General features: G+C 44.1%; 178 protein-coding genes, 4 tRNA genes and 1 pseudogene (1 of these 183 only partly in view). 84 read left to right on the top strand and 99 right to left on the bottom strand.

Annotated elements, in window-relative coordinates:
• Nucleotides 1-218 precede the first annotated feature (218 nt).
• The 8 genes from P3L47_RS12465 (at nt 219) to P3L47_RS12430 (ending at nt 10864) form a co-directional block, all read left to right on the top strand.
• Complete coding sequence (locus tag P3L47_RS12465) at nt 219-809, top strand: HU family DNA-binding protein (RefSeq protein WP_277780982.1); 591 nt, start codon at nt 219-221, stop codon at nt 807-809.
• Nucleotides 810-866: 57 nt separating this feature from the next.
• Nucleotides 867-1106: a GlsB/YeaQ/YmgE family stress response membrane protein gene (locus P3L47_RS12460; protein WP_122360644.1), complete on the top strand. Its 240-nt coding sequence runs from the start codon at nt 867-869 to the stop codon at nt 1104-1106.
• A gap of 30 nt (nt 1107-1136) precedes the next feature.
• On the top strand, nt 1137-2318 hold the full coding sequence (locus tag P3L47_RS12455; RefSeq protein WP_277780981.1) for a lipoprotein N-acyltransferase Lnb domain-containing protein: 1182 nt from the start codon (nt 1137-1139) through the stop codon (nt 2316-2318).
• A 16-nt stretch (nt 2319-2334) separates the two neighbouring features.
• Nucleotides 2335-3924: an alkaline phosphatase family protein gene (locus P3L47_RS12450; protein ID WP_122360646.1), complete on the top strand. Its 1590-nt coding sequence runs from the start codon at nt 2335-2337 to the stop codon at nt 3922-3924.
• 169 nt (nt 3925-4093) lie between these two features.
• A complete protein-coding gene (gene secA / locus P3L47_RS12445) occupies nt 4094-7480 on the top strand; it encodes a preprotein translocase subunit SecA (protein WP_122360647.1) in 3387 nt (1128 codons plus the stop codon).
• Nucleotides 7481-7566: 86 nt separating this feature from the next.
• Nucleotides 7567-8727, top strand: coding sequence for a glycerate kinase family protein (locus tag P3L47_RS12440; protein WP_277780980.1), 1161 nt, complete (start codon nt 7567-7569; stop codon nt 8725-8727).
• 76 nt (nt 8728-8803) lie between these two features.
• Nucleotides 8804-9910 carry an alanine dehydrogenase gene (gene ald / locus P3L47_RS12435; protein ID WP_277780979.1) on the top strand — a complete coding sequence of 369 codons (1107 nt, stop codon included), beginning with the start codon at nt 8804-8806 and terminating at the stop codon, nt 9908-9910.
• Nucleotides 9911-10144: 234 nt separating this feature from the next.
• Nucleotides 10145-10864: a tetratricopeptide repeat protein gene (locus P3L47_RS12430; RefSeq protein ID WP_122360653.1), complete on the top strand. Its 720-nt coding sequence runs from the start codon at nt 10145-10147 to the stop codon at nt 10862-10864.
• A 118-nt stretch (nt 10865-10982) separates the two neighbouring features.
• Here P3L47_RS12430 and rseP read toward each other — a convergent pair whose 3' ends face one another.
• The 7 genes from rseP to P3L47_RS12395 form a co-directional block, all read right to left on the bottom strand.
• The gene (gene rseP / locus P3L47_RS12425) at nt 10983-12314 is read right to left on the bottom strand and encodes an RIP metalloprotease RseP (protein WP_277780978.1); all 1332 of its coding nucleotides are present in this window, start codon (nt 12312-12314) and stop codon (nt 10983-10985) included.
• Between the two features lie 56 nt (nt 12315-12370).
• The gene (locus P3L47_RS12420; RefSeq protein WP_277780977.1) at nt 12371-13537 is read right to left on the bottom strand and encodes a 1-deoxy-D-xylulose-5-phosphate reductoisomerase; all 1167 of its coding nucleotides are present in this window, start codon (nt 13535-13537) and stop codon (nt 12371-12373) included.
• A 4-nt stretch (nt 13538-13541) separates the two neighbouring features.
• Entirely contained in the window at nt 13542-14414 is an 873-nt protein-coding gene (locus tag P3L47_RS12415; protein ID WP_277780976.1) for a M23 family metallopeptidase, read from the bottom strand.
• 71 nt (nt 14415-14485) lie between these two features.
• The gene (gene rimM, locus P3L47_RS12410) at nt 14486-15007 is read right to left on the bottom strand and encodes a ribosome maturation factor RimM (protein WP_277780975.1); all 522 of its coding nucleotides are present in this window, start codon (nt 15005-15007) and stop codon (nt 14486-14488) included.
• A gap of 11 nt (nt 15008-15018) precedes the next feature.
• Nucleotides 15019-16323 (bottom strand): UDP-N-acetylglucosamine 1-carboxyvinyltransferase, encoded by a 1305-nt coding sequence (murA, locus tag P3L47_RS12405; protein ID WP_277780974.1) that lies wholly within the window; start codon nt 16321-16323, stop codon nt 15019-15021.
• A complete protein-coding gene (locus P3L47_RS12400; RefSeq protein WP_122360659.1) occupies nt 16320-16919 on the bottom strand; it encodes a DUF4290 domain-containing protein in 600 nt (199 codons plus the stop codon). The genes murA and P3L47_RS12400 overlap by 4 nt, the downstream gene beginning before the upstream one ends.
• A 130-nt stretch (nt 16920-17049) precedes the next feature.
• Nucleotides 17050-18861, bottom strand: a complete 1812-nt coding sequence (locus P3L47_RS12395) for a glycoside hydrolase family 2 protein (protein WP_277780973.1) — start codon at nt 18859-18861, stop codon at nt 17050-17052.
• Nucleotides 18862-19074: 213 nt separating this feature from the next.
• Here P3L47_RS12395 and P3L47_RS12390 point away from each other — a divergent pair, with 213 nt between their 5' ends.
• A complete protein-coding gene (locus tag P3L47_RS12390; protein WP_277780972.1) occupies nt 19075-22983 on the top strand; it encodes a hybrid sensor histidine kinase/response regulator transcription factor in 3909 nt (1302 codons plus the stop codon).
• Between the two features lie 278 nt (nt 22984-23261).
• Entirely contained in the window at nt 23262-24548 is a 1287-nt protein-coding gene (locus P3L47_RS12385) for a M64 family metallopeptidase (RefSeq protein ID WP_277780971.1), read from the top strand.
• Nucleotides 24549-24618: 70 nt separating this feature from the next.
• Here the strand turns inward: P3L47_RS12385 and P3L47_RS12380 are convergent, their stop codons facing one another.
• Nucleotides 24619-25326 (bottom strand): pirin family protein, encoded by a 708-nt coding sequence (locus tag P3L47_RS12380; protein ID WP_277780970.1) that lies wholly within the window; start codon nt 25324-25326, stop codon nt 24619-24621.
• A gap of 178 nt (nt 25327-25504) precedes the next feature.
• On the opposite strand from P3L47_RS12380, the gene P3L47_RS12375 reads away from it, so the two are divergent.
• Together P3L47_RS12375 and P3L47_RS12370 are read left to right on the top strand one after the other, a co-directional pair.
• Entirely contained in the window at nt 25505-26998 is a 1494-nt protein-coding gene (locus P3L47_RS12375) for an IMP dehydrogenase (protein ID WP_122360663.1), read from the top strand.
• A 377-nt stretch (nt 26999-27375) separates the two neighbouring features.
• Nucleotides 27376-28281, top strand: coding sequence for a helicase associated domain-containing protein (locus P3L47_RS12370; RefSeq protein WP_122360665.1), 906 nt, complete (start codon nt 27376-27378; stop codon nt 28279-28281).
• Nucleotides 28282-28324: 43 nt separating this feature from the next.
• On the opposite strand, the gene P3L47_RS12365 is transcribed toward P3L47_RS12370, so the two are convergent.
• A tRNA-Gln gene (locus P3L47_RS12365) sits at nt 28325-28395 on the bottom strand.
• A gap of 224 nt (nt 28396-28619) precedes the next feature.
• Here P3L47_RS12365 and rsfS point away from each other — a divergent pair.
• The 3 genes from rsfS (at nt 28620) to P3L47_RS12350 (ending at nt 32041) form a co-directional block, all read left to right on the top strand.
• Entirely contained in the window at nt 28620-28979 is a 360-nt protein-coding gene (rsfS, locus tag P3L47_RS12360) for a ribosome silencing factor (protein ID WP_122360666.1), read from the top strand.
• A 28-nt stretch (nt 28980-29007) separates the two neighbouring features.
• Complete coding sequence (gene ftsH / locus P3L47_RS12355; RefSeq protein ID WP_277780969.1) at nt 29008-31068, top strand: ATP-dependent zinc metalloprotease FtsH; 2061 nt, start codon at nt 29008-29010, stop codon at nt 31066-31068.
• A gap of 139 nt (nt 31069-31207) precedes the next feature.
• On the top strand, nt 31208-32041 hold the full coding sequence (locus tag P3L47_RS12350; RefSeq protein WP_122360668.1) for a phosphatidate cytidylyltransferase: 834 nt from the start codon (nt 31208-31210) through the stop codon (nt 32039-32041).
• Here the strand turns inward: P3L47_RS12350 and porT are convergent.
• Entirely contained in the window at nt 32028-32729 is a 702-nt protein-coding gene (gene porT, locus P3L47_RS12345) for a type IX secretion/gliding motility protein PorT/SprT (protein ID WP_122360669.1), read from the bottom strand. The two genes, P3L47_RS12350 and porT, sit on opposite strands and share 14 nt — an antisense overlap.
• A 111-nt stretch (nt 32730-32840) precedes the next feature.
• On the opposite strand from porT, the gene P3L47_RS12340 reads away from it, so the two are divergent.
• Nucleotides 32841-33008: a DUF362 domain-containing protein gene (locus P3L47_RS12340; RefSeq protein WP_122360670.1), complete on the top strand. Its 168-nt coding sequence runs from the start codon at nt 32841-32843 to the stop codon at nt 33006-33008.
• Nucleotides 33009-33109: 101 nt separating this feature from the next.
• Here the strand turns inward: P3L47_RS12340 and P3L47_RS12335 are convergent, their stop codons facing one another.
• Entirely contained in the window at nt 33110-33472 is a 363-nt protein-coding gene (locus P3L47_RS12335) for a DUF3276 family protein (protein WP_122361073.1), read from the bottom strand.
• Nucleotides 33473-33697: 225 nt separating this feature from the next.
• On the opposite strand from P3L47_RS12335, the gene nusB reads away from it, so the two are divergent.
• The 5 genes from nusB (at nt 33698) to P3L47_RS12310 (ending at nt 37107) form a co-directional block, all read left to right on the top strand.
• A complete protein-coding gene (nusB, locus tag P3L47_RS12330) occupies nt 33698-34624 on the top strand; it encodes a transcription antitermination factor NusB (RefSeq protein ID WP_122360671.1) in 927 nt (308 codons plus the stop codon).
• Between the two features lie 63 nt (nt 34625-34687).
• Nucleotides 34688-34999: a preprotein translocase subunit YajC gene (yajC, locus tag P3L47_RS12325; RefSeq protein ID WP_122360672.1), complete on the top strand. Its 312-nt coding sequence runs from the start codon at nt 34688-34690 to the stop codon at nt 34997-34999.
• Between the two features lie 12 nt (nt 35000-35011).
• The gene (locus P3L47_RS12320; protein WP_277780968.1) at nt 35012-36022 is read left to right on the top strand and encodes a YbbR-like domain-containing protein; all 1011 of its coding nucleotides are present in this window, start codon (nt 35012-35014) and stop codon (nt 36020-36022) included.
• Nucleotides 36019-36591, top strand: coding sequence for a dephospho-CoA kinase (gene coaE, locus P3L47_RS12315; protein WP_277780967.1), 573 nt, complete (start codon nt 36019-36021; stop codon nt 36589-36591). The genes P3L47_RS12320 and coaE overlap by 4 nt, the downstream gene beginning before the upstream one ends.
• 66 nt (nt 36592-36657) lie before the next feature.
• Nucleotides 36658-37107: a DUF5606 family protein gene (locus tag P3L47_RS12310; RefSeq protein ID WP_277780966.1), complete on the top strand. Its 450-nt coding sequence runs from the start codon at nt 36658-36660 to the stop codon at nt 37105-37107.
• Nucleotides 37108-37199: 92 nt separating this feature from the next.
• Here the strand turns inward: P3L47_RS12310 and lon are convergent, their stop codons facing one another.
• Nucleotides 37200-39662 (bottom strand): endopeptidase La, encoded by a 2463-nt coding sequence (gene lon / locus P3L47_RS12305; RefSeq protein WP_122360676.1) that lies wholly within the window; start codon nt 39660-39662, stop codon nt 37200-37202.
• A gap of 104 nt (nt 39663-39766) precedes the next feature.
• Here lon and P3L47_RS12300 point away from each other — a divergent pair, with 104 nt between their 5' ends.
• Nucleotides 39767-40483 carry a tRNA1(Val) (adenine(37)-N6)-methyltransferase gene (locus P3L47_RS12300; RefSeq protein WP_277780965.1) on the top strand — a complete coding sequence of 239 codons (717 nt, stop codon included), beginning with the start codon at nt 39767-39769 and terminating at the stop codon, nt 40481-40483.
• Here the strand turns inward: P3L47_RS12300 and P3L47_RS12295 are convergent.
• Nucleotides 40468-41439 carry a diacylglycerol/lipid kinase family protein gene (locus tag P3L47_RS12295; RefSeq protein WP_122360678.1) on the bottom strand — a complete coding sequence of 324 codons (972 nt, stop codon included), beginning with the start codon at nt 41437-41439 and terminating at the stop codon, nt 40468-40470. The two genes, P3L47_RS12300 and P3L47_RS12295, sit on opposite strands and share 16 nt — an antisense overlap.
• Before the next feature lie 197 nt (nt 41440-41636).
• On the opposite strand from P3L47_RS12295, the gene spt reads away from it, so the two are divergent.
• The 3 genes from spt to gldH all read left to right on the top strand — a co-directional run bounded on the left by spt (nt 41637) and on the right by gldH (nt 44890).
• Complete coding sequence (gene spt / locus P3L47_RS12290; RefSeq protein ID WP_122360679.1) at nt 41637-42824, top strand: serine palmitoyltransferase; 1188 nt, start codon at nt 41637-41639, stop codon at nt 42822-42824.
• 169 nt (nt 42825-42993) lie between these two features.
• Entirely contained in the window at nt 42994-44439 is a 1446-nt protein-coding gene (locus tag P3L47_RS12285; RefSeq protein ID WP_122360680.1) for a PSP1 domain-containing protein, read from the top strand.
• The gene (gene gldH / locus P3L47_RS12280; RefSeq protein WP_122360681.1) at nt 44375-44890 is read left to right on the top strand and encodes a gliding motility lipoprotein GldH; all 516 of its coding nucleotides are present in this window, start codon (nt 44375-44377) and stop codon (nt 44888-44890) included. Before P3L47_RS12285 ends, gldH begins: the two co-directional genes overlap by 65 nt.
• Nucleotides 44891-44900: 10 nt before the next feature.
• Here gldH and rodA read toward each other — a convergent pair whose 3' ends face one another.
• The 6 genes from rodA to purH form a co-directional block, all read right to left on the bottom strand.
• Nucleotides 44901-46346, bottom strand: coding sequence for a rod shape-determining protein RodA (gene rodA / locus P3L47_RS12275; protein WP_277780964.1), 1446 nt, complete (start codon nt 46344-46346; stop codon nt 44901-44903).
• Nucleotides 46327-48213, bottom strand: a complete 1887-nt coding sequence (gene mrdA / locus P3L47_RS12270) for a penicillin-binding protein 2 (RefSeq protein WP_122360682.1) — start codon at nt 48211-48213, stop codon at nt 46327-46329. Before mrdA ends, rodA begins: the two co-directional genes overlap by 20 nt.
• The gene (mreD, locus tag P3L47_RS12265) at nt 48203-48718 is read right to left on the bottom strand and encodes a rod shape-determining protein MreD (RefSeq protein WP_277780963.1); all 516 of its coding nucleotides are present in this window, start codon (nt 48716-48718) and stop codon (nt 48203-48205) included. The genes mrdA and mreD overlap by 11 nt, the downstream gene beginning before the upstream one ends.
• Nucleotides 48711-49565, bottom strand: coding sequence for a rod shape-determining protein MreC (gene mreC / locus P3L47_RS12260; protein WP_122360684.1), 855 nt, complete (start codon nt 49563-49565; stop codon nt 48711-48713). Before mreC ends, mreD begins: the two co-directional genes overlap by 8 nt.
• Nucleotides 49566-49658: 93 nt before the next feature.
• Nucleotides 49659-50678, bottom strand: coding sequence for a rod shape-determining protein (locus P3L47_RS12255; protein ID WP_122360685.1), 1020 nt, complete (start codon nt 50676-50678; stop codon nt 49659-49661).
• Nucleotides 50679-50697: 19 nt separating this feature from the next.
• Nucleotides 50698-52221, bottom strand: a complete 1524-nt coding sequence (gene purH / locus P3L47_RS12250) for a bifunctional phosphoribosylaminoimidazolecarboxamide formyltransferase/IMP cyclohydrolase (protein WP_277780962.1) — start codon at nt 52219-52221, stop codon at nt 50698-50700.
• A gap of 810 nt (nt 52222-53031) precedes the next feature.
• On the opposite strand from purH, the gene P3L47_RS12245 reads away from it, so the two are divergent.
• Nucleotides 53032-54645: an ABC-F family ATP-binding cassette domain-containing protein gene (locus tag P3L47_RS12245; protein WP_277780961.1), complete on the top strand. Its 1614-nt coding sequence runs from the start codon at nt 53032-53034 to the stop codon at nt 54643-54645.
• A gap of 64 nt (nt 54646-54709) precedes the next feature.
• Nucleotides 54710-56551, top strand: coding sequence for an LTA synthase family protein (locus tag P3L47_RS12240; RefSeq protein ID WP_277780960.1), 1842 nt, complete (start codon nt 54710-54712; stop codon nt 56549-56551).
• An 80-nt stretch (nt 56552-56631) separates the two neighbouring features.
• Here P3L47_RS12240 and rny read toward each other — a convergent pair whose 3' ends face one another.
• The 12 genes from rny to P3L47_RS12180 all read right to left on the bottom strand — a co-directional run bounded on the left by rny (nt 56632) and on the right by P3L47_RS12180 (nt 68907).
• Complete coding sequence (rny, locus tag P3L47_RS12235; RefSeq protein WP_122353866.1) at nt 56632-58170, bottom strand: ribonuclease Y; 1539 nt, start codon at nt 58168-58170, stop codon at nt 56632-56634.
• Between the two features lie 107 nt (nt 58171-58277).
• Nucleotides 58278-58574 carry a cell division protein ZapA gene (locus tag P3L47_RS12230; RefSeq protein WP_122360690.1) on the bottom strand — a complete coding sequence of 99 codons (297 nt, stop codon included), beginning with the start codon at nt 58572-58574 and terminating at the stop codon, nt 58278-58280.
• Nucleotides 58575-58579: 5 nt separating this feature from the next.
• Nucleotides 58580-58873, bottom strand: coding sequence for a hypothetical protein (locus P3L47_RS12225; RefSeq protein ID WP_122360691.1), 294 nt, complete (start codon nt 58871-58873; stop codon nt 58580-58582).
• Between the two features lie 148 nt (nt 58874-59021).
• Nucleotides 59022-59222, bottom strand: coding sequence for a winged helix-turn-helix domain-containing protein (locus tag P3L47_RS12220; protein ID WP_122360692.1), 201 nt, complete (start codon nt 59220-59222; stop codon nt 59022-59024).
• A gap of 129 nt (nt 59223-59351) precedes the next feature.
• Complete coding sequence (locus P3L47_RS12215) at nt 59352-60041, bottom strand: B3/B4 domain-containing protein (RefSeq protein WP_277780959.1); 690 nt, start codon at nt 60039-60041, stop codon at nt 59352-59354.
• A 6-nt stretch (nt 60042-60047) separates the two neighbouring features.
• The gene (pgeF, locus tag P3L47_RS12210) at nt 60048-60899 is read right to left on the bottom strand and encodes a peptidoglycan editing factor PgeF (protein ID WP_277780958.1); all 852 of its coding nucleotides are present in this window, start codon (nt 60897-60899) and stop codon (nt 60048-60050) included.
• A complete protein-coding gene (obgE, locus tag P3L47_RS12205; protein WP_277780957.1) occupies nt 60844-62010 on the bottom strand; it encodes a GTPase ObgE in 1167 nt (388 codons plus the stop codon). Before obgE ends, pgeF begins: the two co-directional genes overlap by 56 nt.
• A gap of 15 nt (nt 62011-62025) precedes the next feature.
• Entirely contained in the window at nt 62026-62598 is a 573-nt protein-coding gene (locus tag P3L47_RS12200; RefSeq protein ID WP_122360696.1) for an adenylate kinase, read from the bottom strand.
• Nucleotides 62599-62633: 35 nt separating this feature from the next.
• Nucleotides 62634-63170, bottom strand: a complete 537-nt coding sequence (gene hpt / locus P3L47_RS12195; RefSeq protein WP_122360697.1) for a hypoxanthine phosphoribosyltransferase — start codon at nt 63168-63170, stop codon at nt 62634-62636.
• A 215-nt stretch (nt 63171-63385) separates the two neighbouring features.
• The gene (locus P3L47_RS12190) at nt 63386-64060 is read right to left on the bottom strand and encodes an ABC transporter ATP-binding protein (RefSeq protein WP_277780956.1); all 675 of its coding nucleotides are present in this window, start codon (nt 64058-64060) and stop codon (nt 63386-63388) included.
• A gap of 27 nt (nt 64061-64087) precedes the next feature.
• A complete protein-coding gene (locus tag P3L47_RS12185; RefSeq protein ID WP_277780955.1) occupies nt 64088-66496 on the bottom strand; it encodes an ABC transporter permease in 2409 nt (802 codons plus the stop codon).
• A gap of 23 nt (nt 66497-66519) precedes the next feature.
• Nucleotides 66520-68907 (bottom strand): FtsX-like permease family protein, encoded by a 2388-nt coding sequence (locus P3L47_RS12180; protein WP_277780954.1) that lies wholly within the window; start codon nt 68905-68907, stop codon nt 66520-66522.
• Between the two features lie 455 nt (nt 68908-69362).
• Here P3L47_RS12180 and P3L47_RS12175 point away from each other — a divergent pair, with 455 nt between their 5' ends.
• The 14 genes from P3L47_RS12175 (at nt 69363) to bioD (ending at nt 85072) form a co-directional block, all read left to right on the top strand.
• Nucleotides 69363-70730: a sigma-54-dependent transcriptional regulator gene (locus P3L47_RS12175; RefSeq protein ID WP_277780953.1), complete on the top strand. Its 1368-nt coding sequence runs from the start codon at nt 69363-69365 to the stop codon at nt 70728-70730.
• Nucleotides 70727-72049, top strand: a complete 1323-nt coding sequence (locus P3L47_RS12170) for a sensor histidine kinase (protein WP_277780952.1) — start codon at nt 70727-70729, stop codon at nt 72047-72049. The genes P3L47_RS12175 and P3L47_RS12170 overlap by 4 nt, the downstream gene beginning before the upstream one ends.
• Before the next feature lie 167 nt (nt 72050-72216).
• Nucleotides 72217-73728, top strand: a complete 1512-nt coding sequence (locus P3L47_RS12165; RefSeq protein ID WP_277780951.1) for an NAD(P)H-hydrate dehydratase — start codon at nt 72217-72219, stop codon at nt 73726-73728.
• A 193-nt stretch (nt 73729-73921) separates the two neighbouring features.
• The gene (locus tag P3L47_RS12160; RefSeq protein WP_277780950.1) at nt 73922-75640 is read left to right on the top strand and encodes a tetratricopeptide repeat protein; all 1719 of its coding nucleotides are present in this window, start codon (nt 73922-73924) and stop codon (nt 75638-75640) included.
• Nucleotides 75641-75755: 115 nt separating this feature from the next.
• Nucleotides 75756-76115: a DUF3244 domain-containing protein gene (locus tag P3L47_RS12155; RefSeq protein WP_277780949.1), complete on the top strand. Its 360-nt coding sequence runs from the start codon at nt 75756-75758 to the stop codon at nt 76113-76115.
• A 266-nt stretch (nt 76116-76381) separates the two neighbouring features.
• Nucleotides 76382-77449, top strand: a complete 1068-nt coding sequence (locus tag P3L47_RS12150; RefSeq protein WP_277780948.1) for a DUF4831 family protein — start codon at nt 76382-76384, stop codon at nt 77447-77449.
• 19 nt (nt 77450-77468) lie between these two features.
• Nucleotides 77469-79130 (top strand): peptide MFS transporter, encoded by a 1662-nt coding sequence (locus P3L47_RS12145; protein WP_277780947.1) that lies wholly within the window; start codon nt 77469-77471, stop codon nt 79128-79130.
• 14 nt (nt 79131-79144) lie between these two features.
• On the top strand, nt 79145-79525 hold the full coding sequence (locus tag P3L47_RS12140) for a hypothetical protein (protein WP_235848675.1): 381 nt from the start codon (nt 79145-79147) through the stop codon (nt 79523-79525).
• Between the two features lie 38 nt (nt 79526-79563).
• Nucleotides 79564-80544, top strand: a complete 981-nt coding sequence (gene bioB, locus P3L47_RS12135; RefSeq protein ID WP_277780946.1) for a biotin synthase BioB — start codon at nt 79564-79566, stop codon at nt 80542-80544.
• A 13-nt stretch (nt 80545-80557) separates the two neighbouring features.
• The gene (bioA, locus tag P3L47_RS12130; protein ID WP_277780945.1) at nt 80558-81835 is read left to right on the top strand and encodes an adenosylmethionine--8-amino-7-oxononanoate transaminase; all 1278 of its coding nucleotides are present in this window, start codon (nt 80558-80560) and stop codon (nt 81833-81835) included.
• A complete protein-coding gene (locus P3L47_RS12125) occupies nt 81832-82971 on the top strand; it encodes an 8-amino-7-oxononanoate synthase (protein WP_277780944.1) in 1140 nt (379 codons plus the stop codon). Before bioA ends, P3L47_RS12125 begins: the two co-directional genes overlap by 4 nt.
• Nucleotides 82972-83001: 30 nt before the next feature.
• On the top strand, nt 83002-83652 hold the full coding sequence (locus P3L47_RS12120) for a DUF452 family protein (protein ID WP_277780943.1): 651 nt from the start codon (nt 83002-83004) through the stop codon (nt 83650-83652).
• On the top strand, nt 83628-84383 hold the full coding sequence (gene bioC / locus P3L47_RS12115) for a malonyl-ACP O-methyltransferase BioC (protein ID WP_277780942.1): 756 nt from the start codon (nt 83628-83630) through the stop codon (nt 84381-84383). Before P3L47_RS12120 ends, bioC begins: the two co-directional genes overlap by 25 nt.
• Before the next feature lie 8 nt (nt 84384-84391).
• Nucleotides 84392-85072, top strand: a complete 681-nt coding sequence (gene bioD, locus P3L47_RS12110; protein WP_277780941.1) for a dethiobiotin synthase — start codon at nt 84392-84394, stop codon at nt 85070-85072.
• A 416-nt stretch (nt 85073-85488) separates the two neighbouring features.
• Here the strand turns inward: bioD and P3L47_RS12105 are convergent, their stop codons facing one another.
• From P3L47_RS12105 to P3L47_RS12085, 5 genes are all read right to left on the bottom strand, one after another.
• Entirely contained in the window at nt 85489-85884 is a 396-nt protein-coding gene (locus tag P3L47_RS12105; protein WP_129735227.1) for a YkvA family protein, read from the bottom strand.
• Between the two features lie 891 nt (nt 85885-86775).
• Entirely contained in the window at nt 86776-87663 is an 888-nt protein-coding gene (locus tag P3L47_RS12100) for an outer membrane beta-barrel protein (protein ID WP_129735225.1), read from the bottom strand.
• 20 nt (nt 87664-87683) lie between these two features.
• Nucleotides 87684-88157: a DUF6108 family protein gene (locus tag P3L47_RS12095; RefSeq protein WP_129735223.1), complete on the bottom strand. Its 474-nt coding sequence runs from the start codon at nt 88155-88157 to the stop codon at nt 87684-87686.
• Nucleotides 88158-88169: 12 nt separating this feature from the next.
• Nucleotides 88170-88697, bottom strand: coding sequence for a hypothetical protein (locus tag P3L47_RS12090; RefSeq protein WP_277780940.1), 528 nt, complete (start codon nt 88695-88697; stop codon nt 88170-88172).
• Complete coding sequence (locus P3L47_RS12085) at nt 88694-89203, bottom strand: RNA polymerase sigma factor (protein WP_277780939.1); 510 nt, start codon at nt 89201-89203, stop codon at nt 88694-88696. Before P3L47_RS12085 ends, P3L47_RS12090 begins: the two co-directional genes overlap by 4 nt.
• Nucleotides 89204-89300: 97 nt before the next feature.
• Here P3L47_RS12085 and P3L47_RS12080 point away from each other — a divergent pair, with 97 nt between their 5' ends.
• The 5 genes from P3L47_RS12080 to P3L47_RS12060 all read left to right on the top strand — a co-directional run bounded on the left by P3L47_RS12080 (nt 89301) and on the right by P3L47_RS12060 (nt 93204).
• The gene (locus P3L47_RS12080) at nt 89301-89981 is read left to right on the top strand and encodes a response regulator transcription factor (RefSeq protein ID WP_075556455.1); all 681 of its coding nucleotides are present in this window, start codon (nt 89301-89303) and stop codon (nt 89979-89981) included.
• Nucleotides 89982-89984: 3 nt separating this feature from the next.
• A complete protein-coding gene (locus tag P3L47_RS12075; RefSeq protein ID WP_277780938.1) occupies nt 89985-91253 on the top strand; it encodes a sensor histidine kinase in 1269 nt (422 codons plus the stop codon).
• A gap of 66 nt (nt 91254-91319) precedes the next feature.
• Nucleotides 91320-91760: a PepSY-like domain-containing protein gene (locus P3L47_RS12070; RefSeq protein WP_277780937.1), complete on the top strand. Its 441-nt coding sequence runs from the start codon at nt 91320-91322 to the stop codon at nt 91758-91760.
• Between the two features lie 23 nt (nt 91761-91783).
• Nucleotides 91784-92632, top strand: coding sequence for a PepSY-like domain-containing protein (locus tag P3L47_RS12065; RefSeq protein ID WP_277780936.1), 849 nt, complete (start codon nt 91784-91786; stop codon nt 92630-92632).
• A 122-nt stretch (nt 92633-92754) separates the two neighbouring features.
• The gene (locus P3L47_RS12060) at nt 92755-93204 is read left to right on the top strand and encodes a PepSY-like domain-containing protein (protein ID WP_277780935.1); all 450 of its coding nucleotides are present in this window, start codon (nt 92755-92757) and stop codon (nt 93202-93204) included.
• Nucleotides 93205-93360: 156 nt separating this feature from the next.
• On the opposite strand, the gene P3L47_RS12055 is transcribed toward P3L47_RS12060, so the two are convergent.
• From P3L47_RS12055 to truA, 3 genes are read right to left on the bottom strand one after another with little or no spacing between them, the layout of a single operon-like run.
• Nucleotides 93361-93993, bottom strand: coding sequence for a DUF3256 family protein (locus tag P3L47_RS12055; RefSeq protein ID WP_277780934.1), 633 nt, complete (start codon nt 93991-93993; stop codon nt 93361-93363).
• Nucleotides 93994-94003: 10 nt separating this feature from the next.
• Complete coding sequence (locus tag P3L47_RS12050) at nt 94004-94900, bottom strand: DMT family transporter (RefSeq protein ID WP_277780933.1); 897 nt, start codon at nt 94898-94900, stop codon at nt 94004-94006.
• Between the two features lie 51 nt (nt 94901-94951).
• On the bottom strand, nt 94952-95704 hold the full coding sequence (gene truA / locus P3L47_RS12045; RefSeq protein WP_277780932.1) for a tRNA pseudouridine(38-40) synthase TruA: 753 nt from the start codon (nt 95702-95704) through the stop codon (nt 94952-94954).
• Nucleotides 95705-95828: 124 nt separating this feature from the next.
• Between truA and P3L47_RS12040 the strand changes: the two genes are divergently transcribed.
• The 3 genes from P3L47_RS12040 (at nt 95829) to P3L47_RS12030 (ending at nt 100600) form a co-directional block, all read left to right on the top strand.
• The gene (locus P3L47_RS12040; RefSeq protein WP_277780931.1) at nt 95829-97427 is read left to right on the top strand and encodes an aspartate:alanine exchanger family transporter; all 1599 of its coding nucleotides are present in this window, start codon (nt 95829-95831) and stop codon (nt 97425-97427) included.
• A gap of 113 nt (nt 97428-97540) precedes the next feature.
• On the top strand, nt 97541-99661 hold the full coding sequence (locus P3L47_RS12035; protein WP_199715429.1) for an HRDC domain-containing protein: 2121 nt from the start codon (nt 97541-97543) through the stop codon (nt 99659-99661).
• Nucleotides 99662-99928: 267 nt separating this feature from the next.
• Nucleotides 99929-100600 (top strand): YczE/YyaS/YitT family protein, encoded by a 672-nt coding sequence (locus tag P3L47_RS12030; RefSeq protein WP_075556446.1) that lies wholly within the window; start codon nt 99929-99931, stop codon nt 100598-100600.
• Nucleotides 100601-100688: 88 nt separating this feature from the next.
• Here the strand turns inward: P3L47_RS12030 and P3L47_RS12025 are convergent, their stop codons facing one another.
• Nucleotides 100689-101309 (bottom strand): DUF4923 family protein, encoded by a 621-nt coding sequence (locus tag P3L47_RS12025; RefSeq protein ID WP_122360743.1) that lies wholly within the window; start codon nt 101307-101309, stop codon nt 100689-100691.
• A gap of 115 nt (nt 101310-101424) precedes the next feature.
• On the opposite strand from P3L47_RS12025, the gene P3L47_RS12020 reads away from it, so the two are divergent.
• Nucleotides 101425-103428, top strand: coding sequence for a hypothetical protein (locus P3L47_RS12020; protein WP_277780930.1), 2004 nt, complete (start codon nt 101425-101427; stop codon nt 103426-103428).
• Nucleotides 103429-103438: 10 nt separating this feature from the next.
• A complete protein-coding gene (locus P3L47_RS12015; protein ID WP_277780929.1) occupies nt 103439-104842 on the top strand; it encodes an MFS transporter in 1404 nt (467 codons plus the stop codon).
• Nucleotides 104843-104897: 55 nt separating this feature from the next.
• Here P3L47_RS12015 and P3L47_RS12010 read toward each other — a convergent pair whose 3' ends face one another.
• Nucleotides 104898-105896 carry a class II fructose-bisphosphate aldolase gene (locus P3L47_RS12010; protein ID WP_122360745.1) on the bottom strand — a complete coding sequence of 333 codons (999 nt, stop codon included), beginning with the start codon at nt 105894-105896 and terminating at the stop codon, nt 104898-104900.
• A gap of 219 nt (nt 105897-106115) precedes the next feature.
• Between P3L47_RS12010 and P3L47_RS12005 the strand changes: the two genes are divergently transcribed.
• Both P3L47_RS12005 and P3L47_RS12000 read left to right on the top strand, forming a co-directional pair.
• Nucleotides 106116-106370 (top strand): type B 50S ribosomal protein L31, encoded by a 255-nt coding sequence (locus tag P3L47_RS12005; RefSeq protein ID WP_122360746.1) that lies wholly within the window; start codon nt 106116-106118, stop codon nt 106368-106370.
• A gap of 149 nt (nt 106371-106519) precedes the next feature.
• Nucleotides 106520-107617, top strand: a complete 1098-nt coding sequence (locus P3L47_RS12000; RefSeq protein WP_122360747.1) for a phosphotransferase enzyme family protein — start codon at nt 106520-106522, stop codon at nt 107615-107617.
• Between the two features lie 87 nt (nt 107618-107704).
• On the opposite strand, the gene P3L47_RS11995 is transcribed toward P3L47_RS12000, so the two are convergent.
• The gene (locus P3L47_RS11995) at nt 107705-108292 is read right to left on the bottom strand and encodes an RNA polymerase sigma-70 factor (RefSeq protein WP_277780928.1); all 588 of its coding nucleotides are present in this window, start codon (nt 108290-108292) and stop codon (nt 107705-107707) included.
• Nucleotides 108293-108417: 125 nt separating this feature from the next.
• On the opposite strand from P3L47_RS11995, the gene P3L47_RS11990 reads away from it, so the two are divergent.
• The 6 genes from P3L47_RS11990 (at nt 108418) to P3L47_RS11965 (ending at nt 124888) form a co-directional block, all read left to right on the top strand.
• Nucleotides 108418-109470 (top strand): FecR family protein, encoded by a 1053-nt coding sequence (locus P3L47_RS11990; RefSeq protein WP_277780927.1) that lies wholly within the window; start codon nt 108418-108420, stop codon nt 109468-109470.
• 229 nt (nt 109471-109699) lie between these two features.
• Nucleotides 109700-113152, top strand: coding sequence for a TonB-dependent receptor (locus tag P3L47_RS11985; protein ID WP_277780926.1), 3453 nt, complete (start codon nt 109700-109702; stop codon nt 113150-113152).
• A 12-nt stretch (nt 113153-113164) separates the two neighbouring features.
• On the top strand, nt 113165-115195 hold the full coding sequence (locus P3L47_RS11980; RefSeq protein ID WP_277780925.1) for a RagB/SusD family nutrient uptake outer membrane protein: 2031 nt from the start codon (nt 113165-113167) through the stop codon (nt 115193-115195).
• Between the two features lie 260 nt (nt 115196-115455).
• Entirely contained in the window at nt 115456-118260 is a 2805-nt protein-coding gene (locus tag P3L47_RS11975) for a sugar-binding domain-containing protein (RefSeq protein ID WP_277780924.1), read from the top strand.
• Nucleotides 118261-118482: 222 nt separating this feature from the next.
• Nucleotides 118483-122460 (top strand): alpha-L-rhamnosidase-related protein, encoded by a 3978-nt coding sequence (locus tag P3L47_RS11970; RefSeq protein WP_277780923.1) that lies wholly within the window; start codon nt 118483-118485, stop codon nt 122458-122460.
• A gap of 10 nt (nt 122461-122470) precedes the next feature.
• Nucleotides 122471-124888, top strand: a complete 2418-nt coding sequence (locus P3L47_RS11965; protein ID WP_277780922.1) for a hypothetical protein — start codon at nt 122471-122473, stop codon at nt 124886-124888.
• A gap of 145 nt (nt 124889-125033) precedes the next feature.
• Here the strand turns inward: P3L47_RS11965 and P3L47_RS11960 are convergent, their stop codons facing one another.
• Nucleotides 125034-125939: an AraC family transcriptional regulator gene (locus tag P3L47_RS11960; RefSeq protein WP_277780921.1), complete on the bottom strand. Its 906-nt coding sequence runs from the start codon at nt 125937-125939 to the stop codon at nt 125034-125036.
• A 162-nt stretch (nt 125940-126101) separates the two neighbouring features.
• Here P3L47_RS11960 and P3L47_RS11955 point away from each other — a divergent pair, with 162 nt between their 5' ends.
• Nucleotides 126102-129431 carry an SUMF1/EgtB/PvdO family nonheme iron enzyme gene (locus P3L47_RS11955; RefSeq protein ID WP_277780920.1) on the top strand — a complete coding sequence of 1110 codons (3330 nt, stop codon included), beginning with the start codon at nt 126102-126104 and terminating at the stop codon, nt 129429-129431.
• 35 nt (nt 129432-129466) lie between these two features.
• Entirely contained in the window at nt 129467-130312 is an 846-nt protein-coding gene (locus tag P3L47_RS11950) for a beta-propeller domain-containing protein (RefSeq protein ID WP_277780919.1), read from the top strand.
• A gap of 27 nt (nt 130313-130339) precedes the next feature.
• Here P3L47_RS11950 and P3L47_RS11945 read toward each other — a convergent pair whose 3' ends face one another.
• The 3 genes from P3L47_RS11945 to P3L47_RS11935 are packed head-to-tail and all read right to left on the bottom strand — an operon-like array spanning nt 130340 to nt 134546.
• Entirely contained in the window at nt 130340-131641 is a 1302-nt protein-coding gene (locus P3L47_RS11945; RefSeq protein ID WP_277780918.1) for a sensor histidine kinase, read from the bottom strand.
• A gap of 11 nt (nt 131642-131652) precedes the next feature.
• A complete protein-coding gene (locus tag P3L47_RS11940; protein WP_277780917.1) occupies nt 131653-133032 on the bottom strand; it encodes a sigma-54-dependent transcriptional regulator in 1380 nt (459 codons plus the stop codon).
• Between the two features lie 29 nt (nt 133033-133061).
• On the bottom strand, nt 133062-134546 hold the full coding sequence (locus P3L47_RS11935; RefSeq protein WP_122360757.1) for a TolC family protein: 1485 nt from the start codon (nt 134544-134546) through the stop codon (nt 133062-133064).
• Between the two features lie 752 nt (nt 134547-135298).
• On the opposite strand from P3L47_RS11935, the gene P3L47_RS11930 reads away from it, so the two are divergent.
• Together P3L47_RS11930 and P3L47_RS11925 are read left to right on the top strand one after the other, a co-directional pair.
• Nucleotides 135299-135574 carry an HU family DNA-binding protein gene (locus tag P3L47_RS11930; RefSeq protein ID WP_122360758.1) on the top strand — a complete coding sequence of 92 codons (276 nt, stop codon included), beginning with the start codon at nt 135299-135301 and terminating at the stop codon, nt 135572-135574.
• A gap of 102 nt (nt 135575-135676) precedes the next feature.
• The gene (locus tag P3L47_RS11925) at nt 135677-137176 is read left to right on the top strand and encodes a M20/M25/M40 family metallo-hydrolase (protein WP_277780916.1); all 1500 of its coding nucleotides are present in this window, start codon (nt 135677-135679) and stop codon (nt 137174-137176) included.
• Nucleotides 137177-137316: 140 nt separating this feature from the next.
• Here the strand turns inward: P3L47_RS11925 and P3L47_RS11920 are convergent.
• Nucleotides 137317-137390, bottom strand: a tRNA-Arg gene (locus P3L47_RS11920).
• Nucleotides 137391-137457: 67 nt separating this feature from the next.
• On the bottom strand, nt 137458-139806 hold the full coding sequence (gene tamL, locus P3L47_RS11915) for a translocation and assembly module lipoprotein TamL (RefSeq protein WP_277780915.1): 2349 nt from the start codon (nt 139804-139806) through the stop codon (nt 137458-137460).
• A 74-nt stretch (nt 139807-139880) separates the two neighbouring features.
• Between tamL and P3L47_RS11910 the strand changes: the two genes are divergently transcribed.
• Nucleotides 139881-140648 (top strand): TrmH family RNA methyltransferase, encoded by a 768-nt coding sequence (locus tag P3L47_RS11910; RefSeq protein WP_277780914.1) that lies wholly within the window; start codon nt 139881-139883, stop codon nt 140646-140648.
• On the opposite strand, the gene P3L47_RS11905 is transcribed toward P3L47_RS11910, so the two are convergent.
• The 5 genes from P3L47_RS11905 to ileS form a co-directional block, all read right to left on the bottom strand.
• Nucleotides 140571-140912 (bottom strand): hypothetical protein, encoded by a 342-nt coding sequence (locus P3L47_RS11905; protein WP_277780913.1) that lies wholly within the window; start codon nt 140910-140912, stop codon nt 140571-140573. The two genes, P3L47_RS11910 and P3L47_RS11905, sit on opposite strands and share 78 nt — an antisense overlap.
• Before the next feature lies 1 nt (nt 140913).
• Entirely contained in the window at nt 140914-141711 is a 798-nt protein-coding gene (locus P3L47_RS11900) for a DUF4296 domain-containing protein (protein WP_277780912.1), read from the bottom strand.
• Nucleotides 141712-142338 carry a lipoprotein signal peptidase gene (locus P3L47_RS11895; protein ID WP_277780911.1) on the bottom strand — a complete coding sequence of 209 codons (627 nt, stop codon included), beginning with the start codon at nt 142336-142338 and terminating at the stop codon, nt 141712-141714.
• Nucleotides 142339-142719 carry a TraR/DksA family transcriptional regulator gene (locus P3L47_RS11890; RefSeq protein ID WP_122360765.1) on the bottom strand — a complete coding sequence of 127 codons (381 nt, stop codon included), beginning with the start codon at nt 142717-142719 and terminating at the stop codon, nt 142339-142341.
• Between the two features lie 120 nt (nt 142720-142839).
• The gene (gene ileS, locus P3L47_RS11885) at nt 142840-146268 is read right to left on the bottom strand and encodes an isoleucine--tRNA ligase (RefSeq protein WP_277780910.1); all 3429 of its coding nucleotides are present in this window, start codon (nt 146266-146268) and stop codon (nt 142840-142842) included.
• A 262-nt stretch (nt 146269-146530) separates the two neighbouring features.
• Here ileS and P3L47_RS11880 point away from each other — a divergent pair, with 262 nt between their 5' ends.
• Together P3L47_RS11880 and P3L47_RS11875 are read left to right on the top strand one after the other, a co-directional pair.
• Nucleotides 146531-146782 (top strand): hypothetical protein, encoded by a 252-nt coding sequence (locus tag P3L47_RS11880; protein ID WP_277780909.1) that lies wholly within the window; start codon nt 146531-146533, stop codon nt 146780-146782.
• Nucleotides 146783-147296: 514 nt separating this feature from the next.
• Nucleotides 147297-147419, top strand: a pseudogene (locus P3L47_RS11875) (ATP-binding protein); the annotation flags it as partial.
• Nucleotides 147420-147543: 124 nt separating this feature from the next.
• On the opposite strand, the gene P3L47_RS11870 reads toward P3L47_RS11875, so the two are convergent.
• Nucleotides 147544-149622 carry a BT4734/BF3469 family protein gene (locus P3L47_RS11870; protein WP_277780908.1) on the bottom strand — a complete coding sequence of 693 codons (2079 nt, stop codon included), beginning with the start codon at nt 149620-149622 and terminating at the stop codon, nt 147544-147546.
• A 254-nt stretch (nt 149623-149876) separates the two neighbouring features.
• Between P3L47_RS11870 and P3L47_RS11865 the strand changes: the two genes are divergently transcribed.
• The gene (locus tag P3L47_RS11865; protein ID WP_122360769.1) at nt 149877-150482 is read left to right on the top strand and encodes an HU family DNA-binding protein; all 606 of its coding nucleotides are present in this window, start codon (nt 149877-149879) and stop codon (nt 150480-150482) included.
• A 335-nt stretch (nt 150483-150817) separates the two neighbouring features.
• On the opposite strand, the gene P3L47_RS11860 is transcribed toward P3L47_RS11865, so the two are convergent.
• From P3L47_RS11860 to P3L47_RS11845, 4 genes are all read right to left on the bottom strand, one after another.
• Nucleotides 150818-151810, bottom strand: coding sequence for a metallophosphoesterase family protein (locus P3L47_RS11860; protein ID WP_147382979.1), 993 nt, complete (start codon nt 151808-151810; stop codon nt 150818-150820).
• Entirely contained in the window at nt 151792-153324 is a 1533-nt protein-coding gene (locus P3L47_RS11855; RefSeq protein WP_122360771.1) for a SusD/RagB family nutrient-binding outer membrane lipoprotein, read from the bottom strand. The genes P3L47_RS11860 and P3L47_RS11855 overlap by 19 nt, the downstream gene beginning before the upstream one ends.
• 15 nt (nt 153325-153339) lie before the next feature.
• Nucleotides 153340-156639, bottom strand: coding sequence for a SusC/RagA family TonB-linked outer membrane protein (locus P3L47_RS11850; RefSeq protein ID WP_122360772.1), 3300 nt, complete (start codon nt 156637-156639; stop codon nt 153340-153342).
• A 233-nt stretch (nt 156640-156872) separates the two neighbouring features.
• Nucleotides 156873-157889: a FecR family protein gene (locus P3L47_RS11845; RefSeq protein WP_277783696.1), complete on the bottom strand. Its 1017-nt coding sequence runs from the start codon at nt 157887-157889 to the stop codon at nt 156873-156875.
• 129 nt (nt 157890-158018) lie between these two features.
• Between P3L47_RS11845 and P3L47_RS11840 the strand changes: the two genes are divergently transcribed.
• Nucleotides 158019-158603, top strand: coding sequence for an RNA polymerase sigma-70 factor (locus P3L47_RS11840; RefSeq protein ID WP_277780907.1), 585 nt, complete (start codon nt 158019-158021; stop codon nt 158601-158603).
• 141 nt (nt 158604-158744) lie between these two features.
• Here the strand turns inward: P3L47_RS11840 and P3L47_RS11835 are convergent, their stop codons facing one another.
• The 13 genes from P3L47_RS11835 to hisH all read right to left on the bottom strand — a co-directional run bounded on the left by P3L47_RS11835 (nt 158745) and on the right by hisH (nt 173174).
• On the bottom strand, nt 158745-160190 hold the full coding sequence (locus P3L47_RS11835) for a TlpA family protein disulfide reductase (RefSeq protein ID WP_277780906.1): 1446 nt from the start codon (nt 160188-160190) through the stop codon (nt 158745-158747).
• A gap of 66 nt (nt 160191-160256) precedes the next feature.
• Nucleotides 160257-161285, bottom strand: a complete 1029-nt coding sequence (locus tag P3L47_RS11830; RefSeq protein WP_277780905.1) for a DUF3810 domain-containing protein — start codon at nt 161283-161285, stop codon at nt 160257-160259.
• Nucleotides 161286-161304: 19 nt separating this feature from the next.
• Complete coding sequence (metH, locus tag P3L47_RS11825; protein ID WP_277780904.1) at nt 161305-164997, bottom strand: methionine synthase; 3693 nt, start codon at nt 164995-164997, stop codon at nt 161305-161307.
• Nucleotides 164998-165042: 45 nt separating this feature from the next.
• Nucleotides 165043-165504 (bottom strand): SsrA-binding protein SmpB, encoded by a 462-nt coding sequence (smpB, locus tag P3L47_RS11820; protein ID WP_277780903.1) that lies wholly within the window; start codon nt 165502-165504, stop codon nt 165043-165045.
• Nucleotides 165505-165517: 13 nt separating this feature from the next.
• Nucleotides 165518-166084, bottom strand: coding sequence for a Yip1 family protein (locus tag P3L47_RS11815; RefSeq protein WP_277780902.1), 567 nt, complete (start codon nt 166082-166084; stop codon nt 165518-165520).
• A 37-nt stretch (nt 166085-166121) separates the two neighbouring features.
• Complete coding sequence (locus P3L47_RS11810) at nt 166122-166925, bottom strand: hypothetical protein (protein WP_122360778.1); 804 nt, start codon at nt 166923-166925, stop codon at nt 166122-166124.
• A 241-nt stretch (nt 166926-167166) separates the two neighbouring features.
• Nucleotides 167167-168324 carry a diaminopimelate decarboxylase gene (gene lysA / locus P3L47_RS11805; RefSeq protein WP_122360779.1) on the bottom strand — a complete coding sequence of 386 codons (1158 nt, stop codon included), beginning with the start codon at nt 168322-168324 and terminating at the stop codon, nt 167167-167169.
• 80 nt (nt 168325-168404) lie between these two features.
• Nucleotides 168405-169721: an aspartate kinase gene (locus P3L47_RS11800; RefSeq protein WP_122360780.1), complete on the bottom strand. Its 1317-nt coding sequence runs from the start codon at nt 169719-169721 to the stop codon at nt 168405-168407.
• A 65-nt stretch (nt 169722-169786) separates the two neighbouring features.
• On the bottom strand, nt 169787-170464 hold the full coding sequence (locus P3L47_RS11795; protein WP_122360781.1) for a cell division ATP-binding protein FtsE: 678 nt from the start codon (nt 170462-170464) through the stop codon (nt 169787-169789).
• Nucleotides 170465-170470: 6 nt separating this feature from the next.
• Complete coding sequence (gene hisIE / locus P3L47_RS11790) at nt 170471-171067, bottom strand: bifunctional phosphoribosyl-AMP cyclohydrolase/phosphoribosyl-ATP diphosphatase HisIE (protein ID WP_122360782.1); 597 nt, start codon at nt 171065-171067, stop codon at nt 170471-170473.
• 13 nt (nt 171068-171080) lie between these two features.
• On the bottom strand, nt 171081-171836 hold the full coding sequence (gene hisF, locus P3L47_RS11785; RefSeq protein WP_122360783.1) for an imidazole glycerol phosphate synthase subunit HisF: 756 nt from the start codon (nt 171834-171836) through the stop codon (nt 171081-171083).
• Nucleotides 171837-171858: 22 nt separating this feature from the next.
• A complete protein-coding gene (hisA, locus tag P3L47_RS11780) occupies nt 171859-172578 on the bottom strand; it encodes a 1-(5-phosphoribosyl)-5-[(5-phosphoribosylamino)methylideneamino]imidazole-4-carboxamide isomerase (protein WP_277780901.1) in 720 nt (239 codons plus the stop codon).
• Nucleotides 172579-172583: 5 nt separating this feature from the next.
• Nucleotides 172584-173174, bottom strand: coding sequence for an imidazole glycerol phosphate synthase subunit HisH (gene hisH / locus P3L47_RS11775; protein WP_122360785.1), 591 nt, complete (start codon nt 173172-173174; stop codon nt 172584-172586).
• 297 nt (nt 173175-173471) lie between these two features.
• Between hisH and P3L47_RS11770 the strand changes: the two genes are divergently transcribed.
• Nucleotides 173472-173545, top strand: a tRNA-Asp gene (locus P3L47_RS11770).
• A gap of 32 nt (nt 173546-173577) precedes the next feature.
• A tRNA-Asp gene (locus P3L47_RS11765) sits at nt 173578-173654 on the top strand.
• Nucleotides 173655-173719: 65 nt separating this feature from the next.
• Here P3L47_RS11765 and P3L47_RS11760 read toward each other — a convergent pair.
• Nucleotides 173720-174472 carry a GNAT family N-acetyltransferase gene (locus P3L47_RS11760; protein ID WP_277780900.1) on the bottom strand — a complete coding sequence of 251 codons (753 nt, stop codon included), beginning with the start codon at nt 174470-174472 and terminating at the stop codon, nt 173720-173722.
• 664 nt (nt 174473-175136) lie between these two features.
• Between P3L47_RS11760 and P3L47_RS11755 the strand changes: the two genes are divergently transcribed.
• Complete coding sequence (locus tag P3L47_RS11755; RefSeq protein ID WP_277780899.1) at nt 175137-175748, top strand: hypothetical protein; 612 nt, start codon at nt 175137-175139, stop codon at nt 175746-175748.
• A 61-nt stretch (nt 175749-175809) separates the two neighbouring features.
• The gene (gene trxA, locus P3L47_RS11750) at nt 175810-176109 is read left to right on the top strand and encodes a thioredoxin (protein ID WP_122360786.1); all 300 of its coding nucleotides are present in this window, start codon (nt 175810-175812) and stop codon (nt 176107-176109) included.
• 84 nt (nt 176110-176193) lie between these two features.
• Here the strand turns inward: trxA and P3L47_RS11745 are convergent, their stop codons facing one another.
• The 20 genes from P3L47_RS11745 to P3L47_RS11655 all read right to left on the bottom strand — a co-directional run bounded on the left by P3L47_RS11745 (nt 176194) and on the right by P3L47_RS11655 (nt 204603).
• Nucleotides 176194-176973: a BFO_2992 family lipoprotein gene (locus P3L47_RS11745; RefSeq protein ID WP_277780898.1), complete on the bottom strand. Its 780-nt coding sequence runs from the start codon at nt 176971-176973 to the stop codon at nt 176194-176196.
• 46 nt (nt 176974-177019) lie between these two features.
• Nucleotides 177020-178276 carry a porin family protein gene (locus P3L47_RS11740; protein ID WP_277780897.1) on the bottom strand — a complete coding sequence of 419 codons (1257 nt, stop codon included), beginning with the start codon at nt 178274-178276 and terminating at the stop codon, nt 177020-177022.
• Nucleotides 178277-178285: 9 nt separating this feature from the next.
• The gene (locus P3L47_RS11735) at nt 178286-178813 is read right to left on the bottom strand and encodes an RNA polymerase sigma factor (RefSeq protein WP_122360789.1); all 528 of its coding nucleotides are present in this window, start codon (nt 178811-178813) and stop codon (nt 178286-178288) included.
• 155 nt (nt 178814-178968) lie between these two features.
• A complete protein-coding gene (locus tag P3L47_RS11730; RefSeq protein ID WP_277780896.1) occupies nt 178969-179301 on the bottom strand; it encodes a heavy-metal-associated domain-containing protein in 333 nt (110 codons plus the stop codon).
• A 39-nt stretch (nt 179302-179340) separates the two neighbouring features.
• The gene (locus P3L47_RS11725; RefSeq protein ID WP_277780895.1) at nt 179341-181551 is read right to left on the bottom strand and encodes a TonB-dependent receptor plug domain-containing protein; all 2211 of its coding nucleotides are present in this window, start codon (nt 181549-181551) and stop codon (nt 179341-179343) included.
• Nucleotides 181552-181776: 225 nt separating this feature from the next.
• On the bottom strand, nt 181777-182214 hold the full coding sequence (locus P3L47_RS11720; protein WP_277780894.1) for a hypothetical protein: 438 nt from the start codon (nt 182212-182214) through the stop codon (nt 181777-181779).
• A gap of 47 nt (nt 182215-182261) precedes the next feature.
• Nucleotides 182262-183743 carry a glycoside hydrolase family 10-like protein gene (locus tag P3L47_RS11715; RefSeq protein WP_277780893.1) on the bottom strand — a complete coding sequence of 494 codons (1482 nt, stop codon included), beginning with the start codon at nt 183741-183743 and terminating at the stop codon, nt 182262-182264.
• A 107-nt stretch (nt 183744-183850) separates the two neighbouring features.
• Nucleotides 183851-184804: a thioredoxin-disulfide reductase gene (gene trxB / locus P3L47_RS11710; RefSeq protein ID WP_122360794.1), complete on the bottom strand. Its 954-nt coding sequence runs from the start codon at nt 184802-184804 to the stop codon at nt 183851-183853.
• A 52-nt stretch (nt 184805-184856) separates the two neighbouring features.
• Nucleotides 184857-185531, bottom strand: coding sequence for an outer membrane lipoprotein periplasmic chaperone LolA1 (gene lolA1 / locus P3L47_RS11705; RefSeq protein ID WP_277780892.1), 675 nt, complete (start codon nt 185529-185531; stop codon nt 184857-184859).
• A gap of 33 nt (nt 185532-185564) precedes the next feature.
• Entirely contained in the window at nt 185565-188096 is a 2532-nt protein-coding gene (locus P3L47_RS11700; protein WP_277780891.1) for an FtsK/SpoIIIE family DNA translocase, read from the bottom strand.
• A 207-nt stretch (nt 188097-188303) separates the two neighbouring features.
• Nucleotides 188304-189755: a sulfatase family protein gene (locus tag P3L47_RS11695; RefSeq protein WP_277780890.1), complete on the bottom strand. Its 1452-nt coding sequence runs from the start codon at nt 189753-189755 to the stop codon at nt 188304-188306.
• Between the two features lie 6 nt (nt 189756-189761).
• Complete coding sequence (locus P3L47_RS23760; RefSeq protein WP_427910507.1) at nt 189762-189854, bottom strand: RagB/SusD family nutrient uptake outer membrane protein; 93 nt, start codon at nt 189852-189854, stop codon at nt 189762-189764.
• 118 nt (nt 189855-189972) lie between these two features.
• Nucleotides 189973-191448, bottom strand: a complete 1476-nt coding sequence (locus P3L47_RS11690; protein ID WP_277780889.1) for a RagB/SusD family nutrient uptake outer membrane protein — start codon at nt 191446-191448, stop codon at nt 189973-189975.
• An 11-nt stretch (nt 191449-191459) separates the two neighbouring features.
• Nucleotides 191460-194822 (bottom strand): TonB-dependent receptor, encoded by a 3363-nt coding sequence (locus P3L47_RS11685; RefSeq protein ID WP_277780888.1) that lies wholly within the window; start codon nt 194820-194822, stop codon nt 191460-191462.
• Nucleotides 194823-195032: 210 nt separating this feature from the next.
• On the bottom strand, nt 195033-196016 hold the full coding sequence (locus P3L47_RS11680; protein WP_277780887.1) for a FecR family protein: 984 nt from the start codon (nt 196014-196016) through the stop codon (nt 195033-195035).
• Nucleotides 196017-196091: 75 nt separating this feature from the next.
• Nucleotides 196092-196643, bottom strand: coding sequence for an RNA polymerase sigma-70 factor (locus tag P3L47_RS11675; RefSeq protein ID WP_122360801.1), 552 nt, complete (start codon nt 196641-196643; stop codon nt 196092-196094).
• 95 nt (nt 196644-196738) lie between these two features.
• Nucleotides 196739-197554: an immunoglobulin-like domain-containing protein gene (locus tag P3L47_RS11670; RefSeq protein WP_277780886.1), complete on the bottom strand. Its 816-nt coding sequence runs from the start codon at nt 197552-197554 to the stop codon at nt 196739-196741.
• A gap of 24 nt (nt 197555-197578) precedes the next feature.
• Nucleotides 197579-203035, bottom strand: coding sequence for an alpha-2-macroglobulin family protein (locus P3L47_RS11665; RefSeq protein WP_277780885.1), 5457 nt, complete (start codon nt 203033-203035; stop codon nt 197579-197581).
• A 58-nt stretch (nt 203036-203093) separates the two neighbouring features.
• Nucleotides 203094-204200, bottom strand: coding sequence for a 6-bladed beta-propeller (locus P3L47_RS11660; protein WP_277780884.1), 1107 nt, complete (start codon nt 204198-204200; stop codon nt 203094-203096).
• 142 nt (nt 204201-204342) lie between these two features.
• Nucleotides 204343-204603 (bottom strand): hypothetical protein, encoded by a 261-nt coding sequence (locus P3L47_RS11655; RefSeq protein WP_277780883.1) that lies wholly within the window; start codon nt 204601-204603, stop codon nt 204343-204345.
• 255 nt (nt 204604-204858) lie between these two features.
• On the opposite strand from P3L47_RS11655, the gene P3L47_RS11650 reads away from it, so the two are divergent.
• The 12 genes from P3L47_RS11650 to P3L47_RS11595 all read left to right on the top strand — a co-directional run bounded on the left by P3L47_RS11650 (nt 204859) and on the right by P3L47_RS11595 (nt 223581).
• Nucleotides 204859-205401, top strand: coding sequence for a DUF5063 domain-containing protein (locus P3L47_RS11650; protein ID WP_075556350.1), 543 nt, complete (start codon nt 204859-204861; stop codon nt 205399-205401).
• On the top strand, nt 205398-205982 hold the full coding sequence (locus tag P3L47_RS11645; RefSeq protein ID WP_075556349.1) for a 3'-5' exonuclease: 585 nt from the start codon (nt 205398-205400) through the stop codon (nt 205980-205982). The genes P3L47_RS11650 and P3L47_RS11645 overlap by 4 nt, the downstream gene beginning before the upstream one ends.
• Nucleotides 205983-207167, top strand: coding sequence for a class I SAM-dependent rRNA methyltransferase (locus P3L47_RS11640; protein WP_122360808.1), 1185 nt, complete (start codon nt 205983-205985; stop codon nt 207165-207167).
• A 544-nt stretch (nt 207168-207711) separates the two neighbouring features.
• Nucleotides 207712-208275, top strand: coding sequence for an RNA polymerase sigma factor (locus tag P3L47_RS11635; RefSeq protein ID WP_277780882.1), 564 nt, complete (start codon nt 207712-207714; stop codon nt 208273-208275).
• Between the two features lie 125 nt (nt 208276-208400).
• Complete coding sequence (locus P3L47_RS11630) at nt 208401-209480, top strand: FecR family protein (RefSeq protein ID WP_277780881.1); 1080 nt, start codon at nt 208401-208403, stop codon at nt 209478-209480.
• 162 nt (nt 209481-209642) lie between these two features.
• A complete protein-coding gene (locus P3L47_RS11625) occupies nt 209643-213158 on the top strand; it encodes a SusC/RagA family TonB-linked outer membrane protein (protein WP_277780880.1) in 3516 nt (1171 codons plus the stop codon).
• 16 nt (nt 213159-213174) lie between these two features.
• Nucleotides 213175-214926, top strand: coding sequence for a RagB/SusD family nutrient uptake outer membrane protein (locus P3L47_RS11620; protein ID WP_277780879.1), 1752 nt, complete (start codon nt 213175-213177; stop codon nt 214924-214926).
• 51 nt (nt 214927-214977) lie between these two features.
• Entirely contained in the window at nt 214978-216579 is a 1602-nt protein-coding gene (locus P3L47_RS11615) for an endonuclease/exonuclease/phosphatase family protein (protein ID WP_277780878.1), read from the top strand.
• A gap of 96 nt (nt 216580-216675) precedes the next feature.
• Nucleotides 216676-217935: a cellulase-like family protein gene (locus P3L47_RS11610; protein WP_277780877.1), complete on the top strand. Its 1260-nt coding sequence runs from the start codon at nt 216676-216678 to the stop codon at nt 217933-217935.
• 43 nt (nt 217936-217978) lie between these two features.
• Nucleotides 217979-220171 carry a glycoside hydrolase family 84 protein gene (locus tag P3L47_RS11605; RefSeq protein ID WP_277780876.1) on the top strand — a complete coding sequence of 731 codons (2193 nt, stop codon included), beginning with the start codon at nt 217979-217981 and terminating at the stop codon, nt 220169-220171.
• Nucleotides 220172-220197: 26 nt separating this feature from the next.
• On the top strand, nt 220198-221238 hold the full coding sequence (locus P3L47_RS11600; RefSeq protein WP_277780875.1) for an MBL fold metallo-hydrolase: 1041 nt from the start codon (nt 220198-220200) through the stop codon (nt 221236-221238).
• 57 nt (nt 221239-221295) lie between these two features.
• On the top strand, nt 221296-223581 hold the full coding sequence (locus P3L47_RS11595; protein WP_427910569.1) for a beta-glucosidase: 2286 nt from the start codon (nt 221296-221298) through the stop codon (nt 223579-223581).
• Nucleotides 223582-223712: 131 nt separating this feature from the next.
• Here P3L47_RS11595 and P3L47_RS11590 read toward each other — a convergent pair whose 3' ends face one another.
• The 7 genes from P3L47_RS11590 to P3L47_RS11565 all read right to left on the bottom strand — a co-directional run.
• Nucleotides 223713-225047, bottom strand: coding sequence for an NADP-specific glutamate dehydrogenase (locus P3L47_RS11590; RefSeq protein WP_122360815.1), 1335 nt, complete (start codon nt 225045-225047; stop codon nt 223713-223715).
• A gap of 162 nt (nt 225048-225209) precedes the next feature.
• Nucleotides 225210-225392 (bottom strand): hypothetical protein, encoded by a 183-nt coding sequence (locus tag P3L47_RS23675; protein ID WP_122355590.1) that lies wholly within the window; start codon nt 225390-225392, stop codon nt 225210-225212.
• Nucleotides 225393-225405: 13 nt separating this feature from the next.
• Complete coding sequence (locus P3L47_RS11585; RefSeq protein WP_345799074.1) at nt 225406-225795, bottom strand: putative signal transducing protein; 390 nt, start codon at nt 225793-225795, stop codon at nt 225406-225408.
• A 43-nt stretch (nt 225796-225838) separates the two neighbouring features.
• Nucleotides 225839-227212 carry a protoporphyrinogen oxidase gene (gene hemG / locus P3L47_RS11580; RefSeq protein WP_277780873.1) on the bottom strand — a complete coding sequence of 458 codons (1374 nt, stop codon included), beginning with the start codon at nt 227210-227212 and terminating at the stop codon, nt 225839-225841.
• Between the two features lies 1 nt (nt 227213).
• Nucleotides 227214-228581 (bottom strand): oxygen-independent coproporphyrinogen III oxidase, encoded by a 1368-nt coding sequence (gene hemN / locus P3L47_RS11575; RefSeq protein WP_129735014.1) that lies wholly within the window; start codon nt 228579-228581, stop codon nt 227214-227216.
• A 2-nt stretch (nt 228582-228583) separates the two neighbouring features.
• On the bottom strand, nt 228584-229789 hold the full coding sequence (locus tag P3L47_RS11570; protein ID WP_122360818.1) for an MFS transporter: 1206 nt from the start codon (nt 229787-229789) through the stop codon (nt 228584-228586).
• 1 nt (nt 229790) lies between these two features.
• Nucleotides 229791-230686: the end of a TonB-dependent receptor gene (locus tag P3L47_RS11565; RefSeq protein ID WP_277780872.1), read on the bottom strand. Its footprint extends 1180 nt past the window's final position; the window shows 896 of its 2076 coding nt (coding positions 1181-2076); its start codon lies beyond the right edge, outside the window — the gene reads right to left on this strand; the stop codon is at nt 229791-229793.

The raw sequence follows: 230686 nt of genomic DNA, 5'->3' as shown, positions 1-230686 counted from the left end.
CCTTATCAGAGAACAATTCCTTCTCATCCATTGTATATTTGTATCTGAAACTGTTTGCCTTTCGATAGCTATGGTAAAGCCTTTCGATAGCTGTGGAAAGATCTTACGATAGCTATCAAAAAGCCTTACCATAGCTATCGAAAGGCAAATGGTTTGAAAGATCACCGGAATAACATGCTGATGCCCCGACAAAGTCATCAGCAACTAATATTAAAAACATGGCTATAAGATTCACAGAACACAAAACACCGCGTCCGAAAGGCAACGAAGAAAAGCTGATACATGCCCGCACGACAGCCAGCCAGACCCGGCAGATGGATGATATTTGTAAAGTTATCTGTCAACGTTCCTCCATTTCGTCGGCCGATGTAAAAGCCGTTTTGGATTCATTTGTATGGTATATCGAATTCTCCCTGAGATACGGGGATCACGTGGAGCTGGAAGAGTTAGGTTATTTCTCACCGGCGCTTCGCACCCGTAAACAATCGGATGGAAAGTTTATGGTAACAGTAGACGGCGTAAACTTCCGGTGTTCTGAAAAACTGAAACAAAAGTTACGCACTGCAAAACTTGAAAAAGAGTCACAACCACAAACCTATCCACTGCAAAAACGGGAAGAACGGATGCGGGAATATTTCAAAGAACATGAAACCATCACAACACCCACCTATGCAAAACTGAACGCTTGCTCCCACTACCGGGCGAAAGCCGACTTGGAATCGTATCTGGAAAAAAAGATACTGATCCGTATCGGTGGCAGTACACATGTTTCTTACTTGTTAAATGAAAACACATTTCGTCAGAAATAATTTAAACATAAGTTCCCGATCCCTTGTTTATTAATAACAACACTAAATTAGGTTATTATGGGAATTATAGGTTCGATTATTATTGGTATCCTTGCCGGCTTTCTGGCTGGGAAAATATTAAAGGGAAGTGGATTCGGGTTGATTGTAAACCTGATAGTAGGTATCATCGGCGGTGTATTGGGCGGATGGCTATTCGGACTGCTGGGATTGAGCGTGAACGGAGTCATCGGAAGCCTGGTCATGTCGACCGTCGGTGCCATCGTTTTATTATGGATCGTTTCTCTATTTAAAAAATAGCTTTACCTTTGTGCGATAAAAATTTATCGTATGAAAAAGAACTTGCTTCTGCTTTTTCTGCTCCTTTGCCTGATCCCGGCAAAGGCGCAATACAGATTAAGCGACGAAGCGCAGATCAGCATATTGACGGCAGCTCCATCCGATGATGAAGTGTACACCTTGTACGGACATACGGCCATACGGGTGAAAGATTCTTTATATAAGCTCGATACTGTATTCAACTATGGCATTTTCGACTTTTCGAAACCGAACTTCATCTATCGTTTTACGAAAGGGGAAACGGATTATAAACTGGCTGCGTACAATTTCTCACATTATATAATAGAATATCAGATGCGGGGAAGCGAAGTGACCGAGCAGGTACTAAACCTCACCCCGGAAGAGATCAATAAGATATGGAATGCACTGATCGTCAATGCACAGCCGGAGAACGCCGTTTACCGGTACAATTTCTTTTTCGACAATTGTGCCACCCGACCGGTCGCTATCGTTGAAGAACAGGTAAACGGGAAAGTTAAATATAACAATCCGCCCGAACCGCAGACATTCCGCGATCTTATCAATTATTGTACGCGAAATAACTCATGGCTGACATTCGGATGCGACCTGGCATTGGGAAGTCCGACCGACCGGATCGCCACCCCACATGAAATGATGTTCCTGCCGGTTTACTTGAAAGATGAATTCGAAAAAGCAACCATTGTCAATCCGGACGGAAGCGAACGGAAGCTGATAAAACAGACAAACAGACTTTCGGAAGAGCTGATCAACGATACTAACACGACGAAAGAGTGGTTCACCCCTATGTTATGCAGCATGATTATTTTCCTGCTGGTACTGTCGATCACATTTGTCGAATGGCAGAGAAAAACCTATTTCCGCTTGGTGGACTGCATCCTCTTTTTCCTTGCAGGAGTGGCCGGTACGGTATTATTTTTCCTCTGTTTCATATCGACTCATCCCTGCGTCCGGCCGAACTGGTCGATCGTGTGGTTACAACCTTTCGACCTGATAGCTGTTATTTTGTTTGCAGTAAAAAAGTTCAGAAAGGCTGCATATTATTATCATTTTATTAACTTTGCGGCGCTTACGCTGCTGTTGGCGGGTTGGTATTTCATCCCACAACACTTAAATATAGCCTTTATCCCGCTTGTAGCCACGCTTTGGCTACGTTCCGGATACGGTATATACAGATGGCGGGCACATATTTGAACAGATGGAGAATCGAATGAGAAAAATAATAACGTCGCTTATCGCGATCCTGGTAGTCACAAACCTGGAGGCACAACAACGTACCCCCAAACTTGTAGTTTGTATTACCGTCGATCAGTTAAGGGGCGATTATATCGAATATTTCTACAATACATTCGGTGAACGTGGTTTCAAACGGTTGATGAACGAGGGTTTGGTATATAACAATATCAAATTTGAATTCACAGATGTCAACCAAGCAAGTGCTTTTGCGACCTTGTTTACCGGAAGTAATCCTTGTTTCCACGGAGTGACCGGAGATAAGTTTTACGATTTCGACAACGAAAAAGAAGTTTCCGTCCTATACGATAAAGACTATCTGGGAAATTATACGCGTGAAAACTATTCTCCCAAAAAGATGTTCAGCTCCACGATCGGAGATGAACTGAAAATCGCATCCAAAGGAAGAAGTGATGTCTATGCGATCGCTCCCGATGCTGAAAGTGCGATCCTTTCCGCAGGACATGCAGCCAACGGTGCATTCTGGATGGACGACATGAATGGGAAATGGGCAACAACCACCTATTATAAAGGTATCCCCTGGTATGTAGACCGCTATAACAATGGGGTCGAATCATTGTCCGCCCGCCTGGATCAGATGGTATGGACACCGTCCCTCCCACTGGATAAGTATAATGCATTTCCTTATGTGCTGGATGAAATTCCGTTCAAATATACCTTTAACGAAAAGACAACGGATTGTTTTCCGAAGCTGAAAACAACACCTTTCATTAATAAGGAGATCAACCGACTGGCATTGCAGTTCCTGGAATACGGGGCATTCGGTACACGAAGTTGTCCGGACATGCTGGCGATTACTTATTATGCGGGTAATTACAAGGGTATCATGAGCAAGGATTATACCCGTGAAATTCAGGATACCTATTACCAGCTGGATAAGGATATCGAGCAGTTGCTGGATGCCATCGACAAGAAAGTCGGTCTCGCCAACACATTGGTCGTATTTACCGGTTCCGGCTATTATACCAGTGAAGAGGAATATGCGGACGGATTACTGATTAATGGCGGTGAATTTCACCCGAAACGTTGCGTAGCATTGCTCAACATGTACCTGATGGCCATCTACGGTCAACAGAGCAGTTGGGTTAAAGGATTTTATAACAACCAGATATATCTGAACCGCAAGGCCATTGAAGATGCCAAACTCAGTTTGTCGGAGATTCAGAACAGATCCGCCGAGTTCCTGATGGAATTTAGCGGAGTTCAGCATGTAACAACCGATGATGCCCTGAGAACCGGTGCATGGAATGAAGGAACCGTCAAATTCCGTCAGGGAACCCATCACTTGAAACGTGGTGACCTGATCATCGAATTACAACCGGGCTGGATCATCAACAACGACAATCCAAAAGAAAAAGTTAAAATAATTCGTAACAACGCAGTCATTACTCCGCTTGTATTTATTGGTAACGGTATCAAGCCGGAACATATTTACCGCGAAGTAAAAGCCACAGAGGTAGCCCCTACGGTAACCCATGTGCTGAGGATACGGCCACCTAATGCATCCCAAAGTTTGCCTCTTTGGGAGTTGACGACCAAAAAATAAGACCCGGCCGGTCACAGGTATTGTTGTTAACCTCCCTCATAAAATAAACAAAGATTGACAGGTTTTTATTTTGGCACGAAGTTTGATAGAAGTATATCATTCCGGTGATCAATTAAATCCGATCGTCAACAAATAATCACTTTACGAAATAAATAAATTAATATATATCATGGGATTTAATGAAATTATGACGAAGCTGTTCGGCAACAAGTCGCAGCGAGACCTGAAAGAGATTACTCCATACGTGGATAAGATCAAGGCCGTATATCCGTCAATCCAAAAGCTCTCGAATGATGAACTGAGAGCAAAAACAGATGAAATCAAACAACGTATTCAGGATTATGTAGCTGCTGAACGGGCGCAGGTAGAAGAGCTTCGTAAAGGCATCGACGATAAAGAGCTGGAAGAACGTGAAGCCATCTGGGCAGAAGTAGATAAAATTGAAAAGGCGATCACCGACAAAATGGAGGTGGTCCTGGAAGAGTCTCTTCCGGAAGCATTCTCTATTATGAAAGAGACAGCCCGCCGCTTCACTGAAAACGAAGAAGTTGTAGTGACAGCTAATGACTTCGACCGTAATCTGGCAACCAAATATGATTTCGTTCGTATCGAAGACGATAAAGCCATCTTCCTGAATCACTGGAAAGCCGGTGGTAATGAAATTACCTGGGATATGGTACATTACGACGTTCAGTTGTTCGGTGGTGTCGTTCTGCATAAAGGTAAGATCGCCGAAATGGCAACCGGTGAAGGTAAAACTTTGGTCGCTACCCTGCCGGTATTCCTGAACGCCCTGACACGTAACGGTGTACATGTTGTTACCGTGAACGACTACCTGTCAAAACGTGACTCGGAATGGATGGGACCGCTTTATATGTTCCACGGACTTTCCGTAGACTGTATCGACAAACACCAGCCGAACTCGGATGCCCGCCGCGCTGCTTATAACGCCGACATCACATTCGGTACAAACAACGAATTTGGTTTCGACTACCTGCGTGACAATATGGCGATCAGCCCGAGCGACCTGGTACAGCGCAAACACAATTATGCCATCGTCGATGAGGTCGACTCCGTATTGATCGATGATGCCCGTACGCCGTTGATCATCTCCGGTCCGATCCCCCGTGGTGAAGAACAGTTGTTCGAACAGTTCCGTCCGAACGTGGAAGTGGTGGTTAACGCACAGAAAGACCTGTGCTCTAAATTGCTGATCGAAGCCAAGAAAAAGATGGCCAGCAGCGATCCGAAAGAAGTAGAAGAAGGTTCAATCCAATTATATCGTTCATTCAAAGGATATCCGCGTAACAAAGCGCTGATCAAATTCCTGAGTGAGCAGGGAGTAAAAGCTCAGATGTTGAAGACAGAAGAGTACTTCATGTCTGAAAACATGCGTCACATGCACGAAGCAACCGATGAACTGTACTTCGTGATCGACGAAAAGAACAACAGCGTAGAGCTGTCGGATAAAGGTATCGACCTGTTGACCGGCCGTTCTGACGACCCTACATTCTTCGTTCTGCCGGATATCACTTCCGAGCTGTCACAGCTGGAAAACTTCAAGGGCTCAGAAGAAGAAAAGCAGGCAAAGAAAGACGAGATCCTTGCCAACTACTCTGTAAAAAGCGAACGCGTACATACTATCAACCAGTTGCTGAAAGCCTACACATTGTTTGAAAAAGACGATGAATACGTAGTGATGGACAACAAGGTGATGATCGTAGACGAACAGACCGGACGTATCATGGACGGTCGCCGTTACTCAGACGGTCTGCACCAAGCTATCGAAGCCAAGGAAGGTGTAAAGGTGGAAGCTGCCACACAGACATTCGCAACTATCACTCTCCAAAACTATTTCCGTATGTATCACAAGCTGTCGGGTATGACCGGTACAGCCGAAACGGAAGCAGGCGAGTTTTGGGACATCTATAAACTGGATGTAGTGGTGATCCCGACAAACCGTCCGATCGCCCGTAACGATATGAACGACCGTATCTACAAGACCAAGCGTGAAAAATACGCTGCTGTTATCGAAGAAATCAGCGCTTTGGTCGAAGCCGGACGTCCGGTACTGGTCGGTACGACTTCAGTCGAAATCTCCGAATTATTGAGCCGTATGCTTACCCTGCGTAAGATCAAACATAACGTATTGAATGCGAAGTTACACCAAAAAGAAGCTGAGATCGTAGCATTGGCAGGTCAAAGCGGAACAGTGACTATCGCCACCAACATGGCCGGTCGTGGTACCGACATCAAGCTATCGGCTGAAGTTAAAGCTGCAGGCGGTTTGGCTATCATCGGTACGGAACGCCACGAGAGCCGTCGTGTAGACCGCCAGTTACGTGGTCGTGCAGGACGTCAGGGTGACCCGGGTTCTTCTGTATTCTATGTATCACTGGAAGATAACCTGATGCGTCTGTTCGCCTCCGACAAGATTGCCGGACTGATGGACAAACTGGGCTTCAAGGAAGGTGAAGTATTGGAACACAATATGCTGAGCAAATCAGTAGAACGTGCACAGAAGAAAGTGGAAGAAAACAACTTCGGTATCCGTAAACGTTTGCTGGAATATGACGACGTGATGAACTCACAACGTAACGTGATCTACACCCGTCGCCGTCACGCCTTGATGGGAGAACGTATCGGTTTGGATGTATTGAACACAATCTACGATACATCTATCGCTATTGCCGATCAACACTCTGACGGATTCGATTATGAAGGCTTCAAACTGGAACTGTTCAAGACGTTCGCTATGGAAAGTCCGTTCACAGAAGAGGAATTCAAGAACATGAAAGCAGCTCAACTGGGCGACAGACTGTTTGAGGAAGCATTGCAGTTGTTCAAACGCCGTATGGAACGCATGACTCAGGTAGCCAACCCGGTTATCAAACAGGTTTACGAACACCAGGGGGCTATGTACGAAAATATCATGATCCCTATCACGGACGGTAAACGTATGTATAACGTTTCATGTAATCTGAAAGAAGCATACGAAACAGAATGTAAAGCGATCACGAAAGCATTCCAAAAATCCATCGTACTGCATACGATCGACGAAGCATGGAAAGAACACCTGCGCGAAATGGACGAACTGCGTCATTCCGTTCAGAATGCAAGTTACGAAAACAAAGATCCATTGTTGATCTACAAGCTGGAATCATACAATCTGTTCAAATCGATGGTCGACACCATGAACCGTAAGACTGCTGCCGTATTGATGCGCGGACAGATTCCGGTACGCGAAGAACCGACCGAAGAAGAAAAGCAGGCTATGGCAGAACGCCAGGCAGCAGCACAGCAGGCTGCTCAACAAGCTGCCGCTGCAGAACGCCGTCGTATCGAAGTAAGACAGGCTGGTCCGGAAGAACGCCAGGACATGAGCCGTTACCGTACGGAGAAAACCGATATCAGCGGAAACAATGATCCGGAAGAACGTGCTCCGCAGCAACCGCGCCAGGAACCGATTCGCGCCGAAAAACGCGTAGGCCGTAACGATCTTTGTCCTTGCGGAAGCGGCAAGAAATACAAGAACTGTCACGGACAAGGTTTATAAAACCTGACAAGGTAACAGATAGAAAGGGTAGCTTACTGGTTAAGCTGCCCTTTTTTGTATCTTTACCCCATCCAAACAGATAGAAAATGAAAATAGTTATCGCCGTCGATTCTTTTAAAGGATGCCTCTCCTCCTCTTCCATCGCAAAGGCAGTGGAAGAAGGGATATTCAATACGTTGCCCGAATGTGAAGTGATCAAAGTTCCTATAGCCGATGGCGGTGAAGGGACCGTGGAAGCACTGGTAGATGCGACACAGGGGAAAAAAATAACCCTGCCGGTGCACAACCCTTTAATGCAACCCATTCATGCCGGTTACGGTATGACGGGAGACGGACGAACGGCCATCATTGAAATGTCGGCTGCCAGCGGACTGAATCTGATTCCCTTGAAACCGGGAAATATCATGAATACGACGACTTATGGAACGGGAGAAATGATAGCCGATGCCATAAAGAGGGGCTGTCGCAACTTCATTATCGGTGTAGGCGGCAGTGCCACAAATGACGCAGGAACAGGGATGATGCAAGCTTTAGGTGTTCGCTTTACAGACGATACGGGAAAAGAAGTGGAAAAAGGAGGAAAAAGTCTTTCTGCCATCCGCCATATCGACACACAAAATCAACTGCCGGAATTACAGGATTGTACATTTCATATAGCAACCGACGTAACCAATCCTTTTTATGGTCCGCAGGGAGCAGCCTGCATATTCGGTCCGCAAAAAGGCGGAGATGAAGAACAAATCAAGATACTTGACAGAGGGATGAAGCATCTTGCCGGACTTATCTTCGAAACAACAGGGAAAGATATTAGTTATCTCCCCGGATCAGGAGCCGGCGGCGGCATGGGAGGCGGATGCGTTGCTTTTCTGCAAGCCACTATATCTTCCGGTATCGAGCTTATCATGGACTATCTTCGTTTCGACGAACTTATACAGGGAGCCGATCTCCTGATTACCGGCGAAGGGAGAATGGACCGGCAGACCTTATTCGGGAAAGTGCCGGTCGGTATTGCCCGTGCTGCAGCTTCACGGCATATTCCTGTCATTGCTATCACCGGACAAGTGGATACTACAGCAGACAAGGCATTGCGGGAAGCAGGTCTGTCTGCTATATTCCCTATACACCCCGCTCCTATTTCCCTGGAAAAGGCAATGCAGCCCGACTACGCCTACCGTAATATCCGCCGAACGGTAGAACAAATCTGTTATATGCTACATCTTTGCCACTATCCTTTTGTCAATAAGTAATAAAAAGCATTCATTTACAGCATAATGTCAGATTTATATGTATATTGCAGCATAATAACTATTAAAGACTAACATTATGATCATCGGAATTCCCAAAGAAATCAAAAACAATGAGAACCGTGTAGCGCTTACGCCTGCCGGAGCTAAAGAATTGGTGAAGAGAGGACACACCGTGTATGTACAACATACAGCCGGTGAAAACAGCGGTTTTCCTGATTCAGCCTATGTAGAAGCCGGAGCACAGATTCTCCCGTCGATAAGCGACGTTTACCAGATTGCTGAAATGATCGTTAAAGTAAAAGAGCCGATTGCCGCTGAATACTCATTGGTACGAAAGGGGCAACTGGTCTTTACCTACTTCCATTTTGCCTCAGATGAAAAACTGACACTTGCCATGATGGACAGCGGTTCCATCTGCCTGGCTTATGAGACAGTGGAAAATCCGGACGGCACACTTCCGCTCCTGATCCCCATGAGTGAAGTAGCCGGACGCATGTCTATACAGGAAGGTGCCCGTTTCCTGGAGAAGCCTCAAGGTGGAAAAGGTATCCTCCTGGGGGGCGTACCGGGTGTAAAACCGGCCCGTGTACTGGTTTTAGGAGGAGGTATAGTCGGACACAGTGCAGCATTGATGGCAGCCGGTCTCGGTGCTGACGTGACAATAGCCGATATTTCACTTCCTCGCCTGCGTTACCTGGAGCAGATCATGCCTGCCAACGTAAAAACACTTTATTCTTCAACCCATAACATCGAGGCAGAGCTTCCATACACCGACCTTGTGATCGGTGCCGTTCTGATCCCCGGTGCCAAAGCACCTCATCTGATAACAAAGGATATGTTGCAACGAATGAAGCCGGGCAGTGTCCTGGTAGACGTTGCTATCGACCAGGGAGGTTGTTTCGAGACTTCGCATCCGACAACACATGCCGATCCGGTCTATACCGTCGACGACATCGTTCACTATTGCGTAGCCAATATTCCGGGTGCCGTTCCTCAAACCTCCACATTGGCTCTAACCAACGCTACGCTGCCTTATGTACTGGAACTGGCAGATAAAGGATGGAAAGAAGCCTGCAAAGAAGACAAGAGTCTTTATCCCGGACTGAATATCATAGAAGGAAAAATAGTCTATCCGGCAGTAGCCGAAGCATTCGGACTCCCCTGCTATCCTGCCGTATTATAACTCAAAAAACAAATGTAGGTCATGCATTTACCCCATATATTATGTATGACCTACATTTACAAGCCTTTATATTCAAACACTCTTCTTATTTCATATCCTTTTCACTCTCTTTCTAATCTAAATTAAGGTCTCATTCTTTTATAATATCCAAAAAAATGTAAAATCGTTTTGATACTTATACAGAGCTTACTACCTTAGCGCAACTAATAATAAAAATTAAATCGTTTAACAACCATGAAGAAAATTGTTTTGTTACTGGCTTTCTGCCTGAGTATTGGAAATGTATTTGCACAAGACGCTGATAAACTGCGTGATGAAGGTGATGCAGCATTAAAAGCTAAAAACTATGCGGAAGCATTTACTAAGTATGACGGGTTCCTGAAACAAACTAACAACGAAGATGCTGACCGTGTTTTTAATTGTGCATTCGCTGCTTTTCAAGCCAAGAAATATGAAGATGCAGTAAAATACTATGATTTAGCTATTCAAAAGAACAAAAACATCGACGATGCCTATACAGGAAAAGCAATGTCATTGCGTAACCTGAATAAAGCTGCCGAATTTACTGCAACAGTTGAAGCTGGTCTGAAAGCCAAACCGGGTGATGCAGACCTGGAAAAATTGCTTTATGTATATTGTATAAAACAAGGACAAGCTGCCCAAAAAGGAGGAAAAGTGGCTGAAGCAGAAGAACTGTATAAAGATGTCCTGATTGTAAGCAACCCGAAATATAAAGGAAATGCCCTTTACAGTTTAGGAGCTATGTTCTATAATGAAGGTGCAAAAATTCTGGCTGCTGCTACTGATCCTGCAAAATATGAAGCTGAAAAAGATAAGGCAGACGTTCAGATGAAGAAAGCAAAAGAATACCTGGAACAGGCGCTGGCTATCAATGCAGCAGACGCTAACTCAAAGAAAATCCTGGATTCTATCAACGAAACGTTGGCTAAATAAACGCACTAATAGCATTAAAATAGTTATTTACTTTTCAAAGGAGTATGTCGTTTTGGCATACTCCTTTTGAGTTTTACACCCCTAACAGCACTATAGTCTCAGCCCCCTAACACTAATGTCAGGACTTGAAGAAGAAACGGAATATGTCATTCCCGTTTGCATAGATCAGTAAAGCGAACAACAGGAACATACCGGTTATCTGTGCATATTCCAGGAATTTATCGCTCGGCTTGCGACGGGCAACCACTTCATAGAGCAGGAACATCACATGTCCGCCATCCAAAGCCGGAATAGGCAATATATTCATAAAGGCCAGGATGATCGACAAAAACGCCGTCTGCATCCAGAAGACCTGCCAGTTCCAGACTGTCGGGAAGATACTTCCGATCGTACCGAAACCTCCCAGGCTCGATGCTCCTTCTTTCGTAAAGACGTACTTCATATCATTGATATACCCTTTTAAGGTATTTACCCCCAGCATAGCACCGGCAGGGAATGATTCGAAAAATCCATATGTGCGGGTCACTGTCGGATATATATCGGATGATCTCATCAGATAAGCTCCCATCTTTCCGGCTGTATCCAACTGAAGAACGACAGATTGTTCCTTATTATCACGATAAAAGTTCAGCGTTATATTCTGTCCTTTATTCTGATCGAATAATTCAGCGACATCCTCCAGCAAGGGAGTTGACTGCCCATTCACAGCAACAATACTATCACCTGCCTGCAAACCGGCAACCGCAGCCGGTGATGTTTTTGACAACAGACTCCTTACGACCATCGGTATACGTTCCGGACTGGCAAAGCCTTTGCCTTCACGCATAAAACGCTGCATCATATCTTCCGGAATAGGAATGACCGTTTCTACACCGTCACGCAATACCGTCACATTATTTGCTTCCACTACTTTACGGAAACTTGCCTGATCCAAACGATCCAGCTCTTCGTTATTCGCTTTCAATAGAATATCGCCGTCCTGAAAACCTATTTCCTGGAAAGCTTCACTATAGTACATGCCATGCTGCATATTCTTCAGAGGCAGATAAGTTTCGCCCCAGGTGTAAAGTACCATCGAATAGATAAACAAAGCCAGCAGGAAGTTGAATAAAACCCCTGCAATCATGATCATCAAACGCTGTCCGGCAGGTTTGGAACGAAATTCATACGGTTTGGCAGGCTGCGACATCGCTTCCTTGTCCATACTTTCATCGATCATACCCGATATCTTGCAATAACCGCCCAAAGGCAACCAGCCGATACCATATTCTGTTTCACTGTTCTTCGGCTTGAATTTAAACAACGAGAACCAAGGATCAAAGAAAAGATAAAATTTCTCCACCCGGACCTTGAAAATACGGGCAAAGATAAAATGTCCGAACTCATGTACGAGGACCAATATCGATAAGCTCAGGATGAGCTGTAGCGCCCTAATTAAAAATGTCTCCATCTATTTATTTGTCTGTATTAATTTATTTCATTTTTACTCATATAATCTTTCCCGGTTTACGATCCGGCTATCGTTTTCATAACCTCTGCCGCCACCCGGCGTGCTTCGGTATCTGTTGCCACATAATCCTCATAAGCTGGTGTAGCTATGAAAGATGCCTTTTCCATTGTCTTTTCAATCACATCGCTCATTTGCAGGAACCCGATCTCATCCCGTAGGAATGCTGCGACCACGATCTCGTTGGCTGCATTCAAAATACACGGCATATTCCCTCCCGTACGAATTGCCTCAAAAGCAAATGCCAGGTTACGGAAACGCTTCATGTCGGGTTCTTCGAATGTCAGCGTGGAATACTGGTTAAAATCCAACCGGGGTGCTTTACTAGTCAAGCGCTTCGGATAGGAGAACGCGTAACTGATCGGCAACTTCATATCCGGAATACCCAACTGGGCCATCACAGCACCATCTTCAAACTGTACCATGGAATGGATGACCGACTGCGGATGTACTACGATCTGGATCTGTTCGGGTGTCACGCCAAACAACCATTTAGCTTCAATCATTTCAAAGCCTTTATTCATCATGGAAGCCGAATCGATCGTGATCTTTGCTCCCATACTCCAGTTCGGATGTTTCAATGCCTGGTCTTTGGTTACTAAAGCCAGTTCTTCCATCGTTTTCGTACGGAACGGACCGCCGGATGCAGTAAGCAAAATCTTCTCCACCTGATTCTCCCACTCTCCCGCTAAACACTGGAAAATGGCAGAATGTTCAGAATCGACCGGCAAGACCGGAACTTTATGCTCTGTAGCCAGCGAAGTGATCAACTCACCCGCCACGACCAACGTTTCTTTATTTGCCAATGCAATTGCTTTTCCTGCCTTAATGGCGGCAATTGTCGGTTTCAGTCCGGAATATCCGACCATAGCAGTCAAGACCATATCGATCGGCTCCGATTGTACCACCTGCGCAATTGCATCCGAACCCGCCCATACCTTGATCGGCAGATCTTCCAAAGCCTCTTTCAGCTCGGGATATTTCTGTTCGTTGGCAATTACAACCACTTCGGGCATATATTTACGTGCCTGATTAATCAGTAAATCTACCTGGTTGTTGGCGGTCAAAGCATACACTTCGAACAAGTCGGCATGCTCGCTGACCACTTCCAGGGCCTGTGTCCCTATCGAACCGGTAGAACCTAATATGGCTAAAGTCCTTTTCATCGATTTAAAAAGCTATATATTCTTCAGGATTGACCGGAATACCTTTATACCACAACTCGAAATGGAGATGCGGGCCGGTAGACAGTTTCCCCGTGTTTCCCACCAAAGCGATCGCTTCGCCGGCCACCACGTGGTCGCCAATCTCTTTCAGCAATAATTCATTATGTTTATAAACGGAAAGGAATCCGTTTTTGTGTTGCAACTGGATCACATTCCCGAAATTGGGATCAAATCCGGTAAATACCACCGTACCGTCCAAGGTCGCCAATACGCTTTCTTTCGGAGCAGCCACGAGGTCTACGCCGAAATGACGGGCATCCGCTTCATAATGTGAAGACACCACACCGTTGACAGGCTTGTAGAAAAAGATGCCGTCGGTAGAAACCGGATTCGGATTCAGCACCGTCAGGTTATATTTTTCTTCTTCCTCAAAACTCTTGACAAACTTTTCTTCCGATTTGCTGCGGGGGATTTCGTAGTTTGCATCCACATGCGCCAGGGAATCGATCTGACGGATAGAATCCAGCTCGATCGTACCGGACAGGATACCGGCTACATTCTCCAGATAAAGCGACTGGATAGACATCATCCGCTCCAGCGAATCGGCACGCAGTGCATTCTGCATAATTTCTTTACGTATTTCTACATCCAGGTAGCCCGGCAAATAGTTTCGTATCGGCGTTTTAATGATGATCAGCGAGGTGATGCCCACCAACATAAAAGCGAACAGGGCAAGCGTAAGAAATGCGGAAAGTTGTGACAAACGGAAAGACCATACTTCTTCCAGCGTCGTTTCATTGAAAAAAGACAGCTTGTATTTGAACCTGATCCGGTGCCAGAATGATTTCTTATTGTTCTTTCGTTGTTTTCGTGCCATGTTTTTATGTTAAAACGCAAAAGTAACAAAAACCGTATCGACACGGGCATTGTTTACTCTAATTAACGTTATTATAAATCAAGCAGACCTTCGGGAACGGAAACCCGGAGTGTTTTGTTTTCATGATCTGCAGAAGTTATCAACTCTTCGGCAGCGGGAAGGAGTATTTCGTTGCCTTTATGGTCGATCTGCAAAAGAACGTTGATTGTCGTTTCATCCACATCGGTGATCTTACCCAGTTCCCCGTGTAGCTCATCGATGACGGTATATCCGATAAAACTGTCCCACGACATATCGCCTACCAGGTCGTCTTCTCCCACATCCTCTAACGGGAAAAAGACTTCACGGTTCGTAAAATCGCGGGCGGCCTTCTCGTCGTTTACATTCTCCAGCTTCACCAACATCACCGTGTCGGTCTTATACCGGTATTCCTCAATAAAGAACGGAACCAGTATACCATCTATCTCGCAAATGACACAAGGGTCTTCTACATCATCAAACAAGTCGCAGTTCGTCACCAGCGAAATCTCTCCCTTGATCCCGTGAGGTTTGGCAAACTGCCCGATCTTAAAAACTTCTTCTTTTCTTATCATAACAGAGGTTGTCAGAGCCGGGTAATACGGGCTCCTATGCTATTCAAACGTTTATCGATATTCTGATATCCGCGGTCGATCTGGTCGATATTATGGATATGGCTGGTTCCTTCCGCACTCATGGCTGCTATCAACAGGGCTATACCGGCACGGATATCCGGTGAAACCATATTGGAACCACGCAGTTTGAAACGGTTACCCAAACCGATCACCGTCGCACGGTGCGGGTCACAAAGGATAATCTGTGCTCCCATGTCGATCAGCTTATCCACAAAGAACAGACGGCTTTCGAACATCTTCTGATGAATCAACACGCTACCTACGGATTGCGTCGCAACGACCAGGAGGACACTCAGCAAGTCAGGTGTCAATCCCGGCCAGGGAGCATCGGCAATGGTCATGATAGAGCCGTCGATGAAAGTATCTATTTCGTATGAATCGTGCGTTGGGATATGAATATCGTCACCAACCTGTTCAACAGAGATACCCAGGCGACGGAATGACTCGGGAATGATTCCCAGCATATCATATCCGGTATTTTTTATGATGATGTCTGATCCGGTCATGGCTGCCATACCGATAAAACTACCGACTTCAATCATGTCCGGCAAAATAGTATGGGTAGTTCCTCCCAGGGCATCGACACCTTCGATGGTCAGCAGGTTTGAACCTACTCCCGATATCTTTGCTCCCATCCGGTTGAGCATGGATGAAAGTTGCTGCAAATAGGGTTCGCAAGCTGCGTTATAAATGGTGGTAGTACCTTCTGCCAGCACGGCTGCCATGAGGATATTGGCCGTACCGGTTACCGAAGCTTCGTCCAGCAGCATGTAAGCACCCTTGAGACGCTCCGCTTCGATCTCGTACAACTGGCGTTCGGCATCGTAGCTAAAGCAGGCGCCGAGCTTCTGTATACCGACAAAATGCGTATCCAAACGACGGCGTCCGATCTTGTCGCCCCCCGGCTTCGGGATCAATGCCTTGCCGAAACGTGCCACCAACGGACCGACGATCATAACCGAACCACGCAACGATCCGCTTTTACGCAGGAAGTCGTCCGTATTCAGATAATCCAGATCGATGTTATCGGCCTGGAACGTATAGGTATCGGCTGCCGGATGTTCCACTTTCACCTGCATGTCGCGCAAAAGCTGAATAAGGTTGTTTACATCCAGGATATCGGGTACATTGTGGATCGTTACTTTCTCTGAAGTCAGCAAAACAGCACAGATCACCTCCAAGGCCTCATTTTTGGCACCTTGCGGAGTAATCTCGCCGGATAACTTATAGCCACCTTCTATAACAAATGAACTCATCGGCTTTTACGGGGATAATTCTTTTTGTTTGTATTATTTCGTGCCAGGATATCACGGCTTTCCACTAGTTTATGAACTTCTTCATCCAGCACGATCTGTCCCTCCGATAATTCATCGAGGTCCTTAAAAATCTTACGGTCGTCCACTGATTCTTTATTCCAGGTAAGGAAAGATTTCTTCATCTGGGTAGCCAACAACTTGATAAGTTGATCTTTCTCAATGCCCGGCTCCAGCTCCGTAGCCTTACGGATCATCAGCTCCAACGTTTTACCGTAATGACGATAACGGATACGGTTGTTATTATACGGGATACGCGGAGGGCGGGCATACAGATTTTCCTTCTTTACAATTTCGTAGGGATAATCGATATCCAGCTTAAAATCTGACATGATAGCCAGATGATCCCATAGAATGTGTTTAAAGTCGTTTACATCACGCAGATGGGGAAACATATTTCCCATGATGTTAATTATAGTATTGGCACAACGTTTACGTTCTTCTCTGTCCTCTATTGCCACACAATAGTCTACCATGTTCTGAATATTGCGTCCGTATTCGGGCATAGCCAATTTCTTCTCTTCTGTATTATATTTCATTATCATATTCGTTTATCCGGCAAATGTACTTATTTTAATTGATTTACACAAGATGTCCCTATACCTGCATTAAGAGGTATAGGGACAAAACCTATCAGCTAAACAAATATTATTTATTCAGATTGACTATTTACTTTGACAACTGGTTGATCACGGACTGGTTTGCTTTCTTCACGGCAGCTTCGTTGATCTTGATTTCTTTGCGGTCGTAGGTCATTAAGCCATTTACTTCACCTTCCACATCGGTGGTCTGTGTATAAACGGCAGCAGAGAAACCACGGTCAACCATACCTTTCAGTTCATTAGCATACTTTACATATTCAGCTGTCACCTCATCTCTGTTCTTAAACTGCACATATCCCCAGTTACGTTTATTCCACCACAAATGGTTTTCTAAAGGTAAACCAATGCCTCCGTATTCACCTAATACGGTCACCCGCTGCGGATCATACAGGAACATGCTCGGCCCCGGATAGTTATGCAAGTCGAGGATATCCCCACAAGCACGATGGTTACCACCACTGGCTGGATTTACCAGGCGGGAAGGATCGTACCCCTTTGTCCATTCGGTCACTTTTTCCGTATCGAACTGTCCCCATGCTTCATTGAAAGGAACCCATACGACTACGGAAGGATGAGACACACACAGATCCATAATCTCTTTCCATTCCTGATAATAGTTTGCCACAGAAGCTGCAGAACGATTCTTATCCGTACCACCGTTATATGTATGAGGAGCCCAGTGGTTTCCCATATCACCGCTCGGCATATCCTGCCAAACCAGGATACCTTCTTTATCGCAATGATAATACCAGCGTGACGGTTCCACCTTCACATGTTTACGGATCATATTGAATCCCCACTCTTTTGTTTTAATGATATCATAAAGCAATGCCTCGTCGGTCGGAGCTGTATACAATCCGTCAGGCCACCATCCCTGGTCTAGCGGACCATAGTGGAACAAATTCTTATTATTCAACTGCATACGCATAACACCGTTAGCATCTCTCTTTGCTGAGATTTTACGGAAAGCAGTATATGATTTCACGTTATCCAGGACTTTACCATCCTTTACCAGAGAAACCTTCATATCATACAGATACGGATTGGAGGTATCCCAAAGCGTAGGATTCTGTACAGCCAGACGCAGTTCTTTCCCTTGAATACCTTTTGCTGAAGCAACGACCTGTCCCTTATCGAGAAGATTAACCTCTACAATAGATGTATTACAAGGAACAGATGTACCGACTGTTACATTCATCGTTCCATTATCGATATTCGGGATTGACTTCACAGAAGTAATATGATTGGTCGCCACCGGTTCCAACCATACGGTCTGCCAGATTCCGGTCACAGGCGTGTACCAGATACCTTCCGGATTGGAAGTTTGTTTTCCTCGTGGTTGATATCCCTTATCACTCGGGTCCCAAACACGTACAACCAGTTTCTGGTTATTCTTGCCATTCAAGTAAGGGGTGATGTTGAAAGAGAACGGAGTAAATCCACCCTGGTGGGAACCGATCAGAATATCATTGATAAACACATCCGCTTTCCAGTCTACCGCCCCGAAATTAAGTACAATATCCTTGGTTTTCCAGTTAGCCGGAACAGAGAATGTCCGTTTATACCACAATTCATTCATATCCCCCACTTCTTTCTGAACCCCCGACAAGGAAGATTCCACAGCAAAAGGAACCAGTATATTTCCATCGAACGACTTTGGTTCAACCTCTCCTTTCGGCTTGATGGCATATTCCCATTCTCCGTTCAGGTTTACCCAATCCGTACGTTCCAGTTGCGGACGAGGATATTCGGGCAATACATTCTTGGGGTTGATTTGTTCCGCCCATTTTGTCTTGATCTTGTCACCCGCCGGCTTCCATTGAGCCTGTGCACACACAGTCAGTGCCAAAGCACAACATACCAATAATGTTTTTTTCATGTTCTTAAATATTAAAGTACGCCTTTTCATGGCATGTAGTTTTTATTGACACAAAGGAACGCTTTTTCAAGCAGAAGGACTTTCAATTTTCCTGCATAAGCTTTCAATAATCATTCAAAATGATCATTGTTTTTTTTTATTTATTAGCTTTGCCTTCGAGAAACACTATCATGATTTGATATGAAGAGAATACCGTTGCTAATCGTCTATATAATGCTATTGTTTATATGTCTGCCGGGAGTTTCTGAAAACTCACATTTCAGGCATTACAACAATAAGCACGGATTATCGCATAATACGGTATATTGCTCACTACAAGACCAGCGGGGATTCATGTGGTTTGGTACGGAAGACGGGCTGAACCGTTTCGACGGACATACATTTAAAATATACAGACATAATTCTTCTCATCCGAACAGCCTGCCGAATGATCATATCGGGAATCTTTTTGAAAGTTCGGACGGAAAAATCTGGGTATTTACTGCCGGAGGTACCTGTTATTACGATTACAAGACAGACACCTTTCAACCGTTTCGGCTGTCTCCCAGACAGAACGTACCGGAATCGTTTTCCGCTGTAACGGAAGACAAAGATCATCATCTCTGGTTCATCGGTTATAACCGGATTGTCCGGTACAACCCATCGGACACTACTTTCCACACCTATCCGGCAGAAAACAATTTCTACCCGGCTCTCATATCTTTGACAGAAGACGGAAATCCTCTGTTCTCTGACCGTCAATCCTTGTATACATACAAATCCGAAACTGACAATTTTCAGAAACACCCTCTTCTGAATGAAGAACAGATCGACAATCAGACCATCATACAGGCTATCTGCCAGATTCCAGACTTAGGTATTCTGGCAGGAACCAACCAGGCCGGACTACTGCTGTATAAATACCAGGACCGGAGTGTGATAAACATCATTCCGGAAATACAGGTACGTGCCATCACCCCATTCAGTACAATGACTTATTGGATCGCATCCGAATCAGGCATCTACATTTATAATATACTGGATCAGACGGTAACTAACCTGCGAAAATCCTTAACAAACGAATATGCCATCGCTGACAATGCCGTTTATTCACTGACCCGTGACCGTGAAGGAGGCATGTGGGCTGGTTCTTTCTTTGGAGGCATCAGTTACCTGCCGAAAGAATATAATCGGTTCAACTATTTCATCGGAGGAAAGACACATCCCCAGTTACCCGGAAACGCAATCCGTGAAATCGTACCGGACCAATATGGCAATCTATGGCTGGGGACAGAAGATAACGGCATCAACTGTTACAATCCTCAAAACGGACAAATAACAAATTATTCATACAACAATCCGAATCATCTCCTGTCAGCCACCAATATCCATGGACTGCTGGCCGACGGTAATCAATTATGGGTAGGTACATTCAATAAAGGGATCGACGTACTAGATATCCCGACCGGCAGGATCATCAAACATTATTCACGCGAAAACACAAATAATACCCTGAATAACAATTTCGTTCTTTGCTTCTGCAAAACAAAGAATGACGAATTTCTGATAGGAACCGGCAGCGGGATATTGTCTTACGACAGGCAGAAAGAAAGTTTTACACAATGGAATACTATCTACACCCTGACCAGACAGATATTTGAAGACAGTCGCGGAGATATATGGGCTGCTACCTCCAACGGTATTTATCATTACCTGCGTGAAAAGAATAAAACAGAGCAGTACAACACCGATATCAACAAACCACAGAGCATCGGCAGCAATAACACGACATCCGTTTTTGAAGATTCAAAAGGCAGGATATGGATCACTACCGTTAATGGATTATCCCTGTTCAACCGGGAGACCAAATCGTTCAACCGGATCACAGCCGAAGACGGATTACCCAGTAACATCATTTACCGGATCGTTGAAGACGATTCTCATAATTTTTGGTTATCCACAGCGAACGGACTGGTAAAGTTCAATCCGGAAACTTACGGGATGCAAATCTTCACCTATAAGGACGGGCTGCATGAGACACAGTTCAACTACAGTTCTTCCTACCAGGCCCCCGACAGAACAATTTATATGGGGACCATTAACGGGATGCTGTCATTCAATCCGTCCCGGTTCAAAGAAGATATATTCACCCCTCCTATGTATATCACCGGAATCGACCTTCCTGATAATGAAGCAAACAAGCATAACCTCACCTCCTCTTCTATCGAAGACAGGAAAGTTTTAAAATTACCTTACGATGCTTCTACTTTTACTCTGTCGTATATAGCCCTCAGCTATACTTCACCGGATGCAATCCGCTATGCCTACAAACTGGAAGGTGTCGATAAAGACTGGATCTATATGAATCAGAATAAAAACGTCACATTTGCCAATCTCTCTCCCGGAAAATACACTTTCAAAGTGAAATCGACCAACAGCAGTGGCATATGGCAGGATAACGAACAATCGTTACGGATCATCATCACCCCGCCTTTCTGGGCTACCGGTTGGGCTTTTCTAGTCTACGCCCTGATTATTGTTATCTGCATCGTCCTCTTTTATAATTACAAGAAAACAAAACTGGAAGAGAAACACCGTATAAACCAGGATTTGTTCGAAAGTAAAAAAGAAAAAGAACTATACGATGCAAAAATTCAGTTCTTTACTTTTATCACGCATGAAATACGGACACCGCTAACCCTCATCAAAGCCCCATTGGAAAAGATCATCAAATCGAACGATGGCAACCCGTCGACCAGGGAGAATCTGCAAATCATAGAAAAAAATACGCAACAGTTATTGAATCTGAGCAACCAGTTACTCGATTTCCGGAAAACGGAAAGCCGTGGATTCAAACTGAATTACGTAAATACGGACATCCCCCTTTGGCTTCATACAATCCTACAACCTTTCCTCCCTGTTATGGAGCATGAGGATAAAACATTTGCCTGCGACATTTCCGATGAAACATTTTCCGCCTTTATCGATCGGGAGGCTTTCTCCAAGATAATGAATAACCTGCTGACCAATGCCATAAAATATTCAGACAAGTATCTCGCTCTGCAATTACAGATACAGGAGGACAAGAACGAATTTATCATTTCCGTAACCAATGACGGCATGCTTATACCTGCCACTGAAAAAGAAAATATCTTCACTCCTTTCTACCGCTTGAAAGAAACAGAACACCAACAGGGAAGCGGTATCGGTCTTTCTCTCGCCCGTTCGTTGGCCGAATTCCACAATGGTTCACTTACCTATACTCAGACTCCGGAAAGAATGAACCGGTTCACACTTACCTTACCCAAAAAGCAGGAAGACTGTTATTTATTATCATCCGAAAAGAATACGGAAAATACTGTCGTTGATAATGACGACGATAGAGATACAGCAAAACCGGCAGTCCTGATCGTAGAAGACCAGGAAGATATGCGCCGGTTCATTGCGAAAGAGCTGGCAGAAACATACCGGGTCTGGGAAGCAGCCAACGGAAAAGAGGCTGTTACTCTTTTAAAAGATCATACGGTCAACCTGATCATCAGTGATGTCATGATGCCTGTTATGGATGGTTTTGAACTATGCAACAGAGTCAAGAACGATATCGACTACAGCCATATTCCCTTCATTCTGCTGACTGCCCAGCATAATCTGCAATCCCGGTTAAAAGGGTTGAATAACGGGGCTGATGCCTATATGGAAAAGCCTTTCTCGATAGAATTGCTGGTTGCCCAGGTCGCCAACTTGCTGAAAAGCCGGGAAATGCTGACCAAAACATATAAAGAAACTCCGGCAACTCCGGCAACCACATTGGCTGTCTCCACAGTTGATGATCTTTTCCTCCGTAAACTCAGCAATTATCTGGAAGAACATATCACCAACGAAGCGATGGGTGTAGAAATGCTGGCCACGGAAATGGGAATGAGTACATCCAGCCTGTACCGGAAAGTAAAAGGGCTATCGGGCCTGTCCCCGGTCGACTTTATCAAAGTAACCCGATTAAAAAAAGCGGTCCAGCTTATGGAAAAAGGAGAAAGCCGCATCAACGAAATAGCATTCCAGACCGGTTTTTCTTCGCCGGCTTATTTCTCAACCTGTTTCCAAAAGCAGTATGGGAAAACCCCGTCAGAATTTATGAAAGAATAATTCTTCCTATAAATACAGTCTATCGCCTCATAGATATTATCCATCAGATAAGTTTGGCAAGGGTAAACGAATAAGCGAACTTTGCTACAGAATCATGTAGTGTTATAAATAATAGGTAATAATTTAGTCAAAAGGAGGGCGATAAGGGATACGCCGTGAGATGGTGCAAAGTTCCATCATAACTAAGAGAAGAGGGTTAATCCCGGGAGTCCTTCCCGGGATTAATTTTTTATACTATATTTGTGCGTACAAATCACACCTGATAAAACACTAAAAATATGAGAACACAAATTTCCCTGCTTCTAATCGCCTGTTTTTGTAGCCTTACATGCCTGGCACAAAATGAGTTCGACAAATACTTCACCATCAAAAGCCTGCGGATAGATTTCGCATTAAGCGGAAATACACAGTTCCAGGCAGCAGCCATACAGCAACTGCGGGAAGAACCTGTATGGGGAGGTCCCGTGAAAAATTTGATCGACAAATTCAATTACGGAGGGTATTATGTCAATATATATGACAAATCAAATAACGAATTGATCTATTCGCGCGGCTTCAACACACTTTTTGAAGAATGGCGTAGCACAGAACAAGCTAAAACGGAAACTCAATCATGGACAAACAGTATCTCAGTGCCCTATCCGAAAACAACAGTCGTTGTCGAAATCACAGCACGCGACAAAGCGGATATGCAATTTCATTCCCTGTTAAAAATGGATATCGACCCGACCAGTATTTTTATCGACCGAGGTAAACTGAAAGACAATAAAGTGACTCAAATCCAATATAAAGGAGATTCTAAAGAAAAGGTCGACTTGGTCTTCATTGCTGAAGGTTACACCGCAGACGATCAGGAAAAATTTGTAGCCGATGCAAAGAAGTTCACTGAAACATTATTTCAGACACCACCCTATACTACACGCCGGGAAGACTTTAATGTATGGGCTGTAAATCTCATTTCAGAAGATAAAGGAACCGATATTTCCGGCAAAGGTATTTACAAGAACACGGCTTTGAATTCCGGATATTACACATTCGGAGTCGACCGCTATCTAACGACACCGGATATGAAATCCATCCGCGATGCCGTATGGAATGTTCCCTGCGATGCTATATTCCTGCTAGTCAATACGGACACATACGGCGGAGGCGGCATGTATAATTTCTATGCAATGGGAACAGCTGATAACGAAAAAACGCAGCATGTTTTCGTCCATGAGTTCGGACATAGTTTCGCCGGACTGGCAGACGAGTATTTCTCTTCCGAAGTAGCCTATCAGGATTTCTACAATCTGGAATACGAGCCCTGGGAACCCAATATCACCACACTGGTCGATTTTGACAGCAAGTGGAAAGATTTGTTACCCACCAATACCCCTGTTCCAACACCCCTGAACGCTACGTATAAAGACAAGCCCGGTGTATTTGAAGGAGGCGGCTACATATCCAAAGGAATTTACCGACCGATGGATCATTGCATGATGCGCGATTACGCCCCGTTCTGTCCGGCCTGTAGCCGTGCTATTCTTCGAATGATCGATTTTCTATCCGACAGAGACTACTAAAAAAATAGAAGGAGGTATGCCGTTACAACATACCTCCTTCATATCCATATTAACCAAAAGATCCAAAAAATCAATTCATCGGGACTTCCATCAATAAGACTTTCGCATCTTTCAGAACTTCTATCGTAATACTGTCAGTATCATAGAAGCCGGCACCATCCCGCTTGGATAAGGTGGTGTTATTCACCTCCACTTCTCCTTCGATAACGAAAAGATACACGCCTGTCTCTTTTTTATGAAGTTTATACTCCTTGATCTGTCCGGCATCCAATGTCCCTAACGAGAACCAGGCATCCTGATTGATCGCCGCCGGTGTTTCACCGTCTGGTGAAAGGATCAGAGATAACTCATTCTTTTTCAACAAAGGACGTACATCGTAATTGTTGTACTTCGGCTTGGTATTCTCTTCACGTGGGAAAATCCATATCTGCAGAAACTCCAGTTGCTGTTCAGCACTGTCATTAAACTCGCTGTGGAAAATACCCGTACCGGCACTCATCACCTGTATATCTCCCGAAGTGATCGTTTCACTATTTTGTATACTGTCTCCGTGCCGCAAATAACCATTCAGCGGTATAGAGATAACTTCCATATTCTTATGCGGGTGTGTATCGAAACCTTCACGCGGTGCAACCGTATCATCATTCAAGACACGCAACTTTCCGAAATGTACTCTTTTAGGGTTGTAATAATTGGCAAAACTAAATGTATGATATGTTTTCAGCCAGCCGTGGTTTGCATATCCGCGAGAGTTCGCCTTATCTACTACCATTTTCATAAAATATTCCTCCTCTTTAATTCACATATATAACATTTGAGCCATTGAAAAAGTTCCGGCATCCCCCCTCACTCTATAATACCCTTTTTTATTCGTATGAAAAATGGTTAGATATAAAACATATCTGAACAGAATTCAGTACTTTTGCACAAAAATTCATCCAGTAAATATTAATCATATGGCAGTTTACTTAAACGATGTATCTAGAACCTTCGGTGAATACCTTCTTATTCCCGGTCTGACTACAAAACAATGTGTGCCAACAAACGTATCTTTAAAAACTTCGCTTGTCAAACACAACGTTGGCGATAAGTCATCTATCGAATTAAATATCCCGTTTGTATCAGCAATCATGCAATCGGTATCCGGTCCGGAACTGGCAATTGAACTTGCCCGCAACGGTGGTCTTTCCTTCATTTTCGGTTCACAGCCTATTGAAAGCCAGGCTGAAATGGTTAGAAGAGTAAAGAAATTCAAAGCAGGTTTTGTTACCAGCGATTCCAATCTGACACCCGAAAACACACTGGCCGACGTGATCGACCTGGTGAACAAGACAGAACATTCCACAATCGGTATCACCGACGACGGAACCCCTAACGGTAAACTGCTGGGGTTGGTTACCAGCCGCGACTATCGTGCAGAAAAAGACGATCCTTCCACAAAAGTAAAAGAATTTATGACTCCTTTCTCCAAGCTGATCGTCGGCGAAGTCGGTATCACGCTGAAAGAAGCCAACCAAATCATCTGGGATCATAAACTGAATACACTTCCGATCATAGACAAAGACCAGAACCTGGCATATTTCGTATTCCGCAAGGATTATGACAGCCACCGCGAGAACCCGAACGAGATATCCGGTGCTGACAAGAAATTGCTGGTTGGTGCAGGTATCAATACCCGCGACTATACGGAACGCGTCCCTGCCCTGGTTGAAGCCGGTGTGGATGTATTGTGTATCGACTCTTCAGACGGTTATTCCGAATGGCAATATGAAACACTGAAATGGATCAAGAAGGAATATGGCGACAAAGTAAAGGTCGGAGCCGGAAACGTGGTAGACAGAGAAGGATTTTTATATCTGGTAGAAGCTGGAGCTGATTTTATCAAAGTCGGTATCGGCGGCGGCTCCATCTGTATTACACGTGAACAGAAAGGTATCGGGCGCGGACAGGCTACAGCCCTGATCGATGTTGCGCAAGCTCGCGACGAATACAAGGAAAAGACAGGCATTTATATTCCTATCTGTAGTGACGGTGGTCTGGTACACGATTATCACATGGTACTGGCATTGGCAATGGGTGCTGACTTCTTGATGATGGGACGTTATTTTGCCCGTTTCGACGAATCACCTACAAAGAAACTGCGTATCGGGAATAATTTCGTAAAAGAATACTGGGGGGAAGGTTCAAACCGTGCCCAAAACTGGCAACGTTACGATATGGGAGGAACTGCTTCACTGAAATTTGAAGAAGGTGTAGACAGCTACGTTCCTTATGCCGGTAAGATGAAAGACAATCTGAATCTGACGTTAGGCAAGATCAAATCAACTATGTGCAGTTGTGGTGCTATCACAATCCCCGCTTTGCAGAGAAGTGCTAAGATCACATTGGTTTCCTCAACAAGTATCGTAGAAGGCGGTGCACATGATGTAATCCTGAAAGAACAGAATTAATCAATCATATCTGATAAATTCAATCCCCCAACCGTAAACTTCCGGATAAAAAGTTTACAGTTGGGGAATTTTGTACCATAAAGCTTACCTATATAATACCTGATACCTTTGCTTGCCATTCACTTTGTAAAATAAATGGAGAATTTCCATTAACCACTCTCAATATGTTAGCCCAAACAATCAAACAAAAACCATTTGTATTCATTTTCCCCCGTGAGAAACGGATATTTTGAAAACAGACGTGAATATCTCCTATAAAACCTAGAGAAAACAGGGGTAAAATAACATTCTGTCAAAATGATATTAAATGATATCACTAGAAATCAAATATTTGAATATCTTTGAGGAGGATAAAGTCGTTCAAGAGTCGCTAGTATATGAAAAGGAGAAAGAAGAAAAGAAATACCAAACAGAATGCCGTTGTTGCTTTTTACGAAAAGAACAACAGATGGCCTATGCTTACATCAAAAAATGAAAAAGAGAGACATCTGGCTGAATGGATTATCAGATATAGATTTATCAGAAATCATACTCCGGAAAAGCTTACAGAAAAACAGATCCAATTAATCGACAGGATCGACGTAGAGAAGACTCAGAAAAAGGAAGAACAGTGGTTGACTAATTACGAGAATGTAAAGGAATTTATAGAAAGAGAAAAGCGATGGCCTTCCAACAAAACAACAGACCCGGAAGAACTCAGGCTTTTCCACTGGTGTCTGGCACAACGGATCACCAGAAAAAACACGCCTAAATACAAACTAAATAAAAAACGTATCAAATTGTTGGATGCTATCGGCTTTCGCTGGGATTCATATACATCGAGAAGGACATGGAAGGAATCTTTCGATCTGGTGAAGGAGTTCTATAACAATACGGGGCACTGGCCTGTCCACACTAAAGATCCGGAAGAAACGAAACTGGCCAAATGGTGCAGCAAAATGAGGGCTTACAAAAATCAGACGGACACAAGCGTCACGCTGACTTCCAGACAGATCAAAAAATTGAATGATCTGGGCTTCGACTGGACCGGCAGTTATGGCAACAACGGACGTTCTCCGGAGCGGGTCAACAGAATATGGATCGAAAGATATCACGAATTTTGTGAATTCACAGCAAGCAAAAAAAGATACCCCCGTGTCAAATCCGAAGATCCGATAGAAGAATCTCTATACTCGTGGTGGATGAGAATGGCTTATCTGAAAAGAAGAAACAAACTCAGCAGCGAACGTATCCATTTGCTTGATTGCATCGGTTTCAGATGGGGAAAAGGAAGTGAAGAATAAAAACAAAAAAAAGGTTTGAAAAATGAATTTCAAACCTTTCTTGTTGTTCTACCAGGGCTCGAACCTGGAATTTCAGGACCAGAATCTGACGTGTTACCATTACACCATAGAACAGTTTTTGTAGCTTCGAGTAGTATGTTTCTCGATTACGGGTGCAAAGATACGGACATTTTTTATTCTTGCAAATATTTTGCGAAAAAATTTCATCAAAATAAACATTTTTCTTTTTCTCCTGTTTTGAAATTACAGGGTTTATACATATATTAAAGAGAGAAAGGATGCAGATAATAAATTAAGGAGTATATTTGCAACTTCGAAAATTATTCAATAAAAAATAAATGGATCAAACAAACGAATTAGTAAAAACAATTGTAGAAGGCCTGCAAGATAAAAAAGGCAAAAATATTGTAACCGTAGATTTAACCCAGATACCCGGAGCGATTTGCCAATACATGGTGATCTGTGAAGGTAGCACCCCCACCCAAGTGTCGGCCCTATCTGATTCAGTATGGGATTTTGCACGTAGAGAGGCTGGAGAAAAGCCATTGTCTGTTGACGGCAACCAAAGTGCCGAGTGGATAGGAATGGATTATGGCACGGTTCTTGTACACATATTCTTACCGGAACAACGCGAGTTCTATAATCTGGAAACACTGTGGTCGGACGTTAAAGTCACGCAGATACCGGATCTCGATTAAGCCGGGTTAATATTATCGAATTCAAAGTATGGAAAATAAAAACGACATGTTTAATAAAGCGCCGAAGAACAATAAGCCTAAAATGTTCCGGTTTAACCTGTATTGGATGTACGGGCTAATATTCATAATGCTTTTTACGTTATACCTGACAAACGACTCCTCGGCATCGAAAGAGCTGGGATGGACTGAATTCCAGAAGCTGGCTCAGGAGAATGTGTTTGACAAAATGGTTGTCTACAACAAGAAAAATCTGGTTGAAGCCACCGTTAAAAGCGGAAAGAAAGGATTGGTATTTAAAAGTGACAGCACAGCACTGGGGACTAACCCGAAAGTATACGTAAAGATACCATCTGCAGACAAATTTTCCGATTTTTACGATAAAGCGGTGACAGATAATCATGTCGACACACAAGTGCGCTTCGAAGAAGGAGATGATGCCATATGGAACTTTTTGGTTTCTTTCGGACCGATCATCCTGATCATTGCCGTATGGATTTTCCTGATGAGAAGAATGTCCGGCGGTGCAGGCGGTGGTCCAGGTGGAGTATTCAGTGTCGGCAAAGCGAAAGCACAACTCTTTGACAAAGATAATGACCGGAAAGTGACATTTAAAGATGTAGCAGGTTTGTCAGAGGCCAAACAGGAAGTGGAAGAAATCGTTTCGTTCCTCAAAAATCCTGAAAAATATACGGAACTGGGTGGTAAAATTCCGAAGGGAGCTCTCTTGGTAGGTCCTCCGGGAACAGGTAAAACGTTGCTGGCAAAGGCTGTAGCAGGTGAAGCGGATGTTCCGTTTTTCTCACTGTCGGGTTCAGACTTCGTTGAAATGTTTGTCGGCGTGGGTGCATCACGTGTTCGTGACTTGTTCCGCCAGGCTAAAGAGAAGTCGCCTTGCATCGTGTTCATCGATGAAATTGATGCCGTAGGTCGTGCCCGTGGCAAAAACGTAAACATGAACAGCAACGACGAGCGTGAGAATACCTTGAACCAGTTGCTGACAGAAATGGACGGTTTCGGTTCAAACAGCGGTGTGATTATCCTGGCAGCAACCAACCGCGCCGATATTCTGGATAAGGCTTTACTGCGTGCAGGACGTTTCGACCGTCAGATCCATGTGGAATTGCCCGACCTGAATGAACGTAAAGAAATATTCGGCGTACATTTACGCCCGATCAAGATAGACGAAAGTGTCGATGCTGAATTTCTGGCTCGCCAGACTCCGGGATTCTCAGGTGCCGATATTGCCAATGTTTGTAATGAAGCAGCCTTGATCGCAGCCCGTAGCGGAAAGAAATTTGTACAAAAAGAAGATTTCATGAATGCTGTAGACCGTATTGTCGGCGGTCTGGAAAAACGGACTAAAATAACTACAGCTGACGAACGCAACAGCATCGCCAACCACGAAGCCGGACATGCCACATTGAGCTGGCTGCTTGAACATGCCAACCCGTTGGTAAAGGTAACGATTGTACCGCGAGGTAAAGCTCTTGGAGCTGCCTGGTATCTGCCGGAAGAACGTCAGATCACTACGCGCGAACAATTGCTCGACGAAATGTGTGCAACACTGGGCGGACGTGCTGCCGAAGAATTGTTCCTCGGTAAGATCTCGACCGGTGCATCCAACGACCTGGAGCGTGTAACCAAACAGGCATATGCCATGGTGGTTTATTTCGGTATGAGTGATAAACTTCCGAACCTGAATTATTACGATTCAACCGGTCAGGACTGGGGATTCACTAAACCATACAGTGAAGAGACATCCCGCATGATCGACCAGGAAGTACAAAAGATCATCAACGAACAATATGAACGCGCAAAGAAAATCCTGTCAGAAAATGCAGAAGGACACAACCAACTGGCACAGGTTCTACTCGAACGGGAAGTGATCTATACAGAAGATGTGGAGCATATCTTTGGTAAACGGGCCTGGATCTCACGCTCACAGGAAATCCTGGAGCTACAGGAAAAGGCGAATAATGAGAAACAGGCTTCCGACGATAAAAAGCCGGAAGATACAGACTGCCAATCAACCGATAATAAGGTCCAGGCTGTTACAGCGAATGTCAGTGAGACTGACAATATTGCCTGACAAACATTTATCCGATAAATAAAAAGAGACCGGACAGTATTCTTCAAGAAAGAACTGCCCGGTCTCTCTGTATATATTTAGATTTATTCTTTATCTTTGCACGAAAAATAAATCAACAAACGAACAAAACGATACAGTATTGAAAAATCTGATAAAACGGGCGCTTACCGGTATAATTTTCGTTGCGATCCTAGTGGGAGCTATTTGCTACCATCCAATCTCTTTCCTTGTTGTATTCGGCTTAATTACCGGATTGACTTTATGGGAATTTTACGGTTTAGTGAAACATTATGAAGAGGCCTCCATCAAACGAACTATATCTTCATTGGGAGGGGCTTATTTATTCGCTGCCACTTTTGCCTACACCAACCAACTGGCCGACGGTGTAGTCTTCCTGCCTTATCTCCTATTCCTTATATATACACTAGTTGCCGAATTATACTACAAAGCCCCGAACCCGATCAATAACTGGGCATTTACCATTTTTGCACAGGTCTATTGTGCCGGGACATTTTCGATGCTGAACTTTATAGCAGCCCTGCCGGATACTCCGGGGCAGATCGTTTATTCTCCATTATTTATTATGGCTATTTTCATTTTCATTTGGTTGAACGATACCGGAGCCTATCTGGTCGGTTCGATGATCGGGAAGAGGAAATTGTTTGAACGAATTTCCCCTAAAAAGTCATGGGAAGGATTCTTCGGAGGCCTGGCTGTCGTATTGAGTGCTTCACAAGCACTGGCATGGTATGCACCGGAAGTAAGCTGGTACAATTGGCTGGGATTATCAGCTACCGTTGTCCTGTTCGGCACCTGGGGAGATTTGATCGAATCGCTGTTGAAACGCACACTGGGTGTAAAAGACTCGGGGAACGTACTCCCCGGCCACGGCGGAATGCTCGACCGGTTCGACAGCCTGATGCTGGCTGCCCCTGCCGCCTACATTTATATAGAACTATTTATTCGAAATTAAACGTCAGCGAAACCATACGGGAAGTCGCTTTCGATAATGCATTCGGATATTTGATAAGATCTTTATCCGTCAGGTCACTACGGTCTTTCTGTAGCAGGTCGACCAGTCCGAAACTAAACTTCAATTCAGGACAGAGCTTGAAGAACGGCAGGTAAATATCACATCCTATACCGAATTCCAAACCAAAATCGGCTCCTTTCAATAAGACCGGCATTCCTTTCTTACGTCCGAGGTCCATTGCTCCGAATATACCGCCAATCAGATAAGGACGATAATTATTCAAACGGAGGGCTGAATATTTCACACTCAGAGGAAAGCTCAGGATCGTGGAACGAACAGAAGTAGTGAACTCTTCGCCGGTAGCTTGTTCGCGGAACAGAAACTTTTTATCTCCGAAATGCACCGTAGGTATAAAACGCAGATTAAAATAAGGATTCAGATACATATCCCCTATCACACCGACACTGAATCCGGGTGAATAACTGGGAATTTCAGCAAACCATGTCTCACCGTCGGTTGCCACACCGGTATTGGTCAATAACAAATCCTGCGCATGCAATCCGACATGGAATCCCAAATGAACCCACTTCAAGTCGGCATACGGCTGATTCTTAACCTTCTCTTTCTGTGCCATCACACCAGGAATGGCAAGACTACATATCAATAATAAAAATAATAGACGTCTCAACTCTCAATCAATTTTGAATAATAACGAAAAAGATCAGAACTTATTGCAGAAATACAAATAAAACTCTATTTTTGCACCAACTAATAGTTATCAATTTAAACGTTTAAGAAAATGGCTTATTTAATTAGTGAAGATTGTATTGCTTGTGGTACTTGCATCGACGAGTGTCCGGTAGGAGCAATTTCGGAAGGTGATATCTATCATATCGATCCTGAAATGTGTACAGATTGTGGCACTTGTGCTGACGCTTGTCCTACAGAAGCAATTCATCCGGCTTAAACCGCAGGAAATAGGCAAACCTGGCAACAGGCTACCTATAAAAGATAACGGACTGTTTTTTCTTTATCAGAAAAACAGTCCGTTATTATTTTTCCCCCTCTTTAGAAATCGATATCCAGCTTTATCTCATCCGAACCATCGTCTGTATTTGTCTCAGCATCCGGGGCCTGTGCTTTTTGATCTTCGGAGTTTCGTTGTTTGATGTAATTGATCACATCATTCATACCCTCCATAAACTTTTCAAAATCCTCCTTATAAAGGAAAATCTTATGTTTCTCGAAAGATACCTGTGTTCCGTTCTTAGGCTGTACCTTTTTACTTTCGGTCACCGCCAGGAACAAATCGTCTTTCAAGTTTTTCTTCACATCCAGATAATAGATCCGCTTACCTGCTTTTATGGCTTTAGAGTACAAAATCTCTTTATCGCCACCTTCAACCTGTATTTTCTTCACCGACTCATCCATATTAGCCAACATTTGTTAAAAACCCACCCAATATTCATAACTTGCTTCAAATATGTGCATTTTTTTTTAAACAACAACTATTTTAACGCATCAAAATATCTCATTTTACGTTTGAAAGTGTAAAATAACGCCTAACACATGTAAAATTAAATAAAGCGAGGCACTTTTATCAAAAGATTGACTACCTTTGCATCCTAATTTATAATAAAGTAGTTCCTTCAAACGATGATCAACAGAATTTTAATCCGCATTAAAGTTTTACAGATAGTTTACTCATTCTATCAAAACGGAAACAATGACCTCAAAGTAGCGGAAAATGAATTGCTTTTCAGCTTACGGAAGTCGTATGACTTATATCACTATTTCCTTCTTCTTATTATCGAAGTCACTAACCTGCAAAGACGGACACTCGACGCTAAAAAAAGCAAGTACATGCCGACTTATGCCGAATTGAACCCCAATACCCGTTTGGTGGATAACCGTTTCACCGCCCAGGTGGCAGAAAACGAAGCTCTCCAAAAATATGTAGCAGAACAAGGGTTGTCATGGGTTAACGACGAAGACTTCATCAAGAATGTATTGGATATAATCCTGGCTTCGGATTTGTACAACGAATATCTGGACAACGAGAACGATTCGTACGAAACAGACAAGGAATTCTGGCGTGCCGTATTCAAAAAGTTAATCTGTGGTAATGAAGTTATCGAAGATTACCTGGAAGACAAAAGCATCTACTGGAACGACGATATCGGAATCGTCGAAACGTTTACATTAAAAACGATCAAGCAATTTGAGGAAAAAAGCGGAAGCAAGCAGAAACTGTTGCCGATGTTCAAAGATCTGGAAGACCAGTCGTTTGCAATTAAACTGTTCCGCCAGTCTTTGTTGAAAGGCGCTGAATATCGCGAACGCATCAACAAGCATATGAAGAACTGGGAAGCTGAACGTATTGCCAATATGGACTTGATCATCATGCAGGTTGCACTGGCAGAGATCATGACATTCCCGTCAATACCTATCAACGTCACACTGAACGAATATATCGACATTGCAAAATATTACAGTACGCCAAAGAGCGGAGTATTTATCAACGGTATATTAGATTCTATCGTATCCGAGTTAAAAAAAGAAAAGGTATTGCTTAAAGACTAATTATTATACTTACATTTGTAGCTAGTCAACTTGGTACAAATTTATAAATGAATATAATTAATTATGAGCTTAGTTAGTATTTTACTTCAGGCTGCCGGAGGCCAGTCACAGTGGTCAGGCATCCTAATGATGGTGGTTATCGTTGCGATCTTCTATTTCTTTATGATCCGTCCGCAACAGAAAAAGCAGAAAGAGATCCAAAAATCGCGTGAAGCGTTGAAAGCTGGTGATAAAGTGATTACAGCCGGAGGTATCTACGGAAAGATTAAAGAAATCGGTGACACTTATATGCTGATAGAAATTTCAGACGGAGTACGTATCCGTGTCGATAAAACTTCTATCTTTGCTTCATCAGAAGACGCACAGCAAAAATAAGGAACAACAAATATGCCGCAGCTTGATAATATAAATCAATCATTCAAGTCTGCCCGGATGAAGATTAATGCTTTTCTGCGTCGTCAGAGATGGAAAGAAGCATTAATCTTTTTCTTTTTTGTACTACTGTCATTAGGCTTTTGGCTATTGCAGAGCCTTCAGCAGGAATACGAAATAGAGATCAACATACCGGTCAGATATAAGAATATCCCACCCGATATTTCTTTTACGGAAACGCCTCCGCAGGAGGTGATTGCTAAAGTAAAAGATAAAGGAAGTGTTCTGCTGAACTATTCCTTCGGGAGATCGTTTGCCCCGATCGAAATGAACATGAAAAATCAGGCAGAGAAAAGCGGCTCTTTATCCATTGCGAAAAAAGCGATTGAGAACGATATCCAAAAACAATTGCTGGCAACCACTTCGCTGGTAGGTTTCGAACCTCAGTACATTGAAGCGCCTTACAGTAAACGCATCAAGAAAGATATCCCGGTGGTTTTCAACGGGACAATCCAGACAAATCCAGGTTTCCACGTATCCGGAAGCATAACGATCTCACCGATGAATATCAGTGTATATGCCAGTGATGTAGTACTGGATACCCTGAACCAGGCTAAAACGGTATTTACTGAAATAAAAAAAGGCAACAAAACAATCACCAAGACGGTACAACTGCAAAAGGTCAGCGAAGCGACTTATGACCCGACGAGCGTTACCATCACGATTCCTATAGAGGAATTTACGGAAAAAACACTGGAAATACCGGTTCTTTGTACGGATTTACCTTCGCACTATACGTTGCGTACTTTCCCGTCTGTAGCAAAAGTTACATGCAGTATTCCATTGTCCCGGTTCAAGGACTTATCGGAAGACGCATTTGAGATCAAATTTTCATTTAAAGATCTGGAACAAAACGTGTCGGGTACCCTACCAATCCAACTGACGAAAAAGCCGGATTGGGTAACCACCACAACGCTTGTCCCGGACAAAATAGAATTCATCCTGGAACAAAACAACCTTCAATGATCAAAATCGGAATAACCGGTGGTATAGGAAGTGGCAAATCGGTCATTGCTTCCTTGCTGAACCTGTATGGAATACCGGTCTACGTAGCTGACACGGAGAGTAAGATTCTGACCGAAACATCACCGGCAATCAAAGAAAAGCTCACTGCTTTGTTCGGAGACGACCTTTATACCGACAAAGGACTGAACAAGAAGCTACTGGCTTCCCATATATTCACTAATCCGGAATATCTTCAACAGGTAAACGCCATTATCCATCCGGAAGTGAACAATCATTTTTCCGCCTGGACAAAAGCTCAGACCAGCCCCATATGTGCTATCGAATCGGCAATTCTCTTCGAATCGGGCTTCAACAAAGTCGTTGACAAAAGCCTGATGGTATATGCCCCCCAGGAGATCCGTATCGAACGGGCGGTTTCACGGGATAATACTGCCCGGGAAGAAATCATTCGCCGTATTGAGAACCAACTGCCGGATGAAACAAAAAGAGACTGGTCCGATTATGTTATCTACAATGACGATAAGCAGGCTTTACTGCCCCAGGTTGAAAAATTTCTGGCATCTTTATAGGAATAAATCGTATAGTTATGCTACATTTGCAGCTTTAAAGTTTAACACTATTAGAAAACAAAGATTATGTTGAAGACTATTTTGTCTATTTCGGGAAAACCGGGATTATTTAGATTGGTTTCCCACGGAAAGAACATGCTGATTGTCGAATCGCTGACAGATAAAAAAAGAGTACCAGCTTATGCAAAAGATAAAGTGATCTCGCTTGGTGATATCGCTATTTACACGAACGAGACTGAAGTTCCTTTGCACGAAGTGCTTACCAGCGTAAAAAATAAAGAAAACGGAGCCAAAGTAACAGTACCTTCCGACACAAAGGAATTGCGTACTTATTTTGCTGAAGTTTTACCTGATTTTGACCGCGAAAGAGTATATCCGAGCGATATCAAAAAATTGCTGACATGGTATAACATCCTGATCGGAGCTGAAATCACAGACTTCACACCGGAGGAAGAACCTGTCGCTGAAGAAGCAACAGCTGAAACAGAAACCAGCGCTGAAGAAAAAGCTGAATAAAAATCAATCAGTAATAAAAAAGCCGATGTATAAATTGATTTACATCGGATTTTTTATTTAGTCATGACGGATTTGATCCGTCATGATAACTATCAGAATAACGGATTATCTACTTTTTCCTTTAACAAGGCAAGATCGATCACTTGATGGATATCTTCCACATAATGGAAAGTCAATCCTTTTACATAATCCGCTTTGATCTCTTCGATATCCTTTTGGTTTTCCTTGCAAAGAATCAGTTCCTTGATACCTGCCCGTTTGGCAGCCAGGATCTTTTCCTTGATACCTCCAACCGGAAGCACCTTACCACGCAATGTAATCTCTCCGGTCATTGCCAGATTCTTCCGTACCTTACGCTGTGTAAATGCCGATACCAAAGACGTAACCATGGTCACACCGGCACTGGGCCCGTCTTTCGGGATCGCTCCTTCAGGAACATGGATATGTACATTCCAGTTTTCGAACAAATCCTCATTTATATTGAAGACAGAGGCATGGGCATGGATATACTCAAGTGCCAACATGGCAGATTCTTTCATTACATCCCCTAAGTTACCTGTCAAAGTTAACTTCGACCCTTTTCCCCGGCTCAGGCTGGATTCCACGAAAAGGATCTCTCCTCCTACAGCGGTCCACGCCAATCCGGTTACAACACCGGCATATTCATTCCCCTGATATTTATCACGACTGTATTCTACCGGCCCCAGATATTCATGCAGATCTTCCGGTTTGATCTGCGATGGGATAGCTTCGTCGGAAGCAACTTTACGAGCCAGTTTACGCATGATCTTGGCAATCTTTTTATCCAGTTCACGGACACCGCTTTCACGGGTATATGATTCGACAATAACCTGCAAAGTCTTTTTAGGAAACTTCACCTTGCCTTTACTAAGGCCATGAGCTTCCAGTTGCTTCGGTACCAAATGACGGGCAGCGATCTCTACTTTTTCTTCCAGGATATATCCGCTCACTTCAATCAACTCCATACGATCCAGCAAAGGCTGTGAAATCGTATTCAAATTGTTTGCCGTAGCGATAAACATGACTTTACTCAAATCATAATCGATATCCAAATAGTTATCGTGGAAAGCGGAGTTCTGTTCCGGATCCAGGACTTCCAGTAAGGCAGAAGCAGGATCACCTTTGAAATCATTCGTTACTTTATCTATTTCATCCAGGATAAACACAGGATTCGAGCTTCCCGACTTTTGGATATTTTGAATAATACGGCCACTCATAGCCCCTATATACGTACGACGATGACCGCGTATCTCTGCTTCATCATGCAGACCGCCTAACGATATACGCACATATTTACGGTGCAACGCTTCAGCGACAGATTTACCCAGCGAAGTTTTACCCACTCCCGGAGGTCCGTACAAACAGATAATCGGCGACTTCATGTCTCCTTTCAGCTTCAATACCGCCAAATGCTCGATGATACGTTCCTTTACCTTTTCCAGTCCGTAATGATCACGGTCAAGAACCTTTTGGGCATGTACCAGGTTGAAGTTATCTTTACTGTATTCATTCCACGGCAAATTAACGATCGTCTGTACATATTGTGTCTGTATGGAGAAGTCAGGCGATTGCGGATGCAAACGTTCCAGCTTACGTACCTCTTTCTCAAATATCTCAGCAACAGAAGCCGGCCATTTTTTCTTTCTAGCCTTTTCCCGTAACTCTTTTATTTCCAGTTCATTTATATTTCCACCCAGTTCTTCCTGAATAGTCTTGATCTGCTGCTGCAGGAAATATTCCCGTTGCTGCTGGTTTATATCTTCATGTGTTTTCATTTGGATAGAAGCCTTCAGTTCTACCAGCTGATATTCACGATTCAGAATAAACAACAAACGATAAGCACGATCCTTCAGGTCGCCGATCAACAGAAGTTCCTGCTTTTCTGAAGCTCCGCTGGGGATGTTGCTACAGGAGAAGTTGACCAGATAAAGGACATTCTTATTATTCTTTATGGAGAAGATCAAATCACGCGGCGGCTCGCTCATCGAACCCAACATTTTAATTGTCAGATCTTTGATCGTTGAGATAAGCGCCTCAAACTCACGGTCGGTCTTATCCGGCATCCTATCTTCCAGCAAAGTTATTTTTCCTTTCAGATAGGGTTCTGTTTCTTCCAGAGCATCCAGGGAGAAACGTTTCTTTCCTTGCAGAATCACCGTTGTCGTACCATCCGGCATTTCAAGTACACGGACAATATCTGCGATTACACCGGTCGTATACAAATCATTATACTCCGGATCCTCCGTGTTCACTTCTTTCTGACAGACAACACCGATCAAAGATTTATTGTGAACAGCCTCTTTTATCAGACGCATAGATTTAGGCCTGCCGACAATGACCGGCATGGCTACTCCCGGAAAAAGTACCATATTCCTCAACGGAAGAATAGGAACCACATTCCCTACTTTATCTATACCATCTGTAAAATCCTCATCCACATCACATTCTGTAAGGATAGGCATTACAATCCCAATATTATCGTCCAAATCGTCATACGACTCATCGGTAAACCTCTTCATTCTTTCTTTCATCATATTACTTCCCTATCAATTGTACTTATTGATACAATAAACGTGCCAAAGTTACAGCTTTTCAGGTAATTCTAGCTACTTTTGCCCCTCACAATATAAAAATATGTATGGCAAATCCTTATTTTCAATTCAAAAAGTTCACGATATGGCATGATAAGTGTGCAATGAAAGTCGGAACAGACGCCGTTTTGCTCGGAGCATGGGGCAATCTCGCCGACTGTAAAAACATTTTGGATATAGGAACCGGTACAGGAATCATCGCTCTAATGCTCGCCCAGCGAAGTACGGGAGATATCGATGCGATCGACATAGACAACGATGCCTGTATCCAGGCGAAAGAGAATGTGAAGGCATCTCCATTCGCTGAAAGAATCAGGGTTATACATGCTGCCTGTTCGGAATTTGCCGGTTCGGTTACCCGTAAAAAATACGATCTGATCGTTTCCAATCCTCCCTATTTTATAAATTCCTTGAAATGTCCGGACAATAAACGTTCGGTTGCACGCCATACGGACAGCCTGCCTTTATCCGAACTGGTTGAAAATGCCTGTTCCCTGTTATCTTCTTCCGGACGTATAGCCCTGGTCCTGCCTTACGAACAATTGGAGGAAGTAGAATCGATTGCCTGGAAAAATTCTTTATTTGTTTCCAGACAGACAGACGTAATACCTGTCCCCGGAGCTCACCCCAAACGATTACTGATTGAGTTATCGGCAGTAGAAGCAGATACAACAAACCGGGATACACTGGTCATAGAAGAATCCAGACACCAGTACACCCCGGAATACATAGCATTAACCAAAGATTTTTATCTGAAAATGTAAGGTAGTTTCTTGTCGAAGAAACGCGTTACTTCACCAAACAAATTATGAACCTCCTCGGTAAAGGATATCACTTCAGGCGTTATCACATGTAAAGACTGCGGTATGACCGAAATATCGATCCGGCTATCTGCCATAACAGGCTCTCCATCTAGATGCATAACACCCGGACTCTGACGGATAATGGTTACCTGACGCGCTTTCATCGTCTTGATCTTACTGTTCCGATCGATCTGCTTTGTAAATAACTGGATTGCCAAAGGCGCTATATCCAACGGTGTAAAAGGCGACAATATAGTCAAATCCATCTGCCCGTCCTGTATATTGGCATGAGGGGCAATGAACGCATTGTTTCCATACTGGGAGGCGTTGGCACATGCTACCAAAAAAGCTTTCTCCTTAATGGTCTGGTTATCCACCAGCAACTCATATGGTTCCGGCTTGTAACTCAAATATTCCGCCACCGTATTTTTTATATAGGTAAGAGATCCGCGCCGTTTTTCCTCAGCGAACTTCTGGCTTACCGCCGCATCAAAACCTACCCCACAGGTACAAAAGAATACACGGTCGTTCGCCTTGCAGCAATCGATAGTGGAAACATGTCCTTTGATTATCAGCTCCAATGCCCGTTTAGCATCCATCGGTATATGGAGCTCACGGGCCAACCCGTTGCCGGACCCTTTCGGGACAATCCCCAAAACGGCATCCGAATGAACCATCGCACGGGCTATTTCATTCACCGTGCCGTCGCCACCTACAGCTATAATACAATTGGCTCCTTCGTCAATTGCCTTTCTCGTCAACTCACTGGCATGCCCCGCATATTCGGTGAAAGAAATCTCCAACGGACAATCGCCTTTCTCGCACATTTGCTCGATCATCTTAGGTATCTTTCTTTTCGAACCGACACCGGAAATAGGATTTATTATAGCCTGCACCTTTATTTTTTTTCCGCCCATCCTAACTGTTTATAAAGATTGAAGCGACAAAAATAATGCTTTTGTAAAACTTTTAAAGCATTAAGGCTACTATAAGTTATTTTTTTACTACTTTTGCGGCTGGATTTGCCGAAACATAGGTGAATATGTATACGACAAACCCTTAATTCTATAATGGAATTTTAATAAGCGAGAAAATCATTCTCTTCAATAATAATATGAAACTTTTACAAGAGAAACTAGCAAAGTACGATGCTCCTCAAAAAGCGATGGCTGCAGGAATTTACCCTTATTTCAGAATGATCGAAAGCGATCAGGATACTGAAGTAATGATCAGTGGTAAAAAAGTCTTGATGTTTGGCTCAAACGCTTATTTAGGATTGACTAATCATCCTAAAGTAAAAGAGGCTGCAATTGAAGCGATCAAAAAGTACGGTACGGGTTGTGCCGGTTCACGTTTCCTGAATGGTACGCTTGACATCCATATTGAATTGGAAAAACGTCTGGCTGAATTCGTAGGAAAAGAAGATGCGATCGTGTATTCAACAGGTTTCCAGGTGAACCTGGGAGTAGTTTCCTGTCTGACAGGACGTGAAGATTATATCTTGTGGGATGAACTGGACCACGCCTCCATCATTGAAGGCCATCGTCTGTCTTTCTCAACTAAACTGAAATACAAGCATAACGACATGGAATCGCTGGAAAAACAACTCCAGAAATGCGAACCTGACAAGGTGAAGCTGATCGTTATCGACGGGGTATTCAGTATGGAAGGAGATATAGCCAAACTTCCCGAAATCGTAGCACTGGCAAAGAAATACAATGCCAGCGTCATGGTTGACGAAGCACACGGCCTGGGAGTTCTAGGTGATCACGGACGCGGAACATGTAACCACTTCGGTGTTACCGACGACGTAGACCTCATTATGGGTACATTCAGTAAATCACTGGCTTCTATCGGTGGATTTATCGCTTCTGATAAAGACACGATCAACTACCTCCGTCACAATTCACGTTCTTACATCTTCAGTGCCAGCAACACGCCGGCAGCTACAGCAGCAGCAGGTGCCGCACTCGATATCATGTTGAGCGAACCGGAACGTATCGAACATCTGTGGGATCTGACTCACTATGCCCTGGACGGTTTCCGTAACATGGGTTGTGAAATCGGACATACCGCCACTCCGATCATTCCGTTATTCATCCGTGATAACGATCTGACATTCCTGATCGTTAAAGAATTGTTCGAAGCCGGAATCTTTGTAAATCCGGTAGTTTCTCCGGCCGTTGCTCCGGAAGACACGCTGATCCGTTTCTCACTGATGGCTACTCACACGAAAGAGCAGTTGGATTATGCACTTGAAGCAATTCACAAGGTATTTAAAAGTCACGGCTTAGTAGACTAAACTGTTACTATTTTTATAATAAAAGGCTCCCAAACGGTAGAAATATCAGCTTGGGGGCCTTTCACGTTTTCCCTATTCTTGTTTTTTCACTTTCCCTTGCTCATTCTCTGAGAATATTTGACTATTTTTGCGTAATTGTACAGACTATAAATACATATACAACTAGAAAATGGATTTCAAACTAAATAAAGGAAGTTGCTGCATGGGGAAAAAAGGATGCAGCAAAATACAAAATAATAAACTGAATACCTACGATTGGCTCTGCGATGTGCCCGATGCGGAAAATGCAACCGATTACGTAGAAGTGCAATTCAAAAACACCCGTAAAGGGTATTATCTGAATAGTTCAAAAATACCTCTTGAAAAAGGGGATATGGTTGCTGTCGAAGCCAGTCCCGGACATGATATAGGGACTGTCACCCTTACCGGAAAACTTGTTCTTCTTCAAATGAAAAAGAACAATGTACGTACAGGGGAAGGATATGAACCTAAGAAGGTATATCGCAAAGCGAAACCGACTGATATAGAGAAGTACGAAGAAGCAAAGGCGAAAGAACATGCCACTATGATCCGTTCACGACAGATCGCAGCAGACCTGGGACTGAACATGAAGATCGGCGACGTAGAATACCAGGGAGATGGCAACAAGGCTATTTTCTATTATATCGCCGACGAGCGTGTCGATTTCCGCCAACTGATCAAAGTCCTGGCAGAAGCATTCCGTGTACGTATCGAAATGAAACAGATCGGTGCCCGTCAGGAAGCCGGACGCATCGGTGGTATAGGTCCTTGCGGACGTGAATTGTGCTGTTCCAGTTGGATGACGAGCTTTGTTTCAGTGGCTACCGGTGCTGCCCGCTATCAGGATATATCCATGAACCCTCAGAAACTGGCCGGACAATGTGCCAAACTGAAATGTTGCATCAACTATGAAGTGGATGCTTACGTGGAAGCCCAAAAGCGTTTACCGTCCAGGGAAATCGTACTTGAAACAAAGGATAACAATTACTATCACTTCAAGACAGACATCTTCAAACGTGAGATAACTTATTCAACCGACAAATCTTTTGCCGCCAACCTGGTTACGATATCAGCAGATCGTGCTTTCGATGTGATCAATATGAATAAGAAAGGAAGCAAACCGGTTACTCTGGAAGCCGACACCAAACCGCAACCGCCTAAACGCGATGCACAGGATATTCTCGGTCAGGATAGCGTCACTCGTTTTGACTCTGTCAAGAAAAAGAAGAAAAAACGTCCATCAGGCAATGGAGGAAACGGAGGCAACGGCAATAATAGCGGAGGGAATCATCCGAACGCTTCTGCCAACGGAGAAAATAGAGAAAACGGTAACAACAAACCGGCAAATAACCGGCCTTCGGGTAACGACAAACAGCCCAGAAACGAAAAGGCTCCCAACAATAATAACAATAACAACTCCGGAGGTAATAAAGGAGGCGGTAATAATAACAACCGCAACAACAATAATAACAACCGGAATAACAGAAACAGACAAAAGCCTAAAGAGAATAATGACAAACAAGCGAATAATGACAAACCTCAGCATCAAGCTAAACCGGGAGGAAACAAACCGGAGAATAAGCCCGAAGCTTAAAGGAATCGTTGTCGTTCTCTTTGTATTCTTATGCTTCTCCTGCGATCAACAGGCCTTGTACGACCAGTACCAGGCCATTGATAACACAACGTGGGGGAAGGATAAGGAATATTATTTTTCTTTTCACGTAGACGACATCACCACTCCTTACAACCTGACTTTTGAGGTTCGCAACAACAATATGTATCCTTATCAGAATCTTTGGCTATTCTGCAACGAAGAACAGCCGATCGGTCCTTTGAAGAGGGATACGATAGAATGTGTTTTAGCGGATGAATTCGGAAAATGGTATGGACACGGTATCTCCTTATTTCAGTCCAGTTTTCCCATACGGACAAATTATAAATTCGAACATCCGGGGATGTATACGTTCAGCTTCCGCCAGGGTATGCGTGACAGTACATTAAGAGGTATACAGGAAATCGGCTTCCGGGTAGAAAAAGTGAACTGATCAACGAAGATCAACGCTCTCTCCGGGAAGCATCCAGCCGAAGGAAAATAAATAATAAGATTGTAAAACCTAATAAAGAAGAGCCTCCATAACTGAAGAAAGGCAACGGAATACCGATCACAGGAGTCAGCCCGGTAACCATTCCGACGTTGATAGCCAGGTGAAAGAAGAATATGGAGGCAACACTATATCCGTACACCCTGCCAAATGTTGTATTCTGCCGTTCTGCAAGCACGACTAATCGGATAATAAATGCCCCAAACAGGAGAAGGACAAGCGTAGAACCGACAAAACCATGTTCCTCGCCTACCGTACAAAAAATAAAATCGGTTTCCTGCTCCGGCACATATTTCAATTTGGTCTGTGTCCCGTTTAAAAAACCTTTCCCGGTCAACCCACCCGACCCGATAGCGATCTTCGACTGATTCACATTATAACCTGCTCCGCTGGGATCATCTTCCAATCCCAACGACACTTTGATACGAATTTGCTGGTGAGGCTCCAGTATTTCATCGAATACATAATCCACCGAATACATAAAAGCCATCGACCCTAAAGCAAAAGCCGCTATCATTCCATAATGCCACACCCAGTTACGAAGAGAAAGATATATCAGATAAACGATAGCCAGTCCGACTAATCCCACTGAAACCCAGGCAAAATTTACGGGGATAAAAAGAGAAGTTATATAAGCTACCAGATACACGAGAGCCGTCCCTCCCAGCATAATCTGTAAAGCCATCCTGTTCTTGCGAATTCTAGCCACAAGAAAAAAAGAAATAACCAATATCATTGAAGAGACAATCAATGTTCCCATATCCGTTGCACCTACTACAACATCCGAGAACTTCATGGTCGTCACAAAAAAAGCTACCGCACAAACACCTGCCAGCAGAATATATCCGGACATGCCCTCCCGATATAGCATCAGGAAAAAAGCAAAATAAACCAATGCCGAACCGGTTTCTTTTTGCAGAATGATACAAATCATCGGCAGGAAAATAAGCAGGAGTGTTATAGAAAAGTTCTTGACTGTGGTCAGTTGAAATCCATAAGAATTCATGAACTTCGCCACAGCCAGTGCCGTTGCAAACTTTGCAAACTCCGCCGGCTGTATACGGAAAGACCCCAGTTGCAACCATGAATGAGATCCTTTGATATTCGGAGCAAAAAAGATAGTAGCTATCAGCAAAAGGATAATAGCTGCATATATCAGATAACCGAAGACATCGAAGAAATCGCTTTCCAGCATCAGTATGACAAAAATAACCACCATAGAAATACCCACCCACATCAGCTGCGATCCGGGACGTCCGTTTATATCAAACAGGCTCATGCTGTCAAACTCAAAACTGGCACCACAAATAGTGAACCAACCGGCTACTATCATCAACATATAAAGTATAATGGTAAACCAGTCAATCGTCTTCCACATTTCAGTCTTTCTGTACCCCATAATCAGATAATAAATAAACACGGTCTTCAGTTACCACCGAATTTGTCATTTTTTCTTCCAAGGCTTTATCTTCCGGTGATATTTCACCCTTCAGATAATATTCCATCATTAACTTACCGATAGGAACTCCAAACGCCGCACCGAAACCTCCATTTTGAACATAGACGCAAATAGCCACTTTCGGGTTCTTATAAGGAGCAAAGCCGATAAAGGCAGAATGGTCCTTTCCATGAGGGTTTTCAGCTGTACCGGTTTTACCGCATACTTCAATACCGGGAATCGCTGCAGCCCAGCAAGTACCGCCCAGTACCGCATTGCGCATACCTTCCGCAACAACTTCATAATGTTTTGCATCCACAGTCGGATATCGTTTGTTTGTATAAAGAGTATCCAAAGGTGTATCCTGTATTTCTTTCACGACATGAGGGGTAATAAAATATCCCCGATTGGCAATTGTTGCCGCCAAATTACAAATTTGTAACGGCGTTGCTGCTATTTCTCCCTGACCGATTGCAATAGAGATGACTGTCGTAGAAGTCCAACGGTGATAATAATTATCATAAAACTTACTGTTCGGGACAAATCCTCTTCTTTCTCCAGGCAAATCGATTCCCAACTGATAGCCGTATCCCATAGATACCAGGTGATTCTTCCAAACCTCAAAACCTTTTTGTATGGTCGGATAACGACGGCGGCTATCCAGCATATCATGTAACCCCCAACAGAAATAAGAGTTACAGGAAGTTGCCAAAGCCGGGACCAGACTCAAAGGAGAAGGATGTCCGTGACAGGCCGGTTTCCGCTTTGGAGAATAAGTATATCCATGCGCACAGGTATACATCGTTTCAGGCGTTATCACCCCTTCCTGTAAAAAGATCAGCCCCTGTGTGGGTTTAAACGTCGAACCGGGAGGATAAAAACCGGTTATAGAACGATCGATAAGCGGAGTCTGGGGAGTCTCCTCCAGCATCTTATGATTCTTACCCCGCTGGCGTCCGACCAGCAAGCTCGGATCGTAATTAGGTGAAGAAACCATACAAAGCACTTCACCTGTTTCCGGTTCTATCATCACGATACTTCCAACCTTATTCCGCATCAGCTTCTCTCCGTAAGCCTGCAAATCAATATCTATTGCCAGTTTCAAACTCTTACCCGAAACCGGATGAATATCGCTGTTCCCGTCATCGTATTTTCCCTTTATACGACCATGCACATCCCGTAAAAGAATCTCCACTCCTTTTACACCACGCAACTCTTTCTCATATGAACGTTCAACTCCTGCACGACCGGCGTAATCTCCCTGTACATAATAATCGTCTTTTTCTATATCTTTCCGGTTTACTTCCCCTATATTACCCAACACATGTGCCGCATAGGGATATTCATATTGACGAATCGTACGGTTCTGAATATAAAAGCCGGGGAATTTATACAGTTTTTCCTGCAATACGCCACACTCCTGTGCTGAAAGATGATTCATAAACAATTGCGGGACATATGACGAATATCCCGGATTCAACCGGCGGTTCTTGATATTGGCGATCTGCTTTTCGAACTGCTCCTTGGTTATATTGAGGATATTACAGAAATCCAGCGTATCGAAAGGCTGAACCTCACGCATAATAAGCATCACATCATAAGCCGGTTGATTGTAGACTAACAGTTTATCATTACGGTCATAGATCATCCCACGGGAGGGGTTCAGGGTCTTTTTCAAAAACGCATTGCTGTCAGCCCATGCTTTATAATCGTTTTCCACCACCTGAAGGTAGAACAAACGAACAATAAAGATGAGAACCAACAGAACTACGGCACCTATTATTACATAACGCCTGTTCTCAAGTGTATACTTCGTATTAGTCTCCACTCTTCTGTGTCTCTATATTGAAAGCTTCTATCGTACAAATTAATAATGTAGTCGTTACCACACTCGCACCGATACGGATCGCAAGGAATAACGGATCGAATAAAGTCAGCGATTCGATCAGGAATAAAGTGACATGATGGATCACCACGAATGAGAAAACATATCGGAAGAAACCACCATAGCCAAAGGTCTTATAGGAAGGGTAGATCCCTTCGGGCAGGTCCTTTCCCATGAAAAAGCGAATCAAGGGTTCACGTATAACCCCAGCCAGTGTACATGCCGCAGCATGCATTCCCGGCGTATTTGAGAACATATCGATCACCAGCCCGATCAGAAAAGAAGACAAAACAACCACATCGCGCGACGTTCCTACCGGCATCTTTATGATGAAATAAAGATATAAAAACGGCGTTGCGACCCGCAGGAAATGTATATTGTTCAGGATCAACACCTGAATCAATACCAATACAACGAAATAAATCAACCCCCGTAATAAATTAATCATTTCTCCTCGCCTCTTGTTCTACTCTTCTCTGTTCTGCCTGATTATAATTCTTAATGATCCTGACGTTGTTTAACGACTGAAAATCTGTCGCCAGTTCCACCTCCAGTGAAAAGAAGTTATCGTCGTGCTGTTTCTCAAAGTCGGAAACCGTACCGACAACCAGTCCTGCCGGGAACACACTCGAATAACCGCTCGTCACGATCGTATCTCCTTTCTGAAACTCCACATGCCGTGGCAGTTCTTCCAGGTTGGCATAGCGGGTATTTCGTCCATTCCAACTCAACGAACCGAAATAACTACTTCCCAACACCTTGCAACTCAACCGTGATTTAGGATTAAGTAAAGGGATGATCACTGAGAACTGATCTGTCACAGTGGAAACAATGCCAACAACTCCCCTTTCGGAAACAACGCCCATATCCGGTGCGATACCGTCTTTACGTCCTTTATTCACAGTGATGTAATTCGAAAGATGGCTTACACTATTATTCACAACCTCCGCCAAGACAAAACTATACGGAAACTGTTCGGTCGAATCAGGAGCAAACCCGCTAAAAGTAAGTGTATCGGCGACCATCATATCTAGACGGTCCTGCAACTCCAGCAAATCCATTTCCAACTGCCCGTTCCTCTCCAGCAACTCCTTGTTTATTTCACGCAGGTCCAGATAGGATGTCACATAACCGGAAACAGATGAAATATGACCGGTCAATACGTTTGCCGAACTAAAGATGATATTCCGCTGGTATGCATTATTACGATAGATCAGCATCAACGAAACAATCTCAAGCAAAACAAACAGAAACCAATGCCTCTTTCTTACCAGGAAGTCCAGCAGTTTACGCATAAGCCATATAACAAGTTAACAGTTGACAAGTGACAGTTGACAGTTAGAATAAAAATTAAACTGTCACTTGTCAACTGTCAACTGTCAACTATTTTATCGGATAAGGAAATTAAATTTATCTATATTCTTCAATGCTACGCCCGTACCTTTTGCAACCGCATGCAACGGATCTTCTGCAATATGGAACGGGATATTGATCTTGTCCGTCAGACGCTTGTCAAGCCCGCGCATCAGAGCACCACCACCTGCCAAATAGATACCGTTGCGTACGATATCGGCATACAGTTCGGGAGGAGTCTGTTCGAGTGCGCTCAGGATAGCTGCTTCCATCTTGGAAATAGATTTTTCCAGACAGTGTGCTATTTCCTGATAAGAAACAGGAACTTCCATCGGAAGAGCCGTCATCTGATTCGGACCATGTACAATATAATCTTCAGGAGGATTATCCAGGAACGTCAATGCAGAACCGACATTGATCTTGATCAACTCGGCTGTACGTTCACCGACTTTCACATTATGCTGGCGACGCATATATTCCATTATATCAGCCGTCAGGTCATCCCCGGCGATACGGATCGATTTATTGGAAACGATACCACCCAACGAGATAACAGCGATCTCAGTCGTACCACCGCCTATATCCACGATCATGTTTCCTTCGGGCGCTTCCACATCGATACCGATACCGATCGCAGCTGCCATAGGTTCATAGATCATATAAACATCGCGTCCTCCGGCATGCTCGGCAGAGTCACGTACGGCACGTATCTCCACTTCAGTGCTTCCGGACGGGATACAAACCACGATCCGCAATGAAGGAGAAAACCAGCGATGTTTCGGATTTATCATTTTGATCATACCGCGTATCATTTGCTCGGCAGCAAAGAAGTCGGCAATCACACCATCGCGCAACGGACGGATCGTACGAATATTCTCGTGCGTCTTTCCGTGCATCTGGCGTGCCTTCTCTCCGACTGCCAGCACCTTGTCGGTACGCCGGTCGAGGGCAACTACCGATGGCTGATCTACCACGACCTTACCACCACTGATGATGATGGTATTCGCAGTACCCAGGTCCATCGCTATTTCTTGTGTAAAAGAAAATAATCCCATTTTTTAATAAGGTGTTTTTTTAGTGTTTGAAATGACGGACTCCCGTCTTAACCATAGCCAAGCCATGTTCATTACAATAATCAACAGACAGCTTGTCATTTACAGAACCACCCGGTTGGATAACGGCAGTAATACCTGCCTTATCAGCAATCTCAACACAGTCAGGAAACGGGAAAAATGCATCAGAAGCCATAACGGCACCTTTCAGATCAAATTTGAAAGAGTTTGCCTTTTCAATAGCTTGTTTCAAAGAATCTACGCGCGATGTCTGACCGATACCACTGGCACAAAGCTGTTTGTTCTTTACCAATGTGATAGCGTTCGATTTGCTGTGTTTCACCAGTTTATTAGCGAACAACAGGTCTGCCGTTTCCTGTGCGGAAGGCTTTTTGTCAGTCATCGGTTCCAGATCTGCAGCAGTCTGGATGCTCAGGTCTTTTTCCTGCATCAATGCACCATTCAATAGTGAGCGGAATTGCATCGGACATGTCTTTGCTTCCTTACGGATCAGAATGATGCGGTTTTTCTTCTGCATCAGCACTTCCAAAGCGTCTTTTGTATATTCCGGGGCGATGATCACTTCGAAGAAGATCTTGTTGATCTCTTCTGCTACTTCTTTATCGATCACGCTGTTGGTAATCAGGATACCGCCGAAAGCAGAAACCGGGTCACCGGCCAATGCATCTTTCCATGCTTCGAGCACAGTCGGACGGGATGCGATACCACATGCGTTATTATGTTTCAGGATAGCGAATGTCAGTTCGTCGAACTCGTCGATCAGGCTGACAGCAGCATCGATATCCAGCAAGTTGTTGTAAGAAATTTCCTTACCATGGATCTGATCGAACATATCGTTGAACTTACCATAGTATTTGGCAGCCTGGTGCGGGTTTTCACCGTAACGCAGGTGCATTGGCTGATCTACAGCAACACGCAGGTGAGAGCCTTCGCGTCCGTCAAAATAATTGAAAATAGCAGAATCATAGCCAGAAGAAACAGCAAAAGCTTCTTTGGCAAACCATTTACGGTCTTCCAGGGAAGTTTCTGCCCCTTTTTCATTCAGCACTTGCATCAAAGGCTGATACTGTGCTTTAGATGCTACGATCACTACATCTTTGAAGTTCTTTGCAGCGGCACGGATCAATGAGATACCGCCTATATCTATCTTTTCGATGATTGCCTGTTCTTCAGCTCCGGAAGCAACTGTTTCCTCAAACGGATACAGGTCTACAATCACGAGGTCAATTTCTGGAATTTCGTATTGAGCGATCTGTTCTCTGTCGCCTTCATTTTCTCTACGATTAAGAATGCCGCCAAAAACTTTCGGGTGAAGTGTTTTAACACGTCCTCCCAAGATAGAAGGATAACCAGTCAGGTCTTCTACCGCATCGCAAGGGATGCCTAATGATTCGATAAACGTCTGAGTTCCACCAGTTGACACAAAAGTCACACCTTCATTGTGGAGTTTTTTTAAGATTTCATCCAGTCCCTCTTTATGAAACACGGAGACCAATGCACGCTTAATACGTTTTGTTGCAGCCATCTTTGTTAGGTTTATTTTAATGTTTTAGAGCACAAAAGTAGATAATTATTTTCAATATGTATATGAATGTTGAGAATTAATTTCCCGAGGCAATTCATTAATAAAACTTAGAATCTGTTGAAAACTGTAGGGGCAAATCCCGAAAAAACAGAAAAAACAACGAAAAAGACAAAAAGGAAAGACTCAACAATGCCATTATCCAGAAAGATGTGAAGCAATAATAGAGATAATTGACATACAATATTAACGGAACGCAGATAAGCCTTCACCCGTCACCGCTTACATCTATCTATGTATCTGCATTTTCCGGTGACACGTCTTTATAAAGGCTAAAAATCACAAATCAAAAGTAGGGTCTTTTGAAATGTTAAGACAAGACTTTTAAAATCAAAAGAAGGGACTTTTATCTTCAAAAGAGCTATCTTTTTTTCGGAAATACTTACGTATTCTCTTCAATGGGCGGGCACTTATTCAAAATGAGTAGGCACCCGTTCGTATTGGCTGCGGCACCCACTGAAAATAGCTCCGGCATCCATTGGAAGTAGCTCCGGCAGTCACAGATATTGGCTCCGGCGGCTATTTTGTCAGTGAAACGTCACCATTCACCGTATCTAACTGCTTAACAGGCTAATACAACACGAGTGACAGGTGAAGGGTATGGGCGAAATAAATTCCGCCAACGGGTTATCTTTTATAAAAATACACGATATTTTGATGCGGTTACTCCGATTAAAACGATTCGGGCTGGCACAGAACGTCTGTTTTTAGTATCTTTGCACACTCATTCGAAATTTAATAGATACTCAAAATATGATAACAGTAAACAATCTGGACGTACAGTTCGGCAAACGTATCCTTTTTCAGGATGTAAACATGAAGTTTACGCCGGGTAACTGCTACGGTATTATCGGTGCCAACGGTGCCGGAAAATCAACATTTCTTCGCGTGATCAGCAAACAGCTCGACCCGACGCGCGGTTCGGTGAGCCTGGGTCCGGGAGAACGTCTTTCGGTATTGAGCCAGGACCACTTTGCTTTCGACGAATATACGGTGATGGATACCGTTTTGATGGGACATACCACCCTGTGGGAGGTGATGAGCGAAAAGAATGCGCTTTACGAAAAACCGGATTTCAGCGATGCCGACGGTATCCGCGTATCGGAACTGGAAGAGAAGTTCGCCGAAATGGAAGGATGGAACGCCGAAAGCGATGCAGCCAGCCTACTCAGCGGTCTGGGTATCAGCGAAGAATATCATTACAGCATGATGAAAGACCTGAGTGGTAAGCAGAAGGTGCGTATCTTGCTTGCACGCGCTCTGTTTGGTCAGCCGGACAACCTGTTGCTGGATGAGCCGACCAACGACCTCGACCTTGAAACGGTTGGCTGGTTGGAGAACTATCTGTCTAACTCGGAACATACCATCTTGGTTGTGAGCCACGACCGCCACTTCCTCGACTCTGTTTGTACACATACGGTAGATATCGACTTCGGTAAGCTACAGATGTTTGCCGGCAACTATAGCTTCTGGTACGAATCAAGCCAGTTGGCACTTCGCCAGCAGCAGAACCAAAACAAGAAGGCGGAAGAAAAGAAGAAGGAGCTGGAAGAATTTATTCGCCGTTTCAGTGCCAACGTGGCTAAGTCTAAGCAGACTACCAGCCGTAAGAAGATGTTGGAGAAACTGAATATAGAAGAGATCAAGCCGTCTTCACGCCGCTATCCAGGCATCATCTTCACGCCGAATCGTGAGCCGGGCAATCAGATTCTGGAAGTAAAAGGACTGACGAAGAGCATTGAAGGCAAAGTATTGTTTAAGGATTTGAACTTCAACGTTGAGAAGGAAGACAAAGTGGTATTCATCAGCCGCGACCCGCGTGCCATGACTGCCCTGTTCCAAATTATCAACGGCGAGGAGAAGGCCGACGAAGGTACTTATCAGTGGGGGCAGACCATTACGACAAGCTATCTGCCGTTGGATAACGCCAAATATTTCGCTTCCGATTATAATCTGATCGACTGGTTGAGCCAGTTCTCACCGGACACGAACGATGTGTTCTTGAAAGGATTCCTCGGCCGCATGTTGTTCTCCGGCGAAGAGTTGTTGAAGAAGGTGAGCGTATTGTCCGGAGGTGAGAAGATGCGTTGTATGATTTCACGCATGATGCTTACGGATGCGAACTGTCTGATTCTAGATACACCGACCAACCATTTGGATTTGGAGTCTATTCAGGCATTCAATAATACATTGCAGCAGTTTAAGGGTAATATCCTGTTCTCCAGCCATGACCATGAGTTTATTCAGACGGTTTCGAACCGTATTATCGAACTGACTCCGAATGGTATTATCGACAAGATGATGGATTACGATGATTACATCACCGATCCGACAGTAGCCGAACTACGTGAAAAGTTATACAAATAATTATAAAGGGCGGCTGTAACAGTCGCCCTTCTTTATTTTATACTACACCCAAATAGACAGAGTGATGAAAAAACGGTTATTATTTATTCTGACAGTATTTTTTTGCTGGCTTCCGATCCTTGCAATTCAAAAGCCGGTCTTCATTTTATATCACCACGCCTTAGCGAACGGGTGTTCGCTAACCGATTACCTTAAGGTAATCACACATGGTTTATTGCTTGACTGTACGGTTTCGGGATATCTGACTGCTATTCCTCTACTTTGTATATTGATCTCCATCTGGTTGCCGGGAGCATTCTATCAGAAATTTCTGAAAGGATATTTTGGGGTTGCAGCACTTCTGATCGCAGCGATCTTTGCTGTCGACGTGGCACTTTACGGATATTGGGGCTTCCGGCTGGATGCCACATTATTCTTCTACCTGCAATCTCCGGCTGATGCGATGGCAAGCGTTCCTGTCGGAACCTTCTTTCTGCAGTTTCTGCTATTCCTTATATATGCATATGGAATATTTTGGGTATTCAAACGCTTTATTATTCCGCTATTCCCTGCAACCCCTGTCCGCAGCAGATTAGGAGGGACAATGATCGTTCTCCTGTTGGGAGGCATACTATTCATCCCGATCCGGGGAGGTGTAACGACTTCTACCGCCAATGTCGGCATGGTTTATTTCAGTAAGAATCAATTCCTGAACCATTCAGCAATCAATCCGGCTTTCAGCTTGCTTGCGTCATTGAGCAAACAGCAGGATTTTGCAGCCCAGTTCAATTTCTTTCCCGAAGAAGAGAGACAGGAACGATATACAGCCTTAACGCAAACCAACGACACATTGCCCGGAAATGCAGAAAAGCGATCTTTACTGACAACCGATCGCCCCAATATCCTGATTATTCTGATGGAAAGTTTTACAGCAAATGCTATCGAAGCAGTAGGCGGTGAACCCGGAATCACTCCCAACCTCAACAAACTAAGCCAGGAAGGAATCACTTTCACGAATATGTATGCCAATTCTTTCCGTACCGACCGGGGAATAGTATCCGTACTGAATGGCTATTTGGCACAACCGACCACTTCTATCATGAAGTATCCCGCCAAAAGCCAGACACTCCCGTCCATTGCCAAAAGCCTGGGTGAACAGGGATATACAGCCGATATGCTTTATGGCGGAGATATCAACTTCACCAATATGCAAAGTTATTTCTTCAGCTCCGGGTACAGCCAAATAACTGCCGACCGTGATTTCCCGCTTTCCAGCAGGTTAAGCAAATGGGGAGCCAATGACAATATAACCTTTACCCACCTGTACGAATCGATCCGGGAAAGAGACGAAAAGACACCGTGGCTCAGTACCTTCCTGACATTGAGCAGCCACGAACCATTCGAAGTGCCCTACCATCACCTGGAAGACCCGTATCTCAACTCGATGGCTTTCACCGATAGCTGTATCGGCAGTTTCATCGGCCAGCTAAAGGAATTACCCGTCTGGAAAAACACCTTGGTCGTATTGGTTTCCGACCACGGCTACCGTTATCCTGCATCGTTAACGGACTATGAACCCCGACGCTTCCATATCCCGATGATCTGGCTGGGCGGTACAATCAAAGAACCTGCAATCATCGACACATATGCCAATCAGACAGACCTGGCAGCGACATTGCTAAGCCAACTGAACTTACCTCACGATTCCTTCACATTCAGCCGCGACATACTGGCTCCCGGATACCCGGAATATGCATTCTATACATTCCCGAACGGGTTCGGATTCATCAACAGCACAGGTATCTCCGTATATGACAACGAGAGTAACAAACCACTGATCGAAAGCCCGGCAGAGAACAGCAACGAACGCCTGAATAAAGGAAAAGTTCTGCTACAAACACTATACGACGACCTGGGTAACCGGTAACCTAAACAGGCAGAAATAAAAAGGCAGATCTTCCGATCTGCCTTTTTTTATTGAATTATAATTTACTTAATTATATACGCTTATTTCGCATAACTTACAGCACGTGTTTCACGGATAACCGTTATCTTCACCTGACCCGGATAAGTCATTTCGTCCTGGATCTTCTTTGCTATTTCGTTTGACAGATTTTCCGTATCCTTATCGTCGATCTTATCCGCTCCTACGATTACGCGAAGCTCACGACCAGCCTGAATAGCATAGGTCTTCACAACACCCGGATAAGACAGCGCCAATTGTTCCAGATCATTCAAACGTTTGATATAAGCTTCTACGATCTCACGACGGGCACCCGGACGAGCACCGGAGATAGCATCACATACCTGAACGATCGGAGCCAACAGCGTCTGCATCTCGATCTCATCGTGGTGAGCACCTACCGCATTGCAAATATCCGGTTTTTCCTTATATTTCTCGCAAAGCTTCATACCCAGGATTGCGTGCGGCAATTCCGGTTCGTCATCAGGCACTTTACCTATATCATGTAACAGGCCTGCACGTTTTGCTTTCTTCGGGTTCAGTCCCAGCTCAGAAGCCATCACAGCACAAAGGTTGGCTGTTTCACGAGCATGCTGCAACAGGTTCTGACCATAAGAAGAACGATATTTCATCTTACCGATCATACGGATCAGTTCAGGATGCAATCCATGAACCCCCAGGTCGATCACGGTACGTTTACCTGTTTCAACCACTTCGTCTTCCACCTGCTTTTTCACTTTAGTCACCACTTCTTCGATACGTGCCGGGTGAATACGTCCGTCCTGTACCAACTGGTGCAATGCCAAACGGGCTATTTCACGACGGACAGGATCGAATCCGGAAAGCACGATTGCTTCAGGAGTATCGTCCACCACGATCTCAATACCGGTAGCAGCTTCCAGTGCGCGGATGTTACGACCTTCACGACCGATGATACGGCCTTTGATCTCGTCCGATTCGATATGGAATACAGTGATTGAGTTTTCAATCGCCGTTTCAGTCGCGACACGCTGGATAGACTGGATAACGATCTTCTTCGCTTCTTTATTAGCCGTCATCTTTGCTTCTTCCATGATCTCATTGATATAAGAAGTAGCTTCCGATTTGGCTTCGTCTTTCAACGATTCGATCAAACGTTCTTTTGCTTCGTCGGCAGAAAGACCAGAAAGAGCTTCCAACTGTTCGATCTCTCTCTGATGAAGTTTTTCCAGATCCTGCTTTTTACGATCTACCAGTTCCAGCTGGTTAGCCAGATTCTCCTTTACCGCATCTATTTCGCAGTTTTTACGCTGCAAATCTTCCTGACGCTGGTTTAATGTCAGTTCACGTTGTTTCAACTTACCTTCGGCAGACTGAATCTTTGCATTCCTTGCCGATACTTGTTTCTCCAAATCTGCTTTCAGGTGAAGAAATTTCTCCTTTACTTCCAGCAATTTGTTTTTCTTGATCACTTCTGCTTCCTTCTCAGCTTCCCTCAGCACGGAATCGTACCTCGACTTCAGAAGAAAACGCATGCTCAACCATGTCAACAACCCTCCTATCAGGAGAGCCACAATTGATGATATGATTATATACACAGCCATTTTACTTATAGTTTAAATTCATTTATATATAAAAACAAAAAAAACACTACAATACACGATTCACCGTGCAGAGCAGTGCGGAAACTCTTCTTACAATTATTATATAATTACTTATCCTTCAGATACCGTTCCAACTCACCCGTGAGCTCCTGTATCTTATCTGTAATAGGACTTGTATCGTTTTTATCTTCCAATTGCAAATTACTCATAGACAATTGAAAAGCAACCATGGCTAACAAATCTTTTACATCCAAATCGGATTTAGCAAAATATTGCCGATACTGGTTAATCTTATTCCGGATCTGCTTGGCGGCATCCCGCGCAAGTTGTTCTTCTCCCCGATTAATCCAGAGGCCGTAGCTCTTTTCGGCTATTTCTAAATGTATAAGAAATTTATCGTCCATCGCTTCTATTCGTTTAATAGTGCAATGCACTTGTCTACTTCCCGCACTAACTTCGATAAACGCATCCTGGCACTTTTCATTTCCCCTTCATTTACAGAAACTACTCTTGCCGTCAACAGCTTATCGCATTTGGTATTCAACTCTTCGATCGTTTTCATTGCCTGCTTCAATTCTGTCTCTTTATGGTTCAAAACAGTTGTGAGCTCGTCGATCTTATGGTTTTGCTTATTACATAATTCCATTAAATCACGAACTCTAACCTCAAATACAGCCAACAATCTCTTTTGATCTTCGGTCATTTCACACCAAATTCTATACAAAAGTAAAATTTTGAATTGAATTAAACAACACTCCGTCCGTTTTTTTAAACTGAAAACGTACAGATACACAAAAGGCCGTCCAAATACTATCCGAACAGCCCTCCTTTACCTAGTATCGGTTACGTGATTAAATCAGCGCAACAAATAATTCACCTTCAACTTCTTCAAAAGACAACTTGCCTTCTTTTGCTAACCAACCAAACGCAGCATACATGTCTTTTTCTGCTTTGATCTTTGTTGCTTTCTTTACTGCCTTTACACTCATTTTTCCGCCTTCATTCAGTACTTTCCAAACGAGGCCGGCGTTTGTTCCAATCAATTCGATCATTTTCTTTTTCGTTTTGTTAATTCGTTAACGGGGGCAAATTTAGAGATTAATCGATTAAAACAAAAGGAAATAGATGTTTTTTAGCATAAAAAGCAGCGTTTTTGATGTTTCTAAACATAATTAACGCGTTTATAACAATATTTTCACTCTACTTCCAGGCGTTATTTCCTCCATTTCGAAGTTTGTTGCTGAAACATATCGGCTTAAAAGACCGGCACCATAAGCAACCGCATCCCGCAAACCACTCTCTCCCAAGTACCCGTTTATAATCATTAACAGCTTTTTCGTATGCAGGTCGATTTTGGTCCGTTCCTCATCGCTGGTCGGAGTTCCAACGCCTCCCTGGTTATCGCGATATACCGGAAGACCGGCTATATTCAGTTCGCCACGCCCGATACCATGATAAAGCTCACCCTCCTTACCGACTCCCAAGACCAGGTTTCCGTCGATCTTATCGGCATCGAACCCACCGATAGAGTAGCCGCTTTGGATAGACAAAAGATTGATGATATCGACCAGCGTATCTATTTTATATAAAGGTAACTCACGAAGAATACGTCTGCGAAGGGCTTCCGCCGAAGGACGGTACCGGTTCGGATCTTTCCCCAGTCGCTTATAAGCCTGTCGGGTTGCCTGTATAGGCAGGAATTTGTTTATCTCTTCCAGCTTGCAGGAGGTACGGACAAGGGTTTCCATTTCCGTGATCTCTTTCCACAATTGTTCGTCTGATGCTGTATTTACTACGTCGCATTGTACAATTGCGACATGCAATTCCGGACAAGCCTTTGCCATTTCTTCCGAGATAGAAACATGTATCATATCGTATTACTCTTTAATTAGTATGCCGGACAGGATACGTCCGCTTTTAATACCCAGCCGACGGGCTGAGAAAAAATCTTTATCGTGCTGATAAGTACAGATACCCGAAACCTCGATGCGATCTGCCTGTAATCCGGCTTGAAGCAATTGAATACGGTTGGCCTCCCAAAGATCGATATGCGCTTTACCCGTCTGAGGATGCCGTTTCATGATACGGTCCATATCCACTCCGGTTGTCCGGAAAGCATCAGCCACCTCCTCGCCTACTTCAAAAGCAGCCTGCCCGATCGACGGGGCAATACCAGCCATCATTCGGGAAGGATCGCAGGAATAACGGTCAGCCATACAAGCGATGGTTTTAGCTACGATCTGTTTTACCGTTCCGCGCCATCCGGCATGGATAGCCGCCACTACCTTTTTGTCCGGTGCATACACCAGGACAGGGACGCAATCAGCCGTAGAGACAGCCACGCAAACGCCGGGCATATCGGTCACCAAAGCATCTTTCCCATTCATTGCTTCTTTCTGCAACGTCTCCGTAAGAGAAAGGAAACCGGCATCGATACAACCAATTTCCGCCTCATGTATCTGGAAAGGGGCAAAGATCCGTTCGGGAGAAATTCCGATTACATCCGAAAGGAGTTGCCGGTTCATCCGGACGGAAGCCAAATCGTCTCCGCTATACGCTCCCGGATTCATCGTGGCATAGTTGCCTGTACTCACACCACCGTGACGGGTCGTTATAAAATGAGAAATGTTGCATTCTCCGCTTAATCCGGAGAATTGCAACATTTCAACTGTCTTATTTTTCAGTTTCTTCATCTTCGTCGTCCCACTCGTATTCTTCATACTCTTCATCCGGATCATCCTCATCCTCATCCTCATCCACAGGAAAGACGAAATCGTCGTCGTCATCCAGCGGAATAGAACTCACATCGATATTCTGATGGACGATATTCTCGACCTGATGGAAAGTTTCCTTATTCAGTTCCTTCCACAGCAAGTCTTTCAGTTCCGTAATGCCTTGCTGGGTGATCGAGGAGATAAACACATGCGGGACACCTTCCGGCAAGTCCGCCGACAGCGCCTCGATCAGCTCGTCGTCCAGCATATCGCTTTTGGTGATAGCCAGCACACGGCTCTTGCTCAGCAACTCCGGATTGTATTTGACCAGTTCGTTATGAAGGATCTCATATTCCTTTTTAATATCGTCGGAATCTGCCGGAATCATGAACAGAAGCAGCGAGTTTCGTTCGATATGACGGAGGAAACGAAGTCCGAGACCTTTCCCTTCGCTGGCACCTTCTATGATACCGGGGATATCCGCCATCACAAACGAGCGGTGGTCACGATAACTAACGATACCCAGGTTCGGTTCCAGTGTCGTGAACGGATAGTTCGCAATCTTCGGTTTGGCAGCCGATACGACAGAAAGCAACGTAGACTTTCCAGCATTCGGGAAACCTACCAGGCCAACGTCGGCAAGAAGCTTCAACTGCAGGATCACTTTACGTTCCTGAGCCGGTTCACCCGGTTGGGAATAACGGGGCGCCTGGTTGGTAGAGGTTTTGAAATGCCAGTTACCCAATCCGCCTCGTCCGCCTTTCAGCAGCATGACTTCCTGTCCGTCTTCGGTAACGTCGCAGATATATTCACCAGTTTCGGCATCATATACTACGGTTCCGCAAGGCACTTCGATCACCCGGTCTTCACCGTCTTTACCGAAGCTGCGTTTGGCACTTCCGCCTTCTCCGTTCGTCGCCATGATATGACGTTCGAACTTCAGATGCAGGAGAGTCCAGTAGTTCCGGTTACCGCGAAGATATACATGGCCTCCTCTCCCCCCGTCGCCTCCGTCGGGACCTCCTTTCGGAATATATTTCTCACGACGAAAGTGAGAAGACCCTCTTCCGCCCTTTCCCGAGCGGCAATAGATCTTTACGTAATCTACAAAGTTTGATTCAGCCATTTTCTTATTTCTTTCTTATTTTACTTTATTTACTGCTTCCTTGATACGACCGAAGATTTCTTCGATTGTACCCATGCCATGAATACCCACGTGCTTGCCTTCGCCTACATAGTAGTCAGCCAAAGGAGCTGTCTGGTTATGGTAAACTTCCAGACGGGATTTGATTGTTTCCAAATTGTCGTCAGAACGTCCTGATACTTTACCGCGTTCCAGCAGACGGTTGATCAGCTCTTCTTCTTCCACCTGCAGGTTCAGCATAACAGATACATCCGTACCACGTTTGTTCAACATCTCTTTCAGCGCTTTAGCCTGCGGAATAGTACGAGGGAAACCGTCGAAGATAACACCTTTAGAACCAGCCTTGCTGTCCAATACCTTTGCCAGCATATCGACAATCAGTTCATCCGGTACAAGCTGACCTTTTTCAATATAATCTTTTGCGATCTTGCCAAGTTCTGTTTCACCTTTCATCTCAGCACGCAACACATCACCTGTTGAAATGTGATCCAAACCATACTCTTTAATGATCAACTCGCTCTGTGTTCCCTTTCCTGATCCGGGAGCACCAAAAATAACAACGTTCAACATAATATTGTTTCTTAATTATATAAATGTATAACCTTTTAACCTATTACCTTATATATATCCCGATAGGCACGTCCCATCTCGTCGTAATCCAGTCCGTAGCCTACAATAAAATCGCTGGGAATCTGTATGCCCACATAGTCGGGCTTCAAATCACATTTCAGGGAATCCGGTTTGAACAACATCGTAGCCAGCTTGACATCGGCAGCCCCGTCGTTTCTCAACTTATCCATCACGAACTGCATCGTGTAGCCGGTATCGATGATATCTTCGAGCAAGATCAGGGTACGTCCTTTCACATCGGCCTGCACCGGCATGATCTCGCGAACAACTCCGGTGGTATTGAGACCCCGGTAAGAAGAATAACGGGCAAATGTAATTTCATAATGTGCATCCATCTGCCTCATCAGTTCGGCAGTAAACATAAACGCTCCGTTCAACACCCCTACGAAGAGAGGATTGCTGTCGCCTACATCTGCCTTGATCCGTTCAGCCATCTTCGCAATGGCCTCCCTGATCTCTTTTTCCGGGATAAACAGTTCAAATTCTTTGTCTTTTAATCGGATCTTATCCATATACCGTTTATTTTTCGAGGGAGCAAAGGTACAACATTTTCAGCGAAGCACAAACAGGATGGCAGAGCATATATGTCCGTTCAGAAAAAGTTTATGGTATTTTCGGGTTCATCCATCCGTCAGAGGGTCGAACGTTATGATTATAGGAAGCCACCCAGGGTGAAGCCAACTAAGAAAATGGCTTCACCCTGGGCAAGATTAAGTATCATTTTACATTATTTATAGCTTTCCGTCAGGATATTTCCGTCCATCATACGGATCAGCCGTCCTGCCATCCGTGCGTTTTCTTCCGAGTGGGTAACCATGACAACGGTCGACCCTTCCTTGTTCAATTCGAGAAGCAGGTTCATCACCTCGCTGCCGTTTACAGAGTCCAGGTTTCCGGTCGGTTCGTCGGCAAGGATGATATGCGGATTCGTTACTATGGCACGGGCTATTGCTACACGCTGTTGCTGACCGCCGGAGAGTTGCTGCGGATAATGTTCCGTCCGGTGAGCGATCTGCATCCGGTCGAGTGCAGCATTGACCCGCGTTATCCGTTCTTTTGCCGGAACCCCGGCATACAACAGAGGAAGTTCTACATTTTCAAATACGGTCAGTTCGTCTATCAGGTTGAAACTCTGGAAGACAAACCCCAGGTTGCCGTTCCGCAGGTCGGTACGGTTGTTCTCCGTATAACGGGAAACCTCCTCTCCCATAAACCACAGTTCGCCGGAAGTCGGGTTATCCAGCAACCCCAGTAAATTGAGCAAGGTGGATTTGCCGCAACCGGAAGGGCCCATAATAGCCAGGAACTCTCCTTTGTTTATTTCTAGATTAATGCCGTTAAGGGCTGTCGTCTCCACACTTTCCGTACGAAACACTTTCGTTAAATTGACTGCTTTTATCATGATCTTTCTATTATTATTCTTATTGTTTTATTCATACCGCAACGATTCCACCGGATTCCGGGAAGCGGCATGCCAGGTTTGCAATACCACTGTCAGGATGGTGATCAGCAAAATGACCAGTCCCGATACGGGGAAGAGCCACCAGCTGATCGTCGTCTGATAAGCAAAGTTACTCAGCCAGCGGACCATCAGGAGATAACCGAGCGGACACGCCGCCACAAAGGCAATCCCCACCCAAAGCATATACTCCCGGCAAAACATCCGCACGATCCTGTCGGAATGTGCTCCGTTCACTTTGCGGACACCGATCTCTTTCGTCCGTTGCGCAGTGGCGAGGGCAACCAGTCCCAGTACGCCTATCATCGCCACGATGATCGCCAATACCGTAAACACCAGGAACATTTCCCCCAGCTGTTGTTCGTGGGCATAGTTCCGGTTCAGCGCATCCGAGAAGAAACGGTAAGAGAACACATTATTCGGACGCATTTCCTCATATTTATCTTTCAGGAACTTCAGGGTTTCCGCCTTGTTCTCCGGTGCGATCTTGATATACAGCGTATTCAACAGCTGGCGGGAATAATACAGATAGGCAGGTTTCACCTTCTCACGCAACGGCTGGAAATGGAAATCCTTTACCACTCCGACGATCCGGGAAGTCTCTCCGAACCATCCGTTATTCTGAACGATCATGCCGACCGGATCTTTCACATTCATCATCTTCCACGCCGTTTCGTTGATCACGACAGGCGATTCTTTACTATATGTCCCATCCATATAAGCATTCTTGTCGGCACCGAACATATCTCCTTTGAGCAGTGTCAGTCCCAGGGTTTTCATGAAATGACCGTCGCCCACAACGCCTACGAGCTTCAGCGAGTCGACCTGTCCGTTTTCGCGCTGCCAGTTGAAGACGGTTTCTTCCGTCTTATGCCCGCGAAGGTAATTCGACAGTTCCACGCCGCCTGCCACATCCCTGACATTCGGGTTCTTCATCACTTCCTGCCGGTAATCGTCGATCCCCTGACCACCGAAGTAAGCCATCAGCTCGAACTCTCCGCAATTGACGACTATCATATCTTCCCTATCCAACCCCAGGTCCGCATTCTGCAGGTAATGCAGTTGCCTGAATACCACCGAAGTGGAGAAAAGCATCGTGATCGCCAGAACAAACTGGACGCAAACCAATCCTTTGATCAGCATCCCTTTCTTTCCGGTAGCCTTTCCGCCTTTGAAAGCGAGCAACGGATTGAATGACGACATATAAAAAGCCGGAAAAGCCCCCGCCAGGCTGCCGACCCCGACAATACCGAACAGGATAAACAGCAGGGTCTGCCAGTTGAACTGCAAAGTAATGTCCTTGTCGACAAACACATTGAAGAAAGGCAACAACAGCTCTGTCAGTGCCAACGCCAGGACCAGCGAAAGAAAAGCCTGCACCATACTTTCCGACAGGAACTGCACGATCAGCATCCGGCGTTTCGCCCCTGTCACTTTCCGGACACCGATTTCTTTATAACGCAGGGAAGCACGTGCGGTCGACAAAGTAGTAAAGTTGAATGCGCCCATAAAAATGATCAGCAATGCCAGGGCGGTAAACAGCCATATCTGCGAAATACTTCCGTAGTTGCTGACTTCCGGATCTTTAAACCAGGTATGCAAATGAATATCCTTCAATGGCTGGAACTCCAAAGCCAGTCCGTCTTCCTGCCTGTCCTGCCAGGCATGGCTCATCGCCTGCCGGTCGGCATCGGAGAGAACAGTTCCTTTTTTAAGCTGGATATAGACATTGGTTCCCTCCACATACTCCCAGCTCATCGGCTCAAAATAAGCCTGCTCACTGAGCAAGACTTCAAACCGGATATGACTTTTACGGGGCACATCCAGCACGGCTGCTACTTTATAGCGGTTGACCTGCCCCAGGAATTGACAGGTTACCTCTCTCCCGACAGCCGCTGTTTGTCCGAACAGCTTTTCTGCTGCAGACCGGGCAAGCACGATTTGCTGCGGGTCTTTCTTTATCAGATTCGGATCGCCCGCCAGGACCGGAAAACTGAATACATCAAAGAAAGTGGTATCTACATAGGTATATTTTGCTTCGATCAGATTGGCTCCCGAATGGAGGTTCAGCGTGCCGAAGTTAAGCATAAAGGTTGCGTTCTCCACTTGCGGGAAATCTTCGCGGAATGTTTTGCTCAACGGTGCCACCGTATAGGCGGATTCTTTCGTCTGTCCGCCCTCGTCCCGGTTCACGGCAATTACACGGTAGACAGTGTCTCCGTTCCGATGAAAATCCTCGAACGTCAGTTCATCCACGATCCAAAGGTAAATAAGGAAAGCGGCTGTCATTCCTAATACAAATCCCAGCATATTGATTGAAGAGAACAGAAAACTCCGCTTTATCAACCGAAGGGCGACTTTTACATAATGTTTCAACATATCGTTATCGTTTGTTTGATGTTTTATTCATATCGTAAAGATTCTACCGGATTCCGGGATGCGGCACGCCAGGTCTGCGCCATGACGGTCAACAGGGTTATCAGTAAGATAATGCCGCCCGCCAACGGGAAGAGCCACCAGCTGATCGTCGTCTGATAGGCAAAGTTACTCAGCCATTTCAGCATAAACAGGTAACCGACCGGACAGGCAATCACGAAAGCAATGCCTACCCAGATCATATATTCGCGGCAGAACATCTTCACGATCCGGTCGGAATGTGCCCCATTCACCTTGCGGACACCTATTTCCTTCGTCCGCTGCACCGTAGAGAGCGCCACCAGCCCGAAGACACCCATCATGGCAACGATGATCGCCAGTACGGTAAAGATCAGGAACATCCGGCTTTGCTGCTGCTCGCGGGCATAATTCTCATTCAACACGTCCGTCAGGAAGCGGTAGTTGAAAAGCATATCCGGACGTTCTTCTTCATATTGCTTTTTCAGGAACTTCAAAGTAGCCGCCTGGTTCTCCGCCGAGATACGGATATACATATAATTGAACAGCTGAACCGTATAATAGAAGAATGCCGGTTTTATCTTTTCCCGCAACGGCTGGAAGTTAAAGTCCTTCACAACGCCAACGACCCTCGAATTACGGATACCGATACCGCCGCCCGTCAACAGCATGCCGACCGGATTCCCGACTTTCAGCATCTTCCAGGCAGTTTCATTGATAACGATCGGCGATTCCTTCCCATAGGAGCCGTCCCAGTAATGGTCGGGATTCGTGCCGAATGTTTCCCCTTTCAGCAAGGTCAGTCCCAAAGTCGGGATAAAGTCGCTGTCGCCCACCATTCCGACCATCATCATCGAATCTGCCTTTCCGGTTTCATCTTCCCAATGGAACATACTTTGTTCATAACCGTATCCCTGCAGGTAGTCCGTGATCTCCACGCCCAGCGCCACGCTCTTTACATATGGGTTCTTGAGTATCTTCTGTTTAAAACCTTCGGTTCCCCGCCGCCAGTCCATAACATCCACTTCAATCAGATGTTCCTTGTCCAGTCCCAGGTCGGCATTCTGCAGATAATGGAGTTGCTTGAATATGACGGTCGTACAAATAATCATGGTGATTGCGATCACGAACTGCACACAAACCAGCCCTTTGATCAATGTCCCTTTCTTACCGGTCGCCTGCCCTCCCTTGAAAGCCAGCAGCGGACTGAACGACGACATATAGAAAGCAGGGAACGCCCCTGCCAGGCAACCGACCCCGACAATACCGAACAGGACAAACAACAACGTCTGCCAATTGAACTGCAACGTGATATCCTTCCCGACAAACAGATTGAAAAACGGCAGCAACAGTTCCGTCAGTGCCAACGCCAGCAGCAACGAGATAAAAGCCTGCACCAGACTTTCCGACAGGAACTGCATGACCAGCTTGTTCTTTTTCGCCCCGGTCACTTTCCGGACTCCGATCTCTTTCGACCGCAGGGAGGCACGCGCCGTCGACAAAGTCATAAAGTTGAATGCCCCCATAAAGATGATCAGGACAGCCAGCACCGCAAAGAGGTAAATCTGTTGTATATTGCCATGATTGAACACATCGTTCGGTTCTTTGAAAGATGTACGCAGATGAATGTCTTTCAACGGCTGGAAAGCGAGCGGCTTTCCCCATTGCGAATGTTTCACCCAGACATCGCGCATGGCTGACCGGTCGGCATCCGTCAGTGTATTTCCTTTCTTCAGTTGGATAAAGACGTGCATCCTTTCCGAAAAGCTCCAAATCTCATCTTCTATGCCCGCCCACTTATAAGAGTCCCAACTCGCCAGTACATCAAACTGTATATGGCTTTTGCGCGGTACTTTCAGGACAGCGGCTACCTTATAATATTTATTATTCAATCTGCAGGAAACTTCTTTCCCGACAGCCGACGTCTTACCGAACAGTTTCCCGGCTGTCGCTTCCGACAATACGATCATCTGCGGGTCTTTCTTCAGCAGGGACGGATCGCCTGCCACAACCGGAAAGCTGAATACATCGAAGAAAGTCGAATCGACAAATGCGTAGCTAGCTTCCAAAGCCACAGCGTCCGTACGAATGTCATATGTACCGCCGTACTTTATAAAAGTAGCATTCTCCACCTTCGGAAATTCTTTCCGGAAGGTTTCGCTGAGCGGAGTGACCGTAGAGGGGACTTGCCCGTTGGCGGTTTGTTCTTCCCGGATCACCCGATAGATGGAGTCGCCGTTCTTATTAAAATCCTCAAACGTCAGTTCATCCACAATCCATAAATAAATAAGGAAGGCGGCAGTCATGCCCAATACAAAACCGAATATATTGATGGAGGAAAACAGAAAACTCCGTTTCACCTGGCGGATAGCTACTTTAATGTAATGTTTAAACATGATTCTGAACAATATTAGGTTACTTTCTGAATAGTTACATTCAATATCCATGCCATTTTCATAAGGCGTTAAAAATTAAAGATATATACATCCTCCAAAACATAACAACCGTACGATATCGTACACTTCCCATACGATACCGTACGGTTCATAACTAATAACTAGCTCCCGACACAGGAGCAACTAGTCTTTTTCTAAGGAAGAACTAATTGTTAAGTCTTCTATTTTTATACTTTTTTCCTTGCTTCAAATCAATTTTTAGCTAGCTAAAAATTAAATTCAAGCATGCTAAAAATCAATTTCGGGCATGCTAAAAAGAATAAAAAGTGAGGAGATTTCAGATAAATAGTAGGCAGGTAAACATTAATTATTCGGATAGTACGTATTAGTTTGTCATCTATCCGGAAATTTTACCTAAGTTTGGGGCACTCTATAACACACGAAGAACAAATAGCATGGCAGTACGACAAGGAAAAATATTAGTGATCGACGACAACGAAGACATACTCTTTACTTTGAAGATGTTGCTTCGCCCGCTGGCGGAAAGCGTTACGACCAGCACCAACCCGAAAGAGATCAACCGCCTGGTGTCGACTACCAAATACAACGTGATCCTGCTCGATATGAACTTTACCGCCGATGCCGTCAGCGGCAAAGAAGGTTTTTACTGGCTGGAACGCATCCGCGAAATATCGCCCGAGACGGTCGTGATCCTGATCACCGCCTATTCGGATACGGAAAAAGCCGTCCGTGCCATCAAAGCAGGCGCCACCGACTTTATCCCGAAACCCTGGCAGAACGAAAAGATGCTGGCAACCATCTCGTCCGCCCTCGAACTCAGCCTGCGCCGCGGTGAAGTACAGACGCTGAAAGAACAGAAATCGGTGCTCACCACCACAGAGCCGGAGATAGAGGTGATCGGCGAATCTCCTGTGATGGAACAGATATTCAGGACGCTGGAGAAGCTGAAACATGCGGATGCCAATATCCTGCTGCAGGGCGAGAACGGGACGGGAAAAGACCTGATCGCCTATACGCTTCACAAACAATCGCCGCGCAACCAGGAGGCATTTGTCCCTATCGACCTGGGAAGTATCCCGCACAACCTGTTCGAAAGCGAACTGTTCGGATACGAAAAAGGGGCGTTTACCGATGCGGGGAAAAGCAAGTCGGGACGTTTCGAGATCGCCTCCGGCGGCACGCTCTTTCTGAATGAGATCGGAAACCTGCCGCTTATGCTCCAGTCGAAGCTGCTCACGGTGATCGAACAGCAAAAGATAAACCGCCTGGGATCGACCAAGGAGACACAGATAGATGTCCGGCTGATCTGTGCGACCAACACCGACCTGCATGCGGCAGTACGCGACGGCAGTTTCCGCCAGGACCTGCTTTACCGGATCAACACGATCGAGCTGTTCGTCCCTCCCCTGCGCGAAAGGGGAAACGACATCTCCCTCCTTGCCGATCATTTCCTGAAACGTTACAGCCTGAAATACAAGAAAGAGGTCGACGGCTTCTCACGGGAAGCACGCCAGCTGCTGAAACAATATCACTGGCCGGGCAATGTCCGCGAACTGCAACACGTCATCGAACGGGCGGTCATCCTTTCCGACCAGAAGAAACTGCAATACGACGACTTCATGCTCCGTACCCCCGTTTCCAGCTATCGGGAGAAAGAAGAGAAATTCAATCTGGAGGAACTGGAGAAGCATACGATACAGGAAGCCTTGCAACATTGTTCCGGTAATCTGACACAGGCTGCCGACCTGTTGGGTATAACGCGTACATCTTTATATAGGCGACTGGAAAAATACGGATTATGAAACAGTATTCGAAAAAGGCTATCGCCTCGATCCTCTTAATACTGGTCACCAGCCTGGCGGGGGCTTTCCTGGTGGCTGGGAAGTTTTATATCTCCGCGCTGATTGCCGGTATCGCTCTCCTGATCGAATCCTGGTACTTGCTGCGGCAGATGGAACGGAGCGACCGGTTGTTCCGCCAGTTTGTCTGGTCGGTGCGCTACTCCGATTTCCTGTCTTCGGGAAAAGCACCCAGGGAAAATCCGGATACGCTTCCCCGTGAGCTGACCGAAGCGATGGAGGAGGCTTTGCTGCATTACAAAACCCATCTGCAACAGAAGGAAAGTCAACTGCAGTATTTCCAGGCGCTTGCCAATCATATCGACCTTTCCGTCTTCGTCTATTCGTCCGAGACGGCACAGATCGAGTGGATGAACCAGGCTGCCAAGATACAAACCGGACTGAATTTCGCCGAAACGATCGACGATCTGGCTGCTTATCATCCGGAACTTCCCGCGCGGCTGCGTATTCTGCATCCCGGCGAACTCTCCATCCTGCAGGTCCGCCGCCAAGAAGATTATTCGCAACTGATACTCTCTTCCATGTCGTTCGTGGTTTTGAACAAGCCGCTTACGGTCGTCAGCATGAAGAACATCCGTTCCGTACTGGAAAACAAGGAGACCGAAGCGTGGCAGAAGCTGATCCGCGTACTGACGCATGAGATCATGAACTCGATGACTCCGATCGTCTCCCTCTCCGAACTGTTGAAAAACAAACAGGCTTCGGAAGAGATCAACGAAGAGGACCGGGAGGAGATGAACCAGGCGATCGATACTATTTTCCGGAGAAGCAGCGGGCTGGTCCGTTTCGTGGAGAATTACCGGAAAGTAACGGGTATTCCTACGCCTGTCCCCGAGATCATTCCGGTAGACAGCCTGTTCGGTAACGTCGTTCCTCTGTTCAAGGAAGAAACGGATGCGATCCGGATACTTCCTGCCTCCTCGCATCTGCAGGTCATTGCAGATAAAACGCTGATCGAACAAATCCTTATCAATCTGATAAAGAATGCACTGGACGCGACAAAGGAGTGTACAGACCCGCAAATAGAGTTGTCGGCCGGCATCAATGCGGAAGGGAAAACCTTCATCCAGGTCAAAGACAACGGGACAGGCATTCCGGCAGATGTTCAGGAACGCATCTTTATCCCGTTCTTCACCACCAAGCCGGTCGGTTCCGGTATCGGATTAAGTATTTCCCGGCAAATCATGTACATGCATAAAGGGAGCCTGACCGTCATTTCGGAAGCCGGAAAGGGCAGCCGCTTCCTGCTTACTTTCGTTTAGCTATCAGATGGCACACTGATGACACAGATTAAGCAGATGACCACAGATTTATTTTATTCTGAGAAATAATAATCTGCGTAAATCTGCTTAATCTGTGTTATCTGTGTGCCATTTACAAAGTTTGTTATACTTTTGTATGCAGAATAAACATCTGATGTCTTACAATTATGATAAAGATATTTCCAACCGAGAAGGTTAAAGAACTCGATCAATACACGATTCAAAACGAGCCAATCAGCTCTATCGATCTGGTAGAACGCGCCTCGACAGTCTTTGTGCAAGAATTTTGCCGCCGTTATTCGAAGCAAACCCGCATCATCGTCTTTGCCGGACAAGGCAACAACGGTGCCGACGCGCTTGCCATCGCACGTCTGCTGAAAGATGAATGCTACAAAGTAGAAACGTATCTGTTCAACCCGACCGAGCATCTTTCGTTTGATTGCGAAATGAACAAGCAACGGATACTCGGATTAGAGAAAGTGGAGTTCACTGAAGTGGTTGCCGATTTCGTTCCTCCGGTACTGACTGACCGCGATGTCGTGATCGACGGCTTGTTCGGTTCCGGTCTGAACCGTCCGCTGACCGGCGGATTCGCTGCCATGGTAAAATATATCAACCAGTCGGAAGCTACGATCGTATCTATAGACATTCCCTCCGGACTGTTTGGCGAGAATAATCAGACCAACGACCCGGATGCTATCATACGGGCAAGCCTGACACTGACGTTCGGTTTCCCGAAACTGGCCTTCTTCTTCCCCGAAAATGCCGAATATGTAGGCGAATGGAAAGTGCTGGATATCGGTATTCATCAAGATATCGTCGACCAAACTCCTACCCCGTATATGATGGTGACGGAAGAAGATATGGCGGAAGTATTCCAGCCCCGCGACAAGTTTTCTCATAAAGGGACTTTCGGTCACGCTCTGCTTATCGCCGGAAGCAAAGGTAAAATGGGTGCCGCCCTGCTGGCTGCCCGCTCCTGCCTGAGAAGCGGAAGCGGATTGCTGACCGTTCATATTCCCCAACGCGGTGAAGTAATCATGCAGACAGCCTTCCCCGAAGCGATGGTCAGCTTCGATCCGCATACCGATTATTTCACGACTGTCCCCGAAATGTCAGCCTATTCCGCTATCGGCGTAGGACCGGGATTAGGTCAGCACCTCGAATCGGCCGCTGCCTTGGAACGTCTGCTTCAGACAACGGAAAAGCCTGTCGTACTGGATGCCGACGCGCTCAATCTGATCGCTTCCAATAACGATCTGCTGAACCGCATCCCTCCGCGTAGCATCCTGACCCCGCATCCGAAGGAGTTCGACCGCATCGCCGGAGAAAGCAGCAGCATGTTCGAACGTCTGCGGAAAGCGCAGTCTTTTGCTGTCGACCATAAACTTTGCATCGTACTGAAAGGTACTTACACGGCAATCTGTACTCCCGGAGGTAACATCTATTTCAACAGTTGCGGAAATCCGGGCATGGCAACGGCAGGTAGCGGAGATGTCCTGACCGGTATCATCCTGGGCTTGCTGGCTCAAGGGGCAGAAACCGAAACAGCGGCTGTATCAGGAGTTTTCCTGCATGGTACGGCCGGCGACCTGGCTGCCGTTTACCGTTCGGAAGAGAGTATGATCGCCGGAGATATTACCGATATGCTGGGAAAAGCGTTCAAGCAGATCAAATAACAGACAGAATACTTTCTGATTTATATCATCAGCCAGGTCTCATCAGGGATCTGGCTATTTTTTTTAAATATGTATACTCTTTCATATTCATTGCCTTTTACCACATATACTAAATAATCTCTGCTTTTACAATATTTGTTATCGCAGTAAGTTTCAAAAAAAAGCAATATATTCGACGACAAATAAGAAACTAATGAATAGGAGATTTAAACATATTACTTTATTTTTCGTACTGGTCAGTGTTCTTTGTATCCTTTCCTGTTCAAACAAAAACTCTGCTGCAATCGAATTGCAACAGGCAAAGTTATTGATGGAAACAGCCCCCGATAGTGCACTGACTATTCTCAACAGCATACAATCACCCGAAAACTTATCAGACCAGGAATATGCCTCTTATTGCCTGCAACTCACACAGGCACTCGACAAGAACTATATCCTATTGACAACTGATACCCTGATAAAAAAAGCTGAGATTTATTATGAAGAGCAGGAAGATATCCCTTCCCTGGCTCTGACATATTACTATATGGGTAGGGTATATTCTGATATGCAAGATGCTATGCAGGCACAGCAGTACTATCTGAAAGCACTCGAACTGGGTAAAAGTGTAAACGAAACCGATCTGCTTATTAAAGCAAACAACAGCTTAGGTACGCTTTATTCTTACCAAAGTATTTATGAGACGGCATTGCCTCTGTATAAAAACACATTACAGTTACTTGAAGGTAGCAAAGACTCAACAAGAACCTCTTTCGCTTTACGTAATACAGCTCGTGTTTTTACAGAAACACAACAATTAGACAGTGCTATATATTATTATCAACAAGCTATAAGAATGGCGACTCCACAAAGTTCTTCTTCTTTATATAACGATTTGGGGACTTTATATCTAAAAACAGGTCAATATACAAAAGCATATGATTGCATACAGAACTCTATACAAACAGTTTCAAAATCCAGACCCCGGTTCCATCTATATCTAACTTATGGAGAATATCTATTAAAAACAGCACAATACGATTCAGCTCAATATTACCTGCAGCAAAGTTTACAAAGTCCCAGTATTTACACTCAAGCCGGCAGTTTATATTTTTTAGCCCAAATAGAAAGACACAAATCCGACTTTACAAACTATTTCAAATATTGGGATCGTTATGAACAGTTAAGAGATTCCATCAACAAAGATTCTCATTATGAAAATATACGCATGGTACAAAGTATGTTCAACTACCAGCATATAGCCGATGAAAAGATAAAATATGAAAAAGAAGCAGCCCAAAGAATGATTATCATATATCGAATATTAATAATCTCAGCAATTTTACTCATTATAGGCTTTTTTATCTTGAAAAAAGAACAAAAGAAAAAGAAAAAATTGCTTGACCTGAAAGAGCAATTATATAAACAAAGCCAACGGCACTTAGAAGATAATAAAAAACAGATACAATTACTTGAAAACGAATTATCTAACGGGCAAGAAACTTTAAGTGATGTAAAGAAACAGCTATTCGAAGCCCAAAAACTAATGCTGGAAATGGAGAATAGACAAATTTGTTTAAAGCAAAATACTTTAGAGTTACTGGAACAGGATTTAAAGAAATCTTCCTTATATATCAAAATACATAAGGCAGAATCCGGATTAATCGAAAGCGAATGGTCTGAACTAGCTTTGTTGATTGATGCCACCTATTCTGACTTTACAAAACGTATTGTCGCTCTATCTCCGCGGATCTCAACAGAAGAACTGCGTATATGCTATTTAGTCAAAATAGGTATCCCGGTTAAAAAGATCGCAATATTAACGAATTTAACTAGTTCCGGAGTCTCACAATGTCGCAGAAGACTGTATAAAAAATTGACACAAGAGCCTGAAAACGCAGAAAACTTCGACATATTTATATCTGATTTCTAACCAGTTAAACATTGTCACCATTTTGTCAACAAAAATATAATCCATATTAGAATATGAGTTCTATTTTTGTAAGGCATTTTTAATTTTATCAACCGACAATTAAAAGTTTAAGATCATGAAACAATTAATTACAGCTTTATTTTTAGTTATTTGTGGAGTCTTTTGTACTCAAAATATGTATGCAGACGATATTCCTACTAAAGGTAAATGGGGACCTGAAGATATTAAATCCATCTTTCCAGCACCTCCTGCAGCATCAGTAGACGGGAACAATCTGACAATTACATTTACTAGTCCGCTAACAAACCTGACTGTTCAGGTAAAAGATATTACAGGTACGGTAGTCTATGAAGAATGTATTTCTGCTACAAGTCCGCAGGCTTATACTATCCCATTAAACGTTGAAAATGGAGAATATACGCTGAACTTAATACACAGATACGGATACCTGACCGGCTCATTCGTTATCGAATAGCATTCAATGCACTAAATTTATGTTTATACGCAACTCGTGAGTATGATTTAGCCAAGCCCCTCTATATCTCGATCTCCTTTTCCACTCGCGAGTTGCTTCCCTTTGCCAAAACATTAACTATGATTTTATCTCTTTCCGCCCAATATGCCATAATCTTACTGATCAACTGCATTACTGAAAATCTAAAAGACGGTTCTACGGTTGGTTACTAACAAAATATTTCCTAGTTTTGTGGAATCATTATTGAGATAATAAATTGTTTGGATATGAAGAATCTGATCACAATAGCATGTCTTTTGTTTAGTATACCGCTCATGGCTCAAACCAAAGTGGTAAAGAAAAATGCCGTCAAAGCTAATAATTTCGGTATTACCTATTCATTACCGAAAACACAACTAATCGTTGATTCGGAAGTAACAAAGGTCACTTGCAAAGCCGGGCCTTATTACAAATATGCAGAAAAATACCTCGGAGTAAAAGATGCAATAACAGAAGATAAAGTATATTATGAGTTAGGAAAAGTATCGCTTGTCAACAAGGGAATACCTGATCCTGACAATACTTATATCGTTGAATTTAAAAGCGGGACAGTAGCTCCATACGCTTATCTGACAGAAGAAGGATTATTATGTTCCATCAATGCCGAATACACTCCTGAAGAGTCAGAACTCGAAACGATCAAGAAAAATGGACAAGCACCGGTTAAAGTGACCGACGCATCCGTATTCTCTGAAGAATTACTTATGGCCGGATCGACTGCCAGACAAGCTGAAGTTGCAGCCAAACAGATCTATCGTATCCGCGAAAGCCGCTTGAATATATTGACCGGAGACGCAGATAATCTGCCACCCGACGGTGAAGCTATGAAATTGGTTATCCAGCAGTTGGAAGAACAGGAAAAAGCATTAACCAATCTGTTCACAGGTATTGTAACCAAAGAAACTACCCACTATGAGGTAAACATCACCCCTTATGATAACCTGGATAAGGAAGTCCTGTTCCGTTTCTCCAACCTGATGGGGATTGTCGATGCAGACGACCTGGGCGGCGTTCCGGTCTATATGAACTTGAAAGCGACCGACCGTGCTCCGGTTCTCGACCCGAAAGAAGCCGAGAAGAAGGAAAAATCACTGAAAGGTATCGTTTATAACGTACCGGGAAAAGCCAGTATCGAGATCAGCATGAACAAGAAAACACTATATAAAGGAGAAGCCCAAATCACCCAGTTCGGTTCACGCGAAGGCCTTGCTCCTGTTATGTTCGAAGACAAAAAAGCTCCGGTGAAAGTCTATTTCTATCCGGAGACCGGCGCCATAAAACAAATAATTCAATAATAATCTAATTTAAATTTCTATGTTTGAAGGACAACCTAAAGGTTTATACGCGTTAGCCTTAGCGAATACCGGCGAGCGTTTCGGGTATTACACGATGCTCGCGATTTTTACTCTATTCTTACAAGCTAAGTTCGGCTTTACAGCCGCCGAGACATCAACCATCTTCGGTTCTTTCTTAGCAGCAGTGTATTTCATGCCACTCGTCGGAGGTATCCTCGCCGATAAGTTCGGATATGGAAAAATGGTAACAACAGGTATCATTGTGATGTTTATCGGATATGTATTGTTATCTATTCCGACACCCTCTTCTACCGGAAAAGTACTGATGTTCGGAGCTTTAGCCCTGATTGCCTGTGGTACAGGTCTTTTCAAAGGAAACCTGCAGGTAATGGTAGGTAACCTATACGATGCTCCCGAATACAGAGCGAAACGTGATACTGCATTCAGTATATTCTATATGGCGATCAACATCGGTGCGATGTATGCTCCGACAGCAGCTACTATGATCACTAACAAGATGTTGGGAAAAGCCGGATTCACTTATGTGCCGCAGATCCCTTCACTCGCCCATCAATTCCTGAACGGAACGATTACAGAAGAAGGAGCAACAACGCTGAGCGGCTTACAGGCTGCCCAGAATTTCGTTGGCGATACAGCTGCTTTCTGTACGACTTATATCGACAAATTATCCGAGGCTTACAACTACGGCTTCGCTATTGCTTGTATCTCCCTGGTCGTATCCATGTTGATCTACGTGGTGTTCCGCCCGACATTCAAACATGCCGATTACAACTCTAAACAGGCTAAACCTGCCAACGTACAGGAAGAAGAACTGACACCGGAACAGACAAAAGCACGTATCCAGGCTCTGTTGCTGGTATTTGCCGTTGTTATTTTCTTCTGGATGGCATTCCATCAGAACGGTTTAACACTGACATTCTTTGCACGTGACTATACCGCACAGGCTGTAACAGGTCTGGATCGTTTAGGATTCAATATCGTAAACCTCACTTTCCTGCTGGTGGTTGTTTATTCAGCATTCTCCTTGTTCCAGTCAAAGACAGGTAAGGCTAAAGGTATCTCAGCCGGTGTATTGATAATCATGCTGGGGTTATTGGGATGGAGTTATAGTTCTATGGACTCGACAGTGACTATCCTGCCACAGATCTTCCAGCAGTTCAACCCGTTCTTTGTAATTGTGCTGACTCCGGTATCACTGGCAGTATTCGGTTACCTGGCAAAGAAAAAGAAAGAACCTTCTGCTCCGCGTAAGATCGGTATCGGTATGGTTATCGCTGCTTGCGGTTTCCTTATCATGGCCGTTGGTTCACTAGGGCTGCCGACACCGGCTGCTGTTGAAGCGAATGGTATTTCTGCTGATGTACTGGTTTCTCCTAACTGGTTGATCTCTACTTACCTGGTATTGACCTTCGCCGAGTTATTATTATCGCCGATGGGTATTTCATTCGTATCCAAGGTGGCACCTCCTAAATATAAAGGTATGATGATGGGAGGATGGTTCGTAGCTACGGCTATCGGTAACTATCTGGTGGCTATCATCGGTTACTTGTGGGGAGGAATGCAGTTGTGGATGGTATGGAGCGTACTGATCGTGTGCTGTCTGTTATCGGCACTGTTCATATTCTCTATCATGAAACGATTGGAAAAAGTAGCCAAATAAGACAAAACTGAAATATGAAGTTGCAGCAAAGATATTTCACGCAAAATTCTTTCCGGTTCAAAAGATGGAGCCGGAAAGGGTATGCTGCATTCTTCAGTCTTAGCCGAAGCGTTACGATCGGGCAACTTTCTTCCAATGTATCGGAAAGATTCCAGGTCAAGAACGGTTCCAACCACTCGTCTGTATTAGTTGCCGGACAGATAAACACAGAAGAGACCGAGGTCGTAACAGACAGCTCACAAGAGCGATCGGGCACGGAAACCTTTACGTGGATTTCGCAACTGTTGCTTCTTTTATTCTCTTTGCCGGCTGTTAAACAGACATCGGTAGCGGCTTCGCACGTACATATTAATCTATTTATACATCCTAAAGCGGGAAGTTTCAGTATATGCTGAGACTTTCCGCTTTTTTATTTCTTAAAAGACAAAGCGATATGATTGAGACACTTAAACAGTTTGTTATCGAAGGGGGAAAAATAAATGAGGAACAAGCAACTGCTCTCTCCCGATGTACGGATAAAGAGGCGTTGTATAAAGCTGCGCACCAAATCACCCGGCATTTTATGGGAGATAAGTTCGACACCTGTTCCATCATCAATGCCAAAAGCGGAAATTGCAGCGAGAACTGTAAATGGTGTGCACAATCCGGACATTACAATACGGTTGTAGCCCTGTATCCCCTCCTCCCGGCAGAAGAATGCGTTCATCAGGCATTACACAACCGCCAGCAGGGAATCGAACGTTTCGGACTGGTGACCAGCGGGAAGCGTCTATCCGACGGAGAGATAAAGAAACTGACGGAGACAGTCCGCTACATCAAGCAGGCAAGCGATATCAAATGTTGTGCTTCCCTGGGACTTTTGAATAAAGAACAGCTGAAGGAGTTGCGTGAAAGCGGCGTAGAGAATTACCATTGTAATATAGAAACAGCTCCCTCCTATTTCCGTACATTATGCACGACACATACGATCGAGCAAAAGCTGGAAACGATCCATGCAGCCCGGGAAGAGGGTTTCCGTATCTGTTCCGGAGGTATAGTCGGCATGGGGGAAACGATGGAACAACGAATAGAGATGGCTCTGTTATTACAACAAGAACAGGTACACTCCATTCCCCTGAATTTATTACAACCGATACCAGGTACTCCGCTTGCAGGTACTCCGCAATTGTCTGAAGAAGAGTTTCTGACGACAATCGCCTTATTCCGTTTCATCAATCCGGAGGCTTATCTCCGTTTCTCCGGCGGACGTTCCCTGTTGAGCAAAGAAACACAACGGAAAGCATTATATATAGGCATAAACGCAGCCATCATCGGCGACCTGCTGACAACTATCGGAAGCTGTGTGGCTGATGATAAAGAGCTTTTCACCGAAGCAGGCTATTCACTAACAAGAGAAACCGACTGGGTCGGATAAAACAGACAGACAAATGACTACAAACGAATTATTACAATACGACAGGGAGCACGTGTGGCATCCCTATACTTCCACCATCGACCCACTTCCCGTTTATCCGGTAGCCGGAGCAGAAGGTGTGGAAATTATCCTGGCAGACGGCAGACGACTGATCGACGGTATGTCTTCCTGGTGGGCGGCAGTCCACGGATATAACCATCCGGTATTGAATGCGGCAGCCAACGAGCAGTTGAAAAAGACGAGCCATATCATGTTCGGCGGTATCACCCATGAACCGGCTGTCGAACTGGCACAAAAGTTATTGGATATACTCCCTCCTGAGATGGATAAGATATTCTTTGCCGATAGTGGCTCGGTTGCCGTTGAAGTGGCAATGAAGATGGCTATCCAATACTGGCAGTCGCAGGGGAAAACGGCAAAGCATGCTTTTGCGACTATCCGCAGTGGTTATCATGGAGATACCTGGCATGCGATGTCTGTCTGCGATCCGGTCACAGGTATGCACGGGATATTCGCCGGTAGCCTTCCGGTGCAATACTTTATACCACAACCTTCCGTGAAGTTCGGGGAAGAATGGAATGAAGAGGCGATGAAACCGTTGGCTGATTTACTGGAACAACATGCAAACGACATTGCCGCCCTGATACTGGAACCGATCGTTCAGGGAGCCGGAGGAATGTATTTCTACTCACCGACATTCCTGGTGCGTGCCAGGGAATTATGTGAACAATACGATGTATTGCTGATCTTCGATGAGATTGCTACCGGCTTCGGACGTACCGGCAAGCTCTTTGCCTGGGAACATGCGGGAGTCGTACCGGATATCATGTGCATAGGCAAGGCATTGACCGGAGGTTATCTGACGTTATCAGCTACACTGACTACGGAAAGAGTGGCGACGACGATCTGCTCCGGCGAAGCAGGCTGTTTCATGCATGGCCCCACTTTTATGGGAAATCCGCTTGCCTGCGCCATTGCCTCCGCTTCCGTTTCGTTGCTCCTGGAAAGCGGATGGAAAGAGAAGGTGAGCGCTATCGAAAAACAACTTCGTCGAGAACTGGCACCTGCCCGATTATTCGACCATGTGCAGGAGGTACGCGTACTGGGAGCTATCGGAGTCATCGAGATGAAAGAGCCGGTCAACATGGCCATCCTGCAACGCCGTTTTGTAGAAGCCGGTATTTGGGTTCGTCCCTTCGGCAAGCTGGTTTACCTGATGCCCCCGTTTATTATCCAGCCGGAGCAACTTACACGGCTGACTTCCGGAGTATTAAAATGTATCGAAGAATGAAAGATTATAATTCTATATTAAACCAACTCAAGGTAACCGGCAGCTACCGCCAGTTACCGACGGTAACGCATCACGGCAACCGGATAGAGAAAGACGGGCAGATAATGCTTAACCTGTCGTCCAACGACTACCTGGGTTTGGCTTCCTGCGCCGACCTTCAAAAGGCTTTCCTGGAAGAATGGCAGGAACAGAAATACCCCTTCTCCTCCTCTTCTTCCCGACTGCTGACCGGCAACTTTACCGCTTATACGGAACTGGAACAACTGATGGCGGAACGTTTCAACCGCGAAGCCGCCCTGATCTTCAACAGCGGTTACCATGCCAATACAGGAATACTCCCTGCACTAGCCGATAAGCAAAGCCTTATCCTTGCCGACAAACTGGTGCATGCCAGCATTATCGATGGCATTTTACTGAGCGGTGCGTCTTTCCAACGCTACCGGCACAATGACTATGAACAGTTGGAAACACTCCTGAAGAAGTCTGCCGGAGAATACGAGCAAGTCTTTGTTGTCACGGAAAGCATCTTCAGCATGGACGGCGATGTTGCCGACCTTCACCGCCTGGTCGAACTAAAGAAAAGCTATCCGAATGTTGTCTTATATGTCGATGAAGCACACGCCATCGGTGTCCGCGGTCGAAACGGGCTGGGAATTGCGGAAGAGCAAGGCTGCATCGGAGAGATAGACCTACTGGTAGGTACATTCGGCAAAGCTCTTGCTTCCATGGGAGCCTATATCGTATGCGACCGCACTATTCGGGAATATCTGATCAATCGGATGCGCCCGCTAATATTCAGTACAGCTTTACCTCCTTTTCAGATTGCCTGGACACGGTTTATAGTGGAACTGTTGCCGGAGATCACCCCGCTTCGCGAAAGACTGGCACAAACCAGCCATATACTAGCCGAAGCACTGAAGGGCAAAGGCGGAGAAGTCAGCGGAAGCCATATCATCCCTTATATAATAGGTGATAACAAAGACTGTATCCTCAAAGCGGAAGAGCTGCAACGTAAAGGCTTCTACTGTCTCCCCGTTCGTCCCCCGACGGTACCGAAAGGAACGGCACGCATCCGTTTCTCATTGACAGCAGATGTGACAATCGAAGACCTGCAACCGTTAATACAGGCCTTGTAGGGGATACCGTTATACATTTAATTATGCAATATGAAAATAATAAAACAAACAGATAATCACGCCGCACGTCTCCTTCTCTTCTTCTCCGGCTGGTCCGCATCTCCGAAGCTATTCACCCGGTTGGAGACCAGGGAAGAAACAGACATTATGCTCTGCTACGATTACAGGGAGACGGCATTCGAGGAAGACCTCAGCCGGTACGATGAGATACACCTCGTCGCCTGGTCGATGGGAGTCCGGATGGCAGAATGTGCATTGACAGACAAATACACACTCACCTCTGCAACCGCCATCAACGGAACCTCCCGTCCGATACATGACGCATACGGCATTCCCGAAAAGATTTTCAAGGGTACACTCGACAATCTGACAGCCGAAGGTCTCCGACGTTTCAACCGCCGCATGTGCGGTACCCGCGAGATACTCGCCCGATACGATGCTTGTCCGCCCCGCCCGTTGGAAGAGGTAAAGGAAGAATTAGAAGCCATCTACAACCGCTTCGCTCCGTCGACCGATACTGCCGACAAGCAGTTCCCCTGGACACGTGCCGTCATCGGTTCAGACGACCATATATTCCCGGTAGCCAACCAGCACGCCTGGTGGGACAGCCGCTGTCCGGTAACCGAAATAACAGCCCCTCATTACCCCTTTTACCTATGGAAACAGTGGAACGAATTATAACCCGCTTCAGCCGTGCGCTGGACAGCTACGACCGGTATGCGGAAGCCCAGCAACAAATCTGCCGGAAACTAACCGCCCTATTATCACGTTACACCGGCATGCACTTTCAGCGCGCCCTCGAAATCGGCTGCGGCACAGGCGGTTTCACCCACCTGCTGAAAGAAAGCTGCGTCATCGACGAATGGTATCTAAATGACCTTTGTGAAGGTTGCTACGAGAAGATCGCCCGACTCTTTCATGGGCAGTCGATCGCTTTTATCGCCGGGAATGCCGAAGAAATCCCTTTCCCCGGCAGTCTGGACCTGATCGCTTCCGCTTCCGCTTTCCAATGGATGAAGGAGCCGGTCACCTTCCTGCATAAGTTGGCGGAGATGTTAACTCCCAACGGCACATTGGTATTCAACACCTTTGCACCCGGCAACCTGGCAGAGATCAAGAAACTGACAGGCAAAGGTCTCGACTACCCAACTCCCGAACAGCTGACAGAATGGCTGACGGCAGACTTCAATCTGCTTCACCTCCGGCAAGAAGAGATCGTCCTCACCTTCGACACACCGCTCGACGTACTCCGCCATCTGAAATATACGGGGGTGACTGCCACGAGCGACGGCTGCTGGACACGCCGTCTCCAGGAAAATTTCTGCCGCAATTACACCGCCCTGTATGGCACAAAAGATCACAAAGTAACACTCACTTACTGCCCGGTTTATGTCCTCGCAGTAAAAAAATAACAAATAAAATGAAAGGAAAAGTATTATTTATCTCAGGTATCGACACCAATGTCGGTAAAACCTATGCCACCGGAATCCTCGCCCGCCAGCTAGCAGCCGAAGGTCACACAGTCATTACCCAAAAGATGATTCAGACAGGCTGTACAGACATTTCAGAAGATATTGAAATGCATCGCCAATTGATGGGAATCCCCTTTACGGAAGAAGATAAAGCCGGCCTCACCTGCCCCTATATCTTCACCTATCCCTGCTCCCCTCACATGGCAGCCGAACGGGATGGCCGCCGGATCGACTTGTCTGTCATCACCCGAGCAACGCAAGAGTTACAGAAACACTACGAATACGTCCTCCTTGAAGGTGCCGGCGGATTAATGGTCCCCAACGACTTCCATTCATTAGCTATCGACTACATCCGCGAGCAAAACTATCCGCTCATCCTTGTCACCTCCGGCAAGTTGGGAAGCATCAACCACACCCTGCTAAGCCTCTATGCCTGCCGTCAGCAAGGTATTCAGGTAGACAGTGTTATTTACAACCTATATCCGCATACCGACCAGCTGATTGAAGACAATACATTAGAATATCTCCGGCAATATCTCCGCCGTGAATGGCCGGATACGCATTTGCGGCTTCTACCGGAAAAGAGCTCTTATCCTCCACATTCTGAAATGGCTATCCCAACCGAATAGCATACAACCCAACATCGTGATACAGGCATACCAAGCCTGTATCTACTAATTAAAAGACGAAATAAATCTCATTGTCTTTTTTAACGCCAAACCAACTTTATATCGTTTTCAAATCTGTATCTTTATATTGTTTGTACCAGTTCGCCAACAATCAATGCAGCTCGTATTGCCGGAAGAATTCTGGCAGGAGGACATGATGTGCCAATTTCCAAGATTATATCACGGTATCAGAAATCAATCGCTAATTGCAGCTTGGTATCTAAATTGACAGACCGCACTTATATCTACGATAATTCCATTGATTTTGATGAGGCTCATTTATTGTTTCGGCTAACAGAAGGCAAATTGAAAAAGCAATATGTAGATGTTATCCCTGATTGGGCAACAGCGATCTTGCCTTAACAAACATTCAATTCTTACACCTTCCCCGTTCCCATAATCTCCGCCACCCGCTCATTGGCACGGGCCTTGATTTCCGGGGTGATGCTATCCTTGATCATGCTGATGACGAGGGTCATAACGGCAATATCGTCGGTAAAGCCGATCACCGGAAGAATCCCGTCGGGTATCAAGTCTATCGGCAGGATAAAATAACCGAGTGCACCGATGATATACGCTTTATGCTTCACCGGCACCTTCTCATCCTGCAATGTATAATAGAGTGTGAAAACAGGCAGCAGTACCGTAGCGCCGACCTTCTTCGCCACCCGTTCTATCTTTTTCCAAAAGCGGTTATCCGAATAATACGTACCGTACTTTTGTACTTCATGCACCTCTTCGAAAGGCACATCTTCAATCCTATTTCTACTCATACTCATTCTTTTTATCGTACAGGCAGTTCATGAACCGCCCCTCCGCTAGCAAAGATAAATAATTTCGTCCGGAATAGAAACAGCCTCAAACATCCCAAAGGTTTTAATTATTATAAAAAGAGTTTCAGATATTGTCAGATATGAATGTAGCGTCGTTGGTAGGGGCGGTTCGCGAACCGCCCTTACAGGCGTCGTCACAATGGAACAGGCAGGTTTTGTAGGGGCGGGGTCTGCCCGCCCCTACAAAACCTGTCATTTAGGTTCATATCTTGCTAAATTTGCACATCGACTCATTATTCCTATGTACAATTGCGAAGTCTAACTATTAATTGAGACTTGAAGGCTGGTATTAAGTGTTTTTAAAATTAACTATCATACCATCATTATTTCAGTATACCGCTTGAATATCAAAAGATAAATCAATGATAGTTACCCATTTTAACTATCATTCAACTATCATAAAACGATCTGTTTGAGGTAATGTATCGTAAAAAAGGGGATTAAAAACGTTCAGATGCCTACCATTTTCCGATAGTACCCTACATATTTAGCTCAAATATGACAGTTATTTTCGGGAAAACTACTTATTCTTCTCCCTGAGATCCCCTTTTCAGGCCCTTTTACACCCGGATTTGAACGATGCTAAGATCCGGGTGTGAAGGGTACTGAGACCCGGGTTTCAGAAAAGAAAAGCACTTAATTTACTGAAAATAAGTCATATACTTCGTTAATTTTGCTAGGCTATTTTATGATAGTATGATGGTTAAAAATGGAACTATCACACGTACTATCATAACATGTAAGCATTGTATTTCAATACACAAGAGCCTATAAATGATAGCATGACAGTTCTGTTGGACAATATCCGTTTATGTATAGGTTCAATTCCTCCTAAAGATGTATCTGCAACCCGAAAGAAACCGGATGGAGTGCCGGGCCTTTGTTGTTCTCGAACATTTCGATAGGAGAATATTTGCAGTAAACGCCCATACAGCCGACACCCGCCTGGAAAAGGAGATCCATTGTCACGGGACGCAGGTTCATGCCGCCGTCCATCTTCTGCTTGCGCGTCTTTCCCCGTTCGTCCTCATAAACCACTTTGGATGAAGAAGTTGTCTTGATCACAGCGACAACACCACCGGAGATAAAGAAACGCGGGCGATGCCGCACCTTCTTGGTCTGCCACTCCAGCAAGACGGGGATGGTGACACTGGTCATATTCAACTTGCTTTTCTTATAGGTGATACCATCGGCGGCAGGAACTAACTGAGTGATACCGTCCACCTCCTGAAAATGAACATTCCCGTCGATGCGGTAACGGTTCCAGCGCAGACCGGCACCGGTCACTACCGCCCAGTTATAGCGGGAGAAAGGAAGGCTGAATTCCATAAAGTTAAGATTGTATTCCAGTGAGTTACCTTTGCGCAGGGACACATCGTCTCCTGTGAAGCTGTTGAAGCCCATACCGAAGCCCGCCCAGTGTGCGGAGAAATCACGATCCCAGGTAGGAAGAGGAATGTTAAGCGTCTTGATATGTTTGCGTCGCTCGTAGCTCTGGCCGTCACGGTATTGTCCTTCGAAGACCATTTCGTCGTCTATCTCAGTGCCGTCCTCCTGTTCTTCATAGACGCGGACTTTCATCCGGTCGCCGTTATCTTTCACTTCTATGCGTTTCTTTTCCAACCGGAAGATTGTATCGGCCGGCATTGGTCCGGCTTCGGCAGCCAGCAAGCCCATCACAGGGAGAAAGGCTGCCACGATCAGTAATAATCTTTTCATCTTTGTATTGTTTTATTCGTTTATAAATCTTTTTTGGTGAAGAGGATCGTGATCAGGTCGTCGCTGTCCAGATCACCTTCGATATAAACCAGGGTGATCACCCCTTTGGAGCTGACCTTGAAAAGGACGAAGCGGTTGATGTCTGCCTCCTTACCGGGTAGCTGGTAGTAGGCGGAGATAACGCCGCCATCGTCGGTCACTTCCTTGATCTTCCGGGCTCCCTTCTGGTCGGCTTCCAGGCATTGGCGGGTGAAGCGCAGGGCGTCGGGATCGTTCTTGATCGTGATGCTCTTATACCGGGTCATGCCGTAGGTTTCGAGCATCTCGTTGGATAGTTCGACCATCGTTACATTTTTCTTCCGGCCGTAACGCTGGAAAACATCCTGTATTTTCAGGTCTTTTTGCAGCACCTCTGCATCTGTTGCCCCTGCTCCTGAAGGCAGCAGGAAAAGGGCTGCCAGCAATACGAGTAATGTGTATCTTATCTGTTTCATCGCTACATGTTTTTATTCGTCTTCACTAAATATGGAACCGAGTTCCTTTAACTGGTTATCGATAATCCGGCGGTCGGCTTCATCGCTGTCTTCCTCGGGAAAATATTCGTCGGCAGGAGTGGCCACCTCATGCAACGCCTCGAAAGCAGAAGACCGTACCTTATGGATATCGGTATAACACCGACCGTTTATCACTACATAATTATCCGAACAGAAACAGGGGTCGGTCGGATACAACAATTGGCTGATCCCCAGCAGTGCCACCACACAAGCTGCCACCGTAGAGAGAAGATATACGATCGACCGCCGGCTCATCGCAAAACGCTTCACAGCCGGTGTCGTGGCTGTCACCTCCGCCCATATCTCTTCTGCCGGATCGTGCTGCGCTGCAATCTCTTCATCAAAGTATGCGAACAGCGGACGGTAGGCGGACAGATGATCCGGAACGTTCGCCCCAGCAAAGAAACGGCGGAGTTCGCGTTCCTCGGCTACCGAAGTTTCTCCTTCAAAATACCGGTTTAATACCTCTTCTATATTCATAACTGCTCCTGTTTGTTTAACTGTAAAAATTGTTCCCGTATCTTTTTCCTTGCCCTCGAAAGGTTGCTGCGGACGGCTTCGATGGCTGATCCTGTTATTTCCGCGATCTCGGACAGTTCGTAGCCTTCCACGTCTTTCATCCGGATGATAGTCTGCTGCACGGTGGGCAACCCGGCAATCAGTTCGCGGATACGGGCGGCGGCATCCTTTTGTTCCAACAGTTCTGCCGGCGAACGACTTCCCGAGTCGATCGACAAAGTGTAGATGTCGGGGCCTTCCGGACGACGTGCTCTCAGTTTATCCAGCGTCAGATTCTTGGTGACTTGCATCGCCAGGGCTTCCACACTATGATAACCGTCCAGCTTCTCGCGGATATACCAGAGCTTCAGGAAAGCCTCCTGCACGATATCCTCGGCGTCGGCTCTCTCCTGCGTCAGTTTCAGGGAAAAGTTGATCAGCTTTTCCCGGAGTGGCAGTACGGTTATTTTAAACGTTTCAAGTTCCATTCTGTTTATATGACGGCAAAGGAAAGAAAACATAACATCAATATTCCTGTTTTTTGCCAGAATTATTGCATAACTTTGTAAACAAACAAGATAGCTCATGAAAATTCTGATTGTAGAAGACGAAGATTCTTTGCGTGAAATAATGATCCGTTCGTTGGAGAAGGAGCGTTACGTCGTGGAAAGTGCCGCCAACTATAACGAAGCATTATTGAAGATCAATGATTATGATTACGACTGTATCGTGTTGGATATCATGCTGCCGGGTGGCAGCGGGCTCGATCTGCTTGAAGAGCTTAAAAAGATGCGGAAGAAGGATAGTGTCATCATCGTCTCTGCCAAAGACTCGATCGAAGACAAAGTGACGGGCCTCGACCTGGGTGCGGACGATTACCTGACGAAGCCGTTCCACCTGGCAGAACTGAATGCGCGTATCAAATGTATCATCCGCCGCAAGCAACAGGACGGCGAACTGCATATCAACCTGTCCAATATCACTGTCTATCCGGATCGTCGTGCCGTATATATTAATGAAGAGGAACTGGCTTTGAACCGGAAGGAGTTCGACCTATTGTATTATTTTGTCACCAATCCCGATCGCCTGATCAGTAAAGGAGCGCTTGCCGAGTCCATCTGGGGAGATTATATCGACCAGGCGGATAGCTTCGACTTCATCTACAGCCAGGTGAAGAATCTGCGCAAGAAGTTGAAGTCAGCCGGGGCTGTCCCGGAAATAAAGGCCGTATACGGTTATGGCTATAAAATGGTAAATGAAGAATAGCCGATGAAACTGATCCATTATACATTCCGCAACCTGTCCATCCCGCTGTTGATCATTCTAACGGCCTGGGCATGTTGTTTCTATTTCGTCATCATGCATGAAATAGATGACGAGACCAACGATAGCCTGGAAAATTACAAGGAGATCATCATCAAGACGGTACTTGCCGACAGCACGCTCCTGCATGACCATGTGGATATAATGACTAAATATTATATCCGCGAAGTCCCCGAATCGGAAGCCGATCTGGATAAAGACGAGTTCTTCGATTCGACAACTTACATCGAAATAGAGATGGAAGATGAACCGGTACGTGTGTTACGCACCTGGTTCATGACAGCCGACCGGAAATATTACGAACTGACGATCGAAACCTCCACCCTTGAAAAAGAGGATATGGCGGAAGCGATTTTTGTGAGTATCATTATTCTATATGTAAGCCTTTTGTGCTGTATCCTGCTGGTATCGCATTTCGTATTCAAATCCAGCTTCCGACCGCTTTATACGTTGATAAAGTGGTTGAAAGAATACCGGCCCGGAAAACAACAGGCTCCATTGATAAACCAAACCAAGGTGGAAGAGTTCAAAATACTGAACCAGGCTATCCAAACGGCAACCAACCGGAGTACGGAAATGTATAACCAGCAAAAACAATTTGTAGAGAATGCTTCCCACGAGTTGCAAACCCCGCTTGCCATCTGCATGAATAAACTGGAACTGCTCAGCGAAAACCCCGACTGCACGGAAGAGCAACTCTCCGAAATAGCCGGGATCAACCATACGCTTCGGGGCATCATCAAAATGAACAAGTCTTTGCTGCTTCTTTCGCGTATCGACAACAAACAGTTCCCCGATACTTCCGAGATAGACTTCAATAAACTAATCAATAAATATTTGCCGGACTTCGAGGATATGTATGAATACAAGAATATACATGTCACCTATACCGAAACCGGTACATTAATATATACAATGAATGAATCGCTGGCCTCTACCCTGCTCAGCAATCTTTTAAAGAATGCTTTTATACATAATATAGAAAGCGGATCGATCGCCATTTCGGTAACCGGCCGGACACTGACAATATCAAACAGCAGTGAAAGCACCGGACTGAATGAAGCGACCTTATTCAATCGTTTCGAAAAGCAAACGCATAAGAAAGAATCGACAGGATTGGGATTAGCTATCGTTAAGTCGATCATCTCCATTTATGGAATAGATATAAAATATGAATATAACGGACTGCATAAATTCATTTTAACATTCAGATGACCTCTTTTCCCAAATCTTTCCCAAATGTACCCTTTTCTTTGCAGTATAAATTAAAAGAAGAATGTTATGAAGAAGTTTGGATTAATTCTGGCCAGCCTGTTATTATCTGTCATGGCCATTTTCGCTGATAACGAAAAGGTAACAAGAGACAAATCGGTTTTGCCTTCTGTATGTCGAAATTTCATCACTGCCAATTTCGGACAAACGGATATTTCGCATATTAAGATCGAGAGTAATCTATTGGGTGTTAAAGGATACGATGTCATCCTGACGAACGGAACAAATGTCGAGTTCGACAAGTCCGGTGAATGGAAAGAGATTGAAGCGCGTCACGCATCTATCCCATTAAGTGTTTTACCGGAAAGAATAGCGGATTATATCCGGAAAAACTTTCCCGACAATACTGTTGTTTCAGTAGATAAAGATACACGTGAATATGAGGTCAAGCTAAACACAGACCTCGAACTCAAGTTCGACCGTAACGGCAATTTTAAAAAGTTTGATTAATAACAGAACAAAAAGAAAGAAATATGAGAACAAAATTATCTGTATTAGCATTAGCAATGTGTGGTTTACTGGCTTTTACAAGCTGTGATGATGATGACAACAACTACCTGCCTGACCAGACAGTCACAAAGGCATTCGATACCAAATATCCGGATGCAGGAAAAGTGGAATGGGAAACCAAGAGCGGCTACGAAGTGGCAGATTTTCATATAAGCGGCAACGATGCAGAAGCTTGGTTCGACAATAAAGGCAACTGGTTGATGACAAAGACCGAAATCAATTTCGGCCTGCTTCCGGAAGCCGTACGCAAAGACCTGCGGGCCAATGAATATGCCGATTGGAAATATACTGACTTCGATAAGCTCGAACGTTCCAATGCAGCCACAATATATGTGATCGAAGCCGAACAGGGAGAAAAGGAAGTCGATCTGTATTATGCCGAAGACGGCACGCTCATAAAAGTAGTCAACGATACCGACGATGACAACAGCCACTTCCAACCGACTACCATTCCACAGGCTATCACAGACGCAATCAACGAAATGTATGCAGGTGCCACTATCGTCGATTTCGACCAGGAAAAGAATGGCTTCGAGGTGGATATTCTTCACAACAGCATTTACAAAGACGTATATTTCAATGCTGCCAATGAATGGATTTCTACCGAATGGGACATCACGGAAGATAAAGTACCGGCTATTGTCATGAATGCCCTCAAAGCTTCCGACTATAAAAATTACCGGATCGAAGATATAGATCAGATCGAAAAGCCGGCAGGAACATTTTACCTGTTTGAACTGGAACAGGGCGACAATGATGTTGAAGTAACGATCAGTGCCGAAGGGAACATAGAGAATGTCCGCAAAGATTAACTATGTAAAAAGAACTTTGTAGATAGTCTATTTGTTTCTTACGAGAATAAACTGCACGAATACAATGGCTGAACCTCCATTGTGTTCGTGTTTTCTTTTATAAACAATTAAAATTAAACGTCATGAAAGAAAAACTATCCGTTTTAGCTATTCTCGTATGTTGCATTTCCCTGTTTACCGGCTGCAATGATCATCAGAAGAAAGTAAATAAGACCGTCGAAATCCCACAGGCTCTCCAAAACTTTATCTCTACCAAGTATCCGCAGGCTACAGTCCTGAAGTTCGATCAGGAAAAGAAGGGCACAGAAGTGGATATAAAAGACAAAGACATTAACAAAGAGGTTGTATTCAATGATAAGAACGAATGGATAAGCACCAAATGGGACACTCGTCCGGAAGATGTGCCTGTTGCCGTGATAGATGAACTGGCCAGCTCCGCCTACAATCAATACAAAGTGCTGGAAGTGGATGCGATAGAAAAACCGGCAGGTATGTTCTATACATTCGAACTGAAAATGGATAATAACGAAGTAAAGCTGACTTTTGACGCGGAGGGACAACTCGTGGAGTAACGGGCAGTTTATATTATCTGTTGAAAGCCTTACCAATAAAGAGACAGTGTCCTGCCAGCGGTAATAGTAAAAGGTTAAATACACAGTAAAAAAGTAGCCTCCCCAGTAAAGTAAAGCACTTTATAGAGGAGGCTATAATTTATAAAGTATAATCGCTTATTTGAAATGGAACTTCTCCCAGGTATATACTTTCGGAGACTCTTTTATAAAAGGCGTTACATTCTTTCGGTCCTCCCGGCTAAGATACAAGGGAGTTGTATACGTGGCCGTCAGTGTCAGGTTGTCGGGACTTAAACTGTACTGTATCAGATCCATATCCAAACGGGATGTAGCATCCAGAAAAGCTGTACTGTTCTTATCCGCATCCTCTTTCATAAACCAATCGGCAGAAACCGGAGTGAACAAATCAGAAGCGGCCAACGGTTCCCATTCAGTAGTAAAAAAGTCTACCTGGCTGTCAGCTACCGGACCATTCACCGTTTTCACCATACAAATCACATTCGTATTATTCACTAACGGCAATAACTTCATTTCGATAGTACTCCGTTCGGTTGCCTGCAGCAATAAATAATCAGAGGTCAGCTTCTTCAAGGTAGAAAAGCCATTCATCGTATTTTTCAAACGGGCTTCCTTACCCGATTTATACAAATCGATTAAATCTTTACGCCAGGCATTTTCCAGTAGAGGAATATTACTGTCCGGCATGGATACAAATAAAGCATCCATCTCCTGTGCTTTCACCCCAAAAGCAAAAACACAAATCAATATAGAAAAAATAAGTCGTTTCATGTTCTATTATCTATTTCGTCCCCAAATATAGGAATATCATTCCTAACAACACAAGGAATAAGTCCACAGCCTTGCTCTTTAAGTTTTTTTCATGGAAGAAGAGCGCTCCGGCGACAAAAGTGACCAGCACATTGCTACGGCGTATCATGGATACGATCGAGATCATTGAATCGGGGAAGCTCAGGGCATAAAAGTAAATCCAATCGGCAATGATCAGGAAGACGGAAATAAAGACGATATTCCAGTGCCAAACGAACGGCGTACTCTTTTTCCGCTGCGGATACCATAACAATAACAGGATCGGCAGCATGATCAGACATTGATATACATTAAACCAAACCTGTACCGTCATCACATCCATACTCCCCATCAGATGCTTGTCGTATAAACCGCTCATAGCACCGGTCAGGATAGAAATCACCGTGAAAAAGATCCATTTATTATGAGTGAAATGGATCCCCTCTTTCTTTCCGGAAGAAGAAAGCATATAAAAAGAAGCGATCGAAAGCAACACACCGATCCATTGGTACAGATTCAGCCGTTCACCGAAAATAACCATCGCACCGACCAGCGTAAGTACCGGCTGGGTCGCCTTGATCGGTCCGGTGATGGTTAGCGGTAAATGTTTCAATGCAAAATAACCGGAGATCCAGGATGATAATACGATTACCGCCTTAATCAACACCGCTACATGTGTTTCAAAGGAAACGCGCGGAACATAAAACATCGTACCGTCCAGCACATTTGTGTAGAACGATAAAAGTATGAAAGGAACGAAGATAAGACTGCTTATCAACGTATTCAGAAACAACACCGGAATTACGGCATTCCCATTCAGGGAAATCTTCTTATTCACCTCATAACATCCCAGCAGGAATGCTGAGGCAAATGCTAATGCTACCCACATAACAGTTGACAGTTGATAGTTGATAGTTGACAATTGACAGTTAATAGTTTATTATACTTCAAAAAGGGATTCGGGATACGTGACGTTTACCAGGAAAAGTGCATGACCGGGAACAGATCCCCCAGCTTTACATCTGTCTTTTGCCTCTATAACTTTACGAAAGCCATCGATTGTCAGTTTTCCCCTGCCTACATCCAGCAGCGTACCCACTATCGCCCGCACCATATTGCGCAAGAAACGATCCGCCTGCACCGTAAACACCCAAACATCCCCCTCCTGTTTCCATCCCGCCTGATAGATCCGGCAGTTATTTGTTTTGACATCCGTATGCAACTTGCTGAAGCTGGTGAAATCGATGTAATCGAACAACACCTTACAGGCCTCGTTCATCGCCTCGAAATCCAGTTTCCCATTCATCCGGTAGACCAGATCGTAATTAAACGGATCCTTCCGGGTAGTGACATAATATTTATACGTACGCGAAGTAGCATCAAAGCGGGCATGTGCCTCCGGTTTGACAGGCACCACACGATAAACGGCAATATCTTTCGGAAGCAAACGATTCAGCTTCTCTGCCAGGAAAGCCGGATCAGCAAGCGGTTCGTCCCAATCAAAATGAGCCACCATCAGCCGGGCATGCACTCCCGCATCCGTACGCCCTGCCCCGACTACCGGGACCGGTCGACGCAACAACGTACCCAAAGCCTCCTCCAGGCATTGTTGCACGGTTAAACCATTGGGCTGTATCTGCCATCCGCTGAAATTCTTACCATTATAACCTAAATAAATAAAATAACGATTCACGCGCAGGATATTTACTTCTTAATAATTCGCTGCAAAGGTAACAGAATTATCGCCGGGAGATTGCCTATACGTCTAAAAAAGTGTACTTTTGCACTCTCAAATCTACACAATAAAACTATTTGACATGTTTGAAACATTGCTTCAATCGTCTTATTTTTCTTTGTTTCTGATCGTTGCATTAGGATTTATTCTGGGCAGGATACAGATCAAAGGGCTTTCACTAGACGTTTCTGCCGTTATTTTTATTGCACTTCTGTTCGGGCACTTCGGAGTAACTATCCCCAAGGAATTAGGTAACATCGGTTTGGTACTATTCATTTTCACCATTGGTATCCAGGCTGGTCCCGGATTCTTCGATTCTTTCCGTTCAAAAGGTAAAACACTGATTATCATTACCCTACTTATTATCGGATCAGCCAGTCTGACAGGAATCATTTTTAAATATGCCCTTGGCATCGATACCCCGAGTATCGTCGGACTGATTGCCGGAGCACTGACCAGTACGCCCGGTTTGGCGGTAGCCATCGATACCACCCAATCTTCTTCAGCTTCTATCGCCTATGGTATCGCCTATCCTTTCGGCGTGATCGGTGTGATTTTATTTATCAAATTATTACCCAAAATACTCCGTATCGATTTGAATGCCGAAGCACAGGCACTGGAAGCCAAACGGAAAAGCAAATATCCCCCGCTCCATACTGCCGCATTCCGTATTATCAACAGCAATATCTGCGATAAGACACTGGCTCAATTGCAACTGCGTAGCATGACAGGAGCTGTTGTTTCCCGCATCAAACACAATGAAAAAACATCTATCCCTACAGCTAATACGGTTTTAAAAGAGGGAGATTTGATTAAAGCCGTCGGAAACGATAAGTCATTGGAGCAACTGGAAATATTAGTAGGTGAACGCATCAAGGAAGATCTACCTTTTAATAGTACCCAGGAACTTCAGTCTATGCTGGTTACTAACAAAAACATACTAAATAAGACATTGGGATATTTAAACCTGCAAAGTACTTTTAACTGCACGGTAACACGTGTTCGCCGAAGTGGTATCGACCTTCCTCCCGAACCGGATCTGACTCTGAAATTTGGTGACAAACTGATGATTGCCGGAGAAAAGGAAGACTTGAAAGAAGTGGGACAGGTACTCGGTAATGACGAAAAGAAACTTTCCGACACCGATTTCTTCCCTATCGCAGCAGGTATCGTATTAGGAGTATTATTCGGAAAACTGAATCTCTCCTTTTCCGACTCATTCTCTTTCTCACCGGGACTGACCGGAGGTATCCTGATGGTGGCGCTTATTTTAAGTGCAATCGGAAAAACCGGACCGATCGTCTGGTCTATGTCAGGTTCCGCCAACCAGTTGTTACGTCAGCTGGGATTGTTATTATTCCTGGCTGAAGTAGGAACATCAGCCGGTGTCAATCTGGTATCCACCTTTCAGGAAAGCGGTTGGACGCTATTCGGGGTCGGAATGGCGATAACCATGGTTCCGATGCTCATCGCCCTCATTTTCGGATACTGGGTATTTAAAATCAATATCCTCGACCTGATCGGTACAGTTGCCGGAGGTATGACCAGTACCCCTGGACTGGCTGCTGCAGACTCTATGACAGACAGTTCGGCTCCAAGTATTGCCTATGCAACCGTTTACCCTATTGCAATGGTTTTCCTGATTTTATCTATTCAGTTGATCGCAAATCTGATTGTCTGAGAAAAAGTATAAATAAAAAAGGGTCTTGTCTGCTTGATTTTTGGTAGACAAGACCCTTTTTCACGTTTTTTTATTTTATATTTGCAGATACCATAAACAATAGATCTATGAACATGCAAATGAACCAACAATTTGACCTGGCCTTCAACTTCCTACAGAACACAGGAACACACCTCTTTCTGACAGGAAAAGCCGGAACCGGAAAAACTACGTTTCTGAAAAAGCTGAAAGAGGTTTCTCCTAAACGTATGATTATTGTCGCCCCTACCGGTGTTGCTGCTATAAACGCAGGAGGTGTAACCATCCATTCTTTTTTTCAGTTACCTTTCGGTCCTTACATTCCTTCCGCTAACAGAGAAGGTAATCAAAGTAACAACTATATGAATAAATTCAGCCGGGATAAGATCAACATCATCCGGAGTATGGATTTACTCGTGATAGACGAAGTCAGTATGGTACGGGCCGACCTGCTGGATGCTATCAGTGATGTCCTTTGCCGTTATAAAGACCGAACAAAGCCATTCGGCGGAGTACAGCTATTATTGATCGGCGACCTGCAACAGCTGGCGCCGGTTGCCAAAGAGGAAGAATGGAATCTATTGAAAGAACATTATCCCTCCACCTTTTTCTTTGACAGCAAAGCGCTTCGGGAAAGTAATTACTACTGCATCGAACTGACACAGGTATATCGCCAAAGCGACAGTTCGTTTATCAATCTATTGAATAACATCAGGGAAAACAGGTTCGATGACGACACATTACATTGTCTGAACCAACGCTATATACCGGACTTCACACCGGATGACGGACAGGGATATATCACCCTGACCACCCATAATTATCAGGCCCAGCAACTCAACAACCGTAAACTGGCGGAATTACCGGGTAAGTCGTACACATTCAATGCGGAAATAAACAATGACTTTCCTGAATACTCCTATCCAACCGATCAGCACCTGGAATTGAAATGCGGTGCCCAGGTTATGTTTGTCAAGAACGATTCTTCCGGCGAACATCGGTATTATAATGGAAAAATCGGTAAGATCGTTTTCATCAACCCGAACAAAATCACCGTTGTCGGAGAAGACGGGAACGAGATACAAGTTGAAAAAGAGACCTGGAGCAACGTCAAATATACGATCAATCCCGAGACCAAAGAGATCACAGAGACGATTGCCGGAACTTTCAGTCAATATCCGCTGAAAACAGCCTGGGCAATCACGATCCATAAAAGCCAGGGATTGACTTTCGATCATGCTATCATCGATGCTTCCGCCGCCTTCTCACATGGCCAGGTGTATGTTGCCCTTAGCCGGTGTAAAACACTGGAAGGATTGGTTTTAAGCAGTCCCATTACCCGTAATGCCATGATCAAGGATTTACGGATACAGGAATTTTCCTCTACCGTCGCCGAAAAACAACCGCAAAAAGAACAACTGGAACTGGCGCAACAAGAATATTTCCTGGAACTGGCTCTCGAACTTTTCAACTTCGAGAGTATCCAGCAACGGCTGCAATATGCGGCTTATATGGTTTATACGCATTTACAAAAGCTATATCCGGAACTCAACACGCAATATGCGAATACCCGGGATGCTTTCCGTTCCGTGATAACAGAGGTCGGCGGACGTTTCCAGCAGCAACTGACCCGCATGATCACAGGCAATCCGAATTACCGGGAAGACGAAGCGATACAGGAACGTGTCCGAAAAGGTGTTACTTATTTTATAGAGCATATCGATAGCCTTTGTACGTCTCTGGAAGAAAACTCGGCTGTCGAAATAGACAACAAGGAAAGCCGGAAGGCCGTCAATAATGCGGTCGGCAAATTTACGGAAGAATTACATCTGAAGCAGGAGACATTGAAAGCGTGCCAGAACGGTTTTTCTGTCGTTGGCTATCTCTCCGCCAAGGCCAAAGCATCAATTGAACCGCCTGCATCGACCAAAAAACGTTCCGAGCGCTCTTCATCACAGACGGCAAAAGTGGAGATTTCCAGCGACATCTTACATCCGGACCTTTACAACAGCATCAGAAACTGGCGTTACGAGCTGGCCGTAGAAAAAGAGTTGCCTCCCTACACGATCCTGCAACAGAAAGCCTTATTGGGTATCGTAAATACATTACCGACCAACTCCAAAGAGTTGCTGGCTATTCCCGGAATAGGAAAGAAAGTCATAGAAAACTACGGCAGTATATTACTGAAACTGGTTGATGAGTTCCGTAAAGGATAACAGTATGTATAAATAAATTTTGAAAGTCAATTTACTCGCTTTAAACGAGCATGGAACTCGTTTTAAATGAATTTTTATTCGTTTTAAACGGACTATAAGCTCGTTTTAAACGAGTTTTTGCCCGTTTTAAACGAGATTTACCTCCCATCTGACTATTTTATACTAATTTATCCATCGGAGTCATCCCTTTCTAGTAAAAAAATCGGATATTTGCATATCTTTTCAGTAAGTTTAAAAAGATAAATATCAAGCAAATAGATATTTGATATGGAGATAAAAGAATTATTAAAAAAGTATTCGGTTTTTATTTTAGGATTATATTTTTTAGCAGTAGGTATTGTATTGATCGTACGCTCTACTTTAGGCACCACCCCTATTTCCAGTGTTAATTACGTATTAAGTCTTAATACACCTTTCTCGTTAGGGACCTGGACGTTTATCGTGAATATTTTATTGATCATGGGGCAATTCTGGCTGATCAGGAAAGACAGAAGCCGGCAGGATACAATAGAAATTCTTCTTCAGATACCTTTTTCATTCATCTTCTCGGCTTTTATAGATTTCAATATGATACTGACCAGCAATTTACAGCCTTCCAGTTATGGGATGGCGATGGGATTGTTACTCGTAGGATGCCTCGTACAGTCTATCGGTGTCGTACTCGAAATCAAACCCAAAGTGGCAATGATGAGTGCCGAAGCGTTTGTAAAATATGCTTCCCGTTGCTATAACAAGGAATTCGGAAAGTTTAAAGTTTATTTTGATGTTACATTGGTTACTTTAGCGGTACTAATTTCGCTCATGTTTACACAAGGGATCGAAGGCATACGCGAAGGATCACTTATTGCAGCTTGCATTACAGGGTATATCGTCAGTTTCCTGAATCAGAAGATTATGACGAAAAAGACGCTTTACAGGTTATTATCCGGTTTAAAATAAAAAAATAAGGCTGAACGAGCTTTACCGGAGTAGCGAAGCGATTCAGCCTTGATCTGTTGTCTGCTTTTGGATCAAGTCCAAAGCTGAATTATTTCTTCAATTCAAATCCCAGCATCATCCCATCATATTCACTGGCCAGTTTATTAACCAACTTCAACGTGGAATTATCAGAGATAGAAGATATCTTCGACAGAAAATCCAGTAACTTATCGGCATTGAAAAGCAAGGACAACTCATCACCGGAGATAACGACATGAGCTGTCAGCGTAGTTACTTTCAGTTTTCCACCCAAAGCATATTTCAACTCAACCGTCTTCTCATCCGGATTAACAGAGAAAGTACCTTTCAAGGTTTTCTTCTTCAACGCATTCGTAAATGTACTGTCACTATTGAATACATAATTGAACATCCCCTCAACAATACCCACTTTGGCGCAATATGTTTTCAACTTCTTTTCCAGTTCACCGGCTGCCACACTTCCGGCTACATTCTTCAAGGCATTATCTCCTTCCAGCTGGACAGCCGGATTCGTATACGTCCAGGTTCCCGTCAGATTTTCTACCGTCAGTTTTTTACCACCCGTTACAGAAGTCACCGCATCTTTTACAGTAGATGAATTCAAGATGTCTTTCAACGATTGTCCGTATGCCTGACCGGATACAGACAGCAGGATGCTGATAGCAACCACTAATCCCCACACTTTTTTCATTTTTCTCTAGTTTTACTCTTTTTAAAAACGTACAAAGATACAAATATTATAGCTACATTTGTTTTTCACATTTATTTGTGCAGCAAAAGATCTTGAACTTAACAACATAAATCTTATGAGAAATCTAACTAAACGCATCTGCATCATGCTTATTTGCTCATTAGCGTATCTGTACGGACAAGCGGCTATTGCCCCGTCCGTCGTACAATCGACAATCAACGCGTTAACCACCAAAGACAACAGTAACAAAAACGGTATTGAAAAAGGGGTCAACCAGGTTGCCCGTCTCTGGCTGGAAACCGATGGCGACAATGCAGCTTTCCAGGCTTTCTGTGAAGCGAATTATATCGCTGATCCGGAAGAAAAGTATCAGACATTTCTCAAAATCAGTGATTACCTGGAAAGCATTTACGGTCATTTCAACGAAATGTCCCTGCGCCTGCAGAAAAACCTGCATCTGGATAACGGACCGCTGCTCTCTATCGATGAGAAGTTCGGTTCATACAGTCCGTCCACTCACCTGAGCGATGACTTGTACAACAACAAAATCGCCTTTATCATTGTCCTGAATTTTCCGCATCTCACCCTTGAAGAAAAGGAAGCACTCGGAACCGACCGTAAAGCATGGGCTTACGCACGTATGGGGGACCTGTTCACGGAACGCATCCCGGCCTCCCTGTTGCAAGCTGCATCAAACGCTGAAAGCGATGCCGATATCTATATTTCCCAGTACAATATTTATATGGGGCATGTGACAAACAAGAAAGGGCAGTTGCTGTTTCCGCAAGACATGATCCTGTTATCACACTGGAATTTGCGTGACGAGATCAAAGCGAACTATAACAAAGGAAAAGAAGGGCTGGATAAGCAACGTACGGTTTACGAAGTGATGAAACGTATCATATCGCAGGATATACCTCTTGAAGTAATCAATTCAGGAGCCTATGAATGGGATCCGTATACAAACACAATCAAACAAAACGGTAAAGAGGTAAAATCGACACCCGAATCGACAACCCGTTATCAGAAGATGCTGAACAATTTCAAAGCTATGCAAGGCATCGACCAATACACTGGAAATACTTATATCGACCGCAAATTCAATGATGATATGGAAGTAGCCCTGCAAGATGTAGAAAAACTGTTTGACGAATTTCTTTCTGCCCCCGAACTGAAAGAGGTCGGTAAAATGATCTCCAAGCGTCTGGGACGTAAGTTGGAAGCTTACGACATCTGGTACGATGGTTTCAAAGCCCGCAGCAACCTGGATGAAACGAAGCTGGATGCACAAACGCAGACTCTTTACCCGGATGCTGCTGCACTGGATAAAAAACTGCCGGATATCCTGATGAAACTGGGATTCAGTGCCGAACGCGCAAACTACCTGGCAGACAAGATCACAGTAGATGCGGCCCGTGGTTCAGGACACGCCTGGGGAGCTTCGATGAAAGGACAACAGTCGCGCCTTCGCACCCGTATCCCTTCTTCCGGAATGAATTACAAAGGGTATAACATTGCCATTCATGAATTTGGTCATAATGTGGAACAGACGCTGTCACTTTATGATGTGGATTATTATATGTTACATGGCGTTCCGAACACCGCTTTCACCGAGGCGCTGGCATTTGTTTTCCAAAAACGTGATCTTGAAATTTTAGGCATCACCGATCCGAATCCGGAAAAGAAAGCTATGGATGTGCTGGACAAGATTTGGAGTATGTATGAGATCTGCGGTGTTTCCATGTTGGATATTTCTGTTTGGAAATGGATGTATGCCCATCCGGACGCAACAGCGGAACAGCTGAAAGAAGCAACCATCTTATTGTCTAAAGAAATATGGAACAAATATTATGCTCCTGTTTTCGGGGTAAAAGATGAAACCGTACTGGCTGTTTACTCCCATATGATCAGTTATCCGCTGTATTTATCGGCCTATGCATTCGGACAGATCATCGAATTTCAACTCGACCAATATCTGGAAGGGAAGGATTTCGCCAATGAAGTCGAACGTATCTTCCGACAGGGATGTCTGACACCTAACCAGTGGATGATATTGGCAACCGGCAGTCCGTTGACAGTCGAACCGATGTTGGAAGCGGTAAGAGAAGTCATTAAGTAATTATGATAAAATGATATTGCAAAATCGCGCCATATCTGTAAATGAGAACGACGGATTACCATTACCCAAGCGTTACTGGGCTATTTTAGCCACTGCCCTGGGAGTAGGAATGTCTGTGATAGACGGCACCATCGCCAATGTGGCTTTACCGACAATCGCCCGTGACCTGGGAACTTCACCGTCCGTAACGATCTGGGTAGTCAATGCTTATCAGCTGGCTATTACCATTTCGCTGCTCTCTTTCTCTTCGTTGGGAGACATTTACGGTTACCGGAAGATTTACTTATCAGGGATTTTGCTATTCAGCATCACGTCTGCCATCTGCGCCTTTGCCGATTCATTCTGGATGCTGACAGCCGCCCGTATCTTACAAGGATTCGGAGCAGCCGCAATCACAAGCGTGAATACGGCGCTGCTCCGGATCATCTATCCCAAACGTTTTCTAGGTCGTGGGATGGGTATCAACGCCCTTGTCGTTGCCGTATCGATTGCTGCCGGACCTACAATCGCTTCAATCATTCTCTCATTGGGTTCGTGGCATTGGCTTTTTGCCATCAATATCCCGATAGGAATTGCTGCACTCGCAATCGGACTGATGCACCTGCCTGACAATCCGGTAAAAGTAACCGGACGCCGTTTCGACAAGCTCAGTTGTCTGATGAACGCAGTCACCTTTGGTCTGCTTATATTCTCGTTAGAGGGTATTGCCCACAAAGAAAACACAACATTGATCATAGCCGGGATATTTGCATTGTTCGTGATCGGTTATTTCTTTGTACGCCGCCAACTGCATGAGAAGTTTCCGTTGCTGCCGGTCGACCTGATGCGTATCCCGATCTTCTCCATGTCGATCGGCACATCTATCTGTTCTTTCACCGGGCAAATGCTGGCAATGATCTCCCTCCCTTTTTTCCTTCAAGGTTCGTTGGGACGTAGCGATGTAACAACCGGATTACTTCTGACACCCTGGCCACTTGCCACTATGATCATGGCTCCACTTGCGGGTCGGTTGGTGGAACGTATCCATGCAGGTATATTAGGAGGTATCGGCATGACCGTATTTGCAGCCGGTCTTTTCCTTCTCGCCATACTGCCTGAAAATCCGACAAATATGGATATAGTATGGCGCCTGTTTATTTGTGGAGCCGGCTTCGGCTTATTCCAGACACCCAACAACAGCACTATTATCTCTTCCGCCCCATCCAACCGAAGTGGCGGAGCAAGCGGGATGCTGGGCACCGCCCGTCTACTGGGACAAACACTGGGAGCGACACTGGTTGCCATGATATTCAATTTAGTTCCCAACAACAGTACACAGGCTTGTCTATATTTAGCTACCGGATTTGCTATTGTCGCTGCAATAGTCAGCAGCCTGAGAATTTCACAACCACGCCCACTGAAAGGATTCAAATAAAAAAAGCCACCCTGCAAATGCAGAGTGGCTTCCTATATTTAATCTGTAACTTGGATTAAAGTTTGTTGTCAGAACCCAAAACGTTAAGAATTTTGTGTTTGTACAGTTTTTCCATGTTATCACGAGCCGGGCCTAGATATTTACGAGGGTCAAATTCTGCCGGTTTTTCAGCGAAAGTCTTACGGATTGCAGCAGTCATAGCCAGACGAGAGTCTGAGTCAATGTTGATCTTGCATACTGCAGACTTAGCAGCCTTACGCAATTCTTCTTCAGGAATACCGATAGCAGCCTTCAAAGCACCACCGTATTTGTTGATAGTTTCAACTTCTTCTTCAGGAACAGAAGAAGAACCGTGAAGAACGATAGGGAATCCCGGAAGTTTTTCCATTACAGCGTCCAATACTTCGAATGCCAATGGAGGAGGAACCATCTTGCCAGTCTTCGGATCGATATGGCATTGTTCCGGAGTAAATTTGTAAGCACCGTGAGAAGTACCGATTGAGATAGCCAAAGAATCGCAACCTGTGCGAGTAGCGAAATCAATTACTTCTTCAGGGTCAGTATATGTGTGATGATCAGAAGAAACTTCGTCTTCAACGCCAGCCAATACACCCAGTTCACCTTCAACTGTTACATCGAACTGATGAGCATATTCAACCACTTTCTTAGTCAAAGCAACATTTTCTTCGTAAGGCAGGTGAGAACCGTCAATCATTACAGAAGAGAAACCTGAATCGATACAGCTCTTGCAAGTTTCAAATGTATCACCATGATCCAGGTGAAGAACGATCTGCGGATTTTCGCAACCTAATTCCTTTGCATATTCAACTGCACCCTGAGCCATGTAACGCAACAGAGTTGCATTAGCATACTGACGAGCACCCTTAGATACCTGCAGGATAACCGGAGATTTTGTTTCAACAGCAGCCTTGATGATAGCCTGCATCTGTTCCATGTTATTGAAGTTGAAAGCCGGAATTGCATATCCGCCTTTGATGGCTTTAGCAAACATTTCTCTAGTGTTTACCAAACCTAAGTCTTTGTAATTTACCATTGTTGTATATGTTATTACGTTAATGATTGAAAATCTTGTACAAAGATAAAAACTATCCAAATATATTATGCTATTAAGCATATAAAATAACACAAAAGTCAAGGTTTCGGAAAAAATAGTCGGAATTTCTTTGTTTGTTTAGAGCAAATCCATACCTTTGCAAGCCAATTTACCGGTTACCAAACTAATAAGAGTTTAAATTAAATAGATAATAAAGCAATGAAAAAAGGAATTCATCCTGAAAACTATCGTCCTGTAGTATTCAAGGACATGTCAAATAACGACGTATTTATTACTCGTTCTACTATCAATGCAAAAGAAACTATCGAAATTGATGGTGTAACTTATCCATTGGTTAAGGTCGAAATTTCAAATACTTCTCACCCGTTCTATACAGGTAAGTCTACTTTGATCGATACTGCCGGACGTGTTGATAAGTTCATGAGCCGCTACGGTAACCGTAACAAGAAATAATCATTTCCCACAAGGATTTGAAAAAAGGCTGCGATTCAGTTCGTAGCCTTTTTTTGTGTTGTCCCATTTTAGGGATAAGATGGATGGGAAATCAAAAATATTCCTATATTTGTAGCTTGTTAAAAGCTATATTAATCGAATAAAATACCATGGCAAAAACAAAAGAAGAATTACTGAACATTCTCGACCAGTTCACACTGGCAGAAAAAGTTGTTTCCGCTGAACCTTTCGGAAACGGACACATTAACGATACGCTGAAAGTAACGAACGAAAAAGGTGAAATCAAATACGTATTACAACGTATCAACCATCTGATCTTTACAAATGTAGATATGTTACAGAATAATATCAACACTGTAACGACACATATCCGTAAGAAACTGGAAGCCAAGGGTGAAAGTGATATCGACCGTAAAGTATTGACTTTCCTTCCGACAAAAGACGGCAAACCTTATTACTTCGACGGCGACAGCTACTGGCGTGTATGCCTGTTCATCCCGAACAGCAAAAGCTACGAAGAAGTAACTCCCGAACTGTCTTATGAAGCAGGAAAAGCTTTCGGCGATTTCCAATCCATGTTGTCAGACCTGCCGGAAGGATCGCTGGGTGAAACAATTCCTAACTTCCATAATATGGAATTCCGCCTGCAACAATTCCATGACGCTGTAAAAGCAAATGCTGCAGGACGTCTGGAAGAAGTAAAAGACCTGATCGAAGAAGTAGAAAAACGTGCGGAAGCTATGTGCATCCAGGAACGTTTGTACCGTGAAGGCAAACTTCAGAAACGTACAAACCATTGCGATACAAAGGTGAACAACATGATGTTCGATGCCGATACTGACAAAGTGCTTTGTGTGATCGACCTTGACACCGTTATGCCTGGATTCGTTTTGTCGGATATCGGTGACTTTATCCGTACAGGAGCAAACACCGGTGCAGAAGACGATGAAAACCTGGACAACGTAAATGTAAACATGGATATCTTCAAAGCATATACCCGTGGTTACATGGAAACAGCCAAGGCATTCCTTTCTCCGCTTGAAATCAGCCTGCTTCCTTATGGCGGTCGTTTATTGACTTATATGCAGACTGTACGCTTCCTGACAGACTACATCAACGGCGATACTTATTATAAGATCCATAGCCCGAAACATAACCTGATCCGTACAAAAGCTCAGTTCAAACTGCTACAAAGCCTGGAAGAACATGCTGAAGAGATGGACGACTTTATGAAAGAATGGCTGTAAACAGGTGATAGTGGACAGATGACAGTGGACAGTTAATAGATATTTCAATCATACTATTCAACTATTAACTGTCATCTGTGTTACTTGTCAACTCAATAAGTGGAAATAGAGAAGCAACGGCAAATAATCTTTCAAATCCTTTTTCAGTATTTCAATTGCCTTTGCTTTATAACGTTCCACCGTACGTAAAGGTATATTCAGTTTTTCGGCAATCTCCGTATTGCTATTGTTCTCCAACCGACTCATTTCAAAAATAAGACGATACGTCTCCGGTAGTTTTGCCAGTGCTTCATCCAAAAGCTTCTGAAGTTCGGTCAGCAGATAAAATTCATCATAATCGGACTGATCTGCATTCTTTGCCAGATAAGCATCGATATAATTTTGCTTGTACCCTTCCCGCTTCAGGTAATTGAGGCATTGATTCCTGACACTGACAACCAGATAATTTCTGGCAGACGATTCCACTCTTATTTTCTTCCTGCTTTCCCACAAAGTTACAAATACATCCTGAACCAGATCTTCGGCAACAGCCCGCTCTTCGACATAGCGTTTGGCAAAGAGACATAATGCCGGATAAAAAAGATCGAAAAGTATTCGATAAGCCTCTTTATCATCGTTTATGGCAATCTTCCATAACAATTCATCAGGATTCTGTATTTGAGTAGTCATTTCCATACAGATACAAATGTATTGAAAATTTTCTGAAAAAAATCATGAAATAACTGGCGGTCTTTTTACGGTCAGTTATCCTATATATAAAGAAGCATATTTTTCATCTATCAAAGATAACATTATCGACAATGAAAAAAAAAGATTTTTTTGATTTGGAAAAGGAGACATTATTAATAAAATATACGCAGAAGCAAACCACCCCGGAAGAAACCCGGCAAGTAGAATCCTGGCTGAAAGAATCGAATGACTATCAAAAGGAATCAGACATTCTCCGTCAGGCTTTGGAATTGAAAACGAAGATAAATGAGCATAATTCATTCAATTCGCAGGAGGCATTTGCCGAAGTGAACAGAGAGCTGGAAAAGAGAAACAGAAGAAAGACCCTGGTAAATTATTTATCGCGTGTCGCTGCGATTATTAGTATACCTCTCCTACTCTCTACACTGACTTTCGGATATCTGTACTTTGAACAGCAAGTACCGGCGATCGAAAGCTCCGTACAATTCATGGAGGTTCTTTCCGCCCCGGGTATGGTCACACGGCTGGAACTGCCGGATCACTCGAAAGTCTGCCTGAACGCAGGAAGTACATTACGTTACCCGACCGTTTTCACCGGAAACACCAGGGAAGTAGAATTGACAGGAGAAGGTTATTTCGAAGTGCAATCGGATAAGGAACACCCTTTCTTCGTCACTACCAAATCCGGTCTGAAAGTGATGGCACACGGTACGCAATTCAATGTAAACACATACGATGAACGTGAAGAAGTCGAAGCAATCCTGGTAGAAGGACTGGTGGATATTCACTCTTACGATAAGTTCATTGCCGGACTGAAACCGGGAGAGAGATTGTCTTACAACAAACGAACGAATAAATATGAGATCCGGAAAGTCAACATCTATGAGAACACGGCCTGGAAAGACGGCAAAATTGTTTTCAGGAATGCCTCACTCGACGACGTATTCCGGGTACTCGGCCATCGTTTCAATGTAGAGATAGTGCTCCACAATCAGAAAAAGGATAAGGAATATAATTGTTGGGCCACATTTACCGACGAAACGATCTATCAGATATTCAGTTATTTGGAACAAGCCACACCGATCAGGTGGAAAGTAAATGCGATGAAACAAAACAGCGATGCCACATTTGCTAAACAGCGAATCGACGTTTGGTTAAAATAAAACAGTATGAATTGTTAAACTTAAATGATTGAAGCCTATGGAGAGAGATTGAAAATACAGACATAAGAAAAACAAGAGCGAGTTGCACCTCACTCTTGTTCGCGAAAATCACATCTTTGGCACAAGATCCAAAGACATAATTAATCACTAAATCAACAACAAAGTTATGAAAATCCAGAAATTATTCGGGGATATAGGATCCCTATATTTCTTTAAAACTTGTCGAAAAATGAGAATAGGTATATTTTTATTGTTAATCGCGATCCTGCAGATAAGAGCAGAAGAATCCTATTCACAATCTGTATCGTTATCGCTCGCTTTTTCACATGCGACGATCGAACAGGTATTGGAACAAATCGAAAAAGAGACTGAATTTACCTTCCTGTTTACCGACAATACGCTCGACATCAGTAAATCGGTGAACATACAGGTTAAAAATCAGGAGATAGGCAAAGTTCTGAACCAATTATTCAAAAACACGGATGTACAATACAGCATTGTAGACCGTCAGATCATTTTGTCTAAAAAAGGAACTCCGTTTACCACCCAGCAAAGTAAACGGGTACAGGGAACGGTCAGAGATGAAGCCGGCATTCCCGTTATCGGTGCCAACGTTTCCGTCAAAGGAACTACGATCGGTACTATTACGGATATGGACGGGCACTTCAGCCTGGACGTTCCTGAGAACTCCCTCCTGTTGATATCATATATCGGATATCTATCCAAGGAAATCAGAGCCGAAGCCGGTAAAGCACTTACCATCACACTTTCAGAAGATACACAAAGCCTGGATGAAGTCGTGGTAGTAGGTTTCGGTACACAGAAGAAAGTAAACCTGACAGGTTCCGTCGGGATCGCCAATGCAAAAGACCTGGAAGCACGTCCGGTAACCACCGCCACACAAGCCTTACAGGGTTTGGTCCCGGGTTTGCAGATCACACAACGTTCCGGTGACCTGAGCCAGACAGCCGATATAAACATCCGTGGTATCGCCACGATCGGACAAGGTTCAAGCGGCAGTCCGCTGATCCTGATCGACGGGATGGAAGGAGATATCAATGCACTGAACCCGCAGGACATAGAAAATATCTCCGTATTGAAAGATGCGGCAGCTTCCTCCATCTATGGTTCGCGTGCACCTTTCGGCGTGATACTGATCACCACGAAAACCGGTGTCAGCGGCAAACCCGTCATCAACTATAACAACAGTTTCCGCTGGAACGACCCCGTTCTGTTGCAAGACCAGGTGGACTCCTATAAATTCGCTTTATACTTCAACGAAGCGAGAGCGAATGCCGGACAAACACCTTTTTTCGATGCTACATGGTTACAACGAATCAAAGATAACCGAGATGGACATCCATCTACACCTACCATGATTGAGAACCCTGACAATCCTGGTTATTGGATGGATCCTTATGGCTCCGGTAGTGCCAACCATGATTGGTATAACACCATCTTTGGGCATTGGGCTTTCTCGCAGGAACACAATTTCAGTTTGAACGGAGGGAATGACAAGGTTACTTATTACTTGTCTATAAACTATTTAGACCAAAACGGTCTATTAAAAATATCCGATGATAAATTCGGTCGTTATACTGCTACCGGAAAGATCAATGTCAAGATGACAGACTGGGCACAAATGAACTACAGCAGCCGTTTCATTCGTGAAGATATTTCCAAACCGACAACTCTGGACGGTGTATACGAAGGGTTAACCCGCCAGGCATGGCCTTATATGCCGGCTTACGATCCGAACGGTTACCTTTATAGTGCTCCCACTCCAGCACTAGACTTAGTGGAGGGTGGCAGGATCAAGAAACAGGCCGACTATCTGTATCAGCAGGCACAGTTAGTACTGGAACCGATCAAAGACTGGAAAACATTCGTCGACGTAAACTATCGTATCTACAACTCGACACAGCATACAGACCGCCAGATCACCTATAACCACAATGTTGCCGGCGACCCGTATGTTTATAATTCAACCAGCTATGTATCCGAAGACATGTCGAAAGAAAATTATTTAAACTTCAATGCCTATACGGAATACAGCAAGCAACTGGAATCTGGTCATAACTTCAAAGGCATGTTCGGTTTCCAGTCTGAGTTATCGAAGAAAAAATATACCTACCTGCAACGTAACGGTATCATTGTGCCGGGACTGCCGGAAACAGATATTACTTCCGGTGTCGATATCAATGGCAACCCGATCACACCGACTGTAAAAGGCTCTTCCGATCATTGGGCTACTACCGGTTTCTTCGGGCGTATCAACTATGATTATGAGGGTAAATACCTGGCAGAAGTCAACCTGCGTTATGACGGAACATCACGCTTCCGTTCATCGGAACGCTGGAACCTGTTCCCCTCCTTCTCACTGGGGTGGAACCTGGCACGTGAAAATTTCTGGGAACCGATCGCCGATCACGTAGGCACATTCAAACTCAGAGGTTCTTACGGAGAATTAGGGAACCAAAATACGACAAGCCTGTACCCGACATATGCACAGATGCAATTCCAGGCCTCGAACGGAACGTGGCTGATCAATGGAATGAGACCCAATATCGCCATCACACCGGAACTGATCGCCTCCTCCCTGACGTGGGAAAGGGTAAAAACATGGAATATAGGTCTCGACTTCGGTGCATTGAACAACCGGCTGACCGGATCGTTCGACTACTTCGTCAGAAACACACTCGATATGATCGGCCCGGCTCCGGAACTTCCGATCACGTTAGGAACAAACGTACCGCGCACCAATAACACCGACTTGAAAACCTATGGCTGGGAACTTTCTGTCGGCTGGAACGACCGCCTGCAAAATGGACTGGGTTACGGTGTACGGCTTATGCTGTCCGACTCACAGACTGAGATCACCCGCTATCCGAACAAAACCGGTGTCATTGCAAGCGATACATACCGGAAAGGAATGAAAGTCGGAGAAATATGGGGTTATACCACAGTCGGTATCGCCAAGACACAGGCCGAAATGGACCAGCATCTAGCCAGCCTGCCTAACGGCGGACAAAGTGCGCTGGGTTCGCTCTGGGCCGCCGGTGATATCATGTACGCCGATACGAACGGCGACGGTAAAGTAGATGCCGGTGCCAATACGATCAGCGACCACGGAGACCTTTCCATCATTGGAAACTCGACACCGCGCTACCATTTCGGTATCGACCTGACAGCTGATTGGAAAGGTATCGATTTCCGTGCCTTCTTCCAAGGTGTGATGAAACGCGATTACTACCAGAACAGCGCAACGTTCTGGGGAAGCCACGGCGGCATATGGTGGTCGACCTGTTACGAACCTCACCTGGACTATTTCCGTGACGAGAATTCAGTTATGGTACAAGCTGGTGAAGCCGGCGTCAACCTGGATGCTTATTTCCCGCGTCCCAGTTTCCGTACGAACATGAACCATAACATACAGACCCGTTACCTGCAAAACGCAGCTTATATCCGTCTGAAGAACGTACAGTTAGGCTATACATTGCCTTCGTCTCTCACCAACAAATTCTATGTATCCAAACTGAGAGTATTCGTCTCCGGCGAAAACCTTTGGACAGGAACCGGTTTATTCAAAACCCTCGACCCGGAAACGATCGATGCCGGTTACGGTGGTAGCGGATATCCTTTGTCCAAGACTTTATCGTTTGGTTTAAGTGTAACCTTATAAAACAGAATCATTATGAACCGTATAAATAATATATGCAAACAGACAGCAGGCATTATCCTGGCCGGACTCTTATTCTCGTGTAACGATTATCTGGACAGAGAGCCGCTCTCACAAATCACACCCGAATATTACCTGACGGAAGAAAGCCAGTTGGCTTCCTATATAAATAATGTGTATCCGGATATCCTGCCTTCACACAACACAGACATCAATTGGTACGGCACATTCGGATGGGATGTCGGGACAGATAATATGATCGCCAAAGGTGATTATAAAGACTATGTTCCCGGCGAGTTAAAAACGGCACAGACCGGCGGCGACTGGGAGTTCACCAAGATATACAAATGTAATTATTTCCTCGGCAGGGTTGTGGATAAATGGAAAGCCGGAGAGATCAGCGGAAACGAAGAGAATGTGAAACATTATATCGGTGAAGTCTATTTCCTCCGTGCCTATGAATATTTCAATAAGCTACAAGCTTTCGGTGATTTCCCGATCCTTCACCGTCCGGTCATCGACGAACAGGAAGCGTTGACCGAAGCCAGTAAACGGGCACCACGGAACGAGGTGGCACGTTTCATCTTGGCTGACCTCGATTCGGCGATCGTTATGCTGAAAGACGCTTCGCCCGACGGCAAAAAGAACCGCCTCTCCCGTAACTGCGCCTATCTGTTCAAATCGAGAGTTGCATTGTTCGAGGGTACCTGGCTGAAGTATTTCCGCAATACCCCATTCGTGCCCGACGGTAGCGGATGGCCCGGAAAAAGTAAAGATTATAATGCCAACTTCCAGTATCCTTCAGGAAGTATCGACAATGAGATCGACTATTTCCTCGGCCAGGCGATGGATGCGGCGAAAGTCGTAGCCGATGCTGTTTCATTGACAGAGAACAATGGTATTTTACAACAAAGCACGGAAGATACCCCGAACCCATATTATAATATGTATGCTGATGAAAATATGGCAAGTTATGACGAGGTTCTCATGTGGCGCCAGTATGATAAAGGATTAGGGTTGACACACGGTGTCGTCCAATTTGCACAAAAAGGGAATGCAGGCCAGGGTATCACACGCGGCATGGTCAATACCTTCCTGATGGCTAACGGATTGCCGATCTATGCTACCGGTTCGGGTTACGCCGGTGACGATTATGTCTCCGATGTACGTAAAGAACGCGACGGTCGCCTATGGCTCTTCCTTAAAGAACCGGGACAGACCAACGTGCTCTATCCTTCTTCCGACGGAACACATGCCACCCCGGTTGAACCGGTTCCCGACATCACTATCGGTAATGCCGACGTGTATTATTCCACAGGGTATGCCATCCGTAAAGGCGGCAACTTCGATGCCAAGCATTGTGCGAACTTCGGTTCGTATACCGGAAGCATCACCTTCCGCGCAGCCGAGGCTTACCTGAACTATATCGAAGCCTCTTACGAAAGAACCGGGGCGATCGACGGAACTGCCGCTTCCTACTGGCGTGCCATCCGTACTCGTGCCCATCTCGATACGGATTACAACAAAAGTATCGCAACTACCAATATGAGTGAAGAGGGTAAATATAACTGGGGAGCCTATTCTGCCGGTCAGCTGATCAGTCCGACGCTTTACAACATCCGCCGCGAGCGCAACTGCGAACTGATGGCCGAAGGTTTCCGCCACATGGACCTGAAACGCTGGCGTGCTATGGATCAACTGATCTCCAATCCTTATCATATCGAAGGTTTCAAGCTTTGGGGACCGATGAAAGACTGGTATAAAGACAGCGAGGGAAACAGTATCCTGATCTATGGTGCAAACGATTCCAGATCGAACGTCTCCGCACCGGAACTGAGCCAGTATCTGCGTCCGCAGGAAGTGGCAGGTAACTCACTGATCATGCAACAGGGAGGTTTCAAATGGGCAATGGCTCATTACCTTTCACCGATCGCCATACAGAATTTCCTGAATACCTCTGCAGACGGTAGTGATGTGGCTACCTCCCCGATCTATCAGAACCCGGGATGGCCAACCACACCAAACCTCGGAGCCGAAAATCTGTAATAGGGATCATTTTAAAGAGCAGACATCGTATTTAGGGTGATACGATGTCTGCCCCCTATCATCGACGGACATCGTCGACGACCACTGACGAGTATCGTCGATGGTAACCGATGACCACCGTCGACGAGAGAAGACGGTCAGTTCTTGTCCCAATCATAACATTGTCCATCTTTTAGATGGTTTTATCTATTTAATCTTCATACAGAATCCTGTTAATTTGCAGAATATGCACATTATATCTCATTTATAATTCAATACTCATGAAAAAGTACTTGTTGATCTTACTTTCCTTTTTAGCTCTGACAGCCTGCCGTCAGGCAGATAATAAACAATCACTGCAAGGTGAATGGCGCTTTGCCCTCGACCGGAACGACCGGGGACTGGCAGAACAATGGTATACCCGGTCATTAACCGACACGATCCATCTGCCCGGCTCGCTTCAGGAACAAGGATACGGTGATGAGGTCGGGATTGAAACGCCTTGGACCGGACAGATCGTCGACAAGTCATGGTACGACTCCCCTTTATATGAGAAATTCCGCCAGCCGGGAAATATCAAAGTGCCTTTCTGGCTGAATCCGGACAGACATTATGTAGGAGTTGCCTGGTATCAGAAAGAGATCGATATACCTGCTTCATGGAACGGTAGTCCGGTACAACTTGAACTGGAACGTACGCATTGGGAAACGACACTCTTCCTCGACGGTGTCGAAATGGGAAAACACGAATCATTATCTACTCCCTATCGTCATACGTTCAAAGAGTTGACACCCGGAAAACATACGCTCACCCTTCGCGTAGACAACCGGGTCAATATTGAAGTCGGCGTAAATGCACACAGCGTTTCCGACCATACACAATCGAACTGGAACGGTGTGATCGGAATGATCAGCCTGACAGCCAAACCGTCCCTTTATATAGACGACATACAGATATATCCGAACATCGCCGATAAGACAATTAAAGTAGCCGTATCGTTGGACGGCACGACTACAACGAACGATGCCACCCTCCTTCTTCAAGTAGAGAAAAAAGACGGCGGTGTGGTTGGCAAACCTCATAAAGTCACCATCAACCCCGAAGCCGGGATGACACAGGAAATCACTCTATCTATGGGAGAAGATGCCCTGCTCTGGTCGGAACACAGTCCGAATCTTTACACACTATGTGCTGTCGTAGAGAGTGACGGAAAGAAAGAGGAGCAATACCGTACTTTCGGCCTCCGCGAGTTCAAGGCAAACGGTACACGTTTCGAAGTAAACGGTCACCCGGTATTCCTCCGGGGAACCCTGGAATGCTGTATATTCCCACTGACCGGATATCCCGCTACAGATCGCGCCTACTGGACAAAAATATATAACCAGTGTAAATCGTACGGTCTGAACCATGTCCGTTTCCACTCCTGGTGTCCTCCCGAAGCAGCCTTCGCCGTTGCCGACAGTATGGGATTCTATCTGCAGGTCGAATGTGCAGGTTGGGCAACCGTAGGCGACGGCGGTTACTCCGACCAGTGGTTCCGCGAAGAAAGCGACCGCATCCTGAAAGAATACGGCAACCATCCTTCTTTCTGCTTGATGGCCTACGGGAACGAACCGGGTGGAGCAAACCAGGTAAAATATCTTTCCGAACTGATCGACCACTGGAAATCGAAAGATCTACGCCGTGCCTACACAAGTGCTGGAGGATGGCCTTACGTAGAAAATGCAGACTACTGGAATGCCCCCGATCCGCGTATACAAGGATGGGGAGAAGGATTGCGCAGCATTATCAATGCCCAACCACCCCGTACCGACTACAACTTCGCTCATATCATCCGGGAAAATATGCCGACAGTCAGCCATGAGATCGGACAGTGGTGTGTATATCCGAACTTAAAAGAAATAGATAAATACACCGGAATCCTGAAAGCTAAAAACTTCGAGATATTCCGCGAAACACTGAAAGATCATCACATGGCCGACCTCGCCGATGCATTCCTGTATGCTTCCGGCCGGTTACAAACGCTTTGTTACAAAGCCGATATAGAAGCTGCGTTACGTACTCCGGGCTTTGCCGGTTTCCAGCTGCTCGACCTGCATGATTTCCCGGGGCAGGGAACAGCGCTTGTTGGCGTACTCGATCCTTTCTGGGATGAAAAAGGATATGTAACAGGCAAAGAATACAGCACATTCTGTAATAATACAGTTCCGCTTATCCGCTTTCCGAAAATGGTCTGGTTGAACAATGAGACATTGAACGTCCCGATCGAAATAGCCCATTTCGGAGAAAAGCCTTTACAGGCCGCCCATATCAACTGGCAGATCAGCGACCGTGTCGGCAATGAACTGGCACAAGGCAGTTTCACGAAAGACCTTCCGTTAACCAACTGTATCCCGGCTGGTGAAATCAAATATGCCCTCTCCGGTATCGGTGAACCGTCACAACTGATCGTCAGCGTCGAAGTGAAAGAGACAAACAGCAAGAACCAATGGAATATCTGGGTATATCCTGCCAAACAGGAAGCCGTAGAGCAACTGCCCTATATAACCTCTACACTCGATAACCAGACAATGGTACGCCTCGACAAAGGCGAAAATGTGCTGCTCCTGTTAACTCCTGGAAGTATCCTGCCGGAAAAAGGCGGAGATATCCGTGTCGGTTTCTCTTCCATCTTCTGGAATACCGCCTGGACAAACAAACAACCTCCCCACACATTGGGAATCCTCTGCGACCCGGCACATCCGGCACTGGCAGCCTTCCCTACCGAAGGATACAGCGATTATCAATGGTGGGACCTGGTAAGCAACTGCAATGCAATGGTACTGGATGACTTCCCGGCAGACTATCGTCCGGTAGTGCAGCTGATAGACGACTGGTTCACAAACCGGAAACTGGGAATCTTGCTGGAAGGCAAAGTAGGCAACGGCAAACTGATGGTATGCAGTGCAGACCTTCAAAAAGACCTGGATAAACGTCCGGCAGCACGCCAGCTCCGACAGAGTATCCTGCAATATATGGCATCCAACCGTTTCAATCCGCCTGCTTCGCTCGATCCGGCATTGGTGAAGGCTTTATATCAAAAATAAGTCATATCTTACAAGCAATATGATTTACTTAACAAAAAAATCGATAAAAATACTTCTAGCCTAAGCATCATGAATAAAAAAAGACTTTATGTTATATTGGTATCTATATTGGTATTACAGTTAACCGTATCCTCTACTTTCAGTCAAAGACTGAAAAATAAATCCGAAAGCACTCTCATACAAAAAGCTTTACCGGTATGGGTAGCGGGTCGAGAAAAAGAAATGAATCTAAACTTGGGGTTTCGTGGTTCTTTTCATGCAGAAAAAGGACAAAAAGCCACTCTCAAAATTACAGCTTCTACTCTTTATCGGCTTTTCATCAATGGAGAGTTCGTTGGTTCCGGACCAGCACGTACTGCACATGGATATTTCCGGGTAGATGAGTATGACTTAGGAGATCACATTAAAACAGGAAACAACATTGTGGCAATCGAAGTCGCAGGATATAACATTAATACATATTATACGCTCGATCAGCCCTCATTCCTATTATCGGAAGTTAACATTGATGGCAAGGTGGTTTTGGCGACAGGAAATGCCTCCTCTTTTGAGGCTTTTCAACTTGAAGAAAGACTACAAAAAGTAGAACGTTATAGTTTCCAACGCCCTTTTACTGAATATTATCGAATGAAAGAGGGATATGATAAATGGCGTTATTCTACATACATACCTCTCAAGAAGTTAGAACTTTCAAGTTCTTTATCAATCAATCTATTGCCTCGAAATGTATTATTACCTGATTTTCTAAAACAAAATCCCGTATCAGTTTATCTGTCCGGTACTGTTAAAAAGGTACAACCCGAAAAATATTATAAAGACAGGTCTCTTGTAAATATAGGAAAAAAGCTGAAAGGTTATAAAGAATCAGAATTAGAAACACCACCTCCTTCACAAGAAATACAAGAAATTATTACAGATGTTAGACATATAATCAACAAACCTTTCTCCTCCCAAAAAAGTTATCCATTAAAAACCGGAGAGTTTTACATATTTGATTTTGGGATAAATCGTTCTGGTTTTTTGGGTGCTAAGCTGGTTTGTCCGATGAAAGCCAAGGTATATTTTTATTTCGACGAATTATTGACAGAGGGAGATGTTAACACTAAACAAAGGATGGCTGATATCAATAATCAAATCGTATTTGAGTTGGAACCTGGAACATATAATTTGGAGTCATTCGAATCGTATACTTGCAGATATTTGAAGATAATCGCAGTGGAGGGTGATTGCCGTATAGATAACGTTTATTTGAGAGAGTTTGCCTATCCAGAAAATAAACAGGCCACTTTTACCTGTAACAATTATAAACTGAATGCCATTTATAACGCAGCAAAAGAAACATTCAGACAGAATGCAGTCGATGTGTTTACGGATTGTCCTTCACGGGAACGTGCCGGTTGGTTATGTGACAGCTATTTTGCAGGAATTATGGAAAGGGAGTTTACCGGACATGCGGATGTTGCCCATAATTTTTATGAGAATTATGCATTACCGGAGCACTTTGAATTTCTTCCGGAAGGCATGGTTCCTATGTGTTATCCGGCTGATCATAATGATGGAATTTTCATTCCCAACTGGTCCTTGTGGTTTATTTTACAGGTGGATGATTATGCACAGAATGGCGGTGATCCGAGATTAATCGCCCAGCTAAAACCTCGAATAGAAAAGTTATTGCAATACTTTGCCCGATTTGAAAACAGTGACGGATTATTGGAAAATCTGGAAAGTTGGGTATTTATTGAATGGTCGAAATCAAGCGAATTTGTTCAGGATGTCAATTATCCATCCAATATGTTATATGTCGCAGCCTTGAAAAGTGCCGCCCGGTTATACAACAACGGGAAATGGAAGCAGAAAGCAGAAAAGATACGTCAGACTATCCTACGACAATCCTTCAATGGGGAGTTTTTTGTAGATAATGCAGTGAGAGAAAATGAGCAATTGAAAGTCACAGAAAATACGACGGAAGTCTGTCAGTATTATGCATTCTTTTTTGATATTGCAACACCCGAATCACATCCGGAGCTTTGGAAAAAACTGACAACTCAGTTCGGTCCAAACAGGAACGATTCAGTAACTTATCCAAAGGTGTTTCGGGCAAATGCTTTTATGGGAAATTATATGCGGATGGATTTACTTTCCCGTTATGGGCTACAGAGTCAGATATTATTTGAAATTCAAGATTATTTCTTTACAATGGCTGATCTTACCGGAACCTTATGGGAACACATGGGGAGTTATGCTAGTTGTAATCACGGTTTTGCTTCTTATATCGGCCATGTACTTTATAGAGATATTTTGGGGATCAGTAAAATTGATTATCGAAAAAAGGTGGTTAACATTCGTTTTTCAGATATTGTTTTAAATCATTGTTCCGGTACGATTCCAGTAGGAGGTGAGAAGATCGGATTGAAATGGACACGTTCGGGAAATAATATAGAGTATTCTTTACAGCTACCGGAAGGCTACAAAGTAAAGATAGAAAACGAGAGTTCAGCTCAACTTTGTGAACGAAATTTCCAGTCCTTGTCATCCCCGATTGCACAAAGACAGGAGAATAAGATTCCTTTGCCGACGGAAGCACAGCTGCGTTGGCATAATTACGAACGTGTAATGTTCGTCCATTACGGTCCGGCAGCCTGGCAAGGACGGGAATATGATAATTTCACGACTCCACTCGATCGTCTGAAAATACCCGACTTGAATACCGACCAGTGGTGTGAAGTGGCCCGGTCGTGGGGAGCCGGAATGGTTCTTTTCGTAGCCAAACATTGCGGCGGCTTTTGCTGGTGGCAAACAGAGACGTCCGATTACGGAGTCAAGGAAATACCCTGGCGGAACGGTAAAGGCGATGTGCTGAAAAACCTCTCCGAATCCTGTAAAAAGTATGGTCTCGACCTGGGTATCTACATCTATCCGGGCGACGACCGCTGGGGAGCCGGTATCGGTAGCGGAGGAATCACGCAAGACCCGTCCAAACAGGAAGCCTACAACAAAGTCTTCCGTACCCAGCTGATCGAAGTCCTCACCCAATACGGTCCGATCAGCGAGGTCTGGTTCGATGGCAACTGCTGCATCCCTGTGAAAGATATCCTCGATAAATATGCCTCCAACTCCGTCATCTTCCAGGGTGAACAGGCAAATCTCCGATGGGTGGGGAATGAGGATGGTTATGCCCCTTATCCCAACTGGTATACTATAAAGAAAGAGGACCTCACTTCCGGCGTTTCCACCGCCCTCCATTCAGATGTGGACGGTGATTGTTATGCACCTGTGGAAGTCGATGTTCCGTTACTCAAGAACAAAGGACACAAATGGTTCTGGGCACCCGGATGCGATACGCTATTGATGACACAGGAGCAACTGATGAACCTGTATTATAAATCTGTCGGACGGGGTTCCGTCCTTCTCCTTAATTCCACACCCGATACGACCGGAGTCATCCCCCATACACATGCCGCCGTCTATCAGGCTTTCGGCAAAGAAATAGAGAACCGGTTCGCCCACCCGCTGAAACAAACGGCAGGCAACGGCGACATGCTTGAACTTGAATTTTCCGGACCGACAACCGTCAACCATTGTATTCTACAGGAAGATCTGAGCGGAGGACAGCGCGTCCTCGCCTATCAGCTGGAAGGATATACGGAGGACAATCAATGGATACCTGTTTACAAAGGTAGTTCCATCGGAAATAAAAAGATAGATCATTTCCCTTCACTCCGCCTGAAAAAGCTACGCGTTCATTTCACGCAATCGAAAGCAACACCGCGCATAAAGAATTTCTCCGCATTCCATGTGGTCAGCGAACTCAATGATCTGCAAGACGATCGTCTACAGGATAACCCCCAGGTCATAGAAACCTGGTCTGCCAAGACATTCAACCCTGACCGATGGACAGAGATCAGTCTCGACCTCACTCCTTACGTCAATCAGATCGGCGAATATGAGATTGTTTTCTCCCGGCTGGCGACCGATTATCTGAGTAACAAATCCTCTGATCTGGAATTTAAAGACCCCGTACTTTTCATGTATGGAGAAAAACAATTATCTTCGCTCGCCCTTTTACCAAAGAAACATACTTTCAGGATTACCCGTTCACAACAAACACTGGATGAATTTCCTACTACCCTGAATGTAAAAGTAAAAAATAAAGGGGCATCATCAATCGGCGAGATAACGATCAAAAGGTTAACATATTAAACAAACAAACATGAAACAACTCTCTCTAATCGGCAGAATTGTTCTGCTTTTCGTATTCGTGCAGGTCTTTCAGGCCGGGGCACAGAATATAAATCTAAAAACTCGTTCTACTCAAATCGGAATCAATAACGAAGGTTATTTCTCTTCCATCCAGGTTGAAGGCAAAGATATCCTTCACACAGGGAAGTACCCGCTTGTAACGGCCTGCACAGGTAACCAACTGGTTACCCCGAGCAAATTGACTTCCAGCGGTAATCAACTGAAACTGACCATGTCCGACGGAGGTACCATCTCCCTGAAACACAAAGAAAGTGATGTTTGCATCACACTGGAGGTCGCCAGCATCCCGGAGAAATACGAGGTATTACTATTCGGTCCGTTAGCCGTCAACATCAATGAGATAGTCGGCGATGTAGTCGGTGTCGCCCAGGGCAACGGCGTTGCTTTCGGTATACAAGCGCTGAACATCAAGACTAATGCAGGTATCCCGGAAGAATACGGACAGCTGGTTACACAAACTTACGGTTACAGTGGAAAAGCAGCCGAGTTATCCGTTGCCAGCATTCCGGATTACAAACTGGCGGCAGCCGATATCTCGGACGGTACGGTCTTCCATTTCTCCGCCCGCAGAAGAAATAAACAGGAATACCGTCAGGTACAGGGACTGAATAACTCGCTGGTTCTCCCGGTAGAAGGAGCAGACGGTCTGATCAAAGGGGCTAAAATAGCTTTCTTCGGAAGTAAGAATACAGAAGCCCTTGCCCGTATCGGAGAAATCGAACTGGAGCAAGGCTTGCCGCATCCCTTGTTCGACGGCGAATGGGGCAAAACCGCCCGTGCTGCCATGAAGTCTTATCTGATCTCCGACTTCTCGGAAGATAATTTCGATATGATCCTCGATAAAGCTAAGATTGCCGGATTCAAATATGTGTACCATAGCGGTCCGTTCCTGGATTGGGGACATTTCAACTGGGATCCTAAATTTACAAAAAGCGGCGACGAAGGTGTCAGGAAAATGGTAGACAAGGCAAAGGCTGAAGGCATTGCCGTCGGCGTACATACGCTCAGTAACTTTATGACAACCAACGATGCGTATGTCACTCCCGTCCCAACCGAACACCTGCTGAAGCAAGGTGTTTTATCACTCACAGCCGACCTGGACAAAGACCAGACAGAAATCACAATCAAAAAATCAAGCCTGTTCGATAGACCCATGACGCTAAACGCCATGCAGATTGACCAGGAACTGATCACTTACGGAAGCACGGAGGACAAAGGAGAAACTCTTCTGCTGAAAAACTGTAAAAGAGGCGCATACGGTACAACTGCCGCAGCTCATTCGCAAAAGACACCTCTTTACAAGCTATGGGATTATCCATACAAAACCTTGTTCCCCGACCTGGTCCTACAGGACAAATTCTCCGACCGACTGGCGGAGATCATAAATAAAACAGGACTTTGCCAGATATCTTTCGATGGTCTGGAAGGATGCTCTTACACCGGACAGGACGAATATGCAAACAACCGCTTTGTCTATCGCTGGTACAATCAACTGAACCATAACGTACTGAACGATGCCAGCCGCCTCAGCCATAACTTATGGCATATCCATACCCGCATGAACTGGGGTGAACCCTGGGGAGAAGCCATGCGTACAGGACAGGTAGAAAACCGTATCAAGAACCAGGCATTCTTCAAACGCAACCTTTTCCCACGCATGCTGGGATGGTTCCTGATCCGTCTGGCAGACCGTAACTTCGAATGTTCTTCTTTGGAGGATTTGGAATGGGCATTATCCGAATCAGCCGGTTTCGACGCCGGTTATGCTATGACAATCAACAGTAACACATTACGCCGCCACGGACAGATCGACAAATTACTGGAAGCTATCAAAAACTGGGATAAGCTACGTGAAGCCGAAGCTTTCACGGAAGAACAGAAAGCCCGTCTGAGAGATCCGCAAACTGAATGGCACCTGGAAAAAGTCAATGAAGAAAACTATAACCTGTATCCGCTCCATATCTCCAAACATTACCGTTGCAACCTGGCAGAAATGCAACCGGGACAACCGGGCGGAGCAGACTGGTCCTGGGAAAGCCCCTATGAAAGTGCATACGCAATCCGTCTGAAAGTAGATGGAGACGGCACAATCAAAGACCCGTCTTTCACAACCCCAAAAGGAGTGATCAAGTTCCCTTGCGAGATTTCCGATCGCCAGTATCTGCTTTATACGTTTGACGGCAAAGCGGTGGTGACCGATAAGAATTACAATGTGATCAGCGAAGTACAGCCTCAGGGAAGTGCCTTGCTTCCTGCCGGTTCATCGGCTGTCGCTTTCTCTTGCGAACAGACCAGCGAAGATGCACCTGAAGTGATCATCCGCTACATCACCAAAGGAACACCGGAAGTTGTCAATTTAAAGAAGTAATAACGGCTCATCCTCCTGCTTTGAAGCGGCTTACTGACCGTGACAATAAAAGTGTTTCACCCTAATGGAACAGTTGTTTCTACGTAATGAAACAGTTGTTCCATTAGGGTGAAACACTTTTAGGCATATAAACAAAAACTACTTTTTACTGCATACTATAATTCTCCGATTTCAATGCATTGAATTGTTTCAGCCGATACTCCCTGGGAGAACAGCGGACCATCTTCGAGAACAGACGGGAGAACTGGGACAGATTACTAATACCGACCTTTTCTGCAATCTCGATGATCGACATATGGGAAGTCAGCAGCAAAGTCTGTGCCCGCTCAATCCGCTTCATCTGGATATATTCACAGGGTGGCATCCCAACGATCCGTTTAAATACTTTAGAGAAATGATCGGGCGTAATGCACATCAGATCGGCGAGGGTTGAAACAGAGATACGACGGTCTAGATGCTTATTGATATGCTGTATCGCCACATCCAGCTTCTCATACAAACTATTCGCTTCCGGCAAAAGCAGGCATTCTTCCGTTATAAAACGGGAAAAGAGCTGCAGCAGAATACCACTGCTCTCCACGAGGTCCGAGAATGTAGAAACGGAAACCTCATCTTCTTTGTTATAAATATTCCGGTCATTGTCATAATGCTTCGGGTCTGATGTCGGTAGCGATTTATACGGATTAAGAGCCAGGAAACGCTCCATCAGCGAATAATCCATCGGAGTAGCCTGTACCTGCAAATTCATTTTCATCGGATTACTGATACCCTTCCCCCCTTTCGTTTCGTCAAAGAAACAGATATAATAATGCTCCATGAAATCATCGCATTCATAACTATGGAAAGCAAACTTGGGTATCAGGAACAGTTGACCGGGCAGCAGTTCATATCCTTTCTTATTGATATAAACCTTGCCCCTGCCTTTCGTGATCAGGTAAAGCCGGTAGAACGGACTGATCACATCCTGATAATTCCACCAGGTTTCCACCCGGGAATGATCGGCATAAAGCAAAGGCAACGACAGATCGTACGGAGAATAAGAGACAAGCATATCAGACATTTATTAGTTAACTGCCGTAAATATAGGAATTAAAATTAAATCACTATATCGGATTATGCAAAGTATTCATCTTATTTTGTCAAAGTTAAGAAAAAGAGATACTTTATTTTTGTAATTACTAAACTTCATCTTATATAACATAATTCTAACACTATGAAACGGTTCATTACAGCACTGTTCATTTTTTCCGGACTATGTGGTAGTCCGTCCTTACTTTCCGCACAGGACTCCTGGCAAAGCCTGATCAACCGGATCAACTATTACTCGCCGGAAAAATACAAATCGGCGATCGATCATCTGAAGAAAAAATATCCGGATAGCTACCGTCCGGATAAGGACTGGGAAAAAGCGCTCGATGAGTTGAAAACAGACAAGGAAAAACTGATCGACGGTCTGAAGTCCAAAGACCCGAAAGCCGGGAAGCAGGCCCAGAAGTTATTGAAGCAACTGGATGCTGCCCTACTGGCAAATCCGTTGCTGGCAGACAAGCAGGTGGTGGCTATCCGCAGATCGCTCGGCGACAAGGCACGCAAAGCCATGAGCGGCGAACTGGGCATCGCTCCTTCCAATTTCCAAAACAACTCCGAGATATGGAATCCTAAAACCGGCTGGACGAACGAGTTTGTCTCGCTCACCATCCAACCCGGTAAAATCAAACAAGCGACCTTATACAAACCGGAAGCAGGAATGATCATCACCGATCCGGAACCTCATTTCGACGGAAAGCGACTGATGTATTCCTCCATCGGTTCGTCCGACCGCTGGCATCTGTTCGAACTCGACATCACAACCGGTAAAACCCATCAACTAACCCCCGATACATATAAAGACTTCGACAGTTTCGACGGTTGCTATACGCCGGACGGACGGTATATTTTCTGCTCGACAGGGACCTTCCTGGGATTGCCCTGTACAGACGGCGGAAACAAGATGTGCGGACTGTTCCTGTATGATCCGAAAACAAAACAAACCCGTCAGCTGACCTACGACCAGGACAGCAACTGGGGTCCGGTCATCATGGACAACGGTACCGTACTCTATCAGCGTTGGGAGTATGCAGACCTGCCCCACTCCAATTCGCGCCTGCTGTTTACGATGAATCCGGACGGTACCACGCAGTCGGCTTTCTACGGTTCGAACTCCTACTTTCCGACTTCGTTCTTCAACGCCCGCCCCATACCGGGACGACCGTCGGCGGTAGTCGGTATCGCTTCCGGTCACCACAGCGTTTCACGAAGCGGACGCATGTTGATCATCGATACCAATAAAGGCCGTCACGAAGCAGACGGAGTCGTTGCCGAAATCCCGTATGCCGGCAAAAAAGTGGAAGCTGTCGTTCGCGACCGCCTGCCCGACGGTATCTGGCCGCAGTTCCTGCAACCGTATCCGTTGAATGATACCTATTATCTGGTTTCCATGAAGGAAAGTCCGGAAAGCCTGTGGGGACTTTACCTGGTCGACACATTCGACAACCGTACCCTGATTGCCGAAGAGGAGAACGTTGCCTACCTCGAACCGGTGTTGATGGACAGCCGTAAAACACCGAATGTCATCCCCGACCGTGTTGACCTGACATCTTCTACGTCTACTGTTTTCCTGCAGGATATCTATGAAGGCGATGGATTGAAAGGCATTCCGCGTGGCACAGTAAAGAAACTGCGCATCGGTTCTTTCAACTTCAGTCCGTGGGGTCAAGGCGGCCTGCTGGGCACCATTGGTATGGACGGACCATGGGACATCAAACGAATCCTGGGTGAAGTAGATGTTGAAGAAGACGGCTCGGCTATGTTTACCATCCCTGCCAATACGGCTGTATTCGTACAACCGCTGGATGCAGAGGGAAAAGCATTACAAGTCATGAGAAGCTGGTTCACCGGCATGCCGGGCGAAACAGTCTCTTGTATCGGCTGCCACGAAGAAAAATCGACCATAGCCATTCCGAAGCGGACGAAAGCATCCCTGCAAAAACCGCAGGCTATCAAAGAATGGTACGGTAAAGAGAGAGGATTCAGCTACCGCCACGAAGTACAGCCCGTTTTGGATAAATATTGCATCTCCTGCCACAATCAGGACAAACCCGGAAAACCATACCTGAAAGGGGACAAATGGATCGAAGACTGGACTTCGAACATATCGGGAAAGGCCTGGAAGAACGGCGGGCATTTTACGCTTTCATATGCTAACCTGCACCGTTACGTGCGTCGTCCGGGTATCGAGAGCGATATGCACATGCTCGTTCCGATGGACGTACATGCCGATCAGACCGAATTGATGCAGATTCTACAAAAAGGCCACTATGGTGTCAAACTGGACAAAGAATCCATGGAGAAGCTGGCGTGCTGGATAGACTTCAATGCTCCTTTCCACGGACGTCGTTCCGACATTCCTAAGTTTGAAGATGCAGAACAGAGCAATGAGCTGCGGGAGCTATACCGCGAAATGTTCGGTGCTCCGAAGTCGACAGCCGAATGGTTGCCGGAAATCCCGCAGAACATCGAACCGGTCCGGTTTGAGAAGGAACAGAAAGCAATTGGCGATACTCTACTGGAGAAATGGCCGATCTACAACCCGACAGAAAAACCTTACGACCAATGGAGTGATGCCCAATGGAAACAACTGGCTTTGGGGAATTTCCAGAAGAGTATCTCACTGGGCAACGGCATCACATTGGAACTGGTCAAGATACCGGCAGGCTCATTTATTATGGGTAGCGACCGGCATCCGGACGAACTGCCGCAAACGATCGTACAGATAGACAAACCTTTCTGGATGGGACGTTTCGAGATCACAAATGCACAGTTCAGAGCCTATAACCCGGCACACGACAGTCGCGACGAACACCGTCACGGTTACCAGTTCGGACGGAAAGGCTATTCGATGAATCATCCGGACCAGCCCGCCGTACGCCTCTCCTGGCAGGAAGCGATGGACTATTGTAAATGGTTATCCGAAAAGACCGGCATGAAGTTCTCCCTCCCTACGGAAGCACAGTGGGAATGGGCCTGCCGGGCTGGAAGCGATACGCCTTTCTGGTATGGTGGCATGTCTGCCGACTTCTCCCGCTATGCCAACCTGGGAGACATCAAACTGAAAGAATTTGCCGCCTGTACCGCTTACAAATTCTATGAAAGTGCTATGGTCATCGAGAATCCGAACAAGTATGACGACTGGATTCCACGCGACACGACTTATAATGACGGAGGGTTTATTTCCGAACCGGTAGGCCGTTATGTCCGCAATCCATGGGATCTGTTCGACATGCACGGGAATGTATGGGAATGGACGTTATCATCCTATCAACCTTATCCTTATAAGGAAAATGACGGACGAAACGATGCTGTTTCTGAAAACGGCAAACGCGTTGTGCGCGGTGGTTCCTGGTATGACCGCCCTTACCGCTCGACCTCGTCTTTCCGTCTGCCGTACCGTGAATATCAGAAAGTTTACAATGTAGGATTCCGTGTAGTAATGACAGAAGAATGATTGGACGCTATTTTAAATACTTGTTTTTCATAGCAATGATTAGCACTTATTGCTCATGTAATAATAGTAGAGAAAAGTTACTCGTTTCCGGCTGCGGCTGGAAACAGGTAGCGATTCTCGACAAGAAAACAGGAGAGATCGAATGGAGCCATCCGCTGGCGGCTCATGAAGATTGCAACGATGTTGAAATAACCAAAGAAGGAAATATCTTGTATGCCTATACTTCCGGTGCCCGGCTGATTGACCGCGAACAGCAGACGCTATGGGACTTCAAAGCACGAAAAGGGGAAGAATTATTTACTGCTACCCAATTGCCTTCGGGCCGTTATATGCTGGCTATCTGCGGCACGCCTTCCCGGATCATCGAACTCGATCCGCAAGGGCAACCCGTAGAAGAAATAGAGTTCGACACCAGTATCACCGGTGTGCACGACCAATTCCGCCAAATCGTAAAAACGCCGCAGAACACTTATCTGATCCCCTTGATGGGTAAAGGAGAGGTCGTTGAAATGAATAAAGAGAAAGAGATCGTCAACAGGGCCGAATGCGGGGGAAATCCTTTCGCCATTCAAATACTCAAAAATGGGAATTGGCTGGTATCCTGCGGCGATGCCCATAACTTTGTAGAGATCGATCCGGACAGCAAACTGATTGTCCGGAAAGTCGGAAGCGATGACCTGCAGAACATCTCTTTATTATTCGTCGCCGAACTGGTACGATACAAAAACGGGAATACGCTGATAAGCAACTGGAACGGGCATAGTCAGGATAAATCGCAACCCTTGCTGATAGAGGTCGATCCGGATAACCGGGTCGTGTGGACGCTTCCCCTCCATCCGGATATTGTGAATATATCGGCTGTATATTCATTCAAAGAGTAAAAAGGACCTCCCCCTAACGCTTCGATTTTATTCGAAGAGGATACGGAACCGGGTCAGGCCATCCGTATAGGTACGAAGGGAGAAAGAACAATTCTGCTTCTGTAGTACCTCGCGGATAAAAATCAGTCCGATGCCCTGTCCGTTAGGTTTGGTAGAGAAGAAGGGGCTGAACAGTTTCTTTTCAGTCTCTTTGTCTATACCTTTGCCGGTATCTGCTATTTCGAGACAGACCGGATTACGTGAAGTACGTATATAGATCTGTCCGTCCTGCCCGATCGATTCCGCCGCATTCTTGATAATATTGACCAGGACCTGTTCAAAAAGCGAACTATCCAATTTCACTACAGGGGATACTTCATCCAGTTCCATATGGATCCGAATATTGCGGTTCAGGCAGATCGTTTCCATAAAACGTTTACAGGAGACCACAACCGCATTCAGTTCGTGATTACGCAGCTGAGGTTCCGGAATACGTACGACATCGGCGAAGTTCGTGATGAAATGGCTCATGCTGTAACAACGTTCGATAGAGACACGCAACACGTCACATATGTCTTCCGTGTTCTCCATCTCGCTGAAGGTAGACTCCAATGTATCCAGCGTCGAAGTGATACCGGCTGTCGTATTATTCACTTCATGGGCGATCATACGGATCACCTTCTCGTAAGCTTTCTTCTCCGCCTTGAAAACTTCCTGTGTCAATATCTCCACCAGATAGAACGAATGATGGAATCCCCTGTCCACAAAAGATGAATGCGTACATTTATATACATTGGCATCATTCAGGCGGACGGTCTGTGACCCATACAAAGGGATACGCGCCAACTCCATTGCCAGCGGAGAGTCTATCTCCAGAAAGGACTTTCCGGTAACATCGACAGACGACGGCTGGCCGAACATCTTACGTGCCGACGGATTAAGCGAAATGATCTCGCCATCCAGGTTCAGCATGATCACTCCCATAGGAGACGCATTGATCAGCAAGTCCAGGAAATGATTCTGTTCCCGCAGATGCAGACGCTCGTTCTTCAGCTGTTCCATCATCTTATTGAAAATATCCACGATACGGTCGGCTTCCTTCTGTCCGACACGACTCAGGCGGGAACTGAAATCCTGCTCTTTCAGCAGTTCCATACCATTGCCGATTATATCCAGCGGCTTGATGATACGGCGGTAAAAAAGGAAAAGATAAATGACGGTTATCAGGACAACCCCTTCCACGATAAAAAATAGAGTGGAAGAGAAATTATAGAAGACATAGTAGGTGATCACTCCTAAAATAGTCAGCAGCAACCCTGTCAGTATCCAAAACAATCCTTTGACCCTCATCTGAATCATATTTATTTATCGGTTGGTATTCCGTATTTCTCCAACCGGCGGTATAAAGCAGCCCGACTGATTCCCAGTGCGGAAGCTACATGAGATAGATTTCCTTCGTGTGTTTCCAATGCCTGCAAAATGGTCTGCCGCTCTATCTCATCCAATGTCATTCCCTCCAAACTGACGGATCCGCCTTTCCGTACCGATTGATTATTCCCCAGGTTCAGGCATTGTCCTTCAAAGTCGGAAACCTCCAGCAACGACTTGCCGGAGACCAGCATCGTCCTTTCTACCAGGTTCTTCAACTCACGAATATTACCCGGATAAGGAAGACGCCGCAGAAAGTTCATAGCATCGGATGAGAACGATACTTTCGGCAAACCATTTACCTCCGATTGCTTGTCGGCAAAATAACGGGCAAGCAAAGGAATATCGTCTTTCCTCTCGCGGAGAGCGGGCAGATGAATGGTGATCAGGTTGATCCGATAGAACAGGTCTTCCCGGAAAGTACGGGCAGCCACCATTTCCGGCAACTTGCAGTTAGTGGCACTGACCACACGGATATCGACTTTGCGGGGACGGCTGTCACCCAACACTTCAAATGTCTGGTCCTGCAGAACCCTTAACAGTTTCACCTGGCAGGATAATTCCAGATCGCCTATCTCGTCCAGGAAGATAGTACCTTTATTGGCCATTTCAAAACGTCCGGTACGATCGATATAGGCATCTGTAAACGCCCCTTTCTTATGTCCGAACATCTCGCTTTCGAAAAGGCTTTGCGACAGTCCGCCCAGGTTTACCTTTACAAAAGCTTCTTTCATCCGCGGACTATTGGCATGGATTGCTTCAGCAATCAACTCCTTTCCCGTTCCACTCTCGCCGGTAATCAAAACGGAGGCATTCGTAGGGGCTATGCGTGAAACAGTACCCAATACCTCCATCAATGCATCACTTTGGCCGATTATCTTTTCAAAATGAAATTTATTATCTGCATCATTCCGATTCAACGGAGAGTTCTTTTCTTTCTTCTGTTCGTTCAACTCCAGGGCTGTACGGATCGACTTCAACAGCACGAGGTTGTTCCAGGGCTTGGTGACAAAATCGAATGCACCGGCCTGCATACCTTGCACTGCCAGGGAAATGGATCCCCAGGCAGTCATTAGAATGACCGGTACATCCGGCTGAAATATCTTTACTTGTTTTAATAACTGTATTCCTTCTTCTCCCGTCGTAGTCAAGGTAAAGTTCATATCCATCAGAATCAGTTGCGGCGCTTCGCGGCGCACTATAGCCAACGCTTCATCAGGTCCCGGAACAGCTTCCGGTTCAAAGCCCGCCCGCTTCAGCAAAAAAGTAAGCGAAGAACGGACAACAGCGTCATCATCGACAATCAATATCATATAGGTTTCTTTTAAGATTGGTAAAGATACTACTTTCTGACGATATCTTCAAAGTCCGCATCCAGATTACGGTCGTTCAAGAAATCGTACAGGGTCACACTGCGGACATTATAAAAGTAGCTCCAAAATCCATACAGCTCCTGAATATGTTTCTGTTTAGCATCGTCTTTCGATTGCTGGGCATCATTCAGGTCAAGAATGTTAATCTTTCCGATCATGAACGTTTCGATAGAGGTCCGGTAACGCTTCTGGGCAATCTCATCCGCCTCTTCCGCTATTTCCAGCTGGGCTGCCTGGTTATTAAAATTCTCCACCAGGAGGAAGATGTTCTGATTAAAAGTCATCTGATCCTGGCGGTTTTTGGAGAGTACGACTTCACGGTTCGACTCGGCAACCTTCACTTTTCCTTTCCGTTTTCCCCAATCCAGCAGGGGAATACTGAAACCGACCTCGATCACCTGGTTATCCCGCAAGGGATTATAAGCACCTCTAAATTCACTGTCTTTACCCGTATATCCTACGGAAGCAAACAGATTGATATCACGGCGCTTTCCTTTTGCTGTCGCCACGGCATAATCGGCTTCCAGTTGTTCTCGCAGAATACGTTTTGCGAACGAGTTATTCTCCTGGGCTTTCTCCAACACCTCCTGATAAACCAGGCGCATATCCGGCACTGACTCCGGGATGACAGGTTCTATCACATCCTCCTCACTCAATCCGAGGAAAGAACGTAACTGAAACATCTTGGCATTCAGGTTGGACTGGGCTTCCGTCAACTTGCCTTTCGCCTGCAATGCCGATAATTTCAACTGCATCAGTTCGCTTTCGGATATATGCCCGATCTTCCGCTTGGCTATCGCAATATCGTAGAGTTTGTTCGCATTCTCCAGGTTCTGCATAGAGGTCGCCAGATTTTCTTTCGCCAGCAGCAGGTTAAAGAAATAAGCGATCGTAGAGATCGTTACCCCTTCCACACTTTCTATATAGGCTGCCTTTGCTTCCTGGTAACGGACAGGCTCGATCCGGCGATTCCATTTCTGATCGTTTACTCCGAAGACCGGTTGTGTCAGAGTCAGACCGATCGGCACACTCATATATTCATTGAAAGCACCATGTCCCAACTGACGGGAGAAGTTAAGAGAAGAATTCAATGATATTTTACCACCGGTCAGTGCTATATTCTGATCGACAGAGATCGCACCGTTCATCGACAGATTATTATCCTGCACAAAGGCATAAGTCCCGTCCGACTGCTGGTAGCGGCTGTATTGTTTGCTATAACTGGGGATCGTACCTTTGAAATTGACTTCCGGTAACTGGTCGGCAACATGCGTACGGTATTCCCAGTAAGACGTTTTCAGCTCGTTCAAAGCGACCGCGGCATCTACAGACTGGTGTTGTGCCAATGCGATCGCTTCTTTCAACGTCAGATGGACAATATTATCTTGTTCTTCGGCTCGTAAACCAAAGCTTGTCAGCAATAAATAAGTAATGGCTATATAGATCTTTTTCATCGTAATATATGTTTTACCCACTATAGGCAAAAGCTATGCCAAAAACATATATCATTGATTTTCTGAAGAGTAGCATCACTAAGAGGTGTCCGATAATGAACAGTATGTCCGATAATGAAACCTGAGGGAAAAGATGACGTAGTTCGTTAAGAACTAAGGAAAAATTGTAATCAGAAACTCACTGAATATCTCGTCATGCCTTAATTTATATGGCGAGTAGAAAGCATAGGAGAAAGCATCTATATTACTATGTCCCAAATAGTACCATTGTGAAGACAAAATTGTGCCACAGTGATGACATTACGGTGTCAATAGGAGGTTACAACTCTGTCATTTCTATGGCACAGGAGGTTACTTACGTAAGTAACCTCCTGTGCCATAGAAATGACAGAGTAATAAGATTCGAATTGTATCTTTCCTTTCCTATTCGTGTGGTACTTTTATAGGATTTGAATTTTTCTAAATGATTATCAGTATGAAAGACTTTATAGGAGATATGATGAATTTAGGCGGATGTTTGATGATGTATCCTTTGTATTTGTTATCTACAATTAGTTCTTAACGAACTCCATTAAATTCAATAAACTCGTTTTAGGCAACAAGAACAAGTTTATTATGTCCTGATTAAAGATGCTTGCATTGATTTGAGGGATATTATTCGGAAATAATGATACTCTGCTTCTACCGTAGATTATCATTTCCGATCAAGTATCCGATAGATTTGGATCAAAAACGATTTAAACCAGTAATATATGAATAAAAGTAAATTGATCGAACAAATAGCAGCAGATACCGGCATGAAGAAAACAGTGGTAAAAGCGGTGATCAACTCCTTTATAGAAAACGCGACCGAAGCTTTCCTGGAAGGCGATCAGGTTGTATTTCAGGGATTCGGAACACTTCTCCCCTGGCAACAAACCGAACGCCCTGCCCGGAATCCTCAGACAGGAGAGCCGGTTATGATCAAACCGCGCATGTCTGTCAAGTTCCGTGCCGGATCAGACCTATTAAAGGCCCTGAACAAATAATTTCAATATTCTCGGGCAATAAGCTTCTCAAAAATACAGATTTACTACCTTTGAAGGACTTATCGGCAGATAATACTTATGTGAAACTTTAAAGAGATAGAAATGAGAAGCTTATTGATTGTACTGATGATCGGAGCATCATCCGTTATGGCTCAGAATGAAAAGATCGACCTGTCCGTTGCCCAAAAGATCAAGCAGGAAGAACAACAGAACTCGGATATAGAGCGATTGTCCTATCGTTTACTTGATTATGCAGGTCCCCGTCTAACCGGTTCCGACGGCATGGAAAGAGGCTACCGGGTCGCGAAAGAAATGATGGAAGAATACAAATTATCCAATCCCCGTATCGAGTTTGCCCGTGACTGGCCCCGGGGCGGATGGGATATCCAAAAGGCGTACGCAGCCATGACTGTACCTTACTATATTCCGATCTTTCCGGCTCCCGTAGCCTGGACCAACGGAACCAACGGACCAGCCAAAAGCGAAGTGGTTCTGATCACAGCCAAAGATCAACAAGAATTACAGGCGTTAAAAGGAACTCTAAAAGACAAAATCGTTCTGATGCCTTCCGTCATGGAATACCAGATCAGTTTCGAACCGATGGCACGCCGCCATACCGAAGAATCCCTGAAACAAACGGCGGAATACCCGATCACCAAAGTGCGTCCCCGACAGCGACGTGCTGCCCCTCCGGTGGAAGGAAGTGAACTAACATATGCAGAAATACTCCACTTTGTTTATAAAGAAGAACCGGCTGTTATCATCCACGAATCGGGAAGCTACAGTGTGCCGGGATTGAATTTCCACAAACTGGAAGAGGTCGGTCCTGTCCCCTGCGAGCTGAATATCTCCTGCGAAAATCACGGTCTGATGGAACGTTTGATCCGGAATGGCGAAAAGGTAGAGATGGAAGTCGATATTGCAGTGAAGTTTGAATCCGATCGTAAGATATATAATGTTATTGCCGAAATACCCGGTACCGACCCAAAGCTGAAAGATCAGCTGGTCATTATCGGAGGACATCTTGACTGCTATCACATGAGTCCGGGAGCCGGCGATGATGGTGCCGGTTTTATTGCCATGCTTGAAGCTATGCGTATCCTCAAAGCGATTGGCGTACAACCGCGCCGAACCATTCGCGTTGCTTTCTGGGGTGGCGAAGAAGTAGGATTACACGGCTCCAGCGGATATGTGGAACAATTCGTACAAGATCCAAAGACACTGGAGAAAAAGAAAGAATATGATAAGATATCCGTCTATTTTAATTCGGATTACGGTCCCGGGAAGTTCCGTGGTATCTTTACACAGGATAACCTGATGGCTCACCCGATCTTCACCGACTGGATGCAACCTTTCCTCGATACCGGTTTTACCACCGTCTCCAACCGGAGTGTAGGAAGTACGGATCACATACCGTTCGACAATGCGGGAATCCCCGCTTTCCAGTTCATCCAGGACCCGATGGAATGGGGGCGACATTCACATCGTACACAGGATTTCTCCGATCGCCTGGTGCTGGACGATATACGCCATAATGCTGTTATCGTAGCTTGGTTTGCCTATAATGCAGCCATGCGGGATGAGATGATGCCTCGAAAATAAGAGTTTCCTAAATCCAGATAATAGAATCTTGTCACATCATTTACCGTCTTTTCAACAATGCTTAAATACATATTGAAAAGATTGGCATAGTACAAAAATAAAAAGGAGTTGTCTGTTAAAGACAACTCCTTTTTATTTAGTGATCGAGCTGGGATTCGAACCCAGGACCCACAGCTTAGAAGGCTGTTGCTCTATCCAGCTGAGCTACCCGACCGTCCTTATTTGCGGTGCAAAGGTAATATTATTATTTATATCTGCAAACAGGAAAGCCTTTTTTTTCATTAGAAGGGATAGCCCACGGCAAAATGCCAGGCAAAATTATTACGTAGATTCGGTTTCAGAATAGCCCACCGGTCCTTTCCACGCTCCATCGGATTATATGCTTTCATACCTGTATCGAAACGGATCAGGAAGAAATCGAAATCAAGACGTAATCCCAAACCATAGGAAACGGCAATCTCTTTATAGAAACGTGAGAAATCGAAGTTCCCGTCTTCACGTTCCTTATCCGCCCGCATGGTCCATATATTTCCGGCATCGACATAAGCAGCCAGTTCAAATTTCCAAAACATCTTGGTCCGGTATTCCAGATTCAGATCCAGACGGATGTCCCCGACCTGATCAGCAAACGACTTCACGGAATCAGCCAACATTCCTCCCGGTCCCAATGTCCGCACCGACCATCCACGGACGCTATTGGCACCGCCGGAGAAATAAGTCCGTTCAAAAGGCAATATCTTCGAGTTCCCGTAAGGATAACCGATACCGACTCCCACATGAAAGGCTATTTTATTACGATCGTCCAGAACGATACTCTTACTAAAATCGACATCCCCTTTTATAAACTGCGAATAATTGATCCCGAACAGATTGTATAAACCGTCCTTGTCCTTTTTAGCCTGCGTCATTTTAGAAAACGCATACAACAGGTTACCCGCCATCTCGAACGAGACACGCAGAGAATGTGTATTCCGGAGACGATTCTGGGGATTATAGTTCGTAAATGAATACGTATAACCGGACCCTACAACAAACTGGTCCGTAAAATTATAAATCCGTGTAGAATTGGGCAGATTGGCATCGAAAGTCGAATCGATCTTCGGCAAATGCACATAATCGATATCCAGTAATTTAAACACATGCCGGGCCTGTGTGTTCGACCGCTCCTGCCAGATATAACTCCATCCTCCGGAAAGGATCGCCCGCCTGTATTCCGGACGTGTCTGAATACTGTAACTGACCCTCAGTTCCGTAGAGGCACGTACCCTGCGTTTGAAATTCTCATTGACAAAAGGAAACAGGAAACGGGGAAACAACACAGAAGTCTCCGCTCCCAACTCCCAGTAATTACCGCCTGTCGAACTTTTAGTCAGCGCTTCGTAAGCACCGCGCACCTTTGCAGAGAAAACCTCCGAGCCCTTGAACAGATTCCGGTGCTGATAATTCAAACTGGAAGCAAACCCGAAATCGCCGGCCGAATTTGTCCCTTCCAGGTCAACACCAAAGCCCTGCAACTTGGCCGGAGAAGTCAGGATCGTACAATTGAGCTTCATCGTATCCTGTTCCTCCACCTCCGTAAAACGGATATTCACATTCCTCAAGGCACGGAGAGCTGCAAAAGAAGAATACGTCTGCTCGACCGCCCGTTCATTAAACAACCTGCCGGGTGTAATATAAGTACTTCTGCGCAACACATTCGGACGGATACTCCTGCCGTTATTCCCGTACAGGATCTGCAGGTTGCCTACATTCACCGTATCGGCTGCAATATTCGACAAATCCCCCTGGTTCAGCGGATCATAATCCGTTACGATTGTCACATCCTTTATATAATAGGGACGATGGAGGGTATCGACCACCGAACCATCCGGTTTCAGTTTGCGGTAAGGCTTCAGGATCATATCCAGATCGACAATATTCCTATTATAGGAACTGTCTGCCAGATATGCCAGGTAATCACGGTTGAACGCATAATATCCCCGGCGGCGGAGCAAAGAGGTAATCCGCTGCCGTTCCTTATCCAAAACATCCCTGTCAAACAAAGCACTGTCTTTCACCAAAGAGGTATAATCCTCCGGATAAATACGGAAAGCCGACGAAACAGCCGAACGTTTAGGTGCATCCAAATGCGCTATGCTGTCGATCTTCGGATCGTTCAGCTCCATCGTATAGTTATGTATGCGGTAAGGCGTATTCGAATTGATCTTGTAAGTAACGACCGCTTTCTTCTGCCGCGAAGTATCCACTTCCGCCTCCACCTCCGCATTGACATACCCTTTATTGATGAAAAAGCGCCTCAGCTCATCCGTCGACTGCGCGACCAGCATGGTATCCAAAATAACAGGCGGCTCACCGATACGGCGGAGCTGCTTACTGAGCCAGCGTTTTTCATTCCGTCCCGACCAGTCATAGACAAAAAGCTGCCACTTCATCAGCCCGAACACCTTAAAGTTAGGCTGCTGCCGGAGATAAGGCTTCAGATCATTCGTTTTATAGGCTTTATTATCAGAGACGATCTCCACTTTATCAAGCAGATATTCACCGTCACCGACATATTTTGTCGTACTGCAGGCGGCCAGTATCCAAACAAGGCATATGAAATATAATATATGGAGGGTTCCCTTCATCATTCGACCTTTTACGCACGCAAATGTAACTGAAATTAAATAAAATCCCTTACTTTTGCTTTGTAAAAAGAGTAAAGATGCTGAGTAAGTCAAAAGTAAAACAGATACGTTCATTAGAATTAAAGAAGTTTCGCAACGAGACAAACACGTTTGTAGCCGAAGGGAATAAACTGGTGGCAGATATGCTGCATGCATTCGAATGCGACCTGCTGATCGCCAAACCGTCATGGATGGCAACGCAAGGCGATATTCCCGCCAAAGAACTGCTGGAAGCCGATGACGACGATATACGCAAAGCCAGCTTCCTGAAGAACCCGCAAGACGTACTGGCCGTTTTCCAACGTCCCGCCTGGTCATTGGAAGACGCCGATCCCCAAAATCAGCTCATCCTGGCTCTCGACGGCATACAGGATCCCGGCAACCTGGGAACGATCATACGGCTTGCCGACTGGTTCGGCATCGAACATATCGTCTGCAGCCAGGATACAGCCGATGCATTCAGTCCCAAGACAGTACAGGCGACCATGGGAGCACTCGTCCACGTAAAGGTCCATTACACAGACCTGCACGTTTATCTGCAAAAACAAGCGGAACAGCAGGTACCGCTATACGGAACATTCCTCGACGGAGAGAACATATACGCCAAAGAACTGTCAGAAACAGGCATTATCATTATGGGAAATGAAGGGAACGGCATCCGCCCCGAAACGGAAACGCTCGTGAATGAAAAGCTCTATATACCCAATTATCCCCAAGAAAGAGAAACGTCAGAGTCTCTGAACGTGGCAATCGCCACAGCCGTGGTCTGCGCCGAGTTCAGACGTCGCAGGGGAAACACCGGCTAACCAGTAGACATTCACCGGAGAGGAAACAACCACGGAGTCTGAGACAGTCAGCCACTCCGTAGAGAAAGCTCCGGAAGGCGGATAATCCGTCTCCGAAGGTACAAGGATCAATGTACCGTCATAAAATTCAGTATTCGCTATCTCCTGTTCCAGGGGAAAAACACCGACCAGACAGCCTTCCGCATCCAGTTCCAGATAATGCATGCGATACCATTTCTGCCAGTATATATAATGGGAAGCGATCCTGCGCATCGGTGCAGTCAAATTATTGTTTGGCGTTTTTTAGAGAGTCCGTCCCGACGGTATAGCGTCCGTAGTTATACCGCATCAGGTTCAGGCTATCCACATATATCTTGAAATAAGAGGCGGAATCACCTTTTCCTTCCAGGCGGATAGAACCGAATACGCTTCTGACCTGCTTGGTCGGTATCGTACGGAGAACCGTCTCATGATAACCGTCATGCAGAATCTTTTCGTTTACAACGATGGTCGTATCTCCCTGGTTGGCACTCAGCCTGATTACCGGACGACCCTTCATCGCGTCGTTCAATCCCCAGACACGCATACCCAAGACAAACGTACTGCCGGACGGATAATTCGTCTCCGGCTTGATATCGACCGTTATCCCGTTGAATACAGCCCTCGGCTCGAAGGTAAGATACGTAAGGCGCGGCCAGATATCCACCGAATCCTGCTTGGATACGGGAGCGGCACTAGCCTGCACATCCCCCAATGCCTTCTGCCGTTCGTTCAGTTCTGCCAGCACCAGGTCGTATACCTGCATATACACATCCAGGTTACGCCCGTACCAAACCAGCGAACTGTCGTAAACAGCCTGTTCGATATTATGCTTGCGAAATACGGACTGATAAAGCACTTCCTTCTCAGCATCGTCGCTATACTTCTTATAGTCGGTACTGATCATGGCTTCCGCCAGCTGCATATCGATCAGGACAGCCTTCATCTCCTTTTCCGACAAAATACCATCAGGCACCTTACTACAGGAAACCACCAAAGCCGCCGTCAACAATACGACACCGTATCTGCGCAATTTATTCCGCATTTATTTACTACTTTCTTTTTCTTTTGAGAGACTCGCCGACAAAGTATGCCGGTAAAATATCAATAACAGGAACACACCCACACAGATAGCCGAATCTGCCAGGTTGAAGATCGGACGGAAGAAGACGAACTCCTCTCCCCCCCAGATTGGAACCCAGTCCGGCAACACCGTCTGGATCAACGGGAAATAAAACATATCCACCACTTTTCCGTGCAGCCAGGTAGCATAACCACCACCGGCAGGCATGAAAGAGGCGATCTGGCCAAAGCTATGGTCAAATATGACCCCATAAAATATAGAGTCGATTATATTACCGATGGCTCCCGCAAAGATCAGCGAGACACACGCAATAAAGCCGAAATTGTACTTCTCCTTCACCAGCTTATACAGGTAATAACCGATAAAGCCGACCGCCACGATGCGGAATACGGATAAGAACAATTTGCCTATCACCTCGATACCGAAAGCCATTCCGGGATTTTCGGTAAAGTACAAATAAAACCACGGAGTGATCTCTATACTTTCGTGCAACTGCATATGTGTCTTGATCCAGATTTTAAGAGCCTGGTCAAGAATAAGGAGCAGCATTACAATTAACACTGCTCCCCAACCTTTGGAAAATTTCATTTATCTTTTACCTCCTTGTTTTGCTTCGATACTCAAAGTAGCATGAGGTACGGCACGTAGTCTCTCCTTCGGGATCAGCTTACCCGTTTCGCGACAAATGCCATAAGTCTTATTTTCAATACGGATCAAAGCGGCCTGCAAGTTCTGTATGAACTTCATCTGGCGCTGTGCCAGACGTCCGGCCTCTTCCTTCGACAAAGTTGCGGCACCTTCTTCCAACACTTTGAATGTTGGTGACGTATCAGCCACATCGTTCCCATCAGAATTGGTTACACCCGATCTCAACAACTCGTAATCCTTTCTGGCTACCTCCAACTTCTCTAAAATAATGGCGCGGAACTCCTCGAGTTCAGCATCCGAATATCTTGTCTTTTCTGCCATGGTTCATTTAATTTTAGGTTCCACAATTCATAATATATATCAGGCGATCCAAAGTCGCAGTCCAAATATACGACAATATTTATATGCGGCAAGGGACGCCTTTCTTTTTTAAGAAAAAAATCACTCTTTCTCGATACGCACCGACAGGTTGAAATCTTCGAAATCAAGGACGGTCGCATCGCTTATCGCATGCTCTGTAATCTCAACAGATACAGCCAGCACCTGGTTCGCAATGTATTCGTTAAATTCCTTAATTGCGTCGTCCATTTCATCGGAAGAAAGAACGGTCACGTTGATCTTATCGGTTATATCGTATCCGTTGCTCTTACGCAGGTTCTGGATACGGTTCACCAATTCACGTGCCAGCCCTTCTTTGCGCAGGCTTTCCGTCACGGTGATGTCGAGGGCAACCGTCAGGCGGCCTTCGTTGGCAACCAGCCATCCCGGTATATCTTCAGAGATGATTTCCACATCAGCCAGTTCGACCGTTGCATCCTGTCCTTCCACATTCAGCGTGAATGTACCGGCAGCTTCGAAAGCAAGGATATTTTCCTGGCTCATGCCCTGGATAGCGGCAGCCAGGCTCTTCATGATCTTACCGTAACGCGGGCCTAACTTCTTAAAGTCCGGCTTGATACGTTTCACCAGGATACCGGCAGCGTTATCGACAAACTTCAGTTCCTTCACATTCACTTCGTTCAGGATCAGGTTCTTTACCGCCTCGATGCTTTCCTGCTGGTGAGCATCGGCAACAGGCACCATGATGGTCTGCAGCGGCTGGCGAACTTTGATATTTACTTTACGACGCAGAGCTAGTACCATAGAAGACACATCCTGTGCCATCCTCATACGTTCTTCCAAATCCTTGTCGATCAATGCTTCATCATATTTCGGGAAGTCCGACAGGTGTACGGATTCCACTGTTTCACGTCCGGTAACGGCAATCAGGTCACTGAACAGCTGGTCGCCATAGAACGGAGCGATCGGAGACATCAGCTTGGCTACTGTTTCCAGGCAAGTATATAAAGTCTGGTAAGCAGACAATTTATCCGTTGTCATGCCTCCCCCCCAGAAACGGCGGCGGTTCAGGCGTACGTACCAGTTACTCAGGTTGTCGTTTACAAATTCAGAGATAGCACGTCCCGCACGGGTCGGTTCGTAGGTATCATAGTATCCGTCTACATCTTTCACCAGTGTATTCAGCAAAGAAAGGATCCAGCGGTCGATTTCCGGGCGTTCGTTCAGAGGAACATCCGGCTGTGAGTAATCGAAGCCGTCCACATTTGCATACAGGGCAAAGAATGAATATGTATTATATAATGTACCGAAGAATTTACGGCGCACTTCATCCATTCCGTCGATATCGAACTTGATATTATCCCACGGAGACGCATTGGTGATCATATACCAGCGCAACGGATCAGAACCATACTGTTCGATCGTAGAGAACGGATCGACGGCATTGCCCAGACGTTTGGACATCTTGTTACCGTTCTTATCCAATACAAGACCATTAGACACAACCGCTTTATAAGCCACACTGTCGAACACCATCGTTGCCAGTGCATGCAGGGTAAAGAACCAGCCACGCGTCTGGTCTACACCTTCGGCGATAAAGTCAGCCGGATATACCTCGCGACTATCCAGTAACTCCTTATTCTCGAACGGATAATGGATCTGTGCATAAGGCATCGCACCCGAGTCGAACCAAACGTCGATCAGGTCGGTTTCACGTTTCATCGGCTTGCCGCTTTCAGAAACAAGGATCACCTCATCCACATACGGACGGTGCAGGTCGATCTTTTCGTAATTGTCCTTATTGTATTCGCCCGGATTGAAACCTCTGTCCTTATACGGATTCGATTCCATATATCCTTTCTCAACGGCTTTCTCTATTTCATTGTACAGTTCTTCTACCGAACCGATACACTTTTCTTCCGTACCGTCTTCCGTACGCCAGATAGGCAGCGGAGTTCCCCAGTAACGGCTGCGGCTCAGGTTCCAGTCCTGCAGGTTTTCCAACCATTTACCGAAGCGGCCTGTACCGGTACTCTGCGGTTTCCAGTTGATCGTATTGTTCAGTTCGATCATACGGTCGCGGCAGGCAGTGGTACGGATAAACCAGCTATCCAGCGGATAGTATAATACCGGTTTGTCGGTACGCCAGCAGTGCGGATAGTTGTGTATCTGCTTTTCGATACGGAACACACGGTTCTGTACCTTCAACATCATACATATCTCCACATCTAATGTTTCATCTTTATCCGTTTTTTCCGGATCGTAGGCATTCTTTACGAACTTACCTTCGAACGGGTCATAATCGGCTGCATTCATACGAGTCTGTACGAACTTAGGATCAAGGTCTTCCATCAGATAAAACTTACCGGTCATATCCACCATAGGACGATTATTACCATCCTTATCAACCATCATCAAAGGAGGCACGCCACTGGCTTTCGCCACACGGTCGTCGTCTGCACCGAATGTCGGAGCAATATGAACGATACCGGTACCATCTTCAACGGTTACATAATCGCCTGTAATTACACGGAAAGCACCTTCACCCGGATTAACCCATGGGATCAACTGTTCGTAGTGCATGCCGGCCAGTTCCGGCCCTTTCCATTCGCCTACGACTTTGAAAGGAACCAGTTTATCGCCGATCTTATAGTCTGCCAATTCAAGATCAGCCGCTTTCGGATTGAAATAAACATTCAACAGATCTTTTGCCAATACAGCCGTCATCGGCATTCCCGTGTAGGGATTGTAAGTCTGAACAGCCACATAGGTAAAATTCGGGCCTACGCAAAGAGCCGTATTGGAAGGCAATGTCCACGGAGTAGTTGTCCAAGCCAGGAAAAACGGTTCGCCGAACTGCGCCATTTCCGGCTTCGGATCAAGTATACGGAATTGTGCCGTACAAGTGGTATCCTTCACGTCACGGTAGCAACCCGGCTGGTTCAACTCGTGTGAGCTAAGACCTGTCCCGGCAGCCGGTGAATACGGCTGGATAGTATATCCCTTGTACAGTAAACCTTTCTTATATAATTCTTTCAGCAAATACCACAATGTTTCGATGTAACGGTTATCGTAAGTGATATACGGGTTTTCCATATCCACCCAGTAGCCCATCTTGTCGGTGAGGTCTTCCCATTCTTTGGTAAACTTCATCACATCGCGGCGGCAAGCTGCGTTATAGTCAGCGACAGAAATCTTCTTACCGATATCTTCCTTGGTTATACCCATAGATTTCTCTACGCCCAGCTCAACCGGCAGGCCGTGAGTATCCCATCCTGCCTTACGGTTCACCAGATATCCTTTCATGGTCTTGTAACGGCAGAAAATATCTTTAATCGAACGAGCAATAACATGGTGAATACCCGGCATTCCGTTTGCAGAAGGCGGACCTTCATAAAATACAAACGAGGGGTATCCTTCACGGATTTCAAGACTCTTATGGAAGATGTCGCCATCCTGCCATTTCTTCAACACCTCTTTATTGACGTTCGACAAGTCGAACTTAGAGTATTCGGTAAATTTCTTACTCATATCGCGTTATTTTTATCAATCTTCTAAAAATGCCGCAAAGTTAGTGATTTAATTCTAATTAGAAAAAAACCTTTTTCTCTTTTCCGTTTTTATTAATATCTTTGTGATACAGACATGTAATAGCAAAGAAATATGCAACAAGCAACAACAATCCTAAAAGTCCTAATTTGCTTGATATAATTAATCTTTCCTAAATTAAATATGAGAAAGATCAGCAATAATATTTATCTTTGTATAGGATTTATAAAATAAGACCTGCATTATGACAACAATAGAACTTGAAACCAGCAAAGCAGAATTGGTTCGTGAAATATTAAATATCGACAATAGCGAAACCATCGGGAAACTCCGTAAATATCTAAGTAAAATCCGAAGTGACAAACAGAAGGTAAGCCCCTGTGAATATACGCTTGAAGAGGTACGCCAACGATTATCCGTCACAGGAAAAGATGCTATTGCCGGAATAGGAATCAGCGGAGATGAAATGGAACAGCACATGAAAAATATTATATGATGGAGATAATATGGCATCCATTCGCTTCAAACGATTTTGACCAAATTATATTTTATTATCGGAATACTTTTGGAATTAAAACAGCTCGAAAAGTTCGTGATACACTTCACCATGACATATATCATTTACTCATCTCACACCCTTCTCTGGGATTTTGTGAAACCAGCCTCGACAATATCGACCAACTCACCTATCGCTCACTAGTTTCCGGTCATATTAAAATAATTTATACCGTCCACAATAAATATCTATATATTCATATGCTTTGGGATTGTAGACGTAATCCGGAACTACTTCAAAGCGAAATGAAAGAGCGCAAGCAAAACAGAACAGATGATTTTTAAGCCTAACATATTACAGAAAATGCAGAAACTATGGCGTTAGGTTCTGTTCTGTAGGCATACCTAAAATTGCTGATCCTATCCAGCAGTTTTCTTATAAAAGTGCTGATTTTGTTAGGCATATTTTACATCTTTACATGCAAGAAACCTATTAATCAAACAATGGAACAGCTGGCGGACAAAACAAACAACAGAAGCAGATACAGGGAATAAGCGATGCCTACATCGTGAAAGACGATATTGAATATGGACACCGGAATGTAATTCCTCTTTGGCATTTCGGTTTCAATTATTGAATCCGATTTGCACAAAAGTTTTCTAAAAATATTCCCTCATTCCTTCAGCCATAATTTATTTATCTAATTATAAACCAATTACAGCTGAAGGATTTTTACAGACACACACCCAAATGAAGAAAAATCACTTTATTTCCTTCACGTGATACAAGTTTCCTCGTTCTGTATGCCGGTTTGGGACATTGTTACGACGCAATAGGCGGCCGAAAGCATTTATGGTTGTGTTGCTAAAAGTCAGGTGGCTACGCTTGCGGATACGTTGCATAATCTCGGCAGCAGGAAGCCATTCGCCGATTTCACCATCTTCTTCGGACAACGGCTTGAAATATTGCAGGAAAAGCTGCTCTTCCACCGGTACCTGTTCGAACACTTCATTCTGGCGAGTAATCGTTTTTTCTTCCTCCCGCGTCAGCCAATACCGTTCGCCCGCACGGAGTGCATGGATCGCCTGAGCATACAGCTGGTCATAATCGATAAAATGCCTGCGGTCTATCTCACCATTTATTTCTACACACAGGAAACGCCGGCTGCCGGTCGGATCGGATAACAAGTCCATATTATTACAAGTTCCGACAAATCCGGCATACCGTTTCAAAGCCTGCACACTCGATTTGTAGGCACGACGGGCATTCACCTCGGGCTTTTGAAGCAGGTGTTTCAGAAAAGACTGACGGGAATTTCCTATCGAGTCGAACTCGTCGATATTTATAAGGGCAAAACGGTGCAGCATCAGTTCAGCATCACGACGATTTCCAAAATCGATACTGTCGGTATAAAACTCACGCAAGACCGGTGGCATTAAATTACGGCACCAGGTAGACTTTCCACACCCCTGATCCCCCACCAATAAAGGCAATAGGCTGTTAGCATGCACCCCACCCATCTGTTTCCATTGGGCGACAAGCCCCAGGAACCAGATATAAAAATGCTCGCGCCACAACTTCGATGATGTCGGTACCGTATCCGCCAAGGCACGTATATGATCTTTCCTGTCCCATTCCGGCAGATTATCCAGATAATCATCCAGCGGATTGAACAGCGGAATCTTATTGGAATAGATATAACGTTTCACATCACGATCCCACAAATCGAGTCCTTCCGCCTGTGCATGCAGGGAGATCGTATTGAGAACCTCGTCGGTAACAGGAAAGAAACTATAATAATAGGAACGTCGTTCGCGATATTCCACTTCACCTTTCAGCTCGTTCCTCCGCAACTCATAGCGACGTTTCATAAACTCTTCCATCCGAAATACGAGGTTCTGGCAAGCCGGCATGACCGGACCGGCACCAAAATATTTATCCAGCAGATAAGTATTGTGTACCGCCGCCCGCAGTTCCGTCTCGTTCCGTTGGAAATGTACGTTCACATACGCCCATTTCACCACATCTTCCTCCGGTATGCCTGCACGAAGGCAATTCTCCGCCAATCGCACCAGCAAAGCATCCGCCGTTGTATCGTCCGATTCCTTCCCCACCTCTTCAATCGCCTTTTTCAAGGCTACCTGAAAAAGCAGGTAAACGGAACAACTGCGTTCATGCCCCGCCTCCATCCGTTGAAGCGGCAACGGTTCCTGTTGTTTCAGCTCACGGAAAGTCGGTTCGCCCGGCATTTGCAAGGGCTGTTCAAGTGTAGCCGGTACAGCCGCCGGATTAAAATAAAGATCCGGATCGTAGGATATGCGACAGGCTTGCACCACAGCTGGTTGCCCATAGGGTATTTCCCGTTGCAGTTGCATCCGGTAATAATTCAGTGCCCGCTGATAGGCATGCGCATGAAACCACTCCGCCAACTCACGGCTGGAAGGCAAAGATCCATCCGGCAACGTAAAAGGGACAACAATCTTCACGCTTTTGCGGCTCGAACCGATAAATGCAAGCATTGTTTGCAGTGAACCGGCCGCCTTCCGCCGTATCTCCACCGCCTCCGTATAACCTGATAAATTATTGATCTCCAACAGAATAAGCCCGTTGTAAGCCTTCATTTCCACAACCTCTTTTTTCTTATTCAATTCGGCACCGAAAACGATTTTGGGCAGCTTGGCTGACGCCGGACAAGGATAACCCGGAGGATATTCCTCCAGTTTTTCCCGAAATTCTTTTACCGTTCGTCCGGCCACCGGGTCTTTCATCGTTTCTATTAAATCATTAAAGGAAAGCGTCTTAACGGATTTATTTCCGTCTTTGTACAGTGTGATATTCATTCGCTTGTAATTTAAGGTGTACTTTCTGCCTAAAAGTAAGAAAAAAAGCCATATAAAACAAGGCTTCTCTCAATTATTATTTATATCTTTAGTCCGTTATTCCTTCTTGTTTGACAACTGGCAAACGCTTGTAAGACAGTTATCGAATAAGCGTTTGTCAGCTGTCAAACAAGCGTACGGCAATTGATAAACAAAAAAAAGTAAGGCACTTCGGAATTACCGGATAGTAGGTTAAACCATAAATCATAGTAGTTATGTGTGCAAGATATCGAATGGTTCGCAATCCGAACCCTACAGGAGACAAGAAAAAACAGGCGTTGCATCCGCGGGTGGTACCTTATGGAACTATCAGTACAGAGGAATTGATGCGGGATATAGAAGGACGATCCGGATTTTCGGGAGCCGACATCAAGGGGGCTTTGCGGGTAATTGCCGATGCGATGGCTTTCCGGCTGGATGAAGGATATAACGTAGAATTAGACGGCCTCGGCTTTTTCAGCGTCTCGCTTGTTTCGCGTCCGGTCATGGATAGAAAGGAGATCCGCAGCGAGTCAGTACATTTCCGCAATGTGAATTTCCGCTGTGGCAAATACCTGAAAAGCAAACTAAAATCGATCTCCCTGGAGCGTATGCCGGAAGGAAAAGGCGTTCTGCCCTCTTTCGATGAACGGGTACGCCGACTGACGGAATATCTGAACACACATCATTATATCACTTGCGGTGACTACCGGGAGCTGACAGGCTGCTCCAAATATCGTGCGCTGGAAGATCTGAAGAAGCTGATAGATGAAGGAAAATTGGAGAAAAACGGGTATAGGAGCACAAGGGTTTATTCATTTCCTTCAGCTGTAAATCACTGATAATAAAACAAGAAAGATTACAGCTGAAGGAATGAAGGATTATTTTTGAAAAACTATTATTATAAAGGTTGGGAAGTATTATGCTACGATATGTTCAGATTTTTGGTAACAAATACGACAAAACCGGTTTTGACACATGAAAAGCCCCATTTCATCGCATAGCATACTAGTCACAGGCTCCGTCACACAGAGTAGTGCTAATACAGGCAGGACTATAGTGCTGATAATGCTAACACTATAGTCCTGTCTTCAAATAAGTGGCATTTCATCGAAAAAAACAAATATTTCACTTTGTATTTTCCGACTTTTATCATTTAGTAGTATAAAAAACCTCCCTAATCTACCGGTACAAAATGTATCAAAATATCTTTATTGTTATAATTAGCTGCAGCTACATATTGGAGTTTTCCATTCACAAAATCAACAGCTTCTTCATGCGTATGTCCTGCATAAACACCTATCACCTCCGGACTATTCAGAACCAAATCACAGAATTGATAAGTTGTTTCCATAAATCCATTTTCCGGCCAAGATTCCCTACGTTCGATTTCATAATATATATCGTTCTTTTTGTTCCAGTCCGGATGTCCACAACCATAATCAATATTATGCCCAGGCAAATAAACCGGAATATGCATTGATAAAACAATTGGCAAGCCTTTACCGACCTGCTTCTGAAAGAAATCCAACTGCTCCTTAGTTATTTCAAATGCAGAATTATCAATCGTTACAAAGTTTACACCATGTACCGTTTGAGCATTAAACATCGGATTCTGCCCTTGGTACAAATCATTCAGATTAGAAGCAGTCCACTTATCTCTTTGCAAGAAAGAACTTCCAGATTCACCCTCATAATGCCAATCATGGTTACCCGCAACATATATCCAGTTTAAACCTGATTCATCAAGTATGGATTTGATATATTCAACCGAAGCCAGAGAAGGGAAGTTAATAATATCACCACCCAGAATCACCAGTTCCGAACCTGCCTTTTTAGCTTTATCAAGAGAAGCACGAAAAGCCAGATCACGTCCATTTCCTTTTCCATAATTTTCAGGCTCCACTGCACCTCCTCCCATTCGATGAGTATAGGCATAATACTCTTTTCCACGTTCATCTTCTACTGTAAAATGAGTATCAGAAAGAAATAATACATTAAACGGCTTTTCTAATCCCTTTATATAATAATAAACATTTCCATTTTGTACCGTAATATTCTCTACCATCCGTGAGGTCTGCACTTCCCCGCAGCCTGTCAAAAGACAGGCAAGGAAAGTGACATAAAAGAAAAACTTTATTTTTATCATCATCATTTTTTCAATATCCACATTAAATCGTTGTTGGTATCTTTGCCATTATACTGACGATCCAAAGCGACTTTCAAGTTTTCTCCATTTTCATCATATTCTCGTTGTGGATACATCCAACGCTTGGGTAACTGATCAGGGATATCATTCATATTGGTCGACGGATCAATCGGCAAAACAGGATATAAAACCCGACGATATTCATAATATCCATCCCATGGATTTTGTAAAAAATAGATAAAATACTTTTGCTGGAAAATTTGTTTTAACTGAGTATCCGTATCCGAGGCAAACGCAGCTCGCCCATTCGACAAATAATCAGTAATGTATTCGTCAGTAATGGCTGGTCTTCCTTCTACATACATATCAGGAGTATGATCTTTTACAAACAACATTGCCGCACGAACTCCCCGTTCATAAAACTCCTTGGCATTTCCAGGCATCCATCCTCTTACAATTCCTTCTGCAATATTAAAACATTGTTCAGCATAACCAATTCTCATGATAGGCTCGCCGGCTGGATTATTAATATCTCGGTAACGTAGATTTAATTTACAACATTTACCATCACCATACAATTTTGTAATATCGCTAAAAGGTAAACTAGGATCAATAGATACATAAGCATCAAAATCTCCCTCCGACAGACCTTGTGACACAGCATCTGCTGAAGGTTCTGCAAAATAGAACAGACGGTTATCTTTTAACACTTTTAATGAATCAACCAGATTGGAAGACAAGACACAATATCCATTACTTCGGGCCCACAAATCATTGAAAGGATACACCTGTCCTCCTTTATTGGAATAAACTAACTGAAAATTATCATCATTGCTTTCCATTAATGACTTGCTGTTTACCAATTCAGCAAACTGAGACTGAATATTCAAGTCAGCTTCCGTATCATGCATATACAAATTAATAAGCACTTTCAACTTAAAGCCATTCACAACTTTCACCCATTTCACAGGATCTCCATTCAAAATTGGATCTCCTTCGAAACTTTGACTATTCCCGAATAGTTCAGCAGCTTTATCCAAATCGGTCAAAATAGCCTGCATCACTTCTTTCTGTGTATCGTATTTGGGTGTATAATTTATTGTTTCTGGATTCACCGCTTCCGAATAAGGTATATCTCCGAACGTCAGTGATAAATAAAAGCCTTTATAAGCCTTAATAAAACTAGCCAAAGCCTCGTAAGGCATCCTGTTTTCGGGAGTTGCAGACGCAACCATCTGATTTGCATTTGTTATATCCAAAAAAGAATCGAAGCCTGAACGTGAAATCTTATTATACAATTCATTTCGAATCAATTCTGCTGTAATGGCATGCTTGCTCATGAAATTATGATCGATAAATGATCCGTACTCATAATCTTGCTTGGTCATTCCTATTAATAACCCGGTAGCTAGCAATCCCGGTGCAACTTGATTTGTCGCATTTGGATCGTTATTTATTTCATCGAAATTGGAACAAGAGGATAAAATCCCTAAACAAATTCCTAAAACAATAAATGATCTTATATATTTATTCATAATATCTTTTACTTTTTAAAATGAAGTTTTCAAATTGAATCCAATGTATCTCATAGATGGTGAATTTAAGTTATCCTCCCCTTTATCCGGATCCGAATATTTAAATTCATTTGTCCATAACAACAAATTATTACCAGTAATACCTACCGTTAAATCAGTCATTTTTATTTTTTTCGTCAATGCATTCGGCACTGTATAGTTTAATGCAATTTCACGAAGTTTAAAATATGTACGATTGTAATAAGATTGTGGTTTACCTGCATAATAGTCATTAGAATAATGACGAATATAATTTTCATACGATACTCTTGCATCGTTCGGAGCATATACACGATTATCACTGATAACCTGTCCATATTCATCCCGCTCAATCGTTCCAGAAATAACTTTCACACCAGGACCAATATAACTAATATTCTTGTTTACAACCTCATCATACCGCCATTGATTATCTGATTCAATATGAGATCCGGAATTCCACATCACCTGGTCTGTCCAGTTATAAGCGACTCCACCGACACACCCGTCAAAAGCAAAATGGAAGGTAAAATCTTTGTAGCGCAAGGTATTTGAGAATCCCCAAATCCAATCGGGTGATGAATATCCCATCAAGCCCTTATAAGGTATACTCTCCGGCAATCCGCTTGCTCCATGCACTATATTCCCATACGGATCAGTATCCCAAAGAGGAGCAGTAAGATAGTCACAACGCATTCCCTCTTTTACCCATGGTGCTTTAGTCGAATATTTAGAATCCAGTTTCACAAAAACATCACGTTCGGATGACCAGTTAAACAACGTATTCCATTCAAAATCTTTCGTTTTTACCGGAGTAGCGCCAATGGAGAGTTCAAAACCTCTTCTCTCCCGTTCTTCTTTCGAATTAATGTAGGTCTGATCATATCCTGAACTCATACTTAGCGGGGCTTTCACGGCAAAATCTTTCCTCCGTTTATTATAATAGGTCAAATCTACCCAAACTCTGTTATTCAAAAAGTTTGCATTCGCACCCAATTCATAAGAACGTGAACTTTCCGGGAGCAAGTCAATCCCTCTTATCACTTTAGGATAATAAGCTGCCGTTTTTCCATCCCATATATTAGTAGTGATTGAATAAGTATTGTTTATTGCATAAATATCCAAGTCATTTTTATTTTGTGTCCATGACCCTCTCATTTTTAATAAGCTAATCCAATCCGGCATTTTAAGCAACTCTGAAACGACCAAACTAGCAGCTACTGACGGATAAAAATAAGAACGAGTAGAGCTAGGCAATGTACTTGACCAGTCATTACGAGCCGTAACATCGACAAATAACAGACTTCCCCAGGATAGAGTAGCTTTTCCAAAAATACTGTTCACTTGTTTCTTAAATCCCTTCTGTCCGGTTTTTGCTGGATCAACAGAAGCATTTAAAGAATAGAATCCAGGGATAGTCAGTCCGTTATTAGTTTCTCCCCATACATTGCTTCCTTGTTTATAATTGATAGTTCCACCTATCAATCCGTCAATACCAAACTTTCCAAATTGATGATTTGCCGTCACCAGGAAATCGTTATTCATACTAAAGGCATTCTCCTGATCTACATAGTAGTAGCCTTTTTTATTCATAGTATAAGTTTTAGCATATTTCCACTCTTCTTTATCCTGATAATAATCAAAACCGGAACGAAGTGTCATACTCAACCAAGGTAGCACATCATACTTCATCGACAAAGATCCATTTGTCACATCATAATCATCGTTGTGCCGTACCTCATTAGCCAAAAAATAAGGATTGTCATACCAAGTGTTTTCCATCCAGTTCTGCGCTTCTCCTTCTTTACCCCTCTGCCAATAATCTTTATAATCCCGAATATCATATTCTGTACCAGACCAAACCACAAGATTATAGATAAAACCGCCGGAACCATATTTAGTACCTTTATCATTCGGGTAAAAACGTTTATTGTAAGTCAGATTTCCTTCGAAACTAAATTTATCTACTTTAAAATCACCACCAACTGAGTAAGTAAATTTATTCAATTTCGTATTAGGGTATTGTCCTTTATTATAAACATGTGTCAGAGAAGTTCGGAAACTTCCTTTTTCACTCTGATAAGAGAGATTGATATTATTATTGGTAATGAAACCTGTTTCCAGAAAATTCTTAAAATTGTCTTTTCCTTTTGAAACAAGTTCTTTCTCTTCCCAGTCGTAGGTGTACGGATTGTACTGGGTTGCCATATATCCAGCATCTAGAGGAGCTCCCCAAACAAAATCACCTGTACGATATTGTCCGGCACCTCCTGAACTGTAAGAAGTCTGAACTTCCGGAAATGCCACATAACCAGCCTCAAACATAGTATTACTACTAACATTCACCTGCAAACCACCTTTCTCATTTCCTTTTTTCGTGGTAATGATAATTGCTCCTGAACCACCCCGAGATCCATAAAGGGCAGAAGCTGTAGCCCCCTTCAATACACTCATTGATTCGACGTCATCTGCTGCTATATCTCGTAAAGATATGTTTGTATAAGGAACACCGTCTATTACCAACAAAGGAGATTCTCCACGCAATGTCAATGTTGGAGCTTCATTAAACTCTGTACTACTTTTTACATTCATGCCCGCAACTTTTCCGATCAGGTTGGATGTGACATCAATATTTTTTACGCTTGTCAGTTTATCTCCATCCACTTTTTGGACAGAATATCCTAATCCTTTTTCTGAGCGCTTGATACCCAAAGCTGTAACCACTACCTCCTCTAAATTTTGTGAATCTTCTACTAAAGTTAATTGTAATATATTTCTTCCTTTTACAGAGACTTCCTGATCCACAAAACCAATAAAGCTCACCAATACAGAAGCATTATCATCGACTTCCAAAACAAACTTACCTTCTAAATCAGTTATTGTCCCATTCGTTGTTCCTTTTTCCACTATATTAGCACCAATAACAGGTACTCCATTTGGTTCACAGACAAATCCTTCTATTTTTTTCTTCTTACTTATCTGTTGAATTTCTTGTTTTTCTGTTGAAAGAATAATCTTACTGTCTACTACTGTATAACGTACATTCGTTCCAGCAAATACTGTATCTAACACTTTAAATATATCGCTTTTATCAACTACAACAGAAACCTTCCGTTGCAAATCGACATGTTTGATATTGAAGAAGAAAGAGAAGTCAGACTGTTCCTCGATCTCATCCAACACTTCTTTTACCGTTTGGTTTCGCATCTCCAGACTTACAGTAGCATTCTGGGCATAGCTACCTGTTGCTTGTGCCAAACCAATAGTACATATTAGTAAGAAGACTGATAACTTCATAACTCTTGGTATTTTATTTAAGATAAACCGCAGAAACTCTGCTACCCAATACTGTTGGGTATTAAAATGTTTTTGCATAACTTTGTACTGATCTAATTAATAAAAAATGATTTACTATGCTTGTCGCCAAACAAGCGTTTTAAATGAATTCTTTCCATCCGATGAAATACGCCAATATTTCATCGGATGTTTTTCTCTAGGGTGGTTTACTTTTCATGATTTTTTCAATTAGGTTAATAAATTTCTATTCGAGTTCTCTCATTCGTCGTATCCTGGATATCCAGGTAACGCCATTTTATATTCGATGATATTTTAAATATTTCCAATATACGTTCTAACCGTTGATTGGTAAATGAGCCGTTGAATGCCTCTGTACGAAGACGGTTATTGGATAACACGAAGTCAACATTAAACCGCTTCTCCAACATCCGCAACGCTTCCGGCAGCGGCGTTGCCAGGAAAACGATCTTTCCGTCTTTCCAGGCCGTTTCGGTTTCACCGCTTGTCTGGATCAGTTTGACCTGCGAAGAAGTTGTATTGTACATCAGTTTCTGTCCGGGCTTCATGACTACCGTTGTGGACTGCTGGTTCTTCTGATAGGCAAAGCGGACTTTACCCTCAACCAGCGTAGTGGATATAAATGAATCTCTCTCAAATGCTTCCACATTAAAGGAAGTACCCAATACCTCGATCTGCGTATGGTTGGGGGCTGAAACAATAAAACGATGTTCGGGGTCCTTCTGCACTTCAAAGAAAGCCTCCCCTTTCAACTGCACGCTTCTCTTGTCTTCACTGAAAAAAGAAGGATAGGTCAAAGAAGATTCCGAATTGAGGTATACTTTGGAGCCGTCCGGCAGATCGACGGTGGTCGTCATTCCTGGATTGGTCTTTATCTCGATCATATGGGCTATATCCCTCCGGGGAGTAAAATGCTCGATCCCCCAGGTGATAAGGAGAGGGATAAAAAGAATCGCAGCCACCCGCTGCACCCAGGTGAACCAGCTCACCTGCGGACGTTCCTTAGTCATTCTACGGCTTACGGATGCCAAAGCCTTTTCGGTATCCACCTTCGATTCCATCTGTGCTGTACCCATTACCTGATCAATGGCATAGATTTGTTTGACAATCCGGTAGTTATCTTCCGACTGCCCGATCCATTCCTCCACCATCCGGCATTCCTCTACCGTCGCCTCGCCGGAACAATACCGGGGAAGAAGTTCTTCTATCTGATCTATATTGAATGTTTCCATTTGCATTTTTATGCCTGTTTATATATTAGACAAGGGAACTCCGACGGATTACTAAACGGAAGTCCACTTTTTTTTGATATTTTTTTTATTCAACAAAAAAGCTAACTTTGCCGACAGGGAGACAGTTGTATGAAAAAGACCTCACAAGCAATAGACGATTCATTTCTGTTATCGGCCATGCAACATGGAGATAAAAAAGCCTATGGTACCTTATTCAGAAGATACTACCCGATGTTGTGCACGTATGCGAACCGGTTCGTCAGTCAGGAAGATGCCGAAGAGATCGTGCAGGATGTCATGTTATGGTTATGGGAAAACAGGGAAGCACAAATATTCAATACCTCTTTCAGCCAGTATCTGTACAAAACAGTCTATCACAGAAGTATCAACCAGCTTACCCGCCAGCAGTCGCAATTGCGGGCAGAGACACGTTACTATGAATATATGTTGGAGATGTTGCAGGACAGCGATTTCTACCAGGCGGAAGAACTGAAAAAACAGATCAGCCAGGCGATTCATGCCTTACCCGCCAGCTACCGGGAAGCATTTATCATGCACCGTTTCGAAAATAAAAGCTACAAAGAGATAGCCGAGATCCTGCAGGTTTCCACCCAAACGGTAAATTACCGGATTACTCAAGCCTTGAAACAACTGCGAGTTACCTTGAAAGATTACCTGCCGCTGATATTGTTGTTATCGAAATATATGAACTAGGTATATGCAATCGAATTATACATGCCTGTTCATCCGAGCCCGACAATAATATCCTAAGAATGCCTATCGTTAACCTCTAACAATGGGCATTCTTAGAGGTTAACGATAGGCATTCTTAAGTGCTAACGACTGGGGCGTTAATCACTCCGCACCAGCTTCCTGGAACTGTTCTATCAGTTTGTCCATATTTTCAGGACTCGATGCGACTTTAAATTGCAGTTCCCCTTTTTTGTTGATGATGGCGCAATGAGGGATATACAAGGCTCCATTGTTACCGAAAGTATTGTAGATATCCATTTTAAAAGATTCGTTGATGAGTACGTGCTCCCCTTTCAGATTATAGTATCCTGCCATTTTCTTCCATAAATCGGCTTCAGTCGGACGGTCGATGGAAACATAAAGCAGCACGATATCATTCTCCTTTGCATACTTCTGCAAGGGTTCAACATGGGCAAAAGACTGACGGCAAGGACCACACCAGGTTGCCCAGATATCGATAAAGATCACTTTTCCCGGATAGCGGTCGGTTATCTCTTTAAAAGAACGCACACTGTCGGTGTTCAGGATATGAATATCTGCGGGAAGCTCCTGCTTGTTAAACGAGATGTTCTTCCGTATCGCCTCCTCCAGCGATGATTGAAGGATACTGGCCGGATACAGCACTTTAAACTGTTCGTATAGCTCCGGTATGCCTGTCGAATAACTTTCGTTCGCAGCATCATCCAGGATAATATTAGCCATGGCGATTTCCTGTACACGTCCTTTCAGGTTCTCCTTATACCAGTCGAAAAGCATTACCTTGCCTTCATTCCGGTCTTTCGGCTGTTGCTTGGTTTTCATATAAAGCTCTATCCCGGCAATGTTCGACACCACATCGGAGAATGCGTCGGAAAAGACATTCTCCGGCTGGGTAATATCGGCATATTCCAGCATTTCCGGATAAACGGCCTCCCACTCTTTCTTTGTCTCTTCCGTTCCCCGGTAATTAATCCCGAAATACTGATTCATAAAGGCCAGCAACATCTGCATACGGACATCCTGCACGGCTCTTTTCTTAAAGAGGTCGTCGACTCCGGTTATCTTCTGTTCTATACCGGCTCCATAGTCCGTCAGTTTCTTGTAAACAGAAGAAGCTACCGTATCTTTTGCTACCTGGAACACATCTTTTTCGCGGGCTCTCAAACCAAAGACATCCTTCTGCAAACGGGCAAGTTCTTCCACGATTTCATTCTCCTTCACCAGCTTATTCTCCACATTCAGATTGCTTTCAAGGGAGGCATCGATATCGAGCCCGTTCTTACCGGGTTCGACGTAAACCGTACCCAGATACTTTTGCCCGTACACGTAAAACGAGACTTTCTCATTCTCTTTTCCAGGAAGTGTTATCCGATAGGTACTGTCCGCCTGCACAAAGAGGGTATCTCTCTGAGTAAACTGATATACACCGTCGATTGTAGAATTATAGACGATCGTATTACCGGAAAGATTGGATACTTTTCCTTCAATGGTTATCGGTTGAGAGGAACAACCTGCCAGTCCGAATGCGACGATACCGGCCAGCATATAAGCGAGTCTTTGATTTTCCATCTTATTAGTTTTAAAGCATGATAAATGAGTACGTCACGAGACGCAGACGGTTACAAATGTAGCAGTTTATTTTGTATTAACAGCCATCAGAAGTGCCACTACCTCAGAATAATTTTTACGTCCGGAGGGGATATTGTTACTTTTCAGGAACCAGTTATAAAGCGTATCCTGCATATCCCCGATCATCGGACTATACAAACCCTGCCAATAAGCGACCTTATCGTTGTATGCCTTTTTTACTTCAGGCGATATCGTTTCCTTCCATTGCTCGAAGTCTTCTTCCGGCAATAACTGCCAGGCATTACCCAACACATAAGGCAACAAGGCAAACCAGGCAGAGAAACGGATCTCCGGCACTTCGGAACGTGAGCAGACCAGAAAGCCATACAGGTTGGCCTCCGCCTCACTGGAGATGCCCAGTACATGCGCCATTTCATGGGCATACGTGAAAGGATACTGGACAGGAAGCAGGTCCGGATTCAGATTGTATTCGATAAAAAAGGGACCAATATATCCCAAAACTCCCACACCGCTCATCAACGACGGGAGCAGCATCGGTTTCGGATGAAGGTAACCGACGGGAGACACCAGCCCGAAACGTCCGGCTATCTCCTGGTAACCGTTCTTCACCTCCGAGGCAATGACGGCCTGATCCACCTTTTCAACCGGAGTGAAAGAGGCATTCAGCGAATCGGTATAAGCCGAAAGGAAAGAGCGGAAATCCTCTTCCGAATAATCGGCATAAGGGAGTTGTGTCCGTGTAAAGAAGTCCTCCCGGAAATAATTCAGTCCCCAGGCCAGATAGAACCAGGCATACACCCATAACAGGTATTCGACCGTACGCCCGACTGTCTTTTTCCATGAACGCTTCTTCACAAAAGCATAGATCAGATAGACCAGGATACCGACAATGCTTCCGTAGATGAAACAATCACCTACGGAAAAAGGGAAAGGGGATGAGATGCGGGACAGCACACCGGAAACAGCCGGATAGATCCGACGGGCATAAAATTCGGCTGCCACCGGCAACCGCATGACAATCCACACCCCGATCAACAATCCTGCCAGTAACGACCAGCGTATATATCTCCACATGCTCTTTACATTTATCTGTTTACGATATATTCTTATTCAGCAGCTTCTTCGCATCCGCTTCCGACAGATTGCGACGGGCAGCGTAATCTTTCATCTGCTCTTCATCGATCGAACCGATCATGAAATACTGCGAATCCGGATGAGCGATGTAAATACCGCTTACCGTTGCTGTCGGATACATGGCGCCGTTCTCTGTCAGCTTCACCCCGATCTGCGACATATCCAGCAGATTATCCAGCGTGTAATTCAACAACTGATCCGGCAACGAAGGATAACCTACCGCCGGACGGATTCCCTGATATTTCACCTTATACAGATCCGGGATGGATAAAGACTCGTCCGGAGCATATCCCCAGTATTCCTTACGCACCTTCTCATGCAGATATTCGGCAAGTGCTTCTGCCAGACGGTCCGTTAATGTCTGGAGCAACATCGAACTGTAGGTATCGCCCTCCTCCTCGAACTGGTTCTTCAGAGCCTCGGCACCGACACCGGCTGTTACGACAAAAGCACCGACATAATCCGTACGGCCTTCCGAAGCAGGCATGACATAATCGGCAAGCGATTTATAAACACCCTCGTCCTTCTTTGCCTGCTGACGCAATACAGGGATCACGATATCGCCCATCCGGATACTATCCCCGTCACTATTAGCCGGGAAGAATCCGTAAATGGCTTTACAATATTCCGCCTTCCTGTCCACCAGCCGATTCAGCAGACGGACGGCATCTTTATGCAACTGCATGGCTTCGGCTGCCTTCGCACGGTCTCCTTCCGGAAAACTAGCCAACCACTGGGCACGACAGGAGTCGCATCCGTGCAATTGGGCGATTCCGGCAAAACGTCCGCTCAGTTTCCAGGCAGAGAAGAAGAAGGTCCAGTGTATATAAGGTATGATTTCCTCCAATGGAATATACGGCAGAACATGGACACCCAACTGATTCGGGGTCGTAGGATTCCAGCCGGTCCAGTCTATTTTCTGCGGATGGAGGCGAGCTTCACTTAGCGGAACTAATATCTCCTTTTTCTGATCCATCGAAACGCGCAATGCTTCGTATTCCTTATTCAGGCTTTCAATATAAGCATCACGGGTATCCGGATTCAGCAGTTTGGCGGCAATCAGCGGGTTCTGCGACGCATCGAGTACGTGGATCACCGGATAATCATAATGAGGGGCTATCTTTATAGCCGTATGTAGCTTGGAGGTGGTTGCGCCACCGACCATGATCGGAATAGTCAATCCGGCTTTCTGCATCTCGTCCGTCACGTGTACCATCTCTTCCAGGGAGGGCGTGATCAGTCCTGACAGGCAGACCAGGTCGGGTTGCTCGTCGATGGCAGTCTTCACGATCACCTCGGCAGGAACCATCACACCCAGGTCGATCACTTCGTAATTGTTGCAGGCAAGAACGATCGAAACGATGTTTTTGCCGATGTCATGTACGTCGCCTTTCACCGTTGCGAAAAGAACCTTTCCGGCTTTCGCCGAGCCGGATGCCGTTTTATCGGCTTCAATGGCTGGCTGAAGGATGGCTACCGCCTTTTTCATGGTACGAGCTGTCTTTACCACCTGCGGCAAGAACATCTTCCCGGCACCGAACAGTTCACCGACCTTATTCATACCGCTCATCAGCGGACCGTCGATAATATTCACAGGACGCGGATATTCTTTCAATGCTTCCTGCAAGTCTTCTTCCAGATGGTCGCCGATCCCTTTGATCAGGGCATACTCCAGACGTTCCTTCAGCGGTTGTTCGCGCCAGGCTTCCTGTTTTGCTTCTCCTCCCCCCTGCTTATCCACATGCAGGTTCTGGGCATACGTAATCAGCTCTTCGGCGGCTTCCGGACGACGGTACAGAATCACATCTTCCAGCAAATTACGGAACTCCGGTTCGATATCTTCATAGATTACGGCAGAAGAAGGATTTACAATACCCATATCCAGCCCTTTACTAATAGCATGGTACAGGAATACGGAGTGCATCGCTTCACGCACATAATTATTTCCACGGAACGAGAAAGATAGGTTACTGATACCGCCGCTCACCTTGGCTCCCGGCAGATTCTGCTTGATCCACTCGACGGCACGGATAAAGTCCAGACCGTATCCGTTATGTTCTTCCATACCGGTAGCGATTGCCAGTACATTCGGATCGAAAATAATTCCGTTCGGATCAAAATCTATTTTCTCCCGAAGCAAACGATATGCGCGTCCGCAGACTTCCACTTTCCGTTCGAATGTATCCGCCTGCCCTTTCTCATCGAAAGCCATGACGACGACAGCCGCTCCCAACTGTTTGATGCGGGCGGCATGAGCCAGGAATACTTCTTCTCCTTCTTTCAGGGAAATCGAGTTGACGATACTTTTTCCCTGTACGCACATCAGCCCTTCTTCGATCACCTGCCATTTGGAAGAGTCGATCATGACAGGCACCCGGGCGATATCCGGTTCGGAAGCGACCAGATTCAGGAAAGTCGTCATTTCCTTGACGGCATCCAGCATCCCGTCGTCCATATTGATATCGATCACCTGCGCACCGTCTTCCACCTGCTTGCGGGCAATCGTCAAGGCTTCTTCGTAGTTCCCTTCCTTGATCAGACGAAGGAACTTACGGGAACCGGCGACGTTACAACGTTCGCCTATATTGATAAAGTTATTTTCTTTCTTTACTTCCAGCAGCTCAAGACCGGACAGCCACAGACAATCCGGCTTCGCGGCAGGCACATGCGGCTTTGCTCCTTTTATCAACGCCGGATACTGGGCGATATGGGCGGGTGTGGTACCACAACAACCTCCCAGTATATTCACCAGCCCCTCTTCGATGAACGGCTTCACATGCCCCGCCATCTTTTCCGGAGTCTCGTCATAAGTACCGAACGTATTGGGTAATCCGGCATTCGGATAAGCGCTTATATAATAGGGAGCATGTTTGGCCAGGTCGGCAAGGAAAGGCTTCATATCCGCTGCTCCGAAGGAACAGTTTAAACCGATACTGACCAGGTTGACATGCTGGACCGAAGCCAGGCAGGCACCCAGTGTCTGACCGGAAAGAGTACGTCCCCCCTGGGCAGAAAGCGTCAGTGACAACATGATCGGCAACTCTTTCCCTTTTTCTTTCAAAACAGTTTCAGCAGCTTCCAGTCCCGCTTTCACATTCAGCGTATCGAAAGTCGTTTCAAAAAGAATGATGTCCACGCCTCCGTCGACCAGCGCCTCCACCTGTTCTTTGTAGGCTTTATATATATCTTTATAGGTTACCGCACGATAAGCTGGATTACTCACATCGGGGCTCATGGATGCCGTCTTGTTGGTCGGGCCGATAGAACCGGCGACAAAGATCGTCCGGTCCGGATGCTCCGCCATAAACCCGTCGGCTACTTCCCGTCCGAGCTTTCCGGCAGCCAAGTTAATCTCACGCACATACTCCTGCATGGCGTAATCTTCCATCGAAATGGCGTTCGCATTGAATGTATTGGTAGCGAAGATATCTGCCCCGGCATCCAGATACTGCCGGTGGATCGACTTGATCACATCCGGACGGGTGATGCACAACAGGTCGTTGTTCCCTTTCAGCTGTCCGGGAAAATCGACGAAACGGTCGCCTCTGTAATCCTGTTCAGTCAGTTTGAATCCCTGGATCATAGTACCCATACCACCGTCCAGTATCAGGATACGTTCCTGCAGGGAGCGTATAAATGTTTCCTTATTCATAGATATGTCTTTTCCGTTTGAAAAAAGAAACGGCAAGAGTTTCTCTTACCGTCTAAATGCTCTGTCCATCTCCCGCTTGTCGTCACGGGCTTTGATGGAATCTCGTTTATCGTATTCCTTCTTACCTTTGGCTATGGCTACGACCACTTTCGCCAACCCTTTCTCGTTGATGAACATACGGGTCGGGATAATGGTAAAACCACTGTTACGGGCTGCATTGTCTATCTTGCGCAGCTCCTTTTTGGTAAGCAGCAATTTACGGTCGCGGCGTGCGACATGATTATTATAGGTACCGTAAAAATACTCGGCGATGTACATGTTCTTCACCCACAACTCGCCTTTCTCCATGATACAGAACGTATCGACCAGGCTGGCTTTTCCCAGGCGGATGGATTTGATCTCCGTCCCGGTCAGCACGATCCCGGCAGTAAACGTATCGAGCAATTCATAATCGAAGGTTGCCCGCTTGTTCTTTATCTGTATATTATTACTAATCTTCTCTTTCATCTTTTTCTAACTGTCAAAAACGTAATCCCGGCATCAGCATGAACAGCACAAACTCGATCACCGCCGGTGTCAGCAAAATGATAACGGTCGTTATACCGGCAAACTTCAGCCGTTCCTTTTCTTCCATCTGCATATAAGGACCGGCTCCTTCCCATACAATATAAAATGTATATAAAATGAAGATGCGCAGGAAGAAAAACTCCGGCAGCAGCATCAGCACGATATTCAAGGCAAACATCAGCGATGACGAATAACCGACAAAACGCTGGCAGAGTTTCATGTCCTTTTCTCTTCCAAACCATCCCTGCCAGGCTTCATTCAGAAAATAGGCTCCCAAATAGAAACCTCCGAAAGAAGCGACCAGGGTTTTGATCGACGATTTCAAAGCAAGCTCTACATCAAACTCCTTCCGCGTAAACAACACGCCCAGAAAAGCAGCCACTGTAACCAGTCCGATTAACGGATATATGAATCGCGACAAGAACTCATCGCCCTTCTCTTCTTTTCTTGACAACATATCCCAGGCCTTCCCCGGTTGAGATATGATGGCTATTACCCATTTGATTATCTCCTTATACATCTCTCCGTTTTTCTATTTAATACCCCTTTATCTTCCCTTATTCAACTCTTTCACTAAACGAAATCAACATCGGCTCCGTCGTACTCCACAAACAGGCTGTCGTATCCTTATTATATGCCGAAGCGTAATTTATTGCTATAGAAAGTCCTTTTTCTCCCTTTTCCTCTTCCTGTACTTTCGCTTTATCAAAGAACTCCTCGATATTGAATGCATTTGTAATCAAGACCTTTACAGTCTTTTCAGTTTCGGTTGTTCCTTCACCTTCTTCTTTATTATCATCACCGCTGCCTTCTTCCGGCTTCGTCACTTTCTTTATAGCCCGAAGGTAGAGATTGTAAATCCGCTTCCCCTCCTCTATGGTATACATCTTTTCCGGATTATAGCTGAGCATGAAACTATCCTGCTGAGATTCCGTCTCCGTATGATTGGACCATAAGAACAGACGTCCTTTGATATAGGCCTTGCGGCCCAGTAATGATTCCGTCAGGACTTCGTTATTCAATATCTTTGTCGTATCCGTCATCTGGCTGTCCAAAGGCCATAAAGGTACACTGACCGGTTGTTCAATCAGCTCGATGGACAGACTGTCCGTGCCTTGCAACTCCGGAGCTGCAGAATCGAATGAGTATTCTATCAGAAAACAATCGCCGGTATCCCCCGTTACACTCAGGTTTGAGCCATAAAGGAAACGACCGCCATCCACATAAAACCCTTTGGTCGGACGTGACTGATAGACAGCTTCCTGCTCTCCCACCGTTATCCGGGTATTCGTATCTCCGAGACAAGAGGAGAACATCAGCAAACAAATCATGAGTATGCTATATAACTCTTTCTTTTTCATCACATTCTATCTTTTATAAACATTCAAGATTTATCACACCCCACATCACGGGATCGTACAAAGGTAGTAAAAAAGGAAACACTACAAATAAAAAAACAGGAAAAGAGAAAGAGCCTCAATGGTAAAGCAGACTGATAGCTCTATTGTGTTACAAGGGATAGCACTATTGTGTTAATAGGAGCAGCACTATAGTGTTAAGATACCTGACACTATAGTGCTGTTTAAACTTCTTATAAGATAATTAAATCGTATCGGAATAGTACGCCTTCGGAAGCTGGCGACAGTTATATTGGGAGGCCATCACCTCGCCGTAAGCACCGGCTGAACGCAAGGCGATCAGGTCACCGCGGTGTGCCTTATTCAGCTCGACATCTTTACCGAATACATCGGATGATTCGCAGATAGGCCCTACTACATCATACAGTTCGACCGCTTCGTCACTGGATATATTCTCGATCCGGTGATAGGCATCGTACATGGCAGGACGGATCAGTTCGGTAAATCCGGCATCCAGAATGGCAAACTGTTTTGTCTCACCGACTTTAACATACAGAACCTTCGAGATCAGTGTCCCGCATTGGGCAACGACCGAACGGCCCGGTTCGAAATGTACCTGCTGACCGGGACGTACTTTCAGCAATTTATTGAATACGGCAAAGTAGTTATCGAATGCCGGGATAGGCAGATGGTTCGGGTGATAATAATCGATACCCAATCCGCCGCCGAAGTTCAGATTCTCTATTTGAATACCACGGGCTTCCAACTCTTCCTGTATCTCGTTTACACGGATAACCAGGTTACGGAATGCGGACATATCCGTGATCTGCGAACCGATATGGCAATGGATACCGATCAGTTTCACATGTTTCAGTTTCGCCAGGTTATCCAGCACCTGTCCCAGCTGGCTCAGATTGATACCGAACTTATTTTCTTTCATTCCAGTGGTGATCTTCGCATGGGTATGGGCATCCACTTCCGGATTGATACGCAGGGCAACCGAAGCCACTTTGTTTTTAGCGGCAGCCAGTTCGTCGATGATATCCAGCTCGACAGCCGATTCCACATTGAAACAGAAGATATCGTTGTCCAGTCCCAGGTTGATTTCCCAATCGGCTTTACCGACACCGGCAAAGACCACTTTACCGGCAGGGAATCCGGCATTCAGGGCAGCCTGCACCTCACCACCGCTCACGCAGTCGGCCCCCAGACCGTTCTCCGCTATAACGGACAGGATACGCGGATTGGCATTTGCCTTGACTGCATAGTGTACATGATAGCCGTATTTACCGGCTTCATTCTTCACCATATCCAGTGTATCCTGCAACAATTTTACATCATAATAATAAAAAGGCGTAGGAAGTGCCTTCAGTTTATCTATCGGGAATGTTCCTTTGAGCATAATAAGAGAATTGAGAATTGAAAATTGAGAATTGAAAATTAGTTACCATCTATTAATTTTCAATTCTCAATTCTCAATTTTTAATTATTAAATAGGTGATCGCTTAACGCCTGGAGCGCTTTCTTCTTGTCTGCCGACTTGATCAGCAGCGACACATTGTAGTTGCTGCCTCCGTAGGAGATCATACGCACCGGCACATCCTTCATCGCCTGGACGATACGGGCTTCGAAGCCGACGTTATCCCATTCCAGGTCGCCTACCACACAAACAATCACCATATCTTCATCCACCGTAACCGTACCGTATTTCTTCAGGTCGTCTACGATTTCTTCCAGATGCTTGCGGTTGTCAATCGTTACCGATACACCTACTTCCGAAGTGGTAACCATATCGATCGGTGTCTGGTAGTTTTCGAAGATTTCGAATACCTTACGCAGGAAACCGGTAGCCAGCAACATACGGCCGCTCTTTACCTTGATGGAGATGATATTATCTTTTGCCGCAACAGCCTTGATCTTTCCTTTTTCCGTTTCGTTGGAGATCAACGTTCCGGGAGCTTCCGGCTGCATGGTGTTCAGCAGACGAACCGGGATATTGTTCAGCTTGGCAGGCAAAATACAAGTAGGATGCAGGATCTTCGCACCGAAGTAAGCCAGTTCTGCTGCTTCTTCGAAATGCAGGTTGCGAACCGGTGATGTTTTGTCAACGATACGCGGATCGTTATTATGCATACCGTCGATATCCGTCCATATCTGGATTTCTTCCGCATTCACAGCCGCACCGATCAGGGAAGCGCTATAGTCGCTGCCGCCACGCTGCAGGTTATCGACCTCGCCGTAGGCATTCCGGCAGATATATCCCTGAGTGATATATAAGTCGGCATCTTTATGTTCGTTCAGCTGTTTTACCAGACGTTCCTTAATATAAACGGGATCCGGTTCAGCATTCTTGTCCGTACGCATATATTCCAAAGCAGGAAGCAGGACGGAGTTCACGCCGGTTTCATTCAGATACAGGTTCATCATACCGGTAGAGATCAGTTCTCCCTGAGCCAGCACGACCTTTTCTTCAAACAAGGTGAACAGGTCTTTCGTGAAAGTACGGATATAATCGAAATGAGATTTTACAAGTTCTTTGGCTTTCTGCTTATATTCGTCGGTGCTGTACAGTTCTTCGATATGTCCGTAATATTTCTGCGCAAGCTTATTGATGATTTCATTTGCACCATCCGGATTCTTCTTGTACAGGTAGTCGGATATCTCAACCAACGAGTTGGTTGTACCTGACATGGCAGACAATACGACAATATTACGGTCGCCTGAGCAAATCAATTTTGCTACCTCTTTCATTCTCTGTGCAGATCCCACAGAAGTACCGCCAAACTTTAAAACTTTCATTTTCTTTTCCTATAATTAAATTGTTTGTTCCTTGCTATTTTGCGTGTGCAAAGTTACATAAAAAATCATTCTCCGACATCACCGAGGCATGCATTCTCACATTTTACTATACGGGCGGGATAATTATGTACCAGTGTATAGTTATGCGTGGTCATAATCACCGCCGTACCTTTCTGGCAAATATCATGCAGAAGCTGTACGATCTGCCCGCTTGTTTCCGGGTCCAGATTACCTGTAGGCTCGTCGGCCAATATAAGTTCAGGGTCATTCAGGAGTGCTCTTGCTATCACGATACGCTGTTGTTCGCCGCCCGACAGTTCGTGCGGCATCTTATATCCTTTGGTCTGCATGCCTACCTGATGAAGCACCTCTTCGATGCGTTCTTTGATCTCGCTCTTTTTCTTCCATCCGGTCGCCCGCAGGACGAACTCCAGATTTTTGATCACCGAGCGGTCGGTAAGCAACTGAAAATCCTGAAAAACAATACCCAGCTTACGGCGAAGATAGGGTATGTCCTTCCGTTTCATCTTACAGAGATTGTAATCCAACAGCCAGGCATCGCCCTGACTGATCGGGATTTCGCAATACAAGGATTTCAACAGACTGCTCTTTCCGGAGCCTACTTTCCCGATTACATACACAAACTCCCCGTTACGCAAGGTAAAAGAGGCATTATGCAGTATGACATTTTCGTCGCGACAGATTTCTACGCCTTCCAGTCTGAGCAGTGTTGTATCTTCCATAGCAATTTATCCTTTATGTCTTTTCTTTAATTCGCGTGCCAGATCTTCCAGACGAAGACCTTTGCTGGTCAATAATACGATCAGATGATAAACCAGGTCGGATGCTTCATAAATAAAGCCTTCTTCTGTTCCGTTGGTTGCTTCGATCACGGTCTCGACAGCTTCTTCCCCTACCTTCTGCGCCATACGGTTCACTCCTTTCAAGAACAAGGAAGTGGTATAAGAACCTTCCGGCATCTCCTGACGGCGCTGTTCGATAAAGTCCTGCAGATATTTCAGGAACATGATGTCTTCCTTATTCTTTTCGCCGAAACAAGTATCAGCTCCTGTATGGCAAACCGGACCGGCCGGAATAGCCTTGATAAGGATGGTATCGTTATCGCAATCCACCATCATACTCACCACCTGCAAGGTGTTACCGCTGGTTTCACCTTTCATCCACAAACGGTTCTTCGTACGACTGAAGAAGGTTACCTTGCCTGTTTCCTTTGTTTCTTCATAGGCTTCTTCATTCATAAAACCCAGCATCAATACTTTGTTGGTATTGTTATCCTGAACGATTGCCGGGATAAGTCCGCCCATTTTTTCAAAATCTAATTTCATCTTATTCTTGTAATTATATTCTTACATTGATTCCTTCTTTATTCAGATACTGCTTCAGGTCGGCTATGCCGATCTCCCCGAAATGGAATACGCTGGCAGCCAGCGCGGCATCCGCTTTTCCTTCTGCAAAGGTATCACGGAAATGTTCCATCTTGCCGGCTCCTCCCGAAGCGATGACCGGAATATGCAGGTTGTCAGCCAAAGCCGAGAGTGCCTCATTGGCATATCCGTCTTTTACACCGTCGTGCGTCATACTGGTGAACAGGATCTCGCCTGCTCCGCGGCTTTCGGCTTCAGAAGCCCACTGATAAAGATGCTTCTCCGTCGGGATACGGCCTCCGTTCAGATAGCAGAGCCAGTCTCCGTTCTCGTAGTTCGCATCGATGGCGACCACACAGACCTGGCTTCCGAAATTCTTCGCGATCTCTTCGATCAGCGAAGGGTTGCGCAGTGCCGCCGAGTTGATCGATACCTTGTCGGCACCGGCACTCAACAGACGGTCTACGTCTTTCAGTTCGTTAATGCCGCCTCCCACCGTAAAAGGGATACTGATATTAGCGGCTACTTTTTTGACCAGTTCAGTGAAGGTTTTACGGCCTTCATGCGAAGCGGTTATATCCAGGTAGACAAGCTCGTCGGCTCCCTCCCGGCTGTATTGTGACCCCAGTTCGACCGGATCGCCTGCGTCGCGGAAGTTCACAAAATTAATTCCTTTTACTGTTTTTCCATCTTTGATATCCAGACAGGGTACTATTCTCTTGGCTAGCATACGTTGATTTCTCCTCCTCTTTTCAGGTAAAACGAAGCAGATCCTTTAATTCGATCTTTCCTTCGTAGATGGCCTTGCCGAAAATTACCGCCGGTATTCCTGCTTCAGCCAGTTTTTCTATATCTTCAATCGAACTGACTCCTCCGCTGGCTATGATATATAGAAAAGGGATTGCCTCCCGTATCTCCTCATACAATCCGATAGCCGGTCCCTGTAACATGCCATCGCGGCTGATATCCGTACAGATCACTTTCGTGATTCCCTTGTCGTAATACTCCCGGATGAAAGGGATCAGTTCTTTATCAGTAGTCTCTTCCCACCCGCTGATGGCAATCTTTTTCTCTTTCGCATCAGCTCCCAATATAATCTTTTCGCTTCCGAACTTCCGGATCCAGGAAGTAAAAACCTCTGGATTTTTTACCGCTATACTTCCACCGGTCACCATCTGGGCACCGCTTTCGAATGCGATCTCCAAATCATCTTCCTGCTTCAGACCTCCGCCGAAATCGATCACCAGAGAGGTGCGTGTAGCCAGTCTTTCCAATACGCGGTAGTTGATGATCCGTCCCTGACGGGCACCATCCAGATCAACCACATGCAAGCGACAGATACCATGCGCTTCGAACATCTTCGCTACTTCCAGCGGATCTTCGTTATACACTTTTTTCGTATCATAGTCGCCTTGCGTAAGGCGTACACATTTGCCATCAATCAAATCTATAGCTGGGATAAGCTCGATCATATATCTTACAATTTTAGAAAGTTCCTCAGAATCACTTCACCGACTGAACCGCTCTTCTCCGGATGGAACTGCGTTGCATAAAAATTGTCTTTATGCAGCGAAGCACTGAACGGTTGAATATAATTCGTGGTTGCAGCCGTATATTCATTTACCGGTACATAATAACTATGTACGAAGTAAACAAATTTGTTCTCCAATTGTGCGGTAAATAAACCGTCTTTAACTTGTGTGATCGTATTCCATCCCATATGGGGCACCTTGTCCTCATGGCGATGGGGCACGAACTTCTTTACTTCCGCATCAAAAATCCCCAGGCATTCTGCATCTCCTTCTTCAGAATGACGACACATTAATTGCATACCCAGACAAATACCCAGTACGGGTTGTTTCAGATCCTTAATAACAGCATCCAGTTTATGTTCTTTCAGATAATCCATGGTAGTCTGTGCTTCCCCTACACCGGGGAAAATTACCTTATCTGCTTTACTTAATACTTCCGGGTCGGCTGTAATCACTGGACTTACACCTAATCTTTTCAAGGCATAACTCACTGAGTAGATATTTCCGGCATTATACTTAATAATGGCGACGTCCATTTTCTTTCTCCGTTTTCTTTTTTATATTGAGTTGCAAAAGTAACAAATTATCATAACATATTCCCCTTTGGTTTATGAAAAGTTGCCAAACAGTGTAGAAATGTGACAAACCTGTTTTAAATTGCCGGATAGAGAACTCCGTTACTTTTGAAAACAGTGAAAAAAATTTCATTTCTTAACCTGCTGCATATCAGCCATGATTAAAAAAAAGACATATTTTCTTTACCGAAGGTATTGCAGAATTGAAAATAATACTTACCTTTGCACCGCAATCGAGAGAGATTGATAATGAAAAGAGGTTCGGTAGTTCAGTTGGTTAGAATACATGCCTGTCACGCATGGGGTCGCGGGTTCGAGTCCCGTCCGGACCGCCTCTTTTAATTATTATTTCCTTATTTGTTTTGGTTCGGTAGTTCAGCTGGTTAGAATACATGCCTGTCACGCATGGGGTCGCGGGTTCGAGTCCCGTCCGGACCGCCAATAAAGCCTGTTAATCATATGATTAACAGGCTTTATTATTTCTACAAAATATATAAATCCTAATTTTACTTTTTGAGTATTCTCATTAAGCTGGCAGCATCCTGTAATAAATTCACCGTCTCAAAATGTCCTTTATAAAACACTGCCCAGTTGTTGAAAACACAAGGTAGCTCCTTAGCTTTTTGTAGGGTATCCACTTGGATGAAAGATACAGGAACATCATTCGTTTCACAATACTGTCTGACAATCCCGATTTTTTGATCGATATAAGGACACTGCACATCATAATAAATTGTCAGTTCTTTGTTTTCGATTCCCTGTTTCTTTACATTATGTGCAAACGTCGGCTTTATTCCGTCAAAAGAGAGTGCCAGCAATTCATATCCATTATCGGTAACATCAACAGTCTCAAAGCCAAACTTCTTCGCAAACGACTGGTCGGAAAGCCAGGATTTTTGTTTTTTTGCTCCTAGCATACAAATACCGGATTTACCCTTTTCTTTAGCATCGGCTATACAATATTCCATCAGCGACTTCCCATACCCTTTCCCTTTGTAACTACCCAAAGTCCATAAGCAATAGATATAATAATAATTATCACCCGTTATGGGAACCCAGGCTGTTTCCAAAGGGGCATACTCTATAAAAACCGTGGCCTTTGCATTCAACTTTCTAAAGACATGACCTTCATTCAGCCGTTCAGAAAGCCATTGCCGCTTTGCCTCAACACCAGGATGGCGCTTTTTAGTACGGATAATGCAACACAAATGCTCATCTGCAAGATTGTCTGTTGTTAAGTTTATAAATTCTGTATCCATATATATCTTCATTTCAAATTAGATATTATCAATTAACAGGAGCTGGTCGTAGTTATGTCACTTTATTATTGTTGACAAATTATGACGTGTAAATGTAGTGAATTTATACGGATCACTTCAACTTTACCCGACATTTGGCTATAACACGGTTTATTCATACAAAGTAAACAAAACATCAGCGGAAAGATTATATAAGGCTATCGCCATTTTTCAGTTTTAAAAGGATTCAAAGAAGACATTTCATTTTGCCTGGCAAATCAGGCAATCTTCCCTATCCCCGTATTACTGAAAACTGCCTATCTTTTTTCAGTGTTTACACAGACAATAGTTTTCAGTTACAAATACAATTGTATTTGTAACTGAAAAACAATTGCTTTTGAACACAAATACAATTGTTTTTATAGACGGAAATCAATTAAAAAAACTTCCGGAAAATCGATTATTATTCCTATTGGGTCCCATTCAGTCCATTCGTTCCATATCCTCCTCCTATCTTTGTAAAGTATTTCAAGAGAATAGCACCGGTAAGTTCGATTAATCTTCCACCTGTATCACATTGGCATCATTTATAAATAACCTTAAAACCACATACAAATTTACATTTAATTCATTGATATGCAATTATCTTATATACATTTGCAAACAATCAATATTCATAGAGGCCATGAAGAATATAATCGGATCGCTATTTTTACTATTATCTGTTTTTTTGTTTATTGCATGTAGTAAAGACAATGACGAAGAACTAATCGAAGAAAAACAATATGAATTTAGTTCTATCATGTGGGCTTTGCAGGAAGGTGACGGAGAAGAGCTTTTTGAAATAAAAACACCTGAACAGGTTTTCCGTAATACAGGGAATACAACAAAAGACATTGTTATTAATTCATCTGAAAAAGTAGAAGAATCCTCTCAGTTTTTCATTGACGAAAATATATTGCCTTATTTGCCGGAAGAAGAGATATCGATTGCTTTTCCTGATGTATTCGAATTGCTATCTTCTGAATACAAATATTTCATTGGAGATAGAAAAGCACCTTTCAAAAATGAAAAAACACCTCTTCCTCCAAACAGAACAACTACAGAAACAATATCATTAGCTCCCTCATGTGAGTTACGAAACAGCTCAACTTTTACAATGAAAAAGATAAAAGCGACATATCGAATCCGTTTTGTTGAGAAAGAAGGTATTGATAGCTATGAGAAAGAAGGCAAATGGGAAGGTGTATTTATCGTTTTTGAAAGCAGCGAAACTGTTATTAATGAAATAAAATAACCGGCTTCATCTGTTCGATGAACAAGCATTACATTCCAATTGTTATAAATAGAAAAACAATATGGAAACTTTCAAAGATATTATAAACGGAGATAAACCTGTATTAGTAGACTTTTTCGCCACTTGGTGTGGTCCATGTAAAGTAATGAGCCCGACAGTTGAAGCATTGGGTAAGGAAGTGGCAGGGCAAGCACGTGTCCTGAAAATCGATGTAGACAAAAATGAGGCTGTAGCCAATCTGTATCGGATTCAATCCGTTCCGACATTGATCATTTTCAAGAAAGGTGAAATAGTCTGGCGTACTTCCGGTGTTGTGGAGAAAAGAGTTCTCCTAGAACAAATACAGAAGTTTAAAAATTAGTATATAGCAGAAATATATTACAAAATCGGCATGTGTAGACGATACTTTGGTGTTCGTTTCACACATGCCGATTTGTTTATTTTATCAATTCGTTGTTTCCTTTAAAATAGGAAAACCCATCAACTTTGATGTTCCCCAAGTAGCAGCAGTTGTATCCTTATTAAACTCTTTAATATAATTCAGACGAATATACAAAGCGTCTTGATTATCTGCTTTTTCTTTCGACTTCAACATTTCAATAGCACTTCCTGCTCTAAATACATAGTTCAAAGTATTAGTACCTACAGTACCCTTTCCGTCAGCCTGCTTAACAACACGCAAAAAGAAATCGTACACTCTCTTTCCTTCCACTTCTTTTGGTGTTTGAGATGGATCATATTGTAACTCATACATATTCTTTTGATCCGACGATATATTGGGATGGCTAGAACTTAAGAAAAGATAATTTTTTACTGTACCACAACCATAACCTGTACCATCAGAACTGATCACAGAGGCATCCATAGTTGTAATTTCATTTTTTCTAATATCTGCCGTATCAACAGTTGTCACCAACAAACCTTCGTCCAGCTTATTATAACCAGCCACTGTTGCTGTCAAATATTTATTTGTTCCACTGTTCATTGGATCATCATAGTTTATAGTATAAGGAAAAACTATACAATCCCCTGTAGTCAATGATTCAAATTGAGGAGAATAAAGTGCCGTATAATCATTCACATAAGCTAAATTCTTCATGGCTTCCATTGAAAAATCAACCACTCCGATTGCCGCTCCCGATTGTTCATTATTTCCCCCGTCCAAACAAGAGGTGAATAAAAGTGCAGCCATAGCCATCACCCCTAAAAACTTTAGTTTCTTCATTTCTGTTTTTTTATTTTTATGTTATTAGTATTTGTTTCTTATTCGATTAAAAACCTAACCGGAAACCGGCCTGCAGATTTACATTAAATGGTTTCTCAGAACGAACGGTTTCGATGGAACTTCCGTTATCGAAGTAATAATCCGCTCCCACTTCAGCATAAAGGCTTACGAAACGGAGCAGCGGATAACTGACACCGGCACGGGCATTAACAGACCACATCCATTCTTTCATCCGGATATGTTCAGACTCTTTTTCGTATAATTCTTTATGCATATATTTTTTCGTAACCAATTTACCAGACACATTCACTTCTGTCATGACTCCTGCAGCAGCATACACCTGGAAACGTTTCCACTCTGCTATTTTATAAGACAAAGACAACGGTACACCTATAAAATGGAGCTTTTGACTCGTTTTATTATGATAGGTATCGGTTGTTTCCCAAGAAGAAGACAATAAAGAATAATTCAGACCGGTAACTAAAGCAAACCGATTATTCAAAGAATAACTTACCGACATACCCACAGAAACCGGTGTCTTATGCTTCACGTTCGTTCTTCGAGTTGAATTCTCAAAATTAGCAGAATTCAGGAATAACAACTCCTGATCTGTCAACGATGTATTCTTCAAGACATATGTATTCAACGAATTACTTGTCCCTGTAGTAACACTACCGCCTCCCATTCCGAATCCCCAACGACGCGGAGAAACAGTCTTCTCTTTCTTACCTGCCGGAGCAGCGTCTGCTACCAACGAACGGGGATCATTAGCAGAACCTACTTCCGGATGATCCTGTACAACATCTTCTGTTTCAACCACATCAGTTTCATCCGAATGTATTATTACTTCTGCTTTCTCCTCCATATCATCATCTGAAGAAATAACAGCAGGTTCAGTATCGGCAACCTTTACAGCCGCCTTATATGTTTCACGCACCACCGGTTGTTGCACTTTAGCTATCGGTGTTGCAGGTATTTGCTCTTCTACAGGCTGTATGGCAGTAACCGGTACTTCCGACTCTTTTGCCAGCTCTGTTTCCATTTTCTTTGTTTCCTGTTCGATCCTGTCAGCAACCGGAGGTGGCTCCTTCTCTGATCTGAACAAATAAACGCCACTTGTTATCATCAACAGCGAAACAACCGCTGCCGCAGCCCAGTAGCGCAAAGTCCGGCGGAAAGGTACCGGTGCTTTACCCGGCAAACGATCGGCTATAGCCTCCCAGTCGCCCGGCATTGTCTCCTCCTCAAAATCATACAATTTCGAGCGGAACAAATCATCTATTGTATCTCTTTCCTTTTCCATTCTTTCCTCTTAATACAAAGCGTTAATCCTCTTTTGCAACATCTGTTTGGCGCGCGTGAACTGTGAACGTGACGTACTCTCCGTTATATTCAGCATATCACTGATCTCCTTATGCGAATATCCTTCGATCGCGAACAAGTTGAATACGGTACGAAAACCTGCCGGCAACTCCTGCACCAGCTTCATCAACTCCGCCGCCGACATATCCGAGATAACGGAACCAGCCGGCTGTATCAATTCAGCCGTGTTATCCAAGTCTGTCGATTCGCGCAACACATCTGATTTACGCAAATACTCCAATGCACAATTTACAAAGATCTTACGCATCCATCCCTCAAATGAACCAGTTCCCGAAAAAGAGTCCATACTGGTAAAAACTTTCACGAATCCATCCTGCAACAAATCGCGGGCAGTCTCCCTGTCGTTCACATAACGCAGACAAACTCCCATCATCCTGCGGGAATACCTCTCGTAAAGCTCTTTCTGAGCCAGCCTGTCCCCCTTCCTACAACCATTTATCAGTTGTGACTCGTCCATTACAAATATAATGATGTTATTCTCGTGCAAAACGCTGCATGTTTCATGAACTTTTTTTCATAAAAGAGGCGGACACATAGATCCGCCCCATACAGGTATGCTTTGCAAAGATAAGATGTTCTGCTGAATTTTCGTGTTAACGAAATACAGACTGCTTAATTTTTTTTCGCAGGACTGACCGGACAACCGGCACCGTCGTCTACCGGCACTGCTTCCATGCCTATCTTTTTAAAGGCTGAAGCTAATTTCGTTTTCGATGTCTTATCCGTCTTGTAAGTGACCTCTACCGTACGGGTTGTCAGGTCGCACTTCATATCGGTCACTCCCTTTTCGAACGAGATATTCTTTTCTACCTTTTTCTGGCAATTGGCACATTCCATTCCTTCCACGAAGAAAGTAACTTTGTCCTTTTTCTTTTTTGCATCTTGTGCATAGGCCGAAGAAAAAGTAAATACGGCGCAGATTAATGCTACTACAAACTGTTTCATAATGTATCTGTATTAATTGGTAAATAATTCATCTGTAATTTAATCACGACTGATGTTGAAGCGCAAGCCGGCATATATTTTCCGTCCGTGAACCGGTCCCCAGACCATCGAACCGTCGAAGTTCTCCCCTCTCGGATTTCCGGCGTCTATAATAGGATGGGATTGTTTATAATCAAACAGGTTCTCCGCACCTAGATAAACAGACCATCTGCGAAAATACTTTGTAATTTGCGCATTCACAACTGTATATGCGTTAAAGTCGGGTTCCCACAGCGGATTTGTCGCATCCGGTGTCGGCATCCGGCCTCCTCCGTTGAACTGGCCGGTCAGGTCGAACTGCCATTTCTTCAACGGTGTTTGATAGGAAGCGGTCAGCAGCCCCTTGTAATCGCTGACCAGCGGCTTCTTCAATCGCTGCGTTACGCCTGCAGCATTCCGGTAATCGGTTTTTGCATCCGTATAACGGTATGCGGCTGTCAGGGTAAATCCGCGGAAAAAAGGATAGGTAGCCTCTACCTGAAAACTGTTCGAATAAGATTTGCCGTCCAGGTTATAAAAGCTCACGGCATGAGGATCGCTGTCCATATCGACTACGACCTGTTTCCGGAAATCAGTGTAATACCATTCTCCGTTAAGCGTCAGTTCTTTACCGAACAACGGGATGTAGAAAGCCAGATTGACTCCCGCATTCCAGGCTTCTTCCTGATCCAGATTGTCGGCAATATTCATTTTACGGCTACTCGACAGCAGGAAGTTATTCTCTGCAAGTATATTCGCCGTACGGAATCCTTTACCGGCAGAAGCACGGACATGGAACCAGTCGAACGGGTTATACTTAATATGTACGCGAGGCGTGACAAAGAAGTCATACAAAGAGCTGTAATCAGCCCGGATACCACCCAACACAATCAACTTGTCATTCAGATTATACGTATATTGCACATAAGCTCCCGGCACCACTTCCGTCCGGTCAAAAACATTGCGCACTCCATTCTGCAACAGGTTTTCATCGAAACCGTCATAATTCATACTCAGACCGGTACTCAGGCTATGCGCCGGAGAAAACTCTTTCTCGTAAAGCAGGCTCGCATACACATTGTTCTGATACACATTGTAAGGAGTACGGTCATACATGGATTTCTGCTCATGGTAGGAACCCGAGAGGATCAATGCTACACTTTCCACTTTCTCCTTGTCAATAATATAGGCTTGTTTTGTATACAGTTCCGCCCGGTTCGTATTCAGATGCACCTTGTAAGGATCGGTAAAATCATGATGTTTGGTGGCTTGTCCCCCTGTACGGCTTTCGTGCAGATAACGGACACCATACTGGGCGACGTAATTATCCAGTTTATGATACCAGCGGTTCATCAGGTTGACCTGTTCCCGCAACGGCGTATCCAGGAAACCGTCGTCATTGCCGTCATGCTGCTTCTTATCATTTGAATAATGCACCAGCAAACCGGTAGAGACCTTGTCATTGATATGCCAGGAAGCATCCGCATTCCCCTCATAACGACCTGCATCACTACCGAACAGGTTCACGGAAAAGATATCTGCCGTCGGCGGTTTCTTAAATTCCACATTGATCTGACCCGCCAATGCCTCATAGCCATTCTTTACGGAAGAAGTCCCTTTAGAAACCTGGATACTTTCCATCCAGGCACCAGGCACATAATCCAGTCCGTAAAGAGAAGCAGCCCCGCGGAAATTCGGATAATTCTCGGTCAGCATCTGAACATAAGTTCCTGCCAGTCCCAACAATTTGATTTGCCGTGCTCCGGTTGCCGCATCCGCATAGGAGACATCGACGGACGGGTTTGTCTCGAAACTCTCTGCCAGGTTACAACAGGCGGCACGGCACAGTTCGTCGTACGTGATCTTCTGCGTCTGCAGGACACTGGTTCTTGAAGCGATCGTACCCATCTTACGTTCGCTGATCACGACCTCTTCCAGGGTGACTTCCCCTTTCAGCTTTATCATCAAAGGCTCGTCTACATTCGTAACCGATAAGATAAAAGTCTCATAACCGATATAACTTACGACCAGTTTATTCGCGCCTTCCCTTGTTTTCAGTTTGAAAGCACCGTCTACATCGGTCGTCGTCCCTTGCTGGGTTCCTTCCCAATAGACATTCGCTCCGATTATCGGTTGGTCATTATCATCAAATACATGCCCTTTTACATCTTTCGCCTGGGCAGAGAGGGCGAAGAATAGTATAAATAGAGTAATATAGAGTTGTTTCAACATTGCTTTACATTTTGATTCAGTAATAAGGTATACCCAAGATTGCAATCCTGCTTATGAAAGACTACATGATCCTAAGTAAAAGGTTTTGCCATAAGCATGGCAGAGCTTTGCCATCATATTGGCACTGTTCTGCCATCGTATTGGCACTGTTCTGCCACGAGCATGGCAGAGTATAGCCAACAGCATGACACAGTTGTGACATTACGGAAAGGTTATCAGGATGATCTAAATCAAAAGTGAAGTAAGCAAATACAGGTAGACACGCGGACAGACCACAGGCGGTCCATCCTGCTCCTGTGAAATGTATTCTTTCAGGAAAGGAACCAAAACCAGTGAGGCTAACGGAGAAGCAAACGACAAAAGGTCGGTCACTGCCGGTTGTAATTCTACTATCGGATTATTGGAACTGCTCCAATCGAAGCTGATCCGCTCCATGTCACAGCAGTCTTCTTCGCAGCAACCGGAGTCGCATGCCGAAACCTCATCCGCAGTGCTGCAACAGCTATGCTCGTGCACATCACAACAAGTATCGTTCAGCAATACGACTACCCCTTCCGTGCGGCAATCGCCACAGCAATAGGTAATCAGGTTCACCCCGGCACCTCCATAAAAAATAAGAGACGCCAAAAAGACGATAAACAGATATGTGACAGCATTTTTCATTCAACGCAAAGATAGTGCTTTCACATATCCACTCCTAATCGTTAATATTATTTAGGAAATTTGGATAAGTAATAATAGGTTTCCGGAGAAGGCAGCCCTTCTATATGGTAGCGGGTAGATGCCGAAACACTGAAACTGTAACCTCTCTCCTCATTCGCTCCTACAGGAAGATACAAAACAGTATCCCTGACTCCTGTTGCCAGCATGGATTTGGCAGATGCCGTATCGATCGAATCCGTCAACGAATAATAAACAGTATAGGTAAGATCCTCCTTTTCCTCCGCCGGTTTCTGCCAGGATAATTTCAATTCATCTCCCTCCCGTTCCACACGGATATCACCAGGTGAAGCGGGAATACGATCATTCAACCAGGTCAGCGGTACTAATTGCGCCGGATATTTATAGTAATTATCTTTCAGTTCATCATACAGTCCCTTCGTATTATCCAGCACATTCGCGCAACGGAAAAAAGCAGCTCCCGCACCTCCGTAATAACGGCTGTAGTCTATCTGATCGGTAATGTCATTGACTGTCCAGTCCGCTTCCGACTTATCCATCCGGTAAGCACCCAGTCCCGGAACGACCAGGCGTCCGTTGCAGTTCTCCACCCAGTTGTCGACAAAAGGGAAAAAATTGTCATGCAGATAGTACATCATCGGTACGATCATGTCCTGTTTTCCTTTCTGCATCCACATTTTAGGGTCTTGGAAAACACTTTCATACGCGGTCCATCCGGCATTGGGGACCCGTTCGATACGATTGTATTTACCCAGCGGCGAACTGCTGACCTGCACCCAGGGCTTTGCCGCTTTTACCCAGTCGTAAATGCGATAGACCATCTTATTGATATTCTCACGCCGCCAATCAGCCAGTCGGGCCGATTTCCCATATTTCTTATGGACTGCTTTGTCCGGAAAGCTCTTTGCCTGTTCAGGATAACGGATATAATCGAACTGGATGCCATCGATATCGTATCCGTTTACCAGCTCTTTTACCATTGATAATATATAATCGGCAGTCTCCGGCACTCCGGGATCGAGATACCATTCACCGTTATGCCGTTTGCAGAGTTTCGGTTTACGTTTCACAACGGAAAGTTTTCCCTGTTCCTTGACCGCTTTGTCCGTACCGACAGGAAATGTGACAAACCAGGCATGACACTCCATTCCACGCTTGTGACATTCTTCTATCGCAAAAGCCAGCGGATCGTATCCGGGCATTGTGCCGTATTTACCTGAGAATGTTTTCGAAGCCGGTTCAATAGCCGAACGGTAAATAACGTCCCCCCGCAGGCGGACCTGCAAAAAGACAGCATTGAAATTCGCATCGGCGAGCCGGTCCAGGATAGTACATAATTCCTGTTGCTGGGCTTTCCTGCCGGCTTCGGTTGTCGCCGGTCTTTTGGGCCAGTCCAGTCCATAAACGGTAGTCAGCCAAACCGCACGTATCTCATGTTTCGGAGATTCTACTGCACGGACAGCTCCTATTATCAATAAAAATACAGGTAATAACAACAAAACTTTCTTCATACCACTCCCTCTACGATATTATTTGGGGGACAAAAATAATACATCTATGCATGATACATAGATGTATTACCTATTATTTTTCTGCTAATTAGCTTAAATAGCAGACCTTATTTTCCTACTTCTGACAGGTAACGTTCAGCTTCAATGGCTGCCTTACAACCACTGCCTGCTGCGGTAATCGCCTGACGATAGTGCGGATCTGCCACATCACCGGCAGCAAAGACTCCGGGAACTTTTGTACGCGGTGTGTCGGGAATTGTTTTGATATAACCGATTTCATCCGTTTCCAGCCACGGTTTGAATATATCAGAGTTCGGTTTGTGTCCGATAGCCAGGAAAAAGCCGTCGATAGCGATATCCACTTTTTCTTCGTCCGGTTCACCCATACGTTTTACCAGGTGGGCACCTTCCACACCGTTTTCACCAAACAGGCCGATTGTATTATGTTCGAACAGCACCATAATATTCGGCGTATTGAACACACGTTCCTGCATCACTTTCGAAGCACGCAGATACGATTTACGCACGATCAGATAGACCTGTTTAGCCAATCCAGCCAGGTAAATAGCTTCTTCACAAGCCGTATCGCCGCCGCCGACTACTGCTACCACTTTCTTACGATAGAAGAAACCGTCGCAGGTCGCACAGGCAGAAACACCCATTCCGGCATATTTATGTTCGTCGGGAATACCCAGGTATTTGGCGGTTGCACCAGTGGCGATGATCAATGTTTCTGTTTCGATCACCTTCTCACCGTCGATCGTTATTTTGTAAGGAGCTGCGGAAAGATCAGTCGCCGTAGCAATACCGAAACGGATATCGGCACCGAAACGCAGAGCCTGCTGTTTCAGGTCTTCCATTAACTCCGGACCAGTGATACCTTCAGGATATCCCGGGAAATTTTCTACTTCCGTAGTTGTTGTCAACTGGCCGCCCGGTTGAATGCCTTCGTATAAGACGGGAGACAGATTAGCACGTGATGCATAGATAGCTGCTGTATATCCAGCAGGACCGGAACCTATAATCAGGCAACGAACCTTTTCATTTATTGAATCGCTCATAGTTTTTATGTTAATTGAATAGATACTAGAAACTTATTTTATCGCTTATATTTTAACGCAGGTCGATCACTTCGGCATCCGGATAATCGCTTTCCTTAAAAACAAAAAAGTCATCCGGTTGGTTTACCCCCGTCTTCAAATTACTGATATGAATCGTACTACTGATGCCATTCTTTGCCTCAACCTTGATCTTCGCCGGAAAATTGGACGACTTCTCGATCTGCAGTTCGACCTTCAGGATGTCGCCTTTCTTTTTAGGCGTCAGTTCGATATCATAAGCTGACTTTCCGCTGGAAGCCGTGCTTTCACCGATATATTTGGGGGTAAAACCTTTCTTATACATTCGCAACAACAGAGCCGGATTGGTAAATTGCAGTTCTTCGCCCGTCGGCGTACTGACATTGACTTCTTCGTTACGTTCCACATAAGACCATTGAGTCGTTCCGTCAAACCAGGTGGTCATATCCGGAGTGACCAATGTAAATTTGTCTCCTTTCATATGGATCGTTCCTTCGAAACTCTCGGAGACCTTCTGAACATCCGAACGGGTATTCAATGTAAAGGAGGCAGAAATCCCATTCGAGTTCTCGTAAGCACCGGCAGCCTTATCCAAAATGGAAACGGCATTCTGCGCCCGGCTTGTTACCCGGATACCGAAAAGAAGGCAAGCCAACAATCCGAAAAGAGCAATCGCTCTCCATATCTTTATCTTTTGTTCTCTTTTCATAGGAGTCTACTTTATTAAGAGGTAATAGAGATCTTATTTCAACGAATTCAGCAACTGTTCCAAATTATATTCATCCTGGATCAATACCTGACGAGCTTTACTTCCTTCAAACGGTCCGACGATACCGGCAGCTTCCAACTGGTCCATCAGACGGCCTGCACGGTTATAACCGATAGCGAACTTACGCTGGATCAGCGATGTCGATCCCTGCTGCTGGATTACGATCAGACGGGCTGCCTCATCGAACAACGGGTCACGATCGGACAGATCGACTGCTCCCGGAGCTTTGTCTTCACCGCCTTCGCCCACATATTCAGGCAACAGGAAGGCTGTCGCGTATCCAGCCTGGGCAGATATATTGTTGACGATCTGTTCCACTTCCGGCGTATCGACAAAGGCACACTGCACACGATTGGTATCTCCGCCCTGCGAGAACAGCAAGTCACCACGACCGATCAACTGGTTGGCTCCCGGAGCATCGAGGATCGTACGCGAGTCGACCATCTGCATCACACGGAATGCCATACGAGCCGGGAAGTTTGCCTTGATAATACCGGTAATGATATTGGTAGAAGGACGCTGCGTGGCAATGATCATATGGATACCGACAGCACGCGCTTTCTGTGCGATACGGGCAATCGGTGTTTCGATTTCTTTACCGGCCTGCATGATCAGGTCACCGAACTCATCGATGATCACTACGATGAACGGCATGAACTTATGTCCTTTTTCCGGATTCAGATGACGGGAAACAAACTTGGCATTATATTCCTTGATGTTACGCACATGGGCTTTCATCAGCAATTCATAACGGTCGTCCATTTCCTTACAAACGGAATTAAGCGTCATGATCACCTTGGTACAATCGGTAATAACGGCTTTGTCGGCATCGGGCAGTTTCGCCAGATAATGACGTTCCAGATCGGAATAGATACCAAATTCCACCATCTTCGGATCGACCAGTACAAACTTCAGTTCCGACGGATGCTTTTTATATAACAAAGAAGTGATCACAGCATTCAAGCCGACTGATTTACCCTGTCCGGTAGCACCCGCCACCAGCAGGTGAGGCATCTTACAGAGGTCGAACATGAAAATCTCATTCGTAATGGTCTTACCCAAAACGACCGGCAGGTCATATTTGGACTCCTGGAATTTACGTGAAGCGACCACCGACTGCATGGATACGATCTGCGGGTCTTTGTTCGGCACCTCGATACCGATCGTTCCTTTACCCGGCATCGGGGCTATGATACGGATACCCAAAGCCGACAGGTTCAGGGCAATATCGTCTTCCAGGTTCTTGATCTTCGAGATACGGACACCTGTATCCGGAATTACTTCGTACAACGTAATAGTCGGACCAACAGTCGCTTTAATAGAGGCAATACTGATACCGAAACTTTCCAATGTCTGTTTGATTCGTTTCTGGTTCGCCATCTGTTCGTCCATATCGACCTGATGATCGCTTACATCATATTTCTTCAGCAGCTCGATCGGCGGATTGCGGAAGTTGGACAAATCTAATTTCGGGTCGTAATCGCCCAAAGCAGAGGCATCATACACTTCGTCGTCACCGGTCGGAACCTCGACTGTAAAACGAGGATCGCCAGGGAGGTCTTCCGGATCATCCGGCTGATTTTCTGCATTCGGAGCTTCATATGCTTCTTCCTCCTGGGGCACTGTCACCTCAAAGGCTTCGTCATTGGAGATGTTTGAATAAGTTTCTGTTTTCGGCTTGCTTTCTTCGTGACGGGCTGTCTCTATTTCTTTTTCCGTATCGAAAACAAAATCTTCTGTTTCCGGTTTCTCGTCCGGTTGTTCCCCGGTCACCCGTTCGGATATATTTTCTTCAACGGTATCTTCTCTACTGTCTTCAGCTTCGTCCGTCTCCTCCGGTTCTTCCGTCTTGTCTCTCTTCAAACGGTTCTTCAACCATCCGAATGAAAGTATACTTTGCAGGAACGGGATCGTTCTCTTACTGGAAAATATAGCGATGATCAGAAAGACCCCGACTAACAGCAATATAGTTCCGGGAATACCGACATTTGTAATCATCATCTCCGACAGGTAATATCCATGCTGTCCCCCCAGATAAATGAATGTATCTTCATATCCGGTGATAAACACAAAAGCAAAAAACATAGATCCCCAAATCAGCATGGCTGCACAAAACAAGAATCGCTTTAACAGCGATACGCGGCGCAAGTTCATGAGTTTAGCTCCAACCGATCCCAAAAAGAACAGGATCATAAAAGAAGAGATCCCGAACCAGCGGTTCATCAGCAGGTCCGCCAGGACGGCCCCCCTCACTCCGGTCCAGTTCTCGACCGACCCTCTGTTCGTCAGCAGATCCGTTAACGGGACGTTTTCTATTTTACTCTGATCGGCACCTCCTGTAAAGAAGAAGGAAATCAATGCTAATCCGATATAAATAGTTATAATTGCGATTACCAATCCGGTGATGAAGCGGGTACGTTCATTGGTGAAAAACATTTTCATCATCGCGAATTTACCCGGTCCGTTGTTACTATTTTGTTTTGTTGTAGTTGCTTTCTTTGCCATATAAAATCCTCGTTAACCGATATCCGAATATATCCGGTATATCTTTTTTATAACTTGCAAATATACAAGATTATCTCCAAACTGCCACGTAAAAAATATTTTATTCCCGATTGGTTTCTTTCGGGCAACCTTAAAATAAAAAAGAGAGGTTACGCCCAAAAAAATGACGCAACCTCTTATTTTCTCAACTTCTAATCAGGGATCAGTTCAATAAACATACAATTTAGAAGCTTCATCCCAGGACATCTTTCCCGGTCTTCCCATCCAGTAATGCAAATCCAGATTACAGAAGTCGTTATTCTTTTTCATCTCTTCTTTCAAGATACGCTTATAAGCCTGTTTTTTGAAATCGTACTTTGCATCTGCAGCCAGGTTTACCATCTCGTCCGGGTCAGTCTGCAGGTTGAACAACTGTTCCGTAATGACACCATCCACGTTATAAATGATATATTTCCAGCCATCCTTCACCAAACCTCTTTGGAAACTATTATAGGCAAGGAACAACTGATCTCTATGCTTGGTTGCTCCATGCAGAACCGGAAGTAGCGATTTTCCTGTAACAGATGGTGTCGGCTGAATATGCAGCAAATCGCAAAGCGTAGGATAAATATCATACAAATAACAATCGACGTCCTTACTCGTTCCTTTCTCCATACCAGGGATAATCATTGCCATGGGGACACTGATACTATGTTCATATAAATTCTGCTTACCCAAAAGCCCATGACGACCGACAGCCAAACCATTATCGGAAGCAAAGACAATAATCGTATTTTCCAACTCTCCTTTTTCCCGCAAGGTATTCATAATACGACCGATTTGTGTATCGACTTCGCTAATCATGCCATAATAGTCAGCCAAATCCTTCTTCATCATAGCTTCTGTCCGGGGGAAAGGTAATAAGACCTCATCACGGATTTTTAATTCTCCATTATCAAACGGATGCTGTGGCAGGAAATTAACGGGCAATTCCACGTCTTCCGGATTATAGTGATGTCCATATTCCGGATGCTTCATACGCGGATCGTGCGGCGAAGTAAAAGCGACAAAGGCAAAGAATGGTTTGTCATTCTTCTTTCTTTTATTCAGAAAATCAACAGCGGCATCGGCAAACATCTCGGAAGAGAATTTATCTCCAACAAAAGGTTTGTCGTATTTTCCTTCCGGGTCATAATGGTTCAAACGGGGAGCGACATGCCCGTTCGTTTCATAGGAATGCATTCCTCCGAAAAAGATGTTTTCTCCCTGGGCGAATGAACGATTAAAAGCCAATCGGTCAGCATGCCATTTTCCGGTAGCAAATGTCTCGTATCCATTCGAACGCAATAACTCCGGCAATGTGACATGTTGTTCCGGAATCACAGCTCCATCACCACTCACTTCATAGACGCCTCGACCTGTCATTATCATGGCACGACTAGGCATAGATAAGGCTCCTCCCAACGAACCGTTCGTATAGGTATGCGTAAAAGAAATGCCTTGATTGACTATATTGTCAATATTAGGTGATACGACCTGACTATTACCATAGGCATGGATGCAGGTCTTCTGCATATCATCGACAAGGATAAACAGCACATTCTTTGCTTCTTTTCCCTTTGCCCACGCCGAGCAACTCAATGTAGCCAAAGCGGCTACAGAATAAAGAATCTTTCTCATAATTGATTACCAACCTGGATTTTGTTTTAAATTTTTATTAATAACCAGTTCTTCTGTCGGAAGCGGGAAGTAATAATGTGTCTTTTCCTGATTTAGCAAGACACATCTGTTACTCTAAAACAGAAGAACAATAAGTGCTAACGATAAATGATGCTGAATATAATATTTGCTTTTTCATGAATATACTTTTTAATTATACCTTCATTTATAAATGTTGTTACTTATAGTTTGGATTTTGGACTAATATACCTCCGGCCTTTTCTATTTCACTGTAAGGAAGAGGCAAATAAAAGTACTCTTTAATATAAGTTGTTTTATAATCAGGCATCGTACCATCAAGTACTAATCCATCGAGTTTATTCATAATTCTCCAGCGTTTCATATCGTAGATACGTATTCCTTCGAACGCGGTTTCCACACGTCTCTCATGACGAATTATTTCACGCAACTTACCTTGATCCGTCGATGACGAAATGGAGAACAATCCAGCCCGATCACGGATCATATTCACCAACTCCACAGCCTCAATGGTATGTCCGAGTTCATTGGCAGCTTCTGCTTTTAACAAAACCAATTCACCCCAACGCAATAAAACAATATCCACATCGCTTCTATCGGACTGTGTCCACATATCCGAAGTATTTTTTATCGGACGAACCCATTTTAACATATGTTTATTGATCGTAGACGGAGCAAACGTGATCTCCTCACCACCAGGCCACGTATATGTTTTTCCAGCAATTGTCAAATTCCTTCTTTCATCTCCTTCTTCAAAATCTTCATACAAATTATCCACGGGTTGTACCTGATTATACAAACCGTATAATAAGTCAATCGTATGATAATTATTAGGAGCCAAATATTTAATCGAAAATATTATTTCCGGACAAGTTTCCTGATCATCTTTTCTAAAATTGTTAGCGAAATTTTCATCCAGACTATAACCGTGTATATCAGACAAAGCAGTATAAGCTTCCTGAACCAATGCCTTATCTGCTATACCATTTTCATCATAAGCTTCAAACATCAATAACCTTGCAAATAATCCTTGTGCAGCCCCTTTAGTTACTTTTCCGCCTGATTCTTTATATGTTTTATCTGGTAAACAAGAAATACACATCTGTAAATCTTTATAAATCTGACCATAAACTTCAGTCAACGAGTTTTTGGGCTGATATTGTGTTTCTATGGTTAACGGCTCTGTCACCACAGGGACTTCCCCATAATGAAAATATAACAGAAAGTAACAGTAACACCGTAAAAACGTAGCCTCTCCCACAAATTGTCGGCGTAATTCATCAGAAATATCTCCCCCTTTATATAAATTCAAACGAGACAGGAAAATATTTACACGTGTAATGGCTTTATAACATTGCTGATATAAATCAGAAACTATACCTTCCATTTCCGGATAAACCTGTCCTCTCTGAATATTACCGGCACATAAAACGCCATAACTTCCCTCATTACAAAATGCATTATCTGTCATACAATCATAAACAGATATAGCCGGAGCGATTGCTTGTTGCTGTAAACTTGAATAGCATCCCTTCAATGCCATCTGAAAATCAGCTTCAGATTGCCAGAATATATCTTCCGAAGGCTCTTTCGTCGGAGGAGTATCCAGTACTCCGGTACAAGCATTACAAACAGCAACTATCGTCAATAATATGATATAAATATTCTTTTTCATCTTTATACGTTTTAAAATTCGACATTTATACCTAACGAATAAACTTTATTCTGCGGATAATATACCAATCTTGTACCATTCATCGAGTTATAATTCCTCTCCGGATCCCCTCCCTGAGGAAATTTCGTAAATGTCAATAAATTATCTCCGGAAAAATAAAACCTCAACTTATTTACTCTAATCTTTTGAGTCAATTCTTTTGGAACCGTATATCCAAATGTTAGATTCTTTAAACGAAAATAGGAAGCATTATGAATCCAGTATGTACTTTCGCGAGTATTCTTTGTTCCTCCCATATTATCATAATAAAGTCGCGGATATTTACCATTCGGATTCTCTTCGGTCCACATATTTTCTATATAATCATAACTAATTGGCGATCCCTGATAGAACGGACGTAATCCCCAAGCTACAGCATAATGTTTTACCCCCTGAACTCCCTGTCCCATCAACGAAAGATCAAAGCCTTTCCAACTAGCACTCAGATTGATAGAATACTCAAATTTAGGGAAACGCCCATCGACAACTATTTTATCATAACTATCTACTATTCCGTCAGGAACCCCATCCGGTCCGCTAACATCCCGATATTTAATATCACCAGGCAAAGTCTCATCATTGAATTGCTTAGGAGATGTTTTTACATCTTCTTCATCCTTGAATATTCCAATAGCATCCCAAGCATAGAAAGAACCATACGGCAAACCCTCTTGATATATCAAACCATTTCCATACTCAGTTGCACCAAACTTAGTCAACTCATTCCGTGAACGGTCTATATGAAAACCTGCATTATAGTACAGTCCCTTAAACAAACCTCCCTGAATCGTATTTGCATATTGAATATCAAATTCAATACCTTTATTCTCTAACTCTCCGTCATTTATATAAGGAGCATCCAGACCTAACAAGAAAGATGACTGGGCTTGTCTCAAAATATCATAAGTTTTCTTTTTATACCATTCAAATGTAATATTCAGACTATTAAATAAAGATAAATCAACACCGATATCTGTGATAGCCGTTGTTTCCCATTTCAGATTACGATTACTGATTTTCTTCTGGCCGGCTCCTGTTTCTAGTGTCGTATTATCAAAAGTATAATTCATATCGGCCGAAATCTTGGCATAATAGGAATATAAAGAGACATTTTGATTCCCTAATGTACCCCAGGAACCTCTTAATTTTGCATTCGTAAGCCAATGCTGATTTAGATCCTTAAACCAGTCTTCTTCTGTTATACGCCAACCAACAGAAAACGAAGGGAAAACACCCCAACGAGTTTCCGGAGCGATACGGGAAGAGCCGTCATAACGTGCATTTACTTCAGCCAGGTATTTTTCTTTATAATTATAATTCAAACGGAAAAAACCAGACATCAAGGCCCATTCTTCGGAATAACCGCTAGTAGTTTGAGTACTGTTTTCACCAGCATCCAGTTCATGCAGATTAAATGTAAAATCCTTTTTATATCCTTCCAAATGATTATAAACCCTATCTTCCACACTATATCCAGCCATTGCCGAAAAAGCATGTGCGTTATCCGCCAACGACCAGTCGTATTTCAAATAAGTATATAAATTAAGATAAGTAGATGTATACATTATATTGGTCAAACCATCCCCACCCTTATTCAGGAATATACCAAAATCACCAGTATGTGTATAATATAACGGAACAGAATTGGAAGCCCAGTCTTTTGATTGCCGTTGATTGTAACGAACGGCACCTTTCGTATACCATGTCAGACCTTTTCCAAGTTTTACATCCAACCAAAGTTGCGTATTGACATCTGTTGTTGTATAATCAATGAAGTTCTCATTATTCACCAATGCTGCCATGTTCTTATTATTTGCTTCAAAAACATAAGCCTTATAGGCCCATTTTCGCACTCCGGAACCATCATCCGGTAACCAGGGCATATAGGTCGGAGCCTGAGAGATTGTAGACAAATAAGCATCCGTATCTCCTCTTCGGGTTTCTCTACGAGAACTGCGGCTACCAGAGAAATAAGCCCCTAACTTGATCCAGTCATTTACCGAAGAAGACAGATCGATCGCCATATTATAGCGTTTATATTTATGGCCTCTCAATGTGCCGGGCTGATTAATCATACTTAATGAAACGTTATATGAAGTCCTTCCTGATGATCCCAAAGCATTTAAATTATGCTGTTGCACAAAAGGATTTACAAACATATAATCTAGCCAATTAAAACTTGGATATTTCTCCGGATCAGAAGGATTAGTATACAAATCTATCATTTCCTGAGTGTACATCTCAGCCACAGGTTTTCCAGAATTCTTCTTTGCTATATTCCAATATTTCATATAAGTCGGAGAATCCCAAACCAAATCCAACAAATTAATCGGAGCATGAATAGCATAATTTCCTCTATAAGAAATTGCCACTTTATCCTTTATACTTTCCCCGCTTTTAGTAGTTACCAAAATCACGCCATTCGCAGCTCTGGCCCCATAAATAGAAGCAGATGCAGCATCTTTCAAGACTGATACACTCTCGATAATATTAGGATCTAAAGTAGACAGATCACCTTCCACTCCATTAATCAGAATTAAAGGATCTGAACCAGCTGAAGAATAAGTCCCCTGACCACGAATACGAAATTGAACACTTTCACTTCCCGGTTGCCCTTTATCAGAAGTCACACGTAAACCGGGAATTTGTCCCTGCAACATAGTACTTGTATTGGCTACCGGTCGTTTAGAAATATCTTCTCCTTTTACTGACGAAACAGCCCCCGTCAAATTTACTTTCTTTTGCGTTCCGTAACCGACAACCACTACCTCTTCCAGGGTTTCCGAATCTTCTTTCAAGGTTATTGACAAATTATGCTTATTAGCTACTGCCACTTCCTCTGTTTTATATCCTATATAAGAGATCACTAATGTTGCATTGGAAGCAACTTCCAAAAAGAATCGCCCGTCTATATCCGTAATGACACCATTCACCGTTCCTTTTTCCATTACATTGGCACCAATGACAGGTTCTCCCGTAGGATCAAAAACAACGCCTTCGATCTTCACTTTATTTTGCTGTACAATAGACTCTTCCTGTTTTGACAATATAATGTAATTATTGACAAACTCATATTTCAAGCCATGTCCTCTCAATGCTTCATCCAAATGCTCAGAGACTTTAGCTTTCTTTTTCGTTAATGACAAATCAAAGTTTGAACGGACACCACTCGTACTGTATATCACGAGGTAATCCGTCTGTTTCTCTATTTCCTTAAACAGTTCTTCTATTGAAAGCTTGTTCGATTTCAACTCGATGGTTACATTCTGTGCATCAGTATTCAATGCAAACAACTGGCACACAAACACAAACAGGATAAAAAAGGATAGTTTCATAATTCTGAATGCCTTTTGATAATTTTTTAGACACAAGGAATGCGTTAACAAAGGATTTATTTTCATATCTTTGTTTTGTTAAGTAAATACTAATTTTTAAACACAAATGGATTTGCTTTTCGCTAAATCGGTAGATAGGCCAATATCTGCCGATTTTTTTGTTTTTTTCATGGACTCATTTCATACGAATTTTAGAGGTTAATAACTATTTCACTTACTCAGTACTATTTGATTCGAATCGTCATCTTTGTTGATTTTAAATTTATGTATCCGTTGGATTAAGCGAAGAATTTCCATCACACCATCTCTTTGACGGAACTTCCCGACATATTCATAATTCAATATTTCTTTATCTTTTACTATGATCTTTACATCATAATATAATTCAAGTTTTTTTATGATACTTCCCAGCTTCTGTCTTTTGAAAGTATAGATACCTTCACGCCATAACAAATCGTCCGGATCCATTGTGGAAAGTTTAAATTGTTTGCCCTCTTGTATCAAATATTGTTCCGGAGACAACACAACACCTTCTGTTTCTGAAGACGGGAAGTAGGCTTTTACTTTTCCCTCTTGAAGATAAACACTGGTATAATCGCTTGTAGGATAACTGAACACATTAAACTGGGTTCCCAAAGCTTTTACATCAATTGTTCGGGTTGATACGATGAAAGGGACTTTTTCATTTTTGGCTACATTAAAGAATCCTTCTCCCGATAAAAAGACCTTTCGCTCTTTCTCAAAAAATGAAGGATAGGATAATTTGGAGCCTGCATTCAACCAGACTCTCGTTCCGTCAGGCAATGTCAGTTCTGCACGTTGTCCGGCAGGGACTAGCAGTTCCTGTTGAAAAGCAATCAGCTCCTGTTCATCTGATATCTTTCCCGACAAATAGTAAGATGCCAGCATCCATGCAGATACAAAGGCAATCACTATAACGGCAGCATAACGGCTCAATGAAACCAGCCAAACTTTTCTCTTCTGAGAATTCACAAGTCTTTTAAAGTTGCCATATTCCTTATATCCCTGCCGGACATCGGCTTTTTCGGGAACCAATTCCAACAAACTATGTAAGTGCTGATAATCTATTATCTGAGCTTTCAGTTCCGGATTATCATAGGCTTCCTTCAAAAGCAGGTCCTGTTCCTGTTTCGACAATAGTCCCTGACAATATTTTATGATTCTTTCATCCATTCTTTACGTTCTTTATATAGTAAACGAACAGAAAAAATAATCCCCCTAAAGAAATCTGATTATTTTTCTATTTTCTCAATTTTCACAAGAAAATAAAATAAACAGCAACAGGGGTAAATGGTTTTTCAATTCTTCTCTTAACTTTTTATAGGCAATAGTCATCTGTGCTTCAATGGTTTTGACAGATACATTCAATTCTTCTGCTATCTCTTTCTGCTTTTTCCCTTCCAATTTACTCAATATAAATATTTCCCGACATCGTTCAGGCAGTGTATTAAGTGCTTTTTCTATTATATCCTTTATATTATCCTCCGAAAGTCCCTCTACATCGAAAGCTTCCAAAGAATCGAACTTCATGCGGAAAGACAAATCAAAATCCTCCTGCATCTTTGAGGTGGCTTCCTGTTCCAAAAGTTTACGCCGCAAATAATCAATACACCTGTTCTTCACTGATGTAAACAAATAGGCAATCACATTTATATGGAAATCAAGCGATTCTCTCTTTTGATAGAAATCCAGAAAAACATCTTGTGTAATGTTCTCCGCTTCTTCTTCAGAAAGGACATAGTCACGTGCAAAGTGCTTGACACGTGAATACCATGTTATATAAAAGTTCTCGAAATCCATTCCTCAATCTCCCTTATACTGTACAGGTTTGCTCAATAATATGCGTAAAAGTACTCATTTGATGGATAAAACAAAATAAGATCACGAATTAAAATCTACTTACTGCCTTCATCAAATCTCACAAAAACTCCATATTTGTCCAGGTAACGACCATGACTATCACAAGCGGGCTGCCATTTTCCCGGAATTTTTCCAACTAACTTTATTGCTTGTTCTTCAAAGAGAAGGTTCGTTTTTTTACTCAATATTTTAGTTTTTTGTATTCGTCCCAATGTGTCAATAGTTAATTCACAAACCACTACCGCTTTCAAGCCGGATCCTTTTAATGCAGCAGGATAATATGTATTTCTTTTAATAAACATATCCAATGCCTCATAACCATCCTTATATTGAACGGGGCTCCAATCCGGCTCCTTATATATTTGAGCAATCTCATGCGTATTGGAAAGAGAAAAATTACCGATAACCAAATAAGATTGGTTTGCCTTATCTATTGTCTTTACAATCCGATACTTTCCTGGTTCATGCTTATATAGAAAAGCGTTGCCATCACAATATCCATGAGAAGGTACAGGATGAGCCATCAAGGTGTAAACAGCATTCTCCGGATAAGTATTCACCCAAGTAGAAGCAATTGTATCATAATACTCAATCTTCACATCATCTCCGAAGACTGCTTCTCCGTCCGAATGATTATATATTGTAAAATACACTCTATCCTCTGTTACAGGGAGAACTTCTGCATATAATCTCATTTCAAAAGAACTCTCATCCGGAACCATTGCGACAGAGGACTTATTTACAGTATCCTGTTTAGGTAAATAAGATATCTGCTCCTTATTCCCTTCCTTATGCTGGCACCCCAAGCATGCAATTGCTATTAAATAATAAAAAAGTTTGTTTTTCATCATATAGCAGTCAAATTTTATATTAAACTATTCTTGTACATCAATAACCGTGCTTCCTGAATACCCTGTAAACTCAGGAGCATACACAGATCGTACAGTCGTTATTCCGGTCTGATAAACTCCCGGACGATCCAGATAGATCTTATATTCTAACTGAACAGTGCCTTTACGAAACTTATCTATAAAAAACTCGATAGAAGAATCCTTTATCACTTGATAACAACCGATATTATCGGAAAAAACATAACCGGATAATTTCTCTTTAGGCTCCATAGAGGCGGCACGGGAATCCGTGATATGTATAAAATCCATGTCTCGGTCAGCCTTCACCGTAAGCTGTACCGTTAATTCATCTCCCACATGCAACTCTGTTTTCGGAGAAACAGTTTTTCCATTCTTACTATAAGTGCGGGTTATTTTTAAACCATTTCCTTTTGCCTTCCGAACCTTTCCCATATCTTCCATATATTGTGCATATACAGCGGCCCATCCCATACCTGCACCGGAACGACTGATCTCTATCTCCCGAACTTCTGCTTCTTTTCCGAAAAACGTATGACTGGCATACCCCAACGTATCGTTAGGAGTCACCACTTCCTTCTCTGCTATTTTTGCTTTTACACGACCGTTTCCAGATATGCTTTTTTTACTGTCGGAAAGAAAAGCATACACCGCATCGGCAGTAGCAACAGATGTCTCCCATACTTGCACCTGTTTCTGTTTCAACAACCATTGCTTCATTTCATTTATCATGACGGAATCATAGTCTATACAGGATATGGCCTCGATTGCAGCGACCTGTGTAGGAATACGGTAACTGTTCCAGGAATAGGTTGCTTTAGATGTATCGAAATAACGTCCCATTTCATCTGTAGTCACAGTATATTCTTTTATAGAGCGTACCAGTTCTTTTGCCTTTGCATGTTTATCAGCCTCATATAGTATGAGAGCTACACGGGCTTTCTCGTAAATCGTATAATCAGATTTCCCGGATTCAAGTTTATCGATCATGTACGAACAGGCCTTTTTTTCAATTTTGGAAGCTGCTTGTTTATCCAGTGCACAGATGTATAAATAATTGATGGATTGTCCGTCCGGCATCAAATCCTTTTTTCCTTTCTTTTCCTCTGCTATCATTTGCCTGTAAGCAGTCATCCAGCGATCAGCTAAATAGTCCAAAGCTTTATCATACATATCTTTCACAGGTTCTACAGATATATTCATCGCTTGCAGTCGGGCAAACATCTCCGCTATTTGGTAGGTAACATGATCATTTCCTCGCATACCTTTATACCAGCTCCATGATCCATCAGGTAACTGCAATTCACGTAAACGGGAAACAGCCGTCTTATTATCAGCATTGGTATTGAGAATCGCATCAGACAAAGAATTGGCATAAAAAACAGTTGCCCACGATAAAGCATCATCGTTATCCGCCTCAGCAATCACTGGAAGAGCTTGTACGGCATACCATTCCGGATTAGCTGTCAACTCGACTGTCAGTTGCTTACGAATTGCCGTTTTACTATCGTCGTTATACAAACCGTCCAATGCAACCGTTTTATTATCCGTTCCATTCAACTGGACGTATATAGCATCTGTCATCCACTGTTTATCTGACAAAACCGGAAGAAGATGTTGCTCTCCGTCACTGAACCCATCAGTCTCGGCAACAATCCGACAAATATAAGCCGAATATTTATCATCCCCTTTCACATCGAACGAAACTGCCATTGTACGATGGGCATCAACATTGAACGTCCGCTTTTGAGTCGATATGACTTCGCGGGTCTCCGGAACTATCAATTCCATCCGGATAATCCCCTGAGCCGTTTTTTCCGAGATATTGGTAATTGTCGTACTGATAACCGCCTCATCATTCACCCTGATAAAACGCGGCATATTTGTTTCCACCATAAATGACTTAACAGCTTTCGCTTTAGCGGTTATAAAACCATAATCCATAGTAGATGTATGAGCAAGCCCCATAAATTTCCATTCAGTCAGCGTTTCCGGAAGCGTAAACGCGATACTGACAACTCCATTCGTATCCGTCCGAAGAGAAGGATAGAAAAATGCAGTTTCTACAAAGTTCTCACGGAGGGGAACATACGGAGAACTATCGTCCAATTCAAGAGGAGATGAAGATTCAGCTATAGCCATCACAGAAGTTCCGTCCCCAAAATCAAAACCATTATCCACCGAGATTTCATCTGCAATCTCAACGTTTGTAGCCTTCTTCATCCGGCTTGTTACTTTTTCCTTGAAACTAAGACCGGCATACGGAACACGCCATAGAGGAACACGCATATAACTAAAGTCATTCCAGCTAAAACCATGTGCAGAACTGGCAGAATAAGGGAAACTGCTATACATCCAGATCGAATGGCCATGAACAATCATATTATGCCGTATGTCAGGCGTAAAACGAGGATAATTCAATCTGAAGTCCCAGTCATTGAGATACAGTTTATCGAGCGATGCATCATAAAGAGTCGCCAGCAAACAGGCATCCGCTGCTTTCTTGTCCGGTGACATTATCCGGAGTTCCCAGGTTTCCTCTCCTCCCGGCAGCAACTTATCACGAAACGTTTTCCATTGCAGTTTGAGTTCCTTCTTCGGACAAGGCCGGGTTATTTTTATTTGCTTGGAATAAAAAACACCCTTACGCATAAAAGCGAAATTAACAGTAATACCATCACCATACTCAGGCTTATACACATAAGAAAACGGACGGATTTCATCAGACAGTGTCATCCTTTCCGAATGGATACGTTTTTTTCCACAAAATACATCGTAAAACAGACAGACATCTTTCTCACTGGTTCCAACATACAAGTTTACAGGTTGTTCTCCATAGAATGTTGTCCCATCTTGATAAAACCATTCCGGCGAAGCGATCGGAAGTCGACGATCAGACAGTGAAAAGAGGACAAAGTCCTGACTCGCCGAGCACAATCTACCCTGTTCATCCATTGCAGCAACTTCCATTCGGTAATTAGCAGCAGGAAGTTTCAATAGCTCGTGGGGGACAAACATTCGCTGGGTTTCAATGGTATCTCGCCAAACTTCATCTCTTTTTCTCCCAGCCTCATCCAAAGAATAAACCACACAGACCGTCTGGCTTTTTACAAGCTGTCCGCTCAGATTCGTAGCAAGGATTTCCATGGAGTCACGCTTCTCCCGTGCCACTTTGGAACGTAATCCACGGATACGCAAAGCCAACGATTGTAAGCCTACAGGCAAAGAGAGAGAATTACTTTCCATTTCACCGACTTTATTAATCACCTGGGCCGTCACGTTAAAAGTATAATAACGTCCGGGATCATTCGTATTGAAATCATCCGGTTTACGCAGAAAAACAGGTAATTCAAAACTTCCATCAGCATTTGTCAAAAGTTTTCCGGTCTCCAATATCGTCTCACTACCGGAAATACGCCAAAACTCATTTTGTGAACGAACCGTTTTGTAGCTCAGCTCACATTCTCCTACTGGCACACCGGCAAAGGTTTTAACCTCCCCCGTTACTAATAATGTATCCCCCATTTGATAAGAGGAGCGATACGGATGAAAAATTACATCAAAAGTGGGGCGTTTATATTCATCCACCCGAATATAACGGCTGTCTCCATCTTTCACCGCCAGTTCAAACTCCCCAGGCCGAGCGGTTTCCGGTAATACAAAGTTTCCGGAAAATGAACCTAGACTGTCCGTTGTCAAATTCAGTTTGCCTATTTCCTGTCTGTTCGCATCACGCAGAATAACTTCACTTTCCGTTGCCGGAAGCACATAGGTCGAGTCTCCTTGTTGTCCGTAGACCCATCCTGCCACATAGACTATCTGACCGGGACGATAAAGAGCACGATCCGTAAAAAGAGATATCTTTTTCTGTTCTCCCGGCTTGGTATTTCCATTATATCTATGAACAGAACGTTCCGCATAAGTAATTTCCATATAATCGGCTTCCGGTTTGCGCACATTGATACCCAACCAGTTCTCTTCTTTTGGAGGAACCAGTGTCACGCACCCTTTATTATTGGTCGGATGTGTTTCAATCAACCGGAAACCTCCTCCCTGATCCACACGATAATAAGCAACTTCCGTACCAACCACCGGATGCCCGGTCAGTTTATCGACGACTGTTATTTCCTGTTTCCCATCGGGCAAATCCAATAAAACCGCCTGGAGGGTGGAAACATAAGCTCTTCCGTAAGCAGTATATGCCGGATTACCGTCCGGGATAGACTTAACGACATAAATACCTTCCGTCGGAAACCTGTAATGTACCAATGTATCCGTTTCCTTGTAATCAGGAGTTTCGGCTAACTGATAATGACGGCTATCCACTAACCTGCCATACTTTTTTACAACTGAAGAATGAATTTCTCCACCTGCCAATACACTACTTGTCGGCGTCAAATCCATCCGGTAGAGTTCAACAGTAAAACCAGACAGATTCCGATAATGAATCTTAAAATCAACATCCATTCCGGGATAGGCAAAAGGAATATCAGCATTGAAACGAGGTGTCAGTACCTCAGCAACCTGCTCTTTTAAGTCACGACAGGAAGGCGATTGGGGATATTTCTCTAACCCTGTTTGCGCCACTTGTAGTTTGGCTACATAATCACCCATCGCATCATAGCGTACAGCCAACTGGTTATACACTTCACCACAAACCGGAGAATCCGCAAACTCGACAGTCCACTGTTTCAGCAAATCGACAACACGCTCCTGTGTCAATCTCAGCTTTTCACCCACTCCTCCCCGACCGACATCATACCCTTCCATATATAACTTATCCAGTAACGACAACAACAGGGCATCTCTCATTCCCTGTTGCTTATAATAGGATATTAAACGGTCATGGATGGCAAGAACTTCTGTTTCTATTTTTGTTCTCAACGCCGGATCAACGATCCAATATCCTTTCAACCGTGTGATAGCCTGACTGGCAAGCAATTGAAACATGTTATCGTTATAATATGTTTCACTCAATTTCGCACTTACCGTCATAGGACGATAGTTCCCGGCCGGTTGCGTAGCCAGTATCTCCGGATTTTGGAGAGAAAGACAAAAATAAGAAATAGCACTGTCGATTGTCGCTTCATCTCTTTTACCTGTGTCCAATATATAATACCCCAACAGATTATTCAGTACGGCTTGATGTACCGGATCCGTTTCTTCGATAGCCCATTTTTTCAACCGGTCTAACTCGCCGGGTAGACTGTCCGGCGTTACATCGATATGTAAAGAGGCTTTCGTCAACCAGGCTTTCATCAATTGAGGAACATTCTTTTCCCGGCTGGCACGATCATAGATTTTCTGAACTTCTCCAACGGCTGATTTCGGCAGTTGTTTCTGTTCCATCACCTCTACCTGTTCCCACATTTGCTCATAAGACTGGGCTACAGTCCGGAAAGAAACAGTATGCAATACTAAAAGACATAGCAGAAAAACACGGAACAATCTATTCTTTTTCATAAAGCCTTCGTTTTTTGTTTACAATCAGACAATCCCTACCCACACAGTTATATATTTATCATTTTTTTAAATCACCGACAAATAAAATCGGATTATCATCAAACCCTCCGCCCAATTCTTCCGCAGGAAATGTCAATACTACTTTTTGTGGATTTAAAGAAGAGATATGAGATAAAAGATCGGGCAACTGATCCCCAATATATTTCTTATTTGTTGGAGAAAATGTACATCCGGTAATTTCGTCCACTTCTTTCAGTTCATGATTATAAAGGTAATACCTGTATTCATCCGGAATCATTTCCAAAAGTTGTCCCTCTGCATCCGTTGCATTCAACACATATTCAACTCTTGTAAGCATACAGTTATTCCCTGAAGAGAACAGGGTATTAAAGAAAATTTGATTCTCTTGGATATCTTTCTTATTGACATCGTCCACCCTCTTCTTTCCTTTTGAAAAAACAAATACAGGCAGATGCGTCGTCACATTATAAACAGTATCTTCATATAATCCCTGATAGAGTATGTCATCATTCAAAAAATACAGATTGATTGGTGATTGAACAAAAGGGCCATCGGGTTCTTCTATCTTTAAAGGTGCCGTGTCAAGTAAATTGCCCATCAAATCCTGGGTATAACAAGACTGGCTTTTATTACCTACATACGGAAAACACGTTATACCATTCGTATTAAATACAAAAGATTTTAGCATCTTCCGGACTGCTATTGGAACAACACCGATTGATCCGTCCTTCAATGATATAGAGTGTATATTCTCTGTATCAAATATTTCAAGATAATATAAGATTTGGTTTTCTTCATCAACCACACAATCTAATAAATAGTTAATTTCACCCGGACCGTTACCTCCCTGAGCAACATTCTTTATAAACTTACCATCATAATCAAACATCATAATTTTATTGGGCGAATAGACAATGATATATTCTTTACATGGATAAAAATGAGTAGCCTTATCAACCAAACAAAGCGAATCTGTTTCCAGAATCACTTTTCTCCATGAATCGACATATTCATCGAGATCAACACTCTTTTGAGGAAAGTCTCGGGAAGAGAAATCAACCGTATAAATAGTCCCCTTTTCCTTCGTACAGGATAACAGCGACATCAATGGAATTAGGCAATAAACAAAAATATGGGTTTTCATAAGCTGATCTTTTTAAGGTGTTTAATCCGGAATTTCTTTCAATCGTAAAACTACATAAAGAAAAACATTAAAACAACATCCACATCTTTTATTTTTCAATAGATCAAACATTTAAAATCAGAGATTACCAGATACCTCTTTTTTACCTCATAATAAAAGGATATTCTATTGTTAATTCATATACCCAGTCCGGATAACCACAATTGGGAAAACGAATCATTTTCAATTTTCCAGAACTACTGATCAAGACTAAAAACGTATAATCCAACGAAGGCGTATATAACTTCAGCACATTTCCCTCTTTTTCCCATTTTCCTTCTGGTACAGGCATGTTATTCCATTTCGATTTCACATTCTGCCACAAGCTACCATTTCCTAACGAATAAGATTGAGGATATTCCATAATTAGTTAAATGTACGGTTCATAATTATCAGCCGCTGATTTCATTCGTTACAAATATACAATAGAAAGCCTTGAATTATTCCGGTTATCCGTTATTTTTTTGACAATACTCAATAATAAAATTAGTTGACGATACGTTTTAAACTTTCACAATGTAAGGAGAAAGACCTTAATTAAGAATTAATAATTCTAATTATCGCAATATATTTGTTACTTTTGCAGGTTAGAAATCTTAGGTACACCATAAGAAGTAACATGGAAAAGGAAAACAACCCCATATACGAACGTAATACGCTGGAGTTTGTAACTGTAGCGCTGGAGTTTTGTACATTTGTTGAAACAGCCGGAGAAAAAGGCCTTTTCGACTTTGTGGACAAAGCGGTCAAACTATTGCCGTTACTTTATCTGAAAGCAACACTTTTGCCGGATGTCGAGCCGGACGAAGATGATGAACCGGAACTGACCGTTACGGAAGACATGTACGAGTCTGTCCGTACCCGGATTGCAGGATTGCTGGGAGAAAAGGATTCTTATCTGGAAACCTTTCATCCGGACATGCAGTACAGTGATACGCCTATCGCCGCTTTTATCTCCGAAAATATCGCCGATGTCTATCAGGATACCGGAAATTTCGTTTCACTTTTCCGTCAAGGAAACGAAGAAGTCATGCTTCAGTCTATTGCCTTATGCCGTACTAACTTCCAGGAGTTCTGGGGACAGCAGCTCCTTAACGCATTGAAGGCACTCCACGCTGCCCGTTACAGTGATGATGAAATTTTTGAAACGAACGAGGAATGATGACACAATATACACACACAATAACAAAAGAAGAAATATCTCTTCTTGAAATAGAAGAATTTTTAGGACGGATTATCGTGATCGACACAGAGAAAGACACGGATAAGGCTGTCAGCTATTTATCCGGATTCGAAGCGGTAGGTTTCGATACGGAAACACGTCCCAGTTTTAAAAAAGGGACACGCTATAAAATTTCATTGATGCAGATCTCCACAGATGAGGCCTGCTTCCTTTTCCGGCTGAACCGGATCGGTATTCCACAGTCGCTGGAAGATTTTCTTGTGAATGACAAAATACTGAAAATCGGGCTTTCCCTGCGTGACGATTTTGGTGCCATACGGAAACGGACTGACATCAAACCGGCCAACTTCCTCGATTTGCAGAATTATGTCGGCCAATTCGGAATTGAAGATGCCAGCTTGCAAAAGATATATGCCATCCTTTTTGATAAAAAAATATCGAAAGGACAGCGCCTAAGCAACTGGGAAGCCGATGTACTGACCGAACAACAAAAGAAATATGCAGCCCTCGACGCCTGGGCCTGCCTGAAAATATACAACCAATTGAATCAAGATAAATAAATGAGTTACTGTAAAGTTTTTCTCAAACCGAAAAAGGAAGAGTCGTTGCTTCGCTTTCATCCGTGGGTATTCTCCGGAGCTATCCAAAGCATTGAAGGTAATCCGGAAGAGGGTGACCTGGTAGAAGTGTATGGAACAAATCAGCGCTTCCTGGCTATCGGCCACTATCAGATCGGCAGTATTGCCGTGCGTGTTTTATCATTTAAGCAGATCTCGATCGACGCGAATTTCTGGGAAGAACGTATTCGTGTTGCCTACACGCTCCGTAAAGAACTGGAACTGGCAGAAGTGGAAAACAATGATACCTATCGTCTGATTCATGGTGAAGGAGACAACCTCCCCGGACTGGTCATCGACATTTATGCTCACACAGCCGTTATGCAGGCTCATTCGGTGGGTATGCATTATGCTCGTCATGATATTGCCGAAGCATTAAAAACTGTGCTGGGAGAAAATTTACAAAATATCTATTACAAATCGGAAGCAACTCTTCCCTACAAAGCCAATCTCGGAAGTGAAGATGGCTATTTATATGGTGGAGAGGTAGAAGATATTGCCACAGAGAACGGCTTGAAATTCTGCGTAGACTGGCAGAAAGGACAAAAGACAGGTTTCTTTGTAGACCAACGTGAAAATCGTTCGTTACTGGAAAAGTATGCAAAAGGTCATTCGGTATTGAATATGTTTTGCTATACGGGTGGTTTTTCTTTCTATGCCATGCGTGGCGGTGCCGAAGTGGTTCACTCGGTTGATAGTTCAGCCAAAGCGATTTCGCTGACGAATAAAAATGTGGAACTGAATTTCCCGGGAGATCTGCGTCATAAAGCATTTGCTGAAGATGCCTTCAAATACCTGGAAAAGATGGGAAGCAATTACGACCTTATCATTCTCGATCCTCCTGCATTTGCCAAACATAAGAATGTATTGCGCAACGCTTTGCAAGGATATCGCAAACTGAATGCGATCGCTTTTGAAAAGATCAAACCGGGAGGTATCCTGTTTACCTTCTCTTGTTCACAGGTAGTCAGCAAAGAGAATTTCCGCCTGGCAGTGTTCAGTGCTGCCGCACAATCAGGACGTAGCGTACGTATCCTGCATCAATTGACGCAGCCGGCCGATCATCCGGTCAATATCTACCATCCGGAAGGAGAATATCTGAAAGGATTGGTCTTATACGTAGAATAAAAAAGAGACTGATTTTTTCTATTCAAAATATATTACCCAGGTTTACGGTACTCAACGTATCCCTGGGTATTTTTTATGATTATCTTATCTTCCTTGTCTTTCATGACATAATATTAATGCCCATTTTTTGTCTAAAGTGAAGAAATATGCCTATTTTTGTAATGTTCGATAGAACAAATACATCTTAGAAAATTAGGAAGTGCCTTACTTTCGTTAAAATCGCCAGTTTTGACAGCACACAAGGCACAAGTCTCTGCTATATCTAGCGGGTTGCTTGTCTACGTGTGCTATGGGTTTCTGGCGATACCTAACGAAGTGTAGACAGTGATCCGCTTCTTTTTGTATTCAAAATATTAATAACGTCGTCATTGTAAAGTGATATACTGTGACCTTATATATTAAACATGAAAGAAAATATATCAAATATATGATTACATTTGTGGTATTTTGTAGTTAATAGTTAATCGAAATGTAATGCTATAAAAAGGAGTAATAGTTAAATTTGTAATAATTTACAGCTAGTATAATTGAAATAGCCAGGAGAATGTATCAAAAAACGGATGAAATAATATGGGACCTTTGTCTTAAAGGAGATCGTAAAGCTTTTGAAGTTTTATACAGGAGATATTATCCCATATTATATAATTACGGGAAGATATATTCGAAAGATACCGATCTCGTAAAGAATTGCCTGCAAAATTTCTTCGTTAAACTAATGTGCAACTACTCAAGCTTATCAGAAACAGCTTCCGTACGTTGTTATTTACTGAAAGCTTTCCGGTATGCCTTGTATAACGAATTGAAATCCGAACAAATCCGTAACGGCAAACTGGTCTGTTGTCCCGATGAGATCCTAACCGTCAAATCAGATCAATTTTTAGATGAAGAAGATCTGTCACCCCGGAATGAACTTATAAGCGCAGCCTTCAGAAAGCTGTCTTCCAAACAACAGGAGATCCTGTACCTCTATTATATCAGGGAGTTAACTCATGATGAAATAGCCAACCTGCTGAATATCAATTATCAGTCCAGCAAAAATCTACTTTTCAGATCGATTGCCAAATTAAGAGATTTACTTCTCTCCGATCCTTCCTTGAAGGATAAATAATACACTCCATATCAACGGCCATTCGATAACAAATGTTAAATACAACCATCTGAGTGTTAAATCACTGTTTGATTGAGTACCGTCGGAGCAGGCAAATTGTACTTAATATAAAAAGTACTGCTCGTATGGCTAAAAACAAAATACCAAAGACAGAGTTCGACAACGAGATGAAACAATTCATTTCACTGGTCAAGAAACACGAACAAGTTCCCGATATGGAAATAGAGGAAGCGTGGGCAAACGTGAAAGAATTGTCATCTGCCGGGTCCATAGAAAAGGATAAAAAGAAACCCCTTCGATATGTTCTTGCCGGATTATCTGTCGCCGCATCGATAGCCATCCTGTTCTTTATTTCTGTTCATTATAATCAATCGCAGGAAGAATCCTCTTTTCTTACTGAACTAGAAAAAGTAACTCCTATCGATAGCCTAAATCAGATATATCTAGTCCTTTCCCAAAATCAACAAGTTAAATTAGAAAACGAATCTCATGTCAATTATGATAAAGAGGGTAGCGTAACTGTAAACAACCAGTCTCCAAAAATTGCAGAAGATCTGACAAACGGAGCAAATAATCTAAACCACATAATCGTTCCTAAGGGAAAACGTACCCACATAACATTATCGGATGGGACAAAAATGTATGTAAATGCAGCAAGTCATGTTATTTATCCATCGATTTTCAGTGAAGACAAAAGAGAAATTGCAGTAGAAGGAGAGGTCTTTCTAGAAGTTGCCCATAATCCGAAAGTGCCTTTTATAGTAAAAACAAAAGGATTAGATGTAAAGGTTCTAGGTACTGTTTTTAATGTAACAGCCTATGAAGAAGATGATATCTCAGTTGTACTGGTTAATGGACGTGTGGAAGTAAACTCATCTGCAAAAGAAAAAATGATATTAAATCCATCCCAAATGGTTAATTGGAAAGCTGGTATTATGAAAAAAGAAGAGGTTGATGTAACAAAATATATCTGCTGGAAAGATAATGTCATGCTTTTAGAGATGGAAACTGTATCTAAAGTCCTGGATAATTTATCCCGTTATTATGGGATACCTATTTGGTATGATAAGAATATAGCCGACCGGAAACTATCCGGTAAACTAGACCTCTGTGAATCTATCGATGGAGTACTGGATATCGTAAAGATTTCAGCTTCATTGAATGTTGAAAAGATAAACGGTGGAGGATATCATTTCTATAAATAGGAACAAAAACGAGAATAAGAACAGAGAGTATTAACAAATAACAGATTTGCCTATGAAGAAGTAAAAATAAAAATAAAAAAGATCGGACACTGTTGGCGCAATTATCCGATCTATTTTGAGAAATAATCCTTAAGTTGTTTTAAAAGATTAATATACAAAGGTATGGAAAATATCACAGCAATTAATCGAAAAAAGATTAATTATGTAAAATTAGCATGTTTATTGATATCTTTAATATCATTTTCTTCATTAATTACCCATGCATCAAATCCCTCAGAAACCTCCGAGGAAGTATTGACTGTTCAGATGCAGAACAAAACATTGAAAGAAGTTTTTTCATATATAGAAAAAAACAGCAGCTATGTGTTTATATATGAAGAAGCCGTAGATCTTGAAAAAAAGATCAATGTCAATATTTCAGACAAATCCATTGAAGATATTATAAAAGAAGTCTTCTCTTCAAATGGTTTTTCTTATATTATCAAAGGCAGGCAAGTTATTGTAAAGAAAGCAAAAGAGACGAATTCATCTATTCCTGTTACTGCACAAAACGACATTGTTATACGAGGTACTGTGACAGACCATACAGGCATGCCGCTTGTCGGAGTAAATGTAATAGTAAAAGGAGCAACAATCGGAACCGTAACAGATATCGACGGTCACTTCGACCTGGCAAATGTTCCGAAAGAAGCTACCCTCCTGTTCTCATACATAGGTTACCAAAGTCAGGAAGTGAAGGTTCAAGAAACAATGACCATCAAACTAAAAGAAGACAATGAACTATTGGAAGAAGTGGTAGTTGTCGGATATGGTACTCAAAAGAAAGCTAATTTGACTGGTGCAGTAGATAAAATCTCTTCTGAAACAATGGACGCTTTACAGGTGAATACAATAGGAGAAGCTTTACAAGGACAAATACCCAATTTGAACATAGATATTGCGGATGGTAAACCTGGGCGTGATGCCAGTTTTAATATACGTGGAACCACATCTCTTAATGGAGGATCCCCTTTGATTATCATCGATGGCATACCTTCGAATGAAACCCAGCTGAACAATTTATCTCCACGCGATGTAGAAGATATATCCGTATTGAAAGATGCAGCATCTGCCGCAATCTACGGAGCTCGTGGTACATTTGGTGTTATTTTGGTACAAACTAAACGGGCAAAACAAGGAGAATTCAAAATCAGTTACAATAATCGTTTTGGTTGGAGCAAAGCAACTAAAATTGTAGAGCCTTACGGGAATGCCTCTGACTATCTGGATATTATACAAAATGAGTTTAATAATAATATCGGTCAATATGGTGTTATCAGTCAAGCTGAAATAGATTATGCACATCAAGCAGCTGCTGATCCGTCTTTACCGCCTTATAAATTTATACAGGAAGGAGGACAACAAAAATTAGTCGCAGGTGGGCATGTTCAAGATTTTTATCATGAATGGTTTAAAACCTATTCTCCTAAGCAAAGTCATCATATATCAATATCTGGAGGTGGTGAAAAATTACGCTATTTTGTATCCGGTGACTTTAATCATGAAGAAGGTGCCTTAAAATTAAAACCAGATAAAATTAATCGTTATACTATTCATTCAAATATAGTTTATGACATTAACAAAACAATCAGTTTTTTCAATAAATCTTCGTTTACCATCAGGGATGAAAAATTACCCAATATGTATGTGACCGGTTGGAGATCTAATATTTGGCGCTGGATGGAAATGTTTAATCACGCATTATGGCCAACGGATGTTGAAATAGATGGAAAAACAGTTGTTACTGAATCCGGTTTTTTAAAACGTTTTATCTCTGACTATTCCGATTATACCAAAAAGAGACATGAAATTTCGAATACATTAGGCTTGGATTTATCTTTTTTGAAAGGTGATTTAAAAATCCACGGTGATTTCACATATCAATATTCCAATTTACATACCCAACAATGGGGCGATGTTACTGGAGTCGGACAAGTATGGGCAGATAACAATGCTCTGTTAAATGCTTATGGAGCCAACTCTTACTTCAGAAGAAGTATGGAAAATGCTCGTAATATGAATGTGAATGCTTATGCCACTTATGATAAATCAGTAAAAGATCATCATTTTACCCTGATGGCCGGTATGAACTGGGAAGATTATGATTTTATCAATGAATATGCTGAGCGTAAAGATCCGCTAAGCATCAACGAACATTCACTTAACATGGGTACCGGTGAATTTACCGCCAGTGATTCAGATAGTAAATATGCCAACCAAAGTACATTCTTCCGCGTAAACTATGATTATATGAGTCGCTATCTACTGGAAATAAATGGTTGTTACAATATATCTTCACGTTTTGCCGCCGGGAATAGAGATGCCTTTTTTGCATCCGTCTCTAGTGGATGGAGGGTGTCAGAAGAAGCTTTTTTTGAGCCATTGAAAAAAACTATAGATAATTTAAAGCTAAGATTATCCTACGGATCATTAGGTAATCAGAATATAGGGGTATGGAGTTACCTGTCCATGTTGCAGATGACACAATCCAATTTTAATTTGGAAGGATCGCAAGTTAGCTATACCAACAATCCAAGTCCTAAATCTTCTAATTTTACCTGGGAAACGACAGAAACAATAGATGTCGGAGCTGACATTACTCTATTAAACAGATTATCGGCAACATTCGATTGGTACCAACGTACCACCAAAGATATGTTAACAAAATATCACTCGCTGCCTTCTGTATATGGAGCTACTGTACCGCAAGAAAATAATGCGACATTGAGAAACAGAGGCTGGGAAGTTTCACTAAACTGGAAAGATCAGTTTAAACTAGCCGACAAGAATTTTTCTTATGGTATTCGTTTAAGTCTATCTGATTACAAATCAATCATTACTGATTACTATAATCCGACTAATTATTTAGGCGATTATTATGAAGGAATGGAATTGGGTGAAATTTGGGGATTGAATACATTGGGATTATTTGCGACCGATGAAGAAGCCAAAAACAGTCCTATCCTAGATACAAACGGATATCGTCAATATATAGCTGCAGGATGTCTCAAATTTGAAGATGTAGATAAAGATGGTAAAATTAGCAGAAATAATTGGACATTGGATGACCATGGAGATTTTAAAATAATAGGAAACACTACTCCCCGTTATCAATATGGAATCACTTTGAATGCCGCCTGGAGTGGATTTGATCTCAATATATTCTTTAAAGGTGTAGGTAAAAGAGATATTTATCCTTCTGGAGAATCTGCCGCTTTTTGGGGACCATACAGTCGTAGATATACAATCATGCCTCAACATGTAGCAGATGACAGATGGACTGAAGAAAACCCGAACGCCTATTTCCCCCGTCCACAAGGATATATTGCCGGGAATGGTAATTACGATTTGAATGTGACACAAACTCGTTACCTACAAAACGCAGCCTATCTTCGTCTTAAAAATTTGGTAGTCGGATATACTATCCCCAAAGTATTGACACGAAAAGCCAAAATAGAAAATCTGCGTGTTTTCTTAAGTGGACAAAATTTATTTGAGTTTACCAAACTTCATGATTCATTGGATCCTGAAGGACTTGCACTTGATCCTGATGCTGAATCGGCTAGTGGCTGGGTAGGCATGGGTACTGCGTATCCCGTACAGAGAGTATTTTCTTTCGGTTTGGAAGTTCAGTTCTAATTAAATGATTAAAAGCATGAAAAAGATAATAATACTGATTATATGGGCTGTTTTTATGGCTTCTTGTAGCAATGACTACCTAGAAAGAATGCCTTCCACACAAGTGGGAGAGTCTCAAGACTTTTTTAACACAGCCAGTGGTTTGGAAATATATTCAAACAGTTTTTATAATTATATCGAATATACTTCCATCACAGAAGATATGAGTAGTGACAATTGTGAAAATTCAACAAGTCCGGCCGACATTCGCCTAGCCAACTATGTATTACCGACAGCTTTGGGCAGCGGGGGATGGAACTGGACCCAATTGCGTAACATCAATTATTTCATTGACAGATGTATGGCATCAATTGTCAGTGATGAAGTAAAAATGGAATACATTGCATTGGCCAAATATTTCCGTGCTCAATTTTATTACAATAAAATAAAAACATTTGGTGATGTTCCTTGGTATTCGCATCCTTTAGGAACGAACGAAGATGACCAATTATTTAAAGGACGTGATTCAAGAATACTTGTAATGGACTCGGTATTAAATGATTTGAATGACGCAGTAAATTATTTGCCAGAAAAGAAGTATAGGAATAGAATCTCCAAATATGCAGCTTTGGCATTAAAATCAAGAATATGTTTATATGAAGGCACTTGGCGAAAATATCATAAGGAAAAGGCTTATCCCGATGCTGAACGCTTCTTAACAGAAGCAGCCAATGCAGCAAAAGAACTGATGGATAAGAAGATTTATAGCTTATATTCTACCGGTGATGTAAAAAATGATTTCAGGAATCTGTTTCTAGCTCCGTCTGTTAGTTTAGATGAGGTGATATTGGCTTATTCTTTTGCTTCCGGTAAATATCATGCTTATACTTGTTTTTATACAATACCTTCCAGAGGAACATATGGAGCTACCCGTTCCTTAATATCAGACTTTGGCATGGATGATGGTCGTTCTTTCTACGAAGCATATCCAGATAAAGCGGTTCGTGATAAAATGTTATTTAGACAAGAAATGCAAAATAGAGATCCCAGGCTAACTCAATCTATCGTTTATCCAGGGTATGTGCGTACTGGTACGACAATCGTTAATGCTTGTGCCGATTTTACACAAACAAGAACCGGTTATCAAATCACCAAACGGGTCGGTGCTCCGTCAGAAGATGACGCAGGTGATGCACGCGATGTTATCATAATTAGATATGCTGAAGTCCTCCTGAATTATGCGGAAGCTAAAGCTGAGCTGGGAACACTGACACAAGAAGATGTGGATCTGACGATCAACATGCTTCGAAAAAGGGCAGGACTACCAGGGCGCTCTTTACCTTTTAAAACAGATGATTCACAACGTGAAATGTATAGAAATACGACAGATGAAAATGTGATGGAAGTCAGAAGAGAAAGACGTATCGAGTTAGCATTTGAAGGTTTCCGTAAACAGGATATCATAAGATGGGCCGAAGGTCATCTGTTCAGAAGTACATATGAAGGCATTTATGTAGAAGGGCTCAATCAACCTATTGACATGAATAATGATGGTAAACCAGATGTCTATTTTTATAATGGTGAAGCACCTGTCGATAAAATAGAAAATGTCATTTATATTGGTTTACAGGCCAAAAATGGTCTTTCAGAAGATACGGAAGGGCGTTTTATCCCATATAAAAATGCACTTCCTGCCTTTAGAGATTGGGAATACGTCAATCCTATCCCAAGTGAAGAATTGACTCTAAATAAAAATTTGGAACAAAATGCCGGTTGGGATCAACTATGATATAATATCGGCACAAAGATAGATTCATTTTCTAAAAAAAGAAGAATCGATATGATACGAAAACTAGTAAGTTTAGTAGGAGCATTTCTCTCTATAATAGAAATAAATGCTCAAAAAAACGACTTAATATTGCATAAAACATTTGATAATGAGATTGTCTGTTTTGATTCCATTGATATCAAAATTAAACATTCCGGGATTTCACGCGATGTATTTATGCCGGTCTATAGTCAAGGAATAAAAGGGTTAGCATTGGATTTAAGTGAAGATGTACCGATTCGCATACCACAAAGATTAGCTCCCGAAGAGACTCCCGATTATTCAAAGTCATTTTCTTTTGGGGTTTGGATACAAACAAAACCTGATGCTCGTCAAGGTACTGCCATTATGGGGAATAAAAAGAATTATCCTCCCCGATTACAAGCGCATACAGAAATACGCCATGTACAAGATGACTACGTATATAGTGATGAATCTGTCACTCCAGGATGGCTACTTGGATCGACAGATGAAGGTGGATGGTTTTTTCAGGCAGGGGATGGTAAATATTCGTATGCGTATGCTCCAACAGTCGAAAGACAACGTTTAAATGATGGAAAATGGCATTTCATTGCCATCAGCTTCGATCAGGATAAAAAAGAACTATGGCTCTATTGGGATGGTCATAATGTGGCAATTTATAATGTAGAGGAATTAGATTCAATAGTTAATGATTTGCCAACTGTTATCGGAGGAACAACCGAATACACCGAATGGGGACATCATCATTCAAGAGGAGAGTGGACAGCTTTTAATGGCAAAATCGATGAAGTCAGATTTTGGAAAGGAATCATTTCACCGGAAAGTGTGAAAGCAGAATATGTCAATTATTTTCCAATAGAAGATCACAGAGAAGCTCAATATGCACAAGACCGATTGAAAGTACAGGTATGGAATATTTGGCATGGCGGACATCGCTTCGGTCAACATGTTGGTGTCAAGAGGGTGATAGACGTTTTGAAAAGCGAAAATGCTGATATTATAGGACTGGTGGAAACATACGGGTCAGGAGCTGTTATTGCCGATTCTTTACAATATTATTACTACTTGATAAGTGACAATTTAAGTATTATGAGTCGTTATCCGATTGATTCAACCATCCAATTGTATAAATCATTCAGATCTGGAGGTGTGGTATTAAATTTGGACAATCAAAGACAACTAGCCTTTTTTGATATATGGCTTGATTGGAGAATTGACGAATACCGTTCAAATGACATCCGGGAAATAGAGAAAGTACTATCTAGATATGCAGGAAAATCCAATCAAATCCCAGTTATGGCTGTTGGTGATTTTAACTCCGGCTCCCATTTGGATAATTGGGGAAAGATTAATAATTCTCCTGACATCTCCTGGCCTTCCCTAACGATGATGAAAATGGGATTTGCTGATAGTTTTAGAGAAATGAACCGAGACTCGGATATCTATCCAGGATATACGTGGACTCCCATGACCAATTCGGCCTTGGAAAATCAGAAAAGTTTAAACCGAGTTGATTTTATTTATTATAAAGGAAAAAACTTAAAACTATATCGTTCCGAAACGATTAATCATCATCCGGTATTATGGCCTTCGGACCATGCCAGTGTGATCTCATATTTCTATATAAAATAGATTTATAGTAAGTTGTGTTTTTTATTATTTATAAAAAGAAGGCGAATTTACATGAATTAATTCGCCTTCTTAGCAATTTTACAAAAAACAACCAATATGGATAGAAGAAATTTTATCAAAAAAACTTCTCTTTTAACAATAAGTGGATTGTCCACTTATAAAGAAGCTCATTCTTCTAATAATAATGAACCAAATAAAGTTGACATAAAAGGGATTTCCCCTCGTGCTATAACGATGTGGGATTTTTCATGGTTAGAACGACGTTGGCCCGGAGCGGGATATGAAAATTGGGATAAAATATTAGATGAATTAGAAGAACGAGGATATAATGCTATTCGAATAGATGCATTTCCACATTTAATTGCTGAAAATCCAACTAAAAAATGGATACTAAAAGAAGTATGGAACCAACAAGTATGGGGTAGTCCTGATTTAAATGAAGTACAAATTCAACCTTCCTTAAATATATTTCTCATGAAATGCCAATCAAGAAATATCAAAGTAGGACTATCATCATGGTTTAGAGAAGACATCGACAATACAAGAATGAAAATCACATCCCCCGATAAATTGGCAGATTGTTGGATAAAAACATTACAATCAATAGAATGTAACGGGCTATTAGATACTATTTTATACGTAGACCTATGTAATGAGTGGCCTGGATATTTATGGGCACCATTTTTCACATCACAATATTCCTCAATTAAATGGGGTCAATGGTATAAAGAAGAATCATTATTATGGATAAAGAATGCATTAGAAAAGATAAAAAATAAATATCCTCAAATTCCATTTACATTTTCCTTTGATAATAAAGATATTGACAAATATGAAGAAATAGACACTGACTTCTTAGATTTATACGAACATCATATTTGGATGGTACAGCAAAACAACAATGAATTTTATAAACTTGTTGGATACAAAAATGGACAATTTTCACCAGATGCATACAAAAAAGTAGTGTCAAATGCCGAAAAATTGTACAGAGACAAACCTTCATATTGGCAAAAATTACTAACTGATAACATTCAACTAATAGCAAAAACTGCAAAAAAAAACAAAAGACCACTTATAACTACAGAATGTTGGGGTATTGTTGATTACAAAGATTGGCCTCTACTCTCATGGGATTGGGTTAAAGAGTTGTGTACATTAGGAACTGTGACAGCAGCTCAAACTGGAATGTGGGCAGGAATAGCCACCAGTAATTTTTGTGGACCTCAATTTACTGGAATGTGGAGGGATATAAATTGGCATCAAAACCTAACGAAATTAATCAAATCTTCCTCATTAGATGAATGCATTATTAATAAAAATGATGTAGCTGACAAACTATTAAAACGACTTTAAAACATAACTTTTTGAGTATATAAATATAAAAAACAATAAGAATATGAAACAGTATTTATCTCATTTATTGATAGGGTTACTATTAATTACATGTACCCCTAAAAAAAAACAAGAAATAAAGATTTATCCCATTCCACAAAGTATTCAATATAGTGGTGATTGCATAAATATACCTATGGACGGTTATCGACTGGAAGGAATCGCCTCCCCAGATTCTGATGCGATCAACTTACTAAAGCAATTATTTCCAATAACAGAACAAGCAAAACAAACTATTATCATCCAACAATTAGAAAAGACGGATAGTGAAATGCAACGTTCTGGAGCCTATACATTAGTAATAACAAAACAAGGCATCAATATCTACATTTATGACGACCGTTCTCTCTTTTATGCCGCACAAACATTGTCCCAGTTAATCAAAGACGAAAAGAAGCTCCCCGTTTGTACGATATGGGATTATCCGGACATTGTTTTCAGAGGTGTTGTCGAAGGTTTTTATGGTACTCCGTGGTCTTTTGAGAACCGGGTGGAACAGATGCGTTTTTATGGACGGATGAAGATGAATACCTACATTTTCGGACCTAAGGACGATCCCTACCATCGTTCACCCTATTGGCGTATCCCCTATCCGGAAGATCAGGCAAAGAATATTCGCGAGTTATTGGCTGAAGCTAAAAGGAATAAGGTCGATTTTGTTTGGGCATTGCATCCCGGCATGGATATCCGATGGAATAATGCGGACCGGCAAGCTGCGATAAAGAAGCTGGAGAGTATGTATGACCTGGGAGTCCGGGCATTTGCCGTCTTTTTCGATGATATCGAAGGCGACGGAACGGATGCAGCCAGGCAGGCCGCCTTTATGAATTATCTGAAACAGGAATTTGTCGACAGGAAAGGAGATATCCGGCAACTGATACTCTGCCCGACCGAATATAATAAAGACTGGGCAAAGACGGATTACCTGGATATACTGGGGGAACAGCTAGACCCTTTTATCCATATCATGTGGACCGGCGACAAAGTGGTAAGCGATATTACGCATGAAGGACTCGAATGGGTAAACAAGCGGATCAAACGGCCTTGCTATGTCTGGTGGAACTTCCCGGTAAATGATTATTGCCTGGCTCATTTATTGATGGGACCTGTGTATGGACTGGATAAAAACACGGCTTCCGATATGTATGCATTCGTATCGAACCCGATGGAGTTTGCCAAAGCAAGCAAAGTCGCTCTTTGGAGCGTTTCCCAATTTACCTGGAATATGGATCGGTTCGATCCGAAACAGAGCTGGAATACGGCGTGTGAGTCTCTCGTACCTGAAGCACCCGATGCATTCCGTCTTTTCTGTGAGCACAATGCGGATATCGGTCCCAACACATGGATGTTTTTCAGGGAAGAATCTTTCAATTCGAGCGATCTGATCAGCCGGTTCGAACAATCGTTATCTGCCGGAAAATACCTGAAAAAAGAGGCTTTCGAGATTACAGACTTGTTTATGCAGATAAAAAAAGCTCCGGGTATCATCAAAAGCAGTGCAACGAATAAGCAACTGATAAAAGAAATCGATCCCTGGCTGACACAAACGGGCAATGTCGGAGTGGCCGGCATAGCGACAATGAAAATGTTGGATTTAGCAGACAAGCACGATACGGAAGGATGTCGGAAAGCGTATAAAGAGGTAAAAGAAGCCTTGAATACGATTGCTGTATTCAGCCGGCCTTATCGCCGGGGAGAGCAGGATGGCATCAGAAGCGGTTCGCAGGTTTTATTACCTTTTATCCGTCAGATGCTGCAATATGTAGAAAACTCATTGTTGACAGACGAAAAACCGAAAGAGGTGCCTGAAGTTCTGGCCGGTTCAAAAGAGATGGGCGAATTATCCTGTTATTGCGAAGACGATGTAGTGGGTTTAACCCCTCATTTTCCATTGGTGACAATAGCTCCCGGGGAATACTTCGGCTTCCGGGTAGAGAAAAGCAAGCAACCGGTTGCATTGGTCTATGATTTACGTAAAAGTAAATCCAAAGGACGTGCTTTCCAGGGTTCTATCGATGGAAAGGTGTGGTTCACATTCCTGAAAGCAGGGGCAGACCGGATGGATACTATTCCTATCCATGAGCCACGCATCCGTTATATTCGCTGCCTCAATCAATCACAGTCGGATATGTCGGTAGGAATCGGCAGGTTTGCTGTATTGACAAAATCCGATACACTCAGTCACAAGCAAGAATAACGTTTTACTAAATAACTAATTACGATATGAAAAAGATATTCTGTACACTATTATGCATGGGAGGTTTCTGTGCCTCTCTATTAATTCCCGAAGGTCTGAACGCTCAGGAAAAGAACGCCATAGAAAAGAGTGTCTTTTGGGGTAATTCGGAAGTATATCTGAATAAACAGGCCTTCCGGATGTTCGATCTGATCGATCAGGCATTAACGGAAAATCCTCCGGTGCCGGGTGCTCCGATGATTAGAAAACTGGCTCTTTATAATCTGGATGCCATGCTTCATGAGACCAGATATGACGATAGCGAACCACTCTATAGTTTCATCGACTCACGGATTAATAAGGTCATTGCTGATCTTTCCAATCCGGTAAAGCAAGGGATGAAAGTTTATAAAATCTATAATGACGGCTTTGTTGCCCGTACCGGTTCGGTCACCCTGGCATTTGATGTTGTCAGGGGAGCCTGCAAAGGAAAGAATCTGATCTCTGACGCATTGATTCAGCAAATTGTCGACCATTGCGATGTTTTGTTCCTTACTCATAATCATGGCGATCATGTCGACCCGGTAGTCGTCGAAATGTTCCTGAAAGCAGGAAAACCGGTTGTCGCACCGACAAATATATTACCGGATAAGAAGGGTATACAACATGAACGTTCCGACAAAATGATCGATAAGAAGATGAAACTGGATAAAAACAAAAATATCCGGGTGAAAATATTCCCCGGTTACCAGGATAAGTTGATGAACAATATTTATGTGGTAACGACGGATGAAAAGAAGACAGTCGCCCATATCGGGGATCAATATAATAAGGAGGATATGGAATGGATTGTCAACATTAAAAAGGATATTCCTCAACCGGATATATTGATCGTAAACTGCTGGACGCATCGGATGAGCGATTTGGTCGACGGATTCAATCCCAGGTTGGTCGTTACCGGACATGAAAATGAGATGGGACATACGATCGACCATCGGGAAGCTTTTTGGCTGACCTTCCAGAAAATGGAACAGATCAGCAAAGATTATCTGGTCATGGGTTGGGGCGAGTGGTTTCAATGCCATTGACAAGAGAGAATGATCAATCAGAGATAAAAATAATCATAACTATATCGTATGACGAAAATAAAAATGAAACTAATAGGTTTTACGGCAGCAGCTATGGTTGCTTCTGTTTCCGTTAGTGCCAAGGTTCCCAAATTGAAAGTAAACAATATCGACGCGGTTATCAAAGCGATGACCATCGAAGAGAAAGCAGACCTGATCGTCGGAGCCCGTATGTATCATCAGGATGAAAATGCGGCACCTCATATTAAAGAGTCCTGGAAAGTAGTACCCGGTGCTGCCGGACGCATTAACCCGGTTCCCCGTGTCGGAATCCCTTGTGTGGTTCTTTCGGACGGACCAGCCGGTTGTGGCATTTTGCCGGTCGAAGGGGAGGAAAATTATTTCTGTACCCACTTCCCTATCGAGACTTTACTGTCTTCAACCTGGGATGTCGACCTGGTCAGGAATGTAGGGGAAGTGATCGGCAACGAAGCGAAGGAATATGGGGTAGACGTGCTGTTGGCTCCTGCCATCAACATTCATCGCCATCCGTTGTGCGGTCGTAACTTCGAATATTTCAGTGAAGATCCATTGCTGGCGGGAAAGATGGCTGTAGCCTATGTAGACGGGGTACAAAGCAACGACATAGGAACTTCTGTAAAACATTTTGCTGTCAATAACCAGGAAACCAACCGTATGAACAACAATGCTATCGTCTCACCCCGGGCACTGCGTGAGATCTATCTGAAAGCCTTCGAGATCGTAGTCAAGGAGAGCCAGCCCTGGACCATCATGAGTTCGTATAATCGTATCAACGATGTATATGCCTCGGAAAGCCCGGAGTTGATCACAACTATACTTCGTGACGAATGGGGATATAAAGGTACGGTGATGACCGACTGGTGGGGAGGAGCCGACGGAGCAGCCCAGATGATTGCCGGAAACGATATGATCGAACCGGGCACAAAAGAACAGGCAGCCCACATCATAGAAGGAGTAAAAAACGGTACGCTCGATGAAGCCGTAGTCGACCGCAATGTCAGGCGCATCCTGGAGTTGGTGGTCAGAACTCCCCGTTTCAAAGGTTATAAATATTCCAATAATCCCGACATGAAAGCTCATGCCACCGTTACCCGGCAGTCGGCCACCGAGGGTATGGTTCTTTTGAAGAATGAAAAGCAGGCTCTTCCCTTGTCTCCGAAAGATAAGAACATTGCATTGTTCGGCGCTGTTTCTTATAATTTTTTCTCAGGCGGTACGGGTTCGGGTGATATCAATCGTCCTTATGTAGTGTCGCTGCTAGACGGATTGAAAAATCAACAGATCGTTGTCGACGATAATATCAAAGCGATCTATCAGGCTTACAACAGACCTCAAGAGCAAGGGGAACAAATGCGTATCAACGAGATGCCGATGGATACAGCTATCATCAAGTATGCCGCAAAGAACAATGACATGGCTATCATCACATTCGGCCGTATCTCCGGCGAATATATCGATCGTGTTTCTTCCGACTTCTTCTTGTCGGACACTGAACGGGAATTAGTGAAAAATGTTACCCGTATCTTCCACGAGGCCAATAAGAAGGTCGCTGTCGTACTCAATGTTGGCGGTGTGATCGAGACTCAAAGCTGGAAAGAGATGCCCGACGCAATCCTGCTGTCATGGCAGGCCGGACAGGAAGGTGGAAACTCCGTTGCCGATATCCTTACCGGCCACGCCAATCCTTCCGGTAAGCTTCCTATGACCTTCCCGGTAACTTTGAGTGACCACTGGAGCTCGTTGAATTTCCCGATCGACCAGAAGATCGACCGCCGCTGGTCGGTTAAGACGGGACTAACCCACGAAACCAAAAATGTAGACTATACCATCTACGACGAAGGTATCTATGTCGGTTACCGCTGGTTCGACACTCGGAACCTGCAAGTGAGCTATCCTTTCGGCTACGGTTTGAGCTACACGACTTTTGAATATGGTAAGCCTTCGGTGAAACAGGACAATGGAAAAGTAATCGTTGAAGTAACGGTAAAGAACACAGGGAAAGTTGCCGGAAAAGAAGCGGTTCAACTCTATGTAGAGGCTCCCGCCGGAAAATTGGACAAACCTGTTCACGAGCTCAAAGCATTCGGTAAAACCAAGATGTTACAACCCGGAGAAAGTCAGGTAATAACACTCGCTGTCCATACAGACGACCTGGCTTCGTTCGACGAAGATGCCTGCGCCTGGGTAACCGATGGCGGTAGATATAAGTTTGTCGTAGCTGCCTCGTCACGCGATCCACGCGGCGATGTGATGGTCGATGTCAGTCCTTCGACACGCAAGGTTAACAATGTACTCAATCTACCTGCTGCATTTAAAAAGTGATCAGTTCAATCAACAGGCAACACACAACAAAAAAAGGAAGCTCGATGAGCTTCCTTTTTTTACATGACCAAATAACCACAGATTGTTTATTTGGCAAACAACTCCTTATTAATAAATTCCAAATATCGGTTTTATAGGATACCTTGAGCCATCATTGCTTTTGCAACCTTCATGAAGCCGGCAACGTTTGCACCCTTCACATAGTTTACAGTACCGTCGGCCTGTGTTCCGTATTTCACACACTGTTCGTGGATAGACTTCATGATACCTTTCAGTTTTTCGTCTACTTCTTCTCTTGTCCAGCTCAGTTTCATGGCATTCTGAGTCATTTCCAGACCCGATACAGAAACACCACCGGCATTAGCAGCCTTACCCGGAGCATACAGGATCTTAGATTCCAGGAATGCATCGATCGCTTCCGGAGTAGAAGGCATGTTTGCTCCTTCCGATACAGCGAAACATCCGTTTGCCAGTAAAGTCTTGGCATCGTCACCATTCAATTCGTTCTGAGTAGCACTCGGCATGGCAATATCGCATTTTTCACCCCAAGGACGGCCACCCTGTACATATTTACAACCATATTTTTCTGCATATTCACGAATACGTCCGCGGTACAGATTCTTCAGTTCCATGATATAATCCAGTTTTTCACGGTCGATGCCGTCCGGATCATAGATGTAACCGTCGGAGTCAGACATTGTAACCGGCTTAGCTCCCAGTTCGATCAGCTTTTCAACTGTATACTGAGCAACATTACCTGAACCAGACACGGCTACCACTTTACCTTTGATATCGATATTACGAGTATTCAGCATTTCCAGCAGGAAGTAAACGTTACCGTAACCAGTTGCTTCCGGACGGATCAGTGAACCACCAAATTCGATACCTTTACCAGTGAATGTACCTGTGTTTTCGCGAGCCAGCTTTTTGTACATACCATACATATAAGCCACTTCACGTCCGCCAACACCGATATCACCGGCAGGAACATCTGTGTCAGGACCAATATGGCGCCACAATTCCATTACGAATGCCTGGCAGAAACGCATGATCTCAGCGTTTGACTTGCCGCGCGGGCTGAAGTCGGCACCACCTTTACCACCACCCATCGGCAGTGTAGTCAGAGAGTTCTTGAAAGTCTGTTCGAAAGCCAGAAACTTAAGGATAGACTGATTTACCGAAGCATGGAAACGGATACCGCCTTTGTACGGACCGATCACGTTGTTATGCTGGATACGATACCCCATGTTTGTCTGTACCTGTCCTTTATCGTCCACCCATGTTACACGGAATGAGAAAATACGATCAGGAATACAGAGGCGCTCGATCAGGTTGCTTTTTTCAAATTCAGGATGTTCGTTATAGGCCTCTTCAATGGTGCCTAAAACTTCAGCAACTGCCTGATGATACTCGGGTTCGTTAGGAAATCTTCTTTTTAAGTTGTCTAAAACTTCATTTGCCTTCATAAGAACTGTTTATTTAGAATGTTATACCAATTTGCTATTTAACGTCCTTCATTCAAGAACGTCGCAAAGGTAAGCCATTTTTTCAAACCAGCAAATATTTGAAAGAAAAAATGATAAAAAAATATCATTTAGACATTTTAAAGAAGCAATTACGACGAAATGTCATTCATTTCTACGTTTTATATTTTTATAGACAGGAACGAACACAATGATAGCGGATGCTACCAAAGCAAAAATCACATCAAATGTGATCTCTTCACTGTAAACTAGCAGCATGTAGGCCAAGACACCCCATAAAAGGGTGAGACATACCGCCTGACTATTTGTTATCTTTCTACGGGCCATTAGTTACATTTGTTTAGTTAGACGAAAGTTGTGATCCCAAAAAGATCAATAATACCAAAAATACAGCTATAACACCAAATAAGATGACAATTTGCTTTTCCAGCGTGTAATTACGTAGAAAAGGGATATGACGAGCCCAACCGGCGACGACCTGTATCTGCTCTGCTTCTTCATCTTCCTCCGGGATATCATACCCACCGGCTTTCATAACCTCCAAAGCTTCAGGCACATCGCTTTCCAGTATCTCCACACGGGCACCACCGACATCCACATAGCAGGCATATAACTGACTCGTGTATTCGTTTCGCAGATAACACTCGATCCCTTCCGATTTGAGCAACGCTATCAACGTTTGTGCCTCGGCCGGGTATTGAAACCGTGCAATCTCGACCATCTTATCCATATCATCCATGAGCTTGTCTTTTTGCAAAGAAAGTGAATTTGACTTACATGAGCAAGTTTTCCGCGATACCTGTTGCCTGCCGGATGCGATCCGCCATACCGATACCGCCTTTGATATTGCCTGCCAGGATCAAGCCGGGATAGCGTGTTTGCAACTTATCGATCGTGGCAAAACGTTCACCACTACTTAATTCATATTGCGGAATGGCATGTGCATGACGGAAAATACGGATCATATCCGGTTGCATCCCGATCGGAAACTTCAACATGGCATGAAATTCGTGTGTAACGAGCCCTTTCAACTCGTCATCGGTCAAACCGGTCAGCTCTGATCGTTTAACACCGCCGATAAAGAAAGAGAAGAGAGCCCCTTCTTTCGGTGCACGGTTATCAAAACAAGCTGCCGGGAAAAGAATCCCCAGCACATCCCGCTTCTCACAGGAGGGAACCAGCCCTCCGAAAGCATTAAAATGCAACTGTCCCGTATTGCGAACACCGACACTGACCTGCACAACCGGAGCATACTGCAGGTTACTGATCTTATCCATATCTTCCCGGGGAACAAACGGCAATAGCTCTGGTAATGTATAAGCACCACAGGTCGTTACCACCTTATTGGCATGGAGGGTCTGCTCTCCTTCCGAAGTCCTGTAAGTAGCCTGCCAGCCATTCTCCGACGGACGAATCGTAACACCGGAAGCCGATACCGTGATATTCCGGCGGCCGATGGATTCTTCCATTGCCTTTACCAGATTCTCCAAACCACCGACTGCCGAAAAGACCTTTTTCGTAGCCAACCGGTCGCGGTCCGTTTTAGGTTGCCGGGCTTTGGCAATCGTTCCTTTGATAAATCCTCCGTATTGTTGTTCCAGATTGTATAATTTAGGCAAAGCATAACGGGTTACCAGCTTCAGCGGATCCCCGGCATACACTCCGGATAAGAACGGATCGACCGCATAGTTCAGGAAAGACTTCCCCAAACGCCGGGCAGCCAACTCCCCTACCGACTCGTCCGGATTCGTACCTTTGGCACGAAACGGTTCTCCCAGGATACGGAACTTGTCGCCCAACGTAAATAAAGGAGTCGTCACGGCACTGAACAAGCCTGAAGGTAAAGCACGAAAAGAATCTCCTTTCCAGATCAGGCGACGCTTGGCTTCCTCGTGTGCCGTCTCCAGCTCACAGGTCGGAGACAGAGCAGAAAACAACTCCGCCACCTCCGGATAAGAAACGACTCCCGTATTAGGACCGCTTTCAAAAATAAAACCGTCTTCCCGAAACGTATGTATCTGTCCTCCTATCCGGTCGTTGCACTCCAAAATATGTACTTGTTTTCCACCCCGTACCAGATGAAAGGCAGTAGTCAGACCGGTCAGGCCGGCTCCGATGATCAGAATATCCGTAGTATGCTGTTCCATATCAGACTGGTTTAGAAAATGATTTATTAGAATGAAGCATCAGTTTATCCAACGATGCCGCCACGTTACGAACAAAAAGAGCGCCTTCGGAAGTCATGCGGATATGATCATCGTCATATTCGATCAAACCGTCCCCGGCAAACTCCCGCATACGTTTTTCATCATAAGCTGTTGCCGCTTTTACCTCATCAACAGGGCAAGACAGGCGGGTAGCCACATCCTGCCAGTTCAATGTATAGTTACACATCAGCGTTTCGATCGCTTCGCGGGTGATCTGTTCGTCGCGGCTTAATGTATATCCTTTTGCTATGGCAAACGAACCGTCTTCGATCTGTTCGATATATCGGTGAATATCTTTACTGTTCTGCGTATAAGCGGAACTCAGCTGGCTTATGCCCGTCACACCGAAAGCATACACCTGCCCTGTCGTACGACGGGTACAATAGCCCTGAAAGTTACGGTGCAGCTGTCCGTTTTGCCGGGCGGTATACAATTCGTCGTCTTCAAGTACAAAATGATCCAGACCGATGGTTTTATAACCGGTACCGCCCAATATTTCTTTCGCAGCTTCAAACATACGGCTCTTTTCCTCACTGGCGGGAAGGCCGGCTTTTTCCAGGATCAGCTGTTGCCGGTTGACCCAGGGGACATGCGCATAAGAAAAAGTAACCAAACGATCCGGCTGTAAAACGGCTGCCCGGGTAATGGTTTCGGAAAAGCTTTCGGCTGTCTGGAAAGGCAATCCGTAAATAAAATCCATATTGATACGTGCTCCTTTGCTGCGAAGGATCCGGAAGATCATTTCAACCGGCAGTAAAGCCGGACGACGGTTTACTGTCTTCAATACCTTTTCATTGAAATCCTGAACACCCAGGCTAAAGCGGTTGAAACCGGCTTCGGTCAGGTATTGCCAATATTCTTCATCCAGGTATCCGGGATGGCATTCCACGGCTATTTCCGGCTGATCGATCGTTTCAAAACCGGCCAACAGATGGTCGTTCAGTTCTTTCAAAACATATACCGGCATGGCCGTAGGGCTTCCTCCGCCATAATGTATCTGGGATATTTTTCGTCCCGGAGCCAGCCGTTCTTTCACTTTATCGATCTCCACATGTAGGGCTTCTATATAACGTTCCACCACACTCCGGTTCATCATTGCAAACGAATTGCATCCGCAATAATGACAAAGATGACGGCAGAAAGGAATATGTACATAGAAAGAGATATGTCCGGGACTGGCAGTATTGGAGGCTTCTATGGCAGCTTCATAATCTGTATTTGTAAATGTATCCGTAAAATAATTGGCCGGCGGATAGCTGGTATACCTCGGAACCGGCACATTGTATTTTTGTAATAAGTTTTGTATCATAACTATGCTGTTTCTTTCTCTTTTCTAAACACGATCAATATATAAACAAGTGACAAAAGGGCCAGGCTGACTTCAAAGAAAAACAGTCCGTGATAGCCGGTATGATCGGCTATTTTCCCGCTCAAGATGGCCATCAGCATTCCGCTCAGATGGGTGATCACAGTCTGTACCGTAAAGTCAGTACCTTCCCGTCCGGGGCGCACGCAATCCATAGCGGTAGTATATACCACAATGGTAGCCATCCCGTAGCTTCCCCAAAGCAAGGCAATCCCCATGTACAACATTCCGAGCGTCGGAGTCACATAAGAAAGCCCCAGGAAGTAGAGTGTGGCAAGCAATACAAAGACGGAAAACAGGATACGCGCCCAATGCCGTCCGATCCGGCGTACAATAAAACCTCCGATAAAAGAAAATACAAAACCGAAGGAGGTACCGATCACCCCGCTCATCACCCCGATCTCTTTCATCGAATATCCCAGGTCGACCAAATAAGGCTTCAACATCGCCAGCGTGCCGATCAGTCCTGAATAATAAAGGAACAGGAAACCGATCTGTTTCCATATATTCTTTTGGGCGAAGAAATAGAAGACATCCGCTTTCTTCGCCCGTTCGTGTGTATCTTTGGGGGCAATCTCCAGACCTCGATTGAACAGCAACGGGAGTAAAGCCACTATCACGAACAGGGCCACACACGGCAACAGGCTATTCCATCCCAATTGTTTGAACAAGAGCAGTAACACACCGCCACCGATCATCGAACCACCAAAACTGCCCATCGACTGCATACTGTTCACCAGGCTTTTATCCTTCCGGCTAAAAGAAAGAACCGCCAGCGCATCGGTCGCTATATCCTGTGTGGCTGAAGCGATAAACGACACGATAATCAAGGCGATAATCGTATAAAAGTCTGTCTTGAAATCAAGAAAGGCAACAGCAAAGATCAGGACGGCATAGATCAGTTCGGAAGAGAAAATCCACCGTTTATAATCGCCCGTTGTCCGGGCATGACGGTCTACCATCGGCGACCACAGGAATTTCAATATCCAGGGCAGCTTGATCAGTTGTAATAGCCCGATGGCGGACAAGGAAAAATTCTCCTGCCGCATCATGACCGGGATGACGGTGGAGAAGAAACTCATCGGAATGGTCTGCGCAATATACAGGCAGAAAAAGGTTCCGAGGTTGAACGCTTTATTTTTTTGTATCATATCAAAGTGCTATTGCCACACTACCGCCAATCGTAAACGGACGTCCCGACTGTGCCAGTCCTTTTCCTCCCGATTCAAAATAAAATGCGGTATATTGTGTATTGGTGATATTCTTAGCCCAAATTGCAAAGGTAGCGAATCCTTTGGTTATTGACACCTTTCCGTTCAATTGTCCGTAAAAAGATTGAGTAACTTTATTATCTTCTTTCCAATGGATCTCTCCCACACCGGTAAAATTTGTACTGATCATGATACGGTCGATATGGGAACAAGGTGTCGGAATCGTATAATCGGCACCGACTGCAAATGTATGCGACGGCACCATCGGGAGATAGTTGCCCGAATAATCGATCTTCTTCTTCTCGTCGACATAGTCTTTAAAAGTAGCATGGGTAAAACCATAATTCACCTGCACCATCAACCCGTTCACCGGATTCCCCTGCAGGCTGACCTCTACCCCTTTGCTCTCACTCCGACCGGCATTGGTCAACATGGAACCGCGACCGAAAGGAAGTGTCTGACTGATCTGCTGATTCTTCCAGTCGATCCAAAAGAAGGCGATATCGGCACGCAGCCGGTTATCCAAAAAAGGATGCTTGCCGCCCACCTCATAGTTCCAGCTCGTTTCCGGTCGGAAAGAACGATCCTCCTCACGCTCGAAAGAGGTATTGAACCCACCGGTTTTATACCCTTTCGTCACTGTGGCATAGAGGATCCCCGAAGACGGGAACAGGTACTGTAACGCAAACTTAGGTGTCACCTGGCTGAATTTCAGTTTACTGTAAAAGGCATCCAATTGTTCTGTTTTCTCTTCAGTTTCTTTAAAACCGATAAAATCGGTAGATGCACGTTCGTAATCATACCGTATACCGAAAGTAGCAGAGAGACCGTCGAACA

The organism is Parabacteroides chongii (assembly GCF_029581355.1).
Lineage (GTDB): Bacteria > Bacteroidota > Bacteroidia > Bacteroidales > Tannerellaceae > Parabacteroides > Parabacteroides chongii.
The sequence above is the reverse complement of the archived record's forward strand: the minus strand, read 5'-3'. Positions and strand labels throughout refer to the sequence as shown.

Bases quoted from the DNA above. Each gene is read 5' to 3' on its own strand.
- P3L47_RS11745 (WP_277780898.1), bottom strand. From the start codon at position 176,973: ATGAAGAAACTAAAGTTTTTAGGGGTGATGGCTATGGCTGCACTTTTA.
- P3L47_RS11990 (WP_277780927.1), top strand. From the start codon at position 108,418: ATGAAAAAAAAAGATTTTTTTGATTTGGAAAAGGAGACATTATTAATA.
- P3L47_RS11690 (WP_277780889.1), bottom strand. From the start codon at position 191,448: ATGAAAAAGAATATTTATATCATATTATTGACGATAGTTGCTGTTTGT.
- mreD (WP_277780963.1), bottom strand. From the start codon at position 48,718: ATGATTAATTTATTACGGGGGTTGATTTATTTCGTTGTATTGGTATTG.
- P3L47_RS12145 (WP_277780947.1), top strand. From the start codon at position 77,469: ATGTTTGAAGGACAACCTAAAGGTTTATACGCGTTAGCCTTAGCGAAT.
- P3L47_RS12215 (WP_277780959.1), bottom strand. From the start codon at position 60,041: ATGATACATGTTTCTATCTCGGAAGAAATGGCAAAGGCTTGTCCGGAA.
- P3L47_RS12385 (WP_277780971.1), top strand. From the start codon at position 23,262: ATGAGAACACAAATTTCCCTGCTTCTAATCGCCTGTTTTTGTAGCCTT.
- P3L47_RS11870 (WP_277780908.1), bottom strand. From the start codon at position 149,622: ATGAATATCACACTGTACAAAGACGGAAATAAATCCGTTAAGACGCTT.
- P3L47_RS12335 (WP_122361073.1), bottom strand. From the start codon at position 33,472: ATGGATGAGTCGGTGAAGAAAATACAGGTTGAAGGTGGCGATAAAGAG.
- obgE (WP_277780957.1), bottom strand. From the start codon at position 62,010: ATGGCTGAATCAAACTTTGTAGATTACGTAAAGATCTATTGCCGCTCG.
- P3L47_RS11725 (WP_277780895.1), bottom strand. From the start codon at position 181,551: ATGTTGAAACAACTCTATATTACTCTATTTATACTATTCTTCGCCCTC.
- P3L47_RS11755 (WP_277780899.1), top strand. From the start codon at position 175,137: ATGAAGAATATAATCGGATCGCTATTTTTACTATTATCTGTTTTTTTG.
- P3L47_RS12200 (WP_122360696.1), bottom strand. From the start codon at position 62,598: ATGTTGAACGTTGTTATTTTTGGTGCTCCCGGATCAGGAAAGGGAACA.
- P3L47_RS11960 (WP_277780921.1), bottom strand. From the start codon at position 125,939: ATGCTTGTCTCTTATTCTCCGTACGATCTGTCGTTGCCTTTGCTTTAT.
- P3L47_RS11685 (WP_277780888.1), bottom strand. From the start codon at position 194,822: ATGAAACTATCCTTTTTTATCCTGTTTGTGTTTGTGTGCCAGTTGTTT.
- P3L47_RS11700 (WP_277780891.1), bottom strand. From the start codon at position 188,096: ATGGCAAAGAAAGCAACTACAACAAAACAAAATAGTAACAACGGACCG.
- P3L47_RS12105 (WP_129735227.1), bottom strand. From the start codon at position 85,884: ATGAGTAGAAATAGGATTGAAGATGTGCCTTTCGAAGAGGTGCATGAA.
- P3L47_RS11675 (WP_122360801.1), bottom strand. From the start codon at position 196,643: ATGGATTTCGAGAACTTTTATATAACATGGTATTCACGTGTCAAGCAC.
- P3L47_RS11600 (WP_277780875.1), top strand. From the start codon at position 220,198: ATGAAAAAGATATTCTGTACACTATTATGCATGGGAGGTTTCTGTGCC.
- P3L47_RS12185 (WP_277780955.1), bottom strand. From the start codon at position 66,496: ATGTTGAAACATTATGTAAAAGTCGCCCTTCGGTTGATAAAGCGGAGT.
- lysA (WP_122360779.1), bottom strand. From the start codon at position 168,324: ATGCTCAAAGGAACATTCCCGATAGATAAACTGAAGGCACTTCCTACG.
- P3L47_RS12285 (WP_122360680.1), top strand. From the start codon at position 42,994: ATGGATTTCAAACTAAATAAAGGAAGTTGCTGCATGGGGAAAAAAGGA.
- P3L47_RS12340 (WP_122360670.1), top strand. From the start codon at position 32,841: ATGGCTTATTTAATTAGTGAAGATTGTATTGCTTGTGGTACTTGCATC.
- P3L47_RS11940 (WP_277780917.1), bottom strand. From the start codon at position 133,032: ATGATATTGATTGTCGATGATGACGCTGTTGTCCGTTCTTCGCTTACT.
- P3L47_RS12415 (WP_277780976.1), bottom strand. From the start codon at position 14,414: ATGGCACGAAAACAACGAAAGAACAATAAGAAATCATTCTGGCACCGG.
- coaE (WP_277780967.1), top strand. From the start codon at position 36,019: ATGATCAAAATCGGAATAACCGGTGGTATAGGAAGTGGCAAATCGGTC.
- P3L47_RS12170 (WP_277780952.1), top strand. From the start codon at position 70,727: ATGAAACAGTATTCGAAAAAGGCTATCGCCTCGATCCTCTTAATACTG.
- P3L47_RS12125 (WP_277780944.1), top strand. From the start codon at position 81,832: ATGAAAGATTATAATTCTATATTAAACCAACTCAAGGTAACCGGCAGC.
- P3L47_RS11995 (WP_277780928.1), bottom strand. From the start codon at position 108,292: ATGGAAATGACTACTCAAATACAGAATCCTGATGAATTGTTATGGAAG.
- P3L47_RS11850 (WP_122360772.1), bottom strand. From the start codon at position 156,639: ATGAAGTTATCAGTCTTCTTACTAATATGTACTATTGGTTTGGCACAA.
- hpt (WP_122360697.1), bottom strand. From the start codon at position 63,170: ATGGATAAGATCCGATTAAAAGACAAAGAATTTGAACTGTTTATCCCG.
- P3L47_RS11815 (WP_277780902.1), bottom strand. From the start codon at position 166,084: ATGTATAAGGAGATAATCAAATGGGTAATAGCCATCATATCTCAACCG.
- P3L47_RS11925 (WP_277780916.1), top strand. From the start codon at position 135,677: ATGAGAAGCTTATTGATTGTACTGATGATCGGAGCATCATCCGTTATG.
- P3L47_RS12030 (WP_075556446.1), top strand. From the start codon at position 99,929: ATGGAGATAAAAGAATTATTAAAAAAGTATTCGGTTTTTATTTTAGGA.
- bioC (WP_277780942.1), top strand. From the start codon at position 83,628: ATGGAAACAGTGGAACGAATTATAACCCGCTTCAGCCGTGCGCTGGAC.
- P3L47_RS12395 (WP_277780973.1), bottom strand. From the start codon at position 18,861: ATGAAAAAAACATTATTGGTATGTTGTGCTTTGGCACTGACTGTGTGT.
- P3L47_RS11895 (WP_277780911.1), bottom strand. From the start codon at position 142,338: ATGAAATTTTCCAAAGGTTGGGGAGCAGTGTTAATTGTAATGCTGCTC.
- P3L47_RS11910 (WP_277780914.1), top strand. From the start codon at position 139,881: ATGCTGAGTAAGTCAAAAGTAAAACAGATACGTTCATTAGAATTAAAG.
- yajC (WP_122360672.1), top strand. From the start codon at position 34,688: ATGAGCTTAGTTAGTATTTTACTTCAGGCTGCCGGAGGCCAGTCACAG.
- P3L47_RS11955 (WP_277780920.1), top strand. From the start codon at position 126,102: ATGAAACGGTTCATTACAGCACTGTTCATTTTTTCCGGACTATGTGGT.
- P3L47_RS11585 (WP_345799074.1), bottom strand. From the start codon at position 225,795: ATGGATAAGATGGTCGAGATTGCACGGTTTCAATACCCGGCCGAGGCA.
- P3L47_RS11845 (WP_277783696.1), bottom strand. From the start codon at position 157,889: ATGGAAACATTCAATATAGATCAGATAGAAGAACTTCTTCCCCGGTAT.
- P3L47_RS12175 (WP_277780953.1), top strand. From the start codon at position 69,363: ATGGCAGTACGACAAGGAAAAATATTAGTGATCGACGACAACGAAGAC.
- P3L47_RS12015 (WP_277780929.1), top strand. From the start codon at position 103,439: ATGATATTGCAAAATCGCGCCATATCTGTAAATGAGAACGACGGATTA.
- P3L47_RS11660 (WP_277780884.1), bottom strand. From the start codon at position 204,200: ATGAAAACCCATATTTTTGTTTATTGCCTAATTCCATTGATGTCGCTG.
- P3L47_RS12220 (WP_122360692.1), bottom strand. From the start codon at position 59,222: ATGATCGAATTGATTGGAACAAACGCCGGCCTCGTTTGGAAAGTACTG.
- P3L47_RS12430 (WP_122360653.1), top strand. From the start codon at position 10,145: ATGAAGAAAATTGTTTTGTTACTGGCTTTCTGCCTGAGTATTGGAAAT.
- P3L47_RS12100 (WP_129735225.1), bottom strand. From the start codon at position 87,663: ATGAAAAGATTATTACTGATCGTGGCAGCCTTTCTCCCTGTGATGGGC.
- P3L47_RS11945 (WP_277780918.1), bottom strand. From the start codon at position 131,641: ATGAGGGTCAAAGGATTGTTTTGGATACTGACAGGGTTGCTGCTGACT.
- purH (WP_277780962.1), bottom strand. From the start codon at position 52,221: ATGGCTGCAACAAAACGTATTAAGCGTGCATTGGTCTCCGTGTTTCAT.
- P3L47_RS11715 (WP_277780893.1), bottom strand. From the start codon at position 183,743: ATGAAGAAAGTTTTGTTGTTATTACCTGTATTTTTATTGATAATAGGA.
- P3L47_RS11670 (WP_277780886.1), bottom strand. From the start codon at position 197,554: ATGATGAAAAACAAACTTTTTTATTATTTAATAGCAATTGCATGCTTG.
- rimM (WP_277780975.1), bottom strand. From the start codon at position 15,007: ATGATAAGAAAAGAAGAAGTTTTTAAGATCGGGCAGTTTGCCAAACCT.
- ileS (WP_277780910.1), bottom strand. From the start codon at position 146,268: ATGAGTAAGAAATTTACCGAATACTCTAAGTTCGACTTGTCGAACGTC.
- mreC (WP_122360684.1), bottom strand. From the start codon at position 49,565: ATGCGTAAACTGCTGGACTTCCTGGTAAGAAAGAGGCATTGGTTTCTG.
- ftsH (WP_277780969.1), top strand. From the start codon at position 29,008: ATGGAAAATAAAAACGACATGTTTAATAAAGCGCCGAAGAACAATAAG.
- smpB (WP_277780903.1), bottom strand. From the start codon at position 165,504: ATGAAAGAGAAGATTAGTAATAATATACAGATAAAGAACAAGCGGGCA.
- P3L47_RS11655 (WP_277780883.1), bottom strand. From the start codon at position 204,603: ATGGAATATCCTCAATCTTATTCGTTAGGAAATGGTAGCTTGTGGCAG.
- hemN (WP_129735014.1), bottom strand. From the start codon at position 228,581: ATGATACAAAACTTATTACAAAAATACAATGTGCCGGTTCCGAGGTAT.
- P3L47_RS11650 (WP_075556350.1), top strand. From the start codon at position 204,859: ATGGAAAAGGAAAACAACCCCATATACGAACGTAATACGCTGGAGTTT.
- ald (WP_277780979.1), top strand. From the start codon at position 8,804: ATGATCATCGGAATTCCCAAAGAAATCAAAAACAATGAGAACCGTGTA.
- P3L47_RS12150 (WP_277780948.1), top strand. From the start codon at position 76,382: ATGAAGAATCTGATCACAATAGCATGTCTTTTGTTTAGTATACCGCTC.
- P3L47_RS12440 (WP_277780980.1), top strand. From the start codon at position 7,567: ATGAAAATAGTTATCGCCGTCGATTCTTTTAAAGGATGCCTCTCCTCC.
- P3L47_RS11985 (WP_277780926.1), top strand. From the start codon at position 109,700: ATGAGAATAGGTATATTTTTATTGTTAATCGCGATCCTGCAGATAAGA.
- P3L47_RS12390 (WP_277780972.1), top strand. From the start codon at position 19,075: ATGCTATTGTTTATATGTCTGCCGGGAGTTTCTGAAAACTCACATTTC.
- pgeF (WP_277780958.1), bottom strand. From the start codon at position 60,899: ATGAAGAGTATGAAGAATACGAGTGGGACGACGAAGATGAAGAAACTG.
- P3L47_RS11970 (WP_277780923.1), top strand. From the start codon at position 118,483: ATGAATCTAAACTTGGGGTTTCGTGGTTCTTTTCATGCAGAAAAAGGA.
- P3L47_RS12300 (WP_277780965.1), top strand. From the start codon at position 39,767: ATGGCAAATCCTTATTTTCAATTCAAAAAGTTCACGATATGGCATGAT.
- P3L47_RS12010 (WP_122360745.1), bottom strand. From the start codon at position 105,896: ATGGTAAATTACAAAGACTTAGGTTTGGTAAACACTAGAGAAATGTTT.
- P3L47_RS12465 (WP_277780982.1), top strand. From the start codon at position 219: ATGGCTATAAGATTCACAGAACACAAAACACCGCGTCCGAAAGGCAAC.
- P3L47_RS12190 (WP_277780956.1), bottom strand. From the start codon at position 64,060: ATGATAAAAGCAGTCAATTTAACGAAAGTGTTTCGTACGGAAAGTGTG.
- P3L47_RS12370 (WP_122360665.1), top strand. From the start codon at position 27,376: ATGAAAAGGAGAAAGAAGAAAAGAAATACCAAACAGAATGCCGTTGTT.
- tamL (WP_277780915.1), bottom strand. From the start codon at position 139,806: ATGATGAAGGGAACCCTCCATATATTATATTTCATATGCCTTGTTTGG.
- P3L47_RS12080 (WP_075556455.1), top strand. From the start codon at position 89,301: ATGAAAATTCTGATTGTAGAAGACGAAGATTCTTTGCGTGAAATAATG.
- P3L47_RS12165 (WP_277780951.1), top strand. From the start codon at position 72,217: ATGATAAAGATATTTCCAACCGAGAAGGTTAAAGAACTCGATCAATAC.
- secA (WP_122360647.1), top strand. From the start codon at position 4,094: ATGGGATTTAATGAAATTATGACGAAGCTGTTCGGCAACAAGTCGCAG.
- P3L47_RS12320 (WP_277780968.1), top strand. From the start codon at position 35,012: ATGCCGCAGCTTGATAATATAAATCAATCATTCAAGTCTGCCCGGATG.
- rseP (WP_277780978.1), bottom strand. From the start codon at position 12,314: ATGGAGACATTTTTAATTAGGGCGCTACAGCTCATCCTGAGCTTATCG.
- P3L47_RS12070 (WP_277780937.1), top strand. From the start codon at position 91,320: ATGAAGAAGTTTGGATTAATTCTGGCCAGCCTGTTATTATCTGTCATG.
- nusB (WP_122360671.1), top strand. From the start codon at position 33,698: ATGATCAACAGAATTTTAATCCGCATTAAAGTTTTACAGATAGTTTAC.
- P3L47_RS12180 (WP_277780954.1), bottom strand. From the start codon at position 68,907: ATGTTTAAACATTACATTAAAGTAGCTATCCGCCAGGTGAAACGGAGT.
- P3L47_RS11630 (WP_277780881.1), top strand. From the start codon at position 208,401: ATGGCTAAAAACAAAATACCAAAGACAGAGTTCGACAACGAGATGAAA.
- P3L47_RS11890 (WP_122360765.1), bottom strand. From the start codon at position 142,719: ATGGCAGAAAAGACAAGATATTCGGATGCTGAACTCGAGGAGTTCCGC.
- P3L47_RS12400 (WP_122360659.1), bottom strand. From the start codon at position 16,919: ATGAAATATAATACAGAAGAGAAGAAATTGGCTATGCCCGAATACGGA.
- P3L47_RS12380 (WP_277780970.1), bottom strand. From the start codon at position 25,326: ATGAAAATGGTAGTAGATAAGGCGAACTCTCGCGGATATGCAAACCAC.
- P3L47_RS11615 (WP_277780878.1), top strand. From the start codon at position 214,978: ATGATACGAAAACTAGTAAGTTTAGTAGGAGCATTTCTCTCTATAATA.
- P3L47_RS11835 (WP_277780906.1), bottom strand. From the start codon at position 160,190: ATGGAAAATCAAAGACTCGCTTATATGCTGGCCGGTATCGTCGCATTC.
- P3L47_RS12420 (WP_277780977.1), bottom strand. From the start codon at position 13,537: ATGAAAAGGACTTTAGCCATATTAGGTTCTACCGGTTCGATAGGGACA.
- P3L47_RS12160 (WP_277780950.1), top strand. From the start codon at position 73,922: ATGAATAGGAGATTTAAACATATTACTTTATTTTTCGTACTGGTCAGT.
- P3L47_RS11800 (WP_122360780.1), bottom strand. From the start codon at position 169,721: ATGAAAGTTTTAAAGTTTGGCGGTACTTCTGTGGGATCTGCACAGAGA.
- hemG (WP_277780873.1), bottom strand. From the start codon at position 227,212: ATGGAACAGCATACTACGGATATTCTGATCATCGGAGCCGGCCTGACC.
- P3L47_RS11635 (WP_277780882.1), top strand. From the start codon at position 207,712: ATGTATCAAAAAACGGATGAAATAATATGGGACCTTTGTCTTAAAGGA.
- murA (WP_277780974.1), bottom strand. From the start codon at position 16,323: ATGAGTTCATTTGTTATAGAAGGTGGCTATAAGTTATCCGGCGAGATT.
- P3L47_RS11735 (WP_122360789.1), bottom strand. From the start codon at position 178,813: ATGGACGAGTCACAACTGATAAATGGTTGTAGGAAGGGGGACAGGCTG.
- P3L47_RS11865 (WP_122360769.1), top strand. From the start codon at position 149,877: ATGTGTGCAAGATATCGAATGGTTCGCAATCCGAACCCTACAGGAGAC.
- P3L47_RS12450 (WP_122360646.1), top strand. From the start codon at position 2,335: ATGAGAAAAATAATAACGTCGCTTATCGCGATCCTGGTAGTCACAAAC.
- P3L47_RS12375 (WP_122360663.1), top strand. From the start codon at position 25,505: ATGGCAGTTTACTTAAACGATGTATCTAGAACCTTCGGTGAATACCTT.
- P3L47_RS11760 (WP_277780900.1), bottom strand. From the start codon at position 174,472: ATGGATACAGAATTTATAAACTTAACAACAGACAATCTTGCAGATGAG.
- P3L47_RS12245 (WP_277780961.1), top strand. From the start codon at position 53,032: ATGATAACAGTAAACAATCTGGACGTACAGTTCGGCAAACGTATCCTT.
- P3L47_RS11980 (WP_277780925.1), top strand. From the start codon at position 113,165: ATGAACCGTATAAATAATATATGCAAACAGACAGCAGGCATTATCCTG.
- hisA (WP_277780901.1), bottom strand. From the start codon at position 172,578: ATGATCGAGCTTATCCCAGCTATAGATTTGATTGATGGCAAATGTGTA.
- P3L47_RS11855 (WP_122360771.1), bottom strand. From the start codon at position 153,324: ATGAATAAATATATAAGATCATTTATTGTTTTAGGAATTTGTTTAGGG.
- P3L47_RS11830 (WP_277780905.1), bottom strand. From the start codon at position 161,285: ATGTGGAGATATATACGCTGGTCGTTACTGGCAGGATTGTTGATCGGG.
- P3L47_RS12225 (WP_122360691.1), bottom strand. From the start codon at position 58,873: ATGACCGAAGATCAAAAGAGATTGTTGGCTGTATTTGAGGTTAGAGTT.
- P3L47_RS11610 (WP_277780877.1), top strand. From the start codon at position 216,676: ATGGATAGAAGAAATTTTATCAAAAAAACTTCTCTTTTAACAATAAGT.
- P3L47_RS12310 (WP_277780966.1), top strand. From the start codon at position 36,658: ATGTTGAAGACTATTTTGTCTATTTCGGGAAAACCGGGATTATTTAGA.
- P3L47_RS11740 (WP_277780897.1), bottom strand. From the start codon at position 178,276: ATGGAAAAGGAAAGAGATACAATAGATGATTTGTTCCGCTCGAAATTG.
- P3L47_RS11620 (WP_277780879.1), top strand. From the start codon at position 213,175: ATGAAAAAGATAATAATACTGATTATATGGGCTGTTTTTATGGCTTCT.
- P3L47_RS11795 (WP_122360781.1), bottom strand. From the start codon at position 170,464: ATGGAAGATACAACACTGCTCAGACTGGAAGGCGTAGAAATCTGTCGC.
- bioD (WP_277780941.1), top strand. From the start codon at position 84,392: ATGAAAGGAAAAGTATTATTTATCTCAGGTATCGACACCAATGTCGGT.
- P3L47_RS11645 (WP_075556349.1), top strand. From the start codon at position 205,398: ATGATGACACAATATACACACACAATAACAAAAGAAGAAATATCTCTT.
- bioA (WP_277780945.1), top strand. From the start codon at position 80,558: ATGACTACAAACGAATTATTACAATACGACAGGGAGCACGTGTGGCAT.
- gldH (WP_122360681.1), top strand. From the start codon at position 44,375: ATGACAAACCTCAGCATCAAGCTAAACCGGGAGGAAACAAACCGGAGA.
- P3L47_RS12460 (WP_122360644.1), top strand. From the start codon at position 867: ATGGGAATTATAGGTTCGATTATTATTGGTATCCTTGCCGGCTTTCTG.
- P3L47_RS12005 (WP_122360746.1), top strand. From the start codon at position 106,116: ATGAAAAAAGGAATTCATCCTGAAAACTATCGTCCTGTAGTATTCAAG.
- P3L47_RS11965 (WP_277780922.1), top strand. From the start codon at position 122,471: ATGAAACAACTCTCTCTAATCGGCAGAATTGTTCTGCTTTTCGTATTC.
- hisIE (WP_122360782.1), bottom strand. From the start codon at position 171,067: ATGAAATTAGATTTTGAAAAAATGGGCGGACTTATCCCGGCAATCGTT.
- P3L47_RS12055 (WP_277780934.1), bottom strand. From the start codon at position 93,993: ATGAAACGACTTATTTTTTCTATATTGATTTGTGTTTTTGCTTTTGGG.
- rny (WP_122353866.1), bottom strand. From the start codon at position 58,170: ATGGCTGTGTATATAATCATATCATCAATTGTGGCTCTCCTGATAGGA.
- P3L47_RS12240 (WP_277780960.1), top strand. From the start codon at position 54,710: ATGAAAAAACGGTTATTATTTATTCTGACAGTATTTTTTTGCTGGCTT.
- P3L47_RS12095 (WP_129735223.1), bottom strand. From the start codon at position 88,157: ATGAAACAGATAAGATACACATTACTCGTATTGCTGGCAGCCCTTTTC.
- P3L47_RS12040 (WP_277780931.1), top strand. From the start codon at position 95,829: ATGTTTGAAACATTGCTTCAATCGTCTTATTTTTCTTTGTTTCTGATC.
- P3L47_RS23675 (WP_122355590.1), bottom strand. From the start codon at position 225,392: ATGGCCCGTAGAAAGATAACAAATAGTCAGGCGGTATGTCTCACCCTT.
- P3L47_RS12075 (WP_277780938.1), top strand. From the start codon at position 89,985: ATGAAACTGATCCATTATACATTCCGCAACCTGTCCATCCCGCTGTTG.
- P3L47_RS12140 (WP_235848675.1), top strand. From the start codon at position 79,145: ATGAAGTTGCAGCAAAGATATTTCACGCAAAATTCTTTCCGGTTCAAA.
- P3L47_RS11720 (WP_277780894.1), bottom strand. From the start codon at position 182,214: ATGAAAAATGCTGTCACATATCTGTTTATCGTCTTTTTGGCGTCTCTT.
- rsfS (WP_122360666.1), top strand. From the start codon at position 28,620: ATGGATCAAACAAACGAATTAGTAAAAACAATTGTAGAAGGCCTGCAA.
- P3L47_RS12025 (WP_122360743.1), bottom strand. From the start codon at position 101,309: ATGAAAAAAGTGTGGGGATTAGTGGTTGCTATCAGCATCCTGCTGTCT.
- rodA (WP_277780964.1), bottom strand. From the start codon at position 46,346: ATGGGGTACAGAAAGACTGAAATGTGGAAGACGATTGACTGGTTTACC.
- P3L47_RS11975 (WP_277780924.1), top strand. From the start codon at position 115,456: ATGAAAAAGTACTTGTTGATCTTACTTTCCTTTTTAGCTCTGACAGCC.
- P3L47_RS12050 (WP_277780933.1), bottom strand. From the start codon at position 94,900: ATGTGGGTAGCATTAGCATTTGCCTCAGCATTCCTGCTGGGATGTTAT.
- P3L47_RS11930 (WP_122360758.1), top strand. From the start codon at position 135,299: ATGAATAAAAGTAAATTGATCGAACAAATAGCAGCAGATACCGGCATG.
- P3L47_RS11570 (WP_122360818.1), bottom strand. From the start codon at position 229,789: ATGATACAAAAAAATAAAGCGTTCAACCTCGGAACCTTTTTCTGCCTG.
- P3L47_RS12455 (WP_277780981.1), top strand. From the start codon at position 1,137: ATGAAAAAGAACTTGCTTCTGCTTTTTCTGCTCCTTTGCCTGATCCCG.
- hisF (WP_122360783.1), bottom strand. From the start codon at position 171,836: ATGCTAGCCAAGAGAATAGTACCCTGTCTGGATATCAAAGATGGAAAA.
- metH (WP_277780904.1), bottom strand. From the start codon at position 164,997: ATGAATAAGGAAACATTTATACGCTCCCTGCAGGAACGTATCCTGATA.
- P3L47_RS11590 (WP_122360815.1), bottom strand. From the start codon at position 225,047: ATGAAGGCAAATGAAGTTTTAGACAACTTAAAAAGAAGATTTCCTAAC.
- P3L47_RS11950 (WP_277780919.1), top strand. From the start codon at position 129,467: ATGATTAGCACTTATTGCTCATGTAATAATAGTAGAGAAAAGTTACTC.
- P3L47_RS11625 (WP_277780880.1), top strand. From the start codon at position 209,643: ATGGAAAATATCACAGCAATTAATCGAAAAAAGATTAATTATGTAAAA.
- P3L47_RS11605 (WP_277780876.1), top strand. From the start codon at position 217,979: ATGAAACAGTATTTATCTCATTTATTGATAGGGTTACTATTAATTACA.
- P3L47_RS11730 (WP_277780896.1), bottom strand. From the start codon at position 179,301: ATGAAACAGTTTGTAGTAGCATTAATCTGCGCCGTATTTACTTTTTCT.
- P3L47_RS12090 (WP_277780940.1), bottom strand. From the start codon at position 88,697: ATGAATATAGAAGAGGTATTAAACCGGTATTTTGAAGGAGAAACTTCG.
- P3L47_RS11900 (WP_277780912.1), bottom strand. From the start codon at position 141,711: ATGCGGAATAAATTGCGCAGATACGGTGTCGTATTGTTGACGGCGGCT.
- P3L47_RS11680 (WP_277780887.1), bottom strand. From the start codon at position 196,016: ATGGATGAAAGAATCATAAAATATTGTCAGGGACTATTGTCGAAACAG.
- P3L47_RS12295 (WP_122360678.1), bottom strand. From the start codon at position 41,439: ATGGGCGGAAAAAAAATAAAGGTGCAGGCTATAATAAATCCTATTTCC.
- P3L47_RS11665 (WP_277780885.1), bottom strand. From the start codon at position 203,035: ATGAAAAAGAATAGATTGTTCCGTGTTTTTCTGCTATGTCTTTTAGTA.
- spt (WP_122360679.1), top strand. From the start codon at position 41,637: ATGAAACTTTTACAAGAGAAACTAGCAAAGTACGATGCTCCTCAAAAA.
- trxB (WP_122360794.1), bottom strand. From the start codon at position 184,804: ATGAGCGATTCAATAAATGAAAAGGTTCGTTGCCTGATTATAGGTTCC.
- P3L47_RS12120 (WP_277780943.1), top strand. From the start codon at position 83,002: ATGAAAATAATAAAACAAACAGATAATCACGCCGCACGTCTCCTTCTC.
- P3L47_RS12155 (WP_277780949.1), top strand. From the start codon at position 75,756: ATGAAACAATTAATTACAGCTTTATTTTTAGTTATTTGTGGAGTCTTT.
- P3L47_RS12000 (WP_122360747.1), top strand. From the start codon at position 106,520: ATGGCAAAAACAAAAGAAGAATTACTGAACATTCTCGACCAGTTCACA.
- bioB (WP_277780946.1), top strand. From the start codon at position 79,564: ATGATTGAGACACTTAAACAGTTTGTTATCGAAGGGGGAAAAATAAAT.
- lon (WP_122360676.1), bottom strand. From the start codon at position 39,662: ATGATGAAAGAAAGAATGAAGAGGTTTACCGATGAGTCGTATGACGAT.
- P3L47_RS11640 (WP_122360808.1), top strand. From the start codon at position 205,983: ATGAGTTACTGTAAAGTTTTTCTCAAACCGAAAAAGGAAGAGTCGTTG.
- P3L47_RS12020 (WP_277780930.1), top strand. From the start codon at position 101,425: ATGAGAAATCTAACTAAACGCATCTGCATCATGCTTATTTGCTCATTA.
- P3L47_RS11880 (WP_277780909.1), top strand. From the start codon at position 146,531: ATGACAACAATAGAACTTGAAACCAGCAAAGCAGAATTGGTTCGTGAA.
- P3L47_RS12230 (WP_122360690.1), bottom strand. From the start codon at position 58,574: ATGGACGATAAATTTCTTATACATTTAGAAATAGCCGAAAAGAGCTAC.
- trxA (WP_122360786.1), top strand. From the start codon at position 175,810: ATGGAAACTTTCAAAGATATTATAAACGGAGATAAACCTGTATTAGTA.
- P3L47_RS12060 (WP_277780935.1), top strand. From the start codon at position 92,755: ATGAAAGAAAAACTATCCGTTTTAGCTATTCTCGTATGTTGCATTTCC.
- P3L47_RS11935 (WP_122360757.1), bottom strand. From the start codon at position 134,546: ATGAAAAAGATCTATATAGCCATTACTTATTTATTGCTGACAAGCTTT.
- P3L47_RS11695 (WP_277780890.1), bottom strand. From the start codon at position 189,755: ATGAGAAAGATTCTTTATTCTGTAGCCGCTTTGGCTACATTGAGTTGC.
- P3L47_RS11810 (WP_122360778.1), bottom strand. From the start codon at position 166,925: ATGAAAAAGAAAGAGTTATATAGCATACTCATGATTTGTTTGCTGATG.
- lolA1 (WP_277780892.1), bottom strand. From the start codon at position 185,531: ATGAAAAGAGAACAAAAGATAAAGATATGGAGAGCGATTGCTCTTTTC.
- hisH (WP_122360785.1), bottom strand. From the start codon at position 173,174: ATGGACGTCGCCATTATTAAGTATAATGCCGGAAATATCTACTCAGTG.
- P3L47_RS12255 (WP_122360685.1), bottom strand. From the start codon at position 50,678: ATGGGATTATTTTCTTTTACACAAGAAATAGCGATGGACCTGGGTACT.
- P3L47_RS12065 (WP_277780936.1), top strand. From the start codon at position 91,784: ATGAGAACAAAATTATCTGTATTAGCATTAGCAATGTGTGGTTTACTG.
- P3L47_RS12035 (WP_199715429.1), top strand. From the start codon at position 97,541: ATGCAAATGAACCAACAATTTGACCTGGCCTTCAACTTCCTACAGAAC.
- P3L47_RS12085 (WP_277780939.1), bottom strand. From the start codon at position 89,203: ATGGAACTTGAAACGTTTAAAATAACCGTACTGCCACTCCGGGAAAAG.
- P3L47_RS11840 (WP_277780907.1), top strand. From the start codon at position 158,019: ATGAAAAAGACCTCACAAGCAATAGACGATTCATTTCTGTTATCGGCC.